General features: G+C 38.6%; 173 protein-coding genes and 11 pseudogenes. 136 read left to right on the forward strand and 48 right to left on the reverse strand.

The window, feature by feature from the left end:
* Positions 1-317: 317 nt before the first annotated feature.
* Entirely contained in the window at positions 318-812 is a 495-nt protein-coding gene (locus tag NR125_RS09015) for an RrF2 family transcriptional regulator (RefSeq protein ID WP_009333848.1), read from the reverse strand.
* A gap of 222 nt (positions 813-1034) precedes the next feature.
* Here NR125_RS09015 and NR125_RS09020 point away from each other — a divergent pair, with 222 nt between their 5' ends.
* Positions 1035-1475 carry a carboxymuconolactone decarboxylase family protein gene (locus NR125_RS09020; RefSeq protein ID WP_256815096.1) on the forward strand — a complete coding sequence of 147 codons (441 nt, stop codon included), beginning with the start codon at positions 1035-1037 and terminating at the stop codon, positions 1473-1475.
* Between the two features lie 252 nt (positions 1476-1727).
* A complete protein-coding gene (locus tag NR125_RS09025) occupies positions 1728-2156 on the forward strand; it encodes an organic hydroperoxide resistance protein (RefSeq protein WP_009333850.1) in 429 nt (142 codons plus the stop codon).
* 68 nt (positions 2157-2224) lie between these two features.
* Here the strand turns inward: NR125_RS09025 and NR125_RS09030 are convergent, their stop codons facing one another.
* Genes NR125_RS09030 through NR125_RS09040 form a run of 3 tightly spaced genes read right to left on the reverse strand, consistent with a single transcriptional unit; the run spans position 2225 to position 5918 of the window.
* Positions 2225-3334 (reverse strand): GerAB/ArcD/ProY family transporter, encoded by a 1110-nt coding sequence (locus NR125_RS09030; RefSeq protein WP_009333851.1) that lies wholly within the window; start codon positions 3332-3334, stop codon positions 2225-2227.
* Positions 3335-4414 (reverse strand): Ger(x)C family spore germination protein, encoded by a 1080-nt coding sequence (locus NR125_RS09035; protein ID WP_009333852.1) that lies wholly within the window; start codon positions 4412-4414, stop codon positions 3335-3337.
* Positions 4404-5918 (reverse strand): spore germination protein, encoded by a 1515-nt coding sequence (locus NR125_RS09040; protein WP_009333853.1) that lies wholly within the window; start codon positions 5916-5918, stop codon positions 4404-4406. Before NR125_RS09040 ends, NR125_RS09035 begins: the two co-directional genes overlap by 11 nt.
* Before the next feature lie 192 nt (positions 5919-6110).
* On the opposite strand from NR125_RS09040, the gene NR125_RS09045 reads away from it, so the two are divergent.
* The 4 genes from NR125_RS09045 to NR125_RS09060 all read left to right on the forward strand — a co-directional run bounded on the left by NR125_RS09045 (position 6111) and on the right by NR125_RS09060 (position 9740).
* On the forward strand, positions 6111-6674 hold the full coding sequence (locus tag NR125_RS09045; protein ID WP_009333854.1) for a TetR/AcrR family transcriptional regulator: 564 nt from the start codon (positions 6111-6113) through the stop codon (positions 6672-6674).
* Positions 6675-6769: 95 nt separating this feature from the next.
* Complete coding sequence (locus tag NR125_RS09050; protein ID WP_256815228.1) at positions 6770-7939, forward strand: MFS transporter; 1170 nt, start codon at positions 6770-6772, stop codon at positions 7937-7939.
* 240 nt (positions 7940-8179) lie between these two features.
* A complete protein-coding gene (locus tag NR125_RS09055) occupies positions 8180-8644 on the forward strand; it encodes a hypothetical protein (RefSeq protein ID WP_256815100.1) in 465 nt (154 codons plus the stop codon).
* 133 nt (positions 8645-8777) lie between these two features.
* Complete coding sequence (locus tag NR125_RS09060) at positions 8778-9740, forward strand: DUF3231 family protein (protein ID WP_256815101.1); 963 nt, start codon at positions 8778-8780, stop codon at positions 9738-9740.
* Between the two features lie 96 nt (positions 9741-9836).
* On the opposite strand, the gene NR125_RS09065 is transcribed toward NR125_RS09060, so the two are convergent.
* Positions 9837-10676, reverse strand: a complete 840-nt coding sequence (locus tag NR125_RS09065; RefSeq protein ID WP_256815102.1) for an isocitrate lyase/PEP mutase family protein — start codon at positions 10674-10676, stop codon at positions 9837-9839.
* A 517-nt stretch (positions 10677-11193) separates the two neighbouring features.
* On the opposite strand from NR125_RS09065, the gene NR125_RS09070 reads away from it, so the two are divergent.
* On the forward strand, positions 11194-13011 hold the full coding sequence (locus tag NR125_RS09070; RefSeq protein WP_256815103.1) for a LysM peptidoglycan-binding domain-containing protein: 1818 nt from the start codon (positions 11194-11196) through the stop codon (positions 13009-13011).
* A 314-nt stretch (positions 13012-13325) separates the two neighbouring features.
* Here the strand turns inward: NR125_RS09070 and NR125_RS09075 are convergent, their stop codons facing one another.
* Positions 13326-13829: a DinB family protein gene (locus tag NR125_RS09075; protein WP_256815104.1), complete on the reverse strand. Its 504-nt coding sequence runs from the start codon at positions 13827-13829 to the stop codon at positions 13326-13328.
* A 260-nt stretch (positions 13830-14089) separates the two neighbouring features.
* Here NR125_RS09075 and NR125_RS09080 point away from each other — a divergent pair, with 260 nt between their 5' ends.
* Positions 14090-15154 carry a tetratricopeptide repeat protein gene (locus tag NR125_RS09080; RefSeq protein ID WP_256815105.1) on the forward strand — a complete coding sequence of 355 codons (1065 nt, stop codon included), beginning with the start codon at positions 14090-14092 and terminating at the stop codon, positions 15152-15154.
* Positions 15155-15272: 118 nt separating this feature from the next.
* Here the strand turns inward: NR125_RS09080 and NR125_RS09085 are convergent, their stop codons facing one another.
* Positions 15273-16376, reverse strand: a complete 1104-nt coding sequence (locus NR125_RS09085; protein ID WP_256815106.1) for a GIY-YIG nuclease family protein — start codon at positions 16374-16376, stop codon at positions 15273-15275.
* Positions 16377-16730: 354 nt separating this feature from the next.
* Between NR125_RS09085 and NR125_RS09090 the strand changes: the two genes are divergently transcribed.
* Positions 16731-16958: a hypothetical protein gene (locus tag NR125_RS09090; RefSeq protein ID WP_251267049.1), complete on the forward strand. Its 228-nt coding sequence runs from the start codon at positions 16731-16733 to the stop codon at positions 16956-16958.
* Positions 16959-17195: 237 nt separating this feature from the next.
* Positions 17196-17267 carry an Arm DNA-binding domain-containing protein gene (locus NR125_RS29890; RefSeq protein WP_353057298.1) on the forward strand — a complete coding sequence of 24 codons (72 nt, stop codon included), beginning with the start codon at positions 17196-17198 and terminating at the stop codon, positions 17265-17267.
* 569 nt (positions 17268-17836) lie between these two features.
* On the opposite strand, the gene NR125_RS09095 is transcribed toward NR125_RS29890, so the two are convergent.
* Positions 17837-18937, reverse strand: coding sequence for an HNH endonuclease (locus tag NR125_RS09095; protein WP_251267047.1), 1101 nt, complete (start codon positions 18935-18937; stop codon positions 17837-17839).
* A gap of 147 nt (positions 18938-19084) precedes the next feature.
* On the opposite strand from NR125_RS09095, the gene NR125_RS09100 reads away from it, so the two are divergent.
* The 3 genes from NR125_RS09100 to NR125_RS09110 all read left to right on the forward strand — a co-directional run bounded on the left by NR125_RS09100 (position 19085) and on the right by NR125_RS09110 (position 20759).
* The gene (locus NR125_RS09100; RefSeq protein WP_256815109.1) at positions 19085-19756 is read left to right on the forward strand and encodes a hypothetical protein; all 672 of its coding nucleotides are present in this window, start codon (positions 19085-19087) and stop codon (positions 19754-19756) included.
* A gap of 84 nt (positions 19757-19840) precedes the next feature.
* Positions 19841-20047, forward strand: a complete 207-nt coding sequence (locus NR125_RS09105; protein ID WP_251267045.1) for a hypothetical protein — start codon at positions 19841-19843, stop codon at positions 20045-20047.
* A 157-nt stretch (positions 20048-20204) separates the two neighbouring features.
* Positions 20205-20759: a hypothetical protein gene (locus NR125_RS09110; RefSeq protein WP_256815111.1), complete on the forward strand. Its 555-nt coding sequence runs from the start codon at positions 20205-20207 to the stop codon at positions 20757-20759.
* A gap of 157 nt (positions 20760-20916) precedes the next feature.
* Here NR125_RS09110 and NR125_RS09115 read toward each other — a convergent pair whose 3' ends face one another.
* Complete coding sequence (locus NR125_RS09115) at positions 20917-21354, reverse strand: very short patch repair endonuclease (protein WP_256815112.1); 438 nt, start codon at positions 21352-21354, stop codon at positions 20917-20919.
* A gap of 429 nt (positions 21355-21783) precedes the next feature.
* Here NR125_RS09115 and dptF point away from each other — a divergent pair, with 429 nt between their 5' ends.
* The 3 genes from dptF to dptH are packed head-to-tail and all read left to right on the forward strand — an operon-like array spanning position 21784 to position 30644.
* A complete protein-coding gene (gene dptF, locus NR125_RS09120) occupies positions 21784-23967 on the forward strand; it encodes a DNA phosphorothioation-dependent restriction protein DptF (protein ID WP_251267042.1) in 2184 nt (727 codons plus the stop codon).
* Position 23968: 1 nt separating this feature from the next.
* Entirely contained in the window at positions 23969-25348 is a 1380-nt protein-coding gene (dptG, locus tag NR125_RS09125) for a DNA phosphorothioation-dependent restriction protein DptG (protein WP_251267041.1), read from the forward strand.
* Positions 25329-30644 (forward strand): DNA phosphorothioation-dependent restriction protein DptH, encoded by a 5316-nt coding sequence (gene dptH / locus NR125_RS09130; RefSeq protein ID WP_256815114.1) that lies wholly within the window; start codon positions 25329-25331, stop codon positions 30642-30644. Before dptG ends, dptH begins: the two co-directional genes overlap by 20 nt.
* Positions 30645-30989: 345 nt before the next feature.
* On the opposite strand, the gene NR125_RS09135 is transcribed toward dptH, so the two are convergent.
* Positions 30990-32639 carry a Sau3AI family type II restriction endonuclease gene (locus tag NR125_RS09135; protein ID WP_256815116.1) on the reverse strand — a complete coding sequence of 550 codons (1650 nt, stop codon included), beginning with the start codon at positions 32637-32639 and terminating at the stop codon, positions 30990-30992.
* 463 nt (positions 32640-33102) lie between these two features.
* On the opposite strand from NR125_RS09135, the gene dcm reads away from it, so the two are divergent.
* The 4 genes from dcm (at position 33103) to NR125_RS09155 (ending at position 40570) form a co-directional block, all read left to right on the forward strand.
* On the forward strand, positions 33103-34359 hold the full coding sequence (gene dcm / locus NR125_RS09140; RefSeq protein ID WP_251267038.1) for a DNA (cytosine-5-)-methyltransferase: 1257 nt from the start codon (positions 33103-33105) through the stop codon (positions 34357-34359).
* Between the two features lie 261 nt (positions 34360-34620).
* On the forward strand, positions 34621-37317 hold the full coding sequence (locus tag NR125_RS09145) for a DEAD/DEAH box helicase (RefSeq protein ID WP_256815117.1): 2697 nt from the start codon (positions 34621-34623) through the stop codon (positions 37315-37317).
* Positions 37308-39974, forward strand: coding sequence for a DEAD/DEAH box helicase (locus NR125_RS09150; protein WP_251267036.1), 2667 nt, complete (start codon positions 37308-37310; stop codon positions 39972-39974). The genes NR125_RS09145 and NR125_RS09150 overlap by 10 nt, the downstream gene beginning before the upstream one ends.
* Before the next feature lie 431 nt (positions 39975-40405).
* Positions 40406-40570, forward strand: coding sequence for a hypothetical protein (locus tag NR125_RS09155; RefSeq protein WP_256815118.1), 165 nt, complete (start codon positions 40406-40408; stop codon positions 40568-40570).
* A 407-nt stretch (positions 40571-40977) separates the two neighbouring features.
* Here the strand turns inward: NR125_RS09155 and NR125_RS09160 are convergent.
* Positions 40978-41058: pseudogene (locus tag NR125_RS09160) on the reverse strand (hypothetical protein); the annotation flags it as partial.
* 360 nt (positions 41059-41418) lie between these two features.
* Here NR125_RS09160 and NR125_RS09165 point away from each other — a divergent pair.
* Entirely contained in the window at positions 41419-41895 is a 477-nt protein-coding gene (locus tag NR125_RS09165) for a carboxymuconolactone decarboxylase family protein (protein ID WP_256815119.1), read from the forward strand.
* 110 nt (positions 41896-42005) lie between these two features.
* Here the strand turns inward: NR125_RS09165 and sigJ are convergent, their stop codons facing one another.
* Positions 42006-42881, reverse strand: coding sequence for an RNA polymerase sigma factor SigJ (sigJ, locus tag NR125_RS09170; protein ID WP_256815229.1), 876 nt, complete (start codon positions 42879-42881; stop codon positions 42006-42008).
* A gap of 386 nt (positions 42882-43267) precedes the next feature.
* On the opposite strand from sigJ, the gene NR125_RS09175 reads away from it, so the two are divergent.
* The 5 genes from NR125_RS09175 (at position 43268) to NR125_RS09195 (ending at position 48667) form a co-directional block, all read left to right on the forward strand.
* Positions 43268-44389 (forward strand): sensor histidine kinase, encoded by a 1122-nt coding sequence (locus NR125_RS09175; protein WP_192908815.1) that lies wholly within the window; start codon positions 43268-43270, stop codon positions 44387-44389.
* Positions 44390-44602: 213 nt separating this feature from the next.
* Complete coding sequence (locus tag NR125_RS09180) at positions 44603-45235, forward strand: response regulator (protein WP_192908814.1); 633 nt, start codon at positions 44603-44605, stop codon at positions 45233-45235.
* A gap of 117 nt (positions 45236-45352) precedes the next feature.
* Positions 45353-46285 carry an ABC transporter ATP-binding protein gene (locus NR125_RS09185; protein ID WP_192908813.1) on the forward strand — a complete coding sequence of 311 codons (933 nt, stop codon included), beginning with the start codon at positions 45353-45355 and terminating at the stop codon, positions 46283-46285.
* A gap of 13 nt (positions 46286-46298) precedes the next feature.
* On the forward strand, positions 46299-47564 hold the full coding sequence (locus tag NR125_RS09190) for an ABC transporter permease (protein ID WP_256815120.1): 1266 nt from the start codon (positions 46299-46301) through the stop codon (positions 47562-47564).
* Positions 47564-48667, forward strand: coding sequence for an ABC transporter permease (locus tag NR125_RS09195; protein WP_256815122.1), 1104 nt, complete (start codon positions 47564-47566; stop codon positions 48665-48667). The genes NR125_RS09190 and NR125_RS09195 overlap by 1 nt, the downstream gene beginning before the upstream one ends.
* Positions 48668-48936: 269 nt before the next feature.
* On the opposite strand, the gene NR125_RS09200 is transcribed toward NR125_RS09195, so the two are convergent.
* Positions 48937-49284, reverse strand: a complete 348-nt coding sequence (locus tag NR125_RS09200) for a hypothetical protein (RefSeq protein WP_192908810.1) — start codon at positions 49282-49284, stop codon at positions 48937-48939.
* Positions 49285-49665: 381 nt separating this feature from the next.
* Between NR125_RS09200 and NR125_RS09205 the strand changes: the two genes are divergently transcribed.
* From NR125_RS09205 to NR125_RS09245, 8 genes are all read left to right on the forward strand, one after another.
* Entirely contained in the window at positions 49666-50661 is a 996-nt protein-coding gene (locus NR125_RS09205) for a thiamine pyrophosphate-dependent dehydrogenase E1 component subunit alpha (RefSeq protein WP_256815124.1), read from the forward strand.
* 64 nt (positions 50662-50725) lie between these two features.
* The gene (locus tag NR125_RS09210; protein ID WP_256815125.1) at positions 50726-51754 is read left to right on the forward strand and encodes an alpha-ketoacid dehydrogenase subunit beta; all 1029 of its coding nucleotides are present in this window, start codon (positions 50726-50728) and stop codon (positions 51752-51754) included.
* An 18-nt stretch (positions 51755-51772) separates the two neighbouring features.
* A complete protein-coding gene (locus tag NR125_RS09215; protein WP_256815126.1) occupies positions 51773-52987 on the forward strand; it encodes a dihydrolipoamide acetyltransferase family protein in 1215 nt (404 codons plus the stop codon).
* Between the two features lie 15 nt (positions 52988-53002).
* Entirely contained in the window at positions 53003-54382 is a 1380-nt protein-coding gene (lpdA, locus tag NR125_RS09220) for a dihydrolipoyl dehydrogenase (protein ID WP_256815127.1), read from the forward strand.
* A gap of 14 nt (positions 54383-54396) precedes the next feature.
* On the forward strand, positions 54397-55455 hold the full coding sequence (locus NR125_RS09225; RefSeq protein WP_256815128.1) for a 2,3-butanediol dehydrogenase: 1059 nt from the start codon (positions 54397-54399) through the stop codon (positions 55453-55455).
* Positions 55456-55646: 191 nt separating this feature from the next.
* Positions 55647-57530 carry a sigma-54-dependent Fis family transcriptional regulator gene (locus tag NR125_RS09230; RefSeq protein ID WP_256815129.1) on the forward strand — a complete coding sequence of 628 codons (1884 nt, stop codon included), beginning with the start codon at positions 55647-55649 and terminating at the stop codon, positions 57528-57530.
* 607 nt (positions 57531-58137) lie between these two features.
* Positions 58138-59037 (forward strand): formyltetrahydrofolate deformylase, encoded by a 900-nt coding sequence (gene purU / locus NR125_RS09235; protein WP_256815130.1) that lies wholly within the window; start codon positions 58138-58140, stop codon positions 59035-59037.
* Positions 59038-59454: 417 nt separating this feature from the next.
* On the forward strand, positions 59455-59943 hold the full coding sequence (locus tag NR125_RS09245) for a DinB family protein (protein ID WP_256815131.1): 489 nt from the start codon (positions 59455-59457) through the stop codon (positions 59941-59943).
* 96 nt (positions 59944-60039) lie between these two features.
* Here NR125_RS09245 and NR125_RS09250 read toward each other — a convergent pair whose 3' ends face one another.
* Positions 60040-60510, reverse strand: a complete 471-nt coding sequence (locus NR125_RS09250) for a DinB family protein (protein ID WP_113881654.1) — start codon at positions 60508-60510, stop codon at positions 60040-60042.
* A gap of 297 nt (positions 60511-60807) precedes the next feature.
* On the opposite strand from NR125_RS09250, the gene NR125_RS09255 reads away from it, so the two are divergent.
* On the forward strand, positions 60808-61005 hold the full coding sequence (locus NR125_RS09255) for a hypothetical protein (protein WP_372675457.1): 198 nt from the start codon (positions 60808-60810) through the stop codon (positions 61003-61005).
* A gap of 99 nt (positions 61006-61104) precedes the next feature.
* On the opposite strand, the gene NR125_RS09260 is transcribed toward NR125_RS09255, so the two are convergent.
* Positions 61105-61662 (reverse strand): helix-turn-helix domain-containing protein, encoded by a 558-nt coding sequence (locus NR125_RS09260; protein WP_256815137.1) that lies wholly within the window; start codon positions 61660-61662, stop codon positions 61105-61107.
* Positions 61663-61775: 113 nt separating this feature from the next.
* Between NR125_RS09260 and NR125_RS09265 the strand changes: the two genes are divergently transcribed.
* The 9 genes from NR125_RS09265 (at position 61776) to NR125_RS09305 (ending at position 72211) form a co-directional block, all read left to right on the forward strand.
* The gene (locus NR125_RS09265; RefSeq protein WP_256815138.1) at positions 61776-62372 is read left to right on the forward strand and encodes a LysE family transporter; all 597 of its coding nucleotides are present in this window, start codon (positions 61776-61778) and stop codon (positions 62370-62372) included.
* 166 nt (positions 62373-62538) lie between these two features.
* Entirely contained in the window at positions 62539-64116 is a 1578-nt protein-coding gene (locus NR125_RS09270) for a helix-turn-helix domain-containing protein (protein ID WP_256815140.1), read from the forward strand.
* Positions 64117-64227: 111 nt separating this feature from the next.
* Positions 64228-65412, forward strand: coding sequence for a metal-dependent hydrolase family protein (locus tag NR125_RS09275; protein ID WP_256815141.1), 1185 nt, complete (start codon positions 64228-64230; stop codon positions 65410-65412).
* A 148-nt stretch (positions 65413-65560) separates the two neighbouring features.
* Entirely contained in the window at positions 65561-66976 is a 1416-nt protein-coding gene (locus tag NR125_RS09280) for a sodium:solute symporter family protein (RefSeq protein ID WP_251174602.1), read from the forward strand.
* 26 nt (positions 66977-67002) lie between these two features.
* Positions 67003-68133 (forward strand): M24 family metallopeptidase, encoded by a 1131-nt coding sequence (locus NR125_RS09285; RefSeq protein WP_256815143.1) that lies wholly within the window; start codon positions 67003-67005, stop codon positions 68131-68133.
* A 70-nt stretch (positions 68134-68203) separates the two neighbouring features.
* Positions 68204-69409 (forward strand): metal-dependent hydrolase family protein, encoded by a 1206-nt coding sequence (locus NR125_RS09290; RefSeq protein ID WP_256815144.1) that lies wholly within the window; start codon positions 68204-68206, stop codon positions 69407-69409.
* Between the two features lie 144 nt (positions 69410-69553).
* Positions 69554-69916: a Na-translocating system protein MpsC family protein gene (locus NR125_RS09295; protein WP_009333910.1), complete on the forward strand. Its 363-nt coding sequence runs from the start codon at positions 69554-69556 to the stop codon at positions 69914-69916.
* A gap of 133 nt (positions 69917-70049) precedes the next feature.
* The gene (locus tag NR125_RS09300; RefSeq protein WP_256815147.1) at positions 70050-71072 is read left to right on the forward strand and encodes a Nif3-like dinuclear metal center hexameric protein; all 1023 of its coding nucleotides are present in this window, start codon (positions 70050-70052) and stop codon (positions 71070-71072) included.
* Between the two features lie 17 nt (positions 71073-71089).
* Positions 71090-72211, forward strand: a complete 1122-nt coding sequence (locus NR125_RS09305) for a hypothetical protein (RefSeq protein WP_256815148.1) — start codon at positions 71090-71092, stop codon at positions 72209-72211.
* 48 nt (positions 72212-72259) lie between these two features.
* Here the strand turns inward: NR125_RS09305 and NR125_RS09310 are convergent, their stop codons facing one another.
* On the reverse strand, positions 72260-72724 hold the full coding sequence (locus NR125_RS09310) for a hypothetical protein (RefSeq protein ID WP_192908793.1): 465 nt from the start codon (positions 72722-72724) through the stop codon (positions 72260-72262).
* A gap of 214 nt (positions 72725-72938) precedes the next feature.
* Between NR125_RS09310 and NR125_RS09315 the strand changes: the two genes are divergently transcribed.
* Entirely contained in the window at positions 72939-73577 is a 639-nt protein-coding gene (locus NR125_RS09315; protein ID WP_192908792.1) for a hypothetical protein, read from the forward strand.
* A gap of 670 nt (positions 73578-74247) precedes the next feature.
* On the forward strand, positions 74248-74814 hold the full coding sequence (locus NR125_RS09320; RefSeq protein ID WP_256815150.1) for a competence protein ComK: 567 nt from the start codon (positions 74248-74250) through the stop codon (positions 74812-74814).
* An 89-nt stretch (positions 74815-74903) separates the two neighbouring features.
* On the opposite strand, the gene madM is transcribed toward NR125_RS09320, so the two are convergent.
* Together madM and madL are read right to left on the reverse strand one after the other, a co-directional pair.
* Positions 74904-75668, reverse strand: a complete 765-nt coding sequence (gene madM / locus NR125_RS09325; RefSeq protein WP_256815152.1) for a malonate transporter subunit MadM — start codon at positions 75666-75668, stop codon at positions 74904-74906.
* A complete protein-coding gene (madL, locus tag NR125_RS09330) occupies positions 75649-76062 on the reverse strand; it encodes a malonate transporter subunit MadL (RefSeq protein ID WP_009333917.1) in 414 nt (137 codons plus the stop codon). Before madL ends, madM begins: the two co-directional genes overlap by 20 nt.
* Before the next feature lie 288 nt (positions 76063-76350).
* On the opposite strand from madL, the gene NR125_RS09335 reads away from it, so the two are divergent.
* From NR125_RS09335 to NR125_RS09415, 17 genes are all read left to right on the forward strand, one after another.
* Positions 76351-77016 carry a GntR family transcriptional regulator gene (locus NR125_RS09335; protein ID WP_256815153.1) on the forward strand — a complete coding sequence of 222 codons (666 nt, stop codon included), beginning with the start codon at positions 76351-76353 and terminating at the stop codon, positions 77014-77016.
* Complete coding sequence (gene mdcH, locus NR125_RS09340; RefSeq protein WP_256815154.1) at positions 77013-77939, forward strand: malonate decarboxylase subunit epsilon; 927 nt, start codon at positions 77013-77015, stop codon at positions 77937-77939. Before NR125_RS09335 ends, mdcH begins: the two co-directional genes overlap by 4 nt.
* Positions 77940-77968: 29 nt before the next feature.
* A complete protein-coding gene (mdcA, locus tag NR125_RS09345) occupies positions 77969-79615 on the forward strand; it encodes a malonate decarboxylase subunit alpha (RefSeq protein ID WP_256815155.1) in 1647 nt (548 codons plus the stop codon).
* An 18-nt stretch (positions 79616-79633) separates the two neighbouring features.
* A complete protein-coding gene (locus tag NR125_RS09350) occupies positions 79634-80503 on the forward strand; it encodes a triphosphoribosyl-dephospho-CoA synthase (protein ID WP_256815156.1) in 870 nt (289 codons plus the stop codon).
* Between the two features lie 18 nt (positions 80504-80521).
* Entirely contained in the window at positions 80522-80833 is a 312-nt protein-coding gene (locus NR125_RS09355; RefSeq protein WP_256815157.1) for a malonate decarboxylase subunit delta, read from the forward strand.
* Positions 80811-82502 carry a biotin-independent malonate decarboxylase subunit beta gene (mdcD, locus tag NR125_RS09360; RefSeq protein WP_009333923.1) on the forward strand — a complete coding sequence of 564 codons (1692 nt, stop codon included), beginning with the start codon at positions 80811-80813 and terminating at the stop codon, positions 82500-82502. Before NR125_RS09355 ends, mdcD begins: the two co-directional genes overlap by 23 nt.
* Positions 82496-83113: a malonate decarboxylase holo-ACP synthase gene (locus NR125_RS09365; protein WP_192908787.1), complete on the forward strand. Its 618-nt coding sequence runs from the start codon at positions 82496-82498 to the stop codon at positions 83111-83113. The genes mdcD and NR125_RS09365 overlap by 7 nt, the downstream gene beginning before the upstream one ends.
* Positions 83114-83284: 171 nt before the next feature.
* A complete protein-coding gene (locus tag NR125_RS09370; RefSeq protein ID WP_009333925.1) occupies positions 83285-83935 on the forward strand; it encodes a hypothetical protein in 651 nt (216 codons plus the stop codon).
* 239 nt (positions 83936-84174) lie between these two features.
* Positions 84175-84903, forward strand: coding sequence for a hypothetical protein (locus NR125_RS09375; protein WP_256815158.1), 729 nt, complete (start codon positions 84175-84177; stop codon positions 84901-84903).
* A gap of 270 nt (positions 84904-85173) precedes the next feature.
* Entirely contained in the window at positions 85174-86091 is a 918-nt protein-coding gene (cyoE, locus tag NR125_RS09380; RefSeq protein WP_009333927.1) for a heme o synthase, read from the forward strand.
* Positions 86092-87191: 1100 nt separating this feature from the next.
* Entirely contained in the window at positions 87192-87695 is a 504-nt protein-coding gene (locus tag NR125_RS09385; RefSeq protein WP_071155347.1) for a DUF2243 domain-containing protein, read from the forward strand.
* Positions 87685-88509, forward strand: coding sequence for a cytochrome c oxidase assembly protein (locus NR125_RS09390; RefSeq protein ID WP_256815159.1), 825 nt, complete (start codon positions 87685-87687; stop codon positions 88507-88509). The genes NR125_RS09385 and NR125_RS09390 overlap by 11 nt, the downstream gene beginning before the upstream one ends.
* A 261-nt stretch (positions 88510-88770) precedes the next feature.
* Positions 88771-89316 carry a helix-turn-helix domain-containing protein gene (locus NR125_RS09395; RefSeq protein ID WP_009333931.1) on the forward strand — a complete coding sequence of 182 codons (546 nt, stop codon included), beginning with the start codon at positions 88771-88773 and terminating at the stop codon, positions 89314-89316.
* 43 nt (positions 89317-89359) lie between these two features.
* A complete protein-coding gene (locus NR125_RS09400; RefSeq protein ID WP_256815160.1) occupies positions 89360-91405 on the forward strand; it encodes a hydantoinase/oxoprolinase family protein in 2046 nt (681 codons plus the stop codon).
* Positions 91406-93154 carry a hydantoinase B/oxoprolinase family protein gene (locus tag NR125_RS09405; protein ID WP_009333933.1) on the forward strand — a complete coding sequence of 583 codons (1749 nt, stop codon included), beginning with the start codon at positions 91406-91408 and terminating at the stop codon, positions 93152-93154. It begins immediately after the preceding gene.
* Between the two features lies 1 nt (position 93155).
* Positions 93156-93485, forward strand: coding sequence for a cupin domain-containing protein (locus tag NR125_RS09410; protein WP_192908781.1), 330 nt, complete (start codon positions 93156-93158; stop codon positions 93483-93485).
* Positions 93486-93581: 96 nt separating this feature from the next.
* A complete protein-coding gene (locus tag NR125_RS09415) occupies positions 93582-94931 on the forward strand; it encodes a purine-cytosine permease family protein (protein ID WP_256815161.1) in 1350 nt (449 codons plus the stop codon).
* A gap of 62 nt (positions 94932-94993) precedes the next feature.
* Here the strand turns inward: NR125_RS09415 and NR125_RS09420 are convergent, their stop codons facing one another.
* Positions 94994-95992, reverse strand: a complete 999-nt coding sequence (locus tag NR125_RS09420) for an HAAS signaling domain-containing protein (RefSeq protein WP_256815162.1) — start codon at positions 95990-95992, stop codon at positions 94994-94996.
* The gene (locus tag NR125_RS09425) at positions 95979-96326 is read right to left on the reverse strand and encodes a PadR family transcriptional regulator (protein ID WP_256815163.1); all 348 of its coding nucleotides are present in this window, start codon (positions 96324-96326) and stop codon (positions 95979-95981) included. Before NR125_RS09425 ends, NR125_RS09420 begins: the two co-directional genes overlap by 14 nt.
* A 393-nt stretch (positions 96327-96719) precedes the next feature.
* Here NR125_RS09425 and NR125_RS09430 point away from each other — a divergent pair, with 393 nt between their 5' ends.
* Positions 96720-96848 (forward strand): hypothetical protein, encoded by a 129-nt coding sequence (locus NR125_RS09430; RefSeq protein ID WP_256815164.1) that lies wholly within the window; start codon positions 96720-96722, stop codon positions 96846-96848.
* An 83-nt stretch (positions 96849-96931) separates the two neighbouring features.
* Here NR125_RS09430 and NR125_RS09435 read toward each other — a convergent pair whose 3' ends face one another.
* A complete protein-coding gene (locus NR125_RS09435) occupies positions 96932-97555 on the reverse strand; it encodes a LysE family translocator (protein WP_009333938.1) in 624 nt (207 codons plus the stop codon).
* A gap of 113 nt (positions 97556-97668) precedes the next feature.
* Between NR125_RS09435 and NR125_RS09440 the strand changes: the two genes are divergently transcribed.
* A complete protein-coding gene (locus NR125_RS09440; protein WP_034296843.1) occupies positions 97669-98214 on the forward strand; it encodes a cupin domain-containing protein in 546 nt (181 codons plus the stop codon).
* Positions 98215-98258: 44 nt separating this feature from the next.
* Here the strand turns inward: NR125_RS09440 and NR125_RS09445 are convergent, their stop codons facing one another.
* Genes NR125_RS09445 through NR125_RS09455 form a run of 3 tightly spaced genes read right to left on the reverse strand, consistent with a single transcriptional unit; the run spans position 98259 to position 99787 of the window.
* Positions 98259-98774 carry a CBO0543 family protein gene (locus NR125_RS09445; protein ID WP_256815166.1) on the reverse strand — a complete coding sequence of 172 codons (516 nt, stop codon included), beginning with the start codon at positions 98772-98774 and terminating at the stop codon, positions 98259-98261.
* Between the two features lie 51 nt (positions 98775-98825).
* A complete protein-coding gene (locus NR125_RS09450; protein WP_256815167.1) occupies positions 98826-99293 on the reverse strand; it encodes a CBO0543 family protein in 468 nt (155 codons plus the stop codon).
* Positions 99290-99787, reverse strand: coding sequence for a CBO0543 family protein (locus NR125_RS09455; RefSeq protein WP_009333942.1), 498 nt, complete (start codon positions 99785-99787; stop codon positions 99290-99292). Before NR125_RS09455 ends, NR125_RS09450 begins: the two co-directional genes overlap by 4 nt.
* A 305-nt stretch (positions 99788-100092) precedes the next feature.
* On the opposite strand from NR125_RS09455, the gene NR125_RS09460 reads away from it, so the two are divergent.
* Positions 100093-100419, forward strand: a complete 327-nt coding sequence (locus NR125_RS09460) for an ArsR/SmtB family transcription factor (RefSeq protein ID WP_048008571.1) — start codon at positions 100093-100095, stop codon at positions 100417-100419.
* Positions 100420-100503: 84 nt separating this feature from the next.
* Positions 100504-101019: an SRPBCC family protein gene (locus NR125_RS09465; RefSeq protein WP_256815173.1), complete on the forward strand. Its 516-nt coding sequence runs from the start codon at positions 100504-100506 to the stop codon at positions 101017-101019.
* Positions 101020-101252: 233 nt separating this feature from the next.
* On the opposite strand, the gene NR125_RS09470 is transcribed toward NR125_RS09465, so the two are convergent.
* Positions 101253-103277: a helix-turn-helix domain-containing protein gene (locus NR125_RS09470; RefSeq protein WP_217028159.1), complete on the reverse strand. Its 2025-nt coding sequence runs from the start codon at positions 103275-103277 to the stop codon at positions 101253-101255.
* Positions 103278-103422: 145 nt separating this feature from the next.
* On the opposite strand from NR125_RS09470, the gene NR125_RS09475 reads away from it, so the two are divergent.
* On the forward strand, positions 103423-104652 hold the full coding sequence (locus tag NR125_RS09475; RefSeq protein ID WP_256815174.1) for an MFS transporter: 1230 nt from the start codon (positions 103423-103425) through the stop codon (positions 104650-104652).
* A gap of 3 nt (positions 104653-104655) precedes the next feature.
* On the forward strand, positions 104656-106110 hold the full coding sequence (locus NR125_RS09480; protein WP_256815175.1) for a M20 family metallopeptidase: 1455 nt from the start codon (positions 104656-104658) through the stop codon (positions 106108-106110).
* Between the two features lie 566 nt (positions 106111-106676).
* Here the strand turns inward: NR125_RS09480 and NR125_RS09485 are convergent.
* On the reverse strand, positions 106677-106808 hold the full coding sequence (locus NR125_RS09485) for an FbpB family small basic protein (protein ID WP_083390417.1): 132 nt from the start codon (positions 106806-106808) through the stop codon (positions 106677-106679).
* 396 nt (positions 106809-107204) lie between these two features.
* Here NR125_RS09485 and NR125_RS09490 point away from each other — a divergent pair.
* Positions 107205-107603 (forward strand): annotated as a pseudogene (locus NR125_RS09490) (proline dehydrogenase family protein); the annotation flags it as partial.
* 279 nt (positions 107604-107882) lie between these two features.
* On the opposite strand, the gene hxlB reads toward NR125_RS09490, so the two are convergent.
* Both hxlB and hxlA read right to left on the reverse strand, forming a co-directional pair.
* Positions 107883-108440: a 6-phospho-3-hexuloisomerase gene (hxlB, locus tag NR125_RS09495; RefSeq protein WP_192908772.1), complete on the reverse strand. Its 558-nt coding sequence runs from the start codon at positions 108438-108440 to the stop codon at positions 107883-107885.
* Between the two features lie 7 nt (positions 108441-108447).
* The gene (gene hxlA / locus NR125_RS09500; protein WP_192908771.1) at positions 108448-109080 is read right to left on the reverse strand and encodes a 3-hexulose-6-phosphate synthase; all 633 of its coding nucleotides are present in this window, start codon (positions 109078-109080) and stop codon (positions 108448-108450) included.
* Positions 109081-109263: 183 nt separating this feature from the next.
* Between hxlA and NR125_RS09505 the strand changes: the two genes are divergently transcribed.
* Both NR125_RS09505 and zwf read left to right on the forward strand, forming a co-directional pair.
* Positions 109264-109626 (forward strand): winged helix-turn-helix transcriptional regulator, encoded by a 363-nt coding sequence (locus NR125_RS09505; protein ID WP_256815177.1) that lies wholly within the window; start codon positions 109264-109266, stop codon positions 109624-109626.
* Between the two features lie 481 nt (positions 109627-110107).
* Positions 110108-111562 carry a glucose-6-phosphate dehydrogenase gene (gene zwf, locus NR125_RS09510; RefSeq protein WP_256815178.1) on the forward strand — a complete coding sequence of 485 codons (1455 nt, stop codon included), beginning with the start codon at positions 110108-110110 and terminating at the stop codon, positions 111560-111562.
* A gap of 1930 nt (positions 111563-113492) precedes the next feature.
* On the opposite strand, the gene NR125_RS09515 is transcribed toward zwf, so the two are convergent.
* The gene (locus NR125_RS09515; RefSeq protein WP_192908768.1) at positions 113493-114491 is read right to left on the reverse strand and encodes an NADP-dependent oxidoreductase; all 999 of its coding nucleotides are present in this window, start codon (positions 114489-114491) and stop codon (positions 113493-113495) included.
* Between the two features lie 41 nt (positions 114492-114532).
* Positions 114533-114868: an ArsR/SmtB family transcription factor gene (locus NR125_RS09520; RefSeq protein WP_071155305.1), complete on the reverse strand. Its 336-nt coding sequence runs from the start codon at positions 114866-114868 to the stop codon at positions 114533-114535.
* A gap of 335 nt (positions 114869-115203) precedes the next feature.
* Between NR125_RS09520 and NR125_RS09525 the strand changes: the two genes are divergently transcribed.
* From NR125_RS09525 to NR125_RS09535, 3 genes are all read left to right on the forward strand, one after another.
* Positions 115204-115674: a hypothetical protein gene (locus NR125_RS09525; RefSeq protein ID WP_256815181.1), complete on the forward strand. Its 471-nt coding sequence runs from the start codon at positions 115204-115206 to the stop codon at positions 115672-115674.
* 502 nt (positions 115675-116176) lie between these two features.
* Positions 116177-116467: a hypothetical protein gene (locus NR125_RS09530; protein WP_256815182.1), complete on the forward strand. Its 291-nt coding sequence runs from the start codon at positions 116177-116179 to the stop codon at positions 116465-116467.
* Positions 116468-116738: 271 nt separating this feature from the next.
* Positions 116739-117614: a GNAT family N-acetyltransferase gene (locus tag NR125_RS09535; protein ID WP_192908766.1), complete on the forward strand. Its 876-nt coding sequence runs from the start codon at positions 116739-116741 to the stop codon at positions 117612-117614.
* Between the two features lie 99 nt (positions 117615-117713).
* Here NR125_RS09535 and NR125_RS09540 read toward each other — a convergent pair.
* Positions 117714-118025: pseudogene (locus tag NR125_RS09540) on the reverse strand (IS110 family transposase); the annotation flags it as partial.
* 193 nt (positions 118026-118218) lie between these two features.
* On the opposite strand from NR125_RS09540, the gene NR125_RS09545 reads away from it, so the two are divergent.
* From NR125_RS09545 to NR125_RS09555, 3 genes are all read left to right on the forward strand, one after another.
* Positions 118219-119112 carry an aminoglycoside phosphotransferase family protein gene (locus tag NR125_RS09545; protein ID WP_192908765.1) on the forward strand — a complete coding sequence of 298 codons (894 nt, stop codon included), beginning with the start codon at positions 118219-118221 and terminating at the stop codon, positions 119110-119112.
* Positions 119113-119638: 526 nt separating this feature from the next.
* Positions 119639-120952 carry an HAD family hydrolase gene (locus NR125_RS09550; protein WP_252245001.1) on the forward strand — a complete coding sequence of 438 codons (1314 nt, stop codon included), beginning with the start codon at positions 119639-119641 and terminating at the stop codon, positions 120950-120952.
* Between the two features lie 195 nt (positions 120953-121147).
* The gene (locus NR125_RS09555; RefSeq protein ID WP_256815189.1) at positions 121148-121273 is read left to right on the forward strand and encodes a hypothetical protein; all 126 of its coding nucleotides are present in this window, start codon (positions 121148-121150) and stop codon (positions 121271-121273) included.
* 249 nt (positions 121274-121522) lie between these two features.
* Here the strand turns inward: NR125_RS09555 and NR125_RS09560 are convergent, their stop codons facing one another.
* Entirely contained in the window at positions 121523-122287 is a 765-nt protein-coding gene (locus NR125_RS09560) for an SDR family oxidoreductase (RefSeq protein ID WP_256815191.1), read from the reverse strand.
* A gap of 237 nt (positions 122288-122524) precedes the next feature.
* Between NR125_RS09560 and NR125_RS09565 the strand changes: the two genes are divergently transcribed.
* From NR125_RS09565 to NR125_RS09580, 4 genes are all read left to right on the forward strand, one after another.
* Positions 122525-122917, forward strand: a complete 393-nt coding sequence (locus NR125_RS09565) for a MerR family transcriptional regulator (protein WP_256815192.1) — start codon at positions 122525-122527, stop codon at positions 122915-122917.
* A gap of 377 nt (positions 122918-123294) precedes the next feature.
* The gene (locus tag NR125_RS09570; protein ID WP_071155293.1) at positions 123295-123678 is read left to right on the forward strand and encodes a hypothetical protein; all 384 of its coding nucleotides are present in this window, start codon (positions 123295-123297) and stop codon (positions 123676-123678) included.
* A 182-nt stretch (positions 123679-123860) separates the two neighbouring features.
* Positions 123861-123989, forward strand: coding sequence for a DUF3951 domain-containing protein (locus NR125_RS09575; RefSeq protein WP_083390415.1), 129 nt, complete (start codon positions 123861-123863; stop codon positions 123987-123989).
* A 235-nt stretch (positions 123990-124224) separates the two neighbouring features.
* Positions 124225-124701: a class I SAM-dependent methyltransferase gene (locus NR125_RS09580; RefSeq protein ID WP_192908762.1), complete on the forward strand. Its 477-nt coding sequence runs from the start codon at positions 124225-124227 to the stop codon at positions 124699-124701.
* A gap of 208 nt (positions 124702-124909) precedes the next feature.
* On the opposite strand, the gene NR125_RS29580 is transcribed toward NR125_RS09580, so the two are convergent.
* The 4 genes from NR125_RS29580 to NR125_RS09595 form a co-directional block, all read right to left on the reverse strand.
* Positions 124910-124999, reverse strand: a complete 90-nt coding sequence (locus NR125_RS29580) for an aspartyl-phosphate phosphatase Spo0E family protein (protein WP_226280736.1) — start codon at positions 124997-124999, stop codon at positions 124910-124912.
* Between the two features lie 457 nt (positions 125000-125456).
* Positions 125457-125891 (reverse strand): DoxX family protein, encoded by a 435-nt coding sequence (locus NR125_RS09585; RefSeq protein WP_071155289.1) that lies wholly within the window; start codon positions 125889-125891, stop codon positions 125457-125459.
* A gap of 68 nt (positions 125892-125959) precedes the next feature.
* Positions 125960-126637: a Vat family streptogramin A O-acetyltransferase gene (locus NR125_RS09590; RefSeq protein WP_192908761.1), complete on the reverse strand. Its 678-nt coding sequence runs from the start codon at positions 126635-126637 to the stop codon at positions 125960-125962.
* A gap of 175 nt (positions 126638-126812) precedes the next feature.
* Positions 126813-127310: a DUF6022 family protein gene (locus NR125_RS09595; protein ID WP_071155285.1), complete on the reverse strand. Its 498-nt coding sequence runs from the start codon at positions 127308-127310 to the stop codon at positions 126813-126815.
* Positions 127311-127456: 146 nt separating this feature from the next.
* On the opposite strand from NR125_RS09595, the gene NR125_RS09600 reads away from it, so the two are divergent.
* The 8 genes from NR125_RS09600 (at position 127457) to NR125_RS09635 (ending at position 135766) form a co-directional block, all read left to right on the forward strand.
* On the forward strand, positions 127457-128140 hold the full coding sequence (locus NR125_RS09600) for a MerR family transcriptional regulator (protein ID WP_256815196.1): 684 nt from the start codon (positions 127457-127459) through the stop codon (positions 128138-128140).
* A gap of 157 nt (positions 128141-128297) precedes the next feature.
* Positions 128298-128462, forward strand: a complete 165-nt coding sequence (locus tag NR125_RS09605; RefSeq protein WP_252244999.1) for a VOC family protein — start codon at positions 128298-128300, stop codon at positions 128460-128462.
* A gap of 824 nt (positions 128463-129286) precedes the next feature.
* Complete coding sequence (gene nikA / locus NR125_RS09610) at positions 129287-130912, forward strand: nickel ABC transporter substrate-binding protein (protein ID WP_256815197.1); 1626 nt, start codon at positions 129287-129289, stop codon at positions 130910-130912.
* Positions 130913-130924: 12 nt separating this feature from the next.
* Positions 130925-131866 carry a nickel ABC transporter permease subunit NikB gene (gene nikB / locus NR125_RS09615; protein WP_256815198.1) on the forward strand — a complete coding sequence of 314 codons (942 nt, stop codon included), beginning with the start codon at positions 130925-130927 and terminating at the stop codon, positions 131864-131866.
* A complete protein-coding gene (nikC, locus tag NR125_RS09620) occupies positions 131866-132699 on the forward strand; it encodes a nickel ABC transporter permease subunit NikC (RefSeq protein WP_256815199.1) in 834 nt (277 codons plus the stop codon). Before nikB ends, nikC begins: the two co-directional genes overlap by 1 nt.
* Before the next feature lie 15 nt (positions 132700-132714).
* Positions 132715-133542, forward strand: a complete 828-nt coding sequence (nikD, locus tag NR125_RS09625) for a nickel import ATP-binding protein NikD (RefSeq protein WP_071155277.1) — start codon at positions 132715-132717, stop codon at positions 133540-133542.
* Positions 133543-133556: 14 nt separating this feature from the next.
* The gene (gene nikE, locus NR125_RS09630) at positions 133557-134369 is read left to right on the forward strand and encodes a nickel import ATP-binding protein NikE (protein WP_071155275.1); all 813 of its coding nucleotides are present in this window, start codon (positions 133557-133559) and stop codon (positions 134367-134369) included.
* An 80-nt stretch (positions 134370-134449) separates the two neighbouring features.
* Complete coding sequence (locus NR125_RS09635) at positions 134450-135766, forward strand: MATE family efflux transporter (protein ID WP_256815203.1); 1317 nt, start codon at positions 134450-134452, stop codon at positions 135764-135766.
* 435 nt (positions 135767-136201) lie between these two features.
* On the opposite strand, the gene NR125_RS09640 is transcribed toward NR125_RS09635, so the two are convergent.
* Positions 136202-136747: a DUF3231 family protein gene (locus NR125_RS09640; protein ID WP_071157133.1), complete on the reverse strand. Its 546-nt coding sequence runs from the start codon at positions 136745-136747 to the stop codon at positions 136202-136204.
* 159 nt (positions 136748-136906) lie between these two features.
* On the opposite strand from NR125_RS09640, the gene NR125_RS29895 reads away from it, so the two are divergent.
* The gene (locus tag NR125_RS29895; RefSeq protein WP_192908948.1) at positions 136907-136954 is read left to right on the forward strand and encodes a bacteriocin; all 48 of its coding nucleotides are present in this window, start codon (positions 136907-136909) and stop codon (positions 136952-136954) included.
* Positions 136955-137235: 281 nt separating this feature from the next.
* On the opposite strand, the gene NR125_RS09645 is transcribed toward NR125_RS29895, so the two are convergent.
* Positions 137236-137685: a DUF1569 domain-containing protein gene (locus tag NR125_RS09645; RefSeq protein ID WP_192908757.1), complete on the reverse strand. Its 450-nt coding sequence runs from the start codon at positions 137683-137685 to the stop codon at positions 137236-137238.
* 423 nt (positions 137686-138108) lie between these two features.
* On the opposite strand from NR125_RS09645, the pseudogene NR125_RS09650 reads away from it, so the two are divergent.
* Positions 138109-138245: pseudogene (locus tag NR125_RS09650) on the forward strand (sigma factor); the annotation flags it as partial.
* 308 nt (positions 138246-138553) lie between these two features.
* Entirely contained in the window at positions 138554-139603 is a 1050-nt protein-coding gene (locus NR125_RS09655) for an SDR family oxidoreductase (protein WP_256815206.1), read from the forward strand.
* Positions 139604-140339: 736 nt separating this feature from the next.
* On the opposite strand, the gene NR125_RS09660 is transcribed toward NR125_RS09655, so the two are convergent.
* Positions 140340-141248, reverse strand: a complete 909-nt coding sequence (locus NR125_RS09660) for an EamA family transporter (RefSeq protein WP_192908755.1) — start codon at positions 141246-141248, stop codon at positions 140340-140342.
* 339 nt (positions 141249-141587) lie between these two features.
* On the opposite strand from NR125_RS09660, the gene NR125_RS09665 reads away from it, so the two are divergent.
* From NR125_RS09665 to NR125_RS29900, 5 genes and pseudogenes are all read left to right on the forward strand, one after another.
* Positions 141588-142025, forward strand: coding sequence for a VOC family protein (locus NR125_RS09665; RefSeq protein WP_009333979.1), 438 nt, complete (start codon positions 141588-141590; stop codon positions 142023-142025).
* Positions 142026-142196: 171 nt separating this feature from the next.
* Complete coding sequence (locus NR125_RS09670; protein WP_192908754.1) at positions 142197-142667, forward strand: DinB family protein; 471 nt, start codon at positions 142197-142199, stop codon at positions 142665-142667.
* A gap of 178 nt (positions 142668-142845) precedes the next feature.
* A complete protein-coding gene (locus NR125_RS09675; protein ID WP_256815207.1) occupies positions 142846-143328 on the forward strand; it encodes a YjdJ family protein in 483 nt (160 codons plus the stop codon).
* A gap of 205 nt (positions 143329-143533) precedes the next feature.
* The gene (locus tag NR125_RS09680) at positions 143534-143929 is read left to right on the forward strand and encodes a VOC family protein (RefSeq protein WP_192908752.1); all 396 of its coding nucleotides are present in this window, start codon (positions 143534-143536) and stop codon (positions 143927-143929) included.
* Between the two features lie 111 nt (positions 143930-144040).
* A pseudogene (locus NR125_RS29900) lies at positions 144041-144480 on the forward strand (SMI1/KNR4 family protein).
* 106 nt (positions 144481-144586) lie between these two features.
* Here NR125_RS29900 and NR125_RS09695 read toward each other — a convergent pair.
* Positions 144587-145168, reverse strand: coding sequence for an LOG family protein (locus NR125_RS09695; protein ID WP_192908750.1), 582 nt, complete (start codon positions 145166-145168; stop codon positions 144587-144589).
* Between the two features lie 90 nt (positions 145169-145258).
* On the opposite strand from NR125_RS09695, the gene NR125_RS09700 reads away from it, so the two are divergent.
* Positions 145259-145579: a MazG nucleotide pyrophosphohydrolase domain-containing protein gene (locus tag NR125_RS09700; RefSeq protein WP_071157118.1), complete on the forward strand. Its 321-nt coding sequence runs from the start codon at positions 145259-145261 to the stop codon at positions 145577-145579.
* Positions 145580-145797: 218 nt separating this feature from the next.
* Complete coding sequence (locus NR125_RS09705) at positions 145798-146673, forward strand: RCC1 domain-containing protein (RefSeq protein ID WP_256815210.1); 876 nt, start codon at positions 145798-145800, stop codon at positions 146671-146673.
* 443 nt (positions 146674-147116) lie between these two features.
* Here NR125_RS09705 and NR125_RS09710 read toward each other — a convergent pair whose 3' ends face one another.
* Positions 147117-148157 (reverse strand): DUF3231 family protein, encoded by a 1041-nt coding sequence (locus NR125_RS09710; protein ID WP_192908748.1) that lies wholly within the window; start codon positions 148155-148157, stop codon positions 147117-147119.
* A 399-nt stretch (positions 148158-148556) separates the two neighbouring features.
* On the opposite strand from NR125_RS09710, the gene NR125_RS09715 reads away from it, so the two are divergent.
* Positions 148557-149027 (forward strand): DinB family protein, encoded by a 471-nt coding sequence (locus NR125_RS09715; RefSeq protein WP_192908747.1) that lies wholly within the window; start codon positions 148557-148559, stop codon positions 149025-149027.
* 247 nt (positions 149028-149274) lie between these two features.
* Here the strand turns inward: NR125_RS09715 and NR125_RS09720 are convergent, their stop codons facing one another.
* On the reverse strand, positions 149275-150399 hold the full coding sequence (locus NR125_RS09720; protein WP_256815212.1) for a GerAB/ArcD/ProY family transporter: 1125 nt from the start codon (positions 150397-150399) through the stop codon (positions 149275-149277).
* Positions 150400-151283: 884 nt separating this feature from the next.
* Here NR125_RS09720 and NR125_RS09725 point away from each other — a divergent pair.
* The 11 genes from NR125_RS09725 (at position 151284) to NR125_RS09780 (ending at position 160992) form a co-directional block, all read left to right on the forward strand.
* Positions 151284-151910: a nucleotidyltransferase domain-containing protein gene (locus NR125_RS09725; protein ID WP_192908746.1), complete on the forward strand. Its 627-nt coding sequence runs from the start codon at positions 151284-151286 to the stop codon at positions 151908-151910.
* Between the two features lie 346 nt (positions 151911-152256).
* Entirely contained in the window at positions 152257-152445 is a 189-nt protein-coding gene (locus NR125_RS09730) for a hypothetical protein (RefSeq protein WP_192908745.1), read from the forward strand.
* Positions 152446-153150: 705 nt separating this feature from the next.
* Positions 153151-153855, forward strand: a complete 705-nt coding sequence (locus tag NR125_RS09735) for a hypothetical protein (protein WP_256815213.1) — start codon at positions 153151-153153, stop codon at positions 153853-153855.
* A gap of 97 nt (positions 153856-153952) precedes the next feature.
* The gene (locus NR125_RS09740; RefSeq protein ID WP_256815214.1) at positions 153953-154123 is read left to right on the forward strand and encodes a hypothetical protein; all 171 of its coding nucleotides are present in this window, start codon (positions 153953-153955) and stop codon (positions 154121-154123) included.
* A gap of 375 nt (positions 154124-154498) precedes the next feature.
* Positions 154499-154975 (forward strand): SRPBCC family protein, encoded by a 477-nt coding sequence (locus NR125_RS09745; RefSeq protein WP_256815215.1) that lies wholly within the window; start codon positions 154499-154501, stop codon positions 154973-154975.
* Positions 154976-155094: 119 nt separating this feature from the next.
* Positions 155095-155610, forward strand: a complete 516-nt coding sequence (locus NR125_RS09750) for a GNAT family N-acetyltransferase (protein WP_256815216.1) — start codon at positions 155095-155097, stop codon at positions 155608-155610.
* A 491-nt stretch (positions 155611-156101) separates the two neighbouring features.
* Positions 156102-156791 carry an aspartate/glutamate racemase family protein gene (locus NR125_RS09755; RefSeq protein ID WP_256815230.1) on the forward strand — a complete coding sequence of 230 codons (690 nt, stop codon included), beginning with the start codon at positions 156102-156104 and terminating at the stop codon, positions 156789-156791.
* A gap of 613 nt (positions 156792-157404) precedes the next feature.
* On the forward strand, positions 157405-158229 hold the full coding sequence (locus tag NR125_RS09765) for an aminoglycoside adenylyltransferase domain-containing protein (RefSeq protein ID WP_083390478.1): 825 nt from the start codon (positions 157405-157407) through the stop codon (positions 158227-158229).
* A gap of 195 nt (positions 158230-158424) precedes the next feature.
* The gene (locus NR125_RS09770) at positions 158425-159432 is read left to right on the forward strand and encodes a ketoacyl-ACP synthase III (protein ID WP_256815217.1); all 1008 of its coding nucleotides are present in this window, start codon (positions 158425-158427) and stop codon (positions 159430-159432) included.
* 133 nt (positions 159433-159565) lie between these two features.
* Positions 159566-159736: a hypothetical protein gene (locus NR125_RS09775; RefSeq protein ID WP_157380219.1), complete on the forward strand. Its 171-nt coding sequence runs from the start codon at positions 159566-159568 to the stop codon at positions 159734-159736.
* A 587-nt stretch (positions 159737-160323) separates the two neighbouring features.
* Positions 160324-160992 carry a DNA alkylation repair protein gene (locus tag NR125_RS09780; RefSeq protein WP_009334000.1) on the forward strand — a complete coding sequence of 223 codons (669 nt, stop codon included), beginning with the start codon at positions 160324-160326 and terminating at the stop codon, positions 160990-160992.
* A 425-nt stretch (positions 160993-161417) separates the two neighbouring features.
* Here NR125_RS09780 and NR125_RS09785 read toward each other — a convergent pair whose 3' ends face one another.
* Positions 161418-162401 (reverse strand): LacI family DNA-binding transcriptional regulator, encoded by a 984-nt coding sequence (locus NR125_RS09785; protein WP_009334001.1) that lies wholly within the window; start codon positions 162399-162401, stop codon positions 161418-161420.
* An 83-nt stretch (positions 162402-162484) separates the two neighbouring features.
* Between NR125_RS09785 and NR125_RS09790 the strand changes: the two genes are divergently transcribed.
* Positions 162485-163312, forward strand: coding sequence for an HAD-IIB family hydrolase (locus NR125_RS09790; RefSeq protein WP_009334002.1), 828 nt, complete (start codon positions 162485-162487; stop codon positions 163310-163312).
* 139 nt (positions 163313-163451) lie between these two features.
* Here NR125_RS09790 and NR125_RS09795 read toward each other — a convergent pair.
* Both NR125_RS09795 and NR125_RS09800 read right to left on the reverse strand, forming a co-directional pair.
* Positions 163452-164023: pseudogene (locus tag NR125_RS09795) on the reverse strand (transposase); the annotation flags it as partial.
* A gap of 150 nt (positions 164024-164173) precedes the next feature.
* Complete coding sequence (locus tag NR125_RS09800; RefSeq protein ID WP_192908741.1) at positions 164174-164704, reverse strand: GNAT family N-acetyltransferase; 531 nt, start codon at positions 164702-164704, stop codon at positions 164174-164176.
* Positions 164705-165156: 452 nt separating this feature from the next.
* Between NR125_RS09800 and NR125_RS09805 the strand changes: the two genes are divergently transcribed.
* Positions 165157-166671 carry an MDR family MFS transporter gene (locus NR125_RS09805; RefSeq protein WP_256815218.1) on the forward strand — a complete coding sequence of 505 codons (1515 nt, stop codon included), beginning with the start codon at positions 165157-165159 and terminating at the stop codon, positions 166669-166671.
* A gap of 209 nt (positions 166672-166880) precedes the next feature.
* Here NR125_RS09805 and NR125_RS09810 read toward each other — a convergent pair whose 3' ends face one another.
* Complete coding sequence (locus NR125_RS09810; RefSeq protein WP_256815233.1) at positions 166881-167321, reverse strand: Lrp/AsnC family transcriptional regulator; 441 nt, start codon at positions 167319-167321, stop codon at positions 166881-166883.
* Positions 167322-167443: 122 nt separating this feature from the next.
* Between NR125_RS09810 and NR125_RS09815 the strand changes: the two genes are divergently transcribed.
* The 10 genes and pseudogenes from NR125_RS09815 to NR125_RS09860 all read left to right on the forward strand — a co-directional run bounded on the left by NR125_RS09815 (position 167444) and on the right by NR125_RS09860 (position 177753).
* Positions 167444-167866: a carboxymuconolactone decarboxylase family protein gene (locus tag NR125_RS09815; RefSeq protein WP_071157086.1), complete on the forward strand. Its 423-nt coding sequence runs from the start codon at positions 167444-167446 to the stop codon at positions 167864-167866.
* A 148-nt stretch (positions 167867-168014) separates the two neighbouring features.
* The gene (locus tag NR125_RS09820) at positions 168015-168182 is read left to right on the forward strand and encodes a hypothetical protein (RefSeq protein ID WP_256815220.1); all 168 of its coding nucleotides are present in this window, start codon (positions 168015-168017) and stop codon (positions 168180-168182) included.
* A 31-nt stretch (positions 168183-168213) separates the two neighbouring features.
* Positions 168214-169455, forward strand: a pseudogene (locus NR125_RS09825) (serine hydrolase domain-containing protein).
* A 449-nt stretch (positions 169456-169904) separates the two neighbouring features.
* A pseudogene (locus NR125_RS09830) lies at positions 169905-170196 on the forward strand (nucleoside/nucleotide kinase family protein); the annotation flags it as partial.
* A 159-nt stretch (positions 170197-170355) separates the two neighbouring features.
* The gene (locus NR125_RS09835; RefSeq protein ID WP_009334008.1) at positions 170356-171702 is read left to right on the forward strand and encodes an NAD(P)/FAD-dependent oxidoreductase; all 1347 of its coding nucleotides are present in this window, start codon (positions 170356-170358) and stop codon (positions 171700-171702) included.
* 502 nt (positions 171703-172204) lie between these two features.
* Positions 172205-173008 (forward strand): hypothetical protein, encoded by an 804-nt coding sequence (locus NR125_RS09840; RefSeq protein ID WP_009334009.1) that lies wholly within the window; start codon positions 172205-172207, stop codon positions 173006-173008.
* 238 nt (positions 173009-173246) lie between these two features.
* Entirely contained in the window at positions 173247-173669 is a 423-nt protein-coding gene (locus NR125_RS09845) for a MarR family winged helix-turn-helix transcriptional regulator (protein ID WP_009334010.1), read from the forward strand.
* The gene (locus NR125_RS09850; protein WP_009334011.1) at positions 173653-173997 is read left to right on the forward strand and encodes a DUF3147 family protein; all 345 of its coding nucleotides are present in this window, start codon (positions 173653-173655) and stop codon (positions 173995-173997) included. Before NR125_RS09845 ends, NR125_RS09850 begins: the two co-directional genes overlap by 17 nt.
* Positions 173998-174322: 325 nt before the next feature.
* Complete coding sequence (locus NR125_RS09855) at positions 174323-174757, forward strand: VOC family protein (RefSeq protein WP_009334012.1); 435 nt, start codon at positions 174323-174325, stop codon at positions 174755-174757.
* A 1233-nt stretch (positions 174758-175990) separates the two neighbouring features.
* Positions 175991-177753 (forward strand): annotated as a pseudogene (locus NR125_RS09860) (Rieske (2Fe-2S) protein).
* 301 nt (positions 177754-178054) lie between these two features.
* On the opposite strand, the pseudogene NR125_RS29590 reads toward NR125_RS09860, so the two are convergent.
* Positions 178055-178234 (reverse strand): annotated as a pseudogene (locus tag NR125_RS29590) (LysR family transcriptional regulator); the annotation flags it as partial.
* A 709-nt stretch (positions 178235-178943) separates the two neighbouring features.
* Between NR125_RS29590 and eutB the strand changes: the two are divergent.
* The 12 genes and pseudogenes from eutB to NR125_RS09920 all read left to right on the forward strand — a co-directional run bounded on the left by eutB (position 178944) and on the right by NR125_RS09920 (position 194465).
* Positions 178944-179945 (forward strand): hydroxyectoine utilization dehydratase EutB, encoded by a 1002-nt coding sequence (gene eutB / locus NR125_RS09865; RefSeq protein ID WP_256815221.1) that lies wholly within the window; start codon positions 178944-178946, stop codon positions 179943-179945.
* A gap of 396 nt (positions 179946-180341) precedes the next feature.
* On the forward strand, positions 180342-182054 hold the full coding sequence (locus NR125_RS09870) for a PucR family transcriptional regulator (RefSeq protein ID WP_019382097.1): 1713 nt from the start codon (positions 180342-180344) through the stop codon (positions 182052-182054).
* A gap of 371 nt (positions 182055-182425) precedes the next feature.
* Positions 182426-183613, forward strand: coding sequence for a M24 family metallopeptidase (locus NR125_RS09875; protein ID WP_192908737.1), 1188 nt, complete (start codon positions 182426-182428; stop codon positions 183611-183613).
* A gap of 16 nt (positions 183614-183629) precedes the next feature.
* On the forward strand, positions 183630-184634 hold the full coding sequence (locus NR125_RS09880; RefSeq protein WP_192908736.1) for a cyclodeaminase: 1005 nt from the start codon (positions 183630-183632) through the stop codon (positions 184632-184634).
* A gap of 14 nt (positions 184635-184648) precedes the next feature.
* Positions 184649-185851 carry a cystathionine gamma-synthase family protein gene (locus NR125_RS09885; RefSeq protein WP_192908735.1) on the forward strand — a complete coding sequence of 401 codons (1203 nt, stop codon included), beginning with the start codon at positions 184649-184651 and terminating at the stop codon, positions 185849-185851.
* Positions 185852-185880: 29 nt separating this feature from the next.
* Positions 185881-187128, forward strand: coding sequence for a M20 metallopeptidase family protein (locus NR125_RS09890; RefSeq protein ID WP_256815235.1), 1248 nt, complete (start codon positions 185881-185883; stop codon positions 187126-187128).
* Positions 187118-188173, forward strand: coding sequence for a homoserine dehydrogenase (locus tag NR125_RS09895; RefSeq protein WP_256815222.1), 1056 nt, complete (start codon positions 187118-187120; stop codon positions 188171-188173). The genes NR125_RS09890 and NR125_RS09895 overlap by 11 nt, the downstream gene beginning before the upstream one ends.
* Positions 188174-188194: 21 nt before the next feature.
* Complete coding sequence (locus tag NR125_RS09900) at positions 188195-189637, forward strand: aldehyde dehydrogenase family protein (RefSeq protein ID WP_256815223.1); 1443 nt, start codon at positions 188195-188197, stop codon at positions 189635-189637.
* Positions 189638-189915: 278 nt separating this feature from the next.
* Positions 189916-191460: a BCCT family transporter gene (locus NR125_RS09905; RefSeq protein ID WP_009334027.1), complete on the forward strand. Its 1545-nt coding sequence runs from the start codon at positions 189916-189918 to the stop codon at positions 191458-191460.
* Positions 191461-191778: 318 nt separating this feature from the next.
* Positions 191779-192465 (forward strand): annotated as a pseudogene (locus NR125_RS09910) (TrmB family transcriptional regulator); the annotation flags it as partial.
* Between the two features lie 382 nt (positions 192466-192847).
* On the forward strand, positions 192848-193186 hold the full coding sequence (locus NR125_RS09915; RefSeq protein ID WP_009334028.1) for a VOC family protein: 339 nt from the start codon (positions 192848-192850) through the stop codon (positions 193184-193186).
* Between the two features lie 529 nt (positions 193187-193715).
* Positions 193716-194465, forward strand: coding sequence for an SAM-dependent methyltransferase (locus NR125_RS09920; RefSeq protein WP_192908731.1), 750 nt, complete (start codon positions 193716-193718; stop codon positions 194463-194465).
* A gap of 342 nt (positions 194466-194807) precedes the next feature.
* On the opposite strand, the gene NR125_RS09925 is transcribed toward NR125_RS09920, so the two are convergent.
* On the reverse strand, positions 194808-195874 hold a 1067-nt coding region (locus NR125_RS09925), incomplete at its 5' end, for an IS110 family RNA-guided transposase (RefSeq protein ID WP_256815226.1).

Genomic DNA, 195874 nt, shown 5'->3' on the forward strand with positions numbered 1-195874 from the left:
CATTGTATTACTTCTATTTTAAAATAAAAAAGACTGCAGACAAGCACGATTTTCATCGAGTTTGTCGACAGTCTGAACGCTTGGTAATCCAAGCGTTTTTTCTTTTTACCTTTGTCACTGATTAGTGGTGGGTTATCTGCCCCTAATTTGACCGAGTCTTCTTTAAAGTGGCCCATACACCCCAAAAGGCCGTGAGCCTACCTGGCGGTTCGGCAATGGGGCATGTTATTGAGGGTGGTTGCAGTTACAATAAACAATCCAATGGTACAACAAACCTCTCCATATTCCTCTTTAAGGAATTACAAGAGAGGTTTGTTTTATAGGCTGCTCTTGGAGAAATATTTCCGGGTTTCTTCACGTATTTGATTTGGCAAGACACGATCAAGCTCTTCATTTAACCATGAAAGTGTTTTACTTCGCAGGAAATCACGCATTTTTTCTTCGGCTGAGAGCATAACTAAATTGATGGTACAAGAGGAGGGAGCCGAAGAACAGGTATTATCTCTATACAAATAACCATTATCTTTAATGTTTTTGCATTGAAAAATCGGCTTGGGACCTTCCACTGCTTCAATTACATCCCAAAAAGATATTTCTTCTGGAGATTTAGCGAGTTTATAGCCACCCTTTACTCCAGGAACGGAACTGACAATACCGTTCTTTGATAATTTACTGAAAATCTTTGAAAGATATGTTTCGGAAACCCCTTGGAAGGTGGAGAGTTCCTTTATTCCAATGGAGGAATCCTCTGTATGATCAATTAAATATACGAGGCAGTGAAGTGCATATTCAACCCCAATACTATACTGCATTACAAACACCTCTTTATAAATGAGATTCATTTATCTTAAGAATTTTTTATTTCTTTGTCAAACAGGGTCAATTGGAATCAATTAACATGAAAAGTTGTTTGACATAATAAAGTGTACAATTTATTATAGATAATATCAATCGCTGATTGATATTATCTATAATTGAAATTTCAAAATGCGGTTCAATTATTTGTTGAATCAGCTTATAAGGAGGAATTGATATTGGAACAACGAATTGATTATTACAATTTAGCACCAGAGGCAATGAAAATAATGATGGAAATGGAGAAGTATACGAAAACGACAGGTTTAGACCGTAAGCTGCGTGAACTTATAAAAATCAGGGCTTCACAAATAAATGGCTGTGGCTATTGCATTAACATGCATACAGCTGATGCGAGAAAAATGGGAGAAACAGAACAGCGTTTATATTGCATCAGTGCATGGAGAGAGTGCACATTTTACACCGAAGCAGAAAAAGCAGCTCTTGAATTAACAGAGCACATAACTTTAATCCCGGCAAAACGTGTGCCAGATGAGCTTTATCAGCGGGTACGTGAACATTATGATGAGAAGCAATATATTGACCTTGTTCTAATCATCAATCAAATCAACAGCTGGAATAGAATTTCAATTGCAATGGGGAATGTCGCAACTGAATAATAATTCTCCAACAGTTCCGTGAGTTCATAATTTGTCCATTTTTCCCTTGCTTGTCGTTGTAGCACAAGATCGTTTTTTTAAACTTACCTTCTAGTAAGTAAATTCACGGTGCACCAAAGATAAGGGCAAAGACCAGCGGTATAGAAAAAGTCATTGTCGAGCTCATAAAGGTTACCCTGAATGCAAAAGCTACTTGTGGAAATATTGAAGCCAAAAATATACTAATCCATTATAAAAAGGGGAGTTTTTAAAATGATGAAAATAGAAAAGAAATTGTACACGGCTACTGTAAATGTTCAAGGCGGAAGAGATGGGAAAGCCGTATCTGACGATAACAATCTGAATGTAGACTTGAGATATCCAAAGGAATTAGGCGGGGACGGAGCTGGAACCAATCCGGAGCAGCTGTTCGCTGCAGGGTTTGCCGCATGTTTCCAGGGAGCGATGGGCACTGTCCTTAGGAAAAGGAACATTAAAACAGACGGTATAAATATTGCTTCACAAGTTACGCTTGGCAAGGATGCGAACGATGGCTATGTGCTGGCTATTACAATGGATATCACTGTTAAGGGCGTTGAAACAAGCGTGGCAGAAGAAGTCGTTGCAGAAGCTCATAAGGTTTGTCCTTATGCCAAAGCAACTCAAGGTAATATCGAAGTAATATCAAAAGTTGTTGGTTAAACAGCTTCATGGATCACCTAAAGGGTGCCTATCTTTTAACTAGATAGGCACTCTTTATGCAGTAGGAATTAGATTTTGTTTAACTTATGTTTCATAAAATGGCTCTTTATCCATTTTATAATAAGAAGGAGCGGCAGATACACGTATACAAAACCAATTCCCGCATTAGAAGTAATTTGGACAAGATAATCGATACTCCTAAATTCCTGAAGGTATACAGAAGCTATCATCTCTGCAATAAGCAGGAATAGTAAAGTCGCTTTAGGTGGAATTGAAAAGGTCCTTTTTACGATTCTTGTACATGCCCACAATGAAATACATATAGGGGATATAATCACTAACAGCCATATAAAAATGAATACATATTCAAATCTTTCTATGAAAGAGAATTTAACGATTTTAACCATCATTAAAGTGGGCCAGGGTAAATGTTTCAATACATCCTGATTAAAGTATGAGAAGGATATTAACGTGATAACCAGGTACACAATGAAAGTATATGTATTGCCATAATAGGCCCATTTAGAAATATCTTTGTTATTCGAACTCCTAATGAAGGGATAATACATCAGTATCCACTCGAAGCCAAGAAAAAGCAGGGCATACGCTTTAGAAGAGACAAATAGCTCTTTGAGGGAATGACTGAAGGCCGGGAGCAGATAAATAAAATTCGTATGCTTCAATGGGAAATAGATTAAAAAGAACAGAAAAGAAGGCAGAATCACTCCCCAGAAACTAAAGCCGGCAAGACTGCGGAAGCCGCTTGAGATAATATAATAAAATGTCAGTCCGAAAATGAAACATAGCTGCCATGTTTTTATGGTAGGATACACCCAAATTTGGATGACCTCAATATAAGCACGAAGGACCGTAAAAGAAGCCAGCCAGAAATAAACCAATGCCAGAATAGACATAATGCTACCAAGTGCTTTTCCAAAGCAATACTGATGAACAGCTACTAAATCATTGGTTTCCCCGCCTAGCAGCTTAAAGATCATGTAGAGTATGATTTGGGTTGTGACCCAAGTAATAATTAAAGAAATCCACGCATCCTGTTCAGCATCTTTGATCACCTGGCTTTGAAAATTTAGGATACCAATTCCCGTTTGAGAAGAGTGAATGAGAAAAAATGTGAAAAAAGCTGAAACCTGAAATTGTTTTTCTACTTTTACGTTCACCTATTTTCCCACCCCGGTTTGCCTAACTGTAATTTTGGTAGTTACATCACGTGTCATACTGGGATAAATCCGATCGTAAAAACTCAGTTCAGAATAATTTCTGTGATTGGCTTTATACCTTCTTCCTATACCTAAAGGATCTACCCCATTTGTTTGAAATTTCTTAAGGAGTGATTCAGCCTCTTTTGAAATGGATTTCTGTAAGGCGTTTTTAAACAGTTCAAGGTCTTTTTCATTTTCTAAATTAATCCACTCAGGTAATGCATCAAGCTCTACATCCAAATTCAGACTCACATTTACCTGGTCCCTGAGGTTTTCCCTGGTGATTTTGATCTTATGTTTTCCATTGATCGTTCTGGCCCCAATATTTGCTTTGTGTCCATTCATGTCGAGGTTAAAACTGTAAACCCCTCTTTTATTTGTGTCCGTCATTAATTTTAATAGGAAGGTTTCTTCTTCCGAAATCCTGAGTGCTAATTTGTCATCTTTAAAAATCCCCATTCCATCGACTTTAACATGATCTTTAGAATCAACAGTGAGATTTGGAAAGGACATATCAATTCCGGTTCCAAAATACTGGTCATACATCACATGAAGATCAGATTCAGGAATTCCCTCATTTTCAATACTTTTTTCAATCATATCCATTAGATATAGGGGACTTTCCTTCATGGTTTTACTAAGCAGAAGTTCTGGAGTTCCATCTGTAATGACAATCCTAATTATGCCGATTTTTGGATCCTTGCAGATGGTGTCTAGTATAGGTGCCAACCCCTCTCTGCTTAATTGATCCCCAAATATCATGAGCCTCACCTGACCAATTTCAAAGGGGAATTGAGATTTATGACTAAGCTCTTCCTGCAGGCTGGATGGATTTTTAGCGGCAGCTGTGATCAAAGCAGGTTTATCACTCTCGGCATAATTTGGATAAACAACACTTGCTTTTAACATCTCTTCTTCTTTGTCATATCCGACATTATGCATCAAAGAAACTTCATTAATAATACTGGGTGGTACACATCCAGCCAGAGTTAGAGCAAGAACAACAATACTCACTTTAAGAAATGTGTTATTCGTCATTAAGATCTTCCTTCTTTTTGTTACTCTCTTTAGGTGAATATTTAATTTTATCTTTAGGTCTCAAATAATCCGGCCTTTTGTTTAATTTAGTATAAGGCGGCCTAATGATACTATCCGCAAGACTATTGCTTCGGAACGGATGTAATGGGACCATGTAAGGAGTATTAAATGATTTTAATGTAAACAAATGACTTAGCAGCACAGCAAAGCCTATCATGATACCCAGCCCGCCCAGGAATGATGACATGATGATAAATGGAAATCTTAATATTCTAATGGTGTTGGACATAACGTTAGTGGGTGTAGTAAATGAAGCTAATGCTGATAAAGCGACAATGATTAATAAAATATTACTTGTCAGTGCTGCCATTACAGCTGCCTGTCCAATGACAATACCGCCAACAATGCCCAATGTCTGTCCTACTTTAGTAGGCAAACGGGCTCCTGCCTCTCTTAATAATTCAATGGTCAATTCTAAAAAAAGAACTTCCAGCAGCGGCGGAAATGGAACGTTTGCTCTGGACTCGATTAGCGGACCCAGTAAATCCGCGGGCACCACCTCATAATGAAACGTTACAACCGCAACATAAATGGATGAAGAAAAGATGGAAAAGATGATCGCAAGTATTCGGGTAAAACGAAAGAAAGACCCAATAATCCAGTTATAATAATAATCTTCAGATGAGAGAAAAAAATCGAATATGGTAGTAGGTCCGGATACTGCGTAGGGTGAACCATCACTAAAGATCACGACTTGGCCGGAAGTGAGTGTATATGAGATTCGATCAAGCCTCTCTGAAGAAAAGTAAAGTGGAAAGGGAGTATAAGAATTCTCTTTAATGAGCTGGATTAAAGCAGAAGTATCCCAAATAATATCAAAATCTATTTCAGAGAGCCTTTTCTTTACAAATTTTATGTGGTCTTCATTTGTAATACCATCTAAATAAACAATGACCACCCTTGTTTTTGACAGCGTGCCCAGCACGATCTCTTCAGTCGTTAATAAAGGAGATTTTAACTTAGTTCGAAGTAGAAGAATATTCGTATCAAGACTCTCAACAAATCCTAATTTTGGACCGATAACATTAAATTCATTTTCTGTTTCATTAGATTCTCTTATCCCTTTAGATAAATTATTTACATTTACCAAAAGAAAATCATCTAAGTTATTTTTAAATTGAATTAGGACATATCCCTGATGAATTTTTTCTTCGATTTCTTTTGCTTCCTTTGTTCTGATAACGTCTTCAAGCGGAAGGCTGTTTTTAAATTGATTAAGATCAAAAGCCTGGTCAGTCTTTTTTTCGCACTCATTAATATATGGAAGAAATACATGTTCCATCGTCTTGTGATCGATTAGTGAAGTAAAGTATAAAATGAATATCTGAATTCCAGAAAAATTTTTTTTAATCTCTTTAAAATCAGATGACTTTTTGGCTCTTTTCACTATCTCTGCAGGTGTTTGATTTTCTGCAGGATTCAGATTATTTTTTTCCTTTATCATAAAAAAATGTACTCCCTAAGATGTGTTAATACTTATTATTATTATTACTAACAAAAATTGTATGCACTTTATCATTTTTATTATTGCTGAAAGACAAGCAGATAGAGGAAATATTTAAATTTATGAAATTAACATTTTGGCTCAGAATTTTTCCAATTTGACACTTACCTATTAGTAAGTTACTATTGAGGCATGGAAAACAGAAAAAAACAAATTGTAGACTTAGCCATTAAATTGATCCAGCAAAAAGGGTATGTAGCCTTCAGCTATGATGACATTTCTAAACAGCTTGGGGTGACCAAAGCAAGCATTCACTATCACTTTGAGAAGAAGGAGGATTTAGGAGTCGCGGTTGCAGAACGCATTTTATTGAGACTGCAGGAGTCTTTAATGTCAATTAAAAATTCGCAGGCTTCTGCTGAAGAGAAGCTGAAGCAGTTCATCCAGCAGCAGGCTCAAAGATTTGAGTGTACTGAAATTTGTCCTATTTCTTCACTGCAGACGGATTATGAATCTTTGCCATCTGCCGTTCAAGAAAAGATTGGGGAAGTCAGCAGACTGGAGATCAGGGTAATGAAAGAATTAGTTGCAGAGGCACAAACTGAAAATATCATAAATAGCTCTCAAGATGTCCATCAAGTAGCGGTTACGATATTATCAAGTGTTAAAGGAGCATTATTATATAGACGTGTTCTGGGTAATGATGTATTAGCCGAAGTACTAAATCAGTTGGATCGTTTCTTAAAAAAACCGTAGTAACGGTTTTTTTAACATCAAACACTTACCTTCTAGTAAGTAACTTTTTCTTGGAGAATTTATTATAGAAAGTGGGGAATTCCGCAGTGAAAAGAATGCTATTGGTTTCTCTATTGATGTCATGTGGGGCTACCTTTATTACTCCGTTATTCCCTCTATATAGTGAGGCTTACCGGCTGAACAGTCTGCAAATCACGATCTTGTTTGCCATTTATGCTGCATTCCTATTGCCTGCTTTGTTTATTACGGGAGAAAAAGGCAGCACGTGGGGATTAAAAAGGGTTGTTCGCATCAGTATATGGATATCCATCGCATCTACCTTGTTCTTCTTGGCAGGCAATCATTCCTGGATGCTCTATCTCGCCAGATCATTGGAAGGAATCGCATACGGAGCCTTTACAGGTACAGCTGCTGCTTTTCTTATGAAGCAAACTTCTCCCAGCCAAATGAGTGCAGCTCTCAAATTATCAGGTGTTACGATTCTCATTGGTTTCGGTCTGGGACCAGCTATCGCGGGTTTGATTCTGCAATATATACATTACCTGCCACTCCATTTGCCATTTTGGATTTTGCTCGTGCTGCTCATCATCTCACTATTCGTGATGGAAACAATTCCTAAAGATTCTGTTTCCATTGAACAAAAACGCGTAAAAAGGAAGATATCGCTTGGTGTGCCAGATAATATTCGTTCTCCATTTTTCTCAATGGCCGGATTGCCTATCTTCACAGTTTTCACAATTCAAGGAATCGCGTTTGCTCTTATTCCTAATTTCGTAAAGAATGTCATTCATACGTCTAACCTTGCTGTTTCCGGGTTAATCATTTTCGTGCTTCTCAGTGGAGCAGCTGTGGCTCAGTTCATTCCTTGGCCGGGTCACCCCATTACACGTATGAGATTCGGAATCCTGCTTCTTGCGATAGGGTCATGGGTTATTGTTTCTTCCGGGTTAACCTCAAGCTTGCCGCTGCTCTGGACAGGCATTTTCATCCAGTCTATCGGGGGCGGATGGACCTTTCAAATCGCCCTGCGGTTTGCCGGACAGTTACCGGAACCAAAAGAACGGCCACGAGTCATTTCGGTTTTCTATTTATGCGCGTACTCAGGATTTATCGTTCCCGTGATTGGTGTCGGAGCGCTTACTCAATTTTTCAGTTTGAACCATTCGCTGATTGTGCTGAACCTGTTTGCTGCATTTATTGTTATATATGTGCTGCTGTATTCCGTCAGATATAATCGCACTTATTCGGACATGATAAATCCCTAATCTATTACTAAGCTCTTCGAACCTAATCAAGAATGCATTAAAATCCAGCTGCCGGTTCGGCAGCTTTTTTCTTCTATAAAAAGGAGATTAGTTTGAGAAGAGTGCTTACATAATAATAAGTGTGATGCTGAGTAATATTAATTGATATCTTCAGGCAGATGGCAATTAGTTTGCTGCTCATTAAAAGGGGATTACAGGAAGAGAACACCTATAAGAAACATGGTAAGGGGCTTGAATAGAATGGCGACATCTATAGAAAGGCTATTATGGAGTATTGCACTTCCTGGTTTTGGGCAATTTTTAAATGGAAAACTGATAAAGGGATTGGTAATTGTATTTTTAGAGTTCCTTATCAATGTACAAGCGAATTTCAACGGGGTCATTATTTCAAGTTTTCATGGAGATATTGAGAAGGCAATAGCAGAAACCGATTATTTGTGGCTGATGTTTTATCCTTGTTTGTATTTCTTTGCGATGTGGGATTCCTTTAAAGATGCAGGAGGAGGGAAAAACAGTTATTCTTTTCTTCCGTTTGTGTCTTCAGCTTACTTCGTTACAGTGGGGTGTATATATTCCTCTACCTTTAAGCTTTTTGGGGTATTATTAGGGCCTGTTTGGCTTCCGATATTGTGCGTAATACCAGGTGTAAGTGTGGGTGTTATTTTAATGAAGATAATAAGTAAGAAACACATCGAGCCAATTTAAACAGGGCAGACGTTTTATGGTTAAGCAGCTTAATAATAGGCAATGTAAGATGTTTAGAGACTATTTAATGAATAATTACTATTTTCAATTTACAAACTAAGATAAGAAAATAAATTGTGGAGGGGCCTTTTAGATGAATTTAAACGAATTAGGCTTTCTTTGGTTCTTGCATTCAAGTTCCAATATGGTCAATATTTTTTTGGGAAATCTGATGGAGACTGCTGAAGATACTGATTTGAAGGATGTATTAACTGAGATTAAAACACTTTCTTCATTCCAGGAACAAGAGGCTTTGCAATTCTTAGCTGATAATGGATTACATGTTACACCGTTTTTTAGTGAAAATGATTTACATAACCCCTCAGAAAAGTTATTTTCTGATCAATTAATGATAGAAATTCTTAAGCATATAACAAGCAACGGATTGGGTGTACTTTCTTTTCAATATACAGACTTGACAATCCCAAAGGTTAAGAATTTTTTTAAAGAAATACTCAATAAGTTAATTCAAATTGACATTTCTATATTAAATTTGCTGGAGCATAAAGGGTTGCTGCAAAACAGGTCCTTTTCATACACAAATGCTGAAGACAGAGAAAACAAATTATTTAAAGTGGCATCAACCCAGCAGAGGCCGCTTAATGCTGTTGAATTAGCAAGTATGTTTGGTTCTTTTCAATGTAATAATGTTGGGGTAGCTCTATGTACTGCTTTTTCGGATGTGGCGAAGGATGAAGATACAAAGAGTTTTTTGCAGGATGGGATCAAATTATCCTATCATCAAGTGGATGTTTTATCCGAAATATATAGAGAAAACGGAGTCCCAACAACGACCGGATTAGAGGCTCATGTTCAAAAGGTGAATAAATCCCCATTTTCAGATAAACTAATGGCTAACTTAATCATGTTCTTAAATCCTATCGCAATCGGCAATCTGCAGACTGCTGTCGTTTCCAGTTATAAAAAAAGTCACGTGAAAGCTCTAAAGGAATTAATTGATCAAGTGGAAGATTATTCAGAGAAAGGGTTTAAGTTATTGGTAAGGAAAGACTGGTTTAATGAGCCGCCGGTAACCAATAGGTCAATTGATAGTTAATAATTAGATTCCCGGAAATCATAAGAACAAAAGCCGATTTCTTGATTATAAAAAATCGGCTTCTTAAAACTTTAATAATTTGTTTTTGGATTAATTTTATTGAATGAATTCAGTTAACCTTTTATAAGAAAGAACTTCCCCATTTGTCATTTGATGAAAGGTCTGGCGGTTTACAATCTCTTCACTGATAGTCCGTAAGAATGTTAGGGTGGCTCTGAATGGGACGGATCCACAGCTAAGCCTTTCGATTCCGATCTCAGATAACTCCGTTAAAGAAGGCATCTCTGGGTCAACCAATAAGTTGATCGGACAAGAAACTTCCTCTCTAATCCTTTTAATAATCTTCCTATCAGTTAAGCCAGGAATGAAAATGCAATCTGCCCCTGCATCTTGATAGGCTTTTGCCCGCTTTATTGCTTCTTGTAATCGCGTTGAAGAATCCCCAATTTTTAACCAATATAGATCTGTTCGTGCATTGATAAATAAAGGCATATTTCTGGATTCTGAAAGTTCTTTGATAGCTGTTATCTTTTCCACTTGGGATGTAATATCAAAGATAGGCCGGTTAGGATCACCTGTACCGTCCTCCAGATTTATCCCGATAGCACCAGCAGCAGCTACTGCTTTTACGGTCTCTAAAACCTCTTCAACCGTCTGTCCATAACCTGCCTCAATGTCTGCGCTCACAGGAACATTCACTGATTTGGCGATATTTTCTATCGTTTCAACCATTTTGTTAAGAAGTATACTTTGCCCATCCAAGTACCCCAAAGAAGCAGCGATGCCAGCACTTGTTGTTCCAATCGCTTTAAAGCCGCATTCTTCAAACATTTTTGCACTGATTACATCCCATGCATTTGGCAGAACAAAGGTGGACGATTGCTGATGTAAGCGGTGAAAGGTTTTTGCCTTTAATGATTGTTCTTTGCTACTCATAAATTAAGCTCCTATTCGTGATTTGGATTAAAGTTTCTTTTTGCTTCATATCTATTATAAGAGCTAAATAATTCGATTTTCATCGAAATATAGAATACATATTGTTTTCTCAAATGAAGTCACAGTGGATGCCATCTTAATGACGAAAATCGGAGGATTCGAAACCCTGGATGGTGCCTTTGCAGGAGCGGGATCATCGAATCCTAAAGAAATTATGTTTCAGAGTTTGCGATGACGAAGTGAAGAGGCTGCTTAGTAAAAAACCTTCCCATTTGAAGGTTTTTTATCTTTTTACCACAATTTTTTCGCTAATAATGATTCCTTCAGGCGTTTCCTGAATCGAATCATGCTATACAGATTTGTAAAAGAGCTATCTATATAGGAATTAAATTTCTTTTTTATCTAATTCCTCCTCATTCGCACTGAACCTCGCACTTCCTATTGAATAGTATATGGGCAGATAGTGTGTGCGCATTTAATTCCTCAATGGAAATTTATTCTTTGGGAAGTGAAGATCATGCAAATTTTTTATACAGTACGTTCAGGTGATACGCTGTACGGGATATCAAGGAGATGGGAAATTCCGGCCGATTCCCTTATTGCGGCAAATAATTTGAAGCCCCCTTACACGATTTATATCGGTCAGCAGCTGTCCGTTCCACCTGGGGTTGATGCTGTGCGTGTTAGGCAAGGAGATTCAGTGTATCGAATTTCACAATTTTACAAAGTTCCGCCTTCAGTTATCATAGAGGCGAATCAGCTTCAGCCACCCTATGTCATTCAGCCCGGTCAATTATTAAAGGTTCCGCCAGGTGTTCCATATTATACCGTCCAGCCAGGGGATACACTTTATCGGCTTGCCATTCGTTTTAATGTCATTACGAATGGGGAGCCAAATACTGAGCTTATTCGGTTTGTAAACCAGCTATCATCCTCACAACTATTTCCTGGAATGAAATTAAGGATTCCATACGCCCCTCCTGGTGGCCAAGGCCTGATTGCCTATACTGCTGATCCGGGAGGGCAATATGATATTTGGTTATATAATCCCCGGACAGGAGAGAACGTGCAGCTCACCATTGGATTGGGTGACTCTTTTTCAAGTCCAGAATGGTCACCTAATAGCAGGAGAATTGCGTTTATTGGAAAGAACAGAATTATATATGTTGTGGATGTGGCATCTGGTGCGATCGCTCAAATCGATCAGATGGAAGAAGGTGCTGAATTCAAATTGGATTGGTCGCCTGACAGCAGCCAAATTGCTTATACGAAGCAAGGTCGCATTATTATGTACAACGTTCTGTCTCATCAACCGCAAAGCATTCAACAGTCTGACTCAACAGATATTCAATGGTTTCCGAGCGGCAGGGAACTGCTTTTTCAGGCACCGGATGAATCAGGAATTAGCCAGCTTTTCCGAATTCAAACCGATGGATCCGGGAAACAGCAAATTACACGTAACACAGGAGGGCGGCTTAATAATGCCCAGCTATCACCCAACGGAAGCTTTGTTCTTTATACAACACCAGGTGTCAGCATCTCCATCATTCACACCGTTGAGCTTTCAACAGGCAATGTGTTTGAAGTAAAAGGCGGGCCCCTTGCAAAAAATTATTATCCGACATGGTCACCTGATTCTTTGAACATTGCCTATAGCGCTACCGCCTATGAAGATCGCGGGTATTTTTCACAAGTTCGAACGGTGGGGAGGCGAGGAGAAGAGGATCGAATTTGGGCTATTTCCAATTGTTTTGCATCACCTGTCACATGGTCAACAGACGGAACAAAAATAGCCTATCTTAGTGGATGCAAGGAACAGGAATTTGCAAGTGAAATGTGGGCTATCGACCTCCGTCACCCCGTCCCGATACGGCTAATTGCAGGAGTTAACATTCAGTCACTTCAATGGTCTCCAACTGCCATAGGGGATGGTACCCAAAAGACCTATACGAACACGACCTACAAGGTTAGTTTCCAATATCCGTCAAACTGGCGAAAAGTGAACGAGGAAAGATACGAAGGTTCTGACGGCTTTTTTCAAATATCAGCGATTTCAGCAGGTGAAAACTTAGATGAGGTGTGCCATGGAGAAGCTTTCCATCCATTAATGCCCTATGGATCCATGCCAAGCATCTTGAAGACCCGAATTCAAAACCAGGAAGCCTGCTACATTTTTCCCTCTGCGGACCAGCCAGCAGAAATGCTGAATCAATCCGCTTTAATCGTAAGGTATCCAACTCCGATTACAATCCAAGGAGAAACTTACAATTACTTCATCTTATGGGCAGATCAACCGCATTTGAAGGAGATAGCTTTAAGTTTAATCTTTTTATAAACATGTGGGCCTGTCCTTCGGTTCGTTGAAGTATTAGCGTACTGTGGAGGCTAGGCTCTTTTTTTGTTCCTATTGATGGCAGCTGCCCTAAAGGACTTATACCATTTTGTAAGATGGACCATTATCTCGGTTTCTTATATATTGTTGCGCTGCTTGGATTTTCTTCTGGTTTAACAGAATTTATTAAGGTCATTTGAAAAAAGGGGAGGAAGGAGAGGAAGAAAAGGGAAATAGAGAGGGCTGCTTAGGACAGCCCTTTATCTAGAAAATGAGAAAAACGCCCGGCAATCTCCGAGCGTTTTCCTCATTCCCTTTTAAAGCGGTGGATTAGTGACACCTAAATTAACCCAATCTTCTTTTGGCGGACCATACACCCCAAATGGCTTTAATCCTGCCTGACGGATGAGAATGGTCAATTGCCCCCGATGATGCACAATATGTTTGATCAATCCCATCAAAATTTGAGCATTGGTTTCTTCTCTTCCAAATGCATTCTGTGTTTGGCTCAATGAGTCATCTGACCACTGCTGCTCAATCGCCAGAGCTGCTTCCTCACTCAGCTTTTTAAATGTATCCGCAATTTCTTTTGCAGAAGCGGGGACATTTTCTTCATTTACAGCCTTTTCTATTTTTAACCCGAAATGAGCTAAATAATCTGGAATACTTGCTGTTAAATGCCACGCAATTCTCCCTAATGTGCGTCCTTCTGGGTAAACCTGCTGCCTTAAAGAGTCATCTGTTAATCCGTCCAACACCTTTTGCGTCAGCATTGCCTCTCTGTTCCATTCATTAATAAAGTCTGTAATGGTTATGTACATTAATCGTTCCTCCGTTCGTTTGATATTATAGATAAATGATAAAACATTTGTTCGTATTTTTCAAGCTCAAGTAAATACGGGAGAAATTAAAAGATCTAAGCCACCTATAATGTATGAGATTTGCTACAAAAAATTCATATTTCATTCGACAATATTCGCGCGAAACGGAGGAGTGAATTCTATATAGTTGAAAGTGTTCTTCATACATAGTAGATGTTGGTGTCAATACTGATACCTTTTAATAGAAATGAGGTGTAGGGATGAGGACTTTAAAGATAAAAGACCTAACCCTGGACGAGCTGGAGCTGCTTGAACAGGATCTTCACGAAAACGGGGAAAAAAGCGATTACGGCTATTACCAGCAGCTGGTGATCGTCTATGAAACCATGTATAAAAAGCTAAAAAGTCTAGCGAGAAATAATGGACCACACTATGATCATTCCCTTCAGCATACTAAAAATGTTTTTGTATCCCATCTTATTAAATTCGGTCCCTACATAAAAATGAATCACTTCAAGGATGACGGTGATGCTGTAGAGTCGCTGATTAAGGCAATCGGTTTAGAGCAAAAACTTCCCATTGCCTATTATCGTCTTGGTTTTCTGGCTTATAAACATGGCAAGTATGGCTCAGCCGTCCGCTATTTTCAGCAAGCCCTGAATAAGCAGCTTCTGAATGACCCAAGATACGCCCTTAATCAGCAGCAGGAATTCCATGCCCATATGTATCTGGCCAACAGTGCTTTATACGTTGCCAGCCAGACCTATGAAACGATGGAAAAACTCCCATATTTGCCGGAGGAGCAGCTGCCGAGTCCAGAGCTGTCACCATTATTTGAGACATTGTCATCGAATGAAAAATACTTACATAACCACGCGTTCTATAAAATAACGAAAAATAATACCGAAACATGTTCAAAGGAAGCATGTGAAGACCTCTATGAAAACAGTGAAGCCAATGAACTAGTCCTGTACTTTAATGACCGCGAAAATATTCTCTTATTTAATGGGGAGGAAGTCATTATCACCCCAACCCAGGCCAATATGATCAGACACTTCCTGCTGTCCTCCAGCAAGGAGAATCCATGCACGAGAATTAACATGCGTTATTTTTTTGGAAGGCCTGCCAGTGATGGAGAGGTGAAGAAGAACACCTTTATAAAATCTATTGAAAGACTGAGAGTAACTTTAAAATCGATAGATATACCTGCAATTATTGATGTTACTCAGTATAGGGGGGAGACTGCTTATTATTTTAATGAGTCGGTTCCTTTTACTGTTTTGTTTAGGGTGGATGAGGCTTTTGCTAATGAGTATGTGAACTGAAAATGCACGAATGAGGAGCCTAATTAACAGTTTTTATAAACTGCCGATTAGGCTCTTTTGCATGGGATTTCTGTCACAGGACCAGTCTTATCTGAAGAAGTGCAATAAGAACAGCCCCTTATTCATGATAAATAGGGGGCTGGAAGTGTTGAGGGTTATTTAATAAATTCTTTAGTGCCAGATCCAGGGTGGAATGATTCTCAGGATCCAGCCAGTTGTCTGAAATGATGAGATAAGAGCAGCTGCCGCTGTGTAAATAACGGTAAATAATATGCGCTGCATCGATTTCATGTCTGCTAACGTCACCGTCAGTATTTGCTTCATCTTGTTTAAAATAAGCTAAAATGTTCGTTTTTATTTTTTCCTCTATGTTGCCTGCTGCTGCATAGCTGTGGCTGAACAGAATCTCCGTCCTTTTAATAAGGAAAAGTTTAATCGTTGAATCTGTTAATCTTTCGATAGCGACGATATTATGACTTTCTTCGGTGAATTCGATCACTTTTTCTTTATTTAACAGTGAGCTTACTGTCTGTATCTGATCCCGATAGGCGGATGCCGTTTCAAAATCGAATGCTTCAGAGGCATTCAACATCATTTGATTCATGTCCTCTAAGATACTCCTATCAGTGCCTTTCAGAAAACCGATAAACCTGTCCAGGATGTCATTATACTGTTGTTCCGCAGGTCCCCCTAGGCACCGGCCTAGGCATGAGCCTAAGGAATAATTCAGGCAGGCAGAGTTCGTCCCATTGGGATTGCTGCAATTCAACTTAAAGCATTCCTTTAACCCCCGGAGAGCTCCTTCCACATTGCTTCGGCTTGTAAAAGGACCAAAATAAACCTTACCGTCTTTCTCAATGGGATTAAAGGCTATATCAATTTTACGGTACTTGCCGGTAAGGTTGATCGAGATATAAATGAATGACTGCGGACTCTTCATCATTCGATTATATAGCGGCTTCATGTTTTGAATTAATTGGCATTCAAGCATAAAAGCCTCGAATTCGGTATCTGTCAGGATATAGTCAAAATCCCTTAAGTGTTTGACCAGCTTTTTTATCTTTGGAGAATGATGTTTAGAGTTCCGGAAATAAGACTGAACCCGATTCTTAAGATTTTTCGCCTTCCCCACATACAGAATTTGATTCTGCGAATCCTTCATCAAATATATGCCTGGAGTTAAGGGCAGGTTCTTTACTTTGTCAGGGAGGTTAATGGACATTCATTCCTTTACTAGAGTATATACTTATTTAGTATTTTATCATGGGATGGATTTGGGAGCTATTCACGACGCTTCCCACCATTCTATCCGATTATTAGTGGGGTAAGGTTCACAGTGAAAGCAAAAAGGCGGGATTATTAATAAATTAGGGTTAAGTTTCAATTCCTTATTATAAGCATGGTGCTGATTGGGTGCCATGTTTATTTTAGGAGAAAATGCTACTAATGCAAGGAATTTGTTGAAGAGTGTTTTTTCTCACTTTTTTATAAATCTAAGATTAGTAATCTTTATTTTGTAAGGTTTTTTGAAGTATAGATTTAAAAAATTTTTAATTGGTCTAGAGGAGAGAGTGGAATGTTTTTGAATATATTGTCAGCTGAACTTGTAAACAATTATATTATAGGGAATAAAATTTACGCTTTAGAAATTTTTTATCTTGAAGATTACATCCATGTATTTGCATCATACCAATCAAGTAGTACTACCTTTGAATATGACTTATTAGGATATGGAAGTCACACTAGCTTAAAAGAAGTTGCGATTAGAAGTGCTATTTTAGATTTAATGCAACAAATCCAATAATATTTAACATTTTATAAAAATACATCATCAGGCCTCTAAAATGTAATATACCCACTGTCTTCGAAACGGCTTCTGACCTGCATGCCAGATCAGAAGGGTTCTATTACCTGGTGTCCCGCCAACCCTTATATAAAAGGATTTTTGAGGTTTATAGAGAGGGATTAAATAGGGTTCACCCGGAATAAATGAGGGGTTCCATTAAAAAAACGGTACCTCCTGGTACGTGGTACTCGATTTATGGAAGCCCCAATAACAGGAAAAAGGAAACAGAAGAGGAAAAAAGGATTCAAAATAAACAAGGTAGCTTAAAAATACATTAGCGAACAACTAAATCAGTACAATATTTTTTTCTCCCGGATTTTAGTAAAGGGTTTCCCGCAATGTTCGCAATAGTTTACAGCTTTATCATTATTAACAATAAGTCATAATTCGTAGTAAATAGCTCCATGTAAATAATTAGAAGTATAAATCTCCTTTAAACGAAATCCTATCTCAGTTTCCTAAGAACTAACAAAATCTGAAAAGGAAATATTAAGAGCACTTATTTAAGCATTGCTTAATGATGTTGTAAAATATAACCTCCAGTGAGTGCATCTTATTGTTCCTGGCCAAGGGAAATCAAATCCTTTTGGGACATGTATCGTATCGCCCTCGCTTTAAACCAGATACCTTTAATTCGACTCCAATTTTATTAAAATCTTAGGGTATCCTAGTAACCGGTTCATGATTTTACCTAGAAGCCCTTAATTATTTCGGATTGAGGGTTTTTCGAAGAGTCCCAATTTATCAAGTTGTCAAAAATTTTTGTCTACTATCCCTATCGTTGCGTTAAGTAAATCCTCAATTGAGTCAAACATAACCATATTAGTTTCCATTTTTCATTTAATCTCCATTGCGGCCCGGTGAATGCGCATATATCTCTCTTGTTCAGGAAGCATATTAATTGCCATATGGTTATTAATTTGTAGTCGCTCAAATTCTGATGATGGTAATCGTTTGGATATAAGAATCTTTCCGGTTTCATCAAAGCTTATAAAACCTTTATCGAATAAGGCATCATGAGAGACGCAGAGCAATAAACCGTTATTGAGATCCATTTTTTGGGATTCATCAGCAATGGCCCAAGGTACGATATGGCTTGCCACTAATAATGACCGAATAGATAGATTGCATAATTGGCACCCGGTTTCACGATCTAATAGACGACTACGAAATTTTGATTGTGTTCTACGATATGTAGTCATTCGATACCCGGTATTTGAGGTAGGATTAGTGCTTAGTGAATTTAGAACTACCACGGAATTTTTATCTTTGGAGGGTAGCTCTCTTGTTTTTAGATAGTTGTACCACACGGTTGGTATATAATCGCTTTCGCTTTTACCAGACTTCAAATCGTATAGCCACTGACGGGGGACAGTAACTTCGAATACAGTAAAATGAGCTACATAATTTTCGTAAATGCCTTGACCTTCTTTCGTAAACTTCTTCAAGACTAGCGCTTCATCTAGTGGCATCCCCTGAACAAATGGTACTGCAATTCCTATAAACCGTGCATGGCTTTCATTTACGCGTTCAAAATAAAAGAAGGGAGCGATATGTTCATTCGCGTTAGAATAGGAACGGCGATAGTATTTTTCTAAACATGTATTACCCTTTTGTTTTGTTTCCGAGTAATGCTTCTGCGGATTTTGGTTATCACCATAGTAAACTAGTAAATTGTTTGAATGATCGTATATATTTGGCCATTCTGAATTACTTTTCGTATCCAATAAAATGACAAAAGCTTCCTCACCAATCATGGAAGGATTATTTTGAACCATCGTTCGCCGAATCCCACCTTGATTGCCAATACCTCTTAGGTTATCAAATTTAAATAAATTGCTAATTACTTCCCCTGCTAAAAAGCTGCCTGAAGAACTAGCTTCATAGATTTCGCCAGGTATTAAATCGGAATCTCGTAATTTGCTAAAAACAACCATTGAAATCACCTCATTTTTAATTGGTTTATATTAAATATAATACAAAAAAACCAACTAGGCATATTATCGTATTAAAACACAATATTTTTCCAAATATTGGTCTTTTCTGTGGTATTATATAATAAAGATATGGAATGGAGGTTGTATATGACAAATAATTTCTCAAGAGATTTAAATGCCGAACACGAATTAGGGTCTTATTTAGATCAATACTACTATCCGCGATTCAATCGTTTAAATAATGTTCATCGGGTAGTAGAAAAAAGATTTCAATTCGAAGGTGTGGATGTTGAGGCTGATTTGGATGGGGAACACATCTTAATTGATGAAAAGGGTTATTTAACGTCATCTGAACCACGCAATACTTTTGCCTTTGAGTTAAGTTATATAAATCCTATCGGTAAGAGACAGCAAGGGTGGTTGTATGATGACCATAAGTATACTACCTATTATTTATTGTGTTGGAATAAGAGAGATGAAGATATTGGTATTGGGGAAGTTAAGTCCAATGATTTTCATTATGTTTTAGCTATGTTAGTTTCTCGCCGTAAATTTTTAGAATATTTGAAAATCACGTACGGAATAACAGCTATAACTGCTCAGGAAAAAGTAACAGATATCTTACAAGGAAATAGTGTGGGAAGATTAGATAGGTTAAGCGACACGTCCAATTCTCGTTACCATTACTCTAACCTTTTACCTGAACAACCCATTAATATCGTAATGGAAAAAGCAGAGCTATTAGCAAGTGGTGCAGTCGATAGTTATTTTTTGGTGAAAAGAAGAGAATTGAAATTTCTCGATAAAACACAAAAATAATTAATGAACTGTACTTCAATGTCCCGAACGCATCACAAGAACAGAGGTTCCAAGATTACAAAGTCATAGGAAGAAGGGGATAAAATGGTAAATGCCATTTACGATACAGCTCAAGGAAGAAAAAAATTTGATTTTGATAACGGTAAACGTAATATTGGGTTTAGAGTTTCTGAGGCGATAATGGAAGCTGCTGATGATTCCTTTGATGCATCGCTTTCGCCGGAAGATGGAGGAGCGACTAAATGTGTAAAGATTTACATATACGAGCAAGATTACTTTGAACATGATTAAAGAATTTATTAAAAGTGTCAATAATAATCTTGATGATTTTGATCAAGTATTAGAGATACTTAATAACGCTATCTCAATAAGAGAATAACAATTAGTAATACCTGCTAAATTATTAAAAAAACGTATAGAAAAGGCTAGTAGTAATCGAAGGTTGGTTATGGCAAGTAGACCCGAGAGTAATGATTTTGAAGGATATTTAATAGAACCCTTAAATGAAATAGAAACGTACGAGTGCTGTATCAAATGTTACACCATTTCCCCAAGTGAATTTGAATTTGTCTTATTAGACTATAGTGAAGCTAAGAGTCTCGATTGTGTCGCAAAGATAAGGGAATCTAAAATATATAATGACCTAAATTTAAAAGAGCGATTTGAAAATCAGTGGGAATTTGAGTGGGAGGAATACCTTGAAAATAAAGAAGGCGCCTTTTCCTATGTTGAATTAAAATATTTGCTTGGTGAAAGAGAGGATTTAGGGCATTCTTTGGCTCTTGTATCCCATGTAATATGCTGGGACTTTAATAATGACATTAATGAATTTAATGCGATAGATGTAAAGTATAAACTTTCAAAAGATAAGGGTTATCTATTTCATACGAATAGGTTAAAAAAAATTAAAGTAATATGCCTGAGAGAAATTGTAGAAAGGCTTATTGATGAAGAGTGCTACACCTCTGATGAGGATTTTAGAGCCTATTTAAATAAGTATTAAATAATATATTGTAAAAAAGCTTGGTTCAATCTTACTTACTGAGTATTAGCTACATTGTAGCCATTTTCGAAATTAAAACAGAAGTTCAATAAATTAGTGAATCATCTTCAGCAATTAATTCAATTTAAAAAAAATAAAAGAATGGTCTTGACTAGGGTCAAGACCTTTTTGGTTTGTGTGAGGCTTCTGTGGTTTTTGCTTCTTCTATGAAAGAGGCGATTTTTTCGATTGTAATATCGAATTCCTTTCTGATTTCATGCTCCCAGATCCTAAGTATGTGCCACCCTCTTTGAATGTAATATTGATTGTGTTCCTTGTCACGTTCCTGATTACGCTCGAGCTTTTTTTTCCAAAAATCTATATTGCTTTTTGGCATTCTTCCATGGATTGGACAAAAATGCCAGAAACATGAATCTATGAAGATAACGATTTTATATTTTTTTATTGCTATGTCTGGGGTACCGACCATTCCTTTTACGTTTCGTCTGAACCTGAAGCCCCTATTCCAAAGTTCATGAGTGACCATTGACTCCAATTTGGATACTGCTTTTATTGACGACATTATATTGCTTCTGGTTGTAGATTCAGTAGACATGACCGTACTCCTTTATAAAAGTATGTAATTAAATTCTACCTAGTTTAAGGAGATTTAAACATTTATGGCTTATTAATAAATTTTTGCTTCACTAAATTTGGGTTCAACAAGATGAAGACAAGGGTAGACAAAAATTTAAAACAGAGGTGAGGAGTGGCTATTTTTTATTGTCCCTTGACTAATCTTTAGAATTAATATATTAAGCCCGAAGCTATACCCAGGATTGCCAAAAGTCAATCCGAGCTTTTTTACCCGTTGGAATTTTGAATTGAAGTAAAAGTAAAATTTGGTAAGAAAGGTCATATTCTCTCCAAAATAAGGCTAGAATGGTATATATTTAAGTGATTTATAGATATAAGTCAATTTGTAAATAATATACAAAAATAATATAATTAATACAAAGAGAACCAAAAAAGGGAGATTAGAACCGTGACGAAAGAGGTAATCTGGCAAAAGTTAGCGAGTCTTATAGAGATTGATTATAGTTTAATACATTATAGTGAACTACAAGGAATGTTGAGCAACAATCCAGCACTTGCTGTTGCTTATATGGATCCAGTGTTTTATGCTATTTCGCTTCAACGAATGAAACAGTTGACAAGCGCAGCAAAAACTGAAGAGATGTTTGAATCTTATTTTCAAGCATCCACGATTGAAACCGGATGGGAGTTATTAAAAAATAAATTTGCGATTTCAGCAACAGAATATGCTAGTGCCCTGGAATATTGTACGTTAAGCAGGAAGAAGTTTAAAAGTAACTTATCAGCTGAAGAAGCAGAACAGGGTTTGTCCCAAATACTCTTCATTGCAGAAAAACTAGTAATTGATGAATATAGAGTCGAGCTACCTTCTGATACCAGGTTAAGCGAAACAGAAACAGCAGTTACAATTGAAGGTGAATCAAAGAGGTTTTCAACTGAAAATGCCAGTACCACTAAAGAGAGTAAGTTTGTATCTATGTTGGAAGTATTGCAGTCTTCTTCTAAGGAATCGGTTGCAAACGCAGATTCTTTTGGAGGACTTCGTAGTTATATGCATGTGAAGAGGGACATTCAAAAGGATTTCGAAAAGATTTTGAACGATTTAAAGCAGAAGGAAAAGCCAGGCTTACTTCTTTTATGTGGTAGTGTTGGAGACGGTAAGAGTCACCTGCTAGCTTACATGAAGGAAAAGCACCCAGACCTTTTAGAGGGATTCTTTATTCATAATGATTCCACGGAGTCGTATGATTATGATAAAAACTCGTTGGAAACGCTTGAAAAAGTATTATCCCCATTTAATGAATCTGGAACCCCTAGTAGTCCTGTAATCATAGCCATAAATCTTGGTGTCTTACATAATTTTTATAGTAAACAACGAAAAGAAGGAAGATTCAAAGCTTTATGTGATTTTATCGAGAGTTGTGGCGTTTTTGATAAAGGGCAGCAAGGGAACAATCAAGACGGTGATTTTTATTTGCTTAATTTTGCAGATACACAGCCTTATGTTTTAACAAAGGAAGGACCAAAATCACCATTTTTCTTGCAGCTCATTGAAAAGGTGACGGCCCAGGATAATAGTAATCCATTTTTCTCAGCCTGGATCCAGGATAAGGAAAAAGGAATAACAAGTGCTGCACATTCAAACTATTATTTTCTACAGCATCAGGAAGTAAAAGAGTCTATTGTTCAGTCGCTGATTGAAGTGATGATCAAGAAAAAAGTGTTTATCTCGACAAGGGCGTTTTATAATTTACTGTTTGATATCATCGTACCAATTAATCAAGAATTAATCTCTACCGAGGCAGAAATAAAAGTAAATGATATGCTACCGAATTTAATGTATGGTCACCCTGATCGTTCCCCATTACTTGCTGCATTGCATGAGGTCGATCCTGTAAAAAGAAGGCTTGAAGCAACTGATCGGTTAGTTTCTAATTTAATGCTTAAATCTGATCCCTTCCACTATGTTAAGGAAGAGTTAGGGGAAAAAACGAGTATTGGCGCCTGGAAGCAGGTAAACAGCATGTATCAAGAGGGTAATCAAACAGAATTTGCACGACTGTTTGTAAGACAGTTTGCCTTGTTATATAGAAAAGATTATGATGAGGCCTATCGAGAGTATGTAAGCTATTTGTACTCCTTCTATAAGGGGGATGGAGAAGGCATAGGTCAATTGTTTGAGTTAATTGAAAAAGTAATTTATGAGTGGAAGGGTTCACCAAAGGATCGCTATGTTTTTGCTGACCCACCGAACAAGTTGTTTCGTGTTGCGTATCAAATCACTATTGAGCCTGAAGTAGATGATAACGTGTTTGGTGCAGCATCACAAAATGATAATGTAGAGCGTTTTACCTCCTCTATGAGACTTGGCTTTAATCAAGGGGGAAGGACTTTTTTATTTGAATTGGATTATCAATTGTATTCACTGCTTAAGCAGATTAATGGTGGGTATCGGCCGAATCGTCAGGATATCCAAGATGCACTTCAATTCTCGGAGTTTCATGATAAACTCCTGCAATCTGCAGATAAGAAAAACAATGTCCTTCTTGTTCATACACCCGATGGAAGCATGCGTGAGTTGAAGAAGCCGCGTTTTTCAAAGGCTTATTATGAAGTTGGAAAGGTGAATTAAGATGGTGTATCAATTAGATTTTGATAGGATTACTAAATTTATAGAAAAAAATGGGAAATATACCTTTAGAAGACGGTCTGTTACAAGCATTTTACCACTTCCGACAAGGGAACCTGAACGTGCGAAATTCGAGCGAGGCTTTTCTTCCATTACTGGTGGGGTAATTCGAAAAGTGTATGGTAAAAATATAGTTATTAATACAAATGATGAGAGTATAGAGGCTATTCTTGCAAACGGTAAATTTTCTCATGACTCAGACAAAGCCTTTTTTGAAAATTATTTAAAGGAACAAATAAAAGAGCTACACCTAGGAAAAGTCACAAATCTTAATGAATTAGAACGTATACCGTTGACTGAAAATACGGATGAGCGAAAGGGAGAAATCGATTTAATTCATTTCTTTTTTGATACATTCATCCGAAATGATGAAGAGCGACTTCGAGAGATTTTAAAAAAACAAGATGATGCTAATTTATTATCAGAGATAATGGCCCTTACTGTAGTAGCAACTCCATCATTAAAGAATAACAATAAAGCAAGCTATGGTAGTCCTTTTCCTCAACTAAAGGAACAATTCTTAAAGGATTTTGAGAACTTAGCAAGGAATCCTAGTTTCCTAGTTGATAATATTTCGTTGTTATTTGTTCATTATACATTTGCTGCTATGTCACAGCTTATCCTTCAAATGAATAAAGGGACACGGTTCAGCCAGCATGAGCTATTACCGGTCTATTACATTTTACAATGGGAAAAAGCTGCAAAGTGGCGAGACAGCTATAAGCAAGGGAACAAAATGTTGATGGGTGAGATGGACGGCTTTTTTGCTCATGAGCATGCGTTAAACATCTTAGGAATGAACACATTCTCAAATGAGAGCAACCAATTTTATCATGATATCTACCGCATGCTGCGAGAAGAAGGTACAGAAGCAGAACAGGACTATATTAAATCAATCTACAAGTGGCTGAAGGAAGTATACCAGGTGAAAACAAATATTGATGTGGAGGAATATTCCGAAGAGAAAACATTGGAGATGGCGTTTGATGATTTGATTCATGCTGTTAGAAAAGGTATTTCAAATGAAATCAACTCCAGGTATTTGAAGGCATTCAAAGAGATTATCTCAAAGTTTTTCCGGAAGCATGGTGGGTCACTTGGTACGATTCTAGCCTTGTCACAAGAACATCTATTAATGCTGGTGGCAGTATCCATCACTGAAGAACGAATTGAATTAAAACAATTATGGAAAGAACTCGAAAATCGTGGTGTATGGCTTGATCACCATTCAAAAGAGGAAGTAGTGAAGGTGCTTGACAAATTGAATTATTTGGAAAAGAAAAGTGATAGTGGGGATGCACAATATGTTAAATACATTTTATGACTATATCGGTGACCAGCTGGTTTCATTTTTTGAAAAAGAAGCCTTGAGGAATAAAATAGATCGATATTTCCTATATTTACCAACAGAGGGCATTATTACAAGTTTATATCAAGCCATTGGTAATCATGAGAGTAAAATACCCTTCCATTATCGTCATAAGGAGGGCTCTAAGTCATATGAAACTTACGCTCTCCAATTTGGGAAAATAAAATATGTAATAGCAACAACAAACCACACCAATATTGATTTTCTTGTTACTCTAAGGAATGAAATGAGTGAACAAAAAGGAGATTGGGAGAATACTTCGTTAATTCTTCTCTGTAATACTCTGAATGATTCAATCCGTGGAGGTAGTCGAGATTTAACAGGGGAGGGCTTACCACTTCATGTTAGTAATATCGCTGGAGATCTTGGCCAGTTATTGCTAGACAGTGAATTAAATGCAATCGAGCGGAAATATGCAAGCCATTATTTAAATAGAAGAGAGTCGGAACATCATTTGGAAAACTCTTCCTTTCTTGATTTTGAGGATGTATTAGCCCTTGTCAGTAAAGGAACTCTTGAACATGAGGATTATCGTTCACTTCAATATTTTTATGATTCAGGGCTTGAGGACCTTGTAAGGGAACAGGAATTTGAGTCTATTGGTTCGGCCAAATGGAAGCGGTTGGAGAAGAAAATTGATAAAAAGCTAACAGAGAATAATAGCGAACATGAGGAAATTGAAAGAATCCGCTCACTTGGTAATCCAAAGGAAAAGCTAGAGGAGGCCTATGACAAAGGTGGAACAAAGCTTAACAGAGAAGATTGGTATACCGTCGACTTTTCCGATGTCGAAGATTGGAAGGAAGCAACGATATCAAAGCGCGCAATTGAGTTTTATAGTGATAAAGTCAAAGTGAATATTGACTCACAATCAATGGCTTTTTGGAAACGCCCGAAATCAGATACTGCTGCGGGAAGAAGGAATTGGAGCTTCCTTATTTTTCACCCTACCTATAAAGAGGGGGAAAAAATAGAGATTACATTACCTTTTGATCGACATGTCAAGAAAGAGTTTTTAAATTCCACAAGTAAAAAGGTTGCGAGAACCAGTGGTCATTCTGTAATCGCCGAGTTAACTCTCGAACAAGATGGGGCTACCTTTGGTAGGGTTGTGTATAAACATGAAAATGCAACAAATGGGAATTACACCTTTACGTTTGTTGTCGTGGCAAGTGAGGCTACATTCTTTGAAGCATTTCGAACATCCTTTCAAGTAGTCGCTACCTCTAAAGCAAAAAAAGCGATTCATTTAACATTGGATAACCAACATTTGGTATTTGGTGCTGGATCCAAGGATATAAATCTAACAGAACAGGGACAATCAATTTCAATCGAAGATGGTGCAACAGTCCAAGCCACACCTGGATTACTAGAGGAAGATGAAAAGAACATTCGCTTTACAATTGTCACTCCACAATTTGAAATCCCAATCGAGGTAGCGGATGAGGTGCTGAAAACCATACCTATAAATGGAAGGATGTTATGGGAAAAGAAACGTAGTATCCAAAGCTCCTTTTTAACAGACCAAGAGGCGAAACGAGTCGAAATCGAAAATCTGCCATATGTTACGTTTGCAGAGGATCGTCCATTTTTAGTCATGGAATTTGACTGGATAAGAACTAGGGTTCGTCAAGCATCCATCAAGTTTAATGAATTAATCCCTGAACAGGTAGTACTACCGGAAGTGGTCGAAAAAGCATATGATGCTTTCTTAGATTCAATCGAACAAGCAGGAACGATTCCTTCTTTACTTTATTATACCGATGCGATTCGGGAAAAGGCAGAAGCATATGTAGAAGCCTATATTGAAGCTATTGATAACATTCGTGATCAACAGATTATGACGAATGAGGAGAGAGGTCTATTTTATCTAGGAACTGCAAGGGAAGAATATGTTATCTTTATGACACCTTTCTCACCCTTGAATGTAGCTTATCAATTGCAGATTATGAAAGAGAGTAAAGGGGAGGCCATTGATTCCAATATCCTCAATAAGCTTCATGCAGTTTACTCTCTCCCTTATCTTGTTTCATATGAAGGGAAATTGTTTAAACCAACGACGGATAGTCGACTACCTGAATGGCATGCTTTTTTACCTAGTGAAGAAGTGACTGTGGGAGAAACAAATACATATTTGGCCCAGGTTGTTGAGGAAAAGCTTGACCAATTTTGTGACCATTATGATTACCTGTTTTCATTAGACCCAAAAGCATCCATCCTATTAAACGTCATTAATATATCTAATGATAAAGAACTGTTACGTGGTATCGTAGCCTGGTTGAAGAAGCAGATCAAGGAGACAAATAGTTTATCCGGATTACGACCGATTGAAGTGGTTTCTTATCGGCAGGATTTTGATGGTTATAGTGCGTTTGATGAACTCAATGATATGGGGAATGCTGAAGAAATTGCCAATCGACTTGGTATAAAATTCTCGATGGGGGATTATTTAGCAGAGGATATCTTGCGTACAATTCAGCAGGTGTTGCGTTATTCGAAGCGAAATATCAATGAAAATGTGCAATATAGCCATATTACCTTCTATAAAATGAAAACAGAAGAGCAGGTGGTTAAGCAGTTAGTTAAGGATGCACCCAGTAGCATAAACCTAAATGGCTTATTTACAACTGTTACATCTTCGAAAAGTGAGAATGGCGGATATCGGGTAGGCTTTGGGACTGGTGGAGCCAGTGAGGCGGGTCAGTCGCTATTAGCGAGGTTTGCTGTAAAAATGAACGAATTAGCTGCTAACATGACTGATAGGGGTCAAAATCCTTATACAAAAGGAATTGCCTTTGCCATGCATATTAGTGGAGAGGACGAGGAGTATCTCTCCTCACTCTATAATCAATCTCACTGGTTGACGTTTATTGATCCTGTCCTGGATTTAAAGTATTTTCAAGAGTCGTCAGATAATCTTGTGATTGTTCATTACAGTGATCAACATTCATCTTCTAATCATTATGACGCGATTACAGTAACCGATAAATCAATCCAATATTTTAATGTTATTCATGATTTCTTGAAGTCCCAAAATGTAACAGTGAGTGATGAGAACATTGAAGATGTGATTAGATTGTTCAATACGTTTAATGGAGAGTGGCTTCTTCGCGCTGTACGAGGACGATCCCATGATAAACGTGAAAAAATGAGTGTTGTTTCTGCAATCAAACAGGCCCTCCTGCATTTTGACAACCCTGACGTACTTTGGGTTCCTGTTTCAATGGAAGAAATTGTGCGGGTTGCTGGTAGTGTCAAACTTAGCAAAAAAGATGGGCTTTTCTCAGGAAAAACAATTGGGAAACGTGGAAACTGCAGTGACGATTTGTTAATGATGGGGTTAGAAAAAGCTGAAGATGGATTGAAAATCCATATGTATCCTGTGGAAGTAAAGATCGGTTTGAACGATTCCAGTGTGATTGAAAAGGGGATTAACCAGGTAAAAGAATTAAAGAAACGCTTAAACGAACAATTAATAGAACAGGATACGTTCGATGCGCGTTTTCTACGGAACTTTTTCACAAGACTTTTCATTAACAATGCTTCAAAAATGAAATATAACAAAATATGGCCTGAAAAGGATTATTCTCTTGCTCCAGATGTTATAAATCAGTTGTTGAATGATGAATTTGAAATTGTCAATTCACTGCGTGCCGAACATGGACAAGGTCTTGTTATTTCGTTCAAAAAGGGTGCAAGACTACAGGTGAAAGAACGGCGCAAAGGTGTTATTGTACTAGAGCTTCCTGAACAAAGCGGGTATGATACGATAGCAAAACCGATGATTGAATTAGCTCAGAACTACAGGGAGCAACCTGTGAAAATTTATACAACTCCAAGTGGAATGTATGGCACAGATTACATTGCAGCTGAGGGTCCGGATGGGTATAAAAAGCATGAAGCTGGAAGTGGGGAGGATAATAAGGTAAGTGTGGATGGAACGGATAATGCCCAAAGTTATGAAGATGATAAGATAGCTGATACTGGACGAATTTCTGAAGATGTTGAGAAACAAACAGAAGGTAATATGGAACCTCCTAATGAAGATGTTGAGAAAACAGCAAGTGATGATCAATCTTCAGTAGAAGATGGAGTGCAAGAAGGTGGAAAGGGGCTAAACGTACCTACTTCTATTAAGTCAGCAGATGTTAAGAATTGCGTACGTCCACGAATAGGGTTAACAAACAATCAAGACATCTTCTGGGAATTTGGTCATTCAGGATTATCGAATCGACATCTTATAATCGGGGGACGTTCTGGACAAGGGAAAACCTATTTTATTCAGTCATTACTACGAGATTTATCAAGGGCAAACCAATCTGCAGTAGTCATTGATTACTCGAGTAGTTATACACGAGCACAACTAGATCCAGTCTTTATAGCGGAATTGGGCGAAAAGTTAAGGGAACGAATCGTGTACCATGAAGGGTTTCCGCTAAATCCATTCCTGCGTCGTGAGAAGGAAGTTGCAGGTGTCGTTGGTAAAGAAAAGCCGACTGAAGTAGCCCGTCGAGTTGTGGACGTTTTTTCATCTGTCTATAATGGCTTTGGTCCGCAGCAAAAAAGTGCCCTTTACGAGGCTGTAAAACGTGGCATCGAATTATACGATGACAAGATGAAGATGGAGCATTTACTTGAAATTTTAGAAGAATTGGACTCCTACTCCAATTCTGTGTTATCTTCAGTTATGACTAGAATTATCCAATTCGTTGATATTGATCCATTTGATTATGAATCTAGAAATCAGTGGGACGAATACTTTGCTCCTGGTGGAAACATTACAATTATCCAGCTAGCTGGATATGACCAAGATGAAATCAAACGTCTTATGGCTGAGTTTATTCTATGGGACCTATGGTATTACACGCAAAATGGAACAAAGGATAAGCCAATCCCAGTAATATTGGATGAAGCACAAAACCTCGATTTCTCAGATGGCTCACCATCTGCCAAAATCCTACGTGAAGGCCGGAAGTTTGGTTGGTCCGCATGGTTTGCTACACAAACCTTTAATAACTTCTCAAAGGAGGAGCTATCCATTCTTGATAATGCAGGAACAAAGGTATACTTCAATCCAGCAGAAAGTGAAGTACGTGTACTAGCAAGTAGGATTGGAAATGCAACACCTGATGAATTACGCATGTTGCAGAAGGGTCAATGTCTCGTACTAGGACAGTTTATACAAGCAGATCAGGGATTAGGTAATCCTTCGTATAATATTGTGAAAGTGCCGGCTATGAATAGTAGGTAGGAAATTTAAACAAATATTAATTGCTTGTGGCAGGAAAGTTCGTACCTCGAGGTCGATATTTTTAGCTGAAAGTGAGTCTTAAAAAGTAAAACACTTACAAATGATGTAATCCATCAAAATTTGTAAGTGTTTTATGTTTGATGAAAAACCTCTAAAAGAGATAGGTTTCGTATTGATTATACATATCTTTTACAGCTATTAGTCTTTGAAAAGGTATATTGCTCTATCATATTGTACTTATTTCTATAGAAAGATACCTTTCAAGTATCGAGAAATTTTTATTAAAAGCTATACTTAGAGTGGTATTAACGATTCCCGTAAGTTTTTTGTGAATTGAGTTTTATTCTACAACAAATCTTTAATCTGTTGATAAATATATTCTTTGCTTAACCACCATGCCTGTTTTGTCATATAATCGTCTGTAAAATTTTCTTTTTCACTATCTGGTCGATCTTTCCATTTTGCTGGACGAGGTAATTTCCTGGAATTATTCATTAATTTCTTTTTTGGAACCTCTTTTACTAACACGTCTTTATAGTATTGTGATTTATATTGAGCAACTTGAGCATCGGGGCGAAGATGTAAAATATCCTCAATAGACGGTTTTATGAAATTATTCTTTATTCTGATTTCATTATTCCCATTTTTAGTAAAAGTTAGTTCTACACCGTTTTTTAGTTTCTCTACCTCAGTCTTCCAAACTCTTTTAACTGGACCCTCTATATCATTAATAGGCATATTCCAAAATTTAGCTCCAGTAAAAATAATTTTCTCGGGGTTTGTTTCGTAGGAATCATTATTTTTTTTCTTATTAAAATCATTAAAGACTAAAAGTAGAAATTTTTTTCTTTCTAAGAAATCATAAACCTTAGAATCCTCCCAAGATTCATTAACCAGTTCTAAAAATGAAGGAATACCCATGAATTTAAAATGTTCTTTTGGTTGCGACATCCTTAAAGGAACAGTTTTTAAACTAATTTCAGCTTTTTCGATTTCTTCTGATGTGACATCATCTGTTGTGGTTGGCAAATTAAGAATTCCACGGATTATCATATTATTAATATTTTTTTGTGACTGACTCTTACGGACTTCGATACCAAGTTTTTTAATCAATTCACTTTGTTTCATTCCGTAATAGGGAGTAAAACGGGAGACAATAATTTCCTCTAGGGTTTTCTTTTTTAGCTCACTAATGTCCTTCACAATACTACTAACCGCTTCAGTATGATCTGGTCCAATGATATGATTATTTATTAGTTCATTAATGAATTTTGCTTTAAATGAATAGGCTCTAGGCTTTGCCGGGACATCTGAATACTTCTGCTTTGTATAATCAGCACCGGATGTGGACTTTGTACATGCCCCTAAATAATTTGTAAGCCCTTCGGATAATTGATCAGCTTTACCGGAGTTTATATATTCAGAAATTTTTTTCCAATCCTGCTTGATTATTTCTAAATCTTTCTTTGGTATCTCGATTACAGTTTCTTTAGGCAACCCAAAATTTTTTAACTCTGTCATTGAAAGTAGATTAGCATATGATACTCGGTATTTTGTCTTATCTTCAATCTTTTCTCCACTAGAAATTTTTTTCTTATGAGATACATCACGCCTATAATATTGAATCAACTCAATCAACTTATTCTTCTTCCAAAATGAACTTTGTTCAAATGATTTACCATATTCATTTTGGTAATTAATCTTATTTAAAACGAGCCTTTCCCCAGCAATGACTTTAGTTACTTTTCGCTTATTGATATTTTTTGTTTGTTGATCGATAGGGGTAACTTTTAATTCTACACCTGCTTCTGGAAAATCTGGTTCTGTATTATTATCTGCAGGATGGTCAAACCAGACTTGCTCTATTACATTACCTGGATATGATTTGTTATTCACATTTATAGTGCCATTTACATCGATTTCACCAAGTGTTTTTCCTACAGCTTCTAATGCTCTTTTATGTACTTTCTCCATCGTATTATAAACACTACTCAAAATAATTCACTCCTCCAACGGCAAACACATGCTGAATATATGGTATACCAATATTTGGTTGTTTTGGTAGCCTAGTAATTTACAAATAGTACTTCAAACAACTAGGCAACTTTTATATGGTGTCTCATTAGACATTAAACAATTGTGAAGAGTAACGATTGGATTACTTCTCCTTATAATTAAACCAGTTTTTTTATTCCACTCCTTTAATTTAATATGATTGATCAGCACCCTAGTATTTTCCTGAACTTTCTCCGTTAGTTCATAGCTAGTGACAACTTTTAATAGAATAACAGGTAAAAATAGAACAAACGTTTCGTATGGTGTTATAATATAGAAGTGAAATCTAATATATATTTATAATATAAAAACAATTTAATTTATAGCTTAAATGGTTGATCTTTTACTCAGTTTTTATTATAATGTGTTAAAGGTATATTTAGTACCGAAAGGATGTTCGAGAATGTTAAAGGTAATGGAATTATTTGCTGGTGTAGGCGGGTTTCGATTAGGTCTCCAGGCAACAAACGGATTTGAAGTAGTCTGGGGAAATCAATGGGAACCATCCAAAAAAGCTCAAGATGCTTTTAATTGTTATTCAAGACAATTTAAAGATAAAGGTGTTCATTCAAATGAAGATATAGCGAAAGTAGATGAAAAATTATTCAATGGCATGGGTATTGAGCTAATAGTAGGGGGATTTCCTTGCCAGGATTATTCTGTTGCTCGAAGCCTGTCCGGAGAGAAAGGGTTACAAGGTAAAAAGGGAGTACTTTTTTGGGAAATTGTGCGTTTAGTAACTGAAGTTAGACCTAAATATATTCTCCTTGAAAATGTTGATAGATTATTAAAATCACCATCTAAACAAAGAGGCCGAGATTTTTCAATTATGTTGGCAAGTTTACGTGATTTGAATTACTCGGTGGAATGGCGTGTAATAAATGCTGCTGAGTATGGACAAGCTCAAAGACGACGTAGAATATTTATTTTTGCAGTAAGTAATGATACGAATTATATGAAACAGATAAGCAATGTAGATGATTCACGGATACTACATGAGGATGGTTTTTTTGCCAAACCATTTCCGATACTTGACCAATCTTCGGATAAGCATAAACCTCATTCATTTTTATTACCTCAAGATATATTAGAGATATCAGATAGTTTCTCAAAGAAATATCATAATTCAGGAATAATGAGGGATGGAGTAGTATATACTGAGGAAATTATTCCGATGGTAGAGGAAGCAAAAACCTTAGGGGGAATTCTTCAATGCAATGTTGATGAAAAATACTATCTTAATGAAAATGCAATCGAAAAGTTTAAATATTTAAAAGGTGCCAAGAAAATAGAACGGACCGCTGCATCTGGTCATAAATATATATTTTCTGAAGGTGGCATGTCATTTCCAGAACCACTTGATAAACCGGGTCGGACAATGCTGACAAGTGAAGGTACTGTTAATAGAAGCAGTCATGTTATTGAAGATCCTGAGACAAGACGACTTCGCATATTGACACCTTTAGAATGTGAACGACTTAATGGCTTTCCTGACAATTGGACAGAAGGTATGACAGAAAGAATGAGATATTTTTGTATGGGAAATGCTCTTGTTGTTGGTTTGATAGAACGAATGGGCAATAGAATTTTGCAAATTGAGCAGAATGAATTAGAGTCTTTGAAAGAAAAACCACTGCAATTAAGCTTTTTTAATCATTAATATAATCGAGAAGTCGTGAAAAATCCTTGATGATATCATCAAGGGTTTTTCTTTTTATAGTTAATATTACATTTTCTATGAATTGAGTTAATTTTCAATTGTTTCTTCAAAGCTTCTCCTTGGCATTAACATTTCAAGTATATCGACATTACTTTTTTAATAACCTAATCAAATTTTTGATTTCCTATTTCTGGTATACTATAAATAGAAAATTTTAATTTTATTAGAAAAGTCAATATTTAATTACGGAGGAAGATATATATGCCATTTTTACAATGTTCTTGCGGTTCATTGCTAAAAGGTTATCAGTTGAGTCGAAAGGTATTATCTGCAGGTGAATATAGGCTTTGTGAGTATAAAGTGGGAGCTGCTTTGGAAGCGAGTTCATGGAGGGGTATTGATGAAGCAAACGAATGGATGAAGAATAAAGACGATGCCGTCTATTGTCCTAAATGTCATAATGAGATACCAATCGATCCCGCAGAAGTTGAAGTTTTATTGGATAAAAGAATTCCAGGGTTGAGCTCTAGTGAGTTTGATTCCATTGAAGTTATCGAAAAATTGAAACAGGTAAGCCAAAAGGAACGTGCTGAAATATTCGTTCATAGCATTCCAGAGAGTGATCCTGTATTTGGGGAGATTCATGATGAATTGCCAGAAAGTTTAAGGCGTGCCCTCAAACAGATGAATATAGAATCACTTTTTACCCATCAGGCTGATACATATAATGCAGTTAGAAAAAAGAAGGATGTTGTGCTTGTTACACAGACTGCTTCAGGAAAAACTCTGTCATTTAATTTACCTATTTTACATGGGCTATTAGAGAATGAAAATGCAAGAGCATTATATATTTTCCCAACAAAAGCTTTAGCTGATGATCAGGTTGAACAGCTTTATCGTTGGACAGGAGAAAAGGTTGAAGATGATTCCTACGAGCAGGATGAGTGGTTTGAAAGAACTATCCGATTAGGTTCTACAAACCTTCCTTATGGGCGTCTTGATGGGGATACACAGCCAGGATCAAGAAAAAGGTTGTTGAAGGATGGCAGAATTCTGTTTACCAACCCAGATATGATTCATCATTCTATTTTAAGGCAGGTTCAAGGAAACCATCAAACTTCCAATCACGTCTGTAACCTTCTGAAAAATTTGAAGTATATTGTCATAGATGAAATGCATCTGTACAGAGGGGCTTTTGGTAGCCATGTTTCATTGGTCATCCGCAGGTTAAGGAAAATTTGTGAGGAACTGGGTAATCGCGATATCCAATTTATCTTATGTTCAGCCACGATTGAGAATCCGAAATTATTAGCTGAAGAATTGACTGGAAAAAGCGAATTTACGTTAGTCGACAATGATGGTTCATCAAAGAGGAAACGTCATATCGTATTTTGGAATCCAGGAGTAACCCTGGATACAGGAGTGCGTAAAGCACCTGTATCGGATGCTATTTCAATTGCTGAAAATGTTCTTGTGCATGAAGAAAAAATCATTCGGACAATCATGTTCCAGGGATCCAGATTGCAAGGGAAAGTTACAGCGCGATCTATGAAAGATGTATTAAGAAAAAAGCTAAAACTAAAAAAGGAAAATGTAGCAGGGGTCCAGTTGTCTGCTTTTTATAATGGCATGCTAGGTGTTGATGAGAGAAAGCAGGTAATTAATGCCATTAAGAAAAGTGATGTCCATTTGGTAATAGCCACAAATGCTCTAGAAGTTGGAATTGATATCGGCGACTTAAGTTTTGCGATTTTAAGCGGTTATCCTGGGAGTAAGGCTGCGTTTTCGCAACAAATAGGCCGAGTTGGGAGAAAAGGTGAAGGGGTGGCAGTCATGATTTTTGAAGATGAGCCGCTTCAGCAGTATTACATGCAAAATCCAAATACCTTCTTGGAGAAGCCGCCAGAAGTGGTGAGAATTGATCCCAGAAACGCAGAACTATTAAAACTGCATCTTGCTTATCTACAGGATGAACTTGGTAGACCACTGTCAATAGAGGATTTGAAAATTTTCTTGGTAAAAGAGGAGGCTGCTAAACAATTACTTGAAAATTTAGAACCAACTAATGAAGAAGAATTGCCAAGGTCCAGTTTAAGATCAGGATCTTTGCAAAGCTACAAGGTCGTGGTAACAAAATCGCGTGATGTATTACTAGAAAGCATTGATGAGTGGACTGCATTCAGGGATTTTCATGAGGGTGCCATCTACTGGAATGCTAATGAAAAGGGTTATCGGGTTGATAGCATTAATCGCAAGAAATTAGAAATTCTTGTGACACCGATACGGGGAGAGATAGAATATTATACACAATCTATTTTTAAGGACTTTATCAATGTTTCAGAGGGAATATCTGTTCAGGAAAGCCAAAAGGTTATAAAATCTACGGGCATTTTAAATATAAAGAGGTCAATATTTGGATTTAATAAATCATATTTTGGTTCCCGGGTTCCTGATGTCGAGAATCTCAATCCCCCATTGGTAGCTGATTTTGATGCAGAGGGCATGTGGATAGTGTTATCTGACGAGTTAATACAAGAAGTAAAAGGTGCTTTAGGATCGGATTACTCTGAGGAAAAACTGGATGGGTCTATACGCGCTGCTGAGCATGTTTTACTGTCCGTTATTCCTGATACCATCATTTGTGATGCGAACGATATCTCCGGTTTTTCAGGTTTATCTGTTTCTGGGTTTGCTAATAAGCCTGTTATTGGTTTTTATGGCAATCAATCAGGAGGAATGGGTACGACCAAAGCAATAGGTGAACATATGGAAAGAATATCGAAAAGTGCAATTCACCTCTTGAACAATTGCTCATGCTCTGGCGGATGCCCTTCATGCATTCAATACCCTGGTAAGGATAATGACCATCTTTCCAAGATAGGGGCAAAGGCTATCCTTCTGCTGCTTAGCTATTCTATCAAGAATATTTTAAAGGGGGCTGAACTTAATTGCCTTTAGTATGTATAAATTGCCATACAGCAAAACAAAAGCAGTTATATTTTTATCAGATTAGTAGAAAGTACAAAGGAATCCCTTATAGAAGGCTGATTAAGCAGCCTTCTAATGGTCTTCATGTTGAATCGTGGATTAAAGATAATGATAAAATGGATAATACTCCAGACGGGGTATACTGCGACAACTGCCATAAGAGTTTAAATGAAGAATTTTTAACATTTGATGAGTTAGCTTTGCTTGCAGATAACAGAATGGAGACCTGGTCATTTAAAGATCAATCACTTGGCGAGGTGGTAGGAAATCTAACCTCCCTTGGCGATAAAATAGGTTCTTCTGTTGAAAGATACCATATTAATTCGAAGTCAGCTCAGTACGGGGAACTTGAGAAAGACTTGCCTTATCCCTTAGCAAACAACTTAAAAAAAATAGGTATTGAAAAACTATACTCTCATCAGGCTGAAGCGATTAATCGTATACGAAATGGTGAAAATGTAGTCATTACAACAGGTACTGCATCCGGAAAGTCTATGGTGTACACAATACCAGCACTAGAAACATTCCTAAATGATGAAAATGCAACTGTACTTTATTTGTCACCGCTTAAAGCGCTTACTCGTGATCAGCTTATGACTTTAGATACATTTAATGATAATGAAACTGAAAGTCAAGATTCTTTTGGATATAGAACTATTTCATTGGGAGGGAAAAAAGTAAGTGCTGGTGTACTCGAAGGAGGAAAGTCTGATTCTGTAAAGGAATTAACTTATGATCATGCAAGGTATTGGTTGACAAATGCACACTTCCTGCACTTTATTCTTCAAGGTGCTGTACATTTTAAACACAAAAGCAGATATATTCGTTTTTTTAAGAATCTTAAATATGTTGTAATAGATGAACTACATGCTTATAACGGAATTCTTGGTTCAAAGGTGGCAATGCTCTTGCGGCGCCTAAGGAACTTATGTAAAGCTCTTGGAAATATTGACCTTCAATTTATCGCATGTTCTGCTTCTATAGGGAATCCCAAGGAGCTTGCAGAGGAAATTACTGGATTAAAGGGTAGAAATGGATTTTCCTTAATTGACCATGATGGGAGCCCTGCTTATGAAAAGGAAATATTATTATGGAATCCGGGATTACTTGGCCAAAAATCAGAGCAAAGGACTAGAAGAGCGCCTATTTCAGAGGCTATTGAAATTTTAAAATCAATCGCAGCATCTTACCGCATGCTTCCCAAGTCAATATTCTTTTATGGCAATAGAAAGGCGGCAACGAATGCCAGCTTTGAATTAAATAATGCAATAAGATCAAGACTGGGTGAGGTACTGCAGGATAAAGAAGTGCCACTGGAACTGTTCTCTCCTTTCCATGCTCAATTGAATTGGTACAAAAAACAAGAAATTATGGATAAAATAAAAAAGGGAGAATTGGTTGGTCTGGTGTCAACTTCTGCCTTAGAGATGGGTATTGACATCGGAGATTTAAGTTTGTGCATTATGATAGGATACGCCGGGAGCAAAGCTAGCTTCTTGCAACAAGCTGGTCGTGTAGGCAGAAAGGGTCCTGGCTTAATAATACAAATCTTTCAAGAGGACCCTTTAGAACAATATTATGCAGCCAACCCTGTAGAATTTATGGAGCGAGAACCTGAACATGTAACGATTGATGTTTCAAATCCTCTTATTGTTTCTGAACATATGCAGTATGCCGCTTATGAAGTTAATGGGAAATTGACTTCCCCACATAACTACTTTAAAGTTTCTGCTGCTAAAAAAGCAGATGGCTTTGCTGAAAAGATGAAAGAAGTAAAAAAAGGTTTGTGGGAATTAACAGATAAAAATGTTATATATAATAACCTATTAAAAGGTGGTAGGGTCTACACTGTGATAAATCAATCCACAAAAGAAGCTATGTTTGAGGGAGTGGATGATAGGTCATTACTAAGGGACTATCATTACGGTTCGGTGTTTCTTTATAATCAAAAAACCTATAAGGTGACGCGAATCTTATCCAATAAAAATGAAGTATGGACTGTTCCTTTTAAGGCTGATTATACAACAAGAGGACAAGTTAATGATTCAATAAACGTCTCAGGAGAAGTCTCCACTCAGCCGGTTAATGATTTAATGGAATTAGGAAAAGGAAAACTCGTGATAACAAGGAGACTATGGGGATATAAGAAAGTAAACCTATTTGGTGGAGGCACATCAAATCTTATCGAAGACAGCAATATGTATCCGGTAAAATACTCAACAGATGGGTTGTGGATTCAATTCACATCAGAAAAAATAAATGAGTCAGCGTTGCATGTACTGGAGCATGCCATTGCTTCGGCAATACCTACAATCGTAAAGTGCTCCCATAGTGACTTTTCATTAATATCTTCGAGTAATTTAAAGGAATTTGAATATCGTCCAACTATTGTTTGTTATGAAGCAGATGGTGGAGGCGCAGGGATTATGGAAGCAATAGAATCCAGATTATCTCATATCTTAAAAAAAGCATTAGCAATCTTAAAAGCTTGTGAATGTGAAGATGGTTGTCCTAACTGTACCCACTTATCGATTTGTGAACGTAACAATGAAAATCTTGATAAAGCGGGCGGGGTTGAGTTTTTAGAGAATGTATCGTCTTCAATTGCATTCACAAAGAGGTTTTAAGCACGAAAGAAGGCTAAGCAAAACAGAAAAGTTTAATATGTTTTCCTTCTGTATTCCATATTATGAGCGGTGTAATAGCTAAGGTTCTTTTGCTTTCGCTTAGAAAGCAAGAGAGCCGTTTTGTTATTTTGCACATTAATTCATGTCTTATTGTGGATGCTCAGTTTAACTTCCAAAACAGAATTCAGTTTTGTTTTAATAATCAGACTTTTCCGATTTTAATTAGCGGAAGTTGCCTTATAATGTAAACAAATTAAAATATTCATAATTTAATTAAAAAAAGTTTCCTAAAAGTTAGTAATTGCCCAGGCAGGAGCGACAAGTGCGGATGGTGAACTGGTTCAAGAATGCTGTGCACATCTAAGGGGGGATCTTATGATTACATTGAGTTGGAAGAGAGCAAGAAGTCATTTGTTAGGAGGCACATCGGTTTGGACTCAAAGTTGGCTCACATGCTATTGGCCGTCCTGGATTACAACATTGTTCGCAAATTGGAACACAGGAAGGAATTCTTTCTTATGCACGAAAAAAGCAGAGGAAATCGCCAAACATTCATCGGAATGGATTTAAATCCTATCATAACCGGAATATCTTAAATGGAGCCGGTTCAGATACGGGTTCACCATGCACATCTCACCGTGCTCTGCTGGATGAATTGTATACCATGTATGAGTTGATTGATTCCTGATACAAAAATGTGCAAAAAACAGCAACAGTAAATGCCGGGAAAATTTTAGGACGTGACCTTGGGCAAATTAAATAGGGCTGTTTGAACTTCAACGCTCTCTAACTCAATTTTGGTTACTTAAATGGAATATCTTAGTTCTCCTGTATTAACTCTCTATAAAACGAAAAAGCCAATTTACTATTTTTCATTTCATTCAGTTAATAGGTTTAGGAGCATCTTATCAGTAATTTAAGAGCTAAGGGAAACGCACTTATTATAAATAGAGAATGGTCGATATAATAGTCGGCTATTCTTTTTTGTGTTGATATCACCCCAAAAATGGGCTGCTGCCGTAATGCCGATCTTGGTTTCAATCATGCTGCCCACCATACACTCCATCCCGCAGACTTCAGCGAGCTGACAATCTGGCCACTTGTTGAAACGCAGTTGAGGGACTGTGACCGATCAGGTACTGTTGAAAATACCAGATACTTTTTTTCTTTCAAGTTGTCTTTCGATGCACCGGTACCATTACCCTTTCCAAGTTTTACACTTAAATCATTTTTTCTCAATCGATGTCACAAAAAAAATCCCAGCATCGTTATATTTATGAACAGGATTAAAGGAGGGGGGACAACAAATCAAGGGAGAATGATAAACAGAAAACGATGACGTAGGAACATTAGATAAACTTCAGTTTGAGACCGTCAAAAAAGTTATAGTCTTAGATTAAATACTAAAAGAAATTAATTATAAAAGAAAAGGGGTACAACAATAATGACACAACGTATTAATTACATGCAGCAATCTCCGGAATTTGTTAACAAGATGATGGAACTGAGCAATGCCGAGAAGGAAAGCTCAATTGAAGAGAAAATCATCCACCTCGTTCACATTAGAGCTTCACAAATCAATGGATGTGCATTTTGCGTGGATATGCATATCAAGCAGGCAAAGATCCATGGCGAGAGAGAGCTTCGCCTTTATCATATCCCGATTTGGCGCGAATCCACTCTATTTAGCCCGCGCGAACGAGCAGCGCTTGAATGGACTGAGGTTTTGACTAAACTGCCTGCACACGGTGTTTCTGATCACATTTATGACAGTGTTCGTGAGCAGCTATCAGAAAAAGAACTATCAGATCTTACCTTCTCCATTACGGCAATCAATGCCTGGAACCGTATCAGCATAGCTTTCAAAAATGTGCCGGGTTCTGCTGACACAGCTTTTGGATTGACTAAAGCTGGGCTATGAGTGGTATAAACCTGAGATTATGATGGGCTTTTATAGATTGAATCAAACAAAAGGGACCGGTAAGATGGAATTGACATCTTACCGGTCCCTGTATAAATAGAACCTGAATGCTACCTTAATACTCCTGTATGCTTCAGTTTATCGGGGTTTCGGATAATGTATATGTTACGGATCAAATTTCCCTCTGCATGAATGATTCCCACTGTATGAATGCCGTCATGGGTTCTTAAGATATAAGCAGGTTGTTCGTTAATTTGACTGATTTCCATTTGCAGAGTTTCCTCAACCATTGATGCTTTGCGTAAAACGCCGAGAAGAAAGCGAACAACGTGATCACTCGTTTTAATTGGAAAAATAGCAGCCTTTGCTTTTCCTCCTCCATCAGAGACCAGTATAACATTAGGATCAAGCATAGATACCATTCGCTTCATGTTCCCCTGTTTGAGTGCTGCCAGAAAGTCAGTAATCAGTTCGTTAGGGGCTGTTTCAGTATGAACAAGCTCTTTAGAGGTAATCCCCATTTTTGCACGTGCACGACTGAACAGTTTACGGCAATTCACCGTGCTTTTTTCCGTAAGCTCTGCAATTTCTTCATAGTCAAAGCCCAGTGCCTCACGCAGGACAAAAACAACACGCTCCGCTGGTGTAAGCCGTTCAAGCAGGACGATCATCGCATAAGACAATAAATCACCCCGCTCGACTGATTCTATAGAATCGTCACTCGAACTCGATTGAAACAGGGGCTCTGGAAGCCATTCCCCCAAATATTGCTCCCGTTTTTTGCGCGCCGATTTTTGTAAATCATAACATCGATTTGTGACCATTTTACAAAGATAAGCTTTAGGCTCAGATAGCTTCTCCTTTGGAACATCATATAATTTCAAAAAAACATCATGCACAACATCCTCTGCATCAGAGACAGATCCTGTCAATTGATAGGCGAGCTTAAACAGCAATCCTTTATATTGCATGTACATTTCTTGCATCTTTTTCACTTCCAATCTTATTGTGCCAAATGCTGATTCTAAGCAAAGGCTACAAAAATAAAACGAGTAAAGGAGGGTTTTTGTGACAAATAGAAGATCTGCTCCTGAAATTGTACATAACTCGTGGTACTTATTATGTGATGGCTTAGGAAGAGTTTGTTTTTTTACTAACTATAAACGGCTGTGGAGTTGAAATACCACTTTCTAGTAAATATATAGCAGTAAATGAAGGGCGACTTTTTCAAAAACAGGTGAATTTACTATAAGACTTGGATTTTATATATATTATATCTGACCCACGTTGCTTGTAAGAACAAAATATGGTTAATTTGGTTATTAAATGATAAAATTTACAGTTGTAAACCCTTAAGAAATGGGGTCATAATATGAAATCCTACTGGCTATGGATCCTATTAAATATGGTTGTTTGGCCTTTTGCGATTGCTTATCTTAACCTTCCTATAAATAAATTGCCAGTTTACATATTTGGAGTGGCATTTTATTTCCTGCTATTTTTTCTCGTTCCTTTGATCGAGAAAAAGCCCATTGTTTTATTTTTCATATTAGGTACTAATACGATTATTGCAGTAGCAACCCTGTTTCCCTACAATGATCATTTTAATCCCTTTCTAATTCTCATCCTTTCCCTTCTAATCGCTGAGGGCTTTTATCGGCTACCGTTTCGATACAGTATAGTGAATGGGGCAATTGCTGCAATCGCATTAGGGTTCACCACTTTACATAGTAATCTGGGCTGGTTCCTTCAGACTTTCATAACTGTATTTATCCTTTTCCTTTTGATTGCTCTCATCCATTATAAAAAAAACAAGGATCATCTCATGGATCTGGAAGCACGCCATGAGGCTATTTTCAGTGAATTTCGCGATTTAAAACGGAGAGCTGTCTCAGAGGAGGAGGTTGCCAGGCAAGAGGAGCGGGTCCTGATTGCCCATGAAATCCATGATTCAGTTGGTCATAAGCTGACCGCCCTTATCATGCAGCTCGAAATGTTTCGTCTGCAAACCTCTACGGACGAAAAGGAAAGAGTGGAATCATTAAAGGAACTGGCTAATGAAAGCCTCAACGAAACACGCAGGGCCGTAAAATCTCTTAAGGCAAATGACACCGGCGGGCTTCCTGGCATCCTGCGGTTAATTCGCAGGCTCGAATTGGAAAATATGATGCACATTCATTTCTCCGTCAAATACGGTGCCTTTTCTGCCCCGTTGACTGGTGAACAATCCTTTGTGATCTACAGATCAGTCCAAGAAGCATTAACCAATATCATGAAGCATAGTGATGCAAAAGAAGCAGAAATCACCTTCGAAGCACCAGGCGGCAGCATATTACGATTTGAAATTCGAAACCCGTTCATTGGAACGGAGGGCTATCACGAAGGCTTCGGACTAAGCCAAATGAGGCAGCGATTAGAGAAGCATAATGGTGGTTTGAAGGTGTACCAAACTGAAGGACACTTCATAGTTAACGGATTTATTAAAATAAGGTAGTTCTAGTAAAGGCTTTTGGGCGCTAATTTAAATATAATCACTGAGTTGATTGAAGCGGAAGGTGTGAGACTCCTGTGGGAGTAGCGAACCAGGGGAGACCCCGCAGACGCGCAGCGGCGAGGAGGCTCCCGGTAGCCCCACGGAAAGCGAGTGCCTGCAGCGGAAATCAACGGGCAAAATTCAAAGACAATCTATAAGAATAGAGGTGATACCATGATTCGAATACTCCTCGCAGAAGACCAGGTAATGGTAAGACAGGGCTTAAAAATGATGATTGAAACCGAACCGGAGTTCAAAGTCACAGGCGAAACAGATAACGGCAAAGAAGCCATCGCCCTTTGTGAAAAAATGCAATTTGATATTGCCATTCTTGATATCCGCATGCCTGTAATGGATGGACTAAAAGCGGCAAAGACCATCCAATCCCGCTGGCCACAAACCAAGATCTTAATGCTGACAACCTTTGATGACGATAATTATGTCATGGAGGCGCTTCGCATCGGCGTGAGCGGCTACATTCTAAAAAACGGTGACACGGATTCACTGCTCCGTTCAATCCGAAGTGCACTAAAAGGCGGTTTATCCATAGAAGAAGGAGTAGCCGCAAAAGTTGTTCCCCAGCTAATGAAACAGCAGGACACCAAGGAACCCGATCCTTCTCTAACACCCAGGGAACGGGCCATTCTAAAATGCATTGGAGAAGGGCTCAGCAATAACGAAATCGCAGAACGTCTTGCTATTTCTACAGGCACCGTAAAAAATAACACAAGCCAGATTTTGACGAAACTGGATTTAAGAGACCGGACACAGCTCGCCATCTATGCCATCCGCCATAACCTTGTCTAATTCAGAAAAAATGATGAAAGTAATGGTGAAATACATAACTCGTGACGGGAGACAGTAGTGATGCTGTTTCTTTTTTTATATCCTGAACGTATCAACTAAATAAAGGAGTGTGGAACCATGCTCGAAACCGTAAAACTGACAAAAAGCTTTAAAGATAAAAAAGTGGTGGATGAAATTAACCTATACCTGCATACAGGCGAATCAGTCGGCCTGCTTGGACCAAACGGCGCAGGTAAATCAACAACAATTTCTATGATTGCATCCCTCATTAAGCCGACTTCCGGGGATGTAAAGCTTGATGGAAAAAGCACGATCCAAAACCCTTCTGATCTTCGAAAAGTGCTGGGGGTAGTCCCACAGGAAATTGCGCTATATGAGGAGCTATCAGCCTATGAAAATCTGAAGTTTTTCGGAAAAGCCTACCGGGTGGAGAAAGAGACCTTAGAAGTCCGTATTCAGGAAGTACTGGATATGGTTGGCTTAAAGGATCGCCAAAAGGAGCTGATTAAAACCTTTTCCGGCGGGATGAAACGAAGAATCAACATCGCTGCTGCGCTGCTGCATAACCCGAAAATCCTTATACTCGATGAACCGACTGTCGGCATTGACCCCCAGTCACGAAACCATATATTAGAAACCGTTCGGGAATTAAATCAAACCCAGGGCACGACCGTCCTGTATACGAGCCATTACATGGAGGAAGTTGAGCAATTATGCAATCGGGTCTACATCATGGACCATGGAAAAATCATTGCTACTGGCAGCAAGGAAGAATTGCTGAGCATCTTATCCAGTGAAGATACCATTGGGATTCAGCTCAGCAAGAGAAGCGAAGCATTCACGGACAAAATTAAAACGCTGCCGGATGTCCTCCAAGTAGAACAAACGAGTGAGGGCCTTCGCATTCTGGCAAAAAAGAATCATCATCTTTTGAGCAGCCTTGTGCACGCTGCTGAAAAAGAAGGCATTCAAATTATGAACTATCAAGTAGAAATTCCAAGCCTGGAGGACGTCTTTCTGCACCTGACAGGTAAAACATTGCGGGATTAAGGAGAGATGAAAAATGGGCGCTTTTATTAAAAAAGATCTCCTGGTTTTCTGGAGAGACCGCAAAGAGATCTTAATGGCATTATTGCTCCCCATCCTGATCATTGTGATCTTGAATTTTGCCTTTTCAGGCCTTTTTAAGGATGAAAAAGCGATGCAAATAGATATTTCAGTGGTGCAGGAGGATAATGTGAAGAAGGGGAAGGAGCAATTTGCAGCTGCTGTGGAAGCGAAGGGATTATCACCTGAAGAGAAAAGTGCAGTACTTGCAGGAGCAGATCAGCTTGATCCTGTAAAGCTTATTCATGATTTTCTGAACAGCTCAGATTTGAAGGAATTTGTGACTGTAAAGGACTTCAGTGAACAGGAAGCAGCGGAACAAGTGAAAAACGGGGAACTGGATGCGATTATTAAAATTCCAGAAGGGTTTACGTTTGAATCGTTATCCGGTGTTCTATTAGGGGAAACATCTCAGGGGTCCGTAACCATTTTAGCCGAGGAGGAATCGGCAGAGGTCAGCACCCTTCAAGAGGTCGTCCATACCTTTATTAATACGGTAAATACGCAGTTTGCCCTTGGGAGTCAAGGAGGCCAGGCCACGGCAGAACCGATATTGCCAAAGGGTGGCAAGGAAGTGGTTGAAGGCGATGATGGTTCGGATGCATATACCATTTCCCAATACTTCACGATCGCAATCGGAACCCTGTTTGCCTTATTTATGGCTCAAACGGTTTCGTTAAAAACGATGACAGAAAAGCGGGAGCAGGTGTTCAATCGGATTTTATTAACGAATAGCCATCCGTTGTCTTTCTTAATTGGGAAAACGGTATCCGCTTTTATTCTCGCCATTCTGCAATTCGCGATTACCCTGACGGTCGTTCAATTGGTGTTAAATGTATTTCCGGATAAATCATTCACGTTTTGGGCGGGATTAATGGTTGTCCTGATCGCATTTGCCTTAACGGTAGGGGGACTTTCCGCTTTATTTACGGCTCTAACACTCCATCTAAGCGACACCAACGCAGCAAGTGGTATATCTACCCTGGTCATTATGGGGTTTGGCGTCCTTGGCGGCAGCTTCTTCCCGCTGGAAGGACTTCCGGACCCAATTCAAAAAATCGGCGAATGGACACCGAATGGCCTGACACAGACAGCCCTTATTGAATGGGTTCAATATAGTCATTTCAATGACTTGCTATTCCCTATTACTTTTCTTCTGGGTGTTTTTATCATTTGTTTTGCCATCAGTGTGTCAATCTTTCCAAAAAGGGGGCGAAGCTGATGTATCCAGTGTTTTACGCTCAATTTCTAAAGGACAAACGAAAGCCGCTCCTAATCCTGACATTTATTGGCCTGAGCATCTTAGCTACCCTCATTTTCGGAAACTCTGCCTGGCAGACGAATACCACTGTTTCTGTGTTTGCCTCCGGGCCAAATGCCGAGGAGATTGAACAAAAATGGGTAAAGTTATTAAATAAGGATAATGAAAATACCGAATATGTTATATCAGAAGAAGGGGAAGCACGTGAACAGGTTAGAGAGGGAAAAAGAGATGTTGCCATTCTATTAATGGAACAGGATTATCGCTTAATAACCGCATCCGATATGCCCAACATCCAGCTGATCGAGCAGGAGGTTCATAAAGTATTTACGGAGGAAGCACAGCTTCAGGCGATTGCAGGCTCTGCTGATACAGCTGAATTAAGAGAAGAAATCGATCACTACCTGGAAAAACCGCCCCTGACCGTTAACACCAAAAGCGTGAATGGCGGAGAATTGACCAGCCATAACATGGGGACCCAGCTGCTGTTTGGCTTTACCCTGTTTATTGCCATGTTCACCATTGGATTTAAGGTTAATGGCATAAATGCGGATAAAGTCAGCGGGGTATGGAACCGTCTGAACCTATCACCAGTAAGTAAAACCAATATGTATACCGGTCATCTGCTGTATAGCTTTTTCATTGGATTTTTTCAAATGGCCGCTGTTTTTCTGATATTCGAATTTGTCATGAACTATGAAATAGGGCCGCTTTCCCTTATTCTGACGATTGCCGCCGTGTTTACATTTAGCAGTGTAAGCTTGGCTATGCTGGTTGCCGGCTTGACCAAAGCGCCGGAAAAGTTCAACATGGTTTATCCATCTGTTATTCCGATTATCCCGATTATCAGCGGTGTGTATGTGCCGCCGGGTGTAATGGATAATCCGGTATTCACCTTTATTGCTGACCTTTTCCCTATGGGTTATGCGCTTGAGGCGATGATGGATGCTGCTCTTTTTGATGCAGGCTGGAGTGATATTCTGCTGCCGGTTTCGTTTATGCTGCTGATTGCCGTTATCTATATGGGGATTGGGATTAATTTAGGGGAACGGGGCAGGAGGTAAGCATGGGCTGGGTTTCGCTAACCCTTTAGCTCTCTTCCTTATGAATAGAAATTAAAATAGACAAATCGGGACATTGTCTCGTTTTGTCTATTTTTTGAACGTTTTTTCACAGAATTGCCAGTATTATTGACTTCTTTTTTTTGGTACGAATAAAGTAGATGAAATAAATTTTCCAAGGAGTCTGCATCTTAGCTTTCCTCTTGCACCAATTCATAACTTCAATGACAGAGTGGCCAGGTTTCAGGGAATCCAAGAGGATTACCGTTAAATTACGACAATTTCCAAGCAGGAATTAATGAGTGGAAGTTAAAAAAGTAACTCATTATGATGTGAATGACAGAATACAAAGCTAATGTTGTTATATAGGTAAGAAACCAAATAGGCAAAGGTTTTTTCATAAAAAGATAGAGCAGAAACATCCCAACAGGAAAAGGAATTAAAACAATTAACCAGATGGGGGCACCTAATGCCTCCGTAATGGATCCTAAAGACACTACTGAAGTACCGATTATGAATGCTGCTAGAACAGAAATAGCATTCTTTGTAAGGATACTGCCGAAAAAATAAGACAATGAAGTAAGAGATACAGCTAGAATAAAACTAAGAAAATAGTTCATAGTAACCACCTTTGAATTTATTACTAAATTATACCAAAAACACCAAAGGTGAAATGTTTTATTTTAGTAAATATTTTAAGCAATTTCATTTATTTTTTTTCTCAGCTCTATTAGCAAAAATCAACTGTTAAAGCCAAAGAGAAATTAGAACTCGAAGCCATGATGGATGCTGCTCTCTTTGGTGCTGGCTGGCTTCTTCCGTCTGTAAAATAGAAATCCTTTTTAGTAGAAACATAAGTAGACAAATCGAGACACTGTCTCGATTTGTCTATTTTTTTCGAGCAAAATTATACAAAATTGCTGAATTTAGCGGCTTACTATCTTGGCACGGTTCTTGCAATTAATTTAGTTGAAATCTATTTTTCCAAGGAGGCTGAAAGAATGAAAGCATTGGAAAGCAGTAAAGATGTAGCTTTATCAAAGGAGAAAGCCCAGTGGATGTATCAAAAAATGGTTGAGATCCGTCAGTTTGAGGATCGAGTTCATGAGCTGTTTGCAAAGGGAATCCTGCCGGGATTTGTTCATTTATACGCAGGTGAGGAAGCGGTCGCTGTTGGGGTTTGTGCGCATTTAAATGACAAGGACAGCATAACAAGCACCCATCGCGGACATGGGCACTGCATTGCGAAAGGCTGTGATTTGGATGGGATGATGGCTGAAATTTATGGAAAAGTCACAGGGCTATGTAAAGGAAAGGGAGGTTCCATGCATATTGCCGACTTTGATAAAGGCATGCTTGGAGCCAATGGAATTGTAGGTGGAGGATTTCCGCTCGCCTGTGGTTCAGCACTAACAGCCAAGTATAAAAAGACTGATAATGTAAGCGTTTGCTTCTTTGGTGACGGTGCCCAGAACCATGGGACCTTCCACGAGGGAATTAATCTGGCTGCGATCTGGAAGCTTCCTGTTGTCTTTGTTGCTGAAAACAATGGATATGCGGAAGCGACGCCATTTTCGTATGCATCGAGCTGTAAGTCCATTGTGGACCGGGCAATTGCCTACAATATTCCTGGCATCAAGGTGGATGGGAAGGATGTTCTGGCTGTATACCAGGCTGCTGAAGAAGCTGTTCAGCGGGCAAGACGCGGGGAAGGTCCGACACTGATTGAATGTGTGACATACCGGAATTATGGCCATTTTGAAGGGGACGCCCAAACCTACAAAGCAGATCAGGAAAAAGCAGAGCACAAGCAGGATAAAGATGCCATTCTCCTCTTTAGAAATCATTTGTTGAATGAGCAGCTGCTTGCTGAAAGGGAAGTTGAGGCAATTGAAGAATCTGTTGAGGCAGCAGTGAATCAGGCTGTAAAGTTCAGCGAAGAAAGTCCCTATCCGAATGCATCTGAGCTGTTAACGGACGTATATGTCTCTTATTAGTTATAAGAGTATACAAGACAATGTTTTGACTAAAGGACACTTTAAATAAAAGGAGGAGTCTTTCATGACAAGAAAGGTAAGTATGTCAGGGGCGATCAATGAGGCTATGAAACTGGCGATGCGCAAGGATGAGAATGTCATTCTAATGGGTGAGGATGTTGCCGGCGGAGCCCAGGTGGACCACTTACAGGATGAAGATGCATGGGGCGGTGTGCTCGGGGTCACGAAAGGTCTTGTCCAGGAGTTTGGGCGGGAGCGGATTTTAGATACACCGATTACGGAAGCGGGATATATGGGAGCTGCAATGGCTGCTGCATCTACCGGACTGCGTCCCATTGCCGAATTAATGTTTAATGATTTTATCGGAAGCTGCTTGGACGAGGTTTTAAATCAGGGGGCAAAATTCCGTTACATGTTTGGCGGAAAGGCCCAGGTTCCGGTCACGATCAGAACGATGCATGGCGCCGGATTTAGAGCCGCTGCCCAGCATTCTCAAAGTTTATATGCACTATTTACTGCAATCCCTGGTGTGAAAGTGGTCGTTCCATCAACCCCATATGAAGCAAAGGGATTATTGCTTGCGGCAATCGAGGATAATGACCCTGTCATCTTTTTTGAAGACAAGACCCTCTATAACATGACAGGTGATGTCCCGGAAGGCTATTATACGATTCCAATCGGCAAAGCAGATATTAAAAGGGAAGGTTCAGACGTGACGGTTGTAGCCATAGGGAAGCAGGTTCATACCGCATTGGAGGCTGCCGAACAGCTTTCTCAAAAAGGAATTGAAATTGAAGTTGTCGATCCGCGAAGCCTTTCGCCATTGGATGAAGAAGCGATTCTTTCATCAGTAGAAAAGACAAATAGACTCATTGTGATTGATGAAGCGAATCCTAGGTGCAGTATAGCGACAGATATAGCCGCACTGGTGGCTGACAAAGGATTCGATTACCTTGATGCACCAATCAAACGGATCACAGCTCCTCATACTCCCGTACCATTCTCTCCGCCGCTTGAGGATCTTTATCTGCCAAAAGCAGAACGAGTGGTGAAAGTGGTATCGGAGTTATTAGGAACACCTCTTGAAGTGTAATGGGAAGGCGGGATAACCATGTCAGTAGAAGTTGTAATGCCAAAATTGGGAATGGCCATGAAGGAAGGAACGGTATCCATATGGAACAAGCAGGTCGGGGATCGGGTTGGAAAAGGAGAACCGATTGCAAGTGTCAGCTCGGAAAAAATTGAAATTGATGTAGAATCTCCAGCAGAAGGAACATTATTGGAAATTGCCGTTCCTGAAGGGGAAGGAGTCCCGCCAGGAGCTGTTATTTGTTATATCGGCAATCCTGGTGAAAAAATTGCTCCGGTGAGTGCCTCTGTACAAACTGAGGAGCCTAAAGCAGATGCTGAATCTCCAGAGAAGAGCAAGCAGGTGAAAACCGGTGGAGACCGCGTAAAAATCTCTCCAGTAGCCAGAAAAATGGCAGAAGCGGGCGGCATCAATATTAGTGAAATCCAGGGCACAGGACCTGGAGGAAGAATTACAAAGGAAGATGTCCAGGAAGCTTTGAAACAATCCCGTGTGCAAAAGGCAGAAGAGAAGCAAATGGATAAACCCGCCTTGGAATCAGCTGAACAGACCCAGGAAATGAAGGTTTCTGGCATTCGAAAGGTTATTGCAGGCAGAATGCATGATAGCCTGCAGCAGACCGCACAGCTGACGATGAACATGAAGGTGGATGTGACGGAATTAATCTCATTGCAGAAGCAAACAGCCGAAACGGTCCAAAACCGTTATGAGAGTAAACTGTCGGTGACTAACTTTATCGCTCGGGCTGTGGTGCTTTCGCTTCAGAAGCATCCGCAAATGAATAGTGCCTATATCAATGAAACAATCCATTTATTTAAGCATGTGCATCTTGGAATGGCAGTTGCTATTGATAAGGGCTTAGTTGTTCCAGTTATTCGCCATTCTGAAAAGTGTTCGCTCATTGAATTGTCAAGTAGCATTAAAACGTTGGCACAGAAGGCAAGAGTTGGGCAGCTGAGCAGCGAGGAGATGCAGGGATCTACCTTTACGATCAGTAATCTTGGCTCTTACGGTGTGGAACATTTTACCCCAATCTTAAATCCGCCGGAATCAGGGATCCTTGGGGTCGGCGCAGTCTATGATACGCCGGTTTTTAAGGGGGAAACACTAGAAAAAAGAAGCATCCTGCCTCTCAGTCTGACGTTTGACCACCGTGTCCTTGATGGAGCACCGGCAGCAGCGTTTTTACAAACAGTCAAACAGTTTTTGGAAGAGCCGGTTACGATGCTTTTATAGAAAGAAGGGAATGCTTTGGGATCGATCGCCATTATTGGAAGCGGACCTGCTGGATATGTAGCTGCCATTACGGCTGCCCAGCAGGGACAGGAAGTGACCATTATTGACCAAGGGCCTCTTGGAGGAACATGTTTAAATGAAGGCTGTATGCCTACAAAATCTATGTTAGAAAGTGCTGAAGTGTACAGTCAGCTATATCATGCCAATAAGTTTGGAATTCATCTGCCATCTGGGCAAATAGAAATTGATTGGAATGCAGTCCAGGATCGTAAAAACAGGATCGTTTCAACTCTTGTTCAAGGGATTCAATATTTAATGAAGAAAAATAAAGTGAAGGTAATTAAAGGAACGGCCTCTTTCAAGACAAGTAAAGCTCTGCAGGTTGTGAGCAATGGAAATCAGCAAGAAATGAAGGCCGATAACATAATCATAGCGGCAGGTTCCGAACCTGCCCCATTGCCCTTCGCCCCCTTTGATGGAGAATGGGTGATTCATAGCGGCCAGGCAATGTCACTTCAGTCGATTCCATCCTCGCTGCTGATTGTCGGCGGTGGTGTAATAGGCTGTGAGTTTGCCAGTATTTTCAGCAGAATGGGCACAAAAGTGACCATTGTCGAGATGGCGGGTCAGCTCCTTCCAGGCGAAGATGAGGATATCGCTGGTGTCTTACATAAACAGCTTGAAGAAGACGGCGCAGCGATTTACACTTCTGCTGCTCTCAAGCATTTGGAAGCAGCCCGGAAGAAAGCGTTCATTGAAGACGATAAGGGACTCCATGAAATTCAGGCAGACCGGGTTCTCGTTTCCGTTGGCCGCAAGCCTAGAGTCAATCACTTGGGTTTAGAAGGTGTAGGGGTTGACTTTTCCCATCAGGGGATCCATGTTAATGACCATATGCAAACAAACATCCCTTCCATTTATGCATGCGGTGACGTAGTCGGTGGAATTCAGCTTGCCCATATGGCTTTCCATGAAGGAAAAGTGGCGGCTTTAAATGCCTGCGGAATGGATGCTGTAGTTCATGCCAGCGCTGTTCCCCGCTGTATTTACACATCACCTGAAATCGCAAGTGTTGGCTTAACAGAAAAGCAGGCGAGAGAAAAATATGGTGATATCAGAATGGGTGAGTTTCCATTCTCGGCAAATGGCAAGGCGCTAATCGCCAATGAACAGGCTGGAAAAGTAAAGGTTATGATCGATCCGGAATTCGGGGAAATCGTCGGAATTTCCATCGTGGGAGCTCATGCAACAGAGCTTATTGGGCAAGGAGCTGTCATGCTTCATGCAGAATTGACAGCAGACCTGATGGAAAATTTCATCGCCGCCCATCCAACCCTTTCTGAAGCCGTTCATGAAGCGCTGCTAAGTGCTGTTGGTCATGCTGTTCATGTATAAAAGGGGGGATTTGATTGAAAGCTGCTCTTTGGTATAACACAAAAGATATCCGTGTGGAAACAATTCCTGAGCCTTCTCTTGAAAAGGATCAGGTGAAAATAAAGGTTTCTTATTGTGGCATATGCGGGTCAGATTTGCACGAATATTTGGCCGGTCCCATTTTTATCCCAGTAGAAGAACCCCACCCCATATCGAAGGACAAGGCGCCGATTGTCATGGGTCATGAGTTTGCCGGGGGGGTCGCTGCCGTTGGGGAAGATGTAACTGGAATAGAAGTGGGGGACCGCGTGTGCGTAGAACCGATTTACAGCTGCGGTACATGCCGCTCTTGCCGGAAAGGACACTATAATGTTTGTGAACAATTAGGTTTTATCGGTCTCTCCGGCGGATTAGGCGGCTTTTCAGAATACAGTGTGTTGCCATCTAAGATGATTCATAAAATTCCGGACCATATGACATGGGAACAGGCAGCTCTAGTTGAGCCGGCAGCTGTTGCCGTTCACGCTGTCCGCCAAAGTGACATGAAGATTGGGGATTCAGTCGCTGTTATTGGAACAGGGCCAATCGGTTTGTTGGTTATTCAAGCAGCTAAGGCAGCTGGTGCAAGTAAAATCGTTGCAGTCGAGGTTTCCCCGGAACGAAGGGATTTTGCAAAACAGGCTGGAGCAGACCTTGTCATGGATCCTTTAGAAAGTGACCCCATTCAAGCCATAAAAGAATTTACTGATGGGCTTGGAGTTGATGTTGCATTTGAGGCAGCTGGCATCGAGGCTGCTATTCATACCGCAATTGAATCGACAAAACCGGAAGGGAATGTAGTGAATATCAGTATATGGGAAAAACCTGCCAGCATTCCGGTAAACCAATTTATTTTAACAGAGAGAAAGATGACTAGTATCATAGCTTATCGAAACATCTTCCCGCAAGTTATTCAATTGCTTGCGAATGGGCAAATGAAAGCAACAGAGTTCATCACAAAAAAAATTTCCCTTGATCAAATCGTTACTGAAGGGTTTGAAGCACTCACGAAAAATAAAAACCAAATTAAAATATTGGTAGATCCATCATTATAAGATCATTTCAGGCTTCGTGCTAATGCGCGAAGTTTATTTTTTTGAATATTCATAATAAGGAACCGCTGCTTATTGAAAGCGGATACATAATTTAATATAATAAACTTGAAAAATGCCTATTAACACTTAGAGACTCATGTTCAAATGAAATAAATGTATGCCGGAAAATTTTTCTGAATAGAGGGGGCTCCATGGATACTACTTTTTATTTTGATACTTGGAAGCGATTTGTTCATGAAGGTGTTCTTGACCAATCACGATTAGACAAACGAATTTTGGAATCCTGGTACCGATGTAAAAAAGAAAGAGTAAACCCATATTTGAATAAAGGCATGCATTTATTAACTGAAGAGGAATTACATAATAAGAAAGCTCAAAATTCACTGCTTATCGAAATGACTGACCCGTATTTAAAAAAGATGGAACCGATGATAAAAAGTTCTGGCATGATGGCATTATTGGTCGATCCTGATGGATATGTATTATCCCTATTAGGGAATGAAAAAACCTTAATGGATGCCAGCAAAATTAACTTTATGGAAGGCGTACGCTGGACTGAGGGCGCTGTCGGGACCAATGCAATCGGAACGGCATTGGCAACAAAAGAAGCAGTCATGATTCAGGGCCCTGAGCATTATTCTGTAGCTTCTCATCAATGGAGCTGCTCTGCCACTCCCATTATGGACGACCATGGAAGATTACTTGGAGTCATCGATGTTTCATGTCCCGTAGAGCAATCTCACCCTTTTATGATTGGCATGGTTACTTCCATTGCTTATGCGATTGAAAAAGAATTAATTAAGAGATCCCACAGAAAAGAAATCACAATGGTCCGGCAAGCATCCCAATTAGCTGAGACCCATCACAGCCAGCTCTTCATTGTATGTAATCAGAACAAACAAATCATATCCGCGAGTAAACCCGTCCGTGAGAAAATACCGCAGGTCATTGGAATGAATCTGCAGGAATTACTGCATAACAGATACCGGATCAAGTCTGAAATGCCCTTCTATACAAAGGAAGACAACTGTCTGAATGGAATCTGCCTTTTCCTGTCTGAAGTGAATGTGCCTCATCAAAAAGCTTGCTTCCTTCCCTCAAGACCAGCAGACTCCTTTGTATTTAAAGGGGAATGTGGAGTAAGTGAGATTTTCCAGAACACTTTAAAGAAAGTAAAACTCGTTGCTCCAACAGATGCTACCGTATTTATCTCAGGGGAAACGGGTACAGGCAAAGAGTTGATTGCAAGGGCCATTCACGATAACAGCCCTCGCAAAAGCGGCCCTTTTATCTCGTTGAATTGCGGCGCTATTCCTAAAGACCTGATGGAAAGTGAACTCTTTGGGTATGCAGAAGGGGCTTTTACCGGGGCAAAACGTCAAGGAAATAAAGGGAAATTTGAGCAGGCTCAAAGGGGGACGATTTTTCTTGATGAAATTGGTGAAATTCCTCACACGATGCAGGTAGCTTTACTGCGTGTCCTTCAGGAAAGGAAAGTCACCCCTATTGGCGGAACCAAAGAAGTTCCTTTGGATGTCCGGATCATAACGGCGACACATCGTGACATTACTGACCTTGTAAAACGGAGAGAATTCCGTGAGGACCTCTATTACCGTTTAAATGTATATCCAATCGATGTTCCGCCCTTAAGAAATAGAAAAGAAGATATCCCGCATCTCATTAAGCATATTTGCCAAAAGAACAATTGGAGCATAGGCAGCATAGACATCCAAGATCTGATTACCAGATTAAGAGACTATGACTGGCCAGGAAACATAAGGGAATTAACCAATTTGATCGAACGGCTGCACATCATGCTCCCGGAACAACAGTCAGACTACACCATTTTAGAACAGCCTCCAGAGCTATTAAACTTGAATTATTCTTCCGCTTCAGCGAATCGGTTTGAAGAAGACAAAGTGGAAGAAACAAGCTTAAACACACGTGAGAAAATCCAAAGGGATTTAATGCTGGACGCTTTAAAACGGACAAATGGAAATGTAACAGCAGCTGCAAAATTCCTTGGCATTCCACGAAGTACTTTTTATAAAAGGCTGAAGAAGTTTGGAATGTGATTATGAGAAACTAAGGACGGTTCTTTTGCTTTCAGGAAGAAAGCTAGGGAACCGTTTTTGACATGTATCTGTATGATGGAAGATTCCATTGGACTGCCCAAGAGGTGCAAAACTCTCGGTGTGTTTAAGAATTCACTCACCGTAGGAGGGCACCTTTATTATTTGCAGGATAGACACGGTCCCTTCTCTGTAAGGTCGAATCCAATCATTAACCTATTTAATCTTAAGGCTGTTTTCGCAAAATGGTGAGACCCCACAGGCGCTGCGAGCCGAGGAGGCACACCGCCCGCCTCGTGGTTCGCTGAGCATCCTGGAGCGGAAATCTACCTCTCCTCACTCTTTGTTTTTTAATCACAAAATCATAAAAAACAACAATCTTTTAGATAAAAAAGAGCTGCCGCTTCTTCGAGTAGCTCTTTCGTAGACATTCCACTCGAAGAAATGCAATGTCTGTCCATTCCATTGAAAGGGCTGGCACCAAGATTTCAGCTTTACTCCATGTTTACTATCCCATAAACCCAAATAAATAACTTTATAATAAAAATATGCTTTTAAATTCAAAACAATAAGTCTATTATAGTTATTAAAATTAAAAAAGGAGATTCATATGAATTCATCTATTCAAGAACAACTTCAAGTATTTAGAGAAAGTCAAAAAAACAGAGGGCGGCTGCTTATCAATTGTCCTGATCAACCGGGCATTGTGGCTGCTGTATCCAGGTTTCTGTTCCAGCATGATGCAAATATTATTGAATCGAGTCAATATTCGACAAATCCAGAGGGTGGAACCTTTTTTATACGAATCGAGTTTGAATGTCCTGGTTTACAGTCGAAGGAAGAAGAGTTGAAGAGTCAATTTAAGGAAATCGCAGTAACATTTTCAATGGAATGGAAATTAGCATTTGTTTATGAATTGAAGAAGACAGCTATTTTCGTATCAAAAGAACTTCATTGTTTACGTGAGCTGTTATGGGAATGGCAAAGTGGTGATTTGCTTACCGACATCGCTCTTATTGTGAGCAACCACGAGGAAGCAAGACAGATTGCAGAATCCTTGCATATTCCATTCTTTTACATACCAGCAAGTAAAGAAAATAGAGAGGAAGTTGAAGAAAAACAGCTGCAGCTTTTAAAAGAATTTGATATTGACTTAATCATCTTAGCAAGATATATGCAAATTTTGACGCCAGCCTTTGTTGGGGCTCATCCATTCAAGATCATTAATATCCATCACTCTTTCCTTCCTGCATTTGTTGGTGCGAGGCCATATGATCGAGCCCATCAGCGCGGAGTAAAAATAATTGGGGCAACGTCTCATTATGTTACAAACGATCTTGACGAAGGACCAATCATTGAACAAGATATCAAGCGTGTTGACCACCGGGATCATATAGATGATCTAAAAAAGAGCGGACGTTCTATTGAACGAAGTGTTCTTGCCAGAGCGGTTAAATGGCATTTAGAAGACCGGATTATTGTTCATGAAAACAAAACAATTGTTTTTTAAGGAAAAGGAGCAGTGCCTGTCCCTCAATTTAGTAATGCATTTTCATGTGATCTGCCCCCTGTCAAGTGGACAGTGTAAATAATAAAAAAGCTTTAGGGTGCTTTAGCTCTATATCATATAGGGCTAAGGCCGTTTAAGTGTTTTGGACTTTCTGCTGAAGATTTACCGAAATCAAATGGCAAGAACTTGTACGACGATTAGACGAGGGATCAGCTTAGCGGCAAAATGAGATTGAGGCAGGCACGGAATCAAAATTGCATGAACAAATCCCCCATTTTCCTGTAGACGCGCTTTGGTGGGGGGCGTTATCAAATTTGTGCACACATAACACTAATCATATTGGACAGATCATCTATATTCGAAAAGTCCAGGGGTTCAAGGCAAAGTAAAGAGTAGAAAGAAAAGAGGACGGATACAATGGAGCGGAAAGAATATGAATGGGTCAAAGAGAATCGAGAAGTGCTTTTGGACTTTTGCAGTAAAATGGATCCAAAAGATTTTACGTGTGAAATGGGATTCGGCTGGCAGAGTGTGCGTGACACACTTGTTCATGTAGCGAATTGTTATCATGGCTGGCTAGGATCATTTGTTTTATTAAAAACGAAGAAGCCTATCACGCCTAGAGAAAACATTCCGACAATCGGTATCGAGGAAATCAGGACACTATTTGAAGAAGCAGATGCTTATGTGTATGAAGTTCTTGAGTCATTTTCTCAAAAAATGGATGAGTCAATCGTGCAGCCTATTCCTTGGAGAGAATCAACTGAGGAGATTTCAATGACTCCTCGAAAACTGTTCATGCATACTGTCACTCACGAATACCATCACAAAGGACAGATAATGGCGATGGCCCGCCAGTTAGGGTATGAACCGCCAAATACAGATGTCCTGGGGACGAGAGAGTAGATGTAGATAAGAAAGGATGCCCAATGGTGCTTTACGTAATATCGATGGGCACCCTTTGTCACTTTTAAGACTAAAATTAAAATGATCTTTTCTTTTTTAGTTCTTTACTCCTGTATGATGAATAACCCGTTCCATCGCTTGAATATGCCCCAAATGGTTTGCCTCATGAAACAACGCAAATTCGGCTAATTCACCAAAGGTTTCAAGTCCCAAAAATGGTTTATCCAGCTTTTCATTTAACCGTTCAGCTGGAATTTGCTGGATTCGGGCCAATTGATCCTTCAGCTGGATAATGAGCTCATCTGCTTCAGGTATATCACCTTTCCAATCAGCCGGCTTTGTACCGTTTCCAAATAATTCAATATAGTTTGCAGGGATATGGGTCGTTTTGCGGGGAAAGCCGAACATAAACTGTTCACAGACCGTTAATACATGGCCAATATGCCAATGGATCGTGTTGTTAAAACCGTCTGGCTGTATACTTGCTACATCCTTTGATACTGACTCGATCTTTTTAATAAAATAACCTCTTGTCTTCTCAAACTGTTTAAACACTAGTTCATTCATTCTTTTCTCCCCTTCCAAATATTCTCATCTGTTAATATACCAAAAATCCGGAAAGATTAGGAGTGTCAATGGACTGAAAAATTGATTATTGTTTTCTTTTATATACGGCGAAGGTTTAGTAAATGGCAGGACCTTACATCCAACCAATTATAATGTCACTTACACAACGTTAAGCAAACCAGTAAGCTTTTCTGTATCAAACCGGTTGATGATATGCTGTGGGGAACATTAACCGATTCCTATATACAGTTATTAGCCGTAATCAAAGAATTGAAATTGGATTAGGAAGTCGTCAATGTGAATGGTGGAGCAATCGCTCTGGGACAACCAGTTGGAACAAGTGGAGCCCGAATTAGTTATTCTCTGGCGCTGGAGATGAATGAAAGGGTTGTGAAATATGGGCTTGCGTCACTTTGTATAGGCGGTGGGCAGGAATTGCGCTATTACTGGAAAAACCTTAGAATACACACTTTATTGGTTAAATACACAGTATGAGAAAGACAAAAGGAAAGCAGCCCCGGGAGGCTGCTTTTTTGCGGAAGGGTTTGTCAATTTAAGCTTTCAGTTGGATTTACGCCAATCATAGCAACGCATTTATTCTGCCGGATAAAATAAAATCATACTGACACGTGCCAAAGATTTCCCTGAATTATGATAGGTATGGGGCCGATCAGCTTTAAATCTGATGGAGTCACCGCTTTCTAACGTATATTCATCATTATTCACCCGTATGGTGATTTCCCCATCAAAGACCACAATCAACTCTTCGGTTCCCTCGATATGTGGTTCAGCGCTAAGGTATCCACCTTTGTCGATTTCGACGGTATACACTTCAAATCGCTTATCGTTTTCGAAAGGAAAGTAAGGGTATACCCGATACCTGCCATGATCCTCTGATAATGTCTGAATTTCCTTCTTCAAAACAACTTGAGTATCCGGCTGCGGATGATTAATCAGGGAGGTAAAAGAGATCTTTAGACCATTTGCGATCTTCCAAATGGTTGTGATGGTAGGGCTTGATTCACCCCGTTCAATTTGGCCGATCATCGTTTTGCTTACTCCCGTTAATTCGGCCACCTTCTCTAAACTTAATTTTTTGCTTTCTCGAAATGCCTTTAAATTCTTAGCAAGAATTAAATGAATTTCCTCCATAGCTGCATTCCTTTCATCTGTACAATATAACGTCCATAATATACAATATGTAGTAAATCGTTATATTGTCGTTTCTGTACATTATAACATACACACAGAGGAGGAAAGGAGTTATGTCATTTTTATCTTTTTTCTTATATGTTTTTGTTACCAGCTTTACGCCAGGTCCAAACAATATTATGGCCATGGTATTCGCTAACCGGTTCGGTTTAAGAAATACGATTCGATTTTGTTTGGGCGTAAGCGCAGGGTTCTTTGTCATAATGATACTTTGCAGCTATTTTAATCTATTGCTTCATCAATTCATTCCAAGGGTTGAATTAATCATGACCATCGTTGGGGTCATTTATATGCTGTTTTTGGCTTATAAAATCATGACAAGTAAATCGGATGACCAGAACAATAATGATGATAAGCATAACGGCTTTTTTATCGGGATGCTTTTACAATTTATTAATCCAAAGGGGATTTTATATGGGGTTACCGTTATATCAACCTTTATCCTTCCATACCATACCTCACATACGAGCCTGATATTCTTTTCCATTTTCCTTGCATTTGTTGGTTTCCTGAGCACCTTTTGCTGGAGTGTTTTTGGATCCATATTTCAATCCTTCATTACGAAGTATAGAAGTCAGTTTAATGTGATAATGGCTTTATTGCTGGTGTATAGTGCCGGGTCGATTCTTGTGGGGTACTTCATTCGGTAAATGATTGAGCGGTCTTAATAATGGGGTACAGCCAAATGCTGTACCCCATACATGTTCAGTAGGTTTTATCCATTTTATTTATCATAAGTTGCCTTTATAATATTATCTAACTATTGAAAGAAATAAGAAATTCATAGATAAGTATTTATCCAAAGGGGGGAATCTTATGATTACAGTCAAAGACTTTGCTGATGTGTTAGAAAGGGATCATATTTTGCTGGTGAGCGGCGGCAGGCAAAATATGAATAGAGAGATTGCCTATTTAACCAGCATGGAGCTTACAGAAAAAACATCCCGTATGAAAGAAAAAGGGTTTGTTATGACTACGTTTCATGCATTTAAAGATGTGAATCAAATGATTAGCCATTTAGAATGGATGCAGGAGATCGGAATCAGTGCAATTGGTTTTCATACAGCAGCATTGAAAACAATTCCAAAGGAAGTTATTGATTACTCCCATACCCATTCTTTCCCGCTTTTTGAAATCCCCCAAGAGGTCCCTTACTATATCATCCACGAAAAATACAATAAGCTAGTTAATCAAAGGGAAAATGAACAGGCTTCGAAAATCCATAAATTAAATGAAAAACTGATGGAAATTGTTCTGCTGGAAAAGGATTTAAATTCGATTGTAAAAGTAATAGGAGAATATATAAACAATGTTGTGTGCGTATTAGATCCGTATTTTGATTTGATGGCATATTGGAAGACGAAAGAGCAAACCAGAGATGAGATTAAGCACCTGATTAATTTAATCATAAACCAGCATAAAGAGAACGTGTTAAAAGTGCGCTTCACCAATCGTGAAACCAATATAGCAGTGAAAATGGATGGTCTTGCTGAACAGAATTTCAAGGTAGCCCCGCTGTTTTCTAAGATGAACTTTCTTGGATATTTGATCATTTGTCAAAATGGAACGGCGGATAAGTATTCAGAAGAGGTCATCAGGAATGGTATTCGTGCTTTAAGCTTAGCTGCTTATAATAAAAATACATTGCTCCACTATCAAAAAAGCAAAGATATCGAAATGCTTGAAGGTATTTTTCAAGGTGAGTCCGATGATAAGAGTCTATCTGACTTTTATATGGATCTTAAGAAGGTAAGATGCATTTTCCAGGTACAATCCTCCTCTCCGGAAACACTTCAGTCAAAACTTCAAATGCTTTCTGAGAGTTTAATAGAAAATGAAACAAACTCCCGATTATGGATTTATAACAGAAAAATTGTCGGGGTGATTGATTCAATTTTAGACAGAGACAGGTTAGCAAACATGCTGACAGATTATCCAGGAATCCGTATCGGTGTAAGTGCGATAGACGAGGTGAACCATTGCAGTAAATTGAAAGCGATGTATGACCAATCATCTGTTGGATTGCTGCATGGCCAAATCCATGATGAACAATTGGTGTTTTGGGATGAGATGGGGATTGAAAAAATAGCCTATAACTTACAATCCCATCACTTGTTTCAAAACTTTGATGAAGAATTACTGGGTCCATTGTTTGCCTATGATCAGGAAAAAAATGCTTCCTTAACTGAAACGCTGTATACATACTTAAAACATTTTTTCAATCTGCAAAAATCGAGCGGTGAATTATTTGTGCATCCAAATACGGTAAAGTACAGATTGCAGAAAATAAACGAAATAATGCAAGTAGATATTCAAAATCCATCCAATTATTCCATGCTGATGCTGGCATTTTCCATACATAGCTATAAACAGAAGGCAGATCAATTTCAATAGAGTTGTTTAAAAGAGACAAATTACTGTCTCTTTTTTGTTTGTAGTGTACAATGATAAAAAATCTTTCTATTGTTATGATTTTGAATAATCAAACAATAGGAGGGCTTTACAATGCCGGCAAACACGAAATGGATCTTAATAAATGGCAGCATTATTGACGGGCTAAATGATGAGGTGGTGGAGAATTCATACATTAAGGTTGAAAATGGGAAAATTACAGAGGTGCAGCGAGGGGAGCCAGGTGAAACAGAAGGGTTTGAAGTCATTGATTGTACCGGAAAACATATACTTCCCGGCCTGATTGACTGTCATGTACATCTCGTTTGGAATGGCAGTGCAGACCCGCAATCTGTCATAAAAAACGAAGAAAATGACAGAATCGCTTTAGAAGCCTACAAGCATGCATTAGATACACTGAAATTAGGAGTCACTACGGTAAGAGATTTGGGTGCACCGGATCGCACTGTATTACATGTAAGGAATGTCATTGATTCCGGCTTGCTTGCAGGACCTACCATTATTGCTTCTGGAGCACCTATTTGTATGACAGGCGGACATGTTTATTATTTAGGCTATGAATCGGACGGGCCGGACGAAGTCCGCAAGAATACTAGAAGGGTGCTTAAAGAAGGGGCGGACCTGGTGAAGGTGATGGCAACGGGCGGTATTTATACGAAAGGTGAAGAACCTGGTTCCGTCCAATTAACAATTGAAGAACTGAGTGCTGCAAAAGAAGAGGCACTTAAGAAAAATAAGAAGGTCTCCGCCCATGCAGATGGAATTGAAGGAATCATGAATTGTTTAGAGGTCGGGATTGACACAATTGAACATGGAATTTACGCAGATCGTCAGGCTCTTGAAATCATGAAAAATCAGGGAACCTTTTTAGTGCCGACAATGGCTGTCATGAGACAGCTTATTAGCAGCCCGGACATTCCGGCATATGCTCTTGAGAAAGCGAAGCAGGTAGTGGGACCGCATTTCTCTATGCTGCAGGAGGCTGTTCAAATCGGAGTGAAGATTGCGACAGGTACTGACTGTGGCTCTCCATTAACCCCGCCCCGCTATTATTATGATGAATTAGCGATTATGCATGAAGCGGGAATGTCGGAAATGGAAGTCATCAAAGCATCTACGATTGTTGCCGCTGAATGCCTTGGGATTGAAGATCAGCGCGGCAGTATTTCTCCAGGAAAATTTGCCGATCTGCTGATTGTAGACAGCAATCCTTTAAATGATTTAAATAGTTTGCGGGGAAATAAGCTGGTTATGAAAAATGGTGTTTTGGTCAGCTGAAGTCTTCACGATGCTGAAACGGAAACTGCAACGGGGCTCTGCAAGTACGGGGTCTCCCTTGGATACCATTAAATAGGAAACATGGATCGCTGTTCCAGGATAACTGCATTAAGCTTTCACGCAGCCTTATATAAAAATAGTAAAAGGAGTGAGCTTATTGAACACTTATTTAGTTGCAGTCATTCTTTATCTGATTCTAATGGCGCTGATTGGTGTGTATTTCGCAAAAAAATCGGTGAAAAACAGTGATGATTTCATGGTTGCAGGACGAAGCCTGCCTCTATTCGTTGTAATGGGTACTCTTCTTGCAACGTTTGTCGGGTCTGGAACTGTCGTCGGCGGAGCAAGCTTTATTTACCAATACGGACCGTTTGCCGCTATTTTTAATCTGTCAGGCGGAATTGTTGGAGCGATCATTCTGTATTTTATAGCTTCTAAAATCCGCCAGATTGAAATCTATACAGTACCAGATCTTTTGGAACGGCGCTTTGGAAAAACAGCACTTTATATATCATCCGTTATTATCATCTTTGCCTTTGTCGGAATAACAGCTTATCAGTTTACAGGCGGAGCCTATGTGCTGCAATTAACTACCGGCATTCCATTGGAAGTTGGAGCCATTATTATGTGTGCACTGGTTATCTTTTTAACCGTAAGCGGCGGTCTATTTTCAGTTGCGTATACGGATGCACTTAGTGCCATTCTCATTATCATTGGCTTTCTTTTCGGGGTTCCCTTTGCATTGAATGCTGTTGGGGGATTTGAAGGATTATCTCTATCTTTGCCTGAAATGAATAAGACCTGGAATGGCGGTTTATCATTTCCTCAGCTTCTCGGCTTCTTCCTGCCATTGTTTTTACTCGTTTTGGGTGATCAAAACATGTACCAGCGATTTTCCGCTGCAAAAGATCCGAATGTAGCCCGGAAATCCACGATCGGATTTTTTGTTGGCAGTGTGTTTGTCATTAGTTTAACCATCATCTTAGCAACTACCTCCATTGTGCTTTTTCCGGACATAAAACCCGATACAGCCATTTTATCCCTTGCGATCGATGGTGTACCCCTTGTAGTCGGATTGCTTATTCTCTGTTCAGCCGTTGCCTTTATTATCACAACAGCCACTTCTTATCTGTTATCAGCATCAGGAAATATCGTTAGTGACTTAATCCAGCGCTCAAGTAAAAGCAAGCTATCAGAGAGTAAACTTCTATGGTACAACCGTGTCATTGTCGTGATTTTAGGGGTACTTGCGTATGTATTAGGGCAATTCTTCCCAAGTGTCCTGGCCATCCAAATGTATTCGTATACGATGTATGGAGCGTCCTTAACTCCTGCCATTCTGGCAACCGTATTATGGAAGAATGCGACAAAAGCAGGCGTCATCAGCTCCATGATTGTGGGTGGTTCTGCAACTATGATCTGGGAAATCGGTCTTGACCGGCCTTTAGATTGGAATAGTGTGCTGTTTGCCTTGCCATTGTCCGTTTTAACACTCATTATTGTCAGCCTGGCAACCAGAAATAAAAATGTATCAGCAGACCTTACGACAGATCATACAAGCTAAAAGGATTTTAAAAGGAGTTGGAAAGCGTGAATTCAACGAAACGAATCAATCGATTAAAAGAGTATATGAAAGAACAAGCCATTTCTGCTGTATTTGTCTTTAATCCTGACCATCAATTTTATTTAACGAATTTTAAAGCTTTAATTTATTCACGGCCCATCATCTTTCATTTACAGGAAAAGACAGCCATGATTGTTCCTGGCCTTGAAGAAACCCATGCAATGGAACATTCACATGCAGATGATGTGCTGGTCTATTATGAGCATCCTGATGCTGGCAGGGATGAGACATCACATATGGAGCATATAAGTGCATTGGTAAAACAAAGTCCTAAATCATCAAAAATTGGTGTGGATTTAGCCTTTATTCCTGGTGAGGTTCTTCTCTATCTTCAGAAATCAGGCTATCAGGTAGTTGATGTCGGGCAATTCATTTATCAAATGCGATTTATCAAAGATGAAGATGAAATTCACATGCTGGAGCAGGCCGGACAATTAGTGAACCTGGCAGTAAGCAAGTCATTAGCGCAAATTCAAGCGGGAACTACAGAAATGGAAATAGATGCAGCTGGAAATTCGGCCCTGTTTGAAGCAACTGCGGCCCAATATCCTGATTCAGTTATTGATGTTGTGGTTATGTCGCCTTCAGGATTAAAACGAAGCATCATGCCGCACGTCTTTTCCAACACAAGAAAAATTGAAGCGGGAGATGTCATTATTCACAGCAGACAGGTTGGGCTAAATGGATATCGTGCTGAATTAGAGAGAACCGTGATTGTCGGGAAGCCAACATCCCAACAGGAAAAGGCTTTTCAAGCTGCTATAGAAGCGCAGCAGCGTGCGATTGATTTTATTAAGCCAGGTGTAAAGTTTTCAGAGGTAGATGGTATTGCCCGTGAAGTGTTTGAAAAAGCGGGACTGGAAAAATATGCGATTCACCGTACCGGACATGGAATAGGTGTATCAGCTCATGAGCAGCCATTTTTGCGTTATGACCATCATGATGTGGTAGAGGAAGGAATGGCATTCTCGATTGAACCCGGGATTTATATACCTGGGGTTGGCGGTTTTAGACACTCTGATACTGTTTTTATTACATCTGATGGATGCCGATTAATTACAGAATATCCGCGTGATATGGAGTCGCTGCTTTTCTAAATCATATATCAAACGAGAAAGGGAGAAGTATTGTACTTCTTCCTTTTAAAAGTGATAGGAGGAACATGTGATGGAGTTTGTAATTTCGAATGTGCAGCTATTATATGGTGAAGAATTGGAATGTAAGAAGGGTTTAGCTCTTTTGATAAAGGATGGGTTGATAAAAGATATTATCCCTGAATCCCAACTGCCGGCCACCGTGAAAGTCATCGATGGAAATGGAGGGTTTCTAGCTCCAGGTTTGATAGATTTACATATTCATATGATGTGGGACGGTTCATTGAATCCGGTTCAAACTTCCGAAACAGAAGGCTATGAGCAGATGCTGATAAGGGCTGTTGCCAATTGTCAAACCTATCTCCATCACGGTATAACAACTGTCAGGGACATTGGCTCCATTGATGATATTGCTCTGCATGTGGCAAAAGGGATCAAAAGGGGGCTCATTTCAGGTCCTGATGTCATAGCCAGCGGAAAAACATTAACCATGACAGGCGGGCATGATCCGTTCTGGGCAAGATTTGTCGATGGGAAGGAAGAGGCGCTAAAAGGTGTGCGAGAACAAATTTTTAAAGGTGCTGAAGTGATTAAAGTAAGTTCTACTGGCGGGGTCTACGGAAGAATAGAAGGGGAACAGGTCGGCAATGCGGAACTTAGCCTGGAAGAGCAGGAAGTCATCTGTAATGAGGCGCATCGTTTTGGTCTCAAAGTTGCGTCCCATGCGATTGGTCGTGATGGAATACATAATTCGATACTTGCGGGAGTCGATACGATTGAGCATGGCCATTTTCTGGATGATGAACTGGTTGCCTTAATGGAAGAACGGAATACCGCCTGGATTCCAACATTGTTCGTTTATAAGCAAATTGCTACTCAGGAAGGGATCCCTTCTTATGCAAGAGACAAAGCAGAGGAAATCGTCAGCATTCATCGGAATGCATTTGAATCCTACTTTAACCGGAATATCGTAATTGGGGCGGGTTCAGATGCGGGTTCACCATGTACATCTCACCGGGCGCTGCTGGATGAATTGTATACCATGTATGAAATGATTCCTGATGCGAAAGAGGTGCTAAAAACAGCAACAGTAAATGCCGGAAAAATTTTAGGACATGACGTTGGGCAAATTAAAGAGGGCTACAGGGCAAATCTGATTTTACTTAAAGAAAATCCGCTTGAGTGCCTGAGTAATTTAGAAAATATAAAGATGGTTGTAATCAGGGGAAAAGTTCTCATGAAGTATACAAATAATAACCTGGAAATGATAGCGGAATGAGTAGTTTCTGAAGGAAGAGTTTTAATGATGCAAATTTTATCTAGTAAATTATATTTTTAATATAAACACTTTACAGATAGTTTTAACTATGATAAATTCTATTTATCAAATGATTCTGAAATTTCAAAAAGATGGTGTGAGTAAATGAGTTGGACTGCTGGCCCATTTAAACAGGAACTTATCAAGGACTATAACAATATTAACCTTCTTTTGTTTAACATTGGTGTCAAAAGTCAAAGAATCGACTTTTTGGGGGATAAGATATTAATTTTCGCCTATCATAAGAGAATTCCTTCTCTTAAACATTTGGACGAGATTAATCGCTTTGTAACCCGAATGACTGACATTGCCATCATTGATAGTTATAAGGAACACTTAAGGAATGTCCTGGAAGAAAAATATGGGATGAAGGTACTTTCTATTTTAAAGGACTATGATCCCGTTACTGAACTTTCAGGTACTATCATTACCCTGGATCGCGATACAAGTGCCTATATTTCCAGGTAACTAAATAATGATGACTGGTCCATTGAACTCTTAAGAGTGCATAAAAACCGTCAGTACAATCTCGCAGACTAGAGTCTGTTTGATTTGTGCTGACGGTTTTTTTTTATAAAAAAATAGAGGAGGCAGCAACATTATGAAAACAGTAGAAGATGTATTGATTGCGCTGGATGACCTTACAGGAGGAAGAGTGATTAAATCACTAAATGATATAACGAGAGGGGAGCATCCCTTTGTCCTCATGAAGTCTTCCAACATTCCCGGAAAAGAGATTATCGAAACGCCTGGTCTTGTCTATGGTGACATGAAAAAAGAAGTAAAAAAAATAGCCGTTGCTATGACAATGACAGAAGGAAGTATCGAACTTGCCGGAGCTACTGGTGTCGATGCCATTGTTGCTCATCATCCGATAGCTGAAGCGGCTAATTCAGGTGGTGTTATTTTGAAGAACTATCTGGATTTATATAACGTAGCTGCATTTGAATTGCATGAAGCTTTCCACGGTTTACATCCTGGCATCCCATTTTTGCACGGCCATCAGGTCTACCGGACAGAGGTTTCTTATGGAGGAGTACACGGAAATATTTTATATGTGGGAAAAGTAATCCCAGAGGTGAACACTCTCGGAGATATTTTAACCCGGTTAGATAAATATATGGGTCTGCAGGACGAAGATGATCTATTACATACTGAAAAGGAGCTTCGCACTGCTTCATCTCTGATTGAAACAAGTACAGTGACGCGCGGGAGAATTGTTGTTGGAGAAGAAACCAGCCCTGTGAACAATATTGTGCACATTTTCCCGCATACGGGATTTTCCCCTGATCATTTGCGGCAAGTCATCAAAGAACACCCGGAAGCTGACACTGTTCTCGCTTCCATTAGCCGGGTTTATGATGGACATCCCCTGATTGAAACGGCTAAGGAGTTAGGAGTTAATTTTATTATTGGCAACTGTCATGTGTTAGAAATACTCGAAAATGGTTTACCTTTAGCTTATGCCTTAGACAGACTGCTGCCAGGTGTTGAAGTCGTTGTTTTCCGGGAACGTGTGACAAGCATGTCCATAAATGAAATGGGATCACCTCATTTAAAGAAATATGCAGAAGAAATGGCTGCTGGTTATCTATTGAAAAAAACGGCTGTCCATACGTTATAGAAAAGGAGTGCAGGTAGATGAGCGAGGTTAAATCCTTAGTACAAAAAAATATAGAAATAGAAGAGACTGGTACCCCGATACCTTTAACCAGAAAATGGACACAAATCGAAGTAGTAGGTCTTGGTTTAGTAATAGCCTCACTGTTGGTATTGTTAATCTCTCCAGGAACATTAGCCGGGTTATTTACTTCCATTGTCGATCAGGTTTTCCCGGTTATCGTAGAGATATTTTTAACCGGCACGGTAGGAGTTTCCATTATTGTTAGTGTCATTTTAGGCCGGGTACTGGAAAGGCTGGGATTTACGGACGCGTTAATTCGGATATTTATCCCTGTTACAAAGCTGATGAAAGTAAATTCAGCTGTTATTATTCCGAGTATTTATAATATTCTTGGTGATATAAATGCTGCCGGAAAAATTGCCGGACCGATTTTGATCCGTTCGGGAGCAACAAAAGCAGAGCAGAAAATAGCGGTAGCAACCATGGTTCAATCTCAGCAATCTTTTGCTACATTTATGTTAGGCATGGTTGCATTAACGGCTGTAGGGGCCAATGCCTTTGTAGTCGTTGTGTTAGCTGTTTTCATGCCTGTCATTGTTGTCCCGTTTCTGCTATCTAAAACCATTTATCGGGATACGAAAGCTGTCCAAATTGCAAAGCTGCCTCAATTCACACCCAATACTGGATTTCTTCCAACATTATTTAATGCAGCCAGGGAGGGAGCAGAGCTTTTATTCCTTCTCATTATTCCGGCTGCCGCTGTCGTGTTTGCTGCCATTGGCGTTTTGGACTATATCGGAATTTGGTCAAAATTTGAGTCCGGCTTATCAGCAGTATTGTTAGCTCTAAATATTCACCCGGAGACTGGTATTCTTTCAATTTTGGCTAGTCCGGCGCTTGCAATGGCCCAGTTATCAGAAGTTGCGGGCTCTTTGGACCCGCGCTTGGTGATTGGATCTTTCGTGCTGGCGTCATCGGGATTACCCCTGTCAACAATCTTTGGTCAAATCCCGGTTATATGGGCAGCTAATTCTGACCTCAGTGAAAAAGAAGCATTGGGAGCAGCTGTATTAGGAATCGTTATGCGTATATTGACAGCCTTTTTAATTGTTTATTTCTTAACACCGATATTGGTTTAATGATCGGAGTGAAGGTGAAAAAATGGCTTTAAGGATTGTTTATAAGGTCTAAATTTTACCCAGTAAAAAAGATAGATCGATAAAATATTGATCTGGAGGGTTCCTTTCAATTGATTGGGGACCCAGGTGGAGCTCTGTTTTGCTTAAAAGATTGTTTTCCTCGCTCCATAAGAAAAGAACGGCCGTTTGATGAAAGGGTTCCATAATCCCTTTCTTCTGTGCAAGTAGTTCAATTTTAAGATCATCCAGGAGAAAGTCAGGCCGGCAAATAAGCTTACAAGGTGCTGTTTGTAAAGGTTCATAGTGATTGATTGTATGTTCAGACAGATGGTGAATCCTCCCTGTAGCTGCAATTCTTTTATCAGGGAGAATCAGTCCAGTTTGATGATAGATGTCTCTTCCGATGGATGAAGGGATTTTTTTTTTGTTCCATAGGACGGACATTGAAAAAGTGTGGCCTGGCAAAACGGTCCATGCTCTTTTGGCTATAAGTTCAAATCCGATAAAGGACATGGCTCTCCCTCTTTTCTGCTGCTCGTTACTGATGTTTATGCGCTAAAAAGCAAAAATATCTGCTATGATTCCATCAGCGTAAAACTTACTATTTATGAACATAGCTATTATTCAAGAACCATTCCGATTTTTTGATACCCCTCCCTGATAAGATATGAATATACCAACTAACTGGTATTCAACAAGAGAATTTTAATAACAGGGGGAAAAAATTATGAGAAGCAAGCACTTTTTAGGCCTGGTGATATTGGCAGCCTTTTTGTTCATCACAGGATGCAGCAGTGAGGAAACAAAGGATACAGGAACGGAGGAAACGCCAAAAGAAGCTGATAAGAAGAGTGAAGATGAAAACGAGTCTGTCAAAGTGGATAAAGGTCTGTTAAATGTAGAGGTAACGTTGCCAGCTTCCATGTTCGAAGGTGAAGATATGGATAGCTCCATTGCAGAGGCCGAAAAGGAAGGCATTAAAGTCACCAGGAATGATGACGGTTCAGCGACTTATAAAATGTCTAAGAGTAAGCATAAGGAAATGATGAAGGAGATGGAAACTGAGCTGCAAAAAACCATTGCGGATACGAAGAATGGTGAAGATTATCCGTCTGTAAAAGCCGTTTCGCACAACAAGGACTATTCAGAGTTTACTTTAGAAGTGGAAAGAGAAGCTTATGAAAACAGCTTTGATGGATTTGCCGTGTTTGGACTTGGACTATCCGGAATGTTTTATCAGCTATTCAACGGGGTGAGTCCTGAGGAATACGAAGTAAAGATCTTGGTTAAGGATGCGGCGACAGGCGAGGTATTTGACGAGATCATTTATCCGGATGCAATGGAAGAGACAGGGGAAGAATCTTAAAAAGCAAATGAAAAATGCGTGCCTTGTTAAGATAGGGCACGTGTTTTTTTTAGAATTTATAAATCATTGAGCCGGACCAGATGGAATCTCTGTTCATTCTCAACTTGTTTTACGGAAGAAGTTCACAAAATATTCGAAATTAGAAAATAAATTTCTTTTCTTCATCCAAGACTTTTCTGGCAATGGCTAAAAAATGAAAGGATAGGTGTTATTTGTGACATGCATCACAAATAACAGTCATATTTTGAATCCAGATAATTTAAGTGAACATTATATTTTTTCTTCCCCAGTTTGTCAATAGTATAGAAACAGCCTAAATAAATAAAATCAAGAAAAAGTAGTGATAATGACATAGTTTATCAAAAAAAAATAATTTACAATAATCAGACAAAATGCCTATAATAGACCTCGGGAAGAGGGATATTACAAATTTTGGTTCATCAGCAAGAAACTAAGGGTCCTGTATCAATCTGGTGAAAAGGTATTGATCACTCAGCTGAAGTCTCAAAGGAGGTGAGTAATTTGTAAGCAAAATAAAAACCCTCAGGCAGGTCCTGGCAGACGAAAGCCTGAGAGTCTCAGTGAGATGGAGTATACCAGCTCATAAGTTAGTATACTCCTTAAATTTCATTTTTTAAATAGTTAAATTAAAAGGAGGCTTTTACTAACGATGGAAGCAACGCAAATAAGGAGATATATTATTGTTCCTGAAACGAAATCGATTAGAGCTCAGTTTAATGATAATGGGGAATGCCACAGTCTTATTTTGGAAGGTGACTATACGTTTAAGGTAGATATGAAACCCGTCGAGATTATTGATGAAAGCCTCAAGTATTATGGCTTTGACTTGAATGGGGCCATCTGCGGTTCGAGAGCCATTCTTGGCCCATGCAAGGCAGTGCCTGTACGAATTCCAGGAGAGATTAACATGTATTGGTTTCCTCATACTTCGCCGGGGCAGGAGGAGTGTGTGTGGTTTGCTCTTCATCATGTAGAAGCCATCTTGCCTGAAAATCATGATCTATCAAACGTTTATGTGAGCGGCGGACATTGCTTTAAGCTGAATGCTGCTGAAAAAGATCTTACATACAAATATGATCGGACAGAGAAGCTGGAATCAAGAATATCCAAACGCACGGTCAACACCTTCAGCTTTATTATGGAAAGAACAACGAGTACCTACACCGTTGAAAAAGGGAAGAGGAATTACTTTATCACAAGGAAAAAGGATAAGTAGAAGCTGGAGCCTGTTCCGATAAACTGGGGGCAGGCGCCCATTACAGCAGAAAAAAGCGGCATAATGCCGCTTTTACTGATTTAATGTATTTAACCGAACACAGCTTTTGTCATTAAAAATAACACAGATGGTGCCATCAGACAGCCCAGTCCCGTGTAAAAGGTTGCCGTAACCGCTCCATATGGCACCAGCTTTGGATCGGTAGCAGCCAATCCGCCGGCAACTCCGCTTGTCGTTCCCATAAGCCCTCCGTAAACCATTGCCGTGCGGGGGTTATTAAGGCCAATATACTTTGCGACAAAAGGTGTTCCGATCATCGTAAGAATGGATTTTACTAAACCCGCTGCGATACTGAGAGTAATGACTTCAGAGCTGGCTCCAATCGCCGTTCCTGTTACAGGCCCAACTATGTATGTTGCAGTGCCGGCACCAATTGTTGTAAGGCTGACCGCGTCTGTATATCCAAATGCCAGGGCAATTCCAACTCCGATTACAAAGGAGAGGACAACACCCAAAAAGAGGGAAACAACGCCATTTACACCGGCTTTTTTGATTTCACTGAAATTGGCGCCAAAGGCAGTGGCCACAATGGCAAAGTCACGGAGCATGCCTCCGCCCATCAATCCGATTCCAGCGAAAATGCCGATGTCAGAAAGGCCTTTTTCACCGCCGGTTACCATTCCGCCAATATAGGCGAGCACCAATCCAAGAGCTATGGCTATGGCTGAACCGTGTATTCTGCCTTTTGTCAGTTTATCAGAGAGGAAATAAGAGACGAACATTGTTAATCCTACCACAGTGAAAGCAACGATAAGGCCATTGTCCGTGAGTGCATTACCTAATATTTCTAACACGCTGATCCCCTCCCGTCATTTCATTTTCCAGCGTTTCGTCTGTATTGCCGCCCTTGCTTAGAATAGGTACGATCGCCCAGCTGATCAGAACTGCAGCAACTCCCGCGGTTAGGGCAAGAGGTCCTCCGTCCAGAGCTGCAATCACATTTTGCTGAGCTGACATGGCAATAACGATGGGAATATACATGGCGCTCCAGAACGACAACCCTTCCTGTGTCGGAGCCTTTAATTTATCTTTCTTCTTTAAGTATTCAGCCAGAAGGATTAACATCAGCATGGCAATGCCTACACCGCCGACATTTGCGTCTATTCCCAGAATGTTTCCAAGAAGATCTCCCAAAAATACACCAGATAATAAACAGATAGATAATAAAGCAACCCCGTAAATAACCATCTCATCTCTCCTTTAATATTTTTGCACTGAGCTAAGGAACAGAGAAGCATAGAATCTATTAATCTGACTGAACTTAGGGGCCGGTAATCAAAGATCGCAGAAAAGTAAGCGTTTGCATTTTTTATAATCTACAGTCGACTGTATTCCTAGAACCCATCATAAAACGAATGAAAAGACGAAGTCAATTAATTTTTAAAATTTTCTCAAAATATTGAATTATTTAAAATGTAACGTTATAATTAAAATCGACAGTCGACCAAACATTTTCACACTGAAGGAGACAATGTCATGAAAGCGGATAAATTTAATCAAAATGCATTATCAAATCATATAGCGGAGCATATTACCGAACAAATCATAAAGGGAGAGCTGGTTCCTGGGGATAAATTGATAGAGCATATTTATGCCGAAGAGTATGGAACAAGCCGTGCACCAGTAAGAGAGGCCATATACTTGCTTTCGATTGAAGGGCTTGTGGAAAGGATACCCCGTAAAGGAGCCATCGTTAAGGATTACACGGAAAACGAAATTTATGATTTGCTGGAAATTCGTATCATGCTGGAGTCAATGGCTATGGATAGAATCAGCAGAAACGGAATTGATGAGCATGAGCTGAAAAAAATGAAAGCGCTTCTAGACAAGATGAACGATGTTACGGATGTTCATCAGTACACGCAGCTGAACCACTCTTTTCATACGGCACTTATAGAAATGAGCAAAAGTGAAACGATCAAGACCATGTATTCCCGACTTGGATGGCCATTGCTGAGAATACAGAGTCTTTCATTTGCCAGCCAGGGAAATATTGAAAAGTCAGTGCGTGAACATGATCTATTAATTGGCCTTTTAAAAGATGGAAAATTAGACGAGGCAGCAGAATTGCTCACAAGGCATAATCAGGATGTAATAGCCAGCATGAAACGAAAGATGGGCAAGCGGGAGGGAATGGAATGAAGCTTGCATTCGTATTTCCCGGCCAGGGCTCCCAAAAAAATGGTATGCTGCACAGCCTGCCGGACCACCCAGCCGCTCTTGAAGTTCTGCAGGAAGCAAGAGATGTAATAGGGGAAAATGTCTTAAATCTCGATACTGACAAAGCCCTAAAGTCCACTGTTTCAGTTCAATTGTCTTTGCTTATTGCGTCAGTGGCTGTATCAAAAGCATTTAAAGCGGAAGGGGTGAGGCCGGATTTTGCTGCAGGTCATTCAGCCGGAGCCTTTGGAGCTGCCGTTATGTGCGGGGCGATGAGTTTTACCGATGCTTTGGAGATTGTAAAGCTGAGAGGAGAGCTGATGGAGCAGGCTTTTCCATCGGGCTATGGGATGGGGGTGATTACTGGTTTTGATGCCAGGATTGTATATGAAATCACTGCTGCCATTTCTTCAGACGAGAATCCGGTATATCCCTCGAATATTAATGCAGCAGACCAGGTAACCATATCCGGCTCCATTCCGGGCATCAAGAAGGTTCTTGATCAAGCCGGCCAACGAGGCGCAAGGACGGCCGAGCTTCTGAATGTAAGTGTGCCATCCCATTGTCCTTTGCTGAAATCAGTCGGTGATTCTTTATATGACAAGCTTGCTTCTGTCCATATCCGTGCCCCTTTTATCCCATATGCCGCAAATCGGACAGCAAGGCTATTACGGGATCCGGAGCAAATTCGAGAAGACCTCGCTTATAATGTTTCGCATCCGGTCCGCTGGTATGAAATCAGCTCTTTGCTTTGTGAGCATGGCACAAGGCTTTTGATTGAGATGTCTCCAGGGAATGTCCTGACCACATTAAATAAAAGAACTCTGCCTGGTGCCCGCTCTGTCTCCGTGGATGAAAATGGGTTAGATAATTGCCTTTTCCTGGCAAAGAGATTTTGTTCTTAAAATATTTTAATAGAGAGGGGAATTTTATCATGCAGGCTGCCAAACAGCGATCCTGGAATACACGTCTTGAAGCCAAGCAAAAACGATTAGAGAGAATGAAAGGCATCACCAGCAATCGAATTATTCCAACCAGCCAAATTGTCGAGGCTCTCGAAACACTGATTATGCCGGGCGATCGGGTGGTGCTTGAAGGGAACAATCAAAAGCAGGCATCCTTCCTTTCAGCTGCTCTTGCTCAGGCTGATCCGAAAAAAATATTCGATTTGCATATGATCATGTCCAGCATTTCCCTACCTGAACATCTCGATATATTTGAGTATGGCATTGCCAGCAAAGTGGACTTCTCATATGCCGGCCCGCAAAGTCTTAGGATGGCGCAAATGCTTGAAGATGGGAAGCTGACAATGGGAGAGATTCATACATATGTAGAGTTATATGGAAGGCTCTTCATTGACTTGATTCCTTCCGTGGCTTTAGTGGCCGCGGATAAAGCTGATTCAGAAGGCAACTTATATACTGGCCCCAATACGGAGGAAACACCGACACTTGTTGAAGCGGCAGGCTTCAGCAGCGGAATTGTCATTGCACAGGTGAATGAACTGGCTGATGAATTGCCTCGCGTAGACATTCCAGGCTCCTGGATTGATTTTGTCGTTGTTGCTGACAAGCCTTATCAGCTTGAGCCGCTATTCACACGTGACCCTCGCCATATTACTGATATTCAGATTCTGCAGGCCATGATGGTCATTAGGGGAATCTATGAAAAGCACGGAGTGAAATCTCTGAATCACGGGATAGGCTATAATACGGCCGCGATTGAACTGCTTCTTCCTACTTACGGTGAATCCTTAGGCTTGAAGGGGAAAATTTGCAGGCATTGGGCTTTGAATCCTCATCCTACACTCATTCCGGCCATTGAAAGCGGATGGGTAGAGAGTGTCCATTGTTTTGGCGGAGAAGTAGGCATGGAAAAATACGTCGCTGCCCGGCGTGATGTGTTTTTTACCGGTCATGATGGAAGCTTGCGCTCAAACCGGACACTTTGCCAGCTTGCAGGACAATATGCTGTTGATCTATTTGTAGGCTCGAGCCTGCAGATTGACGAGGCTGGAAATTCTTCAACTGTAACGAGAGGACGGCTTGCCGGCTTTGGGGGAGCGCCGAACATGGGACATGATCCGGGAGGAAGGCGCCATTCCTCTCAAGCGTGGCTTGACATGATGACGGACACTGACCCGCTTGCACGCGGAAGAAAATTGGTTGTTCAGGTAGTTGAAACCTTCCAAAACGGAAATAAACCTGTATTTGTTGAATCGCTGGATGCTGTAGGAGCTAAAGCAGATATAGGCCTTGAAACAGCGCCTGTCATGATTTATGGGCATGATGTGACACATATAGTCACCGAGGAGGGCATTGCCTATCTATATAAAACGGATAGCATGGAGGAGCGGAGGCAGGCCATCGCAGCCATTGCCGGTGTGACCCCACTTGGCCTGAAGCATGATGTAAAGGCGACGGAAAAATTAAGAAGAGAAGGATTAATCGCTCTTCCGGAGGATCTCGGAATTAGAAGGACCGATGCAAAACGATCCCTGCTGGCTGCCAAAAATGTTGAGGAGCTTGTGGAATGGTCTGAAGGGTTATATGAACCGCCTGCCAAATTTAGAAGCTGGTAAAGGGGCTGATTGGAAACAATGAAAGACTTAGAATCTTACAGCCTAAATCTTGGAAAGCTGGCCGTACAATCACTCATTGAAGAGGCTGAGCTGACGCCAAAACCAGGACTGGTCGATAAGAAAAGTTCCGGCTCGCATAGAGATATGTCATTAAACACAATGATTCGGTCAGCTATTGCACTTGAGGATACATTCAGGGTAATCGCTGAAACAAGCTTTAACCGGACCCCTTCTCAGGAGCTGCGCGAAGAAATCGCCATGATTGGCAGGCGGGGTGAACAGGAGATGTTCCTGGCTACGGGTGGAGTAAATACCCATAAAGGAGCGATATGGGCATTAGGGCTGCTCGTTTCAAGTGCTGCAATGGACCTGGGGAAAAGCCCGGGCAAAGAGGTAGCCGTTCAGGCAGGAAGGCTAGCTCTATATAAAGATCGAAACCTGCCTGCCGGTAATACAAATGGCAGCCGGGTTAAAGCAAGGTTTGGAGTGGACGGAGCAAGGGGAGAGGCCGAGCAAGGTTTTCCCCATATCAGACAGATAGCGTTGCCAGTTCTTGAAGAATCAAGAGAAAGAGGTCTGAAGGAGAATTTTTGCAGGCTAAACGTACTTATCGCACTGATGGCAGAGCTAAATGACACATGTATTATGCATAGGGGAGGTGCAGAAGCCCTCGAAATCACAAAGGCTCATGCAAAGGAAATAGTACTGGCAGGAGGGGTTTCTGCCGACAAAGGATGGCAGCTGTTAGAACAATTGGATCAATTGTTATGCAGCATGAATGTATCACCGGGCGGAAGCGCTGATTTGCTTGCCGCTGCCATTTTCCTGGATTATCTGGATCAGAATGCGAAAAGCGAGTTTAGGAGATTAGAAGCTTTAAAAATTTAGCAGAAGGAGAGCTGCCGAATGGAGAAATTGAACTTTCGCTTTCCTGCAACTCAAATACTTGAATCAAATGCCCATGTGGGAGTTGTAGGATCAGGCGACCTGGAGATTTTAATGGAGCCATCCGACCAGGGATATGCAGATGTAACAGTCCGTACTGGTACAACAGGCTTCAATCAAATATGGGAAAAGGTATTAGAACGGTTTTTCAGCCATCATGCTATTTCAGCAAACATTAAGATCAATGATTTTGGGGCAACTCCGGGCGTTGTATCATTAAGGCTCTCACAAGCATTGGAGGTGGGCAGAAATGCTGGATACATTAAAAAATAGCTTTGTAGAGTGCGGAGGCAGAGAGCGTGCAAGAGTGCTTATGGATGAAGGCACATTCAGGGAGCTTTTGGGACCATTTGAAGGTCTTGAATCCCCCCACCTGGAACCGCAGGGCATTGTTCCCCAAAGTGATGATGGGGTTGTGGTCGGCAAAGGAAAAATAGAGGGGAGGCCGGCAGTCGTCATCTCCATAGAAGGCAGCTTTCAGGGAGGCGGTATTGGAGAAGTTTCCGGTGCGAAGATAGCTGGTGCTTTAGAGATGGCACTTGTTGAAAATAAGGCCGGCCATACTATCTATCCTATTTTTATCTTTGATACAGGGGGTGTCAGACTCCAGGAAGCTAACTACGGACTCTTATCCATTGCCGAAATAGGCGCAGCGATCGTGGCATTAAGGGAATACGTGCCTGTTATAGGAGTCATTCCCGGGAAAATTGGCGCTTTTGGCGGGATGTCCATTAACGCAGGATTATGCAGTACGTTAATCATTACCCGTGAAGGCCGGCTTGGATTAAATGGGCCAGAGGTAATCGAGCAGGAAGCGGGGATACAGGAGTTTGATTCAACTGACCGTAAGCATATTTGGGGCACGATTGGAGGCAGACAAAGGGTGGCTTCAGGTTTTGCCGATATTGAGGCTGAGGATGACATCGCCGCTTTCAGAAAAGCCATATTGTCTGCCATCCTGCAGGGACCTGTGGAAAAGCCAAGAAGCTCACAGGTTGAAAGGTATCTTGCTTTTCTTCGCTCTATAAATACTTCTGCCGTGCTCACTCCTCAGAAAGTTCAAGATTTGTGGGCAGAAACTGACTATTATCATTCAGAAGAGGATGATAGTGATAGTAAGAATCATGTTGTGAAAATCAAAAGCAGGGGGCATAGATGGTTTAACCTTTTGTCTGCCGGCAGCCAAAACATCAGTGCAGTTCCTTCGGTTTTATGTTCCGATTCAAAAATCGGCGATGTATCAGTTCGCTTCCTGGCAGTTGTGCCGGATGAATCAAGCCGGTTCCCTCGAGCACGTTCTGGTGAATTTGGCCTGGAGCAGGGATGGATGATCGCCAAGCATGTCCGTGATGCAATCGAAGAAGATAAATATAAGGAAGAAAAACGCGCAATTGTAGCGGTTGTTGATGTTCCAAGCCAGGCTTACGGGTACCGTGAAGAGCTTTTGGGAATCCATCAGGCATGTGCTGCAGCTGCAGATGCCTATGCAACAGCAAGATTGTCCGGCCATCCGGTCATTGCTTTTATTCCGGGAAAGGCTATTTCAGGTGCATTTTTATCACATGGATTGCAGGCGAACCGATTAATTGCCTTGGATGATGAAGGGGTCAATGTCCATGTGATGTCCAAAAAATCTGCTGCAAGAATCACGCAGAGAACCATTGAAGAACTTGAAGAAGCAACCAAAAAAGTGCCGTCAATGGCTTATGATATCCGGTCATTTGAAAAATTGGGGGCGCTCCATGAATTGATTTCCGATCTAAATGCTGATGCACCAGGGGAAGCTGACCGTGATGTAATCTTTAACAGAATACAGGCAGCAATCAAGGACATCCAAAATTGTCCGCGTGATTTAAGCAGCAGGCTTTCCTCCGATTTTGCCAAAGAAGGAGGAAGATCCGCTTCCATTTTGGTCAGAAAGATGCTGGCGGACCAATGGTAATCGAGCCGCACGACTTATTGAAGATTGACGCAAAACATCTCATAAGCCATACACCAATTCCGGACTGGGCGATTCAAGCACTGAACATGGCACCCTATGTGGTTGTCCGGAGGGCACATGCTCCGAAAGGGCAGATTGCTGTAGGGATTAGGGGGAAGGCAAGGAATGAAAGATTCGGTGCCTTTCTGCCAGCAGATGCGATCATTTCCCATATCAGGCCTGAAGATTTAACAGCAAGCACTCTTTGGGAAAATAAGCCATCACCTGTATTCTTATCTCTTACCATAGCAAGTGAGATATTGGCAAAACATAAACTGGTATGGGGGCCAGGGGGAAGTGCCGGGTTTGAACTGGCCACCGGGAACGTGACTGTAACAGCGGAGAGCGATCTTGATCTTATACTGCGTGCTCCAGAGCCGATCCCAATTCATACAGCAGCAGAGATAATGAATGTAATGAAGAGCTGCCCTGCAAGAGTCGATATACAGGCTGAAACGCCAGCGGGTTCGTTTTCTTTAGCGGAGTATGCAAGTGGTTCAGACACAATGATGGTGAAAACGAAATTTGGACCATTACTCTGTGAAAACCCTTGGAAAAGTAAATTGAATTAATCAATGGAACTGCTGGAAAACCCTTCTTAGTAAATTAAGAGGGGTTTTTTGAGCTTTGGCAATCTTTTTGCCGGATGGAAGTCTCAATTTTACTGTTTTAAAGGGAAGTGAGAAAAAGTGTCGAATTAATGAAAAGTAAAAATTTAACATTGTTAGGGGTCTAAACAGATTATGAAAAGAAATTTGCTGATTATTTTCGCCATTCTCATCACTCTTTTTATTGCAGACAGATTTATAAGGCCAGGAATGGAATCCGCTGGAGTGGGAAAGGTGAAGGAAGAAACCAAGATGAACGGGGAAGAGTTTAAGGTTGAAGATTACGAGAAGATTTATGTAAAGGCAATCAAGAAAGCGGAGAGTTATGAAATAAAGGACAAGGAACTTCTAAGATGGGTGGTAAAAGGAATAGCAAGCAGGGAAATGGATCATAAGCCGGAATTAACGAAAAAGGCACTGATAAAGAATGCCAGGGAAAAGATTCAATTGGAAAATGCCAGTATCGAATATGCCGAAGTAAAATATGACATAAAAGCTGCTGAACAAGAGGTGGAAGCATTGGCACTTGAACAATTAAAAGACCTTTCTTCAGACATTCCATTAGAAGGTTACCTCAAAGCTTTTGCAAAGACTTATAATTTAAGTCCAAAGGAAGTACTGCTGGAGATCGAAAAAAGTTCCCTTATGCTGATGGTTACGAACGAAAAGCTATACCCAAAATTAGTGGAAGCATATAATTCGGAGGACCGTGCTGAAGTAAGCAGGAAATATGGAAGTGAGGTAAAAAGCTTTATGGCGGGTATAGAGCCGGAGATTGATGCATAGTTTTGGATCATTGTGTCCTTAGGATTCCACACAATTCAATTAAATTTATGAATACTATTCTTCACTGCTTCATCTAAATAATATTTTCCAAAATCAGCACCTGACCTTCTTGTACCGTACAGGACAAAAAGGGCAGGTGTTTTAGTTTTCCTGATCCACCCATTTGAAAATTTAATAGGCCTGCATAATATAATTAAGAACAAAGAGGATAACATCAAATTAAAGGGAGATAATCAAACATGAAAAACCTGACCATTTTCACAGCCTCAGCGACTAGACCTAATCTACTGGTGAATGCTGCAGATGACCGAATTGAACCGCCAGCCGGCTGGAGCATTTCGGCTGAAAATCCAGAAGACATTATTCATGGCTTCTCTCAATTAAAGATAAAGAAAGAATACAAGCTTAGAGGATATCAATATTTCAGCGGAGGAAACGGCAATGGAATTGTCTGGGCGATTCCAGCTTCAGAGGAACTTCCTCATCCTGATTTCTGTGACCGTTTGGATGAAATGTTTCTTGGTCCGCCAAAGCCTGAAATTGCCCTGGCTGATTTTATGGGGGCGATTGAGGGTGACAGATCTCCATTATCTTATCTGCAGGCAGCGATTGCATGGCATGAACTTCATGAATTTGGGGCTATGTGGCATGGCTGTTCCTGGGGACAGGATCGGATATTGCCGTTTACGGATGATTACAAAGAAGAAATGCTTTCTGAAATAGACGATCCGGATGCAGATTCAAGCATAGAAGATTACTTGAATTTCATTCACCCATGGGATGAACTCAAAGAAATTCCCGCTATTCTGAATCCTCATTTCTTCTATCAAAAAGGAAAACCGACAGTCGTGTTCTATACGATCAGCGATATTGGCTATTATAAATTAAGCAGGTATATCCATACCTTTGAAAAGGAGTCTTATATTCAAATGGTACAACGTCAAGAAATTGGAGCTGGAGACGGCTGAATTATTTTTTAGACGGCTTATCCAGTAAAGTGATACAAAGCTGTCACGATTATAAGCCCCTTTACAATGTGAATAATGGTAGAATGGACAAAGAGAACTATGCACCTGAGCAAGGTTCTCTTTTCAATTTGCCATCAGCATTTCAGCACAGTGATTTTTCAGAAATCATTAAGTGGCAACTCCTGTTATAATAAGTGTATACTGTTTATCTAATTAGTATTTTTTTAGATAGAGAAGAGAGATAATCAATAAAAGGGGAATAGATCGATCATGAAAGAGGAAGCAACCCTGAAAATGCAGGGACGGCCTTTATCAAAGATCCTCGCACTGACAGTCAAGACAGGGATTATAAAATCAAACCTGATCCCGATGTTTGCAGGATTAACATTGGCCTTATATACCTATGACTTCGGCCTTTTGGAAAAGCTGCCTGAGATTTTACTTGCCTTTATTGGCTCAAGCCTGGTAATGGGGGCAGCCGGGGCTTTTAATAATTTATATGACCGTGACATCGACTCGATTATGAAGCGGACCCAAAGCAGACCAACTGTCACAGGGGAAATCAAGCCACAACAGGTTTTATGGCTTGGTGCCCTCATGTCTGTTTTTGGAATCCTCGCTCTTGCCTTCACGACTCCTTTGGCGGGCTTCCTTGGGTTTTTGGGGCTGTTTTTTTATGTGGTTCCTTATACGATGTGGAGCAAGAGAAGAACCATTTACAATACGGAAATCGGAAGCATTTCCGGTGCGATGCCTCCGCTCATTGGCTGGGCTGCCATCCATCCGGATATCACGCATCCTGCGATCCTTGGTTTATTTATCATAACTGTCATTTGGCAAATGCCGCACTTCTATGCGATTGCCATTCGGAAGCATGATGAATATAAAGCAGCAAACGTTCCGATGCTGCCCGTTGTAAAAGGGGTCAGAAGAACGTATATCCAGACAAATATTTATTTGATCATTCTGATCGGGATCAGTTTTCTGTTAGGTTCCTTAAGCATTGGCCTTATGCTGGTTGCCCTGCTGCTGGGGATTATTTGGCTGGGCATAAGTGTTTATGGCTATAAGCGTATGGATCCGGAGAAGTGGGCGAAATCCCTGTTTATCTTTTCGCTAGTTCATATGACAGTCCTGTTTTCGACGGTTATTATTTACTCGATTATGGGGATTATTTTTGATTTGTAAATGGAAACTAATAAGCCCTTCCTGAAAAATTCAGAGGGGCTTATTTTTTTGCTTAAATCTGCTTCTAATAAGTATCTGTGCGCCAGAAACAATAGCGCTGTTGTCCTATCCCTAAGTTACACATATCCATGCTTAGCAGCACTTGCATGTTTAGAAATTCTAAGCTCCTTTACTATGATTTTTGATCTGAAGGAAGTTCTTTTGGAAACGTCCACTTCAGAAAAAAATTCATTTATTTTTTAAAGGACTTTCTTGGTAATCACGTATATTATCTTTTTAAAAAAGAACCCTAATTAAAAAGAGAGGGTACTAATATGTCATTAAGAAAGCAATGGATACTTAATATTCTAATGGTGCTGCTATCATGGTTGTCATTACCGCTTCTAGGCAGCGGCAATATAAAAAGATTTTTTCCTTCAACACTCCTGATTGGTATTTTAGAGATCCTGCATGCACGAATCGGAAAGAAGAAAAAATACTGGGCTTTTTACAATAAGCCAAAATCTAATCTTTTTGGTGAAATGCCTTTTGATATTGGTCCTTTTATTTTTACCTCAATCTGGACACTAAAGTCAGCATACGGGAACTTTAGGAAATATATTTTTATCAATGCCATAATACACGCTATCTTTGCATATCCATTTACCTTTTTTGCAAAGAAAGTAAGATACTATACGCTAGTGCGTTTTAATAATTTTCAGTTTTTTCTTTATTTCTTTTTTAAAGCATTTTTATTATATTGGTTTCAATATCTTTTTGAAGAAAAAATAATGTTTAAGCAGAGGAAGTAAAGAAATAACAATTCGAGGATGAAAGATGAAAGGGAGAAATCTTTTATCTGATTAAAAGACGCGTTTATCAAGACACGCGTCTTTTCGTTTGGCCTGATAAAGGAATTGGACTGGAACCGGATAAAGATATGATTCAATTAAAAAACGTAAATAAACATGACTGCCTGATAGTTCATCTTAAAATGCGGGTATATAAAACCATACAGATGGCTCATAAAAGGTGATGAGTTCGAGTAATGTTAGCTCATTCTGGATAGAATGATGGGTGTACTCGAGATATCGTCAGGATACGAATGGAGGAATAAGGTCATGGCTGCTGAACATAATCCTACAGCTAAATCAAACCATCCTGCCAGCTCAGCCCGCAATCTGTGGTCTGGTGTGCTGTTTGGCATTGGGTTTGCTGCCTTTATAGATGAGACAATTTTTCATCAGCTGCTGCGCTGGCATCATTTTTATGACAAATCCACTACGGATATTGGACTTATCTCCGACGGGCTTTTTCATGCTTTCAGTTGGTTTGCGACAATTGGAGGCTTGTTTATTTTTGCCGATCTTCGTCGGCGAAATGCATTGTGCTTCAAGCGATGGTGGGGCGGGAAGCTGCTGGGTGCTGGCGGTTTCCAGTTATATGATGGTACGATCCAGCACAAATTAATGCGGATACATCAGATTCGCTATGTAGAGAATGTATTTATTTACGATCTTATATGGAATGCAATAGCTGCAGTCATGATCATCATCGGTCTCAGCCTTGTTATCCGTACAAACAGGAAACAGCAACCTGAAAAGGCTGTCCCACATGAACAATAATCATATGCCTCATACTGACGGAGCTCCTGCAGCTGATCTAATCTCTCAAATGCTCACTGCATTTCCGTTTGTGCTGGCTTTAATTTTATATATTCTTGCCGTATTCGTCTCCAGCAGGAATCACAAGCCATGGCCGGTATACCGGACTGTTTGCTGGATTTTTGGCGTTTTTTTCGCTGTTATAGCTGTAGCTGGCCCCCTTGCTGCCCGTGCCCATACAGATTTCTCGGCACATATGTTCAGTCATTTGTTTTTAGGCATGCTTGCACCGTTGCTCATGGCACTTGCATCGCCAATGACGCTTGTGCTGCGAACGCTAAGTGTTCCTCTAGCAAGAAGGCTTTCAAGGGTTCTGAAGAGTAGGATTTCGCGAATCTTAAATCATCCCATTATAGCATCCTTTCTTAATATAGGGGGGCTTTGGTTATTATACACGACCTCACTTTACTCGTTTATGCACGAGAGTATTCTTATTCACCTAATTGTTCATTTCCATGTATTCCTGGCAGGTTATTTATTTACAGTATCAATGATTTATTTTGATCCGATCCCTCACCGTATTCCTTTTTTGTACCGTGCACTTGTATTCGTTTCTGCTTTGGCAGGACATGGGATTCTTTCAAAATACATTTATGCCAATCCGCCTGCTGGTGTATCCGCAGGTCAGGCTGAAATTGGAGGCATGATCATGTATTATGGCGGGGACGCGATTGACATTATTCTCATATTCATCTTTTGCTGGCAATGGTCCAGAGCCAGCAGGCAAAGAGAAGATGTATCACTAAGCCCGGAAACAGAAAGTACCAGAGTGTAATCAATGAGGGTGCTTACCTAATGGGCTTCATCATTAAAGTCAATTTACTCCGGTTTTCATATATGAAAGCCGGATTTTTTTATTTATCAATGCAGGTTTGCAGCTTTAGCTTTTATCAAAGTGTAGGTGGTTATCTTTTATCTATTTTAAATTTTCTTTTAATTTTAAATATTTTATGATATTATACGTTTAATTACAGTATTACTAAAATAAATTACACTATTACTTAATTTTTTCAGTACTGCTTCAAAGGAGATCGAGATGGAAGAAATTTATAAAAAAATAAAAGATTTAAGGCTTCAGAAGGGATATACCCTAAAAGAATTAAGTGAACGTACCGAGTTGTCAATCAGTTTCCTTTCTCAGGTGGAAAGAGGAGCTACTTCATTAGCTATTACTTCTTTAAAGAAAATTGCGGATGCGCTAAATGTCAAAATATCTGAGTTTTTTGAAGATGAAACACCTAATCAGAACTTTATGGTTAAATCTTGCGAGCACAAGCCATTCAATATTAAGGGATCTGAGTTTACTTATGTAAGGGTGAACGGGGAATTTTCAGGAAGAAGCCTTGAACCATTATTGGTCACCTTAGCGCCTAATCAAAAACAAACTCAGCAGTATGGCCATGCTGGCGAAGAATTTTATTACGTATTAAAGGGTTTTGTCATTTTCCACGTGGATGGGAAGGAATACATAGTCAGAGAAGGAGATTCCATTCACTTTCCATCAACGTGCCCGCATACGGTAGAGAATCCCATAAATGAAGAGTCAAGATTACTTTGTGTTTTGACGCCAGTTATTTTTTAATTGGCTGATTATAAATATCCTATTCAATGAAAGGTGGAGTATCATGCGTGTAGCTACAGATATTGGCGGGACATTTACTGACCTGGTTTATGTCAATGATGAAGGTGAAATTGGGGTTGCTAAAAGCCATACCACACCTCCCAATTTTGAAAAGGGAGTGATCGACGTTATTGAGAAAAGTGAAATCGATCAGACAGCCATCAAGACTTTTATCCATGGTACCACGGTAATTATCAATGCTCTTACAGAACGCAAAGGGGTCAGGACAGGTTTAATTACAACCAAAGGTTTCCGTGATGTGCTTGAAATTGCAAGAGGAAACCGTCCGGATCTATTTAATGTACGATACGAAAAGCCGGTGCCTTTTGTTGAGCGCTATTTACGCCAGGAAGTAGAGGAGCGCCTGAATTATAAAGGTGAGGTACTTACTCCGTTAAACAAGGAACAGTTATCGGCTGTTATTAACTATTTCAAGGAACAAAAAGTAGAAGCCATTGCTGTCGCCTACTTACACTCTTATGTTAATCCAGTTCATGAAATTGAGACAGTGGAATTAATAAAAAAGCTATGGCCAGAAGCAGCCGTTACAGCATCCTATGAAGTGACGAAGGAATGGAGGGAATATGAACGGACCAGTACTACGGTTCTTAATTCATATGTTAAGCCGATTGCGGCTACCTATGTAAACCGTCTGCATAATAAATTAGTAGAAAACAAGACTGACAGCCAGAATTACATTATGCAGTCAAACGGCGGTACAACAACCTTTAATAGTGCAAAACAAACCCCTATTAATATGGTAGAGTCCGGACCTGTAGCCGGGATTTATGGTGCTGCAGTTCTTGGTGAAATCTTGAATGAGAAAAATATCATTGCTTTTGATATTGGCGGGACTACAGCGAAATGTTCTCTGATTAATCAGGGGGAGGTAAAGGTTTCAACTGATTATTTTATCGAAAAAAATGAACGAAGTGCTGGTTATCCCATAAAAGTACCCGTTGTTGATATTGTTGAGATTGGAAATGGCGGCGGTTCAATCGCATGGATAGACGGAGCAGGTTCATTAAAGGTGGGTCCGCAATCTGCCGGCGCTTTACCTGGTCCTGTGGCGTATGGTCAAGGTGGAACGGAACCAACAACCACAGATGCAAACTTGATTACTGGCAGGCTTTCTCCAGAAAACTTCGATTATGAAGTAGATTTGGATAAAGTAAAGGCTGCCATTAAAGAGAAGGTTGCCGATCATTTTGGAATGACGGTGGAAGAAGCTGCATTAGGGATTATTCGAATTGCAAACTCCAATATGCTGAATGCATTAAAGCTTATATCAGTAAGAAAAGGACATAATCCCCGTGAATTCTCATTGGTCGCTTTTGGGGGCGGAGGATCAATGCATGCACCTGCATTGGCTAAAGAACTTGGTGTCAAAAAAGTAATCGTACCAGTAGCTTCATCTGTGTTTTCAGCATGGGGAATGCTTATGACCGACTTAAGGCATGACTACATCCAGACATATATTAGAAGAATAAATGAACTTAATCCTATTGAGTTAAACAAAGAATGGAATTCAATTGAAGTACAAGCACTTAAACAATATCAGGAAGAGGGCGTATCGGAAGAAAAGGTGTTATTTACGAGGTTTGCAGATATCCGATATCTTGGGCAGGAGCATACCGTAAAGATTCCTGTTCCGAACGGGGAATGGTCTGATGAAACCCTTAAAGAAGTGGTAAAGCGCTTTGGTGATCTTCATGAACAGCACTATACTTTTAAGCTTGAAGGAACACCAGCAGAAATTGTTAATCTGCATTTAACAGCTTTTGGGAAGGTACTAAAGCCAAAAATGAAAAAAATTAATTCCATAAACAGCAATATTCAGGAAGCTTACAAAGAAACACGGCCGGTCTATTTTGAAGAGGAAGGCTGGGTCGAAACAAAGGTATATTCCCGCAGTTTATTTGGTAAAGGCATGGAGGTTTCCGGGCCAGCCATTGTAGAGGAACAGTCTGCTTCTACGGTTATTTATCCAGGTCAGTCCTTGACTGTAGATGAGTACGGAAATTTAATCATTGAAACAGGGGTGGAATAAATGACGCAACTTGTTCGCAGTAAAGTAGATCCATTTACACTTGAGATTGTGAAAGATTCACTTGTTGCCATTGGCGATGAGATGTTTATTGCACTTGCTAAAACATCAATGAGCCCCATTATTTATGAAGTATTGGATTATGCCAGCGGTCTTACCGATGCAAAAGGGCAGCTGTTGACGCAAGGAAATGGTGTTACAGGATTTATTGGGATGCTTTCAGATATGGTAAAGCAAACACTCAAGAAATTCGGGGATGGAAAGCTAAAAGAGGGCGATATTATCATTATTAATGATTCCTATGGCGGCGGCGGCTCCCATCTTTCCGATGTTGGCCTGGTCATGCCCATATTCTATGAAGGAGAAATTGTTGCTTTTTCTGCCAATAAGGCACACTGGACAGAAGTGGGTGGGAAAGACCCAGGTTCCTTCAGCAACGATGCTACAGATATTTTTCAGGAGGGCTTGCAGTTTCCAAGTGTTAAGCTCTTCAATGAAGGCGAAATCAATCAGGCTATTGTCGATATCATCGAAGCCAATGTTCGATTCCCGGAATTGTCGCTGGGAGATATGTGGGCTCAGGTTGCAGCCCTTAAAACGGGTGAAAAACGTGTTAAGGAATTATGTGATAAGCATGGGAAGCCATTATTTTTATCGTCAGTTGATTATCTCCTCGACCACGGAGAACAGCTTGCACGTCAGGAATTAACCAAACTGCCAAAAGGCACTTTTCATGCTGAAGGGTTTATTGATGATGATGGCTTTGGGAATGGCCCTTTCAAGATCAAAGTTAAAGTAACCATCTCTGATGAAAAATTCGTTGCTGATTTTAGGGGAAGCCACCCTCAAGTTCCAGGACCTGTTAACTGTTCTTATACGGCACTTGTTTCAGCTGTACGGACTATTTTCCTCGCCATTACGAATCCTTCTCAAGATGCGAACGATGGAGTGTTCCGTCCATTGGAGGTTATTACAGATAAGGGCTCAGTTCTTTCAGCAGAACGGCCTGCTCCTGTTTCAATCTATTGGGAAAGCATGCTTGCAGGAGCGGACTTGATATGGAAAGCTCTTGCTCCAGTAATTCCACATAGGCTTAATGCTGGCCACCTGTTATCTGTTTGTTCGGTCGTATTATCAGGATTGCATCAGGATACAGATGAACCATTTTTAATTGTTGAGCCTTCTGTTGGCGGCTGGGGCGCATCTGAAGGTCAGGATGGTGCAAGAGGACAATTCTGCATTGGAGATGGCGAAACGTATAATGTTCCAGTTGAAGTAGCTGAAACAAGGTATGGCATTATGGTTGATGAGTACAGCTTGCATACAGATGGAGCCGGAGCAGGAGAGTATATTGGCGGTTCTGGTGTCATTCGCTCTTATAAAGCCCTAACTGACAACCAAATGGTTTCTGTAACTTTTGGACGGAATAAATTTGTTCCTTGGGGAATGAATGACGGGAATGACGGATCAGCTAACAAGGTTTATATTGAGAAAGCAAATGGTGATGTCGATGGCCCATTTGGGATCTATCCTAGATACCCCTTGAATAAAGGGGATGTCGTTAAATTGGTGACCGCTACAGGCGGCGGATACGGAGAGCCTTTCAAGCGTCCTGCAGAAAAGGTAGCCAAAGATGTGAAAAATGGCTATATCACTGTGGCGCAGGCAGAAGCTGACTTTGGGGTAAAAGTAAATGAGAAAACATATGAAGTCGAAGGTTTAACAGAAGAACGTCAGAGGAGAGGTGAATAAAGTGGATGTATTAAATATAGCGGATATCCAGATTGATTCGAATGCTGCAGTTCCTCTTAAAACAGTATTCTCACAAAAAGCATTGGCTGGAGACCTGAAAGTTGGTACGGTTGTCATTCCACCAGGAAAGCGAGTCCCTTTAACAGGAGTTTCTAATCATAAAGAAAATGAATATTCGATTATAGTAAAAGGTTCAATTGTAACAGAAACGAAGGGAAGAACCTATCGGGTTTCAAGCGGAGATGCAACCTTTATTCCTGCAGGGCAGGAACATATTGCCTACAATGACAGTGATGAGGATTGTGAGATTGTGTGGGTATTGGTTGGTTAACTACTTTCACTATAAAGACCTTGCATGGGCAAGGTCTTTATTATAAGAAGATTTTACAGAATATTCCGATATAAAATAAAAAGGAGTTGGACAGGGATGGAGGATGTGTCTTTAAGGAAAACCGGAGGAAAGGATGAAGCTCTTGCTTCAGTACCAATAAATGAAAGGCAGCACTGGGTTTCACCTGCAATCATTTTTGGGGGACTTGAATTTACAATTCCGGTTTTAATGGTAGGTGCAACATTGACAGCAAGCTTTGGTCTCGGGAAGTTGTTCTGGATCTTGGCAGCAGCTTTGTTTATTTTCCAATGGATCGGTAATGCCCTTGCAGGATACATCGGTGCAAAAACTGGCCGGTCATCGTCAGTAATTGCCAGAACAAGCTTTGGTTCAAATCAGGCAAGATTTATTGTAGGCTTGACAATATTTATCGTTTCAATGGGGTGGTGGGCGCTCCAGACAGCTGTAGCAGGAAATGCCATAGCAGCGATGTTTGGAATAGATTATAAGACTGAGTGGTTTATGTGGGCCATTGTTACAATCATTGCCGGCCTTCTATTTGCACTTCCATCCATAATTGGATACTCATCTATGAAGTGGACTGATTATTTAGCGGTACCAGCTGGATTATTATTAATTGCAGGCGGTATTTTCTATGCGTTAAAAAATATCGGCTGGGAAAAGATAGCATCCTGGAACCCTGAACCACAAATGACTTTTCTTGCTGCCGTCAGTTTAGTTATTGGCATAAATGTTTCACAATGGGTGATTGCCTCAGATTATACACGCTATGCGATGCCTTCTGTAAAAGACAATGTCCTTATACCACTGGGTATAATTGCTGTTGGTTTCCCGCTTTTTTATGTTGGCGCCATCATGTCCATTGGGGTTGGCGATGCGGATATTGTAAATGTCATGATGAACTTAGGATTTCCGGTATGGGGGTTCCTTATCTTATGGTTAGCGACTTGGACCAGTCAATTAGTAAATAACTATAGTATGGGTCTGGCGTTGGCAAATATGCTGAACGTTAACTCTAATAAAGGGAGAGCCTTGCTGACTTTGGCTGGTACGATTATTTCCATTGTTATTGCTTTAGCAGGCATACTGGATTATTTTATGGATTTTCTTTATATGACGGCATTAATTTATCCAGCCATTGGCGGTGTAATGATGGCAGATTTCTTTTTTATCAGAAAACAGCAATGGACCGATAATAAAGGATGGAATTGGATGGCGACCATTGCATTAGCAGTAGGAACTTTCGTTGGCTATTATACTCAATATGTACAATCCTTTGGCCTCCCAGCTGTCCAGTCCATCATTGCTTCTGCACTTGTATATATCATTGCAATGAAAATCAAAGCAAGAGTGGCACCTGATCATTTTACCGTGATTAGCAGCCAGCCAGACTCATATACTTCTGATAATGTTAAAATTCTATAATCTATTCAATAATGCCTGTTCTCTAATTTTTGAGAACAGGCATTATGATTGTGGACTTCACATTATTGAATTCTTGATTTACGTATCCCATCAAAGATACTCATTCCTGCATAAAAGATAAATACCATCATGATGCCGCCAAGCAGCCAGTTTTTAAATTGAGCGGCTGAAATCGAGAATAAATCGCTCATGTAGGCTGTGAATTCAGGCTGGAGCAAATTCGGGTTCAGCAGAATGAAGATGAACACGATAGTGGCGAATAGTTCAAGGATGGTGTTCAAGATCGCCATTCTTTTCGTCCATTGGCCAATGATTAATTTGTAGAGTGCCAATCCCACTTCGAGAGCAATGATGACTACGACGATAGGCCAATACCCGAGCAGAACCTCCTGGCTGACTGCTGCAATTTGGAACTCCAGTCCTTCACCGCCGCCTCTATATACACCCATCAGCCGGTCTGCATAAAAGTAAAGGGTTGCCCAAATGGCAGTCCACATTAAGCTTCCGAAAACCTCAAACTTGGAAATGGCTTTCTTCTTCGGAATATAGGTGATGCTTTTCAAGTCTTCCGGTGTCCATGGTTTTAAGCTTGGAGATAAAGGATGCTGCTCTTTGCCTTTATCCATCCTTTCAATAACGGCGAACACAATCGTCAGCCAGAAAAATACCTGAACGGCCACTTCAATCAGTCTCCAAATCCCATATCCCATGAAACCGAGCACCGCATTAATGATGGTATCATCGCGGTTAAAGTCAAGAATGAACTCGGCAGCAACGGAAATCAATGCAACCGCTGCTGCAATCGGCAGGATCATTTTTAATAATGACACATAAACATCAAAATAGCGCGGCCCGATGAGATGCATCGGCTGATCACGGTAACCGGCGGCTAAAGCTGCGGGGCTTCCCAATTTACCGAGGACATCCTTAACATCCTCCTCATTGTAATCATCCGGAAGCATATCCCCAATCGTTGACTGCAGCTCGAGTGCGATATCCGCACGGCTTTTTTCAGGCAGCCTCCGGGTCACTTCCTGTATATATACCTCAATTAAATTCATTTTCCTCATCCCCTTTCAACAGCCCGTAAAGCTGTTTTGAATTCTTGATCCATTCCTCTCTTAACTGCAGAAAAGTCTCCAGTCCCAGTTCGCTCAAAACATAATACTTGCGTGGCCTGCTCTCGGTATGATCCCAATTGCTTGTCACAAGCTCCTGTTTTTCCAGACGCCGCAGCAATGGATATAACGTGCTCTGATCAATATTTATGCCGGAGTCCTCTAATAATTGAACTAGCGAATACCCATATTGCGGTGTCCGCAGCTGGCTTAGAACCGCCAGCGTCAGTGTTCCTCTCCGAAGTTCTGTTGTTAACGAATTCAGCAGCGTACTCATTCACTCACCTCGCTTGATATACTATATGTCATACACTATATGGTTTATACTATGTATCATACAGTATGGACGTGACAATAATCAACTGCTTCTTTTAAGTTTTTTTATCAGTAAATCTGGTCCTGCTTGGATAAGCAGATGTGCAGGGCAGACACTTACCTTTGTAATTCAGGCTCAGGTAGGTAAATATGTTAGTTATATAGGAGGTGATAGTATGTTTGTTTTAGGAAAATGCTGGTGGTGTGAACCGCTGCCATCAGCTTGTGAGGGATGTGCCGACAGTACATTAAGGAATGAGAGAAAAGGGCAGGAATTTTTGGTTATGCTGAAAGGAAACTGCCGAATTTTTAGCTTTAGGTCCTTGTCAAAGTCCTTAGCCTGCAGAGTTTTCTTTTGTCAGATTTAAAGAAGAAACGTGATGCGCAATTTTTACATTCTCCTAGCAGCCAGGAGCAGTTCCTGCAGAAAGAGAATTTATCATCGATTGCCGAAGCACTGCTGCTCCTTCACCATTACCATTGAATTCACCAGGGTATCCTGTGATCTTCCTGTTGTGCTTCAGCGGAAGTAAAAAAACATTGGGGTTATCCAATGTTTTTTACAGTTTAATGCTGTTTATCCAAGGCTAGCTTTAATCCAAATCCAATTAAGACAAGCCCAGTTGCTTTATCCATAACCCTTTGTACTTTCGGGGACATGAGCCATTCCCGCATATAATTTATGAAGTAGACGTATATGAAAAACCAGGAGATGCTCAGCAGTGTGTATATAATTCCCATGATGATCAGCTGATGTGTTGCGTTTTCGCCTGTCTTCACAAATTGCGGCAGAAAGGTTAAGAAAAACATCGCAACCTTGGGATTGAGTACATTTGAAAGGAGTCCTTGTTTAAAGGCAGACTTTTTCATATCGGATTTAACCTCAATTTCTATACCAGTATCATTCTTCTTTTTCATCGAGATGAACGAAGATAACCCAAGATAGATCAAATAGACAGCCCCGGCATATTTTATGATTTCAAATGCAGCAGCAGACTGCATTAAGATGGCTGATAGACCGAAAGCAGCCGCAAAGGTATGCACTAAAGAGCCGGCTGTAATCCCAAGTCCCATTTTATAGCCATCTGCTCTTCCGTCTGCAATCGTCCTTTTTGTAATAAGAGCAGTATCGATCCCTGGACTCATTACCACAAACAATGAAAGAACCAAAAACGTAAAGAAATCATTCATTTTCTTCACTCCTTGCTGATATGTTAAAATATCATTTAACAAATGTTAAATATAATTTAACACAAGATGATCATGTTTTGTTAAAATATTTAAAAAATTTAAGGGGCGGGATTATGGAAAATATAGATATTGGCAAAAAAGTGGAGAAATTCAGGAAGGAGAAGGGTTATAGCAGCAGAGAACTAGCCAGAATAGCTGAAATTACCCCTTCCATGTTAAGCCAGATTGAACGGGGGATCGCGAATCCTTCGATTCAGACCTTGAAGGTTTTAGCCAAAGCCCTTGATGTTCCCACCTTTAGCTTTCTCCTCGAAGAGACGAATACAGAAGATTTAGTTGTACGATTTAATGAACGTAAACATATGGTGGTTGAAAACATATCCTATGAATTATTGTCGCCTGATTTTACAGGGACACTGGCAACTGCAATCATGAATATCCCTCCGGGCACCTCCTCGTCGGAAAAGCTATTGGAGCATAAAGGGGAAGAGGTTGCTTATATATTGGAAGGGAAAATTATGGTGAATCTGGATGAAGCAGAATACATATTAGAAGCTGGTGACAGCGTTAAAATACCAGCATATATGAAGCATAAGTGGGAAAATACCTTTGATGAAAAAGCTGTTATTCTATTCTCTGTGACTCCGCCCTCCTTTTAATCTGGACCCGCATCCTATGTGTGTAGGCAGTGGACCAGAGTCACTTACTGGGGGAGCGGAGGATCAAAGATTATCCATAGAAGCAGAATGCTAAAAAATGCTAAAGCCCAGGCAGCCCAAGGCTTCCATTTATGGATCGCGAGTAAGGAAAAGGTGATTATGTTAAAAAGAAAGGAATAAGCAAGTGTCCATCCATACTGATGAATGATGCTTCCATTAAAATAAGCAATTAATTCAATACCCTCGAAAATCAGAGCCCAGAAAACAACCCAGCCTATTCTTTTGAAATTGGTTTTGGGGAATCTTCCTAAGTACACAACAATAACAGATGGATAGATCAGAAATGCTATGGCTGTTGCTATTATGGTGTGCGTTGGCAGAATAAAATGGTCAATCCATACAGGACGGAATTCCCAAACCCTGAAGTCATGAAGCAGCGAAGCATATAGCAGGTCGCCTATAATCCAAAATAATAAGGTGGGATAAAATTCATTCAGCCGTTTCCAGGCACCAAACAATAAGCTAACGATGATGAAAAAGACAACCAACGATGTTTGCATATCATAACAAGCCCCTCAATAACCATTTTGTAAGCAAGAAAGACCAAAATATTAAGCATTCGCTTTTTGAAAAAACCAATTACAAAATAAGCGGCTGATATAGAAGGAAAGACATAATGAAAACCAGGTAATATACCATTCCCAATGTATATAGGTAATGAGATCGGTGTATTTTTCGATCAGGACTTCAACAAAGGTCAATACTGATGCAAATCCTGCAAAATAACTGAATTGAAGACCATGGCTCCGGTCATTCGGATACCACACAATAAACGCGGCACATACAACCGGGAACGCATAGTATTCATATGTAAAGCTCGTTCTGCTTATGGAGGGGAATAACCGAATCGGATATTCAAGCATGCCCAGCTCCACGACAGCCAGACCTGCCAGAAACGTAATAAACTGCTTAAATAAGGCAGCCATAACCGCAAGCCGAATTTTGTTTTTCGGAATGAAGAGAAGAATGGCAGTCGCTGCCATATAAACCATTACTAAGATCCACCATTCAATCCTCATGAGGTTTCCCGCCGTTCTGCCTGAAACACAGCTTTGTCTTTATAGAACCAATTACAGCAGACTTCACTTATAAAAAAGAGGAACGCAATATACATCCACATCCCATACCACCTCAAGGAACCATATTCTAATAGGTCTGTATATGCCTCGATGATAACATCGTACAAAGTAACCGCTGAAACCCAAATCAAAAAGTATGAAACACGAGGCCACATGGAACCATTTCCTCTTTTCCTCACGTAGTAGATGGAAAACAGTACAGGATAAAAAAAGTAATTGATTGTAATAGCGAGATCTGTTGCCTTGGGAAACTCCCGTACTGGCGCACTTAATAAACCGAATTCAAAGGCAGGCATATCACAAAGCCAGATGATCGCCTGAAACATTAAATATGCCAGCAATCCATGGCGTATGTTTTTTCGCGGAATAAACAAAATGAAGCCTAAAAAGCCAAATACCCACATGGCTGCCAGAATTATATGCTCTATCTGCATAATGTCAGACCTCATTTCAAATGAACTTCACTTTTATAGAGATGTATCTATTTTGCTTTGAAAACTGAAAATTATTAGCAGGGAAGAATCATGCTGACTAACGATTAAACAAGGTAAAGAGTATTATCGGATATGTTTATTTAGAGGGGAGAAGAAAATTACTTTATGATTTTTAAAATATTCCTTTACAGGAATATTCCTAATGGTGTATATTGTTCTTAAGGAAAGTTACAATAAGGAAGCGGGGGTGGGATCTACAATTGAAATGGAAATAGTGAACACATCACACTGGGAGATGATTCAACATGAACGGGCAAATTTTCAGTGCACTCGCTGAGCCCAACCGCCTGGATATCATTGACCTGCTGCTGGAAGGAGCGCTTCCGGTGGGGGATATCGCAAAAAAGCTTGAGTTAAACCAGCCTCAAACCTCCAAGCATCTTCGCGTTCTTTGTGACGCTGGCCTCGTGGAGGTTCAGCCGATCGCCAACCGCCGGATTTATAAAATCAGGCCTGAACCGTTTCAAGAACTGGATAGGTGGCTTGATTCCTATCGCCGATTATGGGAAGGCAGGATGGATAGGCTGGATGATTACCTTAATGTATTGCAGGGCAAAAAACCTTTGAATTGATGGATAAATGGAGTAAGCTCAACAAAATCTGTCTCTTCACTTACAAACGGTTTTACAAATAAAGCTTCTAATGGAGGAGTAACAATGTCAAATAATGCAATGCTTTCAAGAGTTGAAGATGAACGAGTGCTGGTATTGGAGCGCGTATTCGATGCACCGCGCGAGCTTGTCTATAAAATGTTTAAAGAGCCGGAACACCTGAAACATTGGTGGGGTCCGAGAGGATGGGAGCTCCCAGTCTGCAGCGTTGACTTCAGACCTGGTGGAGTATGGCATTATTGCATGAAGTGTGTTGATCAGAATCAGGGCCAATTCTATGGCATGGAATCCTGGGGCAAGGGGATATACAAGGAGATTAGCGAGCCGGAAAGTATCAGCTATACAGACTACTTTTCCGATGCTGAAGGGACAATTAACGAGGAAATGCCATCTACAGAAGTGACTCTGGAATTTGTGGATGTAGACGGCAAAACGAAATTAATTAACCGTGGAGAATACGTTTCCGCAGAGGCTCTCCAGTCCGTAATGGAAATGGGTATGCTGCAAGGCATTACAGATACTTGGAATCGTTTGGAAGAGCATTTGAACGAGATCAAATAACGAAATTGAACATACAGAAGGCAAGATTGGCTGAAAATTTATAAATTAACATGGCGTTGATCCAAGAAGGATTAACGCTAATTTGCTTGGTGGTTCGAAATCAATTAATTAATCTTTAAAGTTTTTAGCATTGGTTATATATGGTTTTCAGGAATAAACGCTTACTTTCAAACGAGTTTTAATTACTTCTATAGACATAATAAGTAACTGCACTGTATTTAATGGAAGTCAATTCAATTTAGAGAGACTATGGAACTTCTTAAATAACATGCAAGTTGAATTTTCAATATGTCTTCTGTGTTCGAAAAGGAAATTTGCAGCTTTTCTTCGATCCTTTTTATTCTTTGATATAAAGTATTAACATGGATATGTAAATGTTTGGCTGTTTGCGTTGCTTGACGGTCGTTTTCCATGAATGCAAGCAAAGTTTGCTCTAAATCCAATGTACCATCTTTATTAGACTGGAGGGGGTGGAAAACTTCATTAACAAAAGAGTTCAAGTCATCAATGGGTTGATGAATAAAAAGGTGATTAATACCAATATCCTGATAATTTACGATGCTGTTAACCTGCCTCGAAATAAGAAAAGAAAGGGCTTTATCCGCTTCAGAATAACTTTTTGCTATATTATCCATACTTGGGTAGCAAGTACCTATCCCTGTTTTTAGCGATTCTCCATGAATCTTTATCCAATTATTATGAAAAAGCTCTAATTTCTTCTTTACAAAATCTTGATCTGCATAGTGATTAAAATGACATAACAACGTCACATTATTTCCATAGCCAAAAACGATAGATACATATATTCCTAAATATTTTTTAATTTGGGAAATTAGCTTGTGCATTTGCATATTAAGAAAATGAAAATCAGCATGAGGATGTATTTGAATGACGGTCGCCATATAATAGGGATGATCATCAATTCCAAGCTCTATGGCCTTCTTTCGAATCAGATTATATTCCCGGCAATTAATAAAATCATTGAATAGATCATTTGTTGACTGATAATAAGAATCCATTAATGTTTGATTTCTAATAATCTCTAATGCAATCACTGAACTTGCTTGTTCAATAATCATTTTGTTTAAAGGGAAAAGTTCATCTTCTTCCATCTCTACAGCCATTACACCGATTGGTACATCAATCGCAATAATAGGGTGAATATACAATGACTGACTGTATATAGCCTCAGTAAAAAATGATTGAGTTTTTAATATTGTATTATCTAAAGGAAAATTCCATTTCAAGTGGGTTGGACTAGAGTATTGTTGATGATCTGTCAGGTCTACGATCATTAATGGATGGTTTATCATTTTTCTTATTTCATTTGCGATTTTTTGTAACCCTTTACTTCGAAGAGACAATTTTATTAACGTATTGTGTATAGCATCTCGTTGAATTAACAGATCATTTTGTTTTTTGAGATTTTGGTAGAGCTTTGAATTTCGTAAAACAATAGAGACCTGATCAGAAAAACTTTCTAACAGCTGTTGGTCATCTTTCGTTAAAAGGGGATAAGGCCCATTTTGGTAGACAATTAATACACATATAGTACTCTCCTCAACCTTTATTGGGACTGAAATAATTGATTTCAAATGGTCAAACTTGACAGAGTTATACAGATGAAAAAGATTATCCGATGAAATATTGGATGATTCTGAGATAATACCCTCTATATTTGTAAGAATAAAAGATTCATTATTTTTAAATGTTTTCCCGATGATACCCTCCCCAACCTTCATCCTCATCTTACTAATTTCTTGATTAGGACCGCCAGTCCAAGCTTTAGGAAATAGCGCATCTAAGCTTGGTTCATACATCCATAGAACTCCCATATCAGCTGCAGGAATAACAGATAAAGCATTTTCTAATATCTTTTTTAATAAGTCATCTAAATCTTCGAGGACGGAGATGTCTCGGATACTTTCCATCATTTTATTCCTAATATATTTTTCTCTGTCGAGCATTAATTGCAGGTAATGTAAATCAATGATCTGTTTAAGTTCTTGCTCATTGTTTAGTACGGAAGATTTACTCATTCTAATGACAATGGTTGTATGATTGGAATAATGATGGTAATAATCGGTGAAAGCTTCATAAGGACATATATTTTCATTGACAAATGTTTCTGGCGCAGGTGTTTGTTTGTCAAAATGATGAGATAAAACCAGTGAAAAATCTAATCCCTTTATACTTTGCCACACTTGAAACTGTGAAAGGCAACAGTTATCTATTAAAAATTGTTTGATTTTTGTCAAGGTCTCCAATTTTACAATCACTCCATAAATCTATGTAGATCTCTACATACTTAATGCCAATATTATATAGGAATGAACATTGTTTGAATAGTAGGAATTTTTTATACTTAGGTGGAATTCAACGAATATTGATAGGAGGAACTATATGGTATCTAGGTTGACGCAGAACTGGAAGTATATCATTATCATCTTGCTATTTTTAGGATGGTCAATCGGAAACTTTGATCGATTTTTCATGAATTATGCGATTTTAGGTATTTCAAAGGATCTCCAGTTAAGTGCCTCCCAGACAGGAATTGTTTTAAGCAGCTTTTTTGCAGGTTATGCCTTAATGCAAATTCCAGGCGGGTGGCTCGCAGATCGTTTTGGTTTCCGGAAAATCATCATCACGGCTGTATTTGCCTGGTCCGTTTTTACGATTTTGTCAGGAGTGGCATGGTCTTTCATTTCCTTAATTCTCATTCGATTTCTTTTTGGGCTTGGGGAAGGGAGCTTTTTTCCATCCGCATCAAAAGGTATTGCTAGTTGGTTTCCACAAAATGAACGAAGCCGTGCCATGTCCTTCATGCTTACTTCCGGTACGATTATGGGTGTTGTAACACCAATCATTGGTACCCAGTCTATGCAAACGATCGGCTGGCGAATGATCTTTTATATTGCGGGTGCTATCGGTATTCTGCTGGTTTGTCTGTACATGTTTTTCTTAAAAGAGCGGAATGTTTCAAATGAAGGAAAAATTGAAAACCCTTCCAAGAATAAAGCTCCATTAAGAGAAGTTTTAAAAACCCCAATTATATGGAATTTGTTTATTGCTTATTTTGCGATTTATGCCGTGCAATGGGGATTAATGGCATGGATGCCAACCTATTTAGTTGAGGAACGCAATCTCAACTTAACATCCGTTGGATACATTTCAGCTATTCCAGCAGTTGCAGGTATTATTGCAATGCTTGCAAGCGGCTATATTTTAGATAAATTGCCTGAAGGAAAAGATAAAGTAATAGCAGGTGTATTTGCAGTATTAACAGCGATTTTTCTCTATTTAATGGCTTTTGCGCCAAATATAGCTATGTTTGCTGTCTATCAAAGTGTAGTCACTGTATTCATGTCGTTTAATATTATCTTAATCATCTCAGCTCCATTAAAAATGCTATCTGAAGAGGTAGTAGGAACAGCAAATGGGTTCATTAATACCGGTGCCCAATTTGCTGGGGTACTTACTCCGATGTTAATTGGTTTTTTAGTCGATGCGTTTGACGGCTCTTATACAGTTGCTTTTATTATGCTGATTATGTTTGCTCTATTGTGTGCTGGATCAATATTTTTAATCCGCTCTAAGAAAGAGGTTCCTTCTTTCAAAACAAATGTAAGTTAGGAGATGGAAAAATTGACTGCTCTATCAAAAAAAATTACAAGTTTAATAGATGAAAAACGCTCAATGTATACACAGCTAAGTGATCAAATATGGGAGTTTGCAGAAACCAGATTTGAAGAATTTCAATCAGCGGATTTGCTTTGCGACGCTTTGGAAAAAGAAGGTTTTACCGTTAAAAAGGGAATCGCTGGTCTTGAAACAGGCTTTGTTGCCTCCTATGGAACCACCCATCCGGTAATTGCTATTCTCGGTGAATACGATGCTTTGGCAGGGCTAAGCCAAGAAGCACACAGCAATTCGTTTGATCCCATAATTAAAAATGGAAATGGTCATGGCTGCGGACATAATTTGCTGGGAGTAGGTTCGTTAGCGGCAGCTATTGCTGTTAAAGATTATATGAAAGAACATAATCTTGCTGGAACCGTAAAATTTTTCGGCTGTCCGGCAGAAGAAAGTGGTTACGGGAAAACATTTATGGCTAGAGACGGTTTTTTAAAAGATGTTGATGCTGCCTTCTCATGGCATCCTGCCACAATGAATGCTGTGATGAATTGCACTGCAAATGCCGTCATCCATGCACACTTTAAATTTAAAGGAAGAAGTTCTCATGCCGCTGCATCACCACATTTAGGAAGAAGCGCTTTGGATGCTGTCGAACTTATGAACGTCGGAGTTAATTATTTGAGAGAACACATGATTGACGAAGCCCGGATTCATTATGCTGTAACCAATACAGGAGGATTGGCTCCAAACGTCGTTCAGGCTGACGCTGAAGTAACCTATTTAATCCGTGCTCCGAAACCTTATCAAACAAAAGAGCTTTATGACAGGGTAGTAGACTGTGCTCGCGGTTCGGCACTTATGACGCAAACAAAGGTAGATTACGAAATTCAAGGCTCCTGCCATAATTTAATTCCTAACTTGACCCTTGAGAAAGTAATGCATGAATATATGCAAGAAATTGGAGCTACTCCCGCAACTGAACAGGATATAAACTATGCAAAAACCATCTATGAAACTTTGACGGACGAGGATAAGCGAACCGCAGCTTTACAAGCTGGGAAGCAAGGAGCATCTCAATTAACCAAACGACCTATTGCTGATTTTATCGCCCCATTTTCTGAAAAAGAAACATTCATGGGAGGCTCAACGGATGTTGCCGATGTAAGCTGGAATGTGCCAACAGCGCAATGTGTTACTTCGACCTGGGCTTTTGGTACACCGTTTCATACTTGGCAGGCGGTGGCGCAAGGTAAAGAAAGCTACGCCCATAATGCAATGTTATTAGCTGGAAAAGCCATTGCATGTACCGCTATTTCCACTCTTGAAAACACAGAACTATTGGAAAATGCTAAGAAGGAATTATTAGAAAGACTTGAAGGAGAAGCTTATGTACCTCTTATTCCCAAGGAGCTTAAACCACCGAAATCTAAACAAACAGTGTATCAAACAATATAAAATTCTGTGGATCTGATTAATCATAATAGGACATAATCTCTTTAGTTAAAGTAATTCAATTTGTTCTGCCCCGTAAATGTTAGATATTATATACGGGGTACTTTTTATGGCCAATTTTATTGGGTCTTAGCCATCAAGGTTCTTTTTATAAGTCATAAGGACACCTGACCGAACAAATGGTGATATGTTCTAAGTGATAATTGCAAGGGGAATCAAACAGGAAAATGGTAAGAAGTTGTATTTCATACGTCTACTGTTAGTTTTTGCATTCATACTCTTGGTTAGCTAAAAGTATAAAGGTTTTATATTCACAACAAAAATTGCTCTCTATTCTTTTGAGGTCCTGGTAGTAGCAGTAGTTATTGCTATTGGATATAAAAAGATAATAAATAAACAGAGTTAACTCGAAGTGTAAAACCAACTCTAAAGGACGACGTACTACATTAAGGTGTTAATGAGTGGGATCAAAAATCCCCCGGATATTTGACTCCGAAATAAAATCAAATATCTCCGAGGTTTTTTGTACTGATAAGAGATGTGTTTCTCATTTATTTGCATAAAGGTCATTAGGCTAGCCTTTTAAGTGTATGACGTTCCTCTATGCGCTTTTCAAGTTTTTCCATAGCCTGTTTGTCATTTAAAAGATCTTGTTTATTCTTTTCAATAAGTTCCTTCAATGATTTTATTTCTTTTCGCACTCTTAATCAACTCACTTTCTATATTTTTCAGAAAATTCAATATAACTTTACAGCAAATATTAGCTCTATAAACAAGATAGTTCTGAACAATTTGTGAACGTTTCAACATAATAATAGCTATGGGGAGTTCAGCGCTTTTATGTAAGTGATCAATTCTGGGAGCTAGTCAATATTCCCATCCATCTAGATGAATGAGAAACCATCAGCGTTAAATATCTTCCTCAAATGGGCGCTTTAATGGAATAATAAATAATTAACCTCTCTTTAGTTAGAAAATGGGGCAATTTTGGATGATGAATGGGGTAAAGAAATTTAGTTAGATATTTTCTTGAATTAACAGATACGTTGATCCAGTAGTATAACCACCCTTGTTTGTTAAATTCGTTATTTAACAAACCTGGGAGATTACGAGTTGTTAAAGGTGCTTATCAAGAATCTGCTGAAATTGCAATGCCGAGAACAAAGGAATTAAATAATCGTTATCTTAAATTTGTAGAACAATTAGTAGAAGCGAACCACCTAGTATCCATTGCCACACATGATGAAATTCTTATTCAGGAATTGGATCACCGCAAGTTTCTTAATTATCCTCATGTAGAGATAGAAATGCTCTATGGAATACGTCCGGATTTATTAAAAGATTTAATAAGCAAAAAATACAATTGCAAAATATACTTGACTTACGGACAAGAGTGGTTTTTGTATTTATGTCACCGAATTGCTTAATATCCGGAAAATCTATATCGTGCAGTAACAGATATGATCAATCAGTCTTTAACCGAGAGAAGTCGATAATATTAAACGAACATTGAAAAAACAAATAGTCCAATTCACAGTCTTAAAAACATTCGTTTTTGATAATGGGTTTTCCTATTTGTAGAAACAGATATTTATAATAAGGAGGGATCACTACCTCTGTATTATAATGTAAAGTGAGATAGTTCCTTTATATGCTTATTCCAGAAAAGGGCTATTTTGTGAAACAATGGAGTTTTTATCTTTTGTCTTCAAGACATTATGAAATACAGAAAAAGCCACAAATAAAAAAATGTGGCCTTTTCTGTATATTTTATTCTATTCGAGATTAGCATGTTTACCATACATTTTATTAGAATCTAAGTTTTTTTTCTCCATAAAACGCAAGATTAAGGCATCATAAAATAACAACATCGTTTGTTCAAATAGAGATCCCATTGGTTGAATGGTCCTGTAATCACCTTCAGATTGATCTTTCGTAACTCCAGGTAATTTAACAATAATATCAGCTAACTCTCCAATGGTTGATTCGGGAGAAATGGTTATAGCTGCGACTGAACCGCCTAAATTTTTAGCTTTTTCAGCAATGGCAACTAAGGTTTTGGTTTCTCCTGATCCTGAACCAATGATTAATAAATCGTCCTTTTCTAAATTAGCTGTTACTGTTTCCCCAACTACATAGGCATCAATCCCCATGTGCATCATTCGCATCACAAAAGATTTACCCATCAATCCAGATCTGCCTGCACCAGCCACAAAGATTTTCTTGGATTCTAAAATCTGATTCATTAGCTTCTCTGCTTCTGAATCACGAATTAAGTGGACCGTTTGATTTAATTCTTGAACGACTTCGGCTAAATATTGAGTAGTCTGCATTGTTGAATTAACCTTGTTGAATTAATTTTTGCATTTCGTGTGCTGTAGCTTTTTTATCTTCTCCATTTGTAATTCCTCCACCTACGATAACTAGATCTGGGTGTTGTTTAATTACTTCAGGAAGTGTTTCTAATTTGATTCCACCTGCAATGGCCGTTTGCGCATTTTTAACAACGCTTTTGATGGTTGAAAGGTCTTCGAAAGAATTCTTTCCAACAGCTTGAAGATCGTAACCTGTGTGAACGCAGATATAATCAACACCAAGTTCATCTAGTTCTTTTGCACGGGCTGCAATATCCTTCACGGCGATCATATCAGCAAGGATTTGTTTCCCTTGTTTTTTAGCTTCTTCTACAGCACCTTTAATTGACTCGTCTTCTGCAGCTCCAAGAATCGTAATAATGTCAGCACCTGCAGCAGATGCTTGGCTTACTTCATATCCAGCTGCATCCATAATTTTTAAATCAGCTAATACGGTTAAGTTAGGAAATGCAGCTTTTATTTCTTTTACGGCTTTAAGTCCTTCATTGATCACCACAGGTGTACCAATTTCCACAACATCAATATGCTCTTCTACCTCTTTCACTAATTCGATTGCTCCCGGAATATCGACAAGGTCTAATGCTAATTGTAATTTCATTTTTATTCGCTCCTTATAACTTTATATTGTGCTACATGTGTATATGTTAACTTTTGAAAAGCTATTTACTCACTAGCACGTTCCTTAGTATACTGAGTATGTTATTGAATTAAAAGTACGCACTTTTACCGCATATAGTGCTAAAAAGTATACTATAAGGTAAAATAAGGGGAGGCTAATTAAATGCCAAATTTAGGGGAGAAAACATTTAACTGTGAAAAAGAATTGACACTTTCAGTAATTGGCGGTAAATGGAAAATGTTAATTTTATGGCATCTAGGCAAAGAAGGAACTAAACGATTTGGTGAATTAAAATCCCTAATGCCGGGTATTACTCAAAGAATGCTTGTTAATCAATTACGCGAACTTGAAGATCATTTAATAGTACATCGAGAAGTTTATCCTGTAGTTCCACCTAAAGTTGAATACACATTGACTGAGTATGGAAAAAGTCTTATACCGATTTTAGATGCTATGTATGAATGGGGCAAAGATTATATTGAGAATGTATTGGAAAAGAAAACTGAAGACAAATCAGCCACATAGTAGAAAAAGGTTTCTTTTCATGGTCTAAGACAAACATAACTTACCACGGTTAGCCATTATTAACCGTGGTTTTTTTACAGTGTACTTTTAAGAGTAGAAATTAACTAGCTTATAGAAATAGTATTAAAAAGCCTTGAACAGTGATGTTTATATACTCACTGTTCAAGGCTTTTTGATTTTTAAATTTATAGTATTAATTTTTACACTATCTTACTTCAATATAACTATATGCAAATAAAGTGCGTACTTTTAAAGGTGAAGTATAGGTAATATACTGTTTTGGCAAAGCAATATGATTCTAAGACTGCAAGCTTCTTGTATGAAAGGAGAGGTTCTAATGAAAAGTCACAAAGGGAAAAAACAGTGGATTTGTGAAAGGTGTTTAACTTTTACCCACAATAATAAACAATGTCCAACATGTGGATATACCATAAATGAAAATTCGTTAATATACACAAAAAAATCAAAGGAGTAATTCTAAATGGATTCTATGACGTTTGTATTATTTGGGGCAACAGGGGATCTAGCTAAAAGAAAAATCTATCCTGCCTTGTTTAATTTATATTTGAATCAAAAATTACCAAAGTCTTTTTCAGTTATTGGTGTAGGAAGAGGAGAAAGTTCTGATGATGAATTTCAATCAAGGGTAATCGAATCCTTGCATATATTTTCCAGGCATTTGCTGAAAGACAAATCTAAAAAAGAAGAATTCGTCAAGGCATTTCATTACTGCCAGTTAGATGTTACTGATATTACAGGCTATATGAAGCTACTAGAACTCGTTCAACAAAATGAAAAAGAAAAGAACATTACAGCGAATCGAATGTTCTATTTATCAGTCGCTCCTGAATTTTTTGACGTCATCGCCATGAACATTAAGGATAGTGGATTGGGCTCAACAAATGGATGGAAACGATTGATTATCGAGAAACCCTTTGGGCATGATCTAAAATCTGCCCAAGTATTAAACGAAAAGCTAAGCAATGCTTTTGAAGAAGATGAAATTTATCGTATCGATCATTATCTAGGAAAACCAATGGTTCAGAACCTTGAAGCCTTGACCTTTGCTAACCCTGTACTGCAATCATTGTGGAACAATCGATTTATTGCCAATGTCCAAATTACGGCAAGTGAAATCTTTGGGGTGGAAGAAAGAGCTGGTTATTATGACAAAGCAGGAGCCATTCGAGATATGGTTCAGAATCACATGCTGCAGTTATTAATGATGACAGCCATGCATGTATCAAAACGAATTAGTGAAAATGAGATTCGTAATGAGAAAAGAAAAGTAATGGAATCTTTGCGTCCATTACAAAGGGATACTGTAGGTGTTCATGTTGTTCGTGGCCAATATGAGCACGGAGAAATAAACGGAGAACCTGAAGTGGCATACCGGGAAGAGCCCGGAGTGAAGACTTCTTCACAAAATGATACATTTGTTGCGGCTCGTCTATGGATTGATAATTCCTTCTGGGATGGGGTTCCGTTTTATATCCGCACGGGAAAAAGAATGGCAGAAAAAGTAACTAAGATTGTCATTGAATTTAAAAACCCGTTAAAAGATTTGTATAATTCCGAAATGGAACTGGTTGAACCTAATCTATTAACAATAAATATCAATCCAAATGAAGGTGTATCGCTACAGTTAAATAGCAAAAATCCAATAAACGGAGCAATGGAACCTATCACAGTGGCCTTTTCTGCGAGTAAACAAGACGTACCCGAAGCGTATGAACTATTGTTATTTGATGCTCTTGTTGGGGATTCAACGTTTTTTGCTCATTGGAATGAAGTAGAACTATCTTGGAATTGGGTAGAACCTATTTTAGAGGCATTTAAAGAAAATAGAGTTCCCCTTCACTCCTATTCATCTGGATCAATGGGACCAGAGGCTGCTCATCAATTATTAAAAGAAGATGGACATAAGTGGTGGTAAAGTTACTAAAGATGTAATGCAAATCAGAAAACAATTTAAATAAATGTAAATTGCATATTTGACCCAAAAATGAAATAAAGGAGCAATTAAATATGTGTAATTGTAATTACTGCAATGAAACGGAGGGAATAAATAGTGAGAGTGATATTACAAACCATTAGGTGTTGGTAATATTCTGATCAACCCAATGTAGCATGGTATCACAACGGAGTTTCACCATAAAAAACGAACAACCATTATTCCAGTTACTACGAATATCAGGGCTAATAACATTTCGAAATTATTTTTCATGATTTACCTCAAATAAAGTCAATGTTGCGAGCAAGGGCGGAAACTTTTCCAAGGCTGTAGGAGATTTGATATGCCCTTACTCTAAGGGGTATAGTGGGCGTTAATTATGAAGAAATGCAATAAGACACAATAAAAACCGCAGACTTGCGGCTAATACAGGAACCTATACTGGTGAGAGCAAGGACATAATTGAGGTGATCTCAGGATAAGAGATTGACCTTGCTCGTCCGGATAGTTTGTCCAAGTTGCATTGCTTTTTGCATGGTCGACACTAATTACATAGGCAGACATTTTAGTGAAATTCGTCAGGAAGATCACTAAGGAATAGGGCGCTACTTAAAAGTTTAATATCACGATGTATTTCTACTTTGAGTTCAGTATCTTCACATTTATAATAATCGTCCGTTAATCGCTTTAATTCATGACAAATAAGTTCAATTGGTATCATGTTGAATTTCCTTTCAAGTTATCCTTATGTTTTTTCCATAAGGAAACTAATACCCTAATGAATCAAGTTTAAACGCTAAGTATAAATAAAGTAATATTATTTTATGACGAAGTTCGGAAGATGTTGAGAAAGAAAATGATAGATCAGTTTCTAAAAGTAAAATACATCTGAAAAAGTTGATCTTTTACTTAATTGAGTGGAATGGAATATCGAAAATTTTCCATAAAAATATCGTAACTGTAAATCCGAATAACCATGCTAATAATTTATGGCGTAGATGAATTCTTAAAGCCATAAATAAAGTAACGTCTAGTACTGCAGACCACCAAAGATTCCAACCGTTATGATGGGTAATTCCTTTACAAACGTAAAAATTAAATAATTCCATCCCCATAAAAATAAATAGTTAACATACGGAATACAACAATAAAGCTATGGTTTGGGAGGTAAAAGTCATCAAATGAAGGTTTAAAAACCCATAATGAATGATTAAATAGGAAAAACTGATATAAAAAATCCCAGAAGCAGAGAAATAAAAAGGTTGGATAATAAATATCAAGGTTCTTCCAGTTCCCATATTTATATGCAGCAAATAACCAAAGTAATCCGTATAAGGTATGCATAAAATAGTCTCCCTCAATATTCATTTTTTCCACAGTTCATAATAGTTTTGCCCAGTTTAAATTGCTTTATGATAACTGTCAAAAAGCTAAACATTGAGTTGAACTAAATGAACAAAGAAGAATTAGAAAAAGACTACATCAATGGAAGGATGGAGGAATATGCTTTCGCGATGTCGAGTATTGTAAGAGGGTACCGATTCAGATAAAAACCGCTCAGGGATTCTCTTATTGAAAAAATAGGTCGTTGATCCATGAAGGATTTACGCTTATTTATGTTGATTCTACAACTATCAAGATAGCTATATGGGTGAGAATGAGTAAATTTCTTTTTTACTCACCTATTTTTGTTAAATTAATAAGCAAAGGTTATGGATTCTATTTGAAAACTAGCATTGTTATTTGAGACCAGTGATAGATAATGATCTATACAAATAAAGCCAACTGTCTTTCAAGTAACAGTACTCTAGGACAGGTGGCTCTCTGTTAATTAAATTTTTTATTTTATCATTTTCATGAATATCTTCCGTGCCAGCATCCAATGCAGTCTTATTTTGGTTTAGTTTGCCAACTATTTGATTTTTAATATTATTTTCCCTTTTGCCCTTCCTGACTCCGCATATTCCATCGCATTTTGAGCATCTTCAAAAGGAAAAACTCTATCAATTATAGGTTTAATTTTTCCAGTCTCAATAAAGTTTGCAATTATACGTAATTGTTCTCCGCTTGGCTTCATAAACAAAAATGTATAATGACCATTATGCTTTTTTTCAAGCGCAGTAAGTTTATGACTTGCTGCTGAAAACAAAAGCGTTTTAAAAAGTCCGGAACCATATTCTTTACCAAAACGAGCATTCGGTAATCCCGAAACGGAAACAATTTTTCCTCCTCTTTTTATCACTTCGAATGATTTTTCGAGTATCTCGCCCCCAAGTGTATCAAATACGGCATCATAGTTTTTCAGTATCTCATCAAACTTTTCTGTCTTGTAATTTATAATTTCATCTGCCCCAAGAGATTTCACTAAACTTGCACCAGCAACACTTGCAGTCGTTGCAACAGTGGCGCCCATTAATTTGGCCAGTTGAATAGCAAAGGTACCGACACCACCAGCCCCAGCTTGAATTAAAATTTTTTGTCCCTTTTGTAATTGCAAAATGTCTGTTAGTGCTTGATAGGAGGTTAATCCAACAAGCGGGATCGATGCTGCTTCTTCAAAGCTCAAATTTTTAGGTTTTAAGGCGATGTCCTCTTCATGAATAGCGATATATTCAGCAAAAGTACCGATTTTACTCTTGCGTGGACGTGCATATATTTCGTCGCCAACTTTAAAACGAGTCACTTTTGCGCCAACCTTTGCAACGACACCAGAAAAGTCATTCCCTGAGATAAGAGGCATTTTATATTTAACTAATAATTTCACTTTCCCATCGCGTATCTTAAAATCAACAGGATTAATACTAGCCGCATGAATTTCTGCGAGCACCTCATATTCACCAATTTCAGGTGTGGGCATTTCTGCCAAACGCATTGGAACCTTCCCATACCTATCAATAACCATTGCTCTCATAGCCTATACCTCCACATAATGTGTGTTTAAATTCCTTCATTTCAGTAATAGTTCTTCATGAACTTATCTATATCCAACACAAGCGTTCTTAATAAACCTAATTCTGTGCGTACATTAATATAATAAAAGTTTTTTGTCCCTTCTTTACGCATTAAAATAACACCTGCTTCTCGTAAAACCTTAAGATGATGGGACACAGCAGGTCGAGAAAGATGTGTTTGTTCAGTGATTTCACCCACACGTAATCCTGTTTGACAATCTGTCCCCATTAGAACTAACAAGATCGATTGACGTGTTTCATCCCCAATTGCCAATAGTACCTTTTGACAATTAATAAAATCCTCTTTGATCATATTTAGTTGGTCCTGTTTATTCATAAGAGAAAATACCTCCATTAATCTGTTTAATTGTTTAAGTTGATAAACCATAATGCTGATACTATTGTTATGTTATGTGCCATATTGAGAAAGCAAATCGAGACGAACAAAAAATAGCCTCTAAGAAATAAAGTAACTTTAGTATTCCACTTGATCGGTTATTTAAAATAAACACTAAATAAGTACTCTGGAATTCTAGAGCAATCGTGAAATTGTGATTAGTTTATTGAGGGAGGTTAGTTCAATAAAGGTTACTAACCATTTTTGAATATGCGGTAAAATTAAAGTGATTGAGGAAGTATTCGGAAGGAGGTAATTCTTTGTGTTTATATCATATGGTCATTCACAATAATAACGGGGAAAATATAAGTCCCCAAAGGGTTTTAAAGGAAGGGTTAAATCATAAAACAGCAACAAGATGGTATTCAAGAGGTGCTAATTTCTTTCCACAACTAACAGAGCGTTTCAGACCCGTAAATCTTCCCAAATGGATTGATTTTAAAGTTGCTTTTGGTGCAGATTTGGAACTATATGAAATACCTTACTTTCGTTTTCCTGTTTCTAGTGATAAAATTCTAGTTTTTAACTTCGATATTTCAAGTGATTTATTTGCTTATATTGAAGCTATCCCTGACGGAGGGAAAGGGTATCTTGTTGAAGGATTACCTTCAAAGGAGGATTTAATGAAGGAGTATTGGGAAAGTATGACTACTTTGCCTGAGTATCTGAAGCATAAGCCTTTTAATAATCCTGAAGTTTATATTTTTGAACCTGTCCCACCAAATTTGATCGAGTATATACGTTAAACTCTTTTAAGGAACGGAAAATAGGAAGGTATCTTCCGTAGAAAATTTTTACTTTGATGTTCACTTAATCTCTTTAATTTTGCCGCTAATTATTAGGCGGTTTTTTTTTGAGTTTATGGAGCAAGAAGTAAACTTTGTAAAAAAATGTACTTAAACTATAGGGTGCTTATATTCATGATCAGCTGCTGAATCATGCAGCTTTTTCTTATTTAACAAAAGAGGCAGGTTAGTGTAATAATTATTTTTGTGAAATTAAGTGAAATATGGAGGGGCAAATGGATATTCACAAATTTAATGAGTTTATTAAAATTGTAAAGAAACTAAATGATATTGAAATTATCCCATTGTGAATGGGTTAGGTTGGTTTAGAAGTTGTTACAGGAAAAAGTTGGGATGCACAAGACTTAGATATTCATGTACCTGGTGATGAAAGAGGGTGGGAAGTACCGCCCGAATTAAATATACACAACTGGAATGATATAGTGAACACATTATGAAATCAATGGAATATAGCTTAATTGATTTGCATGAGCATGAGTTCTCTACAGAAGGATTATCAGTTGAGTTTGGCATTATTGACACACTACCAAGTTTCGCAGGAGTACAATTAGAGGATTTAGAAATGCAGCAAATGGAAGAGGTAAAGTATTACTTACTAAATCTAGAACAGTATTTAAGACTTTACGAGTCATCATCTAAGGATAGCTATCGAGCAGATAAAAATAATAATAAAGATATTAGGAAGATAGAGTTCTTAAAAAGTATGTTATATGGTAACCAAAAATCTTACTAAATCTAATTGAGTTAACTGATGTTTTTTTGGAAGCACTTTTCTTATGTAACAAACGCAACAGTTTTGTTGAAGAATGAATATTCAAATCTTTATTGAATATGAATAGGAGGGACAATAGTGATAATTGAATGTTTGATGGAAAAAAGGGAGAGTTCAATTTTAAGGATAGTCATAGCGGTTAGTTTAAGATGATTAAATATAAGGGGAGGCCTTAGGAAGAGTATCAAAAAGATAGTTACAAATACCAAGAAGAATCGAGGAAATTAAATAAATGAGTAAACCTGTAATTCGAACTTATAAAGATTCAAGTGATTTAAAACGAATGCAGAAACTTACACAAGCTATATGGCCACTGGAACCTAATTACCATATAGGCGATCTAGCTTGGCAACGCCACCGACACTCTGGACGCGAGGATGATTGGGATACTGCAATTTGGGAAGTGGATGGGAAGCCCGTTGCTTGGGGATGGATTCAAAAACCTGGTGAGTTAATATGTCAAGTTGATCCTGATTTTCCTGAGGTGGCCAAGGATGTCATTGACTGGTTTGATAAAATAACTAAAACCAATGAGCAAAAAGTGACTGTCCTAGAAACGGAGTCGCATCTTATTTCAGCCTTAGAAGATTCTTTATTCAACCCATTAGCAGAAAATCCAGAAGTCCTCACAAAAATTTCATTGGATAGTTGTTCATTCCCTGCTCAATTGCCAGATAAGTTTAAAGGTCGCCATATCAAGGGTTCTGAGGATTTAACAAATCGTGTGGCAGTACATAGGGCTGCATTTCATGGATCCAGAGTCACAGAAGAAAGTTACTTGAACGTTATGAATACCTATCCCTATGATTCTTCTCTTGATTGGGTAATAGAATCCCCAAATGGTGAGTTCGTAGCATCTTGTTTAATTTGGTTTGATGAAGATAACAAGGTGGGGTTACTGGAACCTGTTGGAACGGATCCGAGATTCAGGAGAATGGGGTTAGCCAGTTCAGTCTGTAAGCTTGCTCTCGATGCGTTGAGTGATAAGGGGGCAAAAACGGCAGTTGTTGTTTGTACTTCCCCAGATGCATGTGAGCTTTACAAGTCTATTGGTTTTGAACAATTCGCTCAAACAAAATCATTTCATCGTCTTAAAAATACTTTATAAACTTCGCTTTTCTTCTTCAACTAAACCAGCTAATAGTTTGTCAATATTTTTCAATAAAAACTTAAAATATCTCATGCTATATTACTTTGAGTTGAATAGCTTTTTCATTAGCCCTCTGTATGAACGGCTTTTACATAATAGAGCGATTTTGTCAGCTATGGTTTCAACACTTGCCTCTATTATATCTTCAGTTGAGGGAAACTCTGAAAGAGTTAACAGTGATACTACCGAATATAAGTCACCAAAAACCCCTCTATATTCAGGAAAGACCCGGTCCAGAATAGCTTGAAATTGTAGCTTTGTTTGGATTAATACCCCTTTTATATTCTCGTGCTGTCTGGTAAGATTTCGAAGGTTTAAAAGTTGAACTCCTCGCTTTTTATATGGCTCAAAATCCTCTTTATTCCAAAGCTACACTTGGATTATCGCTGACCGCCTGAGGTTTGGCAGGTTGGTATTAACCATTGTGATCCAAGGAATATTTTTTGCTACAATTAAAGTAATTTTAGTCAGGGAGGTAATTCTATTGAACTTATTTCTATTTAAATGTGACGTTGATACCGAAAGTATGGTGATTAAAAAATAACGGGTAGAGGGGTATCTAATGGATACTATTAATATTGATTTAGTTAAAAGATTAATAAATGAACAATTTCCTAAATGGGCAAATTTAGAGATCAAACCTGTAAAAGTTAGTGGACATGACAATAGAACATTTCACTTGGGTGACCATATGAGTGTAAGGCTTCCAAGTTCAGAACATTATGTTGCTCAAGTGAATAAAGAACAAAAGTGGCTACCTAAATTAGCAAAGGAACTTTCTTTACCTATACAAACACCGATAGCAAAAGGGCAACCTAATAATGAATATCCTTTCCCGTGGTCTGTCAACAAGTGGATAGAGGGAGAGACCTTGACTCCCATAAATATTAAAGATATAAATCAGTTCGCAAGAGATTTGGGAGCGTTTTTAATTGAATTTCAATCTATTGATACTACTGGAGGTCCAGTAGCAGGTACACATAATTTTTATAGAGGCGGAGACATTGCAGTATATGACAAACAATGCAGAGAGGCAATTGACCCCAATAAAGATACTTTAAACACTGTTTTATTGCTCGAAATGTGGAATCTTGCCCTAGAGTCAAAATGGTCTAAAGATCCAGTATGGGTTCACGGTGATATAGCACCTGGTAATATTCTTGTTAAAGAGGGAAAGCTCAATGCAATAATTGATTTCGGGGTTTTGGGTATAGGAGACCCAGCTTGTGATGCAGCCATGGCATGGACTTTTTTTGATGATAATAGTAGAAAGATATTTAAAAATGCATTAAACATGGATGAAGAAACATGGAACAGAGCAAGAGGATGGGCTTTATGGAAGGCTTTAATTACGTATAATTGGAATAGAAATTCAAACAAAACAATTGCAGAAGAGGCGTATCGTGTCATTAATATTATCCAGAAGGATTACGAAGAAGAAAAAAACAAAAATTAACAGTGTGTGCGAATAAGAATGATACAGAGAACGATCAGTAAGAAAGAATTGGTCGTTCTTTGTTTTTTTAAACCCTGTAAATCTAACAACATTTTATACTAATTAGACAAATACTTATTCAACAATTGGGCGCTTTAATGAAGTAACTAAAGCCTAATTTCTCGGTGTTAAACAAAATCAGACCAAGAAAGAAATGAAAAGATTGATGCATCAATTAGGGTCGTTGGTCAAGGTAGGAAGATTGAATAATTTTATAGAGTGTTGAACTTTAGGAGCATTGCTCAATAGAGAGTAATGTTCTAAGGGGCAGGTTTGGTGAAGAAGGATAATAAAATAAATAATGAAACTGCTGCTAACCAGGTAGTTGTTTATAACATTTGTTAAGAAGATAACCATAAATATTGATTTTTTTGAAAATTCGTGATAATGTTTACACATAAAAGAATCAATAGGCACTGGCGCCTGTTTCAATAGCTAATTACGAGCTATTGAGCAGGCGTCTTTTGCATTTTTAAGGGGGGATAATATGAATAATAGAACCAAACTAAAAGTTTTATTTGGCATGATTGTTATTTGCATGATTTTGTCTGCTTCCTTAGGAGCTGCGGCAAGCGAAAAAGGAATTTGGACTCCACAAAAAAGGGAGGGCCATTATATTCAAGTGTTGGATAAAGGGAAATGGGCTCCTGACACCTATAAGGCTGTTCAAAACCTAATTGATAGGTCTGGTGCTGGAAGTCCAGGATACGACCCCAATCGAAAACCTTATGTTGTTTTTGATTGGGATCATACGAGCATCATGAATGATACGGAGGAGGCCCTTTTTCTTTATCAAATTGACCAGTTGGCATTTAACATGCAACCGGAAGAGTTTTATGAAGTGATTAAAAAGAATGTGCCGAATGGACCCTTTTCTCACGAGTTTAAAAACCTTCAAGGAGATGCGGTCACACTCGAGGAAATTGCCGAGGATCTGAAGCGCGATTACGAATTTCTTTATTCCAACTATGAAGGAATGAATGGAAAAGAACAGCTAGAAACGCTACATTCAACTGATCAATTTATAGATTTTAAAGCGAAAATGTACTTTCTGTATGAAGCCATTGGAGAAACACATGGGATTGAAATCGGATATCCATGGGTGCTCTATTTATTTGCCAACATGTCTACAATGGAAGTCCAGCAGCTTGCAGAAGCTTCAAATGATTATAATTTGGGGGCCGAAATGGCATCGGTATCGCTTGTAAGTCCTGAATCCATGTCAGGAAGAGCCGGTACTGTTCAAGTTGCCTATACTACAGGACTGCGTCTGGCCACCGAAATCGCAAACTTAATGCATACTTTTATGGAAAATGGAATTGACGTTTATGTTATTTCGGCTTCGATGGAAGAAGTGGTGGAGGTATTTTCGTCAAATCCAAAATACGGCTACAACCTTCCGAAGGAAAATGTCTTTGGGATGAGATTAAAAAAGAAAGACGGAATTATTCAAGCAGAATATAAAGATAATTGGCCGATCACTGCTCGAGAAGGCAAGGTGGAAGTGATCGAACAAACCATCTCCAAAGCGCGGGGCGGATACGGTCCAATATTCGTAGCGGGAGACAGCAGCACAGATTATGAAATGCTGACAATTAAAAGTTTGAAACTCGGTTTAATTATCAACCGCCTCAAAACAGGTGATATCGGCAAGCTTGCGAACACAGCTGCAGAACGGATGGGCAAAAACAACCCAAAATACGTTCTTCAAGGTAGAAATGAGAATACAGGCTTATGGATACCTACTGAATACACAATCAAGCTTGGTTCAAATGAAGAAAAATTGTTGGCGAATCCATAAAAGTATTCATCCAAGGAGATTCTGTCATACTCGTAGTAAAAAATAAAAATTGAAGCTGACTTCTTAGACTCTCTTTTATACATTCAAATTCCCAAAACATAATTCCAAATCATGCGCTATCCCATTAAGCTATTTTAAATGAAGATAGATCTTCTACTTTAATTAAGATGATGGAAAAGGGTAGATAGGAATTCATTGATTGAAGTTGAGGTTATGCAACTTAGGAGTGTTATATTCAGGCAGCTGTTTCTTTTGGTGCTAAAGGGGGGGATTGTTGAAGAAGAAGGGAATTTAGCTACTCTTGGTGTAATTGTAAAGTGAGTGGTTAAATGGATAAGCCTTTTCTGGATTTGACATAAATCGATTCAATTGTAGCATATGGTCGGAGGGGATTTAGATCCATACCGACCAATGCTCTTGACTTTTAACTAATTATCTCAAACTCTGAAAATCATAAGATCTAAAACGGAAATAATATATTGAACAGAAAATATGCATTCTAAGTTGTTAAGTAAATCAATTATTCATATCATGCTTCCTGAATTCTAGAAGGTCAATTACCTTGGCCAATTAGAGAAGCTGTCCACCTGATACTTCGACACGAGATGCATTTACCCAGCCCATCTCATCTGTGCACATGGATGCAACAACCCCTCCGATATCGTCTGCTTCACCGACCCTACCTAACGCAGTATTTGAGGCCACAAATTCATTCATTTGAGAATCGTCTCTTACTTTACCACCTCCGAAATCTGTAGCGATAGCTCCTGGGGCGACTACATTCACGCGAATACCTCGTGATCCCCATTCTTTGGCCATATATTTTGTCAGGATTTCAATTGCACCCTTCATTGCTGAATAGGCTCCAAAGCCCTCAATTACAAAACGGGTCAAACCAGTTGAGATATTAATGATCCTTCCATTGTCTGCAATTTTAGAAAAAAGCTTTTGAGACAGGAAAAATACACCTTTGAACTGTACGTTCATTAATCTGTCGAATTGCTCCTCAGTTGTTTCGTTTATAGAAGAGTGTATTCCGAATCCTGCATTATTGACCAAAATGTCGAAATGTTCCCGATTCCACATTTCTTTAAGTATGTCTGACAGTTGAGAGGAAAAACCTTCAAAGGAAGATACAACGCCTGTATCCAACTTCAGGGCCACTGCTTTTTGGCCATGTTCTTTAATTTCATTAACGACCGCCTCCGCTTCTTCCTTCCGGCTATGGTACGTGATGATAATATCAAATCCTTTTCGGGACAACGCGATGGCAGAATTTCTTCCTAATCCGCGGCTTCCTCCTGTTATAAGAGCAATTTTTTGAGTTGAATCCAAGTTTTTTGTCCTCCTTTTGATTTCAAAGATCAACCACTGATAAATTTTATTTGTGGTCAATAATGAGCATAAACCCTCGTGTTAACTCCAGGTCAAGGGAGAAGTAAAAAATGTTTAGATTCATAGGTTTGTCTACCCTGTTTTTAGCTATCAACTACTTGATAACTAATAATTTGTGGATCATAATGAGTATAAAAATTTGGAGTTAACTCCAGGTCGAGAGGAAAGGTGAAAAGAATGAAATACTCCATTAATGAGGTCTCGAAGAAATTTGGCCTGTCTATACATACATTGCGATACTATGATAAAGAGGGGCTAATGCCATTTCTTGAGAGGGATAGAGCTGGCAACCGTGTTTTCAGCGAAACGGATTTCAACTGGATTTCCATGATTTGCTGTCTAAAAAATACTGGAATGCCTATCAAAGAAATTAAACAATACGCTGACTGGTGCGCACAGGGGATGCAAACGATTGACGAAAGGAAAGTGATGCTCACCAATCATCGCAAGAAGATCTTAATGCAGTTTGAAGATTTAAAAAAAGACCTTAAGCTTATTGATTCAAAGATAGAGGTTTATGATAACCCGGAACTGGCACAAAGGATTTACGGCGGGCTTGAAAAGCAATAGCATGAAAAGAATCTGGTTATTTGTTGATTCTCAATGGAGCTCGCATATTACGAGCTTAACACTAAGATGGTGAAAGAGTTTATTTAAACAATCGGGTGAGTTACTTTTAGATCCAGCTGCCATCCGGTTTCTTTTTTATTGACCTAAAAGGGCAGGGGTGTTAAACAAGGATTATTTTAGCCAAGGGAGAATACAAGTTTAAATAGGAAAATAAATATGTATTGGTGAGAGGGATTCATTGAAAAGGAACACCGAGGAAATAATAAAGTTGAACAAGAGTTATGGAATCAAAGTGGATTGTCAGCTCTTTTTTCTTCTTAGGCAGGTTGCTTTAACCAAATGAAAAACTAAAAAGAGTTTGGAGGAAAGATAGGGAAATGGAATTCGTATATCTATTATCAATTATTGTAGCAATTATGTTTATATCCATTTCATTCTTTCAGGTATTACTTTCACTTGGTTATCCGTTAGGTGAGTACGCAATGGGTGGCTATTATAAGGTTTTACCCAAAAAATTACGTATTGTGAGTGTAATAAATGCCATTATTCTACTATTTATGGGCTTTGTTTTTCTGCAGCATACAGATGTCTTGAGTGGGTTTGATTTTTTACCTACAAACATATTAGTATGGGTTTTTACCATATTCCTCGGCTTTAATACAATAGCAAACCTAATATCTCGAAGCGAGAAAGAAAGGCTTATTATGACACCATTATCAGGTATTACTTTTATATTATGTTTATTTATTACTTTATCATAAGGAAAGAAACCTTTGTATTTACACTACTTATTTAACCTAACAGATACTTAACTAATCGGCTACAACAGCCGGTCTTTTTTATCCAACTATAGGGGCAGGTTAGTAAAAGAAGAAAGGGTTTTAAGAGGTGTCCTTAGAATAAATAGGCAATTGAGTAGTCTAATTTAAAGGTTGAATTAAGAATGGCTTACGTCTATACTTTATGCGTTATTTTTGTTATCGGATTTGTTATTTATCGAATGATGAAGAAGAAATCGACACCATCTACTAATTACACACTATACGATGACATTACAATGGGGACAGATTGATGTGAAACGCGATAGCCCATTAGAAGACTTAAAACACATTATTCAATACGAAGAAAAAGTAGTGAATGTTAAAACAGTTTAAATTCACATTTTCAATTTGGGTATGTCTCTACTAATGGGGGCGTAGGTTAATCTAGGCGGCATTTCGTATTCAACAAAGGGAGCATTAATGTTTAAGTAGGATTTATTGTTTAATGGTATAAAATTGATGAAAAGAGATTTATAGAAGTTATTTATGGACAAGGTAAAAACAAATTCGAAAGAGTACGATGATCCTATCTTATATGATAAGGAAAATGATGAGTATATTGAGGATCTTTCTTATTTAATGAAATGGGCCTCAAGAAGCGAGGGCTTACCTATAATTGATTTAGCCTGTGGAACAGGCAGAGCAACTATTCCTTTAGTTAGTTTAGGTTACAAACTCGTAGGGGTTGATATCCATAAAGGAATGTTATGTGAGGCGAGAAAGAAGTCATCAAAACTTGAATTGCAAATTGAATGGGTCGAACAGGATTGTACTAAATTTAACTTATATGTTAAGAGTAATCTTATATTTTCTGTGGGAAAATCGTTTCAGCACTTTCTTTCGAATGAGGAACAGGATGGGCTATTATCATCTGTAAATAAACATTTAGAAATGGGCGGTGTCTTTATCAACGATATTTATGAGTTAATATATGTGTGTAAAAAAGTGAAAAACTTAACTTGAATAATTCCAAAATTCTCTGTAGTTTGTGAAATGAGCACTTAAGCTATAGGGTGCTTTTATTTAAGAAGGGAACTAAATATTTCTAGTTAGAAAAAGGAATGTCTTCAAAATTGAGACATTCCTTTGGAGTTTCTAGAGTGAAATTTACTTTCAAAGGGAACCAACTTACTCATTATTACATTATGCCAGTGCTGTGTGCCTTATAGCATTAGTTGACTTGAAAGAAGCATTTGGATTGGAAACTCAAAATTAGATCGTCCAACATCTGACTATGTTTTATAGTCTCAGGGTGCTTCAATCCTCTTTTGATACCAGCTCAATCAATACTTTCCTATAAAATCGAATCTTTTTGTAAAGCTCTTTGCAGAAATCACACATTCATTTGCTCCTTTAAATTATAAAGCCGGCTAACTCATAGGTCCAACGAGATGGAATATACACCTACAAAATTATATGATACCTATAGAGGTGAGAGTAGTGAACATTCAATGAATTTCCAATAATAAAAGAAGTAGAGAAGATATGAGAAAAAGCCAAAATTTCTCCTAGCCTCACCTAAATATATTATGGGAGGAATTCTGAATGAAAGACGGGTGTGTTAGTACAACAAGACATAGTATATAAGATATCCACAATTGAGCCCTTTAAATTTGGGAGTGTCGCCTAAAAAGAAAAAAGACCGCCTGGAAGCTAGCGGTTCTGAATTTATCTTTCCATCTAACCATACTGTCTATATTCACAATAAACTTTAGCTTCTAACTGACAAGAATAACAGCTGTAAAAAATATAATTTGTATAATGGTTCGGGGGAAAAGAGAAGTGATTGGTTTTCCGTTAATGATGTTCCCTTTCCGAGCTGCGTAAATGTTAGCAGGGAACATAACGATAAGTAAGAATGCCAAACCAGCTGAAGCAAGACTTGAAGTAGTTGGTATCAACAATCCTATAGCGCCAATGATTTCAACTATTCCAGTTATGGTAACGATGAGGCCTGGTCTTGGCAAAGCTGGAGGTACCATTTTGATAAGATCGGGGCGTCGCTTTCCCCAATGCGCAGATGCCGTAAATAAGAACATAAGAGCAACAGCGGTTCGTAATGAAGTTTCCCAATCATCAAAATAAGGCAATCCCAAAAAACCAATTAAGCGAAAACTCAGAAATGAACTGATCAATAGGATAAATGGAGCCATTAATATTCCTCCCTATTATAAAAACCTTGGCCAATTATACATACAAAATATAGTAGACACGCATTAAATTATTCTCGGAAATTGTTACTTTGCAGCAAAGTATTTTTTAATTTTCTTAGATTCTCTATATCTCCATTTACAATCACATCAATATGAGCAGAAATAACTTTAATATCTAAATCCCACCATTTAATTTCAAGCAATTCGTTAATAACTTCATCGGGGAAACGATTTTTAATTATCTTGGCAGGATTTCCCCCAACGATTGTGTAAGGTTCCACATCTTGGGTTATAACCGATTTAGCTGCTATAATTGCACCGTCCCCTACCTTTATTCCAGGCATAATGACAGTATCCATCCCAATCCAAACATCATTTCCAATGATGGTATCACCTTTAAACGGCAACTGTTCTAACGTTGGTGTATATTTCTCCCAACCATGTTTGAAAATATTGAACGGGTAGGTTGAGAAACCATCCATTCTATGATTGGCCCCATTCATAATAAATGTTACACCTGGTGCTATAGCACAAAATTTCCCTATAATAAGTTGGTCTCCGAAGAACTCGTAATGATATAATACTTGATCTTCAAAGGTTTCACCATTTCTTGCATCGTAATATGAGTATTCCCCTGCTATAATGTTTGGTCTTGTAATTGTATTTCTAATAAATTGCACCACCTGATTTCCTTTAATAGGATATTTCTCCTTAGGATTTGGCCCATACTGATTATTTGATTCCATAAAGTTCTCCTTCCTTTCAAGGTATTTAAAGTTATATATACTTAGTAGACCCCCTTATTACATTTCTGTGTGAATAAAATGGGACCTGTCTGGTCCCAATACGATTTAATTTAAGCTCAATTTATACTCCCCCATTCCATAAAAAATAAAAAAGGATATTGGCAGGTTAATTACATTATGAAAATTCCTCTTGAAGTAGAATAATTTTATTTATGATTTCTTCCCGTTTAATTTCTTCTAGTGGAAGAATCCTTGGAGGTGATGGTAAGTTAAACTTAATATGTGAATGCGATAGCTCAAACAGCAGGGTTCCTATCATATCTTTATATTGATTTTCAATCACAATCCAAAAAACACGTTTTTCATGATCAGGTGTTCCCCATTTAACTTTTTCCAATGAGTTTCTAAAGTTTAGACATTCACCAATAATAAAGTCATCCTGTTTCGTTTTTTCTGCGGGACGATATCCTTTTTCTTTTATTACTTTCCAAATTGGTGGAATCAGTTTATCTAAATACATTCCGTATGTTGCATCCTCGTATTCAGGAAAAAGCTGTTCAAGCTCTCTGTTATTCGAGTTCAGTACGTCCTCCCAGTGCTCCTTCATATAAGTAAAGAATACTTCTCCTAGCTCATAGATGGTCATTTGCGGCTTAATGTTTACGTTTTCCATATGAATCCCTCCATTTTTTGTCTTATAGATTAATCTTACAACAATAAAGCCAATTCTAAAGTTTCAGAAAAAAACGGCTGAATTACAATGATTAATTTGTTAAACTTTACAATGTAGTACAGTTATCAAACATAGGAGTATGCTCAGTGAAAAGAATAAAACCGATTGATATTGCGAAAAAATTAAACATAAGTACTAGCTCTCTAAGAAGCTATGAAGAAAGAGGAATTGTGCCGAAACCTTCACGGTCATCAGCTGGTTATAGGATATATACAGAGGAACATTTAGCCTATTTTGATTGTATTATTGCTATGTCACCTGGGTTTGGAATGGACATAACATCAGCTGTTCTAAAAGCGCTGCAGCGAAAAGAATTAGATGATGCTCTTTGGTTAATCAATAGTGTGCAAGTGGCTGCTTTTGAGGATAAAATTCTTATTGAACAAGTGAATAAACACCTGGAACACTTGACTTTTGAAAAAGCTTTGACGATTGGAGAGGTGGAATTACAGACAAATATACCTCCATCAACTCTTCGATACTGGGAGAAGGAAGGATATATTAAATCGAAGAGAGGTAATAATAATTATCGATACTTCAATTCATATCAGTTTTTGAAAGTTTTGTTAATGAAATTTACGCAAAACGCTGTGTATTCACACGATGTTGTGCAATTAAAGAAATATATTAGAAATTTGGAGGAGTACAATGTTGAAGGGGTAAAAAGCATTATCGACGAGTGTCAGAAGCTTTTAAATAAACGCAATCATGAACAGTTACATGGGTTATATTATTTGAATCGATTATGCTCAAAGTTAGGACTAATATAACCTAATATATAGAACAACGAACACAATCTGTATGAATTTAATATATTTCCAGCAGACCTCCGGATAATAAATGTAAACTAATGGATTCAGCTGCCAATCAGGCGGCTTTTTTATTTATTTAAACGAAAGAGGCAGCAAAGAGAGACTAATGTAGAATTTGTCTCTTGTTCCTATACAAATGTATATTCATGTTGAAAATGTTACTGATACCTACAACAAAGCAATTGCAGAAGGAGCGAATCCTCTATTTGGACTATCAGAAGAAACAGGAAACATGGGTGGTTTTGTCGATCCATTTGAAAATCTTTGGTGGGTTCAATAAGTTAATTCAAAGCCTCGTCCTAAAATCAGGCGGGGTATAATTTATTTGGAGCTTATTAAAGTATTTGGGTTAACATTGTGAAGAATGTACTTAAAGTAACGGGTGCAAGAGTTGAAGATCAGTATAGATCGGCAGCTCTTTCTTCTTATTAGCTAACAGGACAGATTTGTTGAAAAGATTATAAAAAAAACTAGTTCCTGGCCTTCTTTTTATTGCCTTTTAACTATATTACAAAAAGAAGGAGATTAGATTGGCCCGAAAGACAATTTAAAGCAGCGTCATTCCTAACCAAAGATGCTTTGATTCACAAAGGATTAAAGCATCTTTTGAAAAGGTCTTTTTGAACAAACGGGTCAGATTTGAGGTATAGTCATCTTAGAGATCGATCTCCTCCCACTAATTCTTAAGAGGATATGACCAATAAAAAAATAAGAAGATTTGCCATATAACTTAATCCATATTTCTCACCTCGATATATAATTAAAACTATTATCTGAAGAGTTACACTCTTATATTCAGCTTAAAGGTAGTGTCCCAATAAAGAGGAGGTCCAACAAGATTACCAATTTAATTAATCTAAATTGATTTGTTAAATACGGACACTAAATTTATTGAATAGGGCGTTGTTCTATTATAAGGAACGCGTCTTTTTTTATGAAAAGGACCATATTTGAAAGAAAGGTTAAGTTTCCGCTTTTATTCATACAGAAGTAACAATACAATTTACATTATTTTTTGAAAGCTTTTGACATTGTATTGACAGTATCGTGCAAAGTGAGTACAATTTGAAAATGATTATCATTAGCAATTGAAGGGGAGATAGTATGGTTAATGGAGGAACTAGACAAAGAAAATTATTTTTAACTGCTTTTATTCTATTATTATCAACATTTTTATTTGGCTGTACAAACGCAAGCGATGCTTCTAAGCCCAAAGGCGAAGATAACAACATGTTAGTGATAGCTTGGCCTAGAGATGTAGGTGAAATGAATCCGCATGTTTATAATCCAGCACAATTATTTGCTCAGTCGATGGTGTATGAACCGTTAGTAAGTTACCAAAATGGTGGTGAGTTAAAACCGCATCTGGCTGAGTCATGGGAAATATCTGATGATGGAAAAGTATATACTTTTCATCTGCGTCAAGATGTGAAATTTTCCGACGGAACAAATTTTAATGCAGAAATTGTAAAAAAGAACTTTGATGCTATTTTAAATAATGTTGAACTACATAGTTGGCTAGGCTTTATTACGAAAATAGATCACACGGAAGTAATTGACGAAAATACTTTTAAACTGACTTTAACTGAACCATATTATCCAACTATTCAGGAGTTAGCTGTTGTTCGGCCAGTACGTTTTTTAGGTGAAGCTGGATTCCCTGAAGATGGTGATACCGCAAAAGGTGTCGTTAAACCGATTGGTACGGGTCCATGGATTTTAGAAGAGCATAAAGCTGATGAATATGCTATTTACAAACGTAATGAAAATTATTGGGGTGAGCTTCCAAAAGTTGAAAAAATCAAGGTGAAAATCATACCTGATGCGGAAACAAGGGTGCTTGCTTTTGAAAAAGGTGACATAGATCTTCTTTATGGAGAGGGTGTCATCAGTATAGATGCTTTTAAACAACTAGAATCCACTGATAATTATAAAACTAGCATTTCTGAACCAGTCGCAACAAGGCAGCTTGTTATAAATACGAAGAAAGCCCAGCTTTCTGATGAACGCGTACGACAAGCGCTGCATTATGGTTTTAATAAAGAAGCAATGGTTAATGGAATCACTTCTGGATATGAAGAAAAAGCAGATCATATTTTACCAGCAAACCTCCCTTACACGAAAGACATTGATGTTAAGTCGATTGGATATGATGCAGAAAAAGCGAAAACCTTATTAGATGAAGCAGGATGGAGGCTTCCTAAAGGGAAAACTGTTCGTGAAAAAGATGGACAGCTGCTTGAAATCGAGATGATGTATAATTCAGCAGAATCAATTCAGAAAGTAATGGCAGAAACACTTCAATCTGAGTGGGCAGCCATTGGTGTTAAATTAAACATTGTTGGGGTTGAATTAACAGAGCAAGTTCAGCGATTCAAAGATAATAAATTTGATATCAATTTCTTTAGTAACTATGGAGCGCCTTATGATCCCCATACGTTTTTAAATATTGTTGCGTCAGAAGGTTTTGGATTTAATGAGGCTATTTCTGCATACCCGAACAAGGACGAATTACTCAAACAAATGTCAGAGGTCCCAATGACAACAGATGAGGAGCTACGCCAACAGCTATACTCTTCTATTTTAAAATCAATCCAAGACCAAGGAGCGATAATTCCTATTTCTTATCTTAAGAAAACAGCGATATATCAAAAAGATATTACGAATTTTACTTTCCCAGCTAACCGTGACGAACATCCATTCACAGGAATTAGCATCGAGCATAAGTAGCAGGAGGCTTTCATGGGCACCTATATATTGAAACGAATTATGTCCATTATTCCGGTTTTTCTTTTGGCCACATTCTTAACGTCTGGAATGATTCATCTTTCACCGGTGGACCCAGCTGAGGCTTATTTAACAGCAGCCCATATCCAGCCGACCGATGAGATTTTGGCACAGAAAAGACAGGAGTTTGGTTTAGACGAACCATTCCTTATTCAATATGTAAATTCTATTATTAAGATATGCCAACTTGATTTTGGTATATCTTATGTTTCAAATAAGCCAGTTTGGGACGAGGTAACATACCGAATGCCAGCTACCATTCAGCTAGCTCTTGGGAGTATATTAATAGCAGTGTTCGTAAGTGTCCCTCTAGGCTTTCTTGCTGGAGTAAAGAAAAATAGTTTAATTGACCATTTTAGCCGTTTTCTTTCGTTTTTAGGGGCATCCATCCCCTCTTTTTGGCTAGGTTATATATTCATTTTTTTCTTTTCTGTTAAACTTGACCTTTTCCCAGTTGAGGGAATTGGGACATGGCAGCATCTTGTTTTGCCTTCCATAACATTGGCACTACCCTTAATCGCAATGTATACAAGATTGCTGCGTGCCAGCGTTCTTGAAAATTTGCAAGAGCCATATGTATTATTTGCACGAACGCGAGGAATTAAAGAAAAGACCATTATGGCGAAACATGTTTTGAGGATTGCCATTTCTCCAATGATTACTGGGCTTGGAATGAACCTTGGGAAACTTCTGACGGGAACGATTATCGTTGAAGCGGTATTTTCTTGGCCCGGGTTTGGCCGGTATTTTATTGAAGCTATTTTTAATCGTGATATACCTGTCATTCAATGTTATGTATTAATTGCAGCTAGCTTATTTATTATTAGCAGCCTTTTTGTTGATCTTATTCAAATGTGTATTGACCCGCGCATTTCAAGGAAAGAAGGGCAGCAGTGATGATCATAAGTATACGAAAGATATTCAGCAGCCAAATAGTGATCCCCATATGTACCATGATATTAGGTATTCTTTTTATCATTGCTATATTTGCTCCCTGGTTTGCTCCAAATGATCCCATTGCTGTTAATTTAGCTTATAAATTGCAGTCCCCATCATGGCAATTTCCATTAGGAACCGATCATTTAGGCAGATGTAATTTATCACGCATTTTATATGGAACCCGCATTTCCCTAGGATTTGCAATGCTTATTTTCATCTCATCATTAGCCATTGGTTTACTCGTAGGAATCTTTTCAGGATATAAAGGCGGCCCAGTTGATCATGTTTTAATGAGGTTTTGTGATGGTATTATGGCTTTCCCAAATCTTATCCTTATTCTTGGACTGGTTGGAATATTCGGACCTGGACTTCCGCAAGTTATCTTAGCGTTAATGCTTGTGCAATGGGTCTATTACGCAAGAATGTTCCGGGGAATGGTACTTAGTCTGAAAGAACAAAACTTTATTGCAGCTGCTAAAATAAGCGGCTCATCTCAGTGGAAGATTATTAAAAATCATATTGTTCCAAATGTGCTCCCTCCACTTGTCGTAATGGGTACTTTAGAAATGGGGTGGGCCATTATGGATATATCAGCTATGTCGTTTCTTGGATTAGGAGTACAGCCTCCTACACCTGAATGGGGAGCGATGATTCACGAAGGAAAATCGTATATTCGGACAAATCCAGAATTAATGCTCTATCCAGGTTTAATGATTATGCTCGTTATTGTTACATTCAATATACTGGGCGAAGCGTTATCAGAACGTTACGGTGTAAAACGTCGATTTTAAAAAGGGATGAGAGTGTTGGGTATAGAACAGTCGAATGTGTTAGAAGTTAGAAATTTACATGTAGAGGTAAACTCGATAAATGGTAGTACCACCCTCGTTCAAGATATCAATTTTGAACTAAAGCGGGGGAGAGTACTAGGTCTTGTTGGAGAAAGTGGATGCGGTAAAACCGTCACAAGTATGTCCATTCTTCAGCTGCTTGATCGGAAAACATCAAATGTTGAAGGAAGTATATTATTACAAGGACGCGAATTGAACGGATTGGACGAAAAAGAAATGCGCAAGGTCCGTGGCAAGGATATAGCCTTTATTATGCAAAACCCGATGAATGCTTTTACGCCCGTTTTTACTATTGGCCATCAATTTATTGAAACCATCCGCTCACATACAGAATGGAATAAAAAACAAGCAGCTGAACTTGCCATCGAGGCGTTGCATCATGTGAACTTGCCAAATCCCGCTAGGCTTATGAAATACTATCCTTTTCAATTGAGTGGCGGCATGCTTCAACGAGTGATGATCGCTATTGCGGCATGCTTGCATCCAGCTGTAATTATTGCCGATGAACCGACAACTGCACTTGACGTAAATAATCAGAAGAGAGTGCTGCACCACTTAGATAAAATTCGCTCTGAATACGGGTCAGCAATTTTATTAATCTCCCATGATCTTGGAGTCATTTCTGAAATGGCAGATGACGTAGCCGTTATGCAGAATGGCAGAATAGTAGAAAAAGCGGATGTGTTTCAGTTATTTGATAAGCCACAGCATGAGTATACGAAGAAACTATTAAATGCACGCTCAATATTACATTTAGATGAAATGATCATCCATTTGGCTTGATAAGGGGTGAACAAATGAGTTTATTATTTGTAAATGAAGTAACTCATAGCTACGGATCCCGAAAGTTTTTCAATTGGAAAGACCGTTCTAAAAAAGTACTTTCTGATATATCACTCTCTATCGAGGAAGGAACATGCTTAGGAATGCTGGGTACGAGCGGAGCTGGTAAAAGTACTTTAGGAAAAGTAATTCTTGGTTTGGAACGGCCACAATATGGGCAAGTTCTGTTTCAAGGGCATGATATTTATACCGCTGATAAGCATGCTCGCCAAAAAATCCGCCGTGATCTTCAAGCTGTCTTTCAGGATTCATACTCATCGGTCAATCCCCGCATGACGGCCGAACGTATTATTGCAGAGCCGCTAGAAAACTATGAAAAGCTAACAGCAGCTGAACAAAAACGAACCGTTGTTGAATTATTGGAGAGGGTAGGGTTAAGTGAAGGGGATTTAAAAAAGTACCCGCATCAATTTAGCGGCGGCCAATTGCAGAGGATCAATATTGCCAGAGCGATCTCACTCAAGCCAAAGCTGATTGTCTTAGACGAATCCGTAAGCAGTTTAGATATGGTAAATCAAAATCTTATTTTAGAATTATTAAGGGAGCTAAAAGAAGAGCTTGGGTTGTCTTATCTTTTTATTACACATGATATTAAAGCTGCCTATACGATTAGTGATACATTAGCTGTTCTAGAAAAAGGAGAATTAATCAAGCTTTACGATTCAAAAAATCAGTTTTTTGCTTCTGAACATCCTGTCGTTAAAAAGATGAGAGACTCTATACTTGCCGAGCACCCACGCTTTCGTTCAATTAGAACAAATGGTTAGCCATTTAAGTTTTTTATTTTTATTCCAAAGCCCTGATTTCTCACATAATCGGGGCTTTGGTTTTAGAAGGAGGAAGTTGGATGAATCATCGTGCGTTCCTTGCTTTAGCGATCCCTCTAACGGTTTCCACGATGACACAGCCATTATTAGGGGCTGTAGATACAGCCGTAATCGGACAATTGCCTAATCCTGCCTATATTGGAGGTGTTGCTATAGGGACCCTTATTTTTAACACTTTGTATTGGGTGTTGGGTTTTTTACGGGTAAGCACATCTGCCTTTGCCGCACAAGCTAACGGGGCAAATGATTCCACTCAAGAAGTCCTTGCTTTATCACGCCCATTTTTATTAGCTTTAATTACAGGGATGTGTTTTATTCTCTTACAATGGCCGATTGAATATACAGCTCTCATGTTGACTTCACCTGATTCTGATGTAAGTAAGTTTGCTGTGGAATATTTTCGTATTCGAATATGGGGGGCCCCATTTGCATTGATGAATTATGTTATTCTCGGCTGGTTAATGGGGATGGCTAAGATTAAGGAATCCTTATATTTACAAGTGTTAATGAATGTTTTAAATATGATTCTCGCTATTATTTTTGTCCATGTCTTTTCATTCGCCGTAAAAGGGGTCGCTGCAGCCACTTTAATTGCTGAAATTACAGCCTTCATATTAGGATTATTCATAGTTTTGAAGGCATTACCTATAGAGTGGAGAGTACCATCTGCCAAAGTGCTTTTAGATACCCAATCTATGAAGAAAATGTTTTACGTTAACAAGGATTTGTTTATTCGAACGATTTGTTTACTGGTGGTTATTAATATGTTTACAGCAAAAGGTGCCTCGTATGGTACAGAAATTCTAGCTGCAAACGCTGTATTATTTCAAATTCATTATATAATGGCTTATTTATTTGATGGATTCGCTAATACCTCTAGTATTCTCGCTGGCAAAGCAATAGGATCCAATGACCCTAAATTATTTAAAAAAACGCTTACTTTATCTTGGCAATGGTCTGTGATAATGGCTTTGGTCATAGCTTGTGTGTACGGGTTATTTCAAGCAGTTATTATTGGCCTGTTTACAAATTTAACTAGTGTTATCGAACTTGCAGCTAAATATGGAGCATGGCTCATCATCTATCCGTTTGCAGCTTGTTTCGGCCTTGTCATTTACGGTGTCTTTACAGGAGCGACTGAAATTGCCCCTGTTCGAAACTCTATGATTTTAGCAATGATTATCTATATCATTATACAAATTTCAATAACCCCTATCTGGCATAATCATGGCCTATGGCTTGCTTTTATCATCTATACTATTGCTCGATCCGGCTTCCTCGTCATGTATATTCCTAGATTAAATAAGAAAATATGGCTCCAAGAGGATGGGGGCTGAAAGTTATAATTTAGAACAGTTAGAGATAACAAAAAATATACCATAAAAGGTCAAATAGATAATGTCCCACCCAAATGGGTGCTATAACCCTATTTAATATTAGCTGTCATACTAGAAGACCTTTTTATTCAACTACCATGAAAATAAGTTCCTCATGATTATAGATATGACAATACTTAAGGAGACCCTACTCAATCGTTTGAAAAAAAAGAGGAGAGCGTTAAATATAATAAATGTAAGGATCGGTTGACTGGATTAAGGTCAGCATCAGTATTGACACTCCTTATCCATTGTCATTAGAAACTGGTATTCAGGAAAACAATGCTCACCGTTTTTTCGAAGTCGAATTAGATTATGATAAATGGTGCCATCCATTTAGGAAAATGTTTGTGGCCTTAATAAGGAAAAAAGCGCCTAAAAAAGGCGCTTTTTACTTTAGCAATCCTTAGATTCATTATAGTGTAGAGGAGGGGGGATTAACCATCCTTTTTCTTTGTTAAGCTTTAACATTTTTAAACCAAATTGTGCCTTTGCCATATGAAACTGGCCATACATCATGGCAATATCTTCTCGGATACTTTGACCTATTACTTGACTACATGTCACTAATCCAGCAGCGGCATCTTTTGAAATTGATGCGCTAATTTCTGGATCAGTAAATCTGGCTCCTGCCGGGATACTTTCAAGATTTGCATTAGGGCGATCAGGTGGAGCAGGTGGTAATCCAATTCCATTTGCTTTTAATAAGTCTTGCAATTGATTGTTCTCGTTTTTTAAACCTTGTATCGCTTCTTCAATGAGTTTTTTTAAGTCTTGATCACCAGTATGGTTAAAAAAAGACTGATATCCTGCAATCAGGCCGTTATTAGTCAACAGATGAGTCCAAGTCGAAATTACCTCACCATAATGCATGGGTTCATCCTGGGGGTTGCCACTTAATATTCCCATAACTACACTCCTTATAATTTCTTGAATATTCATACGTTACTCCTTTTAAGTGAAAATAGAGTATAAGGATAGTATGTATTTGAATGCAGGAGGATATTCTCTGTAATGGAATTTTTATGTAAGAATATATATGACTGATTACCAGGGAAAACGGTTTATATGGACAATTCGAACGGATTATTAAAGTAAAGGGTGCTTACTAAAAAAGAACTAGCTTCTATCTTAGGCGGCTTTTTTTGATTGTACAAAAGGGGCAGGTTTGTTTTATAAGAAAAATTTACTGTTATAGCGTATCAGACCCAAACTGCGAAATAAAAAAGACGAGTTTCCCCGTCTAATTCTTTAGTTTATAAAGCTTGTCCGAGATGGATTTATGAAAAATATTCTTCTCCTGCTGTACCTTGAAAATTTTAATAAGGAACCAAACAATAAACAAAATAGGGGCTACGGATATTAAAAGTGGAGGGATTGTCACAATTTAGTATCAGTTATTAAGTATGTTTCTCTATGTTTTTGGATAATTATACCCCAAACTGCTTTAAATGATGATCAAGGTGCTTATAAATTCCTTTACCCCATTCCTCGGAGCTAAGTTTGCCGAAAAAAGGATGTGGATGAGCTGTACATTTCTCTGGTCCATTATTTTGAAATGCAATAATTTTTTGTTTCAGCTTTTCTCTTTCTGTTTCAAATTCTTTTTTATCTGTTATCAAAATGGTCGGAATAGTGGACATATTGTGAGGTATCGGCTTGTCATTGTACAAAATTGGTTTTGCAAATCTTCCTATTAACCTCCCTAACCAACCTCTCGGCGGAAAAGAATGCCCCATTGCTATATCTTGGAACGATGAGCAATGAGCTAGCATTTGAGCAACATCCATTCTTCCCCATTGCGGTTTTGAATTCGGATTTAACTTGTCTATACGGTTTAAAATTTCCTTTGTATGCAAATGATTAAAAATATTTTTCATAAGCTAAACCCCTTTACATATTGACATTTATTTATATTCACCCTCATCTGTACTTAATCCTTCTTCAACTAACGGGGGCCATACTTCAAGAAGGAAGTATGGCTATTCTTATTTAAGTAAAGGGGCAGGTTTGTTGAAGAGGAGTCAGAAAAAAAACCGCAAATAATTTGCGGCTCACAACTGGCAATTTGTTTTTGATTTATACCCATAATAAATTATGTGAGAATTATATTCATCGACTGGGTTTTGGAGCAAGTTTTTTTGAGTTGAAATCTGGGTGAACCTTGCCCCTATTTAAAGTAATCCCCTTTTAAAATTTGTCATAAACCTTATGTAACCCTTATTTTTTAGGTGCGTTAATCCTAAATTGAGTTAAGGGGCAGGTTTGTTCAATAAGGAATTGAATTATTATGGTAAAAATATTTGCACCTTACGTATTCATACGTAGGTAAGAGAAGATTGCAGAAGACCTTACTCAAGAAATATTTGTAAAATGTTATCAAAAGTTGGACCAATACCAAAAGAAATCTTCACTAAAATCATGGATCTGGAGAATCGCATCCTTTCAAGTGATAAATCTCCAACAAAAAAAGACTTACCGGCCAATAACTATGAAAATATTAGAAAATAAGAGTAAACAGCTGTTTTTACTTCTTTTATTGAGGGAGTTTAGTTGAATAATCATCATTAGGTTTTTTTCTACAATCGGCCAGGTTATAGAAGAGAGCATAGGAATAAATAGTTCGTACCTCATCGCCTTTAAAAACAAAATCCCAATTTTTTTCATATTCAGCGTATCCTTTTTAGAAGGGAAAAACGTTATATAAAATGAATGTATTTTGTAGGCTATTAAAGGAGTGGGGGAATTATGAAGGTTCTTATATTGGGTGGTACTCGTTTTTTAGGAAAAGCGATGGTTGAAGAAGGATTGAAAAGGGGCTATGAAATCACGTTATTTAATCGCGGGAACTATAAGGAGGCGTTTTCCGAAGTGGAACAGCTCATCGGTGATAGAGACGGAGATGTATCACAGCTCGAAAACAGGAAATGGGATGTCGTAGTGGACACATGTGGATTCGCTCCCCACCAAATTAACAAAGTCGCAGCTGTCCTCGGGAATAGCATCGAACATTACACATACATTTCAAGTATCTCTGTTTATAAAGATTGGATACCTCTCAATATCGCGGAAGAATATCATTTACAGTCTATGCCACCGGATCGATTGAAAAACGTATTGAAAGACGTTGAGGAAGGGAAAATTTCTCCTTATGAGCATTACGGCACGTTGAAAGTTTTATGTGAAGCAGAAGCAGAGAAATATTGGCCAGGGCGCGTGTTGCATATCAGGGCAGGTCAGCTTGTCGGTCCCTTTGACTATACGGATCGCCTCCCATACTGGGTTCAACGTGTAGCGGAAGGCGGAAACATAGTGGTACCAGGAAGGCCTGATCGTCCAATTCAACTGATCGACGTGAAAGATATAGCAACATGGGCGTTCGATATGATGAAAAAAAGAAAGGCTGGAACGTTCAATGTTACAGGTCCGGATTATGAATTGACGATGGAAGAGCTTTTAAACACGTGTAAAGCTATTACAAACAGTGATGGTCAATTTGTCTGGGTAGATGAACAGTTTTTATTAGATCATCAAATACAGCCATGGACTGAATTGCCGTTATGGATCCCTGAGAGTTTCCCTTTAGAAGGAGAAACTCAACCGTGGAAAATGTGCATCAGTGTAAAAAAAGCTTTAGACTCCGGGCTTTCCTTCAGTCCCCTTGAAGAAACAATACATGACGTGTATCAATGGGAGAAAGCGAGACAAGATTCAAAACGAAAAACAGGGATATCGCGTGAAAAAGAGCAAGAATTGCTAAATTCCTGGTTGCAAAAAAAGAAAAAGGATACAGTATGATGGCGTTATAATCCTCGCGGGCAAGAGTTGAAGGCTGGGTAGAGCATTATGAATTAGGATAACTATAAAAAGGGATAGTTCCAGAGAAACTGTCACCACTCCCAATCAGTCCTGTTGTGATTGCTTTTTTAACAAGATGTACTAAAATAAATAAAATTAATCATTGAGAAAGGAGGCAAAAAGTAATGGAAACTGTTTTCAGAAGTATAGCAGAAGAAGTAAAGTCATTTTTACAATTCAATTGGGAGATTTACGTGCAACGGGATTAGTCTGTCCTTTTTTAAGTAAACTTCATATGGAATACAGTTTCCGGAAACTTTTTGTCTCTTTATTATAGGTTTAGAGAAGACAATATAATTGTTAGTGCATTCTGATTATAACTAAACAACTACTAGATGCCAGGTGCATCCGTTCTGCCCCGGCTGCCGTTATGATAAAACCATATAAAAAATGGTCAACCAGAAATATCTGGCTGACCTTATAATACGAACGGGTGCTTTTGTTCAATAAAAGTGTTGCAATGATCTTCAACAACCAAGGTAGCTGATATAGTTTAATTAGAAGGGAAAACAGATATTTTCAATTCCTTACTTGAAGAGAAGAGATCGTTTCTCAGTGGAAGAGTGTTGCTAAAAATGAGCTGGAAGCTTTTTAGAACCCTAGGCCTAGCATAGGGTTTTCTTATAGATAAAAACAAAGGACAGTACCAGCAAGACTTCTTGCTGGTACTATCCCATCACGAAACGGATTTAGTTTGTATAGACACGGATTCTATTTTATCTTTAAGTTTTAAATTGCCGGCCACAATCCCAATTAAAATGATGACAACCCCTAGCCATTGTGAAAAACTTACAAATTCAGCTAAGATAAGTGCAGATAACGTTACAGCTACTGGAAGCTCAGAAGCAGTTAAGATCGTCCCAAGCCCTGGTCCGATATGGGGCATTCCAATTGAAAATAAAAGTGGTGGTAAAGCAACACCAAACAAGCCGAGTAATAAACCATACGGCGCTACCCCCATTAAGACAGGTAAATCAAATAGAAACACTGGTGGATATACTAAAAGTACGACAATTAATCCACCGGTAGATAAGAAAGCACTTTTCAGGACAGGTGGAGTATCTTTACCGACAGAACTGCTGAGAAATATAAAAGTTGTAAACGTTAAAGCCGAGAGTAGCCCCCAAGCAGACCCATGAAAAGATAGAGCAACATCACTTTTTGCAATTAAGCCGGCAGCTAGAATTGAGCCAATAATAAGAATACCAATTGAGGTGATTTTCCCTTTCGTTGGTTTTTTCTTATTAAAGACCCACTCGAAAAGCGTACCAATCCATACAAATTGAAATAAAAAAATGATTGCTAGTGAAGCATTTAGGGTCTGCAGCGCTTGATAATAAAACACACCTGTCAAACCAAATGGAATTCCAGATAATAGTAGTTTGAAAGTTTGATTTAAAGTTATTTTTTGCTTTTTTGTAAACATAACTAGGACCCAGGTAAGTAAAGCCCCAAATAAATATTGGCCACCAGTTACCTCTGTCACCGAATAACCTGCTGAATAAGCAAGCTTGACAAATGTAGACAACACCCCATAGCAGCATCCACCTAAAAAAACCATTAGTGCATATTGCCAAGTTTTCATTTATTCTACCCCTTTCTTCACATAAAAAAGCCACACAATTGTCAGCTGACAGTTGTGTGGCGAAAATAGAGCTGGCTCTAGAAAAATCCACGTCCTAAATAGGTTTTATTATTCAAGTCATATAGAAGTATAAGATTAACAATATCAATTGTCAACGAACTTTACTCGGGTGTCAAAGCAACTAGGGTGCAATCTAAAATAGGCAGCACTCTTTTTTCTTATTCTATAAACGGGGCAGGTTTGTTGAAGCAGGATATTTTCTTTTTTAAACGAATTAGAATTTGAAACAAACCTTACACGAATACAGGTATTGAAAATAACATATAGGAGGTAGGAGAAATGAAGATCAAAAGAATAGATCATGTGAGTATAAACGTCAACGATCTTTCAGAGGCTAAAGCGTTTTTTCTTGATTTAGGACTTGAAGTGCAAGCGGAATGGGAATTGGATGGAGAACAGTTGGATAGAATAGTTGGGCTTCATGATGTTAAAACGGCCTGTGTAGGATTGGGGATGCCAGATGGTCAGGCATGGATAGAGCTGGTTAAATTTTATACGCCGTCAGATGAAAAAGGTATTCAGCAGCCTTTTGCAAATACGCTGGGTATCCGACATATTTGCTTTGCTGTTGAAGACATTGAAGCTATTGTTGAAAAATTGAAAACGAAGGGCACGAAAATCTTTAGTGAGATACAACAATATGAAGAAAGTTATAAGTTATGCTACGTTCGTGGTCCAGAGGGGATTATTTTAGAGTTGGCGGAGCAAATCAGATAAATATTAAAGTCTTCTTCTTATACTATCATGTGCGTTACTTTTAGATCCAGCTGCTAATCTGGCAGCTTTTTTCATTTTAAACAAAGGGGGCAGGTTTGTTAGGAAGGAGTTTCTTACTTTTTTGGTGAAATACTCCTTATTGGATACCTAATTTTAAAGGAGAAGATGTTAATGAACCGAACTGACCTGCTATTAAGAATGCTCGATACTACGTACGCTAAAGAGAGTTGGTATATGCCTTTCAAACATGCAATAGAAGGACTCACCGCAGAACAAGCTAGGTGGAGACCAACAGGAGACTCAACAAAATCAGTATGGGAAAATGTTAATCATCTTATTTACTATAAAGAAAGACTTGCAGCAAATTTAGAAGGCCGTGAATTGCCGCAAATTTTCGATGGTGACGAAACTTTCTACTTAACTAAACAATCAAATGATGACAAAGAATGGATGGGAGTCGTTGAACGCGCGGAAATGGTTCATCGCAAATTAAGAGAAGCTTTAAGTAAAACAACTACTGAAGCGCTTGAACAAAATTCTCTTGAAGAGAAGCTATTAGACATAATGCTTCATGATGCATACCATACGGGACAAATTATTCAAATTAGGAAGATGCAGGGTTCTTGGCCATCGCATCGTTGATGGTGGAAAAGGAATTGAAATTGTACAAAAAAAACGGGTGTTTTGCTTTAAGAGTCTGCTGCCAATCGGCGGCTTTTTCTTATTTAGTAAAAGGGAAATGGGATATTAACCCATATATATAGTAAATGTGTTAGTATTTAAGAAACAGGTTAAATATTATATTGGAGGCCATTTAATTATGATTCGGTTTGTAATTCAATCTAGTGTTTCCATTGCGTTACTATTGTTTTCTGCGGCTGTTGCTTGGTATGAAGGGAGTGCTATTTTGGATAACCCTTGGGAATGGAGGTATTCTACACCTTTTACACAGTTATTGTATGGAGTAGTTAATAATCCTAGTGACATATCACAGCTGGATTACTTTGTCTATGCATCTAAATTCCAACCCACTTTCCCCATAATTATGATACTGAGTAGTTTATATTTGTTAATTCTTATTGGGTACAATACCTTAAAGCAGAAAAGAAAATGGTTAGTCTTTTATCTAACCTTTTTAGGTGGAGGATTATTTTTAATTAGTTATTTTACTTCTTATTCTCCAACAGTAAGTGGTCATATACTGTTTTCTATTTTCATAATTTGTGGTTTATTATGCATATCGACTGCCTTAGTAATTAATTTTCAAGTATTAAAAATCAAGGTAAATAAGGTTACTAACTAATTTACTAGTGATTGCTTTGCTTCTATAAGGAACAAAGCATTTTTCTAATTCGACTAACAGGGCAGGTTTGTTGAAAAAGGATATATGAAAAAGACGTTGAAATATAAGATAAGTATCTTAATTTGAATTTTATTGATCAGCTGCCACCACGGTAGCTTATTTTTGTGAGATTTTTTGATTGATATAAACAAAGGGGGGGAATAATTTGTCAAAAGGATTGCTTCACCATATCGAGTTGTACGTATCAAATTTGGAAAAATCGGTGGAATTTTGGGGATGGTTTCTTCAGGAATTGGGGTATAGTTCTTTTCAAAAATGGGATGGAGGGCAAAGCTGGAGACTAGGTGAAACCTATATTGTGTTTGTGCAGGCAGAGGAACGTTTCCTTGATATTCAATATCATAGATGCCGAGTAGGGCTAAATCATCTAGCATTTTTTGCTGAATCACGTGTTCACGTTGATGAAATAACGAAAATTCTGGAATCAAAAGGGATAAAGGTACTTTATAAAAACAAACATCCATTTGCAGGAGGATATAATCATTACGCAGTATATTTTGAAGACCCTGATAGGATTAAAGTTGAATTAGTAGCTCCTTAATGCAACAGGGTGCCTTTTCTTTTGAACAAACGGGATAGTTAGTGAAAAAAGGATTTTCATATAAGGAAAATAAATATAAAACTTATTCATCAAGAAATAGGAGGGAATGAAATGTGGAAAGAATTTGTCAATTCTATATCCAAGGAACATCATTTTAAAGACCCTGCATCAAGGTTTGAGATAACTCAAATTCAAAAAGAATTAAATGTTGAATTACCAGAAGAATTAGCTGCCTTATTTAATGAAACAAACGGAGTATTCGACAACTGGAATTGTCTTTAATAATTTGGTCAACTCACCAAATTATTAAAGACAATTTATTTTATAGAAATTTTGAAGGTTATAGAGATATTAATATGCCATTTGATAATCTTTTCTTTTTTTCAGATGCAGGTAATGGCGATTTATTTTGTTATGCAATCTTAAAAAATGGGAACATTGAAAAAAACGATATTTATGTTTGGAATCACGAGAATGATAGTCGAACCTGGGTTGCGGCTTCATTAAAACATTTTATTGAAGGTTGGATCACTGGTAAGATTGACATTTAATTTCTTGTTGTATTAACTAGGCAGTTTAGGTAAAAAAGCAATATTCAGTTTTACATTTTGAATAGGGAAACAGACCAAGGAAGATGGCTTGGTCTGTTTTTTAATATTAGGTTTGTTTTTCAGTAATGTAAGTTTTTACAGTTGGTGGTTCATATGAATTGAATTTATCAAGTATCCCTTTTGGCTCGCTATCAACTAATGCCATATTGCGGTACTTTTTGTGTAAAAATTGTTCTTCTGACATATGATTAAATAAAGCGATAAGAGGGTCATAATAATGATTAATGTTTAAAAGTCCACATGGTTTTTCATGAAGTCCTAATTGAGCCCAAGTAAAAATCTCAAAGAACTCTTCTAATGTCCCTGGCCCACCCGGTAAAGCAATAAATCCATCTGCAAGATCGGCCATTTTAGCTTTTCTCTCATGCATAGAATCTACGATAATTAGCTCTGACAAGTTTTTATGGGATATCTCTCTGCTTTCTAAAAAACCAGGCATAACACCGATTACGTGTCCGCCTTCTTCTAAAACCGAATCTGCAACAGCCCCCATAACACCAACACTAGCTCCACCATATACAAGTGCAATATTTCGTTTAGCCAGTTCTTTACCAAGTTTTTTTGCACCATCTATATAAACATCAGATGCTCCCTTACTTGATCCGCAAAATACAGCTAGCTTTTTCATTATATCGCCTCCTAAAAATAACACCGTTAAAGATTATATAAAACTTTTCTTTTTTTGTTAAACTTAATATTGAATTGGAGGTTAGATTAAATGAATGTCACTGAATTTCAACAATGGGTAAAGGATTATTACGAAAGCAGGGGATGGTCCGAATTAGACATTTTTATCCGCATTGGCTTTCTAGCAGAAGAAACAGGGGAAGTTGCACGAGCTATAAGAGCTCTTGAAATAGGCAGGGATAGACCTGATGAAGTTAAGGGATCTTTTAAGGAAAACAAACAAGAATTAACTGAAGAATTAGGGGATGTATTAGGTAATTTAATTGTTATTGCAAACAAATACGATATCTCTCTCGAGGAAGTATTTCAGTCACATAAAAAGAAGCTATCAGAACGCTATTCAAATGATTAGAACTAAATACAAAAATTCTCAGATTTGCCTAGAATAAATACCTTCTATCTATATAGTTGCAAATAAAATGGGAACCTGGTATGAATTTAATTCACTAACGGGTTCCTATGTCTAAGATTGCTTTATCCTTTTTTTAAAACGGGGCAAGCAGGTGAGTATAACATGCGAAAATATACTAAAATAAAATTAGGTCTTGTTTTCAAGGAGGTAATACATGGATGATATTTCATCGAATGAAGCGCTGTTCTAAAGATACCATAGCGGCGGGGCGTCGTCATACTGTTGGTATTAAATCTGGCGGTACTGTGACGGCTGTTGGTGACAATAAATATGGCCAATGTGATGTAAGCGGCTGGCACGATATGGTGGCGATCGCGGCGGGTAATGTTCATATGGCAACGAACACGGGTAATGCTCATACAATCGGTCTTAAATCTAACAGTACTGTGGAGGCTGTGGGTTGGAATAAGCATGGCCAATGCAATGTATACGACTGGTGCAATATTGTAGCGGTTGCTGCGGGATGGCGACGAACTATTGGGCTTAAATCGGATGGCACGGTGGTTGCAGTGGGACGAAATAATGATGGTGAATGCAATGTAAACGACTGGCATGATATTGTGGCAATCGCGGCGGGTGACTGGCATACAATCGGTCTTAAATTGGACGGCACGGTTACAGCAGTGGGAAATAATCGGTTTAGCCAATGCAATGTAAACGATTGGGGCAATATTGTGGCGGTTAAGGCGGGGTATCTTCATACTGTTGGACTAAAATCGGATGGTGCGGTGGTTGCTGTGGGTCAAAATAAGTTAGGCCAATGCGATGTAAGCCTCTGGCGGGGTATTGCAGCGATTGCCGCGGGTAGTAATCATACAGTTGGTCTTAAATCAAACGGAACTGTGGTGGCTGTGGGATGGAATGCTTATGGCCAATGTAATGTAAGTGACTGGCGAGATATTGTTGCGATTGCGGCGGGTTGTGCGCATACCGTCGGTCTTAAATCAGATGGCACGGTGGTCGCTGTGGGCGATAATGAATATGGCCAATGCAATGTAAGCCGCTGGAGCGGCATCCAGCTTCCCAACAATTAGTTTTCGGGTAAAAAGGCTACATTTCCTGCAGCTAATATATCCATAAAAGAATTAATTATAATAGGAAAAAATCCTTCTTCAGCTACCGGGGGATTAGTTCATAAAGACATAGCAATTAAAGATTTTGCGCTTTTTTTAGTAAGAAGGCGTCTTTTTTTATCGAAGTAACAGTGATCATAATATGAAGTTATAAATGGTGCTTGTAAAACCTCGATGGCTCAGAAAAGTACATAAAAAATCATATATATGTTCTCTAGTGTATTGTACAGTAGAGATAGTTTTATAAAGTTGACATATTGTTAATGCTGTTATCTTGATTTACTTTCATGATATTCAAACAAGTAAAAACCCTATCTTTTTAAGAAGCTAGGGTTTGAAATTCTAAATTATGTTATTAAGTTTCTTCGTTTATGTTCCTTTTTTGTACCCGTTCGTACAGGACGCTACTTCTTTTTTTTGAAAAGTGCTTTATGATCGATTGCCTTTGGTGGTTCTTCTAGAAATGCATGTTTAATCATTATGTTCGCCCCATCTTCCGCAAATAAAGCAATTTCTGCAGAAAGTCTTGTATATGTAGCACTTAAGTCCATTCGCTGGCAAGTCCCTGCGGCAGTACCGTAATTTCCTATTCCTACAGCAATTAATGTAGTTGTATGAAACATCATTAACTTATCGGAAAATGGGGATACCGTACTATCCGTTACGTGAGAATCCCAACTCATTGGTGCGGGAATATCTTCATTAGTCAAAGTTGAACCAAATTTCTTAATATGCTTATTAGAAATCCCCTTACCTTCTACAAAGAATTGCCTAATATCTTCATTCTTACAAACTTGTGCAAATGCCATCATCAGTGCTTTACCCATTGCATTTGTTTGAATATTGATAAATAGATGCGTGATTTCAATAGCAGTTAATGGCCGTTTATGAGAACCTAGAAAATCAAAAAGAAAACCTTGCTTGTCTATAAAATCAACCTTATCAGGACTAGGTATTTGCGCTGATCGGACATATACACCTTTTGATAACATGACTTTTCTTGCCTTATCGTGCAATTCAGAAACGGAAATAAGTAAATTTCTAAAAAAGTTACTTACATCAGAACGTGCTGACACACCAATTGCTACTCCAATACTTGCCATTGCAATGATCTCCAACTTTTGTATATACATAAGGATAAATGTGTCGGAAAATAACCTTGGTGCATTCACATTAACATCTTCATCCGTAAATCCGATCGGTATCGGATGATTTTCTTTAGTAAAAATCTCTGTGATAATTTTGATGTCATTTTCTGCTATACTTAATGAATTTTCAATTAAGGGAAGGATTTCTTTATCTTCACATATGCTTTTAAAATACTTCATTACACAAACAGCTAGGCTATCGTTTAAATATTGCGTCCAAAGAAAACCCATTTCTGAAGCAGTCAGCGGAATTTTATGTTCTGTCAATTCTTTTTCATCCTTATTTGTATTTGTCATTCTAACCCTGTCCTCCTTAATATTGCCTAAACCTTTTCCATCTTTTTAGGATGTTATTTAGCCCTAAACATTATTCATTTTACACCAATTCCTCAATGCATTTTTTACAGTCCAATACCGCCATTATGAATTAACTTTTTTCCCAATTTAATAACCAAAAGAACGTTACCCTTTGGAATATTAAAAAATATTAATAGGCAAACCATTATTATTGAACCTTAGTTTCCTTATTGCACTAATGGGGGCTTTGGCAGATAACCATAAAATCTAAGAAAAACGAGTAATGAGACGTTTTTTCTTCTTTTATTGGGAAGAGGAAACTCAGTATAAAGCAGGTAATATTAATTCTTACCTTGAAATAAAAGAGATTGAAAATATTATGAAAAGGAGGAACAAAAGATGCAGGCGTTAATTGAGGAGTACGGTCGAGGGTTTACGATGTTAATGGAATCCATAAGTGAGTTATCTGAGGAAGAGATTAGGTACAACCCAGGAAAGGATAAATGGAGTATACATCAGATAATTATTCATATAACAGATTCTGAATTGGTGGCTACACATAGAATGAAAAAAGTTTTGTCAGAGCCCGAACCACTTTTACCAGCACCTGACCAAGATGCTTGGGCGAGCTCATTGGTTTATGAACAATTAGATCGTGAACAATACCTTTTACTTTTTAAAATGCTGCGTTCCAGTATGCTTCCTATTCTTCATAATTTGACAACTGAACAACTTGAGAGAATTGCAGTGTATCCAGATGGTGCGCGATTGACTTTCAAAGATTTGTTGGAATTCCGAGTCGGCCATATACGTGGACATCTCGACCAAATTGAAAGAGTTAAGAAGGCTTTTAGGGAAAAGCATAAATAAATATTTAGGTTCTGCCACTAACGGAAGCTTATCTTCTTCCACAAAAGGGGCAGGTTAGTGGAAGAAGATAAGTTACTTTATGTCTCTTTATTAGGTTGGTTTTCTTTGCCGCAATAGTTCTATGATTGTTTGATGAATAACAAAAGGGAAAAAGTTTAAAAATTTCAGGGAGTCTGCTATTCAATGTCCACTGATAAAGTAGCATTAAAGGCAAGCAACCGAACCATACACATTAAGATAAGCCTTTTCATTTCTTTTTCACCTTCTTTTTTACGCTCTTGGCAATCATGATGGCGACAAAGAGCAAGGGAATATAAATGAATGTAAAGCCAAAACCTATTTTCCCAAAAAAGTCATTAACCATACTAATTTTTTCGCGTGTATTAATAAAGTTGATCACTAATAAAAAAGCACTGACAACAAAAAACACTCCGATTTTTTGTCTAATATTAAAGATTCTCTTGATAAGTCTAGAAGAAATCCAAATGGCAATACACACATTCGGAAGCATAATTAAGTTCCAGTTTGCAATTCCAATATATTCGAAACGTTCCACAAAAGGCATTTCAACAATTTTCCACATGGTCAAAGTGGGCCAGATCTGTTTTGCAAGCAGATCTTCCGAATAATAGGCAAACGTAATGACGGCTAAAATAGTATATATTAGGGTGGTGGTTAAAACAGCGAGGTGGGCCCATTTTTTGGATTTCTTTGGTTCTTTTATAAAAGGATAAATGAACAAAATAATCTCAAAACCGATGAAGGTAAGCGACATATTATAGGAACCGTTGAGAAGTTCCATAACTGAATGATCCCAAATTGGAAGGAGATTATAGAAATTCGAGAATTCAATGGCCCAGCCAAATGTCAGAAGGAGATAAGCCGGCAATAATAGGCCAAATAAGGCTATCCCGACTACCGTTCTGAACCCTCCAAAAATGATATAAGTACAAAGAATCATGAATCCAAAGGAGAACCAGAAAGTGCTAAGCTCCGGAAACATCCACACTTGAATGACCTCGATGAATGTTCGTGTTATAGCTAAGACATATAAAAAAAAGTAGCCTATGAAAATGGAGCTGACTGTTTTGCCGATCAAATTGCCTGTAAGGTACATATGGGCTGTCACAAAATCTCCATCAACCGTTTCGGCGATTTTATAAACTATCCAAAGGATGACATGTATGCATCCCCCGGCAAACAGAATGGAAATCCAAGCATCATAGCCTGCATCCTTTGCAATAACCCTCTGATAGCTAAGAACCCCAATGCCAATTTGCATGGACATAATTAAATAAAACACTAAAAATGGGGATATCTTCAATCTATCTGGTATTGGCTGCTCCTGCATCTGGTTCACTTCCGTTTTCATGATTGGTAACTGGCTGCTGTAATAAAATTGCGTTATACATTAATCTCCTCTTCTCTTGTACTTCTATTTTGCTAATGCGGATAGGATTTTTTAGTTCACAAAAGGAGCGGCCACTTAGATTACATTTGAAGTGGAAGCCTTAAAATCACATCTTTTATATCCGGATATAGAAGCTTAATTCGTCAGAATGACGTAGCCATTTAAAATTTTTTGTTCGATTTATGAATGGTCATCTGCAACATGCACAAGCTCTTTAATATTCTTTTCTCGATTTCCCGGAATTCATCTTCCAGAAGATATGGGAGAATACCATCCGGATCAGATTTTGATCAATTAAAGTGGCTATGAAAGTAAGCTCAAAGCGCACATTTTTACAGTATAGTTAAAAATTCACTTAAAGTCTTTTGATTAAATTAAAGGATTTTTCCCATACCTAAATCCTCTTTAATCCGTTTTTTTCAATCCTTTTCTCATAAGTAAATCACCATTATATTCTGCATATCGTTTATTTTTTACTAGTTTTTGAAAACTTATGAATAGAAAGCAAAAATTAGAAGGTGTGGCGGGTAAGGCAGTTGTATAGGCTAAAAAAGGAACCTGGTATACGCTTCCTTTCAGTCAATGCTGCAAATAGAAATGATGTTACTCCAGCATCAAAAGCCAAACTTCAATACCTTTCCCGGAATCGGCTCAGGTGGAAAGCAGAGGTATTAGTGAAAAAAGTGATTGGAAGTATAAAGGTCTTTATAGGTATATATTAATTAAAAAATCGCAATAAAAGTGCCTGTGTTGAGAAGGAGCTGCTAAATGGCGGATTTTTCTTATTCGTTCAACGGGGCAGGTTTGTTGAAGAACACTAACTAAATACATTCTTGAGGTGAAAAATGAGTGATAATAAAGAAGTTTGGAAACCTCTAACAGTGACCGAAATACAAATGATTTTTAAAAGAATTCCTATTCGATGGTGGATTGCTGGTGGATGGGCTTTAGACTTATTTTTAGAAAGAACTACACGTGAGCACAAAGATATCGACACTTTGATATTAGGGTGTGATCACATCATCTTACAGGAACATTTACACGATGAGTGGGAATTGTTTAAAGCTTACAAAGGTAAATTAATACCATGGAATCAGGAAGAACAGCTTGATTCTCATTTCGATAATATTTGGGCAAAGAAAAAAGGTGAAACAACATGGGCTTTCCAAGTTATGATACTTGATACAGAGGATAAACATTGGATTTATAAACGAAACAGTGAAATAAGAAAGTTGTTAGATGATATCGGATTAGAGTCCCCTTCCGGAGTACCTTTTTTAAGACCAGAAATACAACTTCTTTATAAAGGTGGAAGTTCAGTCATTAGAGAAAAAGATGTTATTGATTTATATAATGTATTACCGAAATTAAGTGATAAAAAACTTCATTGGTTAAAAAAGTCTTTAAGTATCCAGTTTCCCAATGGACATCCATGGATTGATGTTTTAGATTCATATACCAAAATCATTTAAACATAAACTACCAAATTTCAAAGAAATTATGCTTTGTATTCATATCAGATGGTAATTCAGGTATCTAAAAAGAAAGTTATTACAAGAAAAGATGTGTTGTATGAAAGAAAAAAAGTATCCAGGTGTGAACGTTTTCAGTGTGATTTAGAAAATAAATAAGTCTATGCCTTCTTCAACTATAGGGTTCTACCGATACAATCAGCTGCCCAACCAGGCAGCTATTCATATATGACTAACGGGGCAGGTTTGTTGAATAAGAATTATGACAACACAATATTACTTTATTATGCAATTTTCATTAAGATGGACAAATTTTAAAAGAAGATCCAAATGGGAGTGTATTAATTTGAATGATATAAAACCTTCAAAAATACAAAGATTGCAAGAAAAATATGGAGCGTCAATTACTGCATTGGCTTGTTTATATAGTGTAGTTGTAAGTTGGGGAGAGAATTGGTTTTTCACAGTTTTCTTTGGATTAGGAGTTTTAGTATGTGGTTTGATGAGTTATTTCGATATAAAAAAAAAACATTGAAGAAAAGTCATTAAGGAACATCCTTTCAATGTGAACTATCATATTGCTTTTGCCATTTATCACTTTAATTTGTCTCACGATAACGGCTTTCATTATTATGGGATATTCATTTGTATCTGTTTCGGGGATTTGTACGATTCTAACGGTTATGTTTTTTCTCCTATATAACGGTTTTCCGAATAAAAATTATATTGGGAGAACAACTGCTATATCTATAGGTTTTACAGTAGCAGTCCTTTGCTTATCCCTGATTAAAATATCTTTCGAATTCATATATATCCCGATTTTTTCATTAGCTGTTTCATTGGTTTTGTATAATTTATTACAAAATAAATGCACAAGGTTTAGGGCAGTTGTATTCAGCTCAACAACAGCAATATTATTTAGTGTATTGACGTTTGTAGCCCCAGCTAACGTATTATGGCATCTTGTTGTGGGGTTAACTGTGGTTTTGTTTATTACGCAGATGTCCAGTAAATATCGCTTTATATAAAAGCTTCCCTTATGAAGGAGCATGGCGACAAAAATAAAACTATGATTAAGCTAACGGGTGCGTTGATCCAGGTAGGATTAGCCGCCTTTATTGTTGAACCTTTAATAGAACAAAAGGGACAGTTTAGTTGAATTCTTCTGGAGATACACCCAACTATGCTATTTCTTAAACTGGATCACCCTTTCCGAAAAGAAGCCATGAGGAGACTGTTTATGCCTATCATAAGAGATATTCAGCTTTACGTTCCGAAAAACAAAGAACAGAACTGGACATTCTTTCACGAAACAAGATGTATTACATTTTTATATAGCCGTCTTCTGCCAAAGCTGCAGTCAAAGGATGATAAAGGGATACAAATCTATTGTGTAGACAATCTAGAACAAAAAGAGCAAATTGATATGTCTGCTCATATTATCTTTGATTATTTTCCTGTATTTGTAGAGGTGGATGTTGAAAATATTCTGTCATTGACATCCGACAGAGAAAAGAAAGAACGAGTACTAGAAATCGTGCACGAGGGAATGAAACTCGCTGCTAATAAGTTTAATTGGGACCATTATTCTCTTGAATTGGTTTATGAGAACATAAAACAGCTTGATTATGAAAATGTCTATCCTCTATTAAAGAAGAGCAGCCCAAACAGGAAGTACATCTGCAGCGTCTTATGTCATCATGAGGTAGCGAGTATCGAAGTATACATGGAGGTCAAGAAAAGAAATGGTGAAGTTATCAATAAAGAGAAGCTTTTCTCTGTAGGGAATACAGATGAACAAGATCTATTCAGCGATTTTGGAAATCTCGAATGGAAGCAGGATCATAAAGTGGAGTTTGCCGATAATGATTATCAACATATCTATCGTTTAACATTTCTCGAAAAGGACAAACCTGAAAATCTAATATGGAAGTTATCTAGATAAAAAAGAATGGACTTGTTTTTCAGAGGTAGGAACTAAAGTTAGTAAAGAAGATTATATCAGAACAGAATCTGACTACATAAACGCCATCACAACTTTTATGGATGAATTGGGTGTTAATAAACTTTATTTAAATGCCTTAGAAATGTGGTCTGACGAGGTTAAATCTCAAAATGTTTCTCCCTTCTTGTCAAAGATGTGGGTGGAAACACCCATAAGTGCACAAGAAATTAAAGAGCTTGCAAAATTAACTTTAAGGAATGTAATTTGATGTAAATTAAGCTCCAAAAACAAGTTTTTTGTCCACTTCGGATACGATTACTATATGTATATTGGAACAAATAGGGATTCCCCTAACTCTCGAAAAAAAATCGAAGCTACTGGATTATACGTGGAGGAATTTTATTCTCCTTATTTGGATTAGAGGACAGTAAATTGAAGATATTCTTATTATTCAGGCGGCTATAGGGAGGTAAGTTGAAGAAGGGATTATTTTAACACATGTGGAAGTAAGGGTAGAAACCAGGTGAACTAAATAAATAAGTAAGTTTATTTGTAATTAACAGTAAAAGGGAATATTGGTATCTATATGTGTTGAACTTGAAAAATGCTGCTTCGATGACTAAAGGTCTAAGGAGGATTTATTATGACAAATGTGTTTAGTGACAATAGAACAGATACAGCTTCAAGAGTCATTATGGCAGAACCACAAACTATCTATCAGGCATTTTTAAATCCGAAATCATTAGTATCATGGCTTCCACCTAAAGGTATGTCAGGTCATATTGAAAATTTTGACCCTCGTGAAGGTGGAACTTACAATATGACCCTTACCTATGAAGAAGACCAACCATCATCTGGAAAAACTTCGGAAAACACTGATGTATACCAAGGAAAGTTTTTAGAGTTAGTCCCTGACAAACAGATTGTACAATTAGTAATTTTTGATTCTGAATCCCCAGATTTCACAGGTGAAATGATACAGAAGTGGCTTTTGGAATCCATTTCAGAAGGCACAAGAGTCACTATTATTTGTGAGAATGTTCCTAAAGGAATACGCAAGGAAGATCATGACCTCGGTTTAAAATCAACACTGGAGAATCTGGCTATATTTGTTGAATAATTGCTGCACTAGTCATAGGACTGCTTTTTTCTTTTTAAACTTAAAGGGCTGGGTTGTTGAAGAAGGAAAGGTGACTTATTTATAGAACTCTTTAAGAAAAGATAAGGGTGGAAATAAGTATGATATTGAAGAATGACCTGCTTATTCGACTTATGAACGATAAGGATATTGAAGTTATGGCTAAATGGCTAAATGACCAAAGTGTATTGGAATTCTATGAAGAGCCACCTTTAAATATAGATATGGTGATAAAAAAATACGGGCCAAGAGTAGAAGGGAAACATTATGTTATTCCTTGTATTGTAGAATACAAAAATGAACCAGTAGGTTATATACAATACTATGAGCTTCAAGAAGATGAATTAAAGAGATACGGCTATTCAGCAAACAAAAATATTTATGGAATAGACCAATTTATTGGAGAAACCCAATTATGGGGTAAAGGGATTGGCACTGCTATGATTCTAATGATGTTAAATTACCTTAGTAAAAGTAAAGGCGCTTCAAGTGTGGTACTAGAGGTGAAAAAAAATAATAGTAGAGCAATATCAAGTTATAAGAAGTGTGGTTTTAGAAAAATTAAAGAGCTTTATACCGACCTTTACTTAATCGAATGGATTAAGGGAACCGGCTAAATTCTATAAATAAGAAAAAGGAATAGCTAAGATAAAACTTTATTCTTCTTTAAAGAAAGGATTGAACTTTGTTAAAATATATTGATTACTTGTCAAGATTGTTAATGATAGCACCTGTTTTAATAATTGGATTTAAATTAGACGTTGCTACTGTATCAATTTTTGTACTTGCAACGGGAGTGTTATTGCGAATAATCTATAGCAAAATGAAAAAGGACAAATCTCACCACAAAGTCAGTTGAAAATTTAAAATACCCTACATTGAACAGAGGTATTAAATAATTTAGGTGAAATTTCACAACGGTGATAGAGTTGAAGATCCAGCATGGATCGGCAGCTCTTTTTTCTTATTCGACTAACGGGGCAGGCTTGTTGAACAATGGTCATTATTTTTTTCAACAATCGGGCCAATTAGCTGAATAAACAAGGAATTGTTTGTAGGTTAATCGAAGCTAAACATGAAGAGAAAAGCGGAGAATGGAGAGGATAAAATGAAGGTTATCGGTCTTATTGGCGGAATGAGTTGGGAATCTTCTGTTGAATATTATCGGATTATCAATGAAGAAGTTAAAAGAAGATTAGGGGGATTACATTCAGCGAAATGTCTTTTATATAGTGTCGATTTTCATGAAATTGAGCGTTACCAGTCAGAAGGCGCCTGGGGAAAGGCCGGTGAAGTGTTAGGTAATGCTGCGCGTTCTTTGCAAAAGGGAGGGGCTGACTTTATTATTATTTGTACTAATACGATGCACAAAGTTATAGGTGATATCCAGTCGAAAATTAATATCCCCATTTTGCATATCGCAGATGCAACAGCAGCCCAAATTAAAGAGAAAGGAATTAATTCTGTAGGGTTACTAGGCACAAGGTACACAATGGAGGAGGATTTTTATAAATCACGATTGGAGTTTAACGGTATACAAGTTATTGTGCCAAACGACAATGAAAGAGAGATTATAAACAAGATTATTTACGAAGAGTTATGTTTGGGTAAGATTCAACAAAAATCAAGGGATTATTATAAAAAAGTTATTCAAGGTTTAATCGAATCTGGAGCTAAAGGGATTATATTAGGCTGTACAGAAATTGGATTATTGGTAAAACCGGAGGATTCTAATGTTTCTCTATTTGACACAACCTACATACATGCTTTCGAAGCTGTAAATATGTCCTTAAAATAGAGTTATGAATTTTTTAAATAGAAGCAACAGGGGGGAGAAAATCGTGTCAAAAAATAAGACCTTTGGAAGATATAGACTATGAATTGATTAAAGAAGCAGAAAAAGTTATTGAAAAGAACTATAGGTATGGACGAAAGTTGGGTTGTTTCTCTTGTGGTATGTGTCGAGAGTTAATTAGTGATTACTGGAAAAATACTGTTACGCACTCGTTTGTTCAAATAACCTTTTATTCTATATCAGTTGTATATTTTTCTGGTAATAACTCCATTACGTTACACTTTAAGGGGGAAGGTTTACCTTAAATCCAACATATATAGGGATAGGTACTCCTAACATACGAAAATATTACTGATAAGGTCATTACGCTGAGGGTGCGTTAATCGAGAAGGATTAGGTGCTTTTTTTATTTACAGAAGTTCTTTATGGAACAAACGGGACAGCATACCTGAATAAAGCTAAGTTTGTGAAAAGATGTACTTAAACTATAGGGTGCAAGAGTTGAAGATCCAACAGGGTCAAGCTCTTTTTAATATTCAGCTAAAGGGCAGCATTAGTTGATTTAATTATATATAAGTTTTACCTTGACCAAGTTTTCAGTGGATCTATACTTAGAATGGTGATGGAAGAATATGGGGAGTGGATTGGTTTGGATACTAACCTTTTCTTAGACAAAATAACTAAACTTTTTAAAGATGAACTTAGAGATAATTTGTTAGGGATTTATTTACATGGATCTCTTGCAATGGGGTGTTATAATCCCCAAAAAAGCGATATCGATTTCTTAGTCGTTGTAAATGAAAAGCTAACACCAGCAAATAATTCTAGGATCGCAAAACTAGCTTTATCCTTACATGATGAGTTGTCTAGTGAGCGTGGTATAGAGTTTACCATTATCTTAGAAACTTACCTAAAAAAGTTTGTTTATCCGACTCCTTTCGAGTTTCATTACTCGGAATACCATAGGGAGAAATATCGCACAAATGAGAATTATCTTTGCGGGGGATTTGAAGATGAGGATTTAGCTTCACAAATTGTTGTTGCCTATGAGAGAGGATTAACACTGTATGGAAAACCATTAAGTGAACTTTATGAACCTATCGATAGTCAGTATTACCTTGCCTCCATTCTGCATGATGTGGAGGGAGCTGCGGAGGAGATCATTAGCAATCCACCTGCGTACCTGACTCCTATGTACCTAACCTTAAATCTCTGTCGAGTTCTTTATTTTATTAAAGAAGGTAAGATATCTTCAAAGCGCGAAGGCGGGGAATGGGGATTAAATAACCTGCCTCATAAATACCAGCAGTTGGTTGAACGTTATCTAAATGAATATAACGGAGAAACATTTAGTAGTGAAGTTGTTTCCCAGACTTTTTATGAATTCATTGAATTCATGATTAAAGAAATAAGGCAAGACATTGACATTTTATTAAGCTAACGGGTGCATTCTAAAGGATCGGCTGCAATCACAGCCGGTCTTTTTTATTCAAGTATAGGGGCGGTTTACTTCAATAAGGAGTATGCATGTTTGTTATAGAAAAAATGTATTTAGATTGATTTTGAATAATATAAATCGTTATAATTAGTACCAGGTATTAATACTAACTTCTAATAAAAATAAGGGGTGGATTGTATGATAGGGGCGAGAGTAACAGCTATTGGGACATATGTACCCGAAAAAAAATTAACAAATTTTGAGCTTGAGCAAATGGTCGAAACAAATAATGAGTGGATTATTCAAAGGACAGGAATTCATGAACGTAGAATAACTCGTCCTGATGAATTTACCAGTGATTTATGTGTATCTGCTGTAAAAGATTTAATGCATAGATATAATAAAAACGTCGAAGATGTCGATATGATTATTGTGGCAACAAGCACACCAGATTTTCCATTCCCATCTGTTTCAAGTATCATACAGGACCAATTAAATATAGCCCAAACAGGGGCCATAGATTTAAGTGCAGCGTGTGCAGGATTTGTTTTTGCATTGCATACAGCACACAGTTTAATATCTTCTGGACTTCACAAAAAAGTACTTGTAATTGGAGCAGACACAATCTCAAAAATTACGGATTATACCGATAGAAGTACATGCATTTTATTTGGTGATGGTGCTGGTGCAGTATTAGTTGAAAGAGATGAACAATCAAAAAGTTTCATTGGATTCCACCTAGGAAGTGATGGGAGAGGAGCGCAACATGTATATCGTTCTGGACTATCAAAAAAGGTTAATGATATTGAGTTAATCGATACTCAATATCTTGTACAAAATGGTAGAGAGGTTTTCCGATGGGTTGTAAGGAATGTACCCGATAGTATTAAACAGATTTTAGAAAAAACGCAAACGAGTTTAGAGCAAGTTGATTGGTTCATACCTCATAGCGCAAACTTAAGGTTGATAGAGCCGATTTGCGAAAAATTAGATTTCCAAATGGAAAAAACCCTTTACAGCTTAGTCAACTTTGGAAATACCTCTGCTGCAACAATTCCCTTAGCTCTTGATCTTGGAATCCGTGAGGGAAAAGTCAAAAATGGAGACCGAGTTCTTATGTATGGTTTTGGATCTGGATTGGTTCATGCTGGACAACTTTTAGAATTAAATTTTGACGAACAAATGAATACTCCTCCACAGTTGTGATGTATGCTAAGTAATCATTTTGATAAACAGTGATTTATGAATAGAGATGTCCCTGGTAAGTCTGCTTTTCTTATTAACTACTATTAATGATAAGATTAAAGAAAGTATTATTGTAAATACAAGGTGGGATTTTTTGATTTGGTTTTTATTAGGTATTCTATTTGTGATATACGTAATTTTTAGTCTTTCAACAATAAAATATCAGTTAAGATTAATTATTACACACCTTAACATTAATGAAGAACCCTCTAAAGTACCTGATGAAGAAATTGAAAGAGAATTAGAAGAGGACAAAAAGGGGTAGTTTAAAACGTTAAGGGTGAAGAAACGCACTTTAAGAACGGGTAATAGAGTTGAAGATCCAGTATGGATCGGCAGCTCTTTTTTTATTCGACTAGAGGGGAAGTATTCTTTAATAAGGAAAAAATTTCTAAGTTTGCAATGAAACGAGGTTTTGCATTAAGACTATTAGTTTTTATGATTCTCCTGGCATTTGTTATTTTTAATGGTTTAAAAACAGATTTTATCGCATTGTTGATAATACCATAATCCTTCATAGGAAAGCCTTGGTACAGTTATTCTAGAATGGAACAAAATTAATATGTTTAGGTCATCGTTTTTGTTTTATAGTTAACGAATAGCTTGCTTTTAATAAGGGTTGCTGCGGCAGCTTGAATGCTCTTTTCGTTCCAAATAAAAAGAAGTAAATGAAAGATCGTTGCTCTTCTATTATAGGTGGAGAAAGCTTTATTATGATATATGCTACAATATTAAAAAAGATAAACTTTGGAGGCACACCACTGCAATAGGACTTATAACGAAATTAAGTTCTTGGTATATCCCGTCAAGGACATATTATGAAACAGTGCTTCAATAGAGGAGTTGTATAAAATGAATGAAAATAAAGGTACAGAAATAAAACGCTCTTTAAAAGCAGAAAACATTCTATCTCAGATCAATAGTAAAACTAAGCTAGGCGACTTACGAAAAATCGCGAAGGACATTAAAAAAGATCACGAACTAGCTATGGAACTTTGGTCAACCGAGGAGTTTTTGCCCAGACTATTAGCAATCTTAATTATGGACAAAAAACTTCTTTCACAAGATGTGCTAAATAAGCTTGATAAGGATATGCAGACTCACACTTTTGATGAGCGAAATAACTTAATGGATTGGTTAATGGCTAATCAGATTACCAAAGACAAGAAGACAATTGCATTGATGGAGTCATGGGAAAATAGTTCTTCTGCTCTTCAAAGACGAGCTTTCTGGTATAATCAAGGGCGATTGAGATGGACTGGACAAACACCGCCTGATAACACCGAAGACTTGCTATCTGCATTAGAAGCTAATATTACGCAGGAAGAACCGGAAGTTCAATGGGCTATGAATTTCACGGCAGGCTGGATAGGTGTTTATGATGAAAAGAATCGTGCACGTTGTATTAAACTTGGTGAGAAAACGGGTCTTTACAAAGATGAAATAGTAGCAAAAGGATGTACTCCAAGCTATTTGCCGGAGTTCATTAAGATTGAAGTTAACAAACGACATAATAATTAGTTACCTTTGAAAGATTCAATAGAGTTTGATGCAAAGAATAAAGGAATTCAAAGCCTCATATGAAAATTGTAAGAGGCTTGGACCGCAAAATAAAGAAAACAACACGTTATGGCAGCTAGTTAGTGAAGTGCAAGGAAAATGTAAAGGATTAACCCACTATCTCTTTTTGAACTGTAGGGCACTTATCTTTAAGAAGAACAGCTTTCCAGCTGCGAAGTACAAATTTAGTGGGTTCCTATGTTCTGCTGCTTCTTCAATTTTGTGGAGAAATAAGGGTATGAAATCAGGATCAGCTGCCAAACAATAGGCGGCTTTTTCTTATTGCACTAAAGGAGCAGGTTTGTTAAAGAAGGATGATAAATTAAATAATGAAAAGGGAAACATTTTTAGAGGGATTTAATCTTGTACAGGACACAATTCCATTCTTAAGTCCCCCTTATTACCAGATTCCCTTTATAAACTTTTCTTACAGTGGGAAATTTTTTACCTTCAAGTCTGTCAAGTAAGCAGTACATCAAATCCTTGACCATCAATTCAGTCTGATTTTGAATGCTGGAAAGTGCAGGGAAAGTTGTCAGGCAAATTGGGTGGTTGTCAAAACCAATAATGGAAAGTTCTTTTGGAACAGAAACACCATGTTTTTTAGCTGACGAAAGTAATCCTGCCGCTAAAAAGTCACTGCCTGCAAGAATTCCATCATGATTGCAATGACCTGAAAAAATTTCATCTCCCAGTAGTATACCTTCTTCAATCGTAGAGTAACCACTTAACTTTTGCTGAATAGTACATGATTTATTTAAATCAAGATGAGCTTGTTTAAACCCTTCCCATCTTTGTCGCTGAAGTGGCGTTTTTTCTTCATCCGCACAAAATAATAGTTGGTTGCGTCCTTCTTTCAGCAGGTATTGGGTAGATGAATAAACTGCATCCCTTTCATCAAGTGAAAAGACATCTAAATGTCTTGTTTGAAGTGGTTCGTTGCAAATAAGCACTATCTTATCTCTAACTCTCTGTTTAATCTTCTTCTCACCTAATAAAGTATGGGTGATAATTACCGCGTCCAGCTCATTTTCAGTTAACTTCTCATAAATTTTATTTTCCTCATCAATAGAATAAAACGTTTGGAAAATCACTATCTTATATCCAGCTTTTCTGCATTTTGCTGCAATCATGCCAACAAGCGGGCTAAAATATGGGTGATCAAGGACCGGGATTGTCACACCAATTGTTTTTGTTGTCTGTGTTCTAAGGTTTACACCTCGTGCATTTCGAACAAAAGACAACTTTTCTATTGCTTCCATTACTTTTGTTCGGCTGTCTTCTGAAACATGAGGATGATTATTGATAACGCGTGATACCGTGGACTTAGAAACGCCACTAAGTCGAGCTATATCTAGAATAGTAGCCATTTTTTTACCTCTAAAAAAGATTTGACCTGGGAACGTTCCCTGCCTGTAACCTAAAAATAACATAGAACAGGGAGGTATTAAACGTGACATTTAAAGTGTACCATTCTAATGGAAATCCTGACTACTTAATGATATTTGATTTTGATGAAACATACTATCCGCATGAACTAAAAGGCTGGCAGTTAAAAGATTTGTATGAGCTTGAGGAGTATCTTGATAGGATTGTTCATAAGAAAAATATCAGAATTGGTTGGGTAACAGGCAGTAGTTTGGCTGATATCCATAAAAAAATGAGAGCAGCTCGGATGAACTACCTTCCGCATTTTATTGCATCAAATCTAGGAACGGAGTTATGGGAGATCAATTCTAAAGGAGAATTTTATCAAAATCAAGAGTGGAGGAAAAGAATCAAAAGGTCAGGATTTAGCCATAGAGTGGTTGAAGATCTTATTAATGATTTAAGACAGTTATATGGAATACAGTTACAAAAACAAACACAATTTGGTCAACAATCGTTTAAAATGAATTATTATTATTTTATAGAAGATAGTGCGAGGGTTAAGTATGATCTAGATATCATAAAACAACTAGCACGCAATAGCGGAATAAATTTCAATATTAACCGTTGTAACCCTCTAGCTGGAGATCCGGTAAATGCATTTGATGTAGATTTTATTCCACAAAATACAGGCAAACGTGCAGTAGTGTACTTCGTCATAAAACAGTTTAGCATCTCTGTTGAGAATACATTTGCGTTTGGAGATAGTGGGAATGATATAGAGATGCTTAAAGCCGTAAAGCATGGATATTTATTGAAGAATGCTACAGAAGAAGCAAAACAACTGCATGATACGATAACGGCAGATCCTTATGCCAAAGGTATCCAAAACGTTTGTAGGATTTACTTTTAATTTTAATTCGTTGAACTAAACTCATTAATGGAGCTAAATCAATCACAGGCTGTTATTTTACCTAAATATGTAGTTAGATACTATTATTTGCAGAGTATAAGGCGTGACAAAGCCTACTAGATCCTCTTTTTGAGATTCAATTTTTTGTGAACTTACTAGATTTTGAATACACCAGGTTCAACCCCAGCGAAAGCTATCAGCTTTTTAGGATCAGTAAATCAATCTATCTCCCCAATTCCTGAAATAATCATGGCAGCGATCTTTTCTCCTAACCCGTGATAGATTTGATAATATTATATTCTTAAACTTCTTTAGCGAGGGCATCTATCTCAGACTCTAATTTGGATAGGTGCTCTTTATACATTCCTAGATTGAATATGACTCTGATAAAACGTCTTTTCTAAAGGATTTCGTTTTGCCGAAGCTTTGAGCTCAGTAGCTATTCATTTGCCCATTTTTAAGATCGACTCTTACATAATTCAGCGATTTTATCAACTATTGATACATCACTTACCGCTAATATATCTACAGGAGAGGGAAGCTATAAAAGAGTTAAGAGTGGTGCGATTGAAAATAAATCACTTTAAACCCCTCTATATTCGGGGAAGACTTGGTCTAGATTTGCTTGAAATTGCAGCTTGTATGGACGAAAACCCCAGTAATATTCTTGTGTTGTCATATAAGGTTCCCAAGGTATAGCAGCTGAACTCCTGGTAATCTTATATTACGAATGGGGCAGGTTATGTCAACAAGATATATGCTGGTATGTCATATTAGATGAATACTTTATAACTAGTTAGGCAGCCCCATCGAATTGTTAATGATAAATAGCCCATACTTTTACAAGTATAGGCAGACGAATTAATCTGTTACTAACAACGAATATAGATTGAGATCAATAAAGCGTCCTTTTGATCTTTCCACTTTTCTCATTGTTCCTTCAAAGCCGAAATTTAATTTTCTCAGGACTTTAATTGAGTTGAAATTTTCAGGTTCTACTTTTGCTTCTATTCGATTAAGTTCTAAATCGTTAAAGGCATGCCTTATTAAACAAGTAATAGCTTCAGGAGCAAATCCTTTACCCCAAAAAGGTTTATTAATTTCGTAACCAATTTCAGCTTTTGCATTTTCAAAATCTAAAATGTTAAAACCGCAAGAACCAATAATTTCATTTGATTCTAACTCAATTATTGAGTATCGGATTGCAGTGTTTTCTTTTGATAGTTTATCAAATAATATAATCATTTCTTTTGCTTGTTTTTTATCAGTGAACTTATCAATATTCATGAATCTAGTTACTTCTGGATTAGACCAAACTTGAAACAATTTCTCTAAGTCTGATACCTGCATTTTTCTTAACATTAATCTTTTTGTGCTAAGTTCATTAATCAATATTTTTACCTCCATTATGCTTTTATTTGGGGTCAAGATATTGATATCTGGGCATAGTTCAGTCCTTTCATAAAATGATAATAAGATAATACCAGCTTTCTGCTATATATAGAAAATATATTAGATGCTGTTTTATATAAAGGACTAAAAGAAGTGGATATTTATGCTATTGCTAAATGGCAAATTTGATTATAAATCATTCTTGGAATTTAACAATTTCATCCTATTTTCTAAAATGTAAAAGGGGAGGTAATTGGATATTGAGAGACCATCAATACTTTTTATGCTACGTGTTAAAACTCATTTTAACTTAGTACCCTGTTGATGGAAGCGGATGGAGGTATGTCTTATAGAAGGAGTATCGAAACGCATGCGGAAGCGATTTCCTAGAGTGGAAATCAACAAAGTAAGTATAAAAGAGCCTTAATTTTAGAAAAAGCTAGGAGATATTTATGAAGCAGCTACAAAGTAGACAAAATCTGGTAGTAACAGGATTGTTGCTCTCTATTCTTATGGCTTCAATGGATAATACAATTGTTGCAACAGCTATGGGGACCATTGTTGGGGATTTAGGAGGGCTTGATAAGTTTATTTGGGTAACATCAGCTTATATGGTGGCTGAAATGGCAGGTATGCCGATATTTGGTAAACTTTCTGATATGTTTGGACGGAAACGTTTTTTTATGATGGGGTTAATCTTTTTTATGTTTGGGTCGATTCTTTGCGGAACTGCTCAGACCATTGAACAGCTTAGTGTTTACCGTGCTATACAGGGAATTGGCGGTGGTGCATTAATACCGATAACCTTCACCATTATAATCGATCTTTTCCCGCCTGGTAAGCGGGGAAAGATGAGCGGGCTATTCGGAGCTGTTTTTGGTTTATCAAGTATATTCGGTCCGTTGCTTGGAGCCTATATTACTGATTATATCAGCTGGCATTGGATATTCTATATCAATCTTCCAATTGGGGTTCTCTCATTAATGTTAATTGCTTTATTTTACAAAGAATCTCAGAAACGCAAGAAACAAAAAATTGATTGGATGGGATCGATTACATTAGTTGGAGCTATAGTATGTCTGCTATTTGCTCTAGAGCTTGGGGGCAATGAGTACACTTGGGACTCTACTGTAATTTTAAGTTTATTTACCGGATTTGCGATTTTATTTACAATGTTTTTTATTACGGAAAAAAGCGCTGAAGATCCTGTTATTTCTTTCTCTATGTTTAAAGATCGCCTTTTTGCTTCAAGCACGATGGTAGGCTTATTTTATGGGGTCTCCTTCATTGTAGGAATTGTGTATATACCGATCTTTATTCAGGGGGTAACAGGTGGCAGTGCAACAAATTCAGGTCTAATCCTACTTCCTATGATGCTGGGTGTGGTAGTGTCCTCACAAATAGGGGCAATGTCGGCTCCAAAACTCGGGTTTCGGAGTGTCATGCTCATTTTTTCCGTTATTTTGCTAATTGGGATGTATTTGCTAAGTACAGTTTCAGCGGAAACATCAAGATTTGTAATTACATTGTATATGATAATTATCGGATTAGGCACAGGAGCTTCTTTTTCTGTAATAAATATGGCAGCTATCCATAGATTTGGACCAGAAAGCCGAGGTTCAGCTACTTCAACAGTATCGTTTTTACGACAGCTAGGGATGAGTTTGGGAATTACCATTTATGGGATTATACAACGTTCCTATTTTTCATATAAAACGCATGAAATATCCAGTGGAAACAATCATTTGATTACTGGAGGAGCTCAAAATGATCCACGCTCTATTCTATCTGAGCAAGCACGTAAGACTATGCAAGAGCCATTACTGGATAAAATTATTAATGCCCTTGCAGAGTCAATAAGTTATACATTCACATGGGCTCTCATACCATCCGTATTGGCGTTGTTTTTCGTGTTTTTCTTGACAAATGACCGTATTTCTAGTGGCGACACTCAACAGGAAAACTAGCTTGACCTCATTCTCTTCCTATTCGTTCATGTATTGCAATATCATTAAATTAAAAAGTACTTTTTTGCGGCCATAAAAAGAAAGAGAGGAGGCCCTTAGGACCTCCTTTTCCATATATAATGGTTCACCACTATTAGTCCAGACTGTGTTGCGGATGCTTTTCTTATTGTGTTAACGAGTCAGATTAGTTAAATAGACTTGATTATTACCTATTGGGTACTCATTTTCAAATTGGTGTGGACCTCCGAAAAAATAAAATGTGTGACAGTACGGGCATACGGACTTACATTTTCAATAAACTCTTCTGCCTTTCTAAAAGTGTCGAATTGTATTTTTAGCATATAACAGGCATTTCCTGCAATCCGATAACAGAATTCTACATTTGGTAACTCCTCAATATATTTCCTAAAAGAGCTATAGTTCCCATTTTTAACAGTTGCTTCTATTATACATTGGATTGGAAGCCCTAATTTCTCATAATCCACTTCCAATGTGTACTTTTTAATTATTCCAAGTGATTCCATTTTCCTAACACGATCTGTAACTGATGGAGAAGATAAATTGATTTTTCTTCCAAGTGCGCTCATTGATAATCTGCTATCTTCGCTTAATACATCTATTATTTTCTTATCAATATCATCGATTTTCATATCAAATCTTATTTCCCTCATTTTCGTTAAATTTTTAATGAAATATTGAAAACTACATTTCAAACTTAATGTGAAGCGATGAAATAATTCGATATGATAAATAATACAAGGAGGGATTAATTATGGCAAGAATTGAGGAATCACAGTTCGGGGCGACCCCTTTCCAAAGACTTTTGGGACATAACAAGGAAATAATGATTATGTGGAGTCGACTGGGAAATGAGTTGGAGAAAGAAGGGAAGCTTACTGCTCATTTAAAAGAGCAAGTAAGAAGAACTCTTGCACAAAGTAGTGGTTGTGCATATTGCAAAGCAAAAGGAAAACCAGAACCTAATTTGTACGATGAAAAAATATCAATTGCGGTAGGATTTGCGGAGGTATTTATTAAACAAAAAGGGGATGTTCCAGATGCAATTTTTAAAGTGTTAAAAGAGTACATGTCTGACGGTGAAATTAGCGAGCTTTGTGCGTTTATCACTTTTGCAACTGCTTCACAATATTTTGGTGCCATTATGAAATTAGAAGCACAGGCAACTGATATATAACTCTTATTTCTCTCAGGTAAGGATTAACGCTTTTATTTTTATTTAAGAAAGCGGGGCAGGTTAGTGTTCAAAAGAGGATTGTTGAATATGGAATATGTATTTACTGCCGGAATATACATAATTAGGTAATGGGAAGGTGAGAGTTTAAATGGATAAGGCCAGTATTTTCACCCTGCTCGGCTCTAATGGGGCGGGCAAGACAACGGTTGTCAATGAAGTTTATTACGGAATAATGGTGACGTTAATTTTGATGAAAACGAGAATAAACGTCCAAATGAACAATTTGCTCTATGCTAAACGAAGGACATATCCATAGGCGGATAAAAAAGCAAAGAGAGGGAAACCAAATGAAAAACAGTTCAACGGTGCAAAACAACAACGGCTTCTCAGAAATAGGGCTGCGCAGAATGCGTAAGGTGCTGGCACGGTATGTCGATTCAGGGAAGGTTCCTGGGCTCGTCGCCCTAGTTAGCCGATACGGTGAGACGCACGTCGAAGCGATCGGAACAATGCGCCATGACGGTGGTGGGCCAATGTGCCGGGACACGATCTTCCGGATGGCGTCAACGTCCAAGCCAGTCGCGGTCGCGGCGGTGATGGTTTTGCTCGACGAGTGTAAGATACGGCTGGATGACCTAGTAGAGAAGTGGCTGCCTGAACTCGCAAATCGGCAGGTGCTGAAACGGCCCGACAGTCCGCTGGACGATACTGTGCCAGCACGGCGGCCGATTACCGTACGGGATCTGCTAACCTCCACGTTTGGGCTCGGCTTGGATTTCACGGCGCTGGGCACTCCGATCATGAACGCGATCCTCTAGAAGAATCTCGCGGCCAATGTACCGCCGATGCCCGATCCGGATGAGTGGATGCGCCGCCTTGGTTCACTTCCCTTGCAGTACCAGCCCGGAGAGCGCTGGCAATACAACATCAGCAACGATCTACTCGGCGTGCTCGTTGCTAGAGTCACTGGCCAGTCGTATGGAACATTCCTACGCGAACGCATCTTCGATCCGCTGGGCATGAAAGACACCGGTTTCTACTTGCACGAAAGCAAGATTGACCGGCTGCCGCCACTCTACGCCCCCGATCCGCAAACCGGAGAGTTCATCGTATGGGACGAGGCCAAGGGGGGACTCCATAGCCAGCCTCCGGCGTTCGAGAGCGGCGGTGGCGGACTTTCCTCCACCGTCGATGACTATCACGCCTACTTCCGGATGCTGCTGAACAAAGGGATGCACGGGAACAAACGAATTTTGTCCCGGGCCGCCGTTGAGCTGATGACTACCAACCGCCTTACACCCGAACAACAAGCGGTCCGAAACGAAATGGCCACCAACAACGTCCATATATCATTCGGCCAAGGGCAGCACGGTGGCTGGGGCATGGGGATGGCGGTGCGCACCTACCGTGGCGACTACGCGCCAATCGGCCAATTCGGCTGGGACGGAGGAAGCGGGACCTCGACCTACGCTGACCCGGAAAATCAGCTCATCGGAATCCTGCTCACCCAACTTGGGTCGACCGTTCCGGATCCGATGCATCTTATGCTAGACTTCTGGACCATGGTCTACCAGGCAATCGAAGACTGACACCGAGCCTGCGGTTCGTCGTTCGTTTAAAAAAAGGACGGTGAATCATCGACATTATTGGGGCAGAGCCTTGCCATGACAGGGAGTTGGTTGGATAAAGTGTAAACGGCCAAGATCATAGCCGCAAGTCCTTGGAAGTCTATAAAAGCTTGCAATCACCGATGCCCAGCAGTTATATAACGAGGTCATATAAATTATTCCCCATTTAATTACATCTAGATTGCGGGTGGTTTCAGCTTCGCTGATACTACCCCTTTTTAAGTTGAAAAAATAAATTGATATAAATGAAGCTTATTTTCCTCTCTATTTTTAAAATTTTTCGTTTTTTCATTATTTTACTTCTTCCATTACAAAGAAAAAAGACGTAACTGGAGCCGTTCTCCATTTAGATCAAGGCTTCCTGTATACGTCAAAGCTATACTGCAGACGATATTAGTTAAAACAAAGTAGGACTTTATCAGCGGCAGGATTGGGAAACGGATAGTTTAGCAGAATGGCATACTGTTCCCATTGGGGGAGTTGTCATACTAGAGGGTGTTTATTTTACTCGTAAAGAATTTGCTGAAATACTATATGGGTTGATTGTCCAAGAGAACTCAGGCATTCACGGGGACTTGAATGAGACGGGGAAGATGCTCGTGATATGTGGGAAAATAATAGAATGATTTCAGAAGACCTCTATATTGTGAAGAACATATACCTTCCGAAAGAGCAGACCTTCTTGTAAATGGGACTAAATAATTTTAAGAGGGTTATTAAAGCAAAGGTATCTGCATATTCAAAATAAGGAAACGATTATTCTAATCAATATTGAACTAACAGATTTTAAATTTCTTCCAATTCTATGCGGATAGTATACTATTTTTATTAAGTATTAATATTGATGGGAGTTGCAGTGATTTGTTACGAAGGGAAAAGGCTGTTATTATTGGCGGAGGTATTTCTGGAAAATTGGCTGCACGTGTACTGTCTGAAATTTTCCAAGAGGTAATTATTTTAGAACGTGATTCAGAACCACATGGACCTTTTCCTAGGAAAGGTGTACCACAAGGCGAGCATATCCATGCGCTTCTTTTTTCCGGTGCGAATGGTCTCGAAGAGCTGTTTCCTGGTATTACTGAGAAGTTTAACGCAAGCGGAGCTGTTAAAATCAATTCCACCCAAGACATTTCTTGGTTTCACCATGGGGTTTGGAAACTCCGCTATGTTGGAGACTACACAACCATTCTTCAAACACGCCCGCATCTAGAATGGCATATTGAACAATACTTTAAAAATATCCCAAACGTAACCATTCAGTACAGCCAAAACGTTCAAAACTTTATATATATTGAAGAAGAAAATCGAATTACTGGAATCGAAGTAATCAATGGCAGCAACTCCATAAGAACCATAAATGCGGACCTGATTGTAGATGCAAGCGGAGTAAACGGTCTTTCCTCAAGATGGCTAAACAAACGAGAAGTACATATTCCAGAGGAGACGGTTAAAATTGACTTAAGTTATTTTACAAAGACACTTCAACTCCCTGACAACCAAAACAGGGACTGGTCCATTAAACTTCTGTATCCAACCCCTCCCTTTGAAAAAATCGGCGGAGGCATTTCTAAGGTTGAGGGAAATCGTTTTTTAGTCACGTTTATGGGATATCATAACGAAATAAACGAAAAAGAAATACTGAAAAGTGACAACAGCTTTATAGACATAGCCAAAAAATTGCCAAAACTGGACATCTATCAAGAACTAAAGGTTGCCACTGCTTTATCCAGCACCTCTACCTACCGTGTACCGAATATCACTTGGAGAAGATTTGATAAGGTGAATAATTTTCCAAACGGTCTTTTAATGATCGGGGATACGATATGCCGAATCGATCCTTTTTTTGGGCAAGGCATGAGTATTGCAGTCATGGAAGCGCTAGCATTAAAAGAATTACTTGCGAACGAAACGTACACAAATCAAAAAATGATTGAAACCTTTCATCAAAAGGCTGTGAAAATCATTTCTCCTATTTGGAATATGGTTATAACAGAGGATTTTCGTTATCCGGAAACTATTGGGAAAAAGCCCGCAGGTCTTTCTATTCAGCAATGGTATGCGAAAAACATTTTTCTTTTATCATCTGAGGATAAAGATATATATAACTCATTTATTAAGGTTATGCACCTTCTTCGCCCGACTTCCACCTTGATGCATCCAAGAATTATAAAAAGTGTATTGAAGAGAAGATTTACAAATAATCGATAGAATTTTCTTCCAGAAATAAATTCTCAAATAAAAAAGAAACAAACGTTCTTATAATAAAAATTAACGCTTTCAAAAAATGGTTAAAAAATGCCCAACCCCTGGTATACACGGGGTTGGGCATTTTCCATAGTTAAGGTTAAGAAGGATTAACGCTTATTTATGAATTACGCTTATTTGTAAACAAGTTAAATGGATTTTACTGCCTCTCTGCTATCTTTATGGGATTATAGGGATTTTATTAACTACTAATGTACCCTTTAGTTTAGGTGCAACTGATGATCAAAATAACTAATGGTTATATTAAATAAAACAAGGTTGTCCTGCTTAAATTTCATTGTATAAGAAGAATAAGGTTGAACTGAAAATCACACCAAATTATTGTGTTATGTTATATTTATGTGGATTAAGAAATGGAAGGAGCATTATACATGTGTTGCTCATGCTGTCCAGTAGTTGATATATCCCTTTTCTAAAAGAAAATTATTGAAAAGGGGACTAAGATATGTTAATTCAAAAGAAGATTATTCAAAGTGTTAGAGATAAATGTATCCAAGATAAATCGGTTTCAGCGTGTATGATGTATGGGTCTTTTACTAAAGGTGAAGGCGATCAGTATTCTGATGTTGAGTTTTATATATTCATTGACGATGATAAGGTAGAGAATTTTAGCTCAAGACTTTGGATTTCTGAAATATATTCAGTTGACTTAATCTTTTACAATGATTATGGAACAGAGGTAGTGATTTTTTCAAATATGATTCGTGGAGAATTTCATTTTCTTCCTGAATCAGAAATAGAAATCATAAGAAGTTTTAAACCGACTGGTGTTTTCCCAGATACTGATTCTATGTATATTTATGACTCCACCAATCAGTTAAAGCCTTTACTTGATGATTTAGGTGGGGATGGACCAGACCGAATGACAGATGAGAATGTAAACTTTGCATTTAATAACTTCGTGAATACTTGGCTGATGGGTGTAAACGTAATGAAAAGAGGAGAGTTAGCACGTTCTTTAGAGGTTCTAACTCAGGTTCAAAAGTTTATATTACAATTAATAAGGGTCAAAGAACAAACAGTTGAGCGTTGGTTAAACAGTACAAAAAACTTGGAAGAAGATATAAGCACCGAGTCTTACAATGATTATGCTGCAATTACCTCAACATTAAAAGAAAAAGAGATTAAAAATGCTTATAAGAGTGCTTTGAAATTAGCAGAAAAACTAAATTATATATTGGCTGCACACTATAGGGTAGAAGTAAATAAAGATTTGATCAGTAAGCTGCACCAATATCTCAAGAAATAAAATCAAAGAAGTTCTCTGTTATGACCAGCGCATTTTTAATTAAAGAGCGCCATTCTTTAATAAGGTATGCTTTCCTTAATGAACTAACGAGTGCTTTGCTTTAATATTCTGGCTGCTAAAATGCAGCCTTTTCTTATTCAATTAACGAGGCAGGTTAGTAAAGAACTGTTGCTATAAATCCATTTATATCGTATTATAAGATATATTCTTAAATTACGATATAAGGAGAGGTAAGTTGATGAAAGAAATTGCACTTTTAAATCATCTTTGGACGGACATTTACTACCAATTACGTTATAACCACCAAGAAAAAATTCCTCACCAAAGCATACGCATTCTACAAGTTATTCAAAAAGAGGAAGAAGTAGGAATCAAAGAGATTGCGGAAGCTATTCAAGTGTCTCACAATACAGCTTCAGAGCATATTAAACGCTTATTTGAAAAAAAATATGTATTTAAAACCCGCAGCATAGAGGATGAGCGTAAGGTCATTTTAAGGCTTACCGATTTGGGAAGTGATGTATTGCACCGTCATTCCAGTCTCGATGAAGAAAAGCTAAAAAAAGTTCTATTCAAACAAATGAGTGCTGAAGAAAGGGAATTAATCTTAGAGGCATTTACACTATTACAGGAGAGAGCAAAAGATGTTCACAATAGTTAAAATACTTATTTCAGCCATTATAATTGGCGTTATTACAGAATTCTCCCGAAGATATCCTCAACAAGGTGGAGTCATTGCGGCTTTACCAATTGTCAGCCTTTTAAGTATTTTATGGCTATATACTCAGGGTGAACAAATGGACAAAATAAGTAAGTTTGCTATTGGTGTTGTGTGGGGGCTTCCTGGAACAGTAGTGATGTTGCTAATTATAGGAATAGCATTAAAACATTCCATTCATTTATTTGCTTCATTAGGTCTGGGAATTGCAGCTTGGCTAGTCTTATTTTTTGCTCAAGACCTAATAGTGAAACATATAAGCAGTTTGTGAAGAAATAAGCCTATCTAACGGGTTCAAGAGTTGAAGATCCAATGGGATCGGCAGCACTTTTTTTATTCGACTAACGGGGCAGGTTGGTTGAACAAACGTCATTAGCTTTTTTTCAATAATTGGCCAGATTCTGGTGCAACACAGTTAGCGTATTGTGCTTGAATTAGGAAGATATTATGAAAAAGTGGACTTAATGTAACGGACAGGATCATTGAAAATGGACATATATTCAGGGGTAACATATAGAATTTGTTATACTTAATTATATATTAGAAGAAAATGAAGTAAAGAATGTTTAATAACTAATAAAAGGAGTGTGATCATAATGGTAGGAGTAGAAATTGATTTGGTTGTTACAGATAGCTTAAAAGCATTGGAATTATACGAAAACATATTTGAGATCGAACGTATTGAGGTTTCAGATTTACCCAAAGGAACAAATGAAGCAGTATTTACCCTTTACGGCGTACGCTTTCACATGTTGGATGAGAATCCAGAATTTCAATTGATAGCACCATCCAAAGATGACCCTAAAACAATTTGGTTTAACGTTTCTGTCCCTGATATTAAGGAAACATATACAAAGGCAATGAGTTTGGGATGCACCGAGATACAACCGGTTGCTGATCTACCTGATTATGGAGTGTCAAATGCAATATTTATGGACTCTTTTGGTTATGTATGGATGCTTCACCAAATCCACAAAGTTGTAAGTCATGAAGAGCGTATACGACTTTGGGAGGAAAAAAGGAATCGTTAATATTAGATTATTAAAATCATTAACCTCTCAGGAGTAAAATCACGAATGTAAGGGCTATTTAATCACAAAAAGGCGTTTTTCTTTAGTAAGAAGAAGTCTTTTTTGTATGTTTCTACATAAAAAACTGTGAATATTTTCAACTTAAACTATATGGGCCATTATTTAAGAAGGGGAACTAAATTTCTAGTTAGAAAAAGGAATGTCATTAAAAGTGAGAAAGTCCTTTGGTTTTTCTAGAGTACAACTTAATTTCATTATGACACTATGCCAGGGCTGTCTGTGTGTCTTATAGAGTTAGTTGACATGAAAAAAGCATATTAATTGACCGGAACGCATGTTAACGATCCAAAAAGGGAACGTAAAAAAGAGCGAATTGTGCTATCAAGAGTGTGGGGAACACCAGAAAAGCTTTTTAGACGTACGCGAGCTCACACTCAAATTTTGAAGAGCTAGTTGTCCACATTTCGCAATACATTTGCTGCTCATTTAACATGGAAGGGCATGTCGTTAGTATGTATAAACGTTCTATTTGGACATAACGGCCCGCACAATTACAGTTGCTATATCATGAAGCAAGAAAAGATTTGTATGACCAATGGATTTAAAATAATGGAAAAAATGTTCGTATAATACAAATTAACGCAGTCATAAATTTGACTTAGCAAACGACCAAACCCTTGGTGTATAAGGGTTTGGTCGTTTTTATAATTATATCATATTTAGCATTAAGAAGGATTAAAGCTTGTTTTGGATGTTTCTTCAAGTATCCAGGCAATTAATGAGAAAATTTATTCTCATTATTTTTGTTAAATAAATAAGCAAAGCTTAAGGGTTTTATTTGAAAAACCAGCATGGACATGAGAGTTAAGAAATAGAAAATGAAATAGAGCCATCTGTCTTGCAAAGCAAAAGATATGAAGGAAAGGCGGCTTTCTGTTAATTAAACTTTTCTATTTTATCGTTATTATGAATTGCTTCCGTTCAGCATTCAATGCAGTGATTTAATAACAGCATGGAAGCTCGATAACTTGCATTGTTTTTAAGTTCTTCAATCTGGTTATGTTAATCCAACTCTTTTGGGGATTATCTTTCAGCCTTTTGGATGAGAAAAGTCCACACTTATGAAGGATTACTGTATTCCATCCATAATATAAAGTAGTAGATAACAATTTTTATACGGCCTCTATCCTTATCCAGAGGGTCCATTGAAATTCATTTTTGGGAGTGATACCATTGTCAGAATTGATTTATGCAGGTTCATTAAAGACGCTTGAAGATGAAGGTGCAAAGGTAATTAAAGGCGGAAGTCATGCAATTGCAGTATTTGTTTACGAAAAACAAGTCTATGCGGTGGATAACCGTTGTCCGCATATGGGCTTTCCCCTCCATACAGGAAGCCTATGTGATGGGATTTTGACTTGTCACTGGCATCATGCTCGCTTTGATATAAAAAGTGGTGGAACCTTGGATCCATGGGCAGATGATGTCCCTACTTATCCTGTCGAGATTAAGGAAAATGAGGTTTGGGTTTACCCGGTCCCTTTTAATAAGGTGACAATCGAAAAATTGAGGCAGCGATTACGGGATGGCCTTGAGCAAAATATTAGTCTTGTCATCGCAAAATCGGTTGTCGGATTGATGGAAGCTGGTTTTCCGGCGACTGAGATTGCAAAGATCGGCGTCGAATTCGGAACGACACATCGGAGGAGCGGATGGGGTTCTGGGTTAACGATTTTAACAGCCATGACAAATGTATTGCCTAAATTGGATAAAACCGCACAGGTTTTAGCGTTGTTCCAAGGCCTGGTTCATGTTGCACGGGAAAGCTCTGGAATGGGAACACGCTTTTTGCTTGGATCCCTTCCTGTATCAAATGAAAAGAATGCCCAATCATTCGAACAATTATCAGAATGGTATCGTCATTGTGTGGAGGTGCGTGATTCACAGGGAGCCGAGCGGGTGCTATTGACCGCGATAGAATTGGGATTCTCGAACGAGAAGCTTGCTGACATGATGTGACAGCGGTCACGGATCATTTTTATGTAAATACTGGTCATACTCTTGATTTTCATAATAAAGCATTCGAGATTTTAAATCAGATTGGTTTTGAGCATCGGCCCTATGTACTGTCATCATTGTTACCTGGTATCGGTGATGTTGCCCGCAGTGAAGAATCCCATAGCTGGCAATCACCTGTGAACTTGGTCAAGCCATTAATGGAGGCGTTCCCGAAATTACCTGATATCCTTGCTAATGTTTCGTCACGAAGCGACGCTGATATCGATGAAGCAACATTGGTTGAACAAATTTTATCAGATGACCCTATAAAAACGATAAATACGATGTTGGATGCACTTAAAAACGGCGTCCCCCCTTCCCGTTTGGCCCAGATCGTAACTTTAGCGGCTGCTGATCGGATTTCCCGTTTTCATGTACAAAATGATTTCAGGGATTGGATTACTGTGCTTCATACTTTTACTCACGCACATGCGGTACATGAATCGTTACGCCGCTCTACTACACCTGAATTGACCCGAGCTGTTTTCCATGGAGCAATGAGTGTGTATCTTGATCGTTTTCTCAATACTCCATCTGCAAGAAGGCCGGAACCAAAGAATGTGGAAACTGAACCGCAGAATCCTTCAGAATTATTGGAGATGATGAATCAACAGCAACAGGTTGCAGAATCAGCGAGATGGGTAGTGAATTACCTGGCACGTGGTGGTGATAAAAGCGAACTCTTCAATACGCTCGGGCACGCTTTACTAAGAGAGGATGCAGAGTTTCATTCATTTCAAATGTATGAAGCAGCAATGATCGAACATGATCATTGGGAAAAAGAGGATTCCGGGTTTGCTAGATATGCACAGGAAACTTTGATCCTCGCAGTAACACGTTATCTGGCAGGCCATGCCCCAACAGCCAGAGAAATGCCGCATACAGCACAAATTGCAATGCGCCTCCACAGAGGAGAAAAATTATTTGAAGATGAATGATCGATTGAGGACTATTCCTGCTTAAGAGAAAGTAATAAGCTGCGTACAATGCCCGGAATAGCAAGCAGGCTATTACCCGGCAAGCTCGCCAAGGCGATGATCAAGATTTTTAAGCAGACCATAATTGTTATTTTTCTTTATGAAGGAATATCCTTACAGTTAGCATTTATATATTTTATGTTGATTTGTTGCTGTTTTTGGCGCATTGATGTACTGGTCAATAACCCAGGTAAAACCCTATGAAAGCATCCACAAGGGGGAGATTGTGAATAAATAATAGATAATTTTTTAGTAGATAATCCTATAAATCTGATAATGAACTTGCAAATTTCCTTGTAATTCTTTTAAAAACATTTCAGCTGCAGCGGAAAAAACCTGATGCTTTTTTCCAAACAATATTTTAGCCAGATTCAAGTCTTGGATCTAGCGGCCGAAAACAAAGGTTACTATCACTAGATGTATTAACTATTTTATCTAGTGAATGGGAGCATGTGAGAAACGCAGTTCATAAGATTTTTAGGAAGGAAAGCCTGGAGATGTAATGTGCACTATATGGTAAAAGGTGGGGTTCGATATCTATTTAACTATGTCTTCAAGTAGTCAAATGTCCAAAAGCTGCTCCTTACAGGTTAATTTAATGCAATCATAGGAGGGTGAAATCCTGCTAATAAGCGAGTATTCGTGAGAAAATTGTATCAAACTGAGGGAGTCTAAGTACAATTTCTATTAAATCATAGAAAAAAGCCGATTTTAGATAAAACCGGCTTTTTTCATTGCACATTCAAATTATAATTTATTAAACCATTCATTACTGACAGGCTCTAATAATTAGGATAATGCTGATAAAAAGGTGGTGATTGAAACTAAATAGGGAATTTAATTGCAGGAAATGGTATAGATCTTATGGATTTAATGTAAGCGATGTGAGCAAAGACAAAATTGATGATGGAAAGATAACTTACTGCTCTAACAGCGTCCTATTTAAAATGGAGTAAAAATGGAGCTTATTGATAATCACTCCTTAACTATGGTTAAGTTAATAGAGTTTTCAACAGTGTTATAAAATTTGTATGAAAAAATCTCCCCTTTTATAAGCACTTTGGACAATTGAATTATCTGAAATATCGAACTATTATTGATTCAAGAAACTCTTTTATGGAGGGGAACAAACATTGGTGCATTCAAAATGTATGAAGGAAAGAAAAGATATTTCCATCCGCGATATTTGGGAAGCAAAGAAACGAATTTCTTCCATGATATATAAGACTCCATTGATTCAATCAGCAGTCCTGTCCGAAAAAATGGGCAGGAGGGTCTTTTTGAAACTGGAGAATGTTCAAGAAATTGGCGCATTTAAAGTCAGAGGGGCAGCGAATAAAATTTTGAGTTTAAGCACTGAAGCGAGAGGACGGGGCATTGCTACATATTCAACGGGAAACCATGGGCTGGCTGTTGCGTATGTGGCAAAAAAGCTTGGAATTGAGGCAGTTGTATGCTTATCTAACCGTGTCCCTAGAGCTAAGGTCGACTCATTAAAAAGGCTGGGAGCCAAAATAGAAATTTACGGTGACAGCCAGGATGCCGCCGGGGAAAGATGCTATCAGCTGGAGAGGAAGGAAGGACTGACTGTGATTCAGCCGTTCGATGATCCTTATGTGATTGCCGGACAGGGAACGATTGGTTTGGAACTTTTGGAGGAGCTTCCGAATCTAACAGATGTGATTGTCCCCCTTTCAGGCGGCGGGCTTCTTTCAGGGGTTGGGCTTGCGGTAAAATCAAATGACAGGGGGATAAGGGTTTCAGGTGTTTGTATGGAAAAATCTGCTGTAATGTATGAGAGTTTAAAAGCAGGGAAACCGGTATTGCTTGAAGAGAGTGAGACTCTTGCTGACAGCTTGCTGGGCGGAATTGGTCAGGATAACAGCTACACCTTCCGTATAGTTCAAGAATACATGGATAACGCTTATCTGATTTCCGAAGAGGAGATTGCATACAGCATGGCTTTTATGATAGATAAGCACAGAATGATTATGGAGGGAGCGGCAGCTACTGGAGTTGCAGCGGTTTTAGGCGGGAAAATTCCCCGACAAGAGGGGGACGTTGCTGTAATCATCAGCGGGCATAATGTCGATCTTTCTGTCATTCATCGGGTAATTCAAGAGTATGCCATCTGTAATGAAGATTGGGAATGAATGTCTGAATTGATTGTATTATGTATATTCGGGTGAAGGAGGTACCGAAAGATGCCAGTTATGGCATTTTAATTATATAAGTGCCAAAGAAGTTATCACTATTTAATGCCGCTGCATTCAAGAAAGCTTAGCTTAAAGCTTTGGCTATAGTAAAAAAATCGGTGGCATTGGCTTATTTTAAGTCTTTATATAATGACTAATCCAGGTTTCCCCGAGCCATTTTGGCAAAGTAAAGCACTGGTCCCCATGATATGGAAATATACTGAAATTATTATATTAATAGAATATAAACTAGAAAAGTGTAAAATTAATAGTAGACGTTGCTATCTGAATATGGTTTCCTATAATAAAAGTCTTCGATCTTTCTAATCTTAAGGTATTCAGAGGGGAGCCAACATGAGATTAACAGTTAAAGATGTACTAAAATATAAGATTCTCAATAGTGCCAAGATTGTTACGGGAAAGGAATATGCTGAAAAACGGCATATCCAGTGGATTTCAGCCATCGAAATGCCGGTGGAAAACTTTGTCCGAAAAAATGAAGCGGTATTGACGACAGGGATTGGCTGCGGGGATGACTCTGAAGCTTTTAAAGTGTTTGTTCAGGATGTGATCGACTCCGACGCTTCCGCCCTGATGGTGGCTTTGGGAAGATACATTTTCGATATTCCCACTGAGGTAATAGAATTGGCCGAAAAGAATAATTTTATTATTATTGTGATTCCATGGGAAATCCGCTTTTCCAGTATTATCGAATCGGTCATGAAAGAGATTAATGATATCGAATATAAAGAACGTGAAAAATCGGAAAAGGTTCAGCAGGAGCTTCTTAAGCTCATTCTAAAAAACACCGACCTGAAAGAAATCTCAAAATTCGTTGAAAAGCATATTGGTTACCCGATTGCCATTACAGACCGATCCGGCACCCTTCAAAAAAAAAGCATCCACACACAAGCCTTTATAAAGGAGTGGAAAAAATATGTCCTGCAAGGAATTCTTCCATCAAGGACAGAAAGCACTCTATTAAAAGGAGACCCCATGTTTCAAAAGTTCCAAATGGTTAAGATAGGAAACCGGTTTGTTTTTCAGATTCCGGTCCTCCAGGTAGCCGACAATCCACAAGGTTATATTTTTGTATTGGTTCCTGATTCCGAATCAATCGAATCCTTTCTCACTCTTTTTCGAGTTAACGTGTTAGAGCATGCTGCAACTACGATTGCTCTTTGGCTTTCAAGGAGAAATGCCATTGAAGAGACAAAAATGCGCCTTCGCAGCGATTTTGTCCATGAACTTTCTAAAGGTGAATTCTTATCACTTGACCAAGCCGATTCAAGGGCAAAATTGCTGGGATATAATCTTAAACTCCCATATGTGTGTATTGTAGGTTATCCGGAAAATATGAAAATACTATTCCAAAAACGCAAACAGGACTATGATTCATATGAACATTGGCTTGAAAGCATGATTCAATATATCGAGGAAGAAATCTACTATGCTGCCCAGTCCCTTAAAAAGGACATGCTGATGACCTATCAGGGTGAACAGCTTGTCATTTTCCTGGAAACTCCGGGGGTAAAGGAAAATGAAAACGCCACAAATTTCCTTGATCTTGTAGAACGGCGCCTGGGAAATTTGCTTCCTGAAGTTATCATATCCTGGGGTATCGGCAATGCTTTTGAAGGAATTTTAGGATTTGGGGAAAGCTTTCGTCATGCAAGCACTGCTTTAAGCATCGGGCGGCGGAAAAAGGGTTCCGGACAGCGAATGATGTATGAGCAAACAAGAGTGGACAGGGTGCTATTAAATATGGCCGGCAATAATGAGATGAAAGAAATCATTATGTCAACTATTGAGCCTCTTGTACAATATGATGAGCAGCGGCATATGGATTTGATCGGCACTTTCATCGCCTATAATCAGTTTCATGGAAATGTAAGTCAGACAGCGAGATCGCTAAATCTTCACCGGCAGTCCCTGCTGTACCGGCTAAGGAAGATTGAATCTTTGACTGGTTTATCCCTTATTGATCCGGATGATTTATTTCTTTTGGATCTAAGCATAAAAATTTGGAAAATAGGAGAACATGCCGTTATGGCAGGTCAAAATTAATTTTATTGAAAAATGGAGAGCTGTGGGAAAAATCCTTTAGGGATTCTCCCGCAGTTTTTTTTTGATCTTCATAAACCTCGGATTTCTGTCCTTCCCAGGATCCCTGTAGCTATTGATCTCCCTTTGACCGGAGAATCACGAACCATCCTCTCCTATCATTTAAATGCAACTCATTATAACGATTAGTCTATTTTAAGACAATATTTTTTACTGACCTTTTAAATCATTTGAATTCTTAATTTTTCGATAACTTGACTAAAATAAAATTTGAATTTTCATACAACTTTACGGATGATAGATTACTTACTCTGACTCTATAATTAACCTATAAACAGAAATTAAATACTGGTTTGGTAGGAGGGAGCGCCACCATGTCATTTGGAACAGCAGAGTATAAAGAGAGAATCTTGAAAACAAGAGAAAGAATGGCAGCAGAGGGGATTGAAGTATTGCTTATTACGGATCCCGCTAATATGAATTATTTATCCGGTTACGACGGATGGTCCTTCTATGTTCATCAAATGCTTGTCATCATCATTGATGAGGAACAGCCGATCTGGATTGGCAGGGGGCAGGATGCAAATGGAGCCAAAGTAACAACATGGCTTTATCATGAAAATATTATTCCCTACCCTGACGATTATGTACAATCTGAAACCAGGCATCCAATGGATTTTGTGGCAGAAATCTTAAAGCAAATCGGACAGCAAAACCGTTTCATTGGTGTTGAGATGGATAACTATTATTTTACTGCAAAATGTTATGAGCAGCTGAAAAAAGGACTTCCAAATGCCAGTTTCCGGGATGCATCCCTGCTGGTAAACTGGGTCCGCATAATAAAGTCCGATACAGAGATCGAGTATATGAAAAGAGCAGCTAAAATTGTGGAGAAAACAATGGCAGCGGGAATTGAACTGGTTAATGAAGGCGTACGTGAATGTGATGTGGCAGCGAAAATCTTTCATACACAAATAACAGGAACGGATGAATTCGGCGGGGACTACCCGGCAATCATGCCGCTTCTCCCATCTGGAGAAAGAACTTCTACTCCGCACTTAACCTGGACGGACCAGCGATATAAATCAGGCGAGCTAGTGATCCTGGAACTGGCCGGATGCTATAAGCGTTACCATTCCCCTCTTGCCAGAACCGTCCATATCGGCCAGCCCTCCGAAAAAATTAAATCACTTTCGGAAGTAGTTGTCGAGGGATTGAACGCTTGTCTGGGTATGATTAAGCCAGGGATTGCCTGCGAAGAAATTGAGGAAGCATGGAGAAAATCGATTGAAAAAAGCGGAATTATAAAGGAATCGCGCCTGGGATATTCCATGGGTCTGAACTATCCTCCAGATTGGGGTGAGCATACAGCGAGCATCCGCAAAGGAGACAAAACCATCCTTCAGCCCAATATGACATTCCATTTGATCCCGGGTATCTGGCTTGATCAATACGGTTTCGAAGCAAGTGAATCATTCAGGGTAACCGAAAATGGATGCGAAACATTTGCAGAACTCCCAAGGCACTTATATATAAAAGAAGCATCACTTTCAAAAATTTAGGAGGTGAACCGGAAGGATGCTAATTTTTACAGAGCAGGAACTTAAACAGTATGTGCAGCTGAATAATGAAGCGATTGCTATTGTGGAAGCAGGATTTACGAAACTTGCAAAAGATGAAGCCGTCATGCCGCAGATTATGCGTGTTGACCTGCACGACCAAAACGGGGAAGTGGATGTCAAAACCGCTTATGTAAAAGGGGAAGACATGTTTGCGATTAAAGTATCTTCCGGATTTTTCAATAATTATAAGCTGGGACTTCCAAGCGGAAATGGACTTATGCTCTTGATCAGCACTCAAACAGGCATCCCACAGGCAATCCTGCTGGATAACGGCTATTTGACCGAGGTACGGACAGCCGCAGCTGGAGCGATTGCTGCAAACTACCTTTCCCGCAAAAACATTGAAACAGTAGGCGTGATAGGAGCAGGAAGCCAGGCGAGATACCAGGCAAGGGCACTCAAACTCGTACGGGATTATAAAAGAATCCTGGTCTATTCCAGGTCAGAGGATCGTTCGAGAAAATATGCCGCCGATATGTCCGCCGAATTGGGGGTTGAGGTCCAAGTGGCTGAGAGTGCCGAAGCCTTAGTCCGTAATAGTGATACGGTCATTACGACGACTCCGGCAAAAGAACCGGTGATCAAAGCGGAATGGCTTCATCCCGGACTTCATATTACGGCTATGGGATCAGATGCTGAGCATAAGCAGGAGCTTGAAGCAGAAGTCCTTGCCCGTGCGGATAAGCTTATATGCGATACCAAAGCACAGTGTGCCAGGCTTGGAGAATTGCATCACGCCCTTGACAAAGGAGTATTAACGAATGAATCGCACGTTATCGAACTGGGTCAATTAACTTCGGGAAGGCTAAGAGGGCGGGTAAGTGACGAGGAGATTACGGTTTGTGATTTAACTGGTACAGGAGTCCAGGATACTGTCATTGCCCTGTTTGCTTACAGTGAATTGGTCAAGCGGGAAATCGGCTTGAAGGCTGAGAACGAAAAACTGGCAATAAAAAACTGAGAAGGAGTGATCGTATGGTAAAAGAAAATGTTCAGGCAGGTACAAAAGCAGTATGGGCTGGGGAAAAGGATTATTTGGTGCATGGAGCCACCCAGGTGCCGGTCGTACTCAGTGTGGCATATGGATATGATGATATGGATGAGTGGTATGATGTAGCGATTGGAAAGAAAAAGGGACATATTTATGGAAGAAATACGAATCCAACCGTACAGGCATTTGAAGATAAAGTGAAAATTCTGGAAGGCGCCGAAGCAGCGACAAGCTTTTCAACAGGTATGGCTGCAATCAGCAATACGTTATCAACGTTCTTGGTGCCGGGTGATCGCATTGTATCGATGAAGGACACATATGGCGGAACGAACAAGATTTTTACGGAATTTCTGCCCCGCCAGCAAATCGATGTGGTTCTTTGCGAAACGGGGAATCACGAGCAAATAGAGGCAGAAGTGGCAAAAGGGTGCAAAATTCTTTACCTCGAAACACCGACGAATCCAACCGTCAAGATTACTGATATTGAGCGCATGGCAAAAGCCGGGCACGATGCCGGAGCGATCGTCATTGTGGATAATACTTTTGCAACGCCAATGAATCAGAACCCCATTTCACTGGGTGTGGATCTGGTTATCCACAGTGCTACAAAATTCCTCGGCGGGCATGCTGATGCACTGGGCGGAGTCGTTTGCGGTCCGCATGAACTTGTGGAAAAAATCTATCATTATCGCGAAATCAATGGTGCCACAATGGATCCGATGGCAGCTTACCTGATGATCCGCGGAATGAAAACACTTCACCTTCGTGTCCGCCAGCAATGTAAAAATGCAATGGAGCTTGCAAAGTACCTGCAGACAAAAGATATGGTGGAATCTGTCTATTATCCAGGGATTGAAACACATCCAAACCATCATATTGCCAAAAAACAAATGAAGGATTTTGGCGGGATGCTCAGCTTTGCTGTTAAAGGCGGAGTAGATACAGTCCGTGATTTGCTACCGAAATTGCAATTTGCCAACCGCGCTGCAAACCTCGGAGCTGTTGAAACAACAGTAGGGCCGGCCCGAACAACGAGCCATGTCGAATGTACGCCTGAGGAGCGTGCAGCTGTTGGCATTCCGGAAGGGTTAATCCGTGTCTCCTGCGGAATTGAAGAAATTGAGGACATCATTGCAGACTTTGAACAGGCATTTAGCCATGCAGAAAGTGTTTTGCAGGTAAAGTAGATTACTAGTTCCGATCGAGGTGAGAGATGATGTCAAATAATCATCCAATCGTTGAGCAAGCGAATAATTTGGCAGGCCGACTGGTGGAATGGCGCCGTCATTTTCATCAGCATCCCGAACTTAGCTTTCAGGAGTTCGGGACCTCCCGTTTTGTTGCGGATGTGTTAAAGGACATAGATGGAATAGAAGTAGAAACAGGTGTTGGGCTTGAAACAGGAGTAGTAGGCACTTTGACCGCGGGAGATGGACCAGTCATTGCACTGAGGGCTGATATGGATGCCTTGCCGATTACGGAGGAAAATAGAACAGGCTATTCGTCCAAGACTGAAGGTGTGATGCATGCTTGCGGACATGATGCACACACTTCTATTCTCCTCGGGGCTGCCTCCCTCCTCTCGGATCATTTTAAAAAGGGCGAATTGAAAGGGACGGTTAAATTTATTTTCCAGCCAGCAGAGGAGAGTACTGACGCTAACGGACTTTCCGGTTCATCGTATATGGTCCGTGCAGGGGCATATGACCAGGCTGAAGCTGCCCTTGCCCTCCATGTCTGTCCATGGCTTCCAGTAGGGAAAGTGCAAATCAGCGATGGCTATAGTATGGCGAATGTGGATGTTTTTGAAGTGAAAATCCATGGCTCAGGCGGCCATGGAGCTTATCCGGAGCTTGGCACTGATCCTATTTGGATGCTTGGCCCGGTCATGCAGGCACTGTATGGAATTACAGCAAGGAGAGTTTCAGCGCTGGATGCTGCCGTTATCAGTATTGGGCAAATCCATGCAGGTACAGCAAGCAACATCATTCCGACTGAGGCAGTTATTCAGGGCACAATTCGGAGCTATGCACCGGAAGTCCGTGATTTTTTGGCATCAGAAATAAAGAAAGCGCTTTCTATCGTGGAGCATTTGGGCGGATCCTTTTCATTGAATATCCAAAGAGGGGAGCCAGCTTTAAAAAATCATCCTGCTGTCAATGAATGGATAACGGACGCCATTACAAAGACATATCCAGGCATGGGGATTACCAGGCGCCCATTTGGCCTTGGCGGGGAAGACTTCGGCTATGTGACTGAAAAAATACCAGGATCCATGTTTTTCCTAGGATGTGCACCAATAGAGGGGGTTCAGCGTGATCTTCATACACCGATTTTTGATTTGGATGAAGCCTGTTTGCCGATCGGAACAGCCATTTTGGCACAAACGGCGGGCATGTTTTTAAAAAAGAATCCGAAATTACAAATTGACCAAAACTTGGAGGTGGAAATGCTTGGCACATAAATTGGCGTTTATAGGATTTGGGGTTGTTGGCCAGGGATTGGCGGAAATTCTGCGTGATAAGAAAGAAGCACTTAAACAGAACGAAGGATTTGAAGCTGAAATTGTCGCCATTTCCGATTTAATGAAAGGGTCGATCTACCATCCAGGCGGCCTGGATATCAGTACAGTATTGCAAGTATTGCAAGAAACAGGGAGTTTGGAGAATTATCCGGAAAGACCGGGATTAATCAGGGGATGGGACAGCATCAGAACCATCAAGGACACCAATGCAGATACGATTATTGAGGTTTCCTATACAGATGTCAAAACCGGCCAGCCCGCCATAGACCACTGTAAGGCTGCTTTTGAAAAAGGAAAGAATGTAGTGATGACCAATAAAGGCCCTGTTGCCCTCGCTTACCAGGAGCTATCTGAAATGGCGCAAAGGCATGGAGCCTATTGGGGATTCGAGGGGACGGTCATGAGCGGTACACCAGCGTTGCGGATGCCGGCTGCTGCCTTGGCCGGGAATGATATTACGGAAATCCGCGGCATATTGAATGGGACAACCAATTATATTCTGACCCAAATGGAACAGGATGGAGTCCCTTATGAAGCAGCCCTTAAAGAGGCACAAGAGCTCGGCTATGCAGAGGCGGACCCTGCTAGTGATGTAGAGGGATACGATGCAAGATATAAAATTGTTATCCTCTCTAACCATGTTATGAATGCTCCTTTATCAGTAGGGGAAGTGGAATGCAAGGGCATTACAGGCATCACTTTACAGGATATTGAGAAGGCAAAGGCGGAAGGAAAGTCCTGGAAGCTAATTGCGAAAGCCAAAAAGGAAAACGGCAAGGTTATTGCCTCGATAGCACCTGAAAAATTGGATGCTGAAGATCCTTTGGCTTCCATCAGAGGCTCTGTAAACGCCATTACGTATCAATGCGATCTTTTGGGCACAGTCACATTAAGCGGTGCAGGAGCAGGGAAAATAGAGACAGGATTCTCCCTTTTGATTGACTTAATTTCCATTAATCGTGAAAGGCAGCTTATTTCAATCTAAATCGGAAAGGCGGTAATAAGCATGACCACTCAACTAACCGGACAAAGAATGTTTATCGCAGGCGAATTGACGACAGGCGAAAGATTAATTGAAGTTCGTGATCCGCAGGATAACAGCATCATTGATACTGTACCAGCAGCTTCGAAGGAAGATATGCTTAATTGTATTGAAGAAGCGAAAGAGGGGGCTAAGATTGCTGCTTCCCTTCCTGTCCATCAGCGAATGGCTATTATTAATCGGGCTGCAGACTACATTGAAGTAAATAAAGAAAAATATGCCAAAACGATTGCAAAGGAAGGAAGCAAAACCATTCGGGAAGCTTCAAAGGAAGTGGAAAGAGCCATTCAGACTTTCCGGATCAGTGCAGAAGAAGCAAGAAGGATTCATGGAGAAACCATTCCGTTTGACCAAATGCCTGGGAGTGAAAACCGTCTGGGATACTACCGCCGCTTCCCGATTGGAATTATAGGCGCCATTACACCCTTTAACGATCCATTAAATCTTGTAGCGCATAAGGTGGGTCCCGCCATTGCTTCCGGGAATGCCATTATCGTAAAACCTGCAACAGTGACTCCTCTCAGCGCCCTTTTAATCGCCGAAGCATTTGAACAAGCCGGATTGCCGCCTAAAGTGTTATCGGTCATCACTGGTTATGGAAGCGAAATTGGGGATGTTCTTGTTACCCATCCTGCTGTAAGGATGATTACCTTTACTGGCGGTCTGGACGCCGGGGAACAAATTACACGGAAAGCGGGATTGAAAAAGATAAGTATGGAGCTGGGGTCCAATTCTCCTGTCATTGTGCTGGAAGATGCTGATTTGGAAGAGGCTGTTGAATCAACGGTTTCCGGGGCATTTTGGGCAGCAGGGCAAAATTGCCTCGGTGTCCAAAGAGTGTATATCCAGGATTCCGTTTATGAGGCATTTCAACAGGCATTCGTAGCCAGAACAAATCAATACTGCGTAGGGGATAAGCAATCAGAATTGACGGATATGGGGCCGCTTATTACGGAAAAAGAGGCTGTCCGGGTAGAAAAAATGGTTAATGAAGCGAAACAAAAAGGAGCAGCCATATTAACAGGCGGGAAAAGGAATGGGTCTTTTTATTCGCCTACTGTTCTCGAAAATGTCCCGGAAGATTGCACCATTGCGAAAGAAGAAATTTTTGGTCCGGTTGTACTTTTGTACCAAGTATCTTGTCTTGATGAAGCAATCAGTAAATCGAATGACATAAATTATGGCTTGCAGGCCGGAATATTTACCAAGGATATCGAAAAAGCACATAAAGCCATTGCCAAAATGGATGTAGGCGGAATAATGATCAATGACAGCAGTGATTACCGGATTGATGCGATGCCATTTGGCGGTGTGAAAAATTCAGGGTTAGGCAGGGAAGGAATCAAATTCTCCATTCAGGAGATGACAGAACCGAAAGTAGTCTGCTTTAAATTATCGAGCTATTAGAAGTTTTTTAATTTAATAATACCAGACAGCTGTCAAGCTGCCTGAATATCGTGTGAGGAAGAACGATCCGGCTGCTCCGGAGGGTCTTCCTTTCCTTTTAGATAGCTGAAGTCATAATTTATGTCATTCAACAACATTCCTAAACCTTTGAAATGCAGACAGGCTTTATATTAAAAGCCCTATCAAACTTGCATTGCAGTTTTCCAGCAGGCACACAGGGTCACTGCTTTGATTGAGCCAAATAAAAGAAAAGAAGGATTAATAAGGAGGATTTTATTTTGAAGAAAAACCGGGACCGCGCTTCATATAACAATCCAGTCTTTAAAATCTCAGCCATAATCGTTGGACTTTTTACCATTTGGGGAGCCTTTTCACCTGATAGTCTTGCAAAAAATGCCTCTATCGTTTTTAACTTTACAAGTAAATCATTTGGATGGCTTTATTTACTCAGTGTAGCTCTTTTTGTTTTCTTCTGTTTATACCTTGCTTTTAGTAAATATGGAAACATAAAACTCGGGCGGGATGGAGAAAAAGCCGAATATTCCTTATTTGCCTGGATCAGTATGCTGTTCAGCGCGGGTTTCGGTGTAGGAATTGTCTTTTGGGGTGTAGCAGAACCGCTGTCTCACTTTTCTTCTCCACCGCTTCCTGGAGTAGAGCCGCAATCAGCAGAAGCCGCACGGGTAGCCATGCGATATTCCTTTTTTAACTGGGGCATTCATCAATGGTCAGTCTTTGCCATTGTCGGACTGGCTCTTGCTTACTATCAATACCGTCATAAAAGGAGGGTTCTTGTAGGCGAAGTATTAAGCGCAAATCACCCAGAAAAAAGAAAAAGGCTGAAGTCAGCGGTCAATATACTTGCTGTCATTGCTACGGTAACGGGAATTGCCACCTCGATGGGAATGGGTGTCCTGCAAATTAATGGCGGCTTGAACTATGTCTTCTCAGTTCCAAACAACCCTTGGGTGCAAATCGGCATTGTAGGCATCATGCTCGCCCTTTATCTTGTTTCAGCTACTACCGGTATTGATAAAGGGATTAAGATTTTGAGTAATACAAACATGATTTTGGTCCTTGCTTTAATGGTGTTCTTCCTGTTCAGAGGTCCCACGGTATTCATATTTGAAAGCTTCGTCCTTGCCATCGGCGATTATATCCAGCATTTTATGGAAATGAGCTTCTACTTGACCCCATACACAGGAGAAACGTGGGTTCAGGATTGGACAGTTTTTTATTGGGCATGGGTGATAGCCTGGTCTCCTTTCGTCGGTTCCTTTGTTGCCCGGATTTCAAAGGGGAGAACGATCAGGGAATTTGTAATAGGTGTAATGGTTGTCCCTCCGGCTATTGGGTTTGTATGGATGGCCATTTTCGGAGGAACGGGATTATACATGGATTTATTCCAGGGTACCGCCATATCCGAAGCTGTTTCGCAAGATGTGACAACTGCCATTTTCGTTCTGTTAAAGGAGTTTCCATTATACACATTGTTATCAGTGCTTATGCTGGTCCTAATCGTCATATTCCTGGTAACTTCAGCTGATTCAGCTGTTTTCGTCCTGGGCATGATGACGTCAGATGGGGATTTGAATCCATCCAACATGGTAAAAGTTATCTGGGGTGTATTAATGGCTGGGATCACTGCCGTGTTAATTGCCAGCAGCGGATTAAAAGGGCTGCAAACTGCTTCCTTGGTCTCAGCTCTTCCTTTTACCATCATATTGGGCATTATTAGCATTTCGCTCTATAAATCATTGTCCAGGGAGAGAAAAGAAGCAAAAGGACAAGCCAAGCCGGTTCCCTTGCAGAAAGCCCAGTAAAAACTCTGGATAAATTCAATTTCTAATCGAAGAGTCAGCTAATAACAGAATAAAACCCCAAACAAGAAGGGTTCACATTATTTGGGACATAAACAAGCAGGAAATGGCATATAATGGATTGTAACTAAGGGAACTTAGAACCCCCTTAGTCCTGGTGATGTCAACCAGGAGCGCGACAATAGGTAAATCTTGGTGTGCGGGTGGATCTTTAGATTATCCACCCTTTTTTATGTATTAATTCTCAAATTTAGTAACAAGTATAATGCCCTGACCATGAATGGAATAACTTTTAAACTTTGTATATATAACTCTAATAATTCAAGAATATATGAAGTTCTAGATAGTCTCGCTATACGAGGAGACATTCTGGTTAGTCATGGAAACACACCTCAATATACTCCTGTACCTGCAAAGGAGCTAATTAAAACCGACGAAGGGAAGCAGAAGAAAATTTTGAACTGGCAGAAAAATCATTAGCAGAGTTAGAACGTTCTGCAAATGACCGTGAAAATATCTGGAACATCACTGGACGCAATGAAATACTCGATAAGAATGTATTTTATTTGCAAAAAAAAGAATTCTTTTAGAGGTTTGGAAAGAGGAATTCAAAGAATTGGAGTCTGATCTAAGACAGGCAGCAAGCAGAGGGGTCAACGTAACAATTATTGCTTATGGGGAAATCGCCTCTGATTTTGCTAATGTTTACCTCCATTATATGGGCCATGAAATTGCAGAAGAGTATGGTGGACGATGGATTGTTATTAGTGCAGATGATTCAGAAGTAGTAGCAGGTATTGTCTCGTTGGGGAAAGATAGCCGTGCAGCATGGACAAGGCATGTAGGTTTAGTAATGCCAATTACAGAAGTCATGATTCATGATTTGTACCTAATGGAAATTATGGAGAAACATAGAGACCACTTGGAGGAAAGCTTTGGAGAAAACCTCGTGAATTTACGCCGAAAATTCTCTATTTACCCAGATTTAAAAAACACTATATAAAATAAATTTGTATTATTGTCTGTTTATACAACATAAGAAAAGTAGCTTTCTTCATAGCAAATAGGCTGTTCTTATTTAACTAAAGGGTGCAAGAGCTGAAGATCAGCATGATTGGCATCTTTTTTCTTATTCGACTAACGGGTGCTTTTCCTGAATAAGGATAAGTGCCCGTTTGTCATATATGAGCAGACTTTACAGTAAATTACATTGTAATTGTGCTAATCGTTCAATAAACCGAAGGCTTAATTTCAATCAAAAGTTGCAGTGAACTTCATTCCATTTGTCGATCCCTGAATTAATTTTATTCACTACAATAGAGGAGGAAGCAAGAAGTCTAAATCAAGCATGTAAAATTACTTTGTATGCTAAGAAAAGGAAGTGTATCCTGTGAAACTAAACCATATCAATCTTACGGTCACCGACGTTAACGCTGCTCGAGAGTTCTTGGAGAAATATTTTTACTTGCAAACCGAGAGCATCAATAGCAATTCATTTGCTGTAATGACTGACGATAACGGATTGTTATTAGCTTTGATGAAAGATACTCGGGCCAACTACCCCAAGTCCTTTCATATAGGCTTCTTTCAAGAGAGTAATGAACGAGTAAACGAGATCAATCAACGATTGAAGGATGATGGATTTGATGTGAAGCCGCCTAAGATGGCTCATCGATGGACATTCTATGTTAAAGCCCCAGGAGGTTTTACTGTGGAGGTACTTAGTTAGTAAGATATGGGGTACCCAATGCTACAAAGAATAAGAATGCTTATATTCATGTTCGGCTGCTAATCAGGCAGCTTTTTCTTTTTAAACTACCAGTATTGACACTTCCTATCCATTTTCACTCTCTGTGGTGCAGCGCTGATTTTTGCACTTCTTGGATGGATAAAGGGGCAGGCTAGTGGAACAGTCTTTGCAGGAGAATAAGGGGTTTTAATTGAATAAGTAATCAAGCCTGAAGCTGCTGCCGAGCTCTATGAAACATAAACCAGTTAAGGTATAAAACCAAAAGAGGATTAACTCTTTTTCAAAATCACCATTGAGAAACTCAATAATAATAAGAATGCTTATTCCCTTTATACAAAAGAAAAATATAGAGGCCTACTGAAAATATAGAAGTGCATGAGAGATTATTAGAATTTCTTTTGATTTAAAGACTCTAGCTGTAATGTTCAAATAAAAGGCTAGATGATTGAACAGCTGCCCATTTCTTAAAATATGATAGAGAATAATAAAATAAGTTTCTGGAGGTCTTATGGATAGAAACAGATATTCAGCAATAGCCCATCAAAGCCACACTTTTTATAATCCGGTGAATTCATCAAAGATAGACAAAGTTATTGAATTACTTGATTTAAAAGATAATGACAAAGTAATTGATATCGGTGCTGGGAAAGGTGAGATTCTTTTTCGGATTATTGAACGATACAGAGCTAAATGTATTGCTATCGAGAAATATATTGGATTCACAGAACAACTTCAGGTAAATGCTGAAAAAAGAGGGGTTTTAAATAATATTGAAATCATTACAAAAGATGCTAAAGCAGCAATGAAGACAATTAATGAACCGTTTGAGGCAGCAATTTGTATTGGTTCAACTCATGCATTAGGTGGATTACATGAAACTTTGGATACGCTGAGAAAGTGTGTAAAAAAGGGTGGATATGTGCTCATCGGTGAAGGCTACTGGAAGCAGCAGCCAAGTAAAGAATATTTAGAGGCGCTTGGGGGAGCTGAAGAATCCGAATTACTAAGCCACTTCGAGAATGTGAAGGCTGGCGAAAAACTTGGCTTAATTCCACTATGGTCTTACACTGCTAACGAAGATGAATGGGATGAATATGAGTGGCTTTATTCTATGTCCATTGAGAATTATTGCTGCGAACATCCTGAAGATCCAGATCGCGATGCGATGTTACAAAAAATCCGGACTTGGAGAAGTACATATCTGAAATGGGGCAGAGATACCCTTGGATTTGGGATATATCTTTTTAGGAATATGTAAAATTCAATTTAAGGATGCAATTGTTGAAAATCATAGGTAGAAAATGATCAAACTTTGTTGTAATCCACATTTAAATCTGCTAAAAAGTGATTATTCTTTTTTCATAATGGATTCTTCTTATTTATCGTAAAAATGGTTGAGGTTGGTGAATTAAAGGGGTTATGTTGAACGGAAGCTGCTTATCAGGCAGCTTTTTCCTTTAAAACTAAACCAGCTAATAGTTTGTCAATATTTTTCAATAAAAACTTAAAATATCTCATGCTATACTAAAAATGCGCATGCCAAATAACCTTCCATTATTCTGTTGTTGGAAGGTTTTGTGATATTTAGTTTAATTTGGTTTTAAGCTATATCTTGGAAAGTTGTTTTGCTTTTTAAAAGGGCAAATATCCAGTGTAAGAGCTTATTTACACAAGCAATTACAGCTACCTTAAAAGGTTTTCCTTCTTCACGTTTTTTATCATAGAACTCTCGTAATTTCTTATTTCGAGGAATAATTTCATCGCTTGTTTTACTCTTGCGACAGTCACGAATCGCACAACGAACAGCCATATATAAGGCGTGACGAAGCCTACTGGATCCTCTTTTCGTGATTCGGTTTCTGGTGGCTGTAAACTTACCAGATTCGAATACACTAGGATCAACTCCAGCGAAAGCTACGAGCTTTTTAGGATCATTAAATCGATCTATCTCCCCAATTTCTGAAATGATCGTTGCAGCGATCTTTTCACCGATACCAGGGATAGATTTGATAATATTATATTCTTCAACTTCTTTAGCGAGGGCATCTATCTCTGACTCTAACTTGGATAGGTGCTCTTTGTATTGAAGAATAATGTTTATATACATACCAAGACTCAAAATATGACTCTGATACAAAGTCTTTTCAAACGGATTTCGGTCTGCGGCAGCTTTGAGTTGAATAGCTTTTTCATTAGCCCATCTGTATGAACGGCTTTTACATAATTGAGCGATTTTGTCAGCTATGGTTTCAACGCTTGCCTCTAATATATCTTCAGATGAGGGAAACTCTGAAAGAGTTAACAGTGATACTACCGAATATAAGTCACCAAAAACCCCTCTATATTCAGGAAAGACCTGGTCCAGAATGGCTTGAAATTGTAGCTTTGTTTGGATTAATACCCCCGTTATATTCTCGTGCTGTCTGGTAAGATTTCGAAGGTTTAAAAGTTGAACTCCACGCTTTTTATATGGCTCAAGATCCTCTTTATAAAACAGCTCGCAGAGATGGTAAGCATCGACCGCATCTGTCTTTACTTTCCGAAGACTTGAACTTTTCGCCTTATAAGAAATCAGTGGATTAATGATGATCAATAAATATCCACGGTCCTCCAAGTATTGAACAACAGAGGAATGATAATGTCCTGTTGCTTCTAGGACGATAGGTG

This window comes from Cytobacillus sp. Bac17 (genome assembly GCF_024519925.1).
GTDB lineage: Bacteria > Bacillota > Bacilli > Bacillales > Cytobacillaceae > Cytobacillus > Cytobacillus pseudoceanisediminis.

Excerpts from the sequence above, each read along its gene's own strand:
- NR125_RS09015 (WP_009333848.1), bottom strand. The coding sequence starts at position 812 with ATGCAGTATAGTATTGGGGTTGAATATGCACTTCACTGCCTCGTATAT.
- NR125_RS09025 (WP_009333850.1), top strand. The coding sequence starts at position 1,728 with ATGATGAAAATAGAAAAGAAATTGTACACGGCTACTGTAAATGTTCAA.
- NR125_RS09035 (WP_009333852.1), bottom strand. The coding sequence starts at position 4,414 with ATGACGAATAACACATTTCTTAAAGTGAGTATTGTTGTTCTTGCTCTA.
- NR125_RS09040 (WP_009333853.1), bottom strand. The coding sequence starts at position 5,918 with ATGATAAAGGAAAAAAATAATCTGAATCCTGCAGAAAATCAAACACCT.
- NR125_RS09045 (WP_009333854.1), top strand. The coding sequence starts at position 6,111 with ATGGAAAACAGAAAAAAACAAATTGTAGACTTAGCCATTAAATTGATC.
- NR125_RS09050 (WP_256815228.1), top strand. The coding sequence starts at position 6,770 with ATGCTATTGGTTTCTCTATTGATGTCATGTGGGGCTACCTTTATTACT.
- NR125_RS09055 (WP_256815100.1), top strand. The coding sequence starts at position 8,180 with ATGGCGACATCTATAGAAAGGCTATTATGGAGTATTGCACTTCCTGGT.
- NR125_RS09060 (WP_256815101.1), top strand. The coding sequence starts at position 8,778 with ATGAATTTAAACGAATTAGGCTTTCTTTGGTTCTTGCATTCAAGTTCC.
- NR125_RS09065 (WP_256815102.1), bottom strand. The coding sequence starts at position 10,676 with ATGAGTAGCAAAGAACAATCATTAAAGGCAAAAACCTTTCACCGCTTA.
- NR125_RS09070 (WP_256815103.1), top strand. The coding sequence starts at position 11,194 with ATGCAAATTTTTTATACAGTACGTTCAGGTGATACGCTGTACGGGATA.
- NR125_RS09075 (WP_256815104.1), bottom strand. The coding sequence starts at position 13,829 with ATGTACATAACCATTACAGACTTTATTAATGAATGGAACAGAGAGGCA.
- NR125_RS09080 (WP_256815105.1), top strand. The coding sequence starts at position 14,090 with ATGAGGACTTTAAAGATAAAAGACCTAACCCTGGACGAGCTGGAGCTG.
- NR125_RS09085 (WP_256815106.1), bottom strand. The coding sequence starts at position 16,376 with ATGTCCATTAACCTCCCTGACAAAGTAAAGAACCTGCCCTTAACTCCA.
- NR125_RS09090 (WP_251267049.1), top strand. The coding sequence starts at position 16,731 with ATGTTTTTGAATATATTGTCAGCTGAACTTGTAAACAATTATATTATA.
- NR125_RS09095 (WP_251267047.1), bottom strand. The coding sequence starts at position 18,937 with ATGGTTGTTTTTAGCAAATTACGAGATTCCGATTTAATACCTGGCGAA.
- NR125_RS09100 (WP_256815109.1), top strand. The coding sequence starts at position 19,085 with ATGACAAATAATTTCTCAAGAGATTTAAATGCCGAACACGAATTAGGG.
- NR125_RS09105 (WP_251267045.1), top strand. The coding sequence starts at position 19,841 with ATGGTAAATGCCATTTACGATACAGCTCAAGGAAGAAAAAAATTTGAT.
- NR125_RS09110 (WP_256815111.1), top strand. The coding sequence starts at position 20,205 with ATGGCAAGTAGACCCGAGAGTAATGATTTTGAAGGATATTTAATAGAA.
- NR125_RS09115 (WP_256815112.1), bottom strand. The coding sequence starts at position 21,354 with ATGTCTACTGAATCTACAACCAGAAGCAATATAATGTCGTCAATAAAA.
- dptG (WP_251267041.1), top strand. The coding sequence starts at position 23,969 with ATGGTGTATCAATTAGATTTTGATAGGATTACTAAATTTATAGAAAAA.
- dptH (WP_256815114.1), top strand. The coding sequence starts at position 25,329 with ATGTTAAATACATTTTATGACTATATCGGTGACCAGCTGGTTTCATTT.
- dcm (WP_251267038.1), top strand. The coding sequence starts at position 33,103 with ATGTTAAAGGTAATGGAATTATTTGCTGGTGTAGGCGGGTTTCGATTA.
- NR125_RS09145 (WP_256815117.1), top strand. The coding sequence starts at position 34,621 with ATGCCATTTTTACAATGTTCTTGCGGTTCATTGCTAAAAGGTTATCAG.
- NR125_RS09165 (WP_256815119.1), top strand. The coding sequence starts at position 41,419 with ATGACACAACGTATTAATTACATGCAGCAATCTCCGGAATTTGTTAAC.
- sigJ (WP_256815229.1), bottom strand. The coding sequence starts at position 42,881 with ATGCAAGAAATGTACATGCAATATAAAGGATTGCTGTTTAAGCTCGCC.
- NR125_RS09175 (WP_192908815.1), top strand. The coding sequence starts at position 43,268 with ATGAAATCCTACTGGCTATGGATCCTATTAAATATGGTTGTTTGGCCT.
- NR125_RS09180 (WP_192908814.1), top strand. The coding sequence starts at position 44,603 with ATGATTCGAATACTCCTCGCAGAAGACCAGGTAATGGTAAGACAGGGC.
- NR125_RS09185 (WP_192908813.1), top strand. The coding sequence starts at position 45,353 with ATGCTCGAAACCGTAAAACTGACAAAAAGCTTTAAAGATAAAAAAGTG.
- NR125_RS09190 (WP_256815120.1), top strand. The coding sequence starts at position 46,299 with ATGGGCGCTTTTATTAAAAAAGATCTCCTGGTTTTCTGGAGAGACCGC.
- NR125_RS09195 (WP_256815122.1), top strand. The coding sequence starts at position 47,564 with ATGTATCCAGTGTTTTACGCTCAATTTCTAAAGGACAAACGAAAGCCG.
- NR125_RS09200 (WP_192908810.1), bottom strand. The coding sequence starts at position 49,284 with ATGAACTATTTTCTTAGTTTTATTCTAGCTGTATCTCTTACTTCATTG.
- NR125_RS09205 (WP_256815124.1), top strand. The coding sequence starts at position 49,666 with ATGAAAGCATTGGAAAGCAGTAAAGATGTAGCTTTATCAAAGGAGAAA.
- NR125_RS09210 (WP_256815125.1), top strand. The coding sequence starts at position 50,726 with ATGACAAGAAAGGTAAGTATGTCAGGGGCGATCAATGAGGCTATGAAA.
- NR125_RS09215 (WP_256815126.1), top strand. The coding sequence starts at position 51,773 with ATGTCAGTAGAAGTTGTAATGCCAAAATTGGGAATGGCCATGAAGGAA.
- NR125_RS09230 (WP_256815129.1), top strand. The coding sequence starts at position 55,647 with ATGGATACTACTTTTTATTTTGATACTTGGAAGCGATTTGTTCATGAA.
- purU (WP_256815130.1), top strand. The coding sequence starts at position 58,138 with ATGAATTCATCTATTCAAGAACAACTTCAAGTATTTAGAGAAAGTCAA.
- NR125_RS09245 (WP_256815131.1), top strand. The coding sequence starts at position 59,455 with ATGGAGCGGAAAGAATATGAATGGGTCAAAGAGAATCGAGAAGTGCTT.
- NR125_RS09250 (WP_113881654.1), bottom strand. The coding sequence starts at position 60,510 with ATGAATGAACTAGTGTTTAAACAGTTTGAGAAGACAAGAGGTTATTTT.
- NR125_RS09260 (WP_256815137.1), bottom strand. The coding sequence starts at position 61,662 with ATGGAGGAAATTCATTTAATTCTTGCTAAGAATTTAAAGGCATTTCGA.
- NR125_RS09265 (WP_256815138.1), top strand. The coding sequence starts at position 61,776 with ATGTCATTTTTATCTTTTTTCTTATATGTTTTTGTTACCAGCTTTACG.
- NR125_RS09270 (WP_256815140.1), top strand. The coding sequence starts at position 62,539 with ATGATTACAGTCAAAGACTTTGCTGATGTGTTAGAAAGGGATCATATT.
- NR125_RS09275 (WP_256815141.1), top strand. The coding sequence starts at position 64,228 with ATGCCGGCAAACACGAAATGGATCTTAATAAATGGCAGCATTATTGAC.
- NR125_RS09290 (WP_256815144.1), top strand. The coding sequence starts at position 68,204 with ATGGAGTTTGTAATTTCGAATGTGCAGCTATTATATGGTGAAGAATTG.
- NR125_RS09295 (WP_009333910.1), top strand. The coding sequence starts at position 69,554 with ATGAGTTGGACTGCTGGCCCATTTAAACAGGAACTTATCAAGGACTAT.
- NR125_RS09300 (WP_256815147.1), top strand. The coding sequence starts at position 70,050 with ATGAAAACAGTAGAAGATGTATTGATTGCGCTGGATGACCTTACAGGA.
- NR125_RS09305 (WP_256815148.1), top strand. The coding sequence starts at position 71,090 with ATGAGCGAGGTTAAATCCTTAGTACAAAAAAATATAGAAATAGAAGAG.
- NR125_RS09310 (WP_192908793.1), bottom strand. The coding sequence starts at position 72,724 with ATGTCCTTTATCGGATTTGAACTTATAGCCAAAAGAGCATGGACCGTT.
- NR125_RS09315 (WP_192908792.1), top strand. The coding sequence starts at position 72,939 with ATGAGAAGCAAGCACTTTTTAGGCCTGGTGATATTGGCAGCCTTTTTG.
- NR125_RS09320 (WP_256815150.1), top strand. The coding sequence starts at position 74,248 with ATGGAAGCAACGCAAATAAGGAGATATATTATTGTTCCTGAAACGAAA.
- madL (WP_009333917.1), bottom strand. The coding sequence starts at position 76,062 with ATGGTTATTTACGGGGTTGCTTTATTATCTATCTGTTTATTATCTGGT.
- NR125_RS09335 (WP_256815153.1), top strand. The coding sequence starts at position 76,351 with ATGAAAGCGGATAAATTTAATCAAAATGCATTATCAAATCATATAGCG.
- mdcH (WP_256815154.1), top strand. The coding sequence starts at position 77,013 with ATGAAGCTTGCATTCGTATTTCCCGGCCAGGGCTCCCAAAAAAATGGT.
- mdcA (WP_256815155.1), top strand. The coding sequence starts at position 77,969 with ATGCAGGCTGCCAAACAGCGATCCTGGAATACACGTCTTGAAGCCAAG.
- NR125_RS09350 (WP_256815156.1), top strand. The coding sequence starts at position 79,634 with ATGAAAGACTTAGAATCTTACAGCCTAAATCTTGGAAAGCTGGCCGTA.
- NR125_RS09355 (WP_256815157.1), top strand. The coding sequence starts at position 80,522 with ATGGAGAAATTGAACTTTCGCTTTCCTGCAACTCAAATACTTGAATCA.
- mdcD (WP_009333923.1), top strand. The coding sequence starts at position 80,811 with ATGCTGGATACATTAAAAAATAGCTTTGTAGAGTGCGGAGGCAGAGAG.
- NR125_RS09365 (WP_192908787.1), top strand. The coding sequence starts at position 82,496 with ATGGTAATCGAGCCGCACGACTTATTGAAGATTGACGCAAAACATCTC.
- NR125_RS09370 (WP_009333925.1), top strand. The coding sequence starts at position 83,285 with ATGAAAAGAAATTTGCTGATTATTTTCGCCATTCTCATCACTCTTTTT.
- NR125_RS09375 (WP_256815158.1), top strand. The coding sequence starts at position 84,175 with ATGAAAAACCTGACCATTTTCACAGCCTCAGCGACTAGACCTAATCTA.
- cyoE (WP_009333927.1), top strand. The coding sequence starts at position 85,174 with ATGAAAGAGGAAGCAACCCTGAAAATGCAGGGACGGCCTTTATCAAAG.
- NR125_RS09385 (WP_071155347.1), top strand. The coding sequence starts at position 87,192 with ATGGCTGCTGAACATAATCCTACAGCTAAATCAAACCATCCTGCCAGC.
- NR125_RS09390 (WP_256815159.1), top strand. The coding sequence starts at position 87,685 with ATGAACAATAATCATATGCCTCATACTGACGGAGCTCCTGCAGCTGAT.
- NR125_RS09395 (WP_009333931.1), top strand. The coding sequence starts at position 88,771 with ATGGAAGAAATTTATAAAAAAATAAAAGATTTAAGGCTTCAGAAGGGA.
- NR125_RS09400 (WP_256815160.1), top strand. The coding sequence starts at position 89,360 with ATGCGTGTAGCTACAGATATTGGCGGGACATTTACTGACCTGGTTTAT.
- NR125_RS09405 (WP_009333933.1), top strand. The coding sequence starts at position 91,406 with ATGACGCAACTTGTTCGCAGTAAAGTAGATCCATTTACACTTGAGATT.
- NR125_RS09415 (WP_256815161.1), top strand. The coding sequence starts at position 93,582 with ATGGAGGATGTGTCTTTAAGGAAAACCGGAGGAAAGGATGAAGCTCTT.
- NR125_RS09420 (WP_256815162.1), bottom strand. The coding sequence starts at position 95,992 with ATGAATTTAATTGAGGTATATATACAGGAAGTGACCCGGAGGCTGCCT.
- NR125_RS09425 (WP_256815163.1), bottom strand. The coding sequence starts at position 96,326 with ATGAGTACGCTGCTGAATTCGTTAACAACAGAACTTCGGAGAGGAACA.
- NR125_RS09435 (WP_009333938.1), bottom strand. The coding sequence starts at position 97,555 with ATGAATGATTTCTTTACGTTTTTGGTTCTTTCATTGTTTGTGGTAATG.
- NR125_RS09440 (WP_034296843.1), top strand. The coding sequence starts at position 97,669 with ATGGAAAATATAGATATTGGCAAAAAAGTGGAGAAATTCAGGAAGGAG.
- NR125_RS09445 (WP_256815166.1), bottom strand. The coding sequence starts at position 98,774 with ATGCAAACATCGTTGGTTGTCTTTTTCATCATCGTTAGCTTATTGTTT.
- NR125_RS09450 (WP_256815167.1), bottom strand. The coding sequence starts at position 99,293 with ATGAGGATTGAATGGTGGATCTTAGTAATGGTTTATATGGCAGCGACT.
- NR125_RS09455 (WP_009333942.1), bottom strand. The coding sequence starts at position 99,787 with ATGCAGATAGAGCATATAATTCTGGCAGCCATGTGGGTATTTGGCTTT.
- NR125_RS09460 (WP_048008571.1), top strand. The coding sequence starts at position 100,093 with ATGAACGGGCAAATTTTCAGTGCACTCGCTGAGCCCAACCGCCTGGAT.
- NR125_RS09465 (WP_256815173.1), top strand. The coding sequence starts at position 100,504 with ATGTCAAATAATGCAATGCTTTCAAGAGTTGAAGATGAACGAGTGCTG.
- NR125_RS09475 (WP_256815174.1), top strand. The coding sequence starts at position 103,423 with ATGGTATCTAGGTTGACGCAGAACTGGAAGTATATCATTATCATCTTG.
- NR125_RS09480 (WP_256815175.1), top strand. The coding sequence starts at position 104,656 with ATGGAAAAATTGACTGCTCTATCAAAAAAAATTACAAGTTTAATAGAT.
- hxlB (WP_192908772.1), bottom strand. The coding sequence starts at position 108,440 with ATGCAGACTACTCAATATTTAGCCGAAGTCGTTCAAGAATTAAATCAA.
- hxlA (WP_192908771.1), bottom strand. The coding sequence starts at position 109,080 with ATGAAATTACAATTAGCATTAGACCTTGTCGATATTCCGGGAGCAATC.
- NR125_RS09505 (WP_256815177.1), top strand. The coding sequence starts at position 109,264 with ATGCCAAATTTAGGGGAGAAAACATTTAACTGTGAAAAAGAATTGACA.
- zwf (WP_256815178.1), top strand. The coding sequence starts at position 110,108 with ATGGATTCTATGACGTTTGTATTATTTGGGGCAACAGGGGATCTAGCT.
- NR125_RS09515 (WP_192908768.1), bottom strand. The coding sequence starts at position 114,491 with ATGAGAGCAATGGTTATTGATAGGTATGGGAAGGTTCCAATGCGTTTG.
- NR125_RS09520 (WP_071155305.1), bottom strand. The coding sequence starts at position 114,868 with ATGAATAAACAGGACCAACTAAATATGATCAAAGAGGATTTTATTAAT.
- NR125_RS09525 (WP_256815181.1), top strand. The coding sequence starts at position 115,204 with ATGGTCATTCACAATAATAACGGGGAAAATATAAGTCCCCAAAGGGTT.
- NR125_RS09530 (WP_256815182.1), top strand. The coding sequence starts at position 116,177 with ATGGAATATAGCTTAATTGATTTGCATGAGCATGAGTTCTCTACAGAA.
- NR125_RS09535 (WP_192908766.1), top strand. The coding sequence starts at position 116,739 with ATGAGTAAACCTGTAATTCGAACTTATAAAGATTCAAGTGATTTAAAA.
- NR125_RS09545 (WP_192908765.1), top strand. The coding sequence starts at position 118,219 with ATGGATACTATTAATATTGATTTAGTTAAAAGATTAATAAATGAACAA.
- NR125_RS09550 (WP_252245001.1), top strand. The coding sequence starts at position 119,639 with ATGAATAATAGAACCAAACTAAAAGTTTTATTTGGCATGATTGTTATT.
- NR125_RS09565 (WP_256815192.1), top strand. The coding sequence starts at position 122,525 with ATGAAATACTCCATTAATGAGGTCTCGAAGAAATTTGGCCTGTCTATA.
- NR125_RS09570 (WP_071155293.1), top strand. The coding sequence starts at position 123,295 with ATGGAATTCGTATATCTATTATCAATTATTGTAGCAATTATGTTTATA.
- NR125_RS09575 (WP_083390415.1), top strand. The coding sequence starts at position 123,861 with ATGGCTTACGTCTATACTTTATGCGTTATTTTTGTTATCGGATTTGTT.
- NR125_RS09580 (WP_192908762.1), top strand. The coding sequence starts at position 124,225 with ATGGACAAGGTAAAAACAAATTCGAAAGAGTACGATGATCCTATCTTA.
- NR125_RS09585 (WP_071155289.1), bottom strand. The coding sequence starts at position 125,891 with ATGGCTCCATTTATCCTATTGATCAGTTCATTTCTGAGTTTTCGCTTA.
- NR125_RS09590 (WP_192908761.1), bottom strand. The coding sequence starts at position 126,637 with ATGGAATCAAATAATCAGTATGGGCCAAATCCTAAGGAGAAATATCCT.
- NR125_RS09595 (WP_071155285.1), bottom strand. The coding sequence starts at position 127,310 with ATGGAAAACGTAAACATTAAGCCGCAAATGACCATCTATGAGCTAGGA.
- nikA (WP_256815197.1), top strand. The coding sequence starts at position 129,287 with ATGGTTAATGGAGGAACTAGACAAAGAAAATTATTTTTAACTGCTTTT.
- nikB (WP_256815198.1), top strand. The coding sequence starts at position 130,925 with ATGGGCACCTATATATTGAAACGAATTATGTCCATTATTCCGGTTTTT.
- nikC (WP_256815199.1), top strand. The coding sequence starts at position 131,866 with ATGATCATAAGTATACGAAAGATATTCAGCAGCCAAATAGTGATCCCC.
- nikE (WP_071155275.1), top strand. The coding sequence starts at position 133,557 with ATGAGTTTATTATTTGTAAATGAAGTAACTCATAGCTACGGATCCCGA.
- NR125_RS09635 (WP_256815203.1), top strand. The coding sequence starts at position 134,450 with ATGAATCATCGTGCGTTCCTTGCTTTAGCGATCCCTCTAACGGTTTCC.
- NR125_RS09640 (WP_071157133.1), bottom strand. The coding sequence starts at position 136,747 with ATGAATATTCAAGAAATTATAAGGAGTGTAGTTATGGGAATATTAAGT.
- NR125_RS09645 (WP_192908757.1), bottom strand. The coding sequence starts at position 137,685 with ATGAAAAATATTTTTAATCATTTGCATACAAAGGAAATTTTAAACCGT.
- NR125_RS09655 (WP_256815206.1), top strand. The coding sequence starts at position 138,554 with ATGAAGGTTCTTATATTGGGTGGTACTCGTTTTTTAGGAAAAGCGATG.
- NR125_RS09660 (WP_192908755.1), bottom strand. The coding sequence starts at position 141,248 with ATGAAAACTTGGCAATATGCACTAATGGTTTTTTTAGGTGGATGCTGC.
- NR125_RS09665 (WP_009333979.1), top strand. The coding sequence starts at position 141,588 with ATGAAGATCAAAAGAATAGATCATGTGAGTATAAACGTCAACGATCTT.
- NR125_RS09670 (WP_192908754.1), top strand. The coding sequence starts at position 142,197 with ATGAACCGAACTGACCTGCTATTAAGAATGCTCGATACTACGTACGCT.
- NR125_RS09675 (WP_256815207.1), top strand. The coding sequence starts at position 142,846 with ATGATTCGGTTTGTAATTCAATCTAGTGTTTCCATTGCGTTACTATTG.
- NR125_RS09695 (WP_192908750.1), bottom strand. The coding sequence starts at position 145,168 with ATGAAAAAGCTAGCTGTATTTTGCGGATCAAGTAAGGGAGCATCTGAT.
- NR125_RS09700 (WP_071157118.1), top strand. The coding sequence starts at position 145,259 with ATGAATGTCACTGAATTTCAACAATGGGTAAAGGATTATTACGAAAGC.
- NR125_RS09705 (WP_256815210.1), top strand. The coding sequence starts at position 145,798 with ATGATATTTCATCGAATGAAGCGCTGTTCTAAAGATACCATAGCGGCG.
- NR125_RS09710 (WP_192908748.1), bottom strand. The coding sequence starts at position 148,157 with ATGACAAATACAAATAAGGATGAAAAAGAATTGACAGAACATAAAATT.
- NR125_RS09715 (WP_192908747.1), top strand. The coding sequence starts at position 148,557 with ATGCAGGCGTTAATTGAGGAGTACGGTCGAGGGTTTACGATGTTAATG.
- NR125_RS09720 (WP_256815212.1), bottom strand. The coding sequence starts at position 150,399 with ATGAAAACGGAAGTGAACCAGATGCAGGAGCAGCCAATACCAGATAGA.
- NR125_RS09725 (WP_192908746.1), top strand. The coding sequence starts at position 151,284 with ATGAGTGATAATAAAGAAGTTTGGAAACCTCTAACAGTGACCGAAATA.
- NR125_RS09735 (WP_256815213.1), top strand. The coding sequence starts at position 153,151 with ATGCCTATCATAAGAGATATTCAGCTTTACGTTCCGAAAAACAAAGAA.
- NR125_RS09740 (WP_256815214.1), top strand. The coding sequence starts at position 153,953 with ATGGATGAATTGGGTGTTAATAAACTTTATTTAAATGCCTTAGAAATG.
- NR125_RS09745 (WP_256815215.1), top strand. The coding sequence starts at position 154,499 with ATGACAAATGTGTTTAGTGACAATAGAACAGATACAGCTTCAAGAGTC.
- NR125_RS09750 (WP_256815216.1), top strand. The coding sequence starts at position 155,095 with ATGATATTGAAGAATGACCTGCTTATTCGACTTATGAACGATAAGGAT.
- NR125_RS09755 (WP_256815230.1), top strand. The coding sequence starts at position 156,102 with ATGAAGGTTATCGGTCTTATTGGCGGAATGAGTTGGGAATCTTCTGTT.
- NR125_RS09765 (WP_083390478.1), top strand. The coding sequence starts at position 157,405 with ATGGTGATGGAAGAATATGGGGAGTGGATTGGTTTGGATACTAACCTT.
- NR125_RS09770 (WP_256815217.1), top strand. The coding sequence starts at position 158,425 with ATGATAGGGGCGAGAGTAACAGCTATTGGGACATATGTACCCGAAAAA.
- NR125_RS09780 (WP_009334000.1), top strand. The coding sequence starts at position 160,324 with ATGAATGAAAATAAAGGTACAGAAATAAAACGCTCTTTAAAAGCAGAA.
- NR125_RS09785 (WP_009334001.1), bottom strand. The coding sequence starts at position 162,401 with ATGGCTACTATTCTAGATATAGCTCGACTTAGTGGCGTTTCTAAGTCC.
- NR125_RS09805 (WP_256815218.1), top strand. The coding sequence starts at position 165,157 with ATGAAGCAGCTACAAAGTAGACAAAATCTGGTAGTAACAGGATTGTTG.
- NR125_RS09810 (WP_256815233.1), bottom strand. The coding sequence starts at position 167,321 with ATGAAAATCGATGATATTGATAAGAAAATAATAGATGTATTAAGCGAA.
- NR125_RS09815 (WP_071157086.1), top strand. The coding sequence starts at position 167,444 with ATGGCAAGAATTGAGGAATCACAGTTCGGGGCGACCCCTTTCCAAAGA.
- NR125_RS09820 (WP_256815220.1), top strand. The coding sequence starts at position 168,015 with ATGGATAAGGCCAGTATTTTCACCCTGCTCGGCTCTAATGGGGCGGGC.
- NR125_RS09840 (WP_009334009.1), top strand. The coding sequence starts at position 172,205 with ATGTTAATTCAAAAGAAGATTATTCAAAGTGTTAGAGATAAATGTATC.
- NR125_RS09845 (WP_009334010.1), top strand. The coding sequence starts at position 173,247 with ATGAAAGAAATTGCACTTTTAAATCATCTTTGGACGGACATTTACTAC.
- NR125_RS09850 (WP_009334011.1), top strand. The coding sequence starts at position 173,653 with ATGTTCACAATAGTTAAAATACTTATTTCAGCCATTATAATTGGCGTT.
- NR125_RS09855 (WP_009334012.1), top strand. The coding sequence starts at position 174,323 with ATGGTAGGAGTAGAAATTGATTTGGTTGTTACAGATAGCTTAAAAGCA.
- eutB (WP_256815221.1), top strand. The coding sequence starts at position 178,944 with ATGAAGGAAAGAAAAGATATTTCCATCCGCGATATTTGGGAAGCAAAG.
- NR125_RS09870 (WP_019382097.1), top strand. The coding sequence starts at position 180,342 with ATGAGATTAACAGTTAAAGATGTACTAAAATATAAGATTCTCAATAGT.
- NR125_RS09875 (WP_192908737.1), top strand. The coding sequence starts at position 182,426 with ATGTCATTTGGAACAGCAGAGTATAAAGAGAGAATCTTGAAAACAAGA.
- NR125_RS09880 (WP_192908736.1), top strand. The coding sequence starts at position 183,630 with ATGCTAATTTTTACAGAGCAGGAACTTAAACAGTATGTGCAGCTGAAT.
- NR125_RS09885 (WP_192908735.1), top strand. The coding sequence starts at position 184,649 with ATGGTAAAAGAAAATGTTCAGGCAGGTACAAAAGCAGTATGGGCTGGG.
- NR125_RS09890 (WP_256815235.1), top strand. The coding sequence starts at position 185,881 with ATGTCAAATAATCATCCAATCGTTGAGCAAGCGAATAATTTGGCAGGC.
- NR125_RS09900 (WP_256815223.1), top strand. The coding sequence starts at position 188,195 with ATGACCACTCAACTAACCGGACAAAGAATGTTTATCGCAGGCGAATTG.
- NR125_RS09920 (WP_192908731.1), top strand. The coding sequence starts at position 193,716 with ATGGATAGAAACAGATATTCAGCAATAGCCCATCAAAGCCACACTTTT.